At 59.3% G+C, this 222886-nt stretch carries 229 protein-coding genes, 7 tRNA genes, 3 other RNA genes and 2 pseudogenes (2 of these 241 running past the window's edge); 128 read left to right on the forward strand and 113 right to left on the reverse strand.

Annotated features, from left to right (window positions below):
• A protein-coding gene (locus IT763_RS08315) for a fimbria/pilus outer membrane usher protein (protein ID WP_117286944.1) crosses the window boundary here: on the forward strand, positions 1-911 show its final stretch. 1582 nt of this gene lie to the left of the window's left edge; the window shows 911 of its 2493 coding nt (coding positions 1583-2493); the start codon falls outside the window, past its left edge; it ends in the stop codon at positions 909-911.
• Between the two features lie 18 nt (positions 912-929).
• Complete coding sequence (locus IT763_RS08320) at positions 930-2000, forward strand: fimbrial protein (protein ID WP_206195334.1); 1071 nt, start codon at positions 930-932, stop codon at positions 1998-2000.
• A 35-nt stretch (positions 2001-2035) separates the two neighbouring features.
• On the opposite strand, the gene soxR is transcribed toward IT763_RS08320, so the two are convergent.
• Positions 2036-2509: a redox-sensitive transcriptional activator SoxR gene (gene soxR / locus IT763_RS08325; protein WP_016928275.1), complete on the reverse strand. Its 474-nt coding sequence runs from the start codon at positions 2507-2509 to the stop codon at positions 2036-2038.
• 145 nt (positions 2510-2654) lie between these two features.
• Here soxR and IT763_RS08330 point away from each other — a divergent pair, with 145 nt between their 5' ends.
• Both IT763_RS08330 and IT763_RS08335 read left to right on the forward strand, forming a co-directional pair.
• A complete protein-coding gene (locus tag IT763_RS08330; RefSeq protein ID WP_049300491.1) occupies positions 2655-3740 on the forward strand; it encodes an efflux RND transporter periplasmic adaptor subunit in 1086 nt (361 codons plus the stop codon).
• Positions 3741-3750: 10 nt separating this feature from the next.
• Positions 3751-6831 (forward strand): MexW/MexI family multidrug efflux RND transporter permease subunit, encoded by a 3081-nt coding sequence (locus tag IT763_RS08335; protein WP_049300490.1) that lies wholly within the window; start codon positions 3751-3753, stop codon positions 6829-6831.
• Positions 6832-6880: 49 nt separating this feature from the next.
• On the opposite strand, the gene IT763_RS08340 is transcribed toward IT763_RS08335, so the two are convergent.
• The 4 genes from IT763_RS08340 to IT763_RS08355 form a co-directional block, all read right to left on the reverse strand.
• The gene (locus tag IT763_RS08340; RefSeq protein ID WP_164053777.1) at positions 6881-7681 is read right to left on the reverse strand and encodes a DNA/RNA non-specific endonuclease; all 801 of its coding nucleotides are present in this window, start codon (positions 7679-7681) and stop codon (positions 6881-6883) included.
• A 191-nt stretch (positions 7682-7872) separates the two neighbouring features.
• A complete protein-coding gene (locus IT763_RS08345) occupies positions 7873-8187 on the reverse strand; it encodes a hypothetical protein (protein ID WP_016928271.1) in 315 nt (104 codons plus the stop codon).
• A gap of 235 nt (positions 8188-8422) precedes the next feature.
• The gene (gene wrbA, locus IT763_RS08350) at positions 8423-9022 is read right to left on the reverse strand and encodes an NAD(P)H:quinone oxidoreductase (RefSeq protein WP_164053779.1); all 600 of its coding nucleotides are present in this window, start codon (positions 9020-9022) and stop codon (positions 8423-8425) included.
• 78 nt (positions 9023-9100) lie between these two features.
• The gene (locus tag IT763_RS08355) at positions 9101-9718 is read right to left on the reverse strand and encodes a LysE family translocator (RefSeq protein WP_016928269.1); all 618 of its coding nucleotides are present in this window, start codon (positions 9716-9718) and stop codon (positions 9101-9103) included.
• 68 nt (positions 9719-9786) lie between these two features.
• Here IT763_RS08355 and IT763_RS08360 point away from each other — a divergent pair, with 68 nt between their 5' ends.
• Complete coding sequence (locus IT763_RS08360; RefSeq protein WP_016928268.1) at positions 9787-10710, forward strand: LysR family transcriptional regulator; 924 nt, start codon at positions 9787-9789, stop codon at positions 10708-10710.
• Here the strand turns inward: IT763_RS08360 and IT763_RS08365 are convergent.
• Together IT763_RS08365 and IT763_RS08370 are read right to left on the reverse strand one after the other, a co-directional pair.
• Positions 10694-11164, reverse strand: a complete 471-nt coding sequence (locus tag IT763_RS08365) for a helix-turn-helix domain-containing protein (RefSeq protein WP_016928267.1) — start codon at positions 11162-11164, stop codon at positions 10694-10696. The genes IT763_RS08360 and IT763_RS08365 overlap by 17 nt on opposite strands.
• A 117-nt stretch (positions 11165-11281) precedes the next feature.
• Positions 11282-11857: a helix-turn-helix domain-containing protein gene (locus IT763_RS08370; RefSeq protein ID WP_049300489.1), complete on the reverse strand. Its 576-nt coding sequence runs from the start codon at positions 11855-11857 to the stop codon at positions 11282-11284.
• A 67-nt stretch (positions 11858-11924) separates the two neighbouring features.
• Between IT763_RS08370 and IT763_RS08375 the strand changes: the two genes are divergently transcribed.
• Complete coding sequence (locus IT763_RS08375) at positions 11925-12848, forward strand: DMT family transporter (RefSeq protein WP_016928266.1); 924 nt, start codon at positions 11925-11927, stop codon at positions 12846-12848.
• A gap of 48 nt (positions 12849-12896) precedes the next feature.
• Here IT763_RS08375 and cycA read toward each other — a convergent pair whose 3' ends face one another.
• Complete coding sequence (gene cycA, locus IT763_RS08380; RefSeq protein WP_028128006.1) at positions 12897-14297, reverse strand: D-serine/D-alanine/glycine transporter; 1401 nt, start codon at positions 14295-14297, stop codon at positions 12897-12899.
• 349 nt (positions 14298-14646) lie between these two features.
• Between cycA and IT763_RS08385 the strand changes: the two genes are divergently transcribed.
• Positions 14647-14722 (forward strand) — tRNA-Lys (locus IT763_RS08385).
• 215 nt (positions 14723-14937) lie between these two features.
• Here IT763_RS08385 and IT763_RS08390 read toward each other — a convergent pair.
• Both IT763_RS08390 and IT763_RS08395 read right to left on the reverse strand, forming a co-directional pair.
• Positions 14938-15447, reverse strand: a complete 510-nt coding sequence (locus tag IT763_RS08390; RefSeq protein WP_049300488.1) for a DedA family protein — start codon at positions 15445-15447, stop codon at positions 14938-14940.
• A gap of 74 nt (positions 15448-15521) precedes the next feature.
• On the reverse strand, positions 15522-16760 hold the full coding sequence (locus tag IT763_RS08395) for an MFS transporter (RefSeq protein ID WP_250648469.1): 1239 nt from the start codon (positions 16758-16760) through the stop codon (positions 15522-15524).
• A 451-nt stretch (positions 16761-17211) separates the two neighbouring features.
• Between IT763_RS08395 and IT763_RS08400 the strand changes: the two genes are divergently transcribed.
• Complete coding sequence (locus IT763_RS08400; protein WP_028128007.1) at positions 17212-17514, forward strand: putative quinol monooxygenase; 303 nt, start codon at positions 17212-17214, stop codon at positions 17512-17514.
• A 117-nt stretch (positions 17515-17631) separates the two neighbouring features.
• Here IT763_RS08400 and IT763_RS08405 read toward each other — a convergent pair whose 3' ends face one another.
• The 7 genes from IT763_RS08405 to IT763_RS08435 all read right to left on the reverse strand — a co-directional run bounded on the left by IT763_RS08405 (position 17632) and on the right by IT763_RS08435 (position 24724).
• The gene (locus IT763_RS08405) at positions 17632-18192 is read right to left on the reverse strand and encodes a hypothetical protein (protein WP_143778806.1); all 561 of its coding nucleotides are present in this window, start codon (positions 18190-18192) and stop codon (positions 17632-17634) included.
• Positions 18176-18742 (reverse strand): GNAT family N-acetyltransferase, encoded by a 567-nt coding sequence (locus IT763_RS08410; RefSeq protein WP_164053783.1) that lies wholly within the window; start codon positions 18740-18742, stop codon positions 18176-18178. Before IT763_RS08410 ends, IT763_RS08405 begins: the two co-directional genes overlap by 17 nt.
• Positions 18743-18865: 123 nt before the next feature.
• Complete coding sequence (locus tag IT763_RS08415; RefSeq protein ID WP_016928259.1) at positions 18866-19585, reverse strand: enoyl-CoA hydratase-related protein; 720 nt, start codon at positions 19583-19585, stop codon at positions 18866-18868.
• On the reverse strand, positions 19578-20750 hold the full coding sequence (locus IT763_RS08420) for an MFS transporter (protein ID WP_206195335.1): 1173 nt from the start codon (positions 20748-20750) through the stop codon (positions 19578-19580). The genes IT763_RS08415 and IT763_RS08420 overlap by 8 nt, the downstream gene beginning before the upstream one ends.
• On the reverse strand, positions 20747-21958 hold the full coding sequence (gene hemA / locus IT763_RS08425) for a 5-aminolevulinate synthase (RefSeq protein WP_015377390.1): 1212 nt from the start codon (positions 21956-21958) through the stop codon (positions 20747-20749). The genes IT763_RS08420 and hemA (IT763_RS08425) overlap by 4 nt, the downstream gene beginning before the upstream one ends.
• Positions 21959-21973: 15 nt before the next feature.
• Entirely contained in the window at positions 21974-23185 is a 1212-nt protein-coding gene (locus tag IT763_RS08430; protein WP_016928258.1) for an acetyl-CoA C-acyltransferase, read from the reverse strand.
• 9 nt (positions 23186-23194) lie between these two features.
• Positions 23195-24724, reverse strand: a complete 1530-nt coding sequence (locus tag IT763_RS08435; protein WP_164053785.1) for a 3-hydroxyacyl-CoA dehydrogenase NAD-binding domain-containing protein — start codon at positions 24722-24724, stop codon at positions 23195-23197.
• Between the two features lie 335 nt (positions 24725-25059).
• Here IT763_RS08435 and IT763_RS08440 point away from each other — a divergent pair.
• From IT763_RS08440 to IT763_RS08450, 3 genes and pseudogenes are all read left to right on the forward strand, one after another.
• Positions 25060-25776 (forward strand): annotated as a pseudogene (locus IT763_RS08440) (LuxR family transcriptional regulator).
• A gap of 180 nt (positions 25777-25956) precedes the next feature.
• The gene (locus IT763_RS08445; protein ID WP_004927993.1) at positions 25957-26385 is read left to right on the forward strand and encodes a universal stress protein; all 429 of its coding nucleotides are present in this window, start codon (positions 25957-25959) and stop codon (positions 26383-26385) included.
• Between the two features lie 177 nt (positions 26386-26562).
• The gene (locus tag IT763_RS08450) at positions 26563-27243 is read left to right on the forward strand and encodes a hypothetical protein (protein ID WP_028128011.1); all 681 of its coding nucleotides are present in this window, start codon (positions 26563-26565) and stop codon (positions 27241-27243) included.
• A 45-nt stretch (positions 27244-27288) separates the two neighbouring features.
• Here the strand turns inward: IT763_RS08450 and IT763_RS08455 are convergent, their stop codons facing one another.
• The 4 genes from IT763_RS08455 to IT763_RS08470 are packed head-to-tail and all read right to left on the reverse strand — an operon-like array spanning position 27289 to position 32523.
• Positions 27289-28302: an Ldh family oxidoreductase gene (locus IT763_RS08455; protein ID WP_028128275.1), complete on the reverse strand. Its 1014-nt coding sequence runs from the start codon at positions 28300-28302 to the stop codon at positions 27289-27291.
• A 19-nt stretch (positions 28303-28321) separates the two neighbouring features.
• Positions 28322-29887 carry an APC family permease gene (locus IT763_RS08460; RefSeq protein ID WP_164053787.1) on the reverse strand — a complete coding sequence of 522 codons (1566 nt, stop codon included), beginning with the start codon at positions 29885-29887 and terminating at the stop codon, positions 28322-28324.
• Positions 29888-29931: 44 nt separating this feature from the next.
• Positions 29932-31548 (reverse strand): aldehyde dehydrogenase (NADP(+)), encoded by a 1617-nt coding sequence (locus IT763_RS08465; RefSeq protein ID WP_164053789.1) that lies wholly within the window; start codon positions 31546-31548, stop codon positions 29932-29934.
• A 54-nt stretch (positions 31549-31602) separates the two neighbouring features.
• A complete protein-coding gene (locus IT763_RS08470; protein ID WP_206195336.1) occupies positions 31603-32523 on the reverse strand; it encodes a dihydrodipicolinate synthase family protein in 921 nt (306 codons plus the stop codon).
• 29 nt (positions 32524-32552) lie between these two features.
• On the opposite strand from IT763_RS08470, the gene IT763_RS08475 reads away from it, so the two are divergent.
• Positions 32553-32699: a hypothetical protein gene (locus IT763_RS08475; RefSeq protein WP_154612852.1), complete on the forward strand. Its 147-nt coding sequence runs from the start codon at positions 32553-32555 to the stop codon at positions 32697-32699.
• Between the two features lie 31 nt (positions 32700-32730).
• Here IT763_RS08475 and IT763_RS08480 read toward each other — a convergent pair whose 3' ends face one another.
• Complete coding sequence (locus IT763_RS08480; protein ID WP_197817528.1) at positions 32731-33585, reverse strand: AraC family transcriptional regulator; 855 nt, start codon at positions 33583-33585, stop codon at positions 32731-32733.
• Between the two features lie 389 nt (positions 33586-33974).
• Here IT763_RS08480 and IT763_RS08485 point away from each other — a divergent pair, with 389 nt between their 5' ends.
• The 4 genes from IT763_RS08485 to IT763_RS08500 are packed head-to-tail and all read left to right on the forward strand — an operon-like array spanning position 33975 to position 37564.
• Complete coding sequence (locus IT763_RS08485; protein WP_164053792.1) at positions 33975-34922, forward strand: 4-hydroxyproline epimerase; 948 nt, start codon at positions 33975-33977, stop codon at positions 34920-34922.
• Entirely contained in the window at positions 34922-36046 is a 1125-nt protein-coding gene (locus IT763_RS08490; RefSeq protein ID WP_164053794.1) for an FAD-binding oxidoreductase, read from the forward strand. The genes IT763_RS08485 and IT763_RS08490 overlap by 1 nt, the downstream gene beginning before the upstream one ends.
• Positions 36043-36303 (forward strand): (2Fe-2S)-binding protein, encoded by a 261-nt coding sequence (locus IT763_RS08495; protein ID WP_164053796.1) that lies wholly within the window; start codon positions 36043-36045, stop codon positions 36301-36303. The genes IT763_RS08490 and IT763_RS08495 overlap by 4 nt, the downstream gene beginning before the upstream one ends.
• Complete coding sequence (locus IT763_RS08500) at positions 36296-37564, forward strand: FAD-dependent oxidoreductase (RefSeq protein WP_164053799.1); 1269 nt, start codon at positions 36296-36298, stop codon at positions 37562-37564. The genes IT763_RS08495 and IT763_RS08500 overlap by 8 nt, the downstream gene beginning before the upstream one ends.
• A 41-nt stretch (positions 37565-37605) precedes the next feature.
• On the opposite strand, the gene IT763_RS08505 is transcribed toward IT763_RS08500, so the two are convergent.
• A complete protein-coding gene (locus IT763_RS08505; protein ID WP_004927961.1) occupies positions 37606-37965 on the reverse strand; it encodes a hypothetical protein in 360 nt (119 codons plus the stop codon).
• A 544-nt stretch (positions 37966-38509) separates the two neighbouring features.
• On the opposite strand from IT763_RS08505, the gene IT763_RS08510 reads away from it, so the two are divergent.
• On the forward strand, positions 38510-38824 hold the full coding sequence (locus IT763_RS08510) for a hypothetical protein (RefSeq protein ID WP_033633390.1): 315 nt from the start codon (positions 38510-38512) through the stop codon (positions 38822-38824).
• A 171-nt stretch (positions 38825-38995) separates the two neighbouring features.
• On the forward strand, positions 38996-39427 hold the full coding sequence (locus IT763_RS08515; RefSeq protein ID WP_028128013.1) for a hypothetical protein: 432 nt from the start codon (positions 38996-38998) through the stop codon (positions 39425-39427).
• Positions 39428-39444: 17 nt separating this feature from the next.
• Here IT763_RS08515 and IT763_RS08520 read toward each other — a convergent pair whose 3' ends face one another.
• On the reverse strand, positions 39445-39786 hold the full coding sequence (locus tag IT763_RS08520; RefSeq protein ID WP_016928244.1) for a GlpM family protein: 342 nt from the start codon (positions 39784-39786) through the stop codon (positions 39445-39447).
• 123 nt (positions 39787-39909) lie between these two features.
• A complete protein-coding gene (locus IT763_RS08525) occupies positions 39910-40134 on the reverse strand; it encodes a DUF2594 family protein (protein WP_004927950.1) in 225 nt (74 codons plus the stop codon).
• Positions 40135-40838: 704 nt separating this feature from the next.
• On the opposite strand from IT763_RS08525, the gene uvrY reads away from it, so the two are divergent.
• The 6 genes from uvrY (at position 40839) to IT763_RS08555 (ending at position 45033) form a co-directional block, all read left to right on the forward strand.
• Positions 40839-41495 (forward strand): UvrY/SirA/GacA family response regulator transcription factor, encoded by a 657-nt coding sequence (gene uvrY / locus IT763_RS08530; protein WP_206195337.1) that lies wholly within the window; start codon positions 40839-40841, stop codon positions 41493-41495.
• Positions 41488-43320: an excinuclease ABC subunit UvrC gene (uvrC, locus tag IT763_RS08535; RefSeq protein WP_004927940.1), complete on the forward strand. Its 1833-nt coding sequence runs from the start codon at positions 41488-41490 to the stop codon at positions 43318-43320. Before uvrY ends, uvrC begins: the two co-directional genes overlap by 8 nt.
• Before the next feature lie 58 nt (positions 43321-43378).
• Complete coding sequence (gene pgsA, locus IT763_RS08540) at positions 43379-43927, forward strand: CDP-diacylglycerol--glycerol-3-phosphate 3-phosphatidyltransferase (protein ID WP_004927937.1); 549 nt, start codon at positions 43379-43381, stop codon at positions 43925-43927.
• 144 nt (positions 43928-44071) lie between these two features.
• Positions 44072-44147, forward strand: a tRNA-Gly gene (locus IT763_RS08545).
• Positions 44148-44863: 716 nt separating this feature from the next.
• Positions 44864-44937: transfer RNA gene (locus IT763_RS08550), tRNA-Cys, on the forward strand.
• A gap of 10 nt (positions 44938-44947) precedes the next feature.
• Positions 44948-45033, forward strand: a tRNA-Leu gene (locus IT763_RS08555).
• Between the two features lie 178 nt (positions 45034-45211).
• Here IT763_RS08555 and IT763_RS08560 read toward each other — a convergent pair.
• A complete protein-coding gene (locus tag IT763_RS08560; protein ID WP_004927934.1) occupies positions 45212-46552 on the reverse strand; it encodes an anaerobic C4-dicarboxylate transporter in 1341 nt (446 codons plus the stop codon).
• Positions 46553-46672: 120 nt separating this feature from the next.
• Here IT763_RS08560 and IT763_RS08565 point away from each other — a divergent pair, with 120 nt between their 5' ends.
• The 3 genes from IT763_RS08565 to IT763_RS08575 all read left to right on the forward strand — a co-directional run bounded on the left by IT763_RS08565 (position 46673) and on the right by IT763_RS08575 (position 48182).
• Positions 46673-47242 carry a PaaI family thioesterase gene (locus IT763_RS08565; protein WP_241005494.1) on the forward strand — a complete coding sequence of 190 codons (570 nt, stop codon included), beginning with the start codon at positions 46673-46675 and terminating at the stop codon, positions 47240-47242.
• Between the two features lie 141 nt (positions 47243-47383).
• Positions 47384-47665, forward strand: a complete 282-nt coding sequence (locus tag IT763_RS08570) for a hypothetical protein (protein WP_016928239.1) — start codon at positions 47384-47386, stop codon at positions 47663-47665.
• Positions 47631-48182 carry a hypothetical protein gene (locus tag IT763_RS08575; RefSeq protein WP_004927924.1) on the forward strand — a complete coding sequence of 184 codons (552 nt, stop codon included), beginning with the start codon at positions 47631-47633 and terminating at the stop codon, positions 48180-48182. The genes IT763_RS08570 and IT763_RS08575 overlap by 35 nt, the downstream gene beginning before the upstream one ends.
• A 56-nt stretch (positions 48183-48238) precedes the next feature.
• On the opposite strand, the gene IT763_RS08580 is transcribed toward IT763_RS08575, so the two are convergent.
• From IT763_RS08580 to IT763_RS08605, 6 genes are all read right to left on the reverse strand, one after another.
• The gene (locus IT763_RS08580) at positions 48239-48508 is read right to left on the reverse strand and encodes a hypothetical protein (protein WP_016928237.1); all 270 of its coding nucleotides are present in this window, start codon (positions 48506-48508) and stop codon (positions 48239-48241) included.
• A gap of 96 nt (positions 48509-48604) precedes the next feature.
• Complete coding sequence (locus IT763_RS08585; protein WP_162531381.1) at positions 48605-48742, reverse strand: hypothetical protein; 138 nt, start codon at positions 48740-48742, stop codon at positions 48605-48607.
• Between the two features lie 142 nt (positions 48743-48884).
• Positions 48885-50387, reverse strand: a complete 1503-nt coding sequence (proP, locus tag IT763_RS08590; protein ID WP_004927916.1) for a glycine betaine/L-proline transporter ProP — start codon at positions 50385-50387, stop codon at positions 48885-48887.
• A 414-nt stretch (positions 50388-50801) separates the two neighbouring features.
• Positions 50802-52169 carry a TolC family protein gene (locus tag IT763_RS08595; RefSeq protein ID WP_206195338.1) on the reverse strand — a complete coding sequence of 456 codons (1368 nt, stop codon included), beginning with the start codon at positions 52167-52169 and terminating at the stop codon, positions 50802-50804.
• Between the two features lie 3 nt (positions 52170-52172).
• Positions 52173-54110, reverse strand: a complete 1938-nt coding sequence (locus tag IT763_RS08600) for a MacB family efflux pump subunit (protein ID WP_016928233.1) — start codon at positions 54108-54110, stop codon at positions 52173-52175.
• The gene (locus IT763_RS08605; protein ID WP_164053402.1) at positions 54107-55312 is read right to left on the reverse strand and encodes an efflux RND transporter periplasmic adaptor subunit; all 1206 of its coding nucleotides are present in this window, start codon (positions 55310-55312) and stop codon (positions 54107-54109) included. Before IT763_RS08605 ends, IT763_RS08600 begins: the two co-directional genes overlap by 4 nt.
• 216 nt (positions 55313-55528) lie before the next feature.
• On the opposite strand from IT763_RS08605, the gene cho reads away from it, so the two are divergent.
• The 5 genes from cho (at position 55529) to IT763_RS23435 (ending at position 57899) form a co-directional block, all read left to right on the forward strand.
• Positions 55529-56377, forward strand: coding sequence for an excinuclease Cho (cho, locus tag IT763_RS08610; RefSeq protein ID WP_079449677.1), 849 nt, complete (start codon positions 55529-55531; stop codon positions 56375-56377).
• Between the two features lie 112 nt (positions 56378-56489).
• Positions 56490-56586, forward strand: a tRNA-OTHER gene (locus IT763_RS08615).
• Positions 56587-56771: 185 nt separating this feature from the next.
• Complete coding sequence (locus IT763_RS08620; protein ID WP_016928230.1) at positions 56772-57071, forward strand: sigma-S stabilization anti-adapter protein IraP; 300 nt, start codon at positions 56772-56774, stop codon at positions 57069-57071.
• A gap of 123 nt (positions 57072-57194) precedes the next feature.
• Positions 57195-57698 (forward strand): YlaC family protein, encoded by a 504-nt coding sequence (locus tag IT763_RS08625; protein WP_016928229.1) that lies wholly within the window; start codon positions 57195-57197, stop codon positions 57696-57698.
• A 69-nt stretch (positions 57699-57767) separates the two neighbouring features.
• Positions 57768-57899, forward strand: coding sequence for a hypothetical protein (locus IT763_RS23435; RefSeq protein ID WP_015377413.1), 132 nt, complete (start codon positions 57768-57770; stop codon positions 57897-57899).
• A gap of 65 nt (positions 57900-57964) precedes the next feature.
• Here the strand turns inward: IT763_RS23435 and IT763_RS23440 are convergent, their stop codons facing one another.
• From IT763_RS23440 to mdoC, 5 genes are all read right to left on the reverse strand, one after another.
• Complete coding sequence (locus IT763_RS23440) at positions 57965-58093, reverse strand: hypothetical protein (protein ID WP_016928228.1); 129 nt, start codon at positions 58091-58093, stop codon at positions 57965-57967.
• 246 nt (positions 58094-58339) lie between these two features.
• On the reverse strand, positions 58340-60061 hold the full coding sequence (locus tag IT763_RS08630; RefSeq protein ID WP_206195339.1) for a potassium/proton antiporter: 1722 nt from the start codon (positions 60059-60061) through the stop codon (positions 58340-58342).
• A 280-nt stretch (positions 60062-60341) separates the two neighbouring features.
• Positions 60342-60566 (reverse strand): hypothetical protein, encoded by a 225-nt coding sequence (locus tag IT763_RS08635; protein WP_016928227.1) that lies wholly within the window; start codon positions 60564-60566, stop codon positions 60342-60344.
• A gap of 304 nt (positions 60567-60870) precedes the next feature.
• Positions 60871-61887: an acyltransferase gene (locus tag IT763_RS08640; protein WP_143778869.1), complete on the reverse strand. Its 1017-nt coding sequence runs from the start codon at positions 61885-61887 to the stop codon at positions 60871-60873.
• 216 nt (positions 61888-62103) lie between these two features.
• Positions 62104-63234, reverse strand: a complete 1131-nt coding sequence (gene mdoC, locus IT763_RS08645) for a glucans biosynthesis protein MdoC (protein WP_016928225.1) — start codon at positions 63232-63234, stop codon at positions 62104-62106.
• 259 nt (positions 63235-63493) lie between these two features.
• On the opposite strand from mdoC, the gene mdoG reads away from it, so the two are divergent.
• From mdoG to IT763_RS08660, 3 genes are all read left to right on the forward strand, one after another.
• Positions 63494-65062 (forward strand): glucans biosynthesis protein MdoG, encoded by a 1569-nt coding sequence (mdoG, locus tag IT763_RS08650; RefSeq protein WP_025302384.1) that lies wholly within the window; start codon positions 63494-63496, stop codon positions 65060-65062.
• Positions 65055-67613, forward strand: coding sequence for a glucans biosynthesis glucosyltransferase MdoH (gene mdoH, locus IT763_RS08655; RefSeq protein ID WP_206195341.1), 2559 nt, complete (start codon positions 65055-65057; stop codon positions 67611-67613). Before mdoG ends, mdoH begins: the two co-directional genes overlap by 8 nt.
• Before the next feature lie 211 nt (positions 67614-67824).
• Positions 67825-68022 carry a YceK/YidQ family lipoprotein gene (locus IT763_RS08660; RefSeq protein WP_016928222.1) on the forward strand — a complete coding sequence of 66 codons (198 nt, stop codon included), beginning with the start codon at positions 67825-67827 and terminating at the stop codon, positions 68020-68022.
• Positions 68023-68028: 6 nt separating this feature from the next.
• Here IT763_RS08660 and IT763_RS08665 read toward each other — a convergent pair whose 3' ends face one another.
• Positions 68029-68574, reverse strand: coding sequence for a GNAT family N-acetyltransferase (locus IT763_RS08665; protein WP_206195342.1), 546 nt, complete (start codon positions 68572-68574; stop codon positions 68029-68031).
• Positions 68575-68607: 33 nt separating this feature from the next.
• The gene (locus IT763_RS08670) at positions 68608-68985 is read right to left on the reverse strand and encodes a MysB family protein (protein WP_004927872.1); all 378 of its coding nucleotides are present in this window, start codon (positions 68983-68985) and stop codon (positions 68608-68610) included.
• A 208-nt stretch (positions 68986-69193) separates the two neighbouring features.
• Here IT763_RS08670 and leuA point away from each other — a divergent pair, with 208 nt between their 5' ends.
• Positions 69194-70882, forward strand: a complete 1689-nt coding sequence (gene leuA, locus IT763_RS08675; RefSeq protein ID WP_206195344.1) for a 2-isopropylmalate synthase — start codon at positions 69194-69196, stop codon at positions 70880-70882.
• On the opposite strand, the gene IT763_RS08680 is transcribed toward leuA, so the two are convergent.
• Positions 70833-71633: a helix-turn-helix transcriptional regulator gene (locus IT763_RS08680; protein ID WP_016928219.1), complete on the reverse strand. Its 801-nt coding sequence runs from the start codon at positions 71631-71633 to the stop codon at positions 70833-70835. The two genes, leuA and IT763_RS08680, sit on opposite strands and share 50 nt — an antisense overlap.
• Before the next feature lie 135 nt (positions 71634-71768).
• Between IT763_RS08680 and IT763_RS08685 the strand changes: the two genes are divergently transcribed.
• From IT763_RS08685 to IT763_RS08700, 4 genes are read left to right on the forward strand one after another with little or no spacing between them, the layout of a single operon-like run.
• Positions 71769-72086 carry a helix-turn-helix transcriptional regulator gene (locus tag IT763_RS08685; protein ID WP_016928218.1) on the forward strand — a complete coding sequence of 106 codons (318 nt, stop codon included), beginning with the start codon at positions 71769-71771 and terminating at the stop codon, positions 72084-72086.
• On the forward strand, positions 72076-72510 hold the full coding sequence (locus tag IT763_RS08690) for a YeeE/YedE family protein (protein WP_049300563.1): 435 nt from the start codon (positions 72076-72078) through the stop codon (positions 72508-72510). Before IT763_RS08685 ends, IT763_RS08690 begins: the two co-directional genes overlap by 11 nt.
• A 2-nt stretch (positions 72511-72512) precedes the next feature.
• On the forward strand, positions 72513-72941 hold the full coding sequence (locus IT763_RS08695; RefSeq protein WP_206195346.1) for a DUF6691 family protein: 429 nt from the start codon (positions 72513-72515) through the stop codon (positions 72939-72941).
• The gene (locus tag IT763_RS08700) at positions 72932-73330 is read left to right on the forward strand and encodes a VOC family protein (RefSeq protein WP_206195347.1); all 399 of its coding nucleotides are present in this window, start codon (positions 72932-72934) and stop codon (positions 73328-73330) included. The genes IT763_RS08695 and IT763_RS08700 overlap by 10 nt, the downstream gene beginning before the upstream one ends.
• A 49-nt stretch (positions 73331-73379) precedes the next feature.
• Here IT763_RS08700 and IT763_RS08705 read toward each other — a convergent pair whose 3' ends face one another.
• The 4 genes from IT763_RS08705 to IT763_RS08720 form a co-directional block, all read right to left on the reverse strand.
• A complete protein-coding gene (locus IT763_RS08705; RefSeq protein WP_206195348.1) occupies positions 73380-74933 on the reverse strand; it encodes a peptide MFS transporter in 1554 nt (517 codons plus the stop codon).
• A 475-nt stretch (positions 74934-75408) separates the two neighbouring features.
• Positions 75409-76647, reverse strand: coding sequence for a multidrug efflux MFS transporter MdtG (gene mdtG / locus IT763_RS08710; RefSeq protein ID WP_049300566.1), 1239 nt, complete (start codon positions 76645-76647; stop codon positions 75409-75411).
• A gap of 201 nt (positions 76648-76848) precedes the next feature.
• Positions 76849-77133: a YciI family protein gene (locus IT763_RS08715; RefSeq protein ID WP_016928212.1), complete on the reverse strand. Its 285-nt coding sequence runs from the start codon at positions 77131-77133 to the stop codon at positions 76849-76851.
• A gap of 102 nt (positions 77134-77235) precedes the next feature.
• Positions 77236-78156, reverse strand: a complete 921-nt coding sequence (locus IT763_RS08720; protein ID WP_015377426.1) for a Kdo(2)-lipid IV(A) acyltransferase — start codon at positions 78154-78156, stop codon at positions 77236-77238.
• A 261-nt stretch (positions 78157-78417) separates the two neighbouring features.
• Here IT763_RS08720 and IT763_RS08725 point away from each other — a divergent pair, with 261 nt between their 5' ends.
• Both IT763_RS08725 and IT763_RS08730 read left to right on the forward strand, forming a co-directional pair.
• Positions 78418-78576 (forward strand): hypothetical protein, encoded by a 159-nt coding sequence (locus tag IT763_RS08725; protein WP_016928210.1) that lies wholly within the window; start codon positions 78418-78420, stop codon positions 78574-78576.
• Between the two features lie 119 nt (positions 78577-78695).
• Positions 78696-79763: a rhodanese-related sulfurtransferase gene (locus IT763_RS08730; protein ID WP_016928209.1), complete on the forward strand. Its 1068-nt coding sequence runs from the start codon at positions 78696-78698 to the stop codon at positions 79761-79763.
• Positions 79764-79806: 43 nt separating this feature from the next.
• On the opposite strand, the gene IT763_RS08735 is transcribed toward IT763_RS08730, so the two are convergent.
• Positions 79807-80385, reverse strand: a complete 579-nt coding sequence (locus IT763_RS08735) for a YceI family protein (RefSeq protein ID WP_016928208.1) — start codon at positions 80383-80385, stop codon at positions 79807-79809.
• A gap of 23 nt (positions 80386-80408) precedes the next feature.
• Positions 80409-80963, reverse strand: coding sequence for a cytochrome b (locus tag IT763_RS08740; RefSeq protein ID WP_016928207.1), 555 nt, complete (start codon positions 80961-80963; stop codon positions 80409-80411).
• Positions 80964-81405: 442 nt separating this feature from the next.
• Here IT763_RS08740 and IT763_RS08745 point away from each other — a divergent pair, with 442 nt between their 5' ends.
• Positions 81406-82464: an AI-2E family transporter gene (locus IT763_RS08745; RefSeq protein WP_089191506.1), complete on the forward strand. Its 1059-nt coding sequence runs from the start codon at positions 81406-81408 to the stop codon at positions 82462-82464.
• Here the strand turns inward: IT763_RS08745 and IT763_RS08750 are convergent.
• From IT763_RS08750 to pyrC, 8 genes are all read right to left on the reverse strand, one after another.
• Entirely contained in the window at positions 82412-83416 is a 1005-nt protein-coding gene (locus IT763_RS08750; protein ID WP_049300569.1) for a zinc-dependent alcohol dehydrogenase family protein, read from the reverse strand. The two genes, IT763_RS08745 and IT763_RS08750, sit on opposite strands and share 53 nt — an antisense overlap.
• Positions 83417-83419: 3 nt before the next feature.
• Positions 83420-83536: a DUF2770 family protein gene (locus IT763_RS08755; protein ID WP_004927822.1), complete on the reverse strand. Its 117-nt coding sequence runs from the start codon at positions 83534-83536 to the stop codon at positions 83420-83422.
• Positions 83537-83658: 122 nt separating this feature from the next.
• Positions 83659-84285, reverse strand: coding sequence for a LuxR C-terminal-related transcriptional regulator (locus tag IT763_RS08760; protein ID WP_028128019.1), 627 nt, complete (start codon positions 84283-84285; stop codon positions 83659-83661).
• A gap of 216 nt (positions 84286-84501) precedes the next feature.
• On the reverse strand, positions 84502-85617 hold the full coding sequence (solA, locus tag IT763_RS08765; protein WP_049300570.1) for an N-methyl-L-tryptophan oxidase: 1116 nt from the start codon (positions 85615-85617) through the stop codon (positions 84502-84504).
• Between the two features lie 139 nt (positions 85618-85756).
• On the reverse strand, positions 85757-86011 hold the full coding sequence (gene bssS / locus IT763_RS08770) for a biofilm formation regulator BssS (RefSeq protein ID WP_004927812.1): 255 nt from the start codon (positions 86009-86011) through the stop codon (positions 85757-85759).
• A gap of 201 nt (positions 86012-86212) precedes the next feature.
• Entirely contained in the window at positions 86213-86491 is a 279-nt protein-coding gene (locus IT763_RS08775; RefSeq protein WP_004927809.1) for a hypothetical protein, read from the reverse strand.
• Between the two features lie 130 nt (positions 86492-86621).
• A complete protein-coding gene (dinI, locus tag IT763_RS08780) occupies positions 86622-86861 on the reverse strand; it encodes a DNA damage-inducible protein I (protein WP_015377444.1) in 240 nt (79 codons plus the stop codon).
• A gap of 75 nt (positions 86862-86936) precedes the next feature.
• Positions 86937-87983 (reverse strand): dihydroorotase, encoded by a 1047-nt coding sequence (gene pyrC / locus IT763_RS08785; protein ID WP_033640751.1) that lies wholly within the window; start codon positions 87981-87983, stop codon positions 86937-86939.
• A 213-nt stretch (positions 87984-88196) separates the two neighbouring features.
• Here pyrC and IT763_RS08790 point away from each other — a divergent pair, with 213 nt between their 5' ends.
• A complete protein-coding gene (locus IT763_RS08790; RefSeq protein ID WP_164053403.1) occupies positions 88197-88484 on the forward strand; it encodes a putative quinol monooxygenase in 288 nt (95 codons plus the stop codon).
• A 61-nt stretch (positions 88485-88545) separates the two neighbouring features.
• Here IT763_RS08790 and rne read toward each other — a convergent pair whose 3' ends face one another.
• Positions 88546-91911, reverse strand: a complete 3366-nt coding sequence (rne, locus tag IT763_RS08795; RefSeq protein WP_197817525.1) for a ribonuclease E — start codon at positions 91909-91911, stop codon at positions 88546-88548.
• 552 nt (positions 91912-92463) lie between these two features.
• On the opposite strand from rne, the gene rluC reads away from it, so the two are divergent.
• Positions 92464-93423 carry a 23S rRNA pseudouridine(955/2504/2580) synthase RluC gene (gene rluC, locus IT763_RS08800; RefSeq protein ID WP_206195349.1) on the forward strand — a complete coding sequence of 320 codons (960 nt, stop codon included), beginning with the start codon at positions 92464-92466 and terminating at the stop codon, positions 93421-93423.
• A gap of 6 nt (positions 93424-93429) precedes the next feature.
• Here rluC and IT763_RS08805 read toward each other — a convergent pair whose 3' ends face one another.
• A complete protein-coding gene (locus tag IT763_RS08805; protein WP_028128022.1) occupies positions 93430-94011 on the reverse strand; it encodes a nucleoside triphosphate pyrophosphatase in 582 nt (193 codons plus the stop codon).
• A gap of 141 nt (positions 94012-94152) precedes the next feature.
• Here IT763_RS08805 and yceD point away from each other — a divergent pair, with 141 nt between their 5' ends.
• The 14 genes from yceD to ptsG all read left to right on the forward strand — a co-directional run bounded on the left by yceD (position 94153) and on the right by ptsG (position 106462).
• A complete protein-coding gene (gene yceD, locus IT763_RS08810) occupies positions 94153-94674 on the forward strand; it encodes a 23S rRNA accumulation protein YceD (RefSeq protein ID WP_004927780.1) in 522 nt (173 codons plus the stop codon).
• Positions 94675-94690: 16 nt separating this feature from the next.
• The gene (gene rpmF, locus IT763_RS08815) at positions 94691-94858 is read left to right on the forward strand and encodes a 50S ribosomal protein L32 (RefSeq protein WP_004927778.1); all 168 of its coding nucleotides are present in this window, start codon (positions 94691-94693) and stop codon (positions 94856-94858) included.
• An 11-nt stretch (positions 94859-94869) separates the two neighbouring features.
• Positions 94870-95904 (forward strand): phosphate acyltransferase PlsX, encoded by a 1035-nt coding sequence (gene plsX / locus IT763_RS08820; protein WP_004928717.1) that lies wholly within the window; start codon positions 94870-94872, stop codon positions 95902-95904.
• A gap of 6 nt (positions 95905-95910) precedes the next feature.
• A complete protein-coding gene (locus tag IT763_RS08825) occupies positions 95911-96864 on the forward strand; it encodes a beta-ketoacyl-ACP synthase III (protein ID WP_028128023.1) in 954 nt (317 codons plus the stop codon).
• An 18-nt stretch (positions 96865-96882) separates the two neighbouring features.
• Positions 96883-97812 carry an ACP S-malonyltransferase gene (gene fabD / locus IT763_RS08830; RefSeq protein ID WP_206195351.1) on the forward strand — a complete coding sequence of 310 codons (930 nt, stop codon included), beginning with the start codon at positions 96883-96885 and terminating at the stop codon, positions 97810-97812.
• A gap of 11 nt (positions 97813-97823) precedes the next feature.
• Positions 97824-98558: a 3-oxoacyl-ACP reductase FabG gene (gene fabG / locus IT763_RS08835; protein ID WP_016928193.1), complete on the forward strand. Its 735-nt coding sequence runs from the start codon at positions 97824-97826 to the stop codon at positions 98556-98558.
• 154 nt (positions 98559-98712) lie between these two features.
• Complete coding sequence (acpP, locus tag IT763_RS08840) at positions 98713-98949, forward strand: acyl carrier protein (protein ID WP_004719003.1); 237 nt, start codon at positions 98713-98715, stop codon at positions 98947-98949.
• An 82-nt stretch (positions 98950-99031) separates the two neighbouring features.
• Positions 99032-100273: a beta-ketoacyl-ACP synthase II gene (gene fabF, locus IT763_RS08845; protein WP_004928734.1), complete on the forward strand. Its 1242-nt coding sequence runs from the start codon at positions 99032-99034 to the stop codon at positions 100271-100273.
• A gap of 145 nt (positions 100274-100418) precedes the next feature.
• Positions 100419-101216 (forward strand): aminodeoxychorismate lyase, encoded by a 798-nt coding sequence (gene pabC, locus IT763_RS08850; protein WP_016928190.1) that lies wholly within the window; start codon positions 100419-100421, stop codon positions 101214-101216.
• A 13-nt stretch (positions 101217-101229) separates the two neighbouring features.
• On the forward strand, positions 101230-102255 hold the full coding sequence (gene mltG, locus IT763_RS08855; protein ID WP_016928189.1) for an endolytic transglycosylase MltG: 1026 nt from the start codon (positions 101230-101232) through the stop codon (positions 102253-102255).
• Entirely contained in the window at positions 102245-102883 is a 639-nt protein-coding gene (tmk, locus tag IT763_RS08860; RefSeq protein ID WP_016928188.1) for a dTMP kinase, read from the forward strand. Before mltG ends, tmk begins: the two co-directional genes overlap by 11 nt.
• Positions 102883-103890: a DNA polymerase III subunit delta' gene (holB, locus tag IT763_RS08865; RefSeq protein ID WP_033640744.1), complete on the forward strand. Its 1008-nt coding sequence runs from the start codon at positions 102883-102885 to the stop codon at positions 103888-103890. Before tmk ends, holB begins: the two co-directional genes overlap by 1 nt.
• A gap of 19 nt (positions 103891-103909) precedes the next feature.
• Positions 103910-104686, forward strand: a complete 777-nt coding sequence (locus IT763_RS08870) for a metal-dependent hydrolase (protein WP_016928186.1) — start codon at positions 103910-103912, stop codon at positions 104684-104686.
• A gap of 342 nt (positions 104687-105028) precedes the next feature.
• The gene (gene ptsG, locus IT763_RS08875) at positions 105029-106462 is read left to right on the forward strand and encodes a PTS glucose transporter subunit IIBC (RefSeq protein WP_016928184.1); all 1434 of its coding nucleotides are present in this window, start codon (positions 105029-105031) and stop codon (positions 106460-106462) included.
• Positions 106463-106518: 56 nt separating this feature from the next.
• On the opposite strand, the gene IT763_RS08880 is transcribed toward ptsG, so the two are convergent.
• Positions 106519-106884 carry a DUF4180 domain-containing protein gene (locus IT763_RS08880; protein WP_079449376.1) on the reverse strand — a complete coding sequence of 122 codons (366 nt, stop codon included), beginning with the start codon at positions 106882-106884 and terminating at the stop codon, positions 106519-106521.
• 14 nt (positions 106885-106898) lie between these two features.
• Positions 106899-107369: a manganese-binding transcriptional regulator MntR gene (mntR, locus tag IT763_RS08885; RefSeq protein WP_016928182.1), complete on the reverse strand. Its 471-nt coding sequence runs from the start codon at positions 107367-107369 to the stop codon at positions 106899-106901.
• 230 nt (positions 107370-107599) lie between these two features.
• Here mntR and IT763_RS08890 point away from each other — a divergent pair, with 230 nt between their 5' ends.
• The gene (locus tag IT763_RS08890) at positions 107600-108904 is read left to right on the forward strand and encodes an Nramp family divalent metal transporter (protein WP_206195352.1); all 1305 of its coding nucleotides are present in this window, start codon (positions 107600-107602) and stop codon (positions 108902-108904) included.
• A gap of 37 nt (positions 108905-108941) precedes the next feature.
• Here the strand turns inward: IT763_RS08890 and IT763_RS08895 are convergent, their stop codons facing one another.
• A complete protein-coding gene (locus tag IT763_RS08895; protein WP_082996847.1) occupies positions 108942-109691 on the reverse strand; it encodes an SDR family oxidoreductase in 750 nt (249 codons plus the stop codon).
• Positions 109692-109790: 99 nt separating this feature from the next.
• On the opposite strand from IT763_RS08895, the gene IT763_RS08900 reads away from it, so the two are divergent.
• Positions 109791-110168 (forward strand): helix-turn-helix domain-containing protein, encoded by a 378-nt coding sequence (locus IT763_RS08900; protein WP_075205923.1) that lies wholly within the window; start codon positions 109791-109793, stop codon positions 110166-110168.
• Here the strand turns inward: IT763_RS08900 and IT763_RS08905 are convergent.
• Complete coding sequence (locus tag IT763_RS08905; RefSeq protein WP_016928176.1) at positions 110165-111070, reverse strand: ABC transporter substrate-binding protein; 906 nt, start codon at positions 111068-111070, stop codon at positions 110165-110167. The two genes, IT763_RS08900 and IT763_RS08905, sit on opposite strands and share 4 nt — an antisense overlap.
• 221 nt (positions 111071-111291) lie before the next feature.
• On the opposite strand from IT763_RS08905, the gene hinT reads away from it, so the two are divergent.
• The 9 genes from hinT (at position 111292) to IT763_RS08950 (ending at position 118459) form a co-directional block, all read left to right on the forward strand.
• On the forward strand, positions 111292-111642 hold the full coding sequence (gene hinT / locus IT763_RS08910; protein WP_004928776.1) for a purine nucleoside phosphoramidase: 351 nt from the start codon (positions 111292-111294) through the stop codon (positions 111640-111642).
• An 11-nt stretch (positions 111643-111653) separates the two neighbouring features.
• Positions 111654-112043 carry a YcfL family protein gene (locus IT763_RS08915; RefSeq protein ID WP_049300616.1) on the forward strand — a complete coding sequence of 130 codons (390 nt, stop codon included), beginning with the start codon at positions 111654-111656 and terminating at the stop codon, positions 112041-112043.
• A 26-nt stretch (positions 112044-112069) separates the two neighbouring features.
• Entirely contained in the window at positions 112070-112660 is a 591-nt protein-coding gene (lpoB, locus tag IT763_RS08920; protein ID WP_004928784.1) for a penicillin-binding protein activator LpoB, read from the forward strand.
• Positions 112641-113507 carry a thiamine kinase gene (gene thiK / locus IT763_RS08925; RefSeq protein WP_028128025.1) on the forward strand — a complete coding sequence of 289 codons (867 nt, stop codon included), beginning with the start codon at positions 112641-112643 and terminating at the stop codon, positions 113505-113507. The genes lpoB and thiK overlap by 20 nt, the downstream gene beginning before the upstream one ends.
• A 37-nt stretch (positions 113508-113544) precedes the next feature.
• Positions 113545-114564, forward strand: coding sequence for a beta-N-acetylhexosaminidase (nagZ, locus tag IT763_RS08930; RefSeq protein ID WP_016928173.1), 1020 nt, complete (start codon positions 113545-113547; stop codon positions 114562-114564).
• A 79-nt stretch (positions 114565-114643) separates the two neighbouring features.
• Positions 114644-115186: an alpha/beta hydrolase YcfP gene (ycfP, locus tag IT763_RS08935; protein ID WP_016928172.1), complete on the forward strand. Its 543-nt coding sequence runs from the start codon at positions 114644-114646 to the stop codon at positions 115184-115186.
• Positions 115187-115518: 332 nt separating this feature from the next.
• Entirely contained in the window at positions 115519-116823 is a 1305-nt protein-coding gene (locus IT763_RS08940; RefSeq protein ID WP_004928794.1) for an NAD(P)/FAD-dependent oxidoreductase, read from the forward strand.
• A 355-nt stretch (positions 116824-117178) separates the two neighbouring features.
• Positions 117179-117715: a glycine zipper 2TM domain-containing protein gene (locus IT763_RS08945; protein ID WP_176063372.1), complete on the forward strand. Its 537-nt coding sequence runs from the start codon at positions 117179-117181 to the stop codon at positions 117713-117715.
• A 264-nt stretch (positions 117716-117979) separates the two neighbouring features.
• A complete protein-coding gene (locus tag IT763_RS08950) occupies positions 117980-118459 on the forward strand; it encodes an Rrf2 family transcriptional regulator (protein WP_151254400.1) in 480 nt (159 codons plus the stop codon).
• A 65-nt stretch (positions 118460-118524) separates the two neighbouring features.
• Here IT763_RS08950 and sdeB read toward each other — a convergent pair whose 3' ends face one another.
• Entirely contained in the window at positions 118525-121668 is a 3144-nt protein-coding gene (sdeB, locus tag IT763_RS08955) for a multidrug efflux RND transporter permease subunit SdeB (RefSeq protein ID WP_206195353.1), read from the reverse strand.
• 24 nt (positions 121669-121692) lie between these two features.
• Positions 121693-122880 (reverse strand): multidrug efflux RND transporter periplasmic adaptor subunit SdeA, encoded by a 1188-nt coding sequence (gene sdeA, locus IT763_RS08960; RefSeq protein WP_016928167.1) that lies wholly within the window; start codon positions 122878-122880, stop codon positions 121693-121695.
• A 296-nt stretch (positions 122881-123176) separates the two neighbouring features.
• On the opposite strand from sdeA, the gene IT763_RS08965 reads away from it, so the two are divergent.
• The gene (locus IT763_RS08965; RefSeq protein ID WP_060444322.1) at positions 123177-123533 is read left to right on the forward strand and encodes a helix-turn-helix domain-containing protein; all 357 of its coding nucleotides are present in this window, start codon (positions 123177-123179) and stop codon (positions 123531-123533) included.
• Between the two features lie 54 nt (positions 123534-123587).
• Here the strand turns inward: IT763_RS08965 and IT763_RS08970 are convergent.
• From IT763_RS08970 to IT763_RS08990, 5 genes are all read right to left on the reverse strand, one after another.
• Positions 123588-123707: non-coding RNA, RtT sRNA (locus IT763_RS08970), on the reverse strand.
• Between the two features lie 47 nt (positions 123708-123754).
• Positions 123755-123873, reverse strand: a non-coding RNA gene (locus IT763_RS08975) — RtT sRNA.
• Positions 123874-123920: 47 nt separating this feature from the next.
• A tRNA-Ser gene (locus IT763_RS08980) sits at positions 123921-124010 on the reverse strand.
• A gap of 375 nt (positions 124011-124385) precedes the next feature.
• Positions 124386-124506, reverse strand: a non-coding RNA gene (locus IT763_RS08985) — RtT sRNA.
• Positions 124507-124551: 45 nt separating this feature from the next.
• A tRNA-Ser gene (locus IT763_RS08990) sits at positions 124552-124641 on the reverse strand.
• A 447-nt stretch (positions 124642-125088) separates the two neighbouring features.
• Between IT763_RS08990 and IT763_RS08995 the strand changes: the two genes are divergently transcribed.
• From IT763_RS08995 to IT763_RS09020, 6 genes are all read left to right on the forward strand, one after another.
• The gene (locus tag IT763_RS08995; protein WP_049202801.1) at positions 125089-126555 is read left to right on the forward strand and encodes a peptide MFS transporter; all 1467 of its coding nucleotides are present in this window, start codon (positions 125089-125091) and stop codon (positions 126553-126555) included.
• A 127-nt stretch (positions 126556-126682) separates the two neighbouring features.
• On the forward strand, positions 126683-127624 hold the full coding sequence (gene ghrA, locus IT763_RS09000; protein ID WP_206195354.1) for a glyoxylate/hydroxypyruvate reductase GhrA: 942 nt from the start codon (positions 126683-126685) through the stop codon (positions 127622-127624).
• A 90-nt stretch (positions 127625-127714) separates the two neighbouring features.
• On the forward strand, positions 127715-128452 hold the full coding sequence (locus IT763_RS09005; RefSeq protein WP_004928821.1) for a phosphatase: 738 nt from the start codon (positions 127715-127717) through the stop codon (positions 128450-128452).
• A gap of 42 nt (positions 128453-128494) precedes the next feature.
• A complete protein-coding gene (locus tag IT763_RS09010) occupies positions 128495-129073 on the forward strand; it encodes a molecular chaperone (RefSeq protein WP_048322934.1) in 579 nt (192 codons plus the stop codon).
• A gap of 149 nt (positions 129074-129222) precedes the next feature.
• Positions 129223-129876 carry a tellurite resistance TerB family protein gene (locus IT763_RS09015; RefSeq protein WP_033641437.1) on the forward strand — a complete coding sequence of 218 codons (654 nt, stop codon included), beginning with the start codon at positions 129223-129225 and terminating at the stop codon, positions 129874-129876.
• A 68-nt stretch (positions 129877-129944) separates the two neighbouring features.
• Entirely contained in the window at positions 129945-131978 is a 2034-nt protein-coding gene (locus IT763_RS09020) for a S9 family peptidase (protein WP_206195355.1), read from the forward strand.
• Positions 131979-132013: 35 nt separating this feature from the next.
• On the opposite strand, the gene exoX is transcribed toward IT763_RS09020, so the two are convergent.
• Together exoX and IT763_RS09030 are read right to left on the reverse strand one after the other, a co-directional pair.
• Positions 132014-132682 (reverse strand): exodeoxyribonuclease X, encoded by a 669-nt coding sequence (gene exoX / locus IT763_RS09025; RefSeq protein WP_033644251.1) that lies wholly within the window; start codon positions 132680-132682, stop codon positions 132014-132016.
• Between the two features lie 26 nt (positions 132683-132708).
• The gene (locus IT763_RS09030) at positions 132709-133455 is read right to left on the reverse strand and encodes a carbon-nitrogen hydrolase family protein (RefSeq protein WP_049300345.1); all 747 of its coding nucleotides are present in this window, start codon (positions 133453-133455) and stop codon (positions 132709-132711) included.
• A gap of 369 nt (positions 133456-133824) precedes the next feature.
• Here IT763_RS09030 and dksA point away from each other — a divergent pair, with 369 nt between their 5' ends.
• Entirely contained in the window at positions 133825-134250 is a 426-nt protein-coding gene (dksA, locus tag IT763_RS09035) for an RNA polymerase-binding protein DksA (RefSeq protein ID WP_004928840.1), read from the forward strand.
• A 4-nt stretch (positions 134251-134254) separates the two neighbouring features.
• Here the strand turns inward: dksA and IT763_RS09040 are convergent, their stop codons facing one another.
• On the reverse strand, positions 134255-135151 hold the full coding sequence (locus tag IT763_RS09040) for a LysR family transcriptional regulator (protein WP_206195356.1): 897 nt from the start codon (positions 135149-135151) through the stop codon (positions 134255-134257).
• A gap of 148 nt (positions 135152-135299) precedes the next feature.
• Here IT763_RS09040 and IT763_RS09045 point away from each other — a divergent pair, with 148 nt between their 5' ends.
• On the forward strand, positions 135300-135695 hold the full coding sequence (locus tag IT763_RS09045; protein WP_097102344.1) for a RidA family protein: 396 nt from the start codon (positions 135300-135302) through the stop codon (positions 135693-135695).
• A gap of 156 nt (positions 135696-135851) precedes the next feature.
• Positions 135852-136805, forward strand: coding sequence for a prolyl aminopeptidase (gene pip / locus IT763_RS09050; RefSeq protein ID WP_004928848.1), 954 nt, complete (start codon positions 135852-135854; stop codon positions 136803-136805).
• A gap of 32 nt (positions 136806-136837) precedes the next feature.
• Here pip and IT763_RS09055 read toward each other — a convergent pair whose 3' ends face one another.
• A complete protein-coding gene (locus IT763_RS09055; protein WP_016928156.1) occupies positions 136838-137068 on the reverse strand; it encodes a DNA polymerase III subunit theta in 231 nt (76 codons plus the stop codon).
• A gap of 344 nt (positions 137069-137412) precedes the next feature.
• Between IT763_RS09055 and ftnA the strand changes: the two genes are divergently transcribed.
• From ftnA to IT763_RS09075, 4 genes are all read left to right on the forward strand, one after another.
• On the forward strand, positions 137413-137931 hold the full coding sequence (ftnA, locus tag IT763_RS09060; protein WP_015377481.1) for a non-heme ferritin: 519 nt from the start codon (positions 137413-137415) through the stop codon (positions 137929-137931).
• 292 nt (positions 137932-138223) lie between these two features.
• On the forward strand, positions 138224-138640 hold the full coding sequence (gene yobA / locus IT763_RS09065; RefSeq protein ID WP_046686875.1) for a CopC domain-containing protein YobA: 417 nt from the start codon (positions 138224-138226) through the stop codon (positions 138638-138640).
• 2 nt (positions 138641-138642) lie between these two features.
• Positions 138643-139524, forward strand: coding sequence for a copper homeostasis membrane protein CopD (gene copD / locus IT763_RS09070; protein WP_048797011.1), 882 nt, complete (start codon positions 138643-138645; stop codon positions 139522-139524).
• A gap of 69 nt (positions 139525-139593) precedes the next feature.
• On the forward strand, positions 139594-139935 hold the full coding sequence (locus IT763_RS09075; RefSeq protein ID WP_049300694.1) for a YebY family protein: 342 nt from the start codon (positions 139594-139596) through the stop codon (positions 139933-139935).
• Positions 139936-140251: 316 nt separating this feature from the next.
• Here IT763_RS09075 and IT763_RS09080 read toward each other — a convergent pair.
• Positions 140252-141206: pseudogene (locus tag IT763_RS09080) on the reverse strand (tyrosine-type recombinase/integrase); the annotation flags it as partial.
• Positions 141207-141259: 53 nt separating this feature from the next.
• Here IT763_RS09080 and IT763_RS09085 point away from each other — a divergent pair.
• The gene (locus IT763_RS09085; RefSeq protein ID WP_206195357.1) at positions 141260-141658 is read left to right on the forward strand and encodes a tail fiber assembly protein; all 399 of its coding nucleotides are present in this window, start codon (positions 141260-141262) and stop codon (positions 141656-141658) included.
• 25 nt (positions 141659-141683) lie between these two features.
• On the opposite strand, the gene IT763_RS09090 is transcribed toward IT763_RS09085, so the two are convergent.
• The 5 genes from IT763_RS09090 to IT763_RS09110 form a co-directional block, all read right to left on the reverse strand.
• On the reverse strand, positions 141684-142049 hold the full coding sequence (locus IT763_RS09090; protein ID WP_072056115.1) for an AraC family transcriptional regulator: 366 nt from the start codon (positions 142047-142049) through the stop codon (positions 141684-141686).
• Between the two features lie 103 nt (positions 142050-142152).
• Positions 142153-142959 carry a helix-turn-helix transcriptional regulator gene (locus IT763_RS09095; protein WP_072056116.1) on the reverse strand — a complete coding sequence of 269 codons (807 nt, stop codon included), beginning with the start codon at positions 142957-142959 and terminating at the stop codon, positions 142153-142155.
• A gap of 195 nt (positions 142960-143154) precedes the next feature.
• The gene (locus IT763_RS09100) at positions 143155-143619 is read right to left on the reverse strand and encodes a VOC family protein (RefSeq protein WP_193842710.1); all 465 of its coding nucleotides are present in this window, start codon (positions 143617-143619) and stop codon (positions 143155-143157) included.
• 15 nt (positions 143620-143634) lie between these two features.
• Positions 143635-144435: an NAD(P)H-dependent oxidoreductase gene (locus IT763_RS09105; protein ID WP_072056118.1), complete on the reverse strand. Its 801-nt coding sequence runs from the start codon at positions 144433-144435 to the stop codon at positions 143635-143637.
• Positions 144436-144463: 28 nt separating this feature from the next.
• Entirely contained in the window at positions 144464-145384 is a 921-nt protein-coding gene (locus IT763_RS09110) for a DMT family transporter (protein WP_154746976.1), read from the reverse strand.
• 680 nt (positions 145385-146064) lie between these two features.
• Between IT763_RS09110 and IT763_RS09115 the strand changes: the two genes are divergently transcribed.
• Positions 146065-146469: a hypothetical protein gene (locus tag IT763_RS09115; RefSeq protein WP_049278662.1), complete on the forward strand. Its 405-nt coding sequence runs from the start codon at positions 146065-146067 to the stop codon at positions 146467-146469.
• Here IT763_RS09115 and IT763_RS09120 read toward each other — a convergent pair.
• Positions 146466-146684 (reverse strand): hypothetical protein, encoded by a 219-nt coding sequence (locus IT763_RS09120; protein ID WP_004940942.1) that lies wholly within the window; start codon positions 146682-146684, stop codon positions 146466-146468. The two genes, IT763_RS09115 and IT763_RS09120, sit on opposite strands and share 4 nt — an antisense overlap.
• 74 nt (positions 146685-146758) lie before the next feature.
• The gene (locus IT763_RS09125; RefSeq protein ID WP_004940946.1) at positions 146759-147109 is read right to left on the reverse strand and encodes a hypothetical protein; all 351 of its coding nucleotides are present in this window, start codon (positions 147107-147109) and stop codon (positions 146759-146761) included.
• A gap of 248 nt (positions 147110-147357) precedes the next feature.
• Between IT763_RS09125 and IT763_RS09130 the strand changes: the two genes are divergently transcribed.
• The 4 genes from IT763_RS09130 to IT763_RS09145 all read left to right on the forward strand — a co-directional run bounded on the left by IT763_RS09130 (position 147358) and on the right by IT763_RS09145 (position 150397).
• The gene (locus tag IT763_RS09130; protein WP_004940949.1) at positions 147358-147708 is read left to right on the forward strand and encodes a DUF4377 domain-containing protein; all 351 of its coding nucleotides are present in this window, start codon (positions 147358-147360) and stop codon (positions 147706-147708) included.
• A gap of 183 nt (positions 147709-147891) precedes the next feature.
• Positions 147892-149091 (forward strand): enoyl-ACP reductase FabV, encoded by a 1200-nt coding sequence (gene fabV / locus IT763_RS09135; protein WP_021504847.1) that lies wholly within the window; start codon positions 147892-147894, stop codon positions 149089-149091.
• Positions 149092-149707: 616 nt separating this feature from the next.
• Positions 149708-150013, forward strand: a complete 306-nt coding sequence (locus tag IT763_RS09140; RefSeq protein ID WP_004940954.1) for a hypothetical protein — start codon at positions 149708-149710, stop codon at positions 150011-150013.
• 48 nt (positions 150014-150061) lie between these two features.
• Positions 150062-150397 carry a hypothetical protein gene (locus IT763_RS09145; RefSeq protein WP_004940957.1) on the forward strand — a complete coding sequence of 112 codons (336 nt, stop codon included), beginning with the start codon at positions 150062-150064 and terminating at the stop codon, positions 150395-150397.
• A gap of 37 nt (positions 150398-150434) precedes the next feature.
• On the opposite strand, the gene dcuR is transcribed toward IT763_RS09145, so the two are convergent.
• From dcuR to IT763_RS09160, 3 genes are all read right to left on the reverse strand, one after another.
• The gene (gene dcuR / locus IT763_RS09150) at positions 150435-151154 is read right to left on the reverse strand and encodes a two-component system response regulator DcuR (protein ID WP_004940959.1); all 720 of its coding nucleotides are present in this window, start codon (positions 151152-151154) and stop codon (positions 150435-150437) included.
• Entirely contained in the window at positions 151147-152760 is a 1614-nt protein-coding gene (locus tag IT763_RS09155) for a sensor histidine kinase (RefSeq protein ID WP_004940962.1), read from the reverse strand. Before IT763_RS09155 ends, dcuR begins: the two co-directional genes overlap by 8 nt.
• 125 nt (positions 152761-152885) lie before the next feature.
• On the reverse strand, positions 152886-153728 hold the full coding sequence (locus tag IT763_RS09160; RefSeq protein ID WP_015377543.1) for a class I fructose-bisphosphate aldolase: 843 nt from the start codon (positions 153726-153728) through the stop codon (positions 152886-152888).
• Positions 153729-154212: 484 nt separating this feature from the next.
• Between IT763_RS09160 and IT763_RS09165 the strand changes: the two genes are divergently transcribed.
• The 5 genes from IT763_RS09165 to IT763_RS09185 all read left to right on the forward strand — a co-directional run bounded on the left by IT763_RS09165 (position 154213) and on the right by IT763_RS09185 (position 159646).
• Complete coding sequence (locus IT763_RS09165; protein ID WP_015377544.1) at positions 154213-155142, forward strand: sugar ABC transporter substrate-binding protein; 930 nt, start codon at positions 154213-154215, stop codon at positions 155140-155142.
• A 75-nt stretch (positions 155143-155217) separates the two neighbouring features.
• Complete coding sequence (locus tag IT763_RS09170; protein WP_206195358.1) at positions 155218-156702, forward strand: sugar ABC transporter ATP-binding protein; 1485 nt, start codon at positions 155218-155220, stop codon at positions 156700-156702.
• A 15-nt stretch (positions 156703-156717) separates the two neighbouring features.
• Positions 156718-157758: an ABC transporter permease gene (locus IT763_RS09175; RefSeq protein WP_004940978.1), complete on the forward strand. Its 1041-nt coding sequence runs from the start codon at positions 156718-156720 to the stop codon at positions 157756-157758.
• 63 nt (positions 157759-157821) lie between these two features.
• Positions 157822-158742: a sugar ABC transporter substrate-binding protein gene (locus IT763_RS09180; RefSeq protein ID WP_131164340.1), complete on the forward strand. Its 921-nt coding sequence runs from the start codon at positions 157822-157824 to the stop codon at positions 158740-158742.
• A gap of 139 nt (positions 158743-158881) precedes the next feature.
• Positions 158882-159646, forward strand: a complete 765-nt coding sequence (locus IT763_RS09185; protein ID WP_004940984.1) for an SDR family oxidoreductase — start codon at positions 158882-158884, stop codon at positions 159644-159646.
• Between the two features lie 47 nt (positions 159647-159693).
• Here IT763_RS09185 and metQ read toward each other — a convergent pair whose 3' ends face one another.
• Positions 159694-160509: a methionine ABC transporter substrate-binding lipoprotein MetQ gene (gene metQ / locus IT763_RS09190; RefSeq protein ID WP_016928123.1), complete on the reverse strand. Its 816-nt coding sequence runs from the start codon at positions 160507-160509 to the stop codon at positions 159694-159696.
• 236 nt (positions 160510-160745) lie between these two features.
• On the opposite strand from metQ, the gene IT763_RS09195 reads away from it, so the two are divergent.
• The 5 genes from IT763_RS09195 to IT763_RS09215 all read left to right on the forward strand — a co-directional run bounded on the left by IT763_RS09195 (position 160746) and on the right by IT763_RS09215 (position 163227).
• Complete coding sequence (locus tag IT763_RS09195) at positions 160746-161264, forward strand: hypothetical protein (protein WP_016928122.1); 519 nt, start codon at positions 160746-160748, stop codon at positions 161262-161264.
• 147 nt (positions 161265-161411) lie between these two features.
• Positions 161412-161837 carry a universal stress protein gene (locus IT763_RS09200; RefSeq protein ID WP_015377548.1) on the forward strand — a complete coding sequence of 142 codons (426 nt, stop codon included), beginning with the start codon at positions 161412-161414 and terminating at the stop codon, positions 161835-161837.
• A 110-nt stretch (positions 161838-161947) separates the two neighbouring features.
• Positions 161948-162262 (forward strand): helix-turn-helix transcriptional regulator, encoded by a 315-nt coding sequence (locus IT763_RS09205; protein ID WP_016928121.1) that lies wholly within the window; start codon positions 161948-161950, stop codon positions 162260-162262.
• Entirely contained in the window at positions 162259-162588 is a 330-nt protein-coding gene (locus IT763_RS09210) for an SRPBCC domain-containing protein (RefSeq protein WP_016928120.1), read from the forward strand. Before IT763_RS09205 ends, IT763_RS09210 begins: the two co-directional genes overlap by 4 nt.
• 45 nt (positions 162589-162633) lie before the next feature.
• Complete coding sequence (locus IT763_RS09215; RefSeq protein ID WP_016928119.1) at positions 162634-163227, forward strand: ATP-dependent Clp protease proteolytic subunit; 594 nt, start codon at positions 162634-162636, stop codon at positions 163225-163227.
• A 5-nt stretch (positions 163228-163232) separates the two neighbouring features.
• Here IT763_RS09215 and IT763_RS09220 read toward each other — a convergent pair whose 3' ends face one another.
• Genes IT763_RS09220 through IT763_RS09245 form a run of 6 tightly spaced genes read right to left on the reverse strand, consistent with a single transcriptional unit; the run spans position 163233 to position 170157 of the window.
• Positions 163233-164099 (reverse strand): hypothetical protein, encoded by an 867-nt coding sequence (locus IT763_RS09220; RefSeq protein WP_016928118.1) that lies wholly within the window; start codon positions 164097-164099, stop codon positions 163233-163235.
• Positions 164100-164142: 43 nt separating this feature from the next.
• Complete coding sequence (locus IT763_RS09225) at positions 164143-164895, reverse strand: molecular chaperone (protein ID WP_240429836.1); 753 nt, start codon at positions 164893-164895, stop codon at positions 164143-164145.
• The gene (locus IT763_RS09230) at positions 164892-166232 is read right to left on the reverse strand and encodes a fimbrial protein (RefSeq protein WP_016928116.1); all 1341 of its coding nucleotides are present in this window, start codon (positions 166230-166232) and stop codon (positions 164892-164894) included. The genes IT763_RS09225 and IT763_RS09230 overlap by 4 nt, the downstream gene beginning before the upstream one ends.
• A gap of 27 nt (positions 166233-166259) precedes the next feature.
• Positions 166260-168791 (reverse strand): fimbria/pilus outer membrane usher protein, encoded by a 2532-nt coding sequence (locus IT763_RS09235; RefSeq protein ID WP_143778888.1) that lies wholly within the window; start codon positions 168789-168791, stop codon positions 166260-166262.
• A gap of 20 nt (positions 168792-168811) precedes the next feature.
• The gene (locus IT763_RS09240; protein ID WP_228009676.1) at positions 168812-169564 is read right to left on the reverse strand and encodes a molecular chaperone; all 753 of its coding nucleotides are present in this window, start codon (positions 169562-169564) and stop codon (positions 168812-168814) included.
• Positions 169565-169623: 59 nt separating this feature from the next.
• On the reverse strand, positions 169624-170157 hold the full coding sequence (locus IT763_RS09245) for a fimbrial protein (protein ID WP_028128040.1): 534 nt from the start codon (positions 170155-170157) through the stop codon (positions 169624-169626).
• 375 nt (positions 170158-170532) lie between these two features.
• Here IT763_RS09245 and IT763_RS09250 point away from each other — a divergent pair, with 375 nt between their 5' ends.
• Entirely contained in the window at positions 170533-171216 is a 684-nt protein-coding gene (locus IT763_RS09250; protein WP_241005495.1) for a helix-turn-helix transcriptional regulator, read from the forward strand.
• 7 nt (positions 171217-171223) lie between these two features.
• Here the strand turns inward: IT763_RS09250 and IT763_RS09255 are convergent, their stop codons facing one another.
• Complete coding sequence (locus IT763_RS09255; protein ID WP_241005496.1) at positions 171224-171694, reverse strand: helix-turn-helix domain-containing protein; 471 nt, start codon at positions 171692-171694, stop codon at positions 171224-171226.
• A 189-nt stretch (positions 171695-171883) separates the two neighbouring features.
• Here IT763_RS09255 and IT763_RS09260 point away from each other — a divergent pair, with 189 nt between their 5' ends.
• Together IT763_RS09260 and IT763_RS09265 are read left to right on the forward strand one after the other, a co-directional pair.
• A complete protein-coding gene (locus IT763_RS09260) occupies positions 171884-172330 on the forward strand; it encodes a tautomerase family protein (RefSeq protein WP_151254695.1) in 447 nt (148 codons plus the stop codon).
• Between the two features lie 135 nt (positions 172331-172465).
• On the forward strand, positions 172466-172687 hold the full coding sequence (locus IT763_RS09265; protein ID WP_075335069.1) for a hypothetical protein: 222 nt from the start codon (positions 172466-172468) through the stop codon (positions 172685-172687).
• Positions 172688-172771: 84 nt separating this feature from the next.
• On the opposite strand, the gene IT763_RS09270 is transcribed toward IT763_RS09265, so the two are convergent.
• Positions 172772-173302: a hypothetical protein gene (locus IT763_RS09270; protein ID WP_151254696.1), complete on the reverse strand. Its 531-nt coding sequence runs from the start codon at positions 173300-173302 to the stop codon at positions 172772-172774.
• A 278-nt stretch (positions 173303-173580) separates the two neighbouring features.
• Positions 173581-174672, reverse strand: coding sequence for a redox-regulated ATPase YchF (gene ychF, locus IT763_RS09275; RefSeq protein WP_004941048.1), 1092 nt, complete (start codon positions 174670-174672; stop codon positions 173581-173583).
• Positions 174673-175006: 334 nt separating this feature from the next.
• Here ychF and IT763_RS09280 point away from each other — a divergent pair, with 334 nt between their 5' ends.
• Positions 175007-176536 carry a SulP family inorganic anion transporter gene (locus IT763_RS09280; protein WP_206195360.1) on the forward strand — a complete coding sequence of 510 codons (1530 nt, stop codon included), beginning with the start codon at positions 175007-175009 and terminating at the stop codon, positions 176534-176536.
• Between the two features lie 37 nt (positions 176537-176573).
• Here IT763_RS09280 and pth read toward each other — a convergent pair whose 3' ends face one another.
• A complete protein-coding gene (pth, locus tag IT763_RS09285) occupies positions 176574-177164 on the reverse strand; it encodes an aminoacyl-tRNA hydrolase (RefSeq protein WP_028128042.1) in 591 nt (196 codons plus the stop codon).
• A gap of 301 nt (positions 177165-177465) precedes the next feature.
• Between pth and ychH the strand changes: the two genes are divergently transcribed.
• Positions 177466-177744, forward strand: coding sequence for a stress-induced protein YchH (gene ychH, locus IT763_RS09290; protein ID WP_004941056.1), 279 nt, complete (start codon positions 177466-177468; stop codon positions 177742-177744).
• A gap of 185 nt (positions 177745-177929) precedes the next feature.
• On the opposite strand, the gene prs is transcribed toward ychH, so the two are convergent.
• The 3 genes from prs to lolB all read right to left on the reverse strand — a co-directional run bounded on the left by prs (position 177930) and on the right by lolB (position 180538).
• A complete protein-coding gene (gene prs / locus IT763_RS09295) occupies positions 177930-178877 on the reverse strand; it encodes a ribose-phosphate diphosphokinase (RefSeq protein WP_004941061.1) in 948 nt (315 codons plus the stop codon).
• Positions 178878-179051: 174 nt separating this feature from the next.
• Positions 179052-179918, reverse strand: coding sequence for a 4-(cytidine 5'-diphospho)-2-C-methyl-D-erythritol kinase (ispE, locus tag IT763_RS09300; protein WP_016928102.1), 867 nt, complete (start codon positions 179916-179918; stop codon positions 179052-179054).
• A complete protein-coding gene (lolB, locus tag IT763_RS09305) occupies positions 179915-180538 on the reverse strand; it encodes a lipoprotein insertase outer membrane protein LolB (RefSeq protein WP_004941069.1) in 624 nt (207 codons plus the stop codon). The genes ispE and lolB overlap by 4 nt, the downstream gene beginning before the upstream one ends.
• A 467-nt stretch (positions 180539-181005) precedes the next feature.
• Here lolB and hemA (IT763_RS09310) point away from each other — a divergent pair, with 467 nt between their 5' ends.
• The 6 genes from hemA (IT763_RS09310) to kdsA are packed head-to-tail and all read left to right on the forward strand — an operon-like array spanning position 181006 to position 186380.
• Positions 181006-182268, forward strand: coding sequence for a glutamyl-tRNA reductase (gene hemA, locus IT763_RS09310; protein WP_016928100.1), 1263 nt, complete (start codon positions 181006-181008; stop codon positions 182266-182268).
• Between the two features lie 31 nt (positions 182269-182299).
• Positions 182300-183385, forward strand: a complete 1086-nt coding sequence (prfA, locus tag IT763_RS09315) for a peptide chain release factor 1 (protein WP_016928099.1) — start codon at positions 182300-182302, stop codon at positions 183383-183385.
• Entirely contained in the window at positions 183385-184218 is an 834-nt protein-coding gene (gene prmC / locus IT763_RS09320) for a peptide chain release factor N(5)-glutamine methyltransferase (protein WP_049300663.1), read from the forward strand. The genes prfA and prmC overlap by 1 nt, the downstream gene beginning before the upstream one ends.
• A 41-nt stretch (positions 184219-184259) precedes the next feature.
• Positions 184260-184661, forward strand: coding sequence for a SirB2 family protein (locus IT763_RS09325; RefSeq protein WP_170913124.1), 402 nt, complete (start codon positions 184260-184262; stop codon positions 184659-184661).
• Complete coding sequence (gene sirB1, locus IT763_RS09330) at positions 184658-185467, forward strand: invasion regulator SirB1 (protein WP_016928096.1); 810 nt, start codon at positions 184658-184660, stop codon at positions 185465-185467. The genes IT763_RS09325 and sirB1 overlap by 4 nt, the downstream gene beginning before the upstream one ends.
• Positions 185468-185525: 58 nt before the next feature.
• Positions 185526-186380: a 3-deoxy-8-phosphooctulonate synthase gene (kdsA, locus tag IT763_RS09335; RefSeq protein ID WP_004941087.1), complete on the forward strand. Its 855-nt coding sequence runs from the start codon at positions 185526-185528 to the stop codon at positions 186378-186380.
• 47 nt (positions 186381-186427) lie between these two features.
• Here the strand turns inward: kdsA and dauA are convergent, their stop codons facing one another.
• Both dauA and IT763_RS09345 read right to left on the reverse strand, forming a co-directional pair.
• Positions 186428-188116: a C4-dicarboxylic acid transporter DauA gene (dauA, locus tag IT763_RS09340; RefSeq protein WP_206195361.1), complete on the reverse strand. Its 1689-nt coding sequence runs from the start codon at positions 188114-188116 to the stop codon at positions 186428-186430.
• Between the two features lie 232 nt (positions 188117-188348).
• Positions 188349-188834: a heme-degrading domain-containing protein gene (locus tag IT763_RS09345; RefSeq protein ID WP_016928093.1), complete on the reverse strand. Its 486-nt coding sequence runs from the start codon at positions 188832-188834 to the stop codon at positions 188349-188351.
• Between the two features lie 323 nt (positions 188835-189157).
• Here IT763_RS09345 and IT763_RS09350 point away from each other — a divergent pair, with 323 nt between their 5' ends.
• On the forward strand, positions 189158-190258 hold the full coding sequence (locus IT763_RS09350; RefSeq protein WP_049300658.1) for a GGDEF domain-containing protein: 1101 nt from the start codon (positions 189158-189160) through the stop codon (positions 190256-190258).
• A 32-nt stretch (positions 190259-190290) separates the two neighbouring features.
• Here the strand turns inward: IT763_RS09350 and mfd are convergent, their stop codons facing one another.
• Together mfd and IT763_RS09360 are read right to left on the reverse strand one after the other, a co-directional pair.
• On the reverse strand, positions 190291-193764 hold the full coding sequence (gene mfd, locus IT763_RS09355; RefSeq protein WP_049300657.1) for a transcription-repair coupling factor: 3474 nt from the start codon (positions 193762-193764) through the stop codon (positions 190291-190293).
• A gap of 10 nt (positions 193765-193774) precedes the next feature.
• On the reverse strand, positions 193775-194035 hold the full coding sequence (locus tag IT763_RS09360) for a hypothetical protein (RefSeq protein ID WP_115435891.1): 261 nt from the start codon (positions 194033-194035) through the stop codon (positions 193775-193777).
• A gap of 38 nt (positions 194036-194073) precedes the next feature.
• Here IT763_RS09360 and lolC point away from each other — a divergent pair, with 38 nt between their 5' ends.
• The 5 genes from lolC to cobB all read left to right on the forward strand — a co-directional run bounded on the left by lolC (position 194074) and on the right by cobB (position 199119).
• Positions 194074-195276: a lipoprotein-releasing ABC transporter permease subunit LolC gene (lolC, locus tag IT763_RS09365; protein WP_049300656.1), complete on the forward strand. Its 1203-nt coding sequence runs from the start codon at positions 194074-194076 to the stop codon at positions 195274-195276.
• Positions 195269-195973 carry a lipoprotein-releasing ABC transporter ATP-binding protein LolD gene (gene lolD / locus IT763_RS09370; protein ID WP_004941120.1) on the forward strand — a complete coding sequence of 235 codons (705 nt, stop codon included), beginning with the start codon at positions 195269-195271 and terminating at the stop codon, positions 195971-195973. The genes lolC and lolD overlap by 8 nt, the downstream gene beginning before the upstream one ends.
• Positions 195973-197220, forward strand: coding sequence for a lipoprotein-releasing ABC transporter permease subunit LolE (gene lolE, locus IT763_RS09375; protein WP_049300655.1), 1248 nt, complete (start codon positions 195973-195975; stop codon positions 197218-197220). Before lolD ends, lolE begins: the two co-directional genes overlap by 1 nt.
• Before the next feature lie 53 nt (positions 197221-197273).
• Positions 197274-198191 (forward strand): N-acetylglucosamine kinase, encoded by a 918-nt coding sequence (gene nagK, locus IT763_RS09380; protein ID WP_016928087.1) that lies wholly within the window; start codon positions 197274-197276, stop codon positions 198189-198191.
• A gap of 91 nt (positions 198192-198282) precedes the next feature.
• Positions 198283-199119: a Sir2 family NAD+-dependent deacetylase gene (cobB, locus tag IT763_RS09385; protein ID WP_016928086.1), complete on the forward strand. Its 837-nt coding sequence runs from the start codon at positions 198283-198285 to the stop codon at positions 199117-199119.
• A gap of 48 nt (positions 199120-199167) precedes the next feature.
• On the opposite strand, the gene potD is transcribed toward cobB, so the two are convergent.
• On the reverse strand, positions 199168-200211 hold the full coding sequence (potD, locus tag IT763_RS09390; protein WP_015377584.1) for a spermidine/putrescine ABC transporter substrate-binding protein PotD: 1044 nt from the start codon (positions 200209-200211) through the stop codon (positions 199168-199170).
• A gap of 236 nt (positions 200212-200447) precedes the next feature.
• Between potD and IT763_RS09395 the strand changes: the two genes are divergently transcribed.
• The gene (locus IT763_RS09395) at positions 200448-201158 is read left to right on the forward strand and encodes a MurR/RpiR family transcriptional regulator (RefSeq protein ID WP_016928084.1); all 711 of its coding nucleotides are present in this window, start codon (positions 200448-200450) and stop codon (positions 201156-201158) included.
• A gap of 17 nt (positions 201159-201175) precedes the next feature.
• On the opposite strand, the gene IT763_RS09400 is transcribed toward IT763_RS09395, so the two are convergent.
• From IT763_RS09400 to IT763_RS09425, 6 genes are all read right to left on the reverse strand, one after another.
• Positions 201176-202561 (reverse strand): glycoside hydrolase, encoded by a 1386-nt coding sequence (locus IT763_RS09400; RefSeq protein ID WP_206195362.1) that lies wholly within the window; start codon positions 202559-202561, stop codon positions 201176-201178.
• 24 nt (positions 202562-202585) lie between these two features.
• Positions 202586-204145, reverse strand: a complete 1560-nt coding sequence (locus IT763_RS09405; RefSeq protein ID WP_206195363.1) for a PTS transporter subunit EIIC — start codon at positions 204143-204145, stop codon at positions 202586-202588.
• 218 nt (positions 204146-204363) lie between these two features.
• On the reverse strand, positions 204364-205146 hold the full coding sequence (gene potC, locus IT763_RS09410; RefSeq protein ID WP_048323019.1) for a spermidine/putrescine ABC transporter permease PotC: 783 nt from the start codon (positions 205144-205146) through the stop codon (positions 204364-204366).
• Positions 205143-206003: a spermidine/putrescine ABC transporter permease PotB gene (potB, locus tag IT763_RS09415; RefSeq protein ID WP_206195364.1), complete on the reverse strand. Its 861-nt coding sequence runs from the start codon at positions 206001-206003 to the stop codon at positions 205143-205145. Before potB ends, potC begins: the two co-directional genes overlap by 4 nt.
• Complete coding sequence (gene potA / locus IT763_RS09420) at positions 205987-207102, reverse strand: spermidine/putrescine ABC transporter ATP-binding protein PotA (RefSeq protein WP_016928080.1); 1116 nt, start codon at positions 207100-207102, stop codon at positions 205987-205989. The genes potB and potA overlap by 17 nt, the downstream gene beginning before the upstream one ends.
• Positions 207103-207110: 8 nt before the next feature.
• Entirely contained in the window at positions 207111-207401 is a 291-nt protein-coding gene (locus tag IT763_RS09425; protein ID WP_126502237.1) for a hypothetical protein, read from the reverse strand.
• Positions 207402-207458: 57 nt separating this feature from the next.
• On the opposite strand from IT763_RS09425, the gene pepT reads away from it, so the two are divergent.
• The 5 genes from pepT (at position 207459) to IT763_RS09450 (ending at position 211574) form a co-directional block, all read left to right on the forward strand.
• Entirely contained in the window at positions 207459-208688 is a 1230-nt protein-coding gene (gene pepT, locus IT763_RS09430; protein ID WP_004941154.1) for a peptidase T, read from the forward strand.
• A 305-nt stretch (positions 208689-208993) separates the two neighbouring features.
• Positions 208994-209251 (forward strand): immunity protein, encoded by a 258-nt coding sequence (locus tag IT763_RS09435; protein ID WP_206195365.1) that lies wholly within the window; start codon positions 208994-208996, stop codon positions 209249-209251.
• A gap of 146 nt (positions 209252-209397) precedes the next feature.
• On the forward strand, positions 209398-209955 hold the full coding sequence (locus IT763_RS09440) for an S-type pyocin domain-containing protein (RefSeq protein WP_341480248.1): 558 nt from the start codon (positions 209398-209400) through the stop codon (positions 209953-209955).
• Positions 209952-210224 (forward strand): hypothetical protein, encoded by a 273-nt coding sequence (locus IT763_RS09445; RefSeq protein WP_206195366.1) that lies wholly within the window; start codon positions 209952-209954, stop codon positions 210222-210224. Before IT763_RS09440 ends, IT763_RS09445 begins: the two co-directional genes overlap by 4 nt.
• Before the next feature lie 261 nt (positions 210225-210485).
• The gene (locus IT763_RS09450; RefSeq protein ID WP_164052998.1) at positions 210486-211574 is read left to right on the forward strand and encodes a malate/lactate/ureidoglycolate dehydrogenase; all 1089 of its coding nucleotides are present in this window, start codon (positions 210486-210488) and stop codon (positions 211572-211574) included.
• A gap of 40 nt (positions 211575-211614) precedes the next feature.
• Here the strand turns inward: IT763_RS09450 and IT763_RS09455 are convergent, their stop codons facing one another.
• The 3 genes from IT763_RS09455 to phoP all read right to left on the reverse strand — a co-directional run bounded on the left by IT763_RS09455 (position 211615) and on the right by phoP (position 214955).
• Positions 211615-212736, reverse strand: coding sequence for a cupin domain-containing protein (locus IT763_RS09455; protein WP_004941161.1), 1122 nt, complete (start codon positions 212734-212736; stop codon positions 211615-211617).
• A gap of 84 nt (positions 212737-212820) precedes the next feature.
• On the reverse strand, positions 212821-214278 hold the full coding sequence (gene phoQ / locus IT763_RS09460; RefSeq protein WP_028128045.1) for a two-component system sensor histidine kinase PhoQ: 1458 nt from the start codon (positions 214276-214278) through the stop codon (positions 212821-212823).
• Between the two features lie 5 nt (positions 214279-214283).
• Entirely contained in the window at positions 214284-214955 is a 672-nt protein-coding gene (phoP, locus tag IT763_RS09465) for a two-component system response regulator PhoP (RefSeq protein WP_004941169.1), read from the reverse strand.
• Between the two features lie 378 nt (positions 214956-215333).
• Between phoP and IT763_RS09470 the strand changes: the two genes are divergently transcribed.
• A complete protein-coding gene (locus IT763_RS09470; protein WP_016928074.1) occupies positions 215334-216353 on the forward strand; it encodes an ADP-ribosylglycohydrolase family protein in 1020 nt (339 codons plus the stop codon).
• A 4-nt stretch (positions 216354-216357) separates the two neighbouring features.
• Here IT763_RS09470 and IT763_RS09475 read toward each other — a convergent pair whose 3' ends face one another.
• Entirely contained in the window at positions 216358-217122 is a 765-nt protein-coding gene (locus IT763_RS09475) for a GntR family transcriptional regulator (RefSeq protein ID WP_033640605.1), read from the reverse strand.
• 138 nt (positions 217123-217260) lie between these two features.
• Here IT763_RS09475 and IT763_RS09480 point away from each other — a divergent pair, with 138 nt between their 5' ends.
• From IT763_RS09480 to IT763_RS09490, 3 genes are all read left to right on the forward strand, one after another.
• A complete protein-coding gene (locus IT763_RS09480) occupies positions 217261-218775 on the forward strand; it encodes a PLP-dependent aminotransferase family protein (protein ID WP_016928072.1) in 1515 nt (504 codons plus the stop codon).
• 116 nt (positions 218776-218891) lie between these two features.
• Positions 218892-219344, forward strand: a complete 453-nt coding sequence (locus IT763_RS09485) for a GNAT family N-acetyltransferase (RefSeq protein ID WP_049300649.1) — start codon at positions 218892-218894, stop codon at positions 219342-219344.
• A 15-nt stretch (positions 219345-219359) separates the two neighbouring features.
• Positions 219360-220064, forward strand: a complete 705-nt coding sequence (locus IT763_RS09490; protein WP_028128046.1) for a GNAT family N-acetyltransferase — start codon at positions 219360-219362, stop codon at positions 220062-220064.
• Positions 220065-220115: 51 nt separating this feature from the next.
• Here the strand turns inward: IT763_RS09490 and purB are convergent, their stop codons facing one another.
• A complete protein-coding gene (gene purB, locus IT763_RS09495) occupies positions 220116-221486 on the reverse strand; it encodes an adenylosuccinate lyase (protein WP_206195367.1) in 1371 nt (456 codons plus the stop codon).
• A 22-nt stretch (positions 221487-221508) separates the two neighbouring features.
• Positions 221509-222135, reverse strand: a complete 627-nt coding sequence (gene hflD, locus IT763_RS09500; RefSeq protein WP_016928068.1) for a high frequency lysogenization protein HflD — start codon at positions 222133-222135, stop codon at positions 221509-221511.
• Positions 222136-222466: 331 nt separating this feature from the next.
• Here hflD and kup point away from each other — a divergent pair, with 331 nt between their 5' ends.
• Positions 222467-222886 carry the beginning of a low affinity potassium transporter Kup gene (kup, locus tag IT763_RS09505; RefSeq protein WP_016928067.1) on the forward strand. The gene runs 1449 nt beyond the window's last position, so only the first 420 of its 1869 coding nucleotides appear in the window; it begins with the start codon at positions 222467-222469; its stop codon lies off the right edge, out of view.

The raw sequence follows: 222886 nt of genomic DNA on the forward strand, positions 1-222886 counted from the left end.
CCAATGCGAAAAGCCGCGAATACCAACTGGGGTACTCCAACAATCTGGGGCGCGTCAGCTACTCCGTTTCCGCCAGCCGGGTGCGCAACAGCCAGCGTGAGGAAGAGACGCGCTATTACCTGTCGTTCAGCTTACCGCTGTCGGTGTTCGATAATAACGCCTACCTCAGCACCGGTCTGTCTGCGACGGACTCTCACTATCAGCAAAGCACGGTCAGCCTGAGCGGCAATGCGCTGGAATCCAACCGCCTGAGCTACTCGCTGAGCGGCAGCAATCGCAGCGGCGGCGACAATATGGCCAGCGTCAATGCGGCCTATCGCGCGCGCGCCTCGACGCTGGGCGTCTCCTACAGCGAAGGCGATGATTATCGTCAGAGCGGCCTCAGCGCGCGTGGCAGCCTGGTGGCGATCCCCTGGCATCTGCTGGCGTCGAACGAGATCGGCAACACCATGACGGTGGTCGAGGCGCCGCAGGCCGAAGGGCTGATGGTCAACGGCGACGAAAGCATCGTGACCAATGCGCAGGGGTTGGCGCTGGTGCCTTACGCCACGCCGTACCGGCAAAACTCGGTCACGTTATCGGATACCGGCCACAGCAGCGGGGCGGAAATCAGCGGCAACGTCGCCAACCATGTACCTTACTACGGCGCGGTCAGCTACCTGAAATTCGAGACCGACCAACGCCGGCCATTCCAGCTGCGGGCGCTGCGCGCCGATGGTGCACCGCTGCCGTTCGGCGCCGAAGTGATGGATGAAAACGCTCGGTCGGTAGGTTTTGTCGGCCAGGCCAGCGTGTTGTACCTGCGCGCTGAACAGCCGCCAACGGCGTTGACGGTGCAATTGCGCGACGGCAGTTGCCGCATCGCCAAACCGACTCTGGCGCTGGATGCGTCGCCCGGCGTTTGCCGCTAATACAGGATAACCGAATCTATGATCAGGCTGATTTTTTTGCTGCTGCTGTCCGGGCTGTTCAGCGGCTATAGCCATGCTTCCTGCTATGGCAAAGGAGCGGAGTTTGCGCCCCCGATTTTTGTTGATCTCTCCGATAAGCTGAGCGCCAATATGCCGGTCTGGGAGGCACAATATAATACCCAGTACACCGGCACATTTAACTGCAGCAAGTCCAAAAGCAACTTTTCCTACACCATCAAGCTTTCGCCGAAAGATTCGCAGGCCGCGATTTTCGGTTTTAACAACGGTCAACAGTGGATCCGGGCGGAAATCACCAACAAGATAAGCGACAGAACGTTGAGGGGGCGCGGGGAACACTCCGCGTCAGAGTTAAACTCGCCGATGACCATTCGTTATTCGCTGGTGCAAAAACCCAAGGATGGGCGGGTGGTGCCTGGCGATACCTTGATGCTCGATGACGTTTTACTGGTGAGCGATGTGACCGGCATCGGCATTCTGGAATTGCCGTTCTGGCTGTTGGAGCAAGTGGGGAAATTGCTCACCTGGTTGCTTACCGGCAACTGGCCTTATGACGATCGCGACATGTACGGCCAGCCGATGAACATCAAATACGCGCCGAAAACCACCACCTGTCGTTTCGACAACGCCGGCCTGACGGTCAGGTTGCCCAAAATAGGCATGGCGCAGGTGCTGAATAACAATCAACCCGGCTACACGCCGTTCTCGCTGAACATCAGCTGCCAGAACATGCAGCAGGAAGGCATCGCCGATCGCGCCGTTGAGATGTTCCTGTCCAGCAATAACCTGCTGGCCTCCGACGCCAGCGTGTTGACCAATGCCAATGCGGGCGGCGCGCAAGGAGTGGGGCTGCGCCTGGTCAAGCGCGACATGCCGAGCTCGCCGGTGGTATTGTCGCCTTCCAACGTCGATCGCGGCAGCGCCACTTCACTGTTTCATGTCGCCGCCGGCGGCAGCCTGAACAGTCACTTCATCATCGGCATGGGCGCTTATTATTACCCTTATCAGCGCGATGGCGTAACGCAGGGGGAAATCAACACCTCGGCCACGTTGAACATCATCTATCCCTGAGAGGCCCGGGAGAACCGGTGCGCAACCTGTTTCGCTCACCGGTGTTCCGTCGGGTGTTCGAAAATATGCGCGCCGGCGCCCTGTTGGCCCAAAATATCGTTTGGGTTGCGCAGCGGGCAGTCGGCGAGCGACAGGCAGCCGCAGCCGATGCAGCTGTCGAGATGGTCGCGCAGCACCGTTAGCCGTTGAATACGTTCATCCAGCGTTTTGCGCCAGGCGGAGGACAAAAGCCCCCATTGTTCTGAGGTCAGTTTGCTGCCGCTGGGAAAGCGGCCCAGCGTGGCGCGGATCTCCTCCAGTGGAATGCCCGCGCTTTGCGCGATCTTGATCACCGCGATGTAGCGCAACACCACCGGCGTGTAGCGGCGCTGGTTACCGGCGTTGCGCGTTGCCTGAATCAGCCCCTTGCTTTCGTAAAAGTGCAACGCGGATACCGCCACGCCGCTGCGCTTCGCCACTTCTCCAACGGTCAATAGCCGATAGGTGTTAATCGGTTCATTTCTTGCCATTCCACGTTCCTCAGCTTGACCTCAAGTTAACCTGAGGTTTTATAGTGCAGCCAGCCGGGCTTGGCAACCGGCATCTCTCGTCACCTGCCTGCGCTGCGTCGGGGGAAGGATGGCTTTGGCTGTAAAATCAGGAAGAAACCGTTACATGATGAAACGATACCTCATTATTGCCGCGCTGCTGGCGGCGCTCGCCGTCGCTGCGGTCGCGATGCGATCCACCGCGCGGCAAAGCGAAGGCGCGCCGGCCTATCCGCCGGTGAAAGTGGCGCTGGCGCCCGCACTGCGTGAACAGGCGGCGCGCAGTTACGCCGGCGTGGGCGAGCTGGAGGCGGCCAGCCAGGTGGAAGTGGCGGCAGAGACCAGCGGCCGCATCACGCGCATCCTGTTCGAATCCGGCCAAACGGTGCGGCAGGGGCAACTGCTGGTGCAGCTCAACGATGCGGTCGAGCAGGCTGAGCTGGTGCGCCTGCAGGCGCAATTGCGCAATGCCGATCTGCTGTTGGCGCGCATGCGCAAGCTGATGAACCTCAACGCCACCGCGCGACAACAGCTGGACGATGCGCTGGCCGAACGGGATATGGCGTTCGGGGCGGTGCAGGAAACGCAGGCCAAAATCGCACAAAAGGCGATCCGCGCGCCGTTCTCAGGCACCATCGGCATTCGTCGCGTGCATGAAGGGCAATACCTCAACGCCGCCGAGGCGGTGGCGAACCTGGTGGACGCCGATACGCTGCGCGTCAACTTCTCGCTGGACGAACAAAGCAGCGCCGGGCTGGCGTTGGGGCAGGCGGTGTCGGTGCAGGTCGGGGCCTATCCCGAGCGCGCTTTCCCCGCCGCCATTACCGCTATCGACCCGATGATCGGCAAATCCCGCACCGTGCAGGTGCAGGCGACGTTGGCCAACCGTCAAGGATTGCTGAAAGCCGGTATGTACGCGGGCATTCGCGTCACGCAGCAGCAGCGCGTGGCGGTGCTGACGGTGCCGGAAACGGCGCTGACCTATACGGCGTACGGCGATACCGTGTTTCTGGCCCAGCAGGGTGAAAAGGGCATGACGGTCAAGCGCGTCTCAGTCACCGTGGGTGAGCGCAACGACGGGCGCGTCGAGATCGTCAGCGGTCTGCAGGAAGGCGACCGGGTGGTGACTTCGGGCCAGCTCAAGCTGAGCGACGGCACGGCGGCCGAGCCGGTGGCGCAGGATACTCTGAACGCCGCCCAGGCCGGTTCCTGAGGAGAGGCTGATGACATTTACCGATCTGTTCGTGCGCCGGCCGGTGCTGGCGCTGGTGGTCAGCACCCTGATCCTGCTGTTCGGTGCGCTGGCGCTCAGCAAACTGCCGATCCGCCAATACCCGCTGCTGGAAAACTCTACCATCACCATCAGCACCGACTATCCCGGCGCGTCGTCCGAGCTGATGCAGGGCTTTGTTACGCAGCCGATCGCCCAGGCAGTGTCCTCCGTCGAGGGCGTTGACTACCTTTCTTCCTCCTCGGTGCAGGGGCGCAGCGTGGTGACGGTGCGCATGGCGCTGAACCGCGACTCCACCCAGGCGCTGACCGAAGTGATGGCCAAGGTCAACCAGGTGCGCTATAAGCTGCCGGAACAGGCTTACGATCCGGTGATTGAGCGCTCAGCCGGTGAAGCCACCGCTGTGGCCTATGTCGGTTTTTCCAGTAAAACGCTGTCCACGCCGGCGCTGAGCGAATACCTGACGCGGGTGGTGGAACCGATGTTCACCACCATCGACGGCGTCGCCAAGGTTGAAGTGTTCGGCGGGCAAAAAATGGCGATGCGCCTGTGGCTGGACAGCGATCGGCTGGCCGGCCGCGGTCTGACCGCTGCCGATGTGGCCGATGCGGTGCGGCGCAACAACTACCAGGCGGCGCCGGGCAAGGTGAAAGGGCAGTATGTGGTTGCCAACGTGCGGGTGAATACCGATCTCACCAGCGTAGAGGAGTTTCGCAATCTGGTGGTGCGCAACGACGGCAACGGTCTGGTGCGCCTGAAAGACGTCGGCACCGTGGAGCTGGGCGCCGCAGCCACGGAAACCAGCGCCTTGATGGATGGCGAACCGGCGGTGTTCCTCGGCGTCTTCCCTACGCCGACCGGCAACCCGCTGGTGATCGTTGACGGCATTCGCCACCTGATGCCGGCGATCGACAAGATGCAGCCGCCGGGCGTGAAGATGGCGCTGGCGTTCGAAACCGCGCGCTTTATTCAGGCCTCGATCGATGAAGTGGTGCATACCCTACTCGAAGCGCTGGCGATCGTTGTGGCGGTGATCTACCTGTGTCTGGGGTCGCTGCGCACCGTGTTGATCCCGGTGGTGACCATTCCGCTGTCGATACTTGGCGCTGCCGGGCTGATGTTGGCCTTTGGCTTCAGCGTCAATTTGCTGACGCTGCTGGCGATGGTCCTGGCGATCGGTTTGGTGGTGGACGACGCCATCGTGGTGGTGGAGAACGTGCATCGCCATATCGAAGAGGGGAAAACGCCGCTGGCGGCGGCGATGATCGGCGCACGCGAGGTGGCCGGGCCAGTGATCGCCATGACTCTGACGCTGGCCGCGGTCTATGCGCCGATCGGCCTGATGGGCGGGCTGACCGGCGCGCTGTTTCGCGAATTCGCACTGACGCTGGCCGGGGCGGTAGTGGTGTCCGGCGTGGTGGCGCTGACGCTGTCGCCGGTGATGAGCTCGCTCCTGCTGCCGGCCAAACAGAGCGAAGGGCGCGTGGCGCACGCCGCCGAGTGGTTCTTCGGCGGCCTGACGCGGCGCTATGCGCGCGCGCTGGATTTCTCGCTGCATCACCGTTGGGTGACCGGCACGCTGGCGTTGCTGGTGATGATCAGTCTGCCGCTATTGTACCTGATGCCGCAGCGCGAGCTGGCGCCGACCGAGGATCAGGCCATTGTACTGACCGCCATCAAGGCGCCGCAGCACGCCAACCTGAACTATGTCGAACGCTTTGCCTACAAGCTGGATGAGGTTTACAACCGCATGCCGGAAACCGAAAGCCGCTGGATCATCAACGGCAGCGACGGCACGGCGTCCGGTATCGGCGGCATCAACCTGACGCTGTGGCAGGCGCGCCAGCGCTCGGCGTCGGCGGTGCAGGCCGATCTGCAACGGGCGGTGAACGATGTTGAAGGCACCAGCATTTTCGCCTTCCAGCTGCCCGCCTTGCCAGGCTCCACCGGGGGGCTGCCGGTGCAAATGGTGCTGCGTACGCCGCAGGACTACCCGCAGCTGTATCGCACCCTGGAGGAGGTGAAGCAGAACGCCAGAAACAGCGGCCTGTTTATGGTGGTGGACAGCGATTTGGACTACAACAACCCGCTGGCGGAGGTGCGCATCGATCGCGCCAAGGCCAACAGTCTGGGGATACGCATGAGCGACATCGGTGAATCGTTGGCGGTGCTGGTGGGAGAGAACTACCTCAACCGCTTCGGCATGGACGGGCGCGCTTATGACGTCATCCCGCAAAGCCTGCGCGAACAACGGCTGACGCCGCAGGCGCTGGCGCGGCAATATGTCCGCACCCAGGACAATACGCTGGTGCCGCTCTCCACCGTGGTATCGGTGGCCGTTAAGGTCGAACCGAACAAGCTGACCCAGTTCAACCAGCAGAACGCCGCCACCCTGCAGGCCATTCCCGCGCCCGGCGTTTCGATGGGCGAAGCGGTGGCTTTCCTCGAACGGCAGGCCAATGCGCTGCCGGCCGAATTTAGCCACGACTGGCAGGGGGATTCGCGCCAATACACCCAAGAGGGCAGCGCGCTGGCGTTCGCGTTCCTGGCTGCCTTGGTGATCATTTACCTGGTGCTGGCGGCGCAGTACGAGAGCCTGAAAGATCCGCTGATTATCCTCATCACCGTGCCGCTGTCGATCTGCGGCGCCTTGCTGCCGCTGGCGCTGGGCTACGCCACGATGAATATCTACACCCAGGTCGGGCTGGTGACCCTGATCGGGCTCATCAGCAAGCACGGCATTCTGATGGTGGAGTTCGCCAATGAGCTGCAGATGCATCAGGGGCTGACGCGGCGCGGCGCGATTTTGCAGGCGGCGCAAATTCGTCTGCGGCCGGTGCTGATGACCACCGGGGCGATGGTGTTCGGTTTGATCCCGCTGCTGTTCGCCAGCGGCGCCGGGGCTGCCAGCCGCTTCGGCCTGGGGCTGGTGATCGTCTCCGGCATGCTGGTGGGCACGCTGTTTACCCTGTTTGTGTTGCCGACGGTGTATACGCTGTTGGCGCGCGATCACGCGGTAGCCTCACCCCGTCAGCGTGAGTTGGCCGCCGCGCAAAAAGCGCTGACGGAATAATCCGCCGGCGCCCGCGTGAAAAATAAACCCGCTTCGGCGGGTTTTCTCGTCAGTTTTTGCAGCCCATCAACTCCGGCAGGACGCCGGGTTTGCTCTTCAGCGAAGCCTGCACGTCGTCCGGCAGACCGGCCCAGATGATCAGGCCGGTGCGTTTCTCGATCTCGTCCACCGTCACGCGGAATTGGCAGAAATCGGCGCCCTTCGGCGTGTTCTGATCGAACAGGAAAGCGGCATAGTGGTTCACCGCCGGGCTGTTGTTGATGAAAATCACCTTCCAGTAGGCGCTGGGGATGGTGTGCGCTTTCTGGGTGCCCGGCAGTTTGCCCATATCGCGTTCATACAGCGGCCCGGTCACGGTATAGACCGAGGAGATATCGGCGCGATCGATCAGCTTGCGTTCCTGATCTTCCAGCCGCGCCCAGGCGCCCTGGTTAAGATCGGACTTTTGCGGCGTGATGTTGGACAGGTAATTCAGCGATTCCCAGTCGGAGACGCCCGCCAGCGAGGCCAGCGGCGCCTGATGACCGCGATCGACCTTCAGCGCCGCGTTGGCGCCAGTGTAATCGGCGGGCGCCAACGTGTCCGCCGGGTTGAGCGCCGGATCGGTTTTCCAGTTGCGCGTCTTGCCGCTGGCCGGTGTGTCTTTGGTGATGTGATAAGCCACCCAGTTGGCGAACTTGGTGGTGCTGTTGTTGTTCAACGTATAAGCATGACGCACGATAGACACGTTGCTGCTGCCGCCGGTCGGGCAGCCGACCGCGCAGTTGTCGATGGATTCGAGCGTGTCGGCCGACGCCTGTGCGGCGAACAGCAGGGCGGTCAGGGCCAACATCTTGTTGTTAAAGCGCATATTCATATCCTCAATAAGTTAAAAAAAAGTACTGTATATATTTACAGTAAATTAAACTTATCGCAGTGAAACGAATACAACAATGCAACATATTCATGTTGTGAATGTGTCAGTCATGGTACAGCCACGCCGCACGTGAAATGCGGCGGAAATAAAAACGGCGTCCAACAGACGCCGTTTCAAAGGGGGGATTATTCCAGCAGGTCGTTGACCGTGCGGCGAACGTAATGCGTCATCTGCGCCAGATCGTCCGGTGATACCGGGCCGCCGCCGGCGCGCACCACCTGCTGTTCGATCTGGGCGATTTCCTGCTCGACCTTGTTGGCGATCTGCACTTTGACTATCTTGTCCACCGAAGACAGCAGCACCTTCAAGACGACTTTCAGCGCGATGTTTTCGCAGAACGAGTCGTAGTGATGAACCGGCGGCGGCGGGGCCGGAGCCGGCTCGGGCGCGCGCGGAGCCAGAGCCTTGAAGCTGTCTACATTTTCAATAATAAGATCCATGTCTCTTATTAGTTCATCAAAATCTTTAGACACTGACTTATTCCCTTCGCTGTGCGCAAAAAACAGAACGCCCGTCCTCAGGCTGAAAGCGGATGAGCGACGGGCAGAACGAATTCGGGCCTGGCCTTCAGACGCTGAATGGCCGGGGGAGGGGCATTCTAACCTTGCGGCGGGTCGGCAACAAGATGGGGCCGTGCGAATGCGCGGCCCTTTGGATCACGAGGCTGGAGGGCGCTTAACTTTTCAGCTTGGCGGTGATTTTGGCCACGTGTTCGCCCTGATAACGGGCAATGGTCAGCTCTTCGTTGCTCGGCTGCCGCGAGCCGTCGGCGCCGGCGATGGTGGTGGCGCCATACGGGGTGCCGCCGCGCACCTGTGAAACGTCAAACAGCTCCTGCGTCGCATAGCCGATCGGCACGATGATGAAACCGTGGTGCGCCAGCGTGGTCCAGGTCGAACTGATGGTCTGTTCCTGGCCACCGCCGGTGCCGGTGGAGGAGAAGACGCTGCCTACCTTGCCGTACAGCGCGCCGGAAGCCCACAGGCCGCCGGTCTGATCGAGGAAGGTGCGCATTTGCCCGGCCATATTGCCGAAGCGGGTCGGCGTACCGAAGATGATGCCGTCATAGTCCGCCAGCTCTTGCGGGGTGGCGACCGGCGCCTGTTGATGTTGTTTGCCCCCGGCCTTGGCGAAGGCCTCCGGCGTCATGGTTTCCGGCACGCGTTTAATCGTCACGTCCACGTTATCGACCCGATTCACCCCTTCGGCCACCGCCTGCGCCAGGCGTTCGATGTGGCCGTACATTGAGTAATAAAGCACCAACAGTTTCGTCATGTTCCGTACTCCCGCTCAGATGATTAACAAAAACCCCTGATAAGCATAGAAGCGAATGGCGAACTTGGCGTTACGGCGTTACTTGATGCCGGCGATCGCCAGCAGGGCGCCAAAGGCGATCAGCAGCCCGCCAAAGGTGCGGTCGATGCCGCGGCGCAAACGCAAAAAGCGCGCATTGACGCCCGGTGCGGAAAATAGCAGCGCGACGGCGGCAAACCAGAAGATATGGACGGCGGCGATAAAAAGACCATAGCCGATTTGCACGCCGAGCGGGGTGTGCGGAGAAACCACCTGCATGAACAGGCTGACGATGAAGATGGTGGTTTTCGGGTTTAACGCGTTGGTGAAAAAACCGGTTTTCAAGGCGGCGAAATCGCTGATGGCGGCCGGCGCTGTGCTGGGGACTGCGTCATGATGCGCCGCGTTGCGCAGCAGCGTAACGCCGAGGTAGATCAGGTAGGCGGCGCCGATGGCTTTAAGCAGGTTAAACAACCAGGGCGACTGTTGAATCAATACGCCGACGCCAATCAGCGTATAGCTGACATGGACCAGCACCCCGGCGCCAATGCCGCAGGCGGTCAAGACGCCGGCGCGGCGCGAAAGCAACAGGCTATTGCGCGAGACCATGGCAAAGTCCGGCCCCGGGCTTATCACGGCGAGTAAAGTAATGGTGACGACAGCGATGAGTTCAGTCATAGTTATCCTTGCGGTGTTTATCAATAGAGTGACTGATTTATAAGAGTAATTTTTCTCGGTGACAAACGATGAATAGTGACAATATCGGTGAGAAAAACTCACGCAAAACCGGCAGGCCGTTGCCGTTGGGCGGGCTGCGCTGCTTCGAGGCCGCCGCGCGATTGGAAAGTTTTACGCAGGCGGCGCAGGGGCTGAATTTGACGCATGGCGCCGTCAGCCGGGCGGTGCGGGCGCTGGAAGAGGAGCTGGGCGTGGCGCTGTTTGAGCGCCGCCATCGGCGGGTTCTGCTCACGGCGGCGGGGCGCAAGCTGTTTCAGGCGACGCAGCAGGCCTTCGGCATTCTGGATCATACCGCGCTGGAACTGCGTCAGCAGGCGCTCGACGCGCCGCTGGTCTTGTCCTGCGAACCGACCTTATTGATGCGTTGGCTGATCCCGCGTCTGCCGGCTTTTCAGCAGGCGCACCCGGATATCAACTTACAACTGGTGGCCGGTGGCGGGCCGTTTTCGTTCCATGACGGCATTACGGCGGCGATCAGGCGCAATGACTTCGATTGGGGAAAGCAGGTGCATAGCCTGGCGCTGTTCAGTGAAAAGGTTGGGCCGGTGTGCCAACCCGAGGCATTGGCAAGGATGACGAGCGCCGAGGGCAGCCTGCGGAGTTTGCGGCCCGGCACTAAACTGCTGCATTCTGCCACCCGACCGGATGCCTGGCGGCACTGGGCGCAGCAGCAGGGGATGACGTTGGCAGGGCATTCGGAGCAGCGCTTTGATCATTTCTATTTCAGCCTGCAGGCGGCGGTCGCCGGTCTTGGTATCGCGATCGGCCCGTGGTTGCAAGTGCGAGACGATCTGGCCGCCGGTTTGTTGAGTGCGCCGTTCGGTTTTACGCCCGACGGCAGCGGCTATTACCTGCTGTCGCCGCAGGCGATCGTGCCGGGCAGCGCGTTGGCCCGGCTGGCCGAGTGGCTAACGCTCACGGCAGACGCCTGAGTTTTTGCGCCAACCGCTGTTCCTGCCAGCGGCTGAAGACGTTGCGCAGCAGCAGAGTGCGCACCGCCCGCATGACCAGCGCGAGGCTCATGCCGCCGATCGCCCACAGCGACCAGAGATAGTGCGGGTGGGTAAACCAATTGATGGCGAACAACATCACGCCAATCACGGCGAAACGCACCGCCATGCTCAGCAGTTTGCCTTCTGCCGCGACCTGGCGACGAAGGCGCTGTTCGTCAGGCGCCTCCTCCTCTATTGTCTGTTGCGGCTGTGCGTTGAGATCGCGGACCTGCACGCCCAGCGCGGCGGCGATCGCGGTCAAGGTTTCCAGGCTGGCCTGTTCGCCGTTTTCAATCCGCTGTACGGTGCGGGTGCTGAGGCCGGCGATGGTCGCCAACTGTTCCTGCGACCAGCCTTTCTCCAGACGTAACGGCCTGATGCGGTACTTTTGCATGATGCACTCCCGAGTTCGCTGTCACTGTCATCCAGTGTAGGAGGCGCGGGGTGGCGGCGCCACGACAGCGGCACGACAGCGACACGACATCCGCCGCCGGCGCGGGCCGGCGGGCAGTCAGAAGGCGACGTTGCGGATAAAGCGCAGCGGGAGGTCGCCGTGGTTGGCGTAAGCGTAACGTTGATCGCTGTTGAAGGTTTGCGCGGCGCCGGCGCTGAGCGTCAGCGTGCCTTGTTCCAGTTCCAATGTCAGGGTGCCGGCAATCACGTAGATCATTTCACTCCAGCCTTCGGCGTCCGGCGCCGAGTCATAGCGCTCACCCGGCATCAGCGTCCATTCCCACAGCTCGGCCCGTTGGCGCGCCGGCACGCTGGCGGCGAACAGCGCCTGGCTGCCCGGCTGTGCGCCTTGCCAGGCCAACTCGCCCACCAGATGGTTGCCGCGAGCCTCCGGTGCCTGAATCAGATCGGTAAAGGAAATCGCCAGGGCGGCGGCGATCTTGTCGAGTACCGCCAGGCTGACGTTGCGATCGCCGGCCTCGATGCCCGCCAGCATGCGGCGGCTGACGCCGGAAAGCTCGGCCAGCGCCATCTGGCTCAGGCCCGCCTGTTGGCGGTAGCCGCGCAGATTGCTGCTCAGGTACTGCAGCACTTTGGGGGGATCGGTTTTCGCGTTATGCGCCGTATTGCTCATCGCCGGACTTTATCTCATACTGGCAGGATCTGTGCATTATATTGCACTCAGCAGGAAGGGCAAGCCGGTGTCAGCAGCAAAAAAATCCTTTATTTCCGCCGTGGTTCCGCAGATCAGGCTGCCGGAAGCGGTGTTGATTTTCATCACGATGATCTGGGGCGGCACCTTTTTGGCGGTGCATCACGCGATGCAAGTCAGCGGGCCGTTCTTTTTTGTCGGCCTGCGTTTCGCCACCGCCACGCTGGCGTTGACGTTGTTTTCGCTGCGCGTGCTGCGCGGCCTGACCCTGTATGAACTGAAGGCGGGCGTCCTGATCGGGCTGGCGATCATGTTCGGCTACAGCATGCAAACCGTCGGTCTGCAGACGATTAGCAGCAGCCAATCGGCGTTCATCACCGCCATGTACGTGCCGATCGTGCCGCTGTTGCAATGGCTGGTGCTGGGGCGCTTCCCCGGCATCATGTCGTGGATCGGCATTCTGCTGGCCTTTACCGGCCTGATGCTGCTGGCGGCGCCGAGCAGCACCGACATGACGCTGAGCCTCGGCGAAATGCTGACGCTGGCCGGCACGCTGGGCATGGCGGCAGAGATCATCCTCATCGGCGCTTTCGCCGGCAAGGTGAATATCCGCCGCGTGACTATAGTACAGCTGGCGACCGCCTCGCTGGCCTCGTTTTTGATGATGGTGCCGACCGGCGAGTCGCCGCCGCCGTATTCGGATTACCTGCTGTACAGCGCCATAGGGCTGGGGCTGGCCAGCGCGTTGATTCAACTGACCATGAACTGGGCGCAGCGCAGCGTTTCACCCACGCGCGCTACGGTGATCTACGCCGGTGAACCGGTCTGGGCGGGCATCGTCGGGCGGCTCGCCGGTGAGCGTTTACCGGGCGTGGCGTTATTGGGGGGCGCGTTGATCGTGATTGGGGTGGTGGTCAGCGAGCTGCGCGTGCGGCGCAAGGATAAAGCGGCGGTGGCGACTGAAGCGGATTAGCGCAGAGGCGTAAAAAGAAAGGGGCGGAGAGATCCGCCCCTTTTTGCATCACGCGGTTTTCTTCTTGCGCAGGAACACGTAAGACAGGCCGAGCACGATGAACCACAGCGGGGTGACGATCAACGCCTGGCGGGTGTCTTCGCGCAGCGACAGCAGCACCAGCACGAACACGAAGAACGCCATGCACACCCAGCACATCAGTTTGCCGGCAGGCATCTTGTAGATCGATTTCTGGTGCAGCGCCGGGCGCCGTTTACGGTAGACCAGGTACGAGCACAGGATGATGGTCCAGACGAACATGAACAGAATCGCCGAGACGGTGGTCACCAGAGTGAAGACTGTCATCACGTTCGGGATCAGGTAAATCAACACCACGCCACCCAGCAGGCAGATGCAGGAGAAGGTGAGGCCGTTGGCCGGCACCGCGCGCTTGGACAGGTTAGCGAACGATTTCGGCGCGTCGCCTTCCTGCGCCAGCCCGAACAGCATGCGACTGGTGGAGAACACGCCGCTGTTGGCGGAAGAAGCGGCGGAGGTCAGCACCACGAAGTTGATTACGCTGGCCGCGGCCGGCAGGCCGATCAGCACGAACAGCTCAACGAACGGGCTCTTGTCAGGCACCACGGAGTTCCACGGCGTTACCGACATGATGACGATCAGGGCGAACACGTAGAACATGATGATGCGGATCGGAATCGAGTTGATGGCGCGCGGCAGCGACTTCTCCGGATCCTTGGTTTCCGCGGCGGTGGTGCCCACCAGCTCAATGCCGACGAAGGCGAATACCGCGATCTGGAAGCCGGCGAAGAAGCCGCTGATGCCTTTCGGGAACATGCCGCCGTCATTCCACAGATGGGTGAATGAGGCCACGGTGCCGGTCGGCGACTGGAACTGCATGGCGATCATCACCAGCCCGGCGACAATCAGCCCGACGATGGCGACGATTTTAATCATCGCAAACCAAAACTCCATTTCGCCGAACATTTTCACCGTCGCCAGATTAAGGCCGAGCAGCAACAGCACGCACAGCAGTGAAGCGATCCACTGCGACAGCTCGGGGAACCAGAACTGGGCGTAGGCGGTGATCGCCACGACGTCGGCGATGCCGGTGACCACCCAGCAGAACCAGTAGGTCCAGCCGGTGAAGAAACCGGCCCACGGGCCGAGCAGATCCGCGGCGAAATCGCTGAACGATTTGTATTCCAGATTGGACAGCAGCAGCTCGCCCATGGCGCGCATCACGAAGAACAGCATAAAGCCGATGATCATGTACACGAAGATGATCGAAGGGCCGGCCAGGCTGATGGTTTTACCGGAGCCCATAAACAGACCGGTGCCGATGGCGCCGCCGATGGCGATCAGTTGAATATGTCGGTTAGTGAGGTTTCGCCGTAGATGATCTTCTGAAGCGGGCGTCGCGTCAGTCGCTATTTTAGAGTGATCTACCATCTGATGATGTCCTGTTTTACCTGTCATTAGTGAAGTCGTGAGCTCTGAAGTGGCTCTTTTTTATACATTTATCCGGTTGATCCGGCTTTAGTAAGGTAGTGCAATAACGCCACCTTTGTGCAACATGTTTACAACATTTATACGTGGGATAAAAGTCGATCAATCTTTACACGGAGGAGGCAAATCGGACGTTCAGGGAGCGGAAGATTACTCTTCAAAAGAGGGGATTAACAGACCTTATGCGGCTTATCTCGTTGATTAAACAAAGGGTTGTAAAATTCGCATGAGAAAAAGTAATGAGTGGAAGCGTTTGACAGCAGCACTGACGAGGAGGGCAACTTACCGCGTTGGGTCGTTAGCTCAGTCGGTAGAGCAGTTGAAGCTTAATCAATGGGGCACAGGTTCGAACCCTGTACCACCCACCAACCAAATCAGCGTGTTACGCTCAGGCTTTTCTCTGCTTGTTCCCTCGTTGCGCCGTTTTAAGCGCGCTTTTTGCAAAAAAATTCGCATTTTTCGACTGATGTTCAGAAAGGTGATCTGGCGCAAACTGCGGTGTCGCACTGCAGTTTATACGGCAAGAGAGGCTGTGCGCTGGCGCAATGTCGGCGCAGGGGCGAGCCATTTGCCCAAGAATCTTTCAGGTCAAGAAGCGGGGGAATAAATGCGCCGCCGACATCAAAAGCAGCGCCCAGACGCCGGCCGAGAGCGCGGCGGTGGCATAGACGCGCCGCGCCGGCAGTTGCAGCATGCCGGCCATCAGCGGCACGGTGTAACGCATCACCGCCAGAAAACGCGAGGCGAACAGCAGCGGTAGTCCGCGCTTTTGCAAGGAACGTTGCGCTTTGCGCAGCGGGGCGTGAAAGCGTGCCGGCAGTCGGCGGCCAAGATCGCGGCCGTGCAGCCGTGCGCCACAGTGGAAAGACAGGATCGAGCCCAACGCGGCGCCGAGGGCGATGGCCGCCCAAACCGCGCCGAAGGGCAGCGCGTGCTTGCCTGCAACGATGCCCATCAGCAGCGTCACCGAGGCGGGCGGCAGGGCGGAAGACACCACGATCACGGATTTTCCCAGCGCGAACAGGAAAATCAGCAGCAGCAACATCCCCGGTTCCGGACTGTATTTGGCGATAATGTGCGTCAATTCATCCATTTAACACCTGCGGGCGAGAGGGCTGAGTGCCAGTGTCCCATCCGCAGGTTCAATAAGGGTTAAATAACGCGCCGCTATCCGGCAATCTCCGCGTCTTGCTTGCTCACGTCGGCGCGCCGGTTTCTGAGCGCCCACAACAGCGTGGCGCACAGCAGCGAAAAGGCGGCCAGCACCAATGGCCCGGCATGCGGGCTGTGAAAACGCTGTTCCGCCTCCGTGCGGATCAGCGGGGCTAAAAAGCTGAATGCGGCGCCGAGCGTGGTGCAAAAACCGATGCCGGCCGCCAGCGCCGGGCCGGTGAGCACCTGCGCGGGAAACGTCCAGAAAATCGGCTGCACCGCCAGGAAACTGACTGCGCAGCAGCTCAGGGCGACGATGGCGAGCAGAGGGCCGGCATAGGAAGACACCACCAACCCCAGCGCTGCGGCGACCATGCACCCGACGGCGATCGGTAATCTTCTGGCGGTGTTTCTGTCGGCATAGCGCGGCAGGAAATAGACGCCCAGCGCGGAGAACGCCCAGGGGATGGCGGCCACCAGCGAGGCCTTGAAGCCGAGATGGGTGCCCATCAGCGAAGCGACCTGCGACGGCAGGAAAAACATCAGGCCGTATACGCCAATCTGCAGGGTGCCGTAGATCAACGCCAGATGCCAAACGGTGCCGCTGCTCATCGCCGCTTTGACGCTGCTGGTTTCGGTCTGCTGCTGTTCATCGGCCAATTGTGCCACCAGCGCCGTGCGTTCTTCCTCGGTCAGAAAGCGGGCCTGCCGTGGGTTATCGTCGAGATAGAAAAAGGCGAAGACGCCGAGTGCGACGGCCGGCAGCCCTTCCAGCACGAACATCCAGAACCAACCGGGTTTACCCAACACGCCGTGCATCTCCAGCAATGCCCCCGACAGCGGTGAGCCGAGCGTCAGGGCCGCCGGCACGCCAAGCACGAAAATGCCAATAACCGAGGCGCGCACCTTATTGGGAAAATAGATCGACGCCAGCAGCAGGATGCCGGGGTAAAAGCCGGCTTCGGCGATCCCCAGCAGAAACCGCAGAACGATAAATTGCTGTTCATTGGTCACCAGCCCGGTGCAGGCCGACAGCGCCCCCCACAGCGCGGTGGTGGCGCTGAGCCAGCGTTTGGCCCCCCAGCGGTTCATCAGCAGGTTGGCCGGGATGCCAAACAGCGCATAGGCGGCAAAAAATATTCCGGCGCCCAGTGCAAAGGCGGATTGCGACAGCGCGATATCGATGGCCATCGCGTCCTTGGCAAAGCCGACGTTAACCCTATCGATAAACGCGATGAAGTACATGGCGAACATCAAGGGCACCAGTCTGCGCCAGGTTTTGCGAATGGCGGCGTTGAGCGCAGGAACGGCATAGGTGGCGTGATTCACTGGCGGTAACCTCTCTTCTGAGAATGACAAGCGTCGGTCATAAGGACCGTCCTGGCGCCGTTGCCCTCAACACGACGGTAACAGCGGACTTTCTTCGCGAGCCTTAAAGGTCTAATGGTCAGGCCTTTAAGGGTGAAAAAAATGCCGCATATCGGGTCGGCAGGTTGATGCAGACATCACCATGGTGAATGGTGTGTTGCTTTTTTGTTAATCAGACGTTCACACAGGGCCAGGGCGCGTTCAAGCGCTTTGATCGAGATCTGTGTGCGCTATCACCGAATTGGCAACCCGGCGATAGACCTGGAGTATGGCGCTTTCATCTCGGGAGTGAGGACGATAAGGTGAGGCACGGCAAAACAGAATGCAGGAGCGCAACATGCTGAAGGTCATCGCTGAAGATTTTATCCACCCGGAACACATTGACACCGTTATGCCGTGGTATCGCGAGCTGGTGGAGAAAACCCGTCAAGAGCCGCTGAACATCAGTTATGAACTGTGCATCGACCAGCAGGATCCCGGGCATTTTATTTTTATCGAAAGCTGGCCGGATCGCGCTGCCCTGGACGTGCATTGTCAGACCGAGCATTTCACCCGGCTGGTGCCGCAGATCAATCAGTATCAACGCAAGCCTTGCACCTTCCTGTTTATGGAGGCATTTCCTGAAACAGGTGATAAGTAGGCGAAAAAATCCCCGCAGGGGGCGGGGTTAATGGCTTCTCAACACTATCTTGATCTTGTTGTGATTAAAAAATAGGCTGATAATGATTTTCATTCTCTAAGAATGCTCTTAAATTAATCAATCTGGTGAATGATTCACCGCCTGCTTTTCGCTGGCGGTTTTAATGGCGCGCAACATACGGCGCCGTATCAACCCGCTCACCAGGCGAATAGCATACCAATAGGGGGTAAACCGCCGCCGGCTGGCGTCGTCGGGGCAGAAGATGCGCGTTTCCGTCACCAGACGACAGCGCCCGCCCTCGGGGGGACTCACAACATAACCCAGCGCCAGTTTGGCGACGCCGGGCTGAGCGAAGGCCAGAAAGCCCGCCCCGTCAGCGACCTGCTCCAGACCGTATTCAGCCTGCCAAAAGCGGCCGATCAGGCCATAGACCAACGCGCTGTCATCCTGCTCAAGCAGGCAAAAGTTATGCAGGCCAAACGGCGGCAGGGTGGGCGTTCGGCGCGGCATCAGCCGCGCAGGCAATTCGCGCAGCGCTATCATGCTGCGGAAGAAACGATCGTGCTTGGGATCGTAGGCGGCCACGGCCGCCAGGATCCGCGCCTGCGGCGCGGCGATGGCGATCGCATGCCGTTCCGAGAACTGGTATTGCCCAAGGTATTTATTCAGCAACGTCATGCCTTGCATTCTCCCGCCATTCACTTTGCAGCAGGGCAAAACCGAATTCGTCGCCCCATGCGCCTTTGAAAAACACGTTTTGCCGCCAATAGGCCTCGCGCCGAAAACCCAGTTTGCCGAACAGCGTGGCGGCGGCAAGATTACGCGCGTCCACCACCGCAGTAATCCGGTGCTTCGCCAGCGGCCCGAACAGCAGAGCGATGACGGCGTTCAGCGCCTCGCGCGCCAGCCCTTGACGCTGGTGGCTGGGCGCGAAGGTCACGCCCAGTTCAGCCTGGCGCCCCTCATCGAAGAAATGCACCGCGACATCGCCGAGCAACGCGCCGTCCTCGCGGCGTTCGACCGCCAGTTGAAACCAGCTGTCGTCACGGTTGAATTCGAGCCGCCGTTGCTGTGCGAAAAAGGCCTGGGCCTCGGCGACGCTGTAGTCGCTCCAGCTTTGATAGCGCGCCACGTCAGGGTGGCTGCGGTAGGCGGTAAAGTGGGGCAGATCGTCGGCGGTGAACGGGCGCAGGATCAGTCTGGGGGTCAGCAAAGGCAAGTGGCGCATTGTTTTTCCTTATCAGCGCATTAGGGCTACCGGCAGTGTAGCCCAGCGCCGAGAGGCGGGCTGCGTAAAATGAGCGGTGGAGGACAAACGGGAAATGCCGGTTCAGGCGAACCGGCAGGGGCATTATCGGCGGGCGGCGGCCTGACGCAGGCGCTCGACCGGGCCTTGTTGAAAATCGAATGAGGGGGCTTCTTGCCGTGCCAGCCCCTGGCGCACAATGGCCTTAACCGCCTGGCTGGCGGCAAGATCTTTTCCGGCGATCTGTTCGGCGATGCGCAGCGCCTCTTCCCGGGCCGCCCCCTCGCTGATGCGAGAAATGGCGCCGTGTGACAACGCCTCCTGTGCGCCGACGGTTCTGCCTGTCAGCAGCCAGTCGAGCGCGACATAGGGAGAAATACGCGCCGGCAAGCGCGCGCACCCGCCTTGTGCGGCGACTAACCCGAGCCCGGTTTCGGGGAAGCTGAAGCGCGCGTTCTGGCCGGCGACGATCAGATCGCACGCCAGCGCCAGCTCAAATCCGCCCCCGAACGCGATGCCGTCAACGGCGGCGATGATCACCTTGGCGATCTGTGCATGGATCAGCCCGCCAAACCCCTCCGGCGTGACGATGGGCAGTTCACCCTGATGAAAGGCGTTGATATCCATGCCGGCGGAAAATACCGCCGGTTGACCAGCCAGGACGATCGCTCGCACCGAGTCATCGTTATCCGCCTGCCGCAGGTAAGTGCGGATCAGCTCGGCCATCTGCAGGTTGATGGCGTTTTTTTTCTCCGGCCGATTGAGGGTGATGACCGCAACCTGCGCGCCATAACGTTCGTAAAGCACCGGCGGTGATTCACTCATCGCTGGCCTCCCCGCGGAAAAAGATCAGCGTCAGCAGCAGGGCGATGGCGCCGAGCGGCAGCGAAAACAGCGGCAGGTAATAGGCCGGCAGCGCGTAGAGCGCCAGGCCGCCCAGCATGCCGCCCGCCGCGATGCCGGCGTACAGTACCGAGCTGTTGAGCGATACGGTCAGCGCGCCAAAGCGTTTCGATAGCGACAACAGGTGATGCTGGATCGGCACCAGATACATCCAGCCGGTGATGCCCCAGACCAGAAAGATGGCCAGCACCCACCAGGGGGAAGTGACATAGAAGGCCAGCAGAAACAGGGACAGCGTCTGGATTGCCACGGAAAACAGCAGCACGAACTTGCTGCCGAGGGCATCGGTTAACGCGCCGGAGGCAAAATTGCCGATCACCGCGCCAATGCCGAACACCAGCAGCGCGAGGGGCAGGATCGCCTGCGGGCCGAACTGGGTGTTTTTCAGCAACACGCTGACGTAGCTATAGACGATGTGTTCCGAGCAAACGGCAAAAAAGGTGATCAGCAGCGTGGTCAGCACCGCCTTTTGTCTCAGCGGGGCGAGCCGCTCTTTCAGCGAATGCTTGCCCGGAGGCGCAATGGCCCGCAGCGCCAGCGACAGGCCCAGCAGCGCAATCGCCCCCAGCAGGGCGATGAACAGGAGGATTTCACGCCAGCCGATCAGTTTGGCGAGAAAGGTGCCGAACGGAATACCGAGCGCAATAGCCAACGTCATGCCCCCATAGACGATGGAAATGGCCAGGCCGCGGCGTTTTTCCGCCACCAGCCCCACCGCGGCGGCGGCGGCCGGTGGCGTGTAACAGGCCGCCCCCAATGCCGCCAGCACTCTGCCGAACGAGATCTGCAGGTAGCTGGTGGCCCAGGCGCAGGCCAGGTTGCCGGCGATGAACAGCACCAGCGCCAACTGCAGGATATGCTTGCGGTTGACGTTGCCCAGCAGCCAGGCGGTGAGGGGGGCGAACAGCATATAAGCCAGCGCGAATACCGATATCAATTGCCCCGCTTGCGCGGGGCTGACGGCAAAGGTATCGGAAATGTCGCTGAGCACGCCGGCGACGATAAAGGCGTCGGTGCCGATGGCGAAGGTACCGGTCGCCATCAGACAGAGCGTGATCAGATGGCCATTATAATCCGCTAACTTCATCCCGCCCTCCGCAGATCGTTCGCCGCCCAGACTCGCCCCAGCGCCGCCAGGAAGGTCTCCACGTCGGCATGGGAGTGCGCCGAGGTCGGCGTCACCCGCAGCCGCTCGCTGCCTGCGGGCACCGTCGGGGCATTGACCGGTTGCACGTAAATATCGTGCTCATCGAGCAGCACTTTACTGATGTGTTTGTTGCGGTGCGGATCGCCGACCAGCAGCGGCAGGATATGGCTGTCTGCCGACACCAGCGGGATGCCGGCGGCGCGCAGGCCGGTTTTCAGGTGATCGACGATCGCCAGCAGGTGTTTGCGTTGGGTGTCATGCTCGAGGTTGTATTTAAAACTGGCCAGCGCGGCGGCCACCACCGGCGCCGGCGACGAGGTGCTGAAGACGAATGCCGGGGCCCAACTGCGCACGGCCTCCACCACCGAACGGGGCGCGGCGATATAGCCGCCCGCCGCACCGTAAGATTTGCCGAACCCGCCCTGAATAATGGTGATTTTATCCAGCAGGCCCAGTTGTTCGGCGTAGCCCAGCCCCCGTTCGCCATAGACGCCGGCGGAGTGGATCTCGTCGAGATAGGTCAGCGCCTGATACTGCTCCGCCAGCGCCACGATCTGCGCCAGAGGGGCGAAGTCACCGTCCATGGAATACAGCGACTCGAAAGCGATCAGCTTTGGCCGCGCCGGATCGGCGGCCTGCAGCAGCTCGGCGAGGTGCGCCACGTCGTTATGGCGGAAGATTTTTTTCTCCGCCTTGCTGTAGCGTATCCCGTAAATCATCGAGGCGTGATTCAGCTCGTCGGAGAACACGATCAGATCGGGAATGGCGTCGCACAGGGTGGACAAGGTGGCGTCGTTGGCGCCGAAACCGGTGGTGAACAGCAGCGCCGACTCTTTGCCGTAGGCGCTGGCCAGCAGCGTTTCCAGCTCGCTGTGGTAGACCGAGGTGCCGGAAATGCTGCGGGCGCCGCAGGTGCCCAGCCCGACCCGGTTAACCGCATCGGTGGTGGCCAGCAGCACTTTGGGGTGGTGGCTCATCGCCAGATAGTCGTTCGAGCACCAGACGTTGAGACGGCGCTCACCGTGATGGCCGTGGCTGGTGGCCCAGGGTTTGTCCTGCACGCCGCGTTCAAGGTTGAGGAACTCGCGAAAACGCCCCTGTTTTTTGGTTTCCGCCAGCTTTTCTTCAAGAATGTTCAGTACGCTCATCGTATGTTCCTTGTGTTAAACGGCTTTAAGGTTTAATGACAGCCCCTGACCGACGCCGACGCACATCGTCACCAATGCGTTGTTCGCCTGTTGGTCGCGTAATTCCAGCGCCGCCGACAGCACCAGGCGCGCGCCGGACATCCCCAGCGGATGACCGAGTGCGATGGCGCCGCCGTTCGGGTTGACGCGCGCGTCGTTGGCGCCGATACGCCAGTGTTTCAGCGCCGCCAGAACCTGTGAGGCGAACGCTTCGTTAATCTCGATGATGTCGAAATCGTTCAAGGTGAAGCCGCCGCGCTGCAGCAAGCGCTCGGTGGAGGCGATCGGCCCCAGCCCCATCAGCGCCGGTTCAACGCCGGCGGCCGCGCTGTCGCCGATCTCCGCCAGCGGTTGCCACCCCTGGCGTTTCACGTAGCGGCCGGAGGCTAATAGCAGCGCGGCGGCGCCGTCGTTGATGCCGGAAGCGTTGCCTGCGGTGACCGAACCGCCGACGGAGAACGCCGGTTTCAGCGCCTGCAGCTGTTGCAGCGTGCTGAGCCGGGGGAATTCGTCCTGCGCGAATGTGCGGGTAGTTTTACGATCCGCCGGCACGTCCACGGGCGTGATTTCCCGCGCCAGCCGGCCGCTGTCGATCGCCCGGCGGGCTTTTTGCTGCGAGCCCAGCGCGAACAGATCCTGTTCCTCGCGCGAGATACCCTGCTGTTGGGCTACGTTTTCCGCCGTGATGCCCAGCGGATCGCTGCCGTAGCGCTGCGCCAGCCGCGGGTTAACAAAGCGCCACCCCAACGTGGTGTCGTACAGCTTTACCCCCTTGTCGAACGGCGTTTCGCCTTTGCTCAGCACATAGGGCGCGCGGCTCATGCTTTCCACACCGCCGGCCAGAATCAGTTCGCTGAGGCCGCTGCGGATTTTCGCCGCGGCGTAGATCACCGCATCCAACCCGGAGGCGCAAAGGCGGTTGAGGGTGATGGCCGGCACCGACGGATCCAACCCGGAAAGCAGCGTCGCCATGCGGGCGACGTTGCGGTTGTCTTCGCCGGACTGGTTGGCGCAGCCCAGAACCACTTCGTCCAGATCTGCTTCCGCCGCGGGATGGCGCTGCAGCAGGCCGCGAATGATCGTCGCCGCCATGTCGTCGGGACGGGTATGCGCCAGGCTGCCGCCATAGGCGCCGATCGCCGTGCGCGTGCCGTCGATCAGATAAACGCCGTCATCGTTAATGCTCATCATGGATCCTTAAGGCGTGGTCGTCAGCGCCGGTTGCGCGGCGTGCAGAAGGGTGTAATGCGGCGCATAGCGCGCCGCGTGCAGCAGCTGAGCCAGATTGCTCAGTGTTGTCCTGACGTTTTTCTCCCCCAGTTTGCCGAGCCAGTCGAAAATGCCGCCGGCGTAGTTAACGCCCGCGACGGCGGCGACATCGATGTCTTCCCGGCTGCAGACGCCGCTTTCCACCATGATCACCGACTCATTGATCAGGCTGCTGAGGACGCGGGCGACGATAAGCGCCGGAGAGTCCTTGATAAATTCAACCTGCGGGATTGCCGTGTGCAGCAGGCGTAAAAACAGCGCCTTATTGGCCGCAGAGGCGTGGCGGCTGTGCGCCGCCGCCAGATACGTGGTGTCGGCGTAGTTCAGGGCGACATCGACCACAAAGGCATCTGCTGCCGTCTGCTCGGCCAGTTGGCTCGCCGTGCGGCCATCGGTGATGCTGACGGTGAAAGCGTCATTGATCTGGACGGCCGACCCCAGCCCCGGTAATGCCGGCCGTTGTTCCACGCGCAGCTGTGGCCACTGAAGCGCGGCTCGCTGCTGTAACAGGGTAAAAAAAGGGTGCTCGCCGTAAACGCGCAGCGTCTCGACGTCTGCATTGCTGGCGGCCGTCACCGGCGGGGCGGTTTCTTCGGCGGCAAAATAGGAGCGGCCGTTCTTTTTCCCCAACAGACCGGCATCGACCAGTGAACGCTGCAGATGACCGGGGGTATAGCGCGGGTCGTATTGCATGTCCTGCCAGATTTGCCGACTGACCTGATAGTTGATGTCTTGGCCGATAAAATCGGTCAGCTCGAGCGGCCCCATGCGGAAGCGCCCGCCGGCCTTGAGAGCGCGGTCGATCTGCGCCGCGCGCGCCACGTGTTCTTCCAACAGACGGAACCCTTCCAGGTAGTAGGGGCGGGCCATGCGATTGACGATGAACCCCGGCGTGGCCTGGCAGACGACATCGTGTTTCCCCAACGCCGCCACCAGTTGGCGGCAGCGTTCGGTGGTGGCGTGCGCGGTAAAGTAGGCCGGAATGATTTCAATCAGCTTCATCAGCGGCGCGGGGTTGAAAAAATGCAAACCGATAAAGCGTTCGCTGTGCGTCACCGCAGTAGCCAGCTTGTTAAGCGACAGTGAGGAGGTATTGGTGGCGATCAGCGTGTTGGGCTTGACCACCGCGGCGATGGCCGCCAGCACCTCAAGTTTGGTTTGTTCTTGCTCGGCGATGGTTTCTATCACCAGCTCGCTGTCGGCGATGGCCTCAAACACTGAAGTGAACATCAGATTGGCCAGCACCGCGCCTTTATCCTGCAGCGCGATCTTGCCCTGTTCGACTTTCTTGTTCAGGTCTTGCGCGATATATTCGCGAGCCTGATTGAGGGTATTGCCGTTGCGATTATAAAGCACCGTGCGAATGCCTTTTTGCGCGAAAAGATAAGCGATGCCTCTGCCCATCGTTCCCGCGCCGATAATCGCAGCCGATTGAATTGCCGCATTACTTTCTGCCATAGAAAATCCCCGTCACTGTATGCCATGCGAAATTCGCAAATGCTTATTATCTCTTTGGATTTACGGCGGCACTGGGTGCCTGTCTGGAAAGTAATTGGTGGTGTCCTGGCTGTCTAACGGTAGAAATGACAGGTTTACGTGCCGAGGAGAGTATGCTATTCGCGTAGTTTTCCTGTTCGGCGCAATAAAAAGGCTTATTTTAAGGGGAATAGCTGTTTTCGTTATAGCGTTGGTATTTTTTATTATATGAAACGGCTACTGGCGCCGGGCGGCGATATTCTATAGTGAACCTGACCTATCGATAAATCGACATCGCTATCTGGAGAACCTGCGTTATGGATACCCGCACTCAACGGCTCATGGCGGAGGTAATTGGCAGCCTGGCCGATCGCGAATGCTTTCTGACGCAACTGGGACCCTGCGCCGAGGCGTTGGGGTTTGATTATTTCTCTTACATCGTGTTTTCCTGTTATCCGGCCAGCAGCCCCAAGATGCTGATCTAAGGGAATATTTCAACGAACTATCTCGAAGATTATCGGCGGCAGCGGGTGTATTTGCAGGATCCGGTTATTGAGCGTGCTCACCATTCCACGCTGCAGTTCCAGTGGGACGAAAGCTTTTATCATGAGCGGCCGACGCTTTGGCGGCGTATGGCGCAATTCGGCCTGTGCGCCGGTTGGTCGCAGTCGGTCAAGGATTGCTATGGCAGGTTGGGGATCCTGACGTTTGCCGGTAAAGCGCTACCCGAGCAAACGCCGCAAGTGCGTGCGGCAAATGAAACTTTTTTCCTTTGGCTGGCGCAAACCGCCCATAAAACGCTGCGGGAGGCCTTGATATCGGTGAATGATGACGCGATAAAAGATGTGCTGACGCTGCGCGAAAAAGACATTTTACGCTGGTGCAGCGAAGGAAAAACGGCGGAAGAGATCGCGTTGTTGATGGGGGTGAGCGAGCGCACGGTCAATTTCCACATCGGCAACTCGATTAAAAAACTTTCTGTCGCCAATAAGACCGCCGCTACCGCCAAAGCGGTTTATTTACAGCTGATTTAATCTCGAGTAATAAATAATTAAGCGCCTATCCGTTATCGGTGTAATGTTTATATTTTGTTAAATTAAAAACTATCCTTATCAGTATTTACCCCCCGATCACAAAAGCGTGATAAAGCGATTCACCGCGCCCGTGCGCGGCAGTATTCTGTTGGCACCCGGTTTACATAGAAAGGACGTGATATGTACAAGACTATTTTAGTGCCGATCGATATTGAAGAGGACCTGTTGACCGAGCATGCGCTGAAGCATGTGGAATATTTGGCGAAGATGTCCGGCGCTAAAGTGCATTTCTTCCATGCGCTGCCGGATGCCTCGGCGTTTGTTACTGCCTATTCGTTCGGTCTCAAGGAGTTTGAGAATCAGGCGGAGGTGAAGGCGGTGGATAGACTGAAGAAAATCATGTCGGAAATCGATCTGCCGCTGGATCGCCTCAATTACACCGTTAGCTTCGGTTCTGCACGCGATCAGGTGTTGGAACTGGCGGAAGAGATCGACGCCGATCTGATCATCATCGGTTCGCGTCGCCCGAGCGTGAAAACCTATCTGCTGGGGTCCAACGCCGCCGCTATCGTTCGCCATGCCAATATTTCGGTGATGGTGGTCAGATAATCCATCTTAAACTCACCATTTTCGGGCACGTTCTGCGGTTACCAGCCGGCGGCAGAGCGTGCTTTGCGTTTTATTGCCATCCCAGTCTGAACTGCTACGATTTTAGCTGACGTTTTTATGCCAACCGGGCCACCGGCCTTGCGCATATTTTCCATTTCAGCCAGAAGAGGGGCAGCTATGCCATTAGAAGTCGATGGGATTATCAGAGGCGATCGGGGCAGTGAACCGAGCCGTTGGCAACATGCGTCAACCAAACCGCTTATCACGCTGACCTGGCATCACACCATTCCCTGGAACTGTTTGCGTAATGTCTGGAATGGTCTGGTGGCGGGGCAGCATTGGAACGCGCTGGACGAGTTTATGAACCTGATCGGTGTGCCAAACCGCGCGGCGGTGCTCAAACAGATCCAAAATAAGAATCTGCAGGATCGCGATGGATTACACACTCTGGTGACCTGGCAAGGATGGAATATCGTCGAGGGGCCAGGTAATGAGTATCGCGCGCAGGGGGACGATCCCGGTGAAAACTTCGACGGTTGGTCGGGTAAGGGCATGAGCACTAATCAGCAAGCGACGCTGCAGCAGGTCAACGTGTTGTATCAGGTGATGGCGCCGTTGGGAAGCCGTGCGCTGGACGCCGCCAGACAGGCGCCGCCCATTACTGCGGAAGAAGCAGACGTTTTGCAACGGACGATTAAACAGACCCGCCCAACGTTGCGAGGAAAGGAACCGATCCGGTGGCAAGAAGGCATGTGGCATCAGGTGCAGCCGGGTAAAGAGGCGAAACACTTCGCCCGCTGGGACACCAAACCGGTGTGGCGCAAACGCCTGCACAGCGACCTGGCTCAGGCTGGATAAGCCTCTCCCCGCGCCGGGTTGCCGGCGCGGGGCATTAATCCAGCGTTAATCGCACAGCGCCACTATGTCGTCGTACAACGCCTTGGGGATTTCCACGCCGTATTGCTCGCTCTGGCGCCGTTGCCGATAACGGCGTTCGCCGGGGATGCGGGCGCCTTGCGCCTGCATATCGGCAAACATCGCCTCCGCTCCGGCGAAATATTTCGCCTTATCCGCACCGAGAAAACGCTCGGGATCCAACGCGATGACCAGCTCACCGCCGTAAGGCGACGAACCGGTGCCATCGTCATAGGCCAGCGATTCCTTGCTGGTCATATCGCCGATCAGCGGCCCTGCCAGCAATTCAACCATCGCCGCCAGCGCCGAGCCCTTATGCCCGCCGAAGGTCAGCATCGCGCCCTCCAACACGCTGGCGGCATCGGTGGACGGATTGCCTGCCTTATCAATGCCCCAGCCTTCAGGCAGCGGGGTGCCAGCGCGGCGGTGTAATTCGATTTCGCCGCGCGCCGCCGCGCTGGTGGCCATGTCGAACAAAAATGGCGGCCGATCCGGACGCGGCCAGCCGAAGGCGATGGGGTTGGTGCCGAAGAGCGGTCGCGAACCGCCGGCCGGCGTCACCCAGGCGTGGCTGGGCGTGCAGGCCAAGGCCACCAACCCCTGCTCGGTCAGCGGTTCGATATCGGCCCACAGCGCGGAGAAATGCACGCAGCGGTTGATCGCCAGCGCGGCGAGGCCGTTGGCGCGCACTTTATCGATAAAGGCCGGCAGGGCGGTACGGTAGGCCAGCAGGGAGAACGCGCCGCCGGCGTCGGCACGCAAGATGGCCGGCGCCTGGTCGAGCAACCTGGGCATCGCATCGGCAGAAACCTTGCCTGCCCGCAGCGATCGCACGCAGCCCAACAGCCGGTACAGCCCGTGAGAAGCGCAGCCGTCGCGTTCGCCCTGAGTGACATTTTGCGCCACCGCTTCGGCATGCGCCTGATTGAAACCGTTGTTGCGCAGCGTACGCAACGCCAGTTGATAAGCCTGTTCCAGCGACAGCACATGCATGGATGTCATTTCGATGTCCTCCCTGGGGTCATTCTTCTTCATCGCCGATAAAATTGGCCTGGGGTAAACAGGTATAGGCGCCCCAGTAGTAAATCGCCAGCGCAATCACCGACATGGTGAGGGTGTCCCATGGATGAGCAATAGCGCCGATGCCGCCGAAGCTGCTGAGGTAGGAAAGCCCGATCACCAGCGCATAGAAGACGATCAGCCACAGCGAGGACCAAATTTGCTGTCGGAGGCTAACGGCGTGGGTTGGCACCTGATTCTTGAACAGGATATAGATGAAGAACATCAAGATCTGCAAGCCGAGCAGCCAGGAGACGGTATCCCAGCCGGACCAGAAGACGATCAGCGCCGAAATGATAAACGACAGCGGGCCGAGCACGCAGAAACCGCGGACCCGGAACGGACGCGGCATATCGGGCGCATTGCGCCGCAGCCCGGCGGCGGTCACCGGGGCGATGGCGTAGCTCAGCACCAGTGCGGCGGATACCACGCCGATCAGTTTTTCCCAGGATGGGAACGGCAGCGTCCAGAATACCGAGAGAGCGAAGGTCAGCCACAGCGCCGGGCGGGGAATACCGGACTCGCCATCCACCCGAGTGAACAGTTTGAAGAAGGTGCCGGCACGCGCCCAGCCGTAGATCACGCGAGGCGTGGCGTTCATATAGATATTGCCGGTGCCGCTCGGCGAAACGATCGCGTCGCTGACCACCAGAAACGCCAGCCACCCCATGCCCAGCGTGATGGCGATGTCGCGGAACGGCAGGGAGAACTGTTGGCTGATGCCGGCCCAGCCGCCGCTCAGCATCTCGCTGGGGATACTGCCGAGAAACGCTATCTGCAGCAGCACATAGATGATGGTGGACAGCACTACTGACAGGATCAGCGCGATGGGAATGGTGCGCTGCGGCCGTTGCACCTCGCTGGCGACCGAAATGATCGGTGTCAAGCCGAGGTAGGCGAAGATGATGCCGCCGGCGGAAATGGCGGCCTCAACGCCGGCGGAACCGAAGGGAGCAAAGCCCTGGCTGTGCAGGTTTTCCGGTTTGAAAAAGCTGAACAACACCACGATCACCAACAGCGGCACCAGAAACTTCAACACGCTGATCACGTTATTGGATTTGGCGAAGGTTTTGACGCTGTAATAGTTGAGCGCGAAGAAAAAGCACAGCAGCGCCAGCTGCACCAGCCAGCCGATCGCTGTTGGATCACCGGAACCCGGCTGGCTGAGGAACGGGAACCAGGCGGCGGCGTACTGCCGGGCGGCGACGACTTCGATGGCGATCAGGCTGGAGAAGGCGATCAGCGTGATAAACCCCAGCAGATAACCCATCAGTTCGCCGTGCGAGAATACCGGATAGCGAATGATGCCGCCGGCGCGCGGCAGGGCGGCGCCCAGCTCGCAGTAGACGATGCCGAGCAGCAGCACCGCCAGGCCGCCGATCAGCCAGGAATAAATGCCGGCCGGGCCGGCGATGGAGGAGACATGGCTGGCGGCGAACAGCCAACCGGAGCCGAAGATGGCGCCCAGACCGATGAACGTCAGATCGGTGAGCGTAAGCTGCTTCTTGAATTTGCCTTGGGTTGTCATGGTATTACCCTTTTGTTATTGGGTGGCAGGCAGATGCGGCCGAGCTAATGTTGGGCAGGTGAAACCAGGGGATCTCGGGTGTAAACGCCGTTAACCAGTCGCAGCAGGTTGAGCGGATTGGCGTCCTGCAGCGCCGGCGGCAACAGCGCCGCAGGGGTGTTTTGCAAACAGACCGGCCGCAGGAAACGCTCGATGGCCAGCGTGCCTACCGAGGTGCCGCGTGCGTCGCTGGTCGCCGGGTAAGGGCCGCCGTGCACCATGGCGTCGCACACTTCCACCCCGGTCGGATACCCGTTGAACAGCACCCGACCGGCTTTGCGCGCCAACAGTGTCGTCAAACCGGCGGCCACATCGAGATCGTCGTCGTCTGCCAGCAGCGTGGCGGTCAACTGGCCTTGCAATGCCGTTAGCGCCGCATGCAGCTGCGTTTCGTTATCCACCGCCACCAGGATGCTGACCGGGCCGAAGACCTCTTGTTGCAGCAGCGGGTCAGCCTGCAGCAACAGCGCCTCCTCCGCCTGATAAAGCTGCGCCGCCGCTCGAAGAGCGGGCGTTTCGCTTCGGCCTGCCAGCCGCCGCATACCCGGGTGGGCATCAAGGGCCGCCACCCCGTGACGGTAGTGCTCCAGGGTGCCGGCATTCAGCATCGGCTGCGGCTCGGCGGCGTTGACCAGGGCACTCATCGTTTCGGTTAACCGATCCAAGGCGGCGCCGCGCAGCGCGACGATCACGCCGGGCTTGGTGCAGAACTGACCGCAGCCGAGTGTGAAGGAAGAGACCAGCTCCTGCGCAATGTGCTGCCCGCGCCGCGCCAACGCCTTGGGCAGGATCACTACCGGATTGATGCTCGACATTTCTGCAAAGACCGGGATAGGTTGAGGGCGTTGCATCGCCAGATCGAACAGCGCTCGGCCGCCTTGCAGCGAGCCGGTGAATCCCACTGCCTGAATCGCCGGATGTTGTACCAAATCAGTCCCCACGCGGTTGCCGAAGATCATGTTGAAGACGCCGGCGGGCATCCTTGTGCGTTCCCGAGCGCGCTCGATCGCCTGAGCGGTCAGCTCGGCGGTGATCATATGGCCGCTGTGCGCCTTGAACACGACCGGGCAGCCGGCGGCGAGCGCGGCGGCGGTATCACCGCCCGCGGTGGAAAACGCCAGCGGGAAGTTGCTGGCGCCGAAGACCGCCACCGGGCCGAGCGCCGTGCGGTATTGCCGCAGGTCGGGGCGCGGCAGGGGGGAACGCTGCGGCAGCGCGCAGTCGATGCGCACGCCCTCGACGTCGCCGCGCCGCAGCAGCGTGGCGAACAGCCGCATCTGGCCGCTGGTTCTGGCGCGTTCGCCGCTCAACCGCGCAGGCGGCAAGGCCGTTTCCTGCATGGCGAAGGTGAAGAAAACATCATCCAATGCGTCTAATTCTTCGGCGATGGCGTCGAGAAAGTTCGCGCGTTGCTCTGCACTGAGCTGTGAATAGGGCGCAAAGGCTGCTGCGGCGGCTTCTGCGGCGGCGGCGGTTTCTGCCGCCGTGGCCTGGTGGAAGCGGTAGCCGGTTGGCTGACCGTCGTCGGCGCGCAGGCTACACAGCGACGCTTCCCCTTCGGCGCGGCGTTGGCCGCCGATAAATTGTTGGCCGCTGATGGCGGCGTAGCGATCGTTGGGCATCGGTTCCCCCGGTAGATAAAGCATGACGCCCGGCATGGCCGGGCGATGAAGGCGTCACCGGCCGACGTTCGGCAGCGCAGGGCGGGTGGCCAGCGCTTTATCGATCACGGCGTTGATCTCGGTGAGCGTTTCTCCCTGCAGCGCCAGGCGCGGAGGGCGAGTGACAGCGCTGCCGCGGCCGACCCGCTGTTCGCAGAGTTTGATGCACTGCACCAGATCGGGGCGGGCATCGAGGTGCAGCAGCGGCATAAACCAGCTGTATAGCGCCAACGCTTCCTCATAGCGTTTTTCCTTCGCCAGCCGGAACAGGGTTTCCCCTTCGCGTGGGAAGGCATTGGACATGCCGGAGATCCAGCCTTGCGCGCCGACGGCGATGCTTTCCAGCACCACATCGTCCAATCCGGCGAACAGCACGAAGCGATCGCCGACTTCATTGCGCAGGTCGATAAAGCGGCGGGTATCGCCCGACGAGTCTTTGAAGCACACGATGTTCTCGCAGTCGACCAGCGAGGTCAGAATGTCGGGCGTGACGTCATTTTTGTAAATGGGAGGGTTGTTGTAGACCATTATCGGCAGATCGGTCGCGCCAGCGACGCTGCGGAAGTGCGCGGCGGTTTCGTGCGGTTTGGCGGAGTAGACCAGCGCCGGCATCACCATAATTCCGTCGACGCCGGCCTTTTGCGCTTCACGCGCCATGTTCTGCGCGAAGGCGGTGGTGAACTCGGCGATGCCGGCGATCACCGGCACTTTACCGTCGGCGGCGTCTTTCGCCACCTCGATCACCGCCAGCTTTTCCTGCACTGTCATCGAGGTATTTTCACCGACGGTGCCGCACACCACCAGGCCGGAGACGCCGTCGCGCACCAGGTTTTTGATCACCGTATGGGTGGCGTCGAGATCCAGAGAGAAATCGTTGCGAAATTGGGTCGTCACCGCCGGGAATACGCCGCTCCAGCTTAGGGTTTTATGGCTCATCGTGTTTGTCCTGTCGTCCGAAAGTGTTAATGAAAAGTGAATCTTTGGTAAGGCTCACCGACAGATTGACCGGTATTGCGCAGGGAGGCTTGACGCTTTTCGCCGATTGCCGCGACGAAATTGGCACAATAGCGGCGGAAAGCGGGCGTGAAAAATCGGGCGTCGGTACGCCGTGAGAAGAGAGGGTTAACGGGGTAAATCAGCGCGTTAAGCGGAAAGCGTCAGGCGAAAATCGCGCGGCGTGGAGCCGGTCATCGCTTTGAACTGACGGCTGAAGGCGCTGTGATCGGTATAGCCGCACTGCAGCGCGATGTCCGTGATCGGCAGATCGCCGGCCAGGAGTTCCGTGGCCTTTTCCAGCCGCACTTTGTGGATCATCTGGCGCGGGGTGAGGTGGAAGATACGTTTGCAGTAGCGTTCGATCTGCGCCACCGATAACCCGGTCAGCGCCGTCAGCTCTTCAAGCGCGATCGGTCTGGCGTAGTGGCGGCGGATATGCACGTCGATCGCCGCCAGCCGCTGGTAGGCCGGATGATTGGCTCTGGCCTCCTGCAGATCGTGAGAAATACCCGCCATACCGATGATTTTTCCCTGCGCGTCATACAGCGCCAGCTTTTGCGTCAGGCACCAGCCGGTTTCTCGGCCGTTGTACAGGTGCATTTCCAACTGATCCTGGATCAACACGCCGTGGCGTAATACCCGCAGATCCTGCTCGGTATAGCCGGATCCGAGCTGAGCGGGAAAAACGTCGGCGGAGGTTTTGCCCAGCAGCGGCGTCACGGTTTTGAAACCGCAGCGCCTGGCCAGCGTCAGGTTAGCCAGCAGGTAGCGAGCCTGGGCGTCTTTGATAAAGAACACCACGTTGGGGATCGCGTTCAGCAACGGCGCGATCAGCGCCAGCGTATTCAGCAGATCGCGCAGGTTGTTCGGGCGCTGCTGCGCCAGCCCGTCGCACAGGCGCGACAGATGTTCGACGGCAAAAACGTCCTCCTGCTCCGGCAGCCCCACAAGCGAAGGCAGCGAGAGCGAAACCGGAGGCGGGTAGTCTGAAGTGGATCGCATAACAGTCCCTTTTCGGTCGTTAGCCGGAAAAACAGGCGAGCCAGGTTGGCGCTTTCGCATCAATATTAACTTTTTTGTAACGAAGCAAGCGCTATTTCCGGCGGGCTGCCAAATATGCGGATTGCCGCATACTTTTGCCGGACGGTGTTTGGCGGTTGCTTGAAAACTTCGGCGTTTCTCGCTACGCAAGGGTTTAGCATAAAAATAACGACATGATAAATAAGTCATTATTATGACAACCGTTAAACTCATACCCGCGACGCGTCAGGCCTGACGTTTGTCACTGTGCTGATTTCTTCATTCGCTGCGCCGAAACGCATCAAGCCGTCATGCTCACATTCGTTCAGGCTAATGCCATTGGTAACATCTCATTAACCCAGGAGACGCCGATGGCACTTTCTGCGCATATCACCGCTTTGCGGGCGATCGATTCTCACACCGGCGGAGAGCCGACCCGCCTGATCGTGGAAGGTTTTCCCGATCTCGGCGAGGGTAGCATGGCGGAACGGCGGGCGCGTTTCGCACAACATTATGACGATTGGCGCTGCGCGGTGATGCTCGAACCGCGTGGCAATGACGTGCTGGTGGGGGCGTTGCTGTGCCGCCCCTGCTCGCCACAGGCCACCGCCGGGGTGATCTTCTTTAACAACAGCGGCTATCTGGGCATGTGCGGGCACGGCACTATCGGGCTGATCGCTTCGCTGGCTCATCTGGGGCGCATCCACGCCGGGCGCCATCTGATCGAGACCCCGGTCGGCCCGGTAAGCGCCACGCTGCATGATGACGGCAGCGTCACGGTGGAGAACGTGGCGGCTTATCGCTACCGCCGCCAGGTGCGGCTTGAGGTTGCCGGTCACGGGCCGGTGACGGGTGACATCGCCTGGGGGGGCAACTGGTTCTTCCTGATCGGCGAGTCACCGTTGCTCATCGATAAACACAATCTGGAGGCCTTGACCGCGTTCACCTGGGCGGTGCGGCAAACGTTGGAACAGGCGGGCATTCGCGGTGAAGACGGCGGTGCGATAGACCATATCGAACTGTTCGGTGACGATCCGCAGGCCGACAGCCGCAGCTTCGTGCTGTGCCCCGGCAAAGCCTATGACCGTTCTCCGTGCGGTACCGGCACCAGCGCCAAACTGGCGTGTCTGGCGGCGGACGGCAAACTGCCGCCGGACACGCAGTGGCGGCAGGCCAGCGTGATCGGCAGCGAATTCCAGGCCTATTATCGTTGGAACGGCGATCGCATTGCCCCCTTTATTCGCGGGCAGGCCTATGTATGCGCCGATAGCCAACTGCTGCTCGACGAACGCGATCCCTTCGTCTGGGGGATACGCTGATGGGCGCCGAGCGGGGAGCCGATGTCATCGTGGTCGGTGCCGGTATCATCGGCGCCGCTTGCGCCTGGCGGCTGGCGCGGGAAGGGTATCGTGTCTCGGTGGTGGACGATCGCCGCGCCGGCGCCACCGCCGCCGGTATGGGGCATCTGGTTTGCATGGACGATAATCCTGCCGAGCTGGCGTTGAGCGCTTATTCGCTGCGGTTGTGGCGCGAAGTGACGGGGCGCATGCCGGAAGCCTGCGCCTGGCGTGGCTGCGGTACGCTGTGGTTGGCGGATCAAGCGGATGAAATGGCCATCGCCGAGCAAAAGCGGGCGCGGCTGGCGGAGCAGGGCGTGGCCGCGGAACTGCTGACGGCAGAGCAGATCGCCGTCATGGAGCCGATGCTGCGGCACGGCCTGGCCGGCGGACTGCGGGTGCCGGGCGACGGCATTCTGTATGCGCCGCTCGCGGCTCGCTGGCTGTTGGCCGACCGTGGTGTGGCAATTGACGTGGTGCATGGTGAAGCGACAGCGTTGGAAGAGGAAGCCGTGCGGCTGGCGGACGGCAGACGTCTGGCCGCGCCGGTGGTGGTCCTGGCCTGTGGCCTTAGGGCCAATAGCCTATTATCGCAGACTTTGCTTCACGCCAAGAAGGGCCAACTGGCGATCACCGATCGCTACCCGCCGCGGGTGCGGCATCAACTGGTGGAGCTGGGGTATGGCGCCAGCGCGCATGCCAGTAACGGCACGTCGGTGGCTTTCAATGTGCAGGCGCGGCCCACCGGACAATGGCTGATCGGCTCTTCCCGCCAGTTCGATGCCGTCGATTCGGCGTTGGACATGCCGCTGTTGGCGGCAATGCTTACGCGTGCGCAGCATTTCTTGCCCGCACTGGCGCAGATGAACATCATTCGCTGCTGGACAGGGTTGCGCGCCGCCTCTGCCGACGGGCTGCCGCTGTTGGGCGTGCATCCGCGGCATTCCTGGCTGTGGCTGGCTCTGGGGCATGAGGGATTGGGCGTCACGACTGCACTCGGCAGCGCTGCGCTGATTACTGCGCAGATTGGCCGGCAAACGCCGGAGATTGACGATTCCCCGTATTTGGCTGCGCGGGCGTTTGCCGCCGAGGAGTTGCCTGTATGAATGAAAGACAAAATACGATCGCGTTGAGCATCGATGGAGAACACCGACAGGTGCCGGTTGGTCTCAGCGTTGCTGCGGCGCTCAGCCTGTACGGCGACGATCGTTGTCGGTTATCTGTTTCACACCAACCGCGCGCTCCCTTTTGCGGCATGGGGGTTTGTCAGGAGTGCCGGATGACCATTAACGGTCTGCGTCGTCTGGCGTGCCAAACGCTGTGCCAAGCCGGCATGCGCATAGAGAGGAGCGATGATGAGTAACTTCGACTGTGAGGTGCTGATCGTCGGCGCTGGGCCGGCCGGCATGGCGGCGGCGCTGGCCGCTGCGGAAAGTGGTAGCCAGGTGCGAATGATTGATGATAATCCGCATCCCGGCGGGCAAATCTGGCGCGATGGACCGCAGGCGGCGTTGCCTGAAACGGCGAACCGCTATCGGCAGGCGGTGGCGGCGCGGGAAAATATTGCACGGCAGTCCGGCTGCAAGCTGGTGGCGCAGTGTGGCGCTAACCGATTGGCATATGAAGACGCTGAAGGCTGTGGCGTGATTCGCTATCAAAAGCTGATTTTATGCAATGGCGCGCGTGAACTGTTGTTGCCGTTTCCCGGCTGGACGCTGCCGGGGGTGACCGGTGCCGGTGGGCTACAGGCGCAAATCAAGCAGGGATTGGCGATCCGCGGCGAGCGAGTGGTGATCGCCGGCAGTGGTCCGCTGCTGTTGGCGGTGGCCGACAGCGTGAAACAGGCCGGTGGAGAGGTGGTCATGTTGGCGGAGCAGGCGCCGCTGTGGCGGTTGGCGGCTTTCGCCGGCGGCCTGTGGCGCTGGCCGGCCAAGCTGCGTCAGGCGTTTTCTTTGATGCCGCATCGTTACCGTGCCGGTAGCCGGGTGCAGGCGGCATTGGGGCAAGCACGTTTAACCTCGGTGCGTGTCAATAACGGCGGGCGGGAAAGAACGATCGCCTGCGACAGGTTGGCCTGCGGTTTTGGTCTGGTGGCGAACATTGAGTTGGCGATGCTGCTGGGGTGTCGGATAGAACATGACGCCGTGGCGGTGAATCATTGGCAGCAAACCTGCCAAGCGCAAATTTATGCCGCCGGGGAGTGTACCGGCGTCGGCGGCAGTGAATTGGCGCTCACCGAAGGCGCCATTGCCGGTTATGCCGCCACCGGGCAGCGGGAAAAGGCAGAGCGCCTGGCGGCGCAGCGGCGGCGGTGGCGGCGTTTCGCCACGGCGACAGCGGCCGCTTTTGCGCTCGATGAGCGCTTGAATTCGCTGGCCAATCCGCAAACGTTACTGTGCCGCTGCGAAGACGTTACGTTGGAACAGGTACGCCATCAGCCGGATTGGAACACGGCGAAGATGAGCAGCCGCTGTGGCATGGGGGCATGCCAGGGTAAAGTCTGCGCAACGGCGGCGAGGCAGCTTTTGAGCTGGCCTTTACCGTCGCCGCGTGTGCCTTTAACGCCGGTCAGGACGGAAACGCTGGTTGCGCTGGGGCTGAGCCGATGTGATGACGACGGTTGAATGGGTTTGCGGGCATTTCGCCTCAGGCAAACGCCGCCACATCACCATTGCGGCCAATAGTAGGTTTTCTCCCGCCAGCCTTTGCCGTACATACAGGCTTCGATGGTGGCGTCTCGGGCGGACTGATTGCGATCGGTCTGCACTGTTTTAATCGACGGTTCCTTGTCGTAGCGGTATCCCGATGGACAGTCTTTCTTATTCTTCTCGCAAGGAATGTATTTGTTTTCGTAGCTGAACTCCACGTCCCGCACCACGTCCGGGGGGAAGCGATCGTATCCGCGGCTGCGGCATTCGGCATATTCGGCGTTCCGGGTACTCTCAACCGCGCCAGGCCTCTCCCATTGGGTGCAGGCGGTCAACATCAATAACGGCAAAACAATCAAACAACGGCAATTCTTCATGGTGTCCCTAACTCTTTCTCTATCCTGAGGCTCGCAGCCTAGGAATGTTCCTAACTGACGAGGTAGGAAAGTGTAATAAACTGGCGGAACAATTGGAAATGATAATGGTTATTGTTTAGGTATGATTGAGGAAGTGCCGCGTTGAGACAGGATGTGGCGCATTGAGGGCAGTCTGTAAGGATCCGCGACATCACGGCGAGGGCTGGACGATGTGGCATTGATTTTATTCATTCTCTTTATGCCGCAATGATCCGACCGCAATTGCATCGTTTTGATGAGGGAAATAATATGCAAGCTAAGCATTTTCTTATCTGGTATGAATATTATTTTTATTTAGGATATTTACCCATGCCAAGGATTTAATTCTCGGTATTAATACCTTATTTTTTTATTTCTGTTTTTTTATTGGGGTTTTGTTTTCAGGTTTTTTCTGGGGAAGGCTTTTTAGTTACAGGGAATTCATTTGCATTTTAAATTTGGATTTTTTAAATTCATTTTAGAGGAAGGATAACCGTAGGCGACAGAGTCAAAAAAGGAGTTTATTTTGTCTGGGATAAAGAAAACGCCTGAAAGTCATGACGGTTTACCTTCACCATCAGAGGATTATGATACTTTTAAGCACCTCTCCGATGTTGGCGCCGTGTTGGGATATGGGCGAACCCGCTTTTATCAGTGGTGCCGTGGGCGCGGTTTTCTAACCCCGATGAACGTTCCGTCCCATGAAATGATCAGCCTGGGATATATGGTGGCGGTGTTATCAGAGACCGGTCATACCCGGGTTTATGTCACGCAGGATGGTTTCAGTTACGTCAGTGGTGCTTTTGCGGCAGATATCCAACGTGGCATGATCAAGTTTTAAATCTGCAAGAATCACCTTTATTTCAATGGCTTTAATGCAGAATCTTCTTATCCCTGCAGGTTCGTGAGAGGAGTGGGAAGTTATCCGATTTTTTCGTCTCTGTGGTATGAATGCTACTGGAGACAGCTATTCTCTTGTTACGATAAGCATTATTTTCTTCAGGAGCCAAGGATGAAGCATTACGCCGCGTTGTTATTTGCCTCTGCACTGCTGACGGGGTGTGCGACTCAAGCCGTACCGCCGCAACAGGCTGAGTTGCCCCCCCCAAGCCGTCTGATGCTCTATCAGAATATCCCGGATACGCCTTACGCTACGGTGGTCGTGGTGCGCGACAGCGGCATGCTGGCGGGCAGCTGCCGTACCGGCGTATATGTGAATGGGGAGTTTGCCGCTTCACTCGAGGCGAAAGAAAAAGCAGAGTTTCGCGTGCCGCCAGGCAATATTTCGGTCAGTATCGGGCAAGATATGATCGAGAACTCTCTATGTATTTGGCGTGAAACCAGCGGCAGCGTGCCGATGACGCTGCGCGCCGGTGAAAGCCGCTATCTGCGCATCGCCGGCGATCGGCAGCGAGGCTTCGTGTTGCAGGCAGGGCGGCCGTAACAGCTCAGGCAAGGGCGTTAATGCCCTTGCCACCATCCCCACAGCGTAATTAATAGCCACGCCGCCGCAATCCAGCACAGTACCGCCGCACCCAGCGCTAACGACAGCCGCAGACTGTTAATCAGGAAATACAGCGAAATCAAATACACCAGGTAGGGCAATACCGCCCACATGCCGAAAATCAGCGTCGTTTTCAGTGCCGCAATTGAACGTTCGCTGCCGACAATGTAATGCGCAATCAGGGCGAAAGTGGGAAAGAGCGGGACTAAACCGGCGATATAATAGTTGCGCGTTTTGGCCAACAGGCCGATCAGAACCACGACCAGCGCGCCGATCAGCGCTTTGACAAGGATGCCCATAACGGTCTCGGGTGTGGGGGAGAAAGTCAACACACTGCCCGAAAGCACGTGCAAGATCAATGGGGTGTGGCGTAGCGTGGTGAAAAGCAGACCCACAAGAAGTGCGGGTCTGGGGCGCAACGCTTACTGACGGTAAGCGTGCTTGATTTGCTGAATGCTGTTCTTGAAGATTTCTGCCTGGGTCGGATCTTCAATCTGCGCGATGAAACGTTCCATGTTGATGATGACTTTCCCGGCGTCGGCCTGGCCGATCGACTTCAAGATCAGCGTCAGCGTAGCTTTGAGGCAGGCAACTTCGGTCGCCAAGATTTCCGGGTTTGCAGACGTAGTGAAATCAACGTTGCTCATTTTCTCTCCTGATTTTCTGAGGCCGTAGCCTGATACAAGCTGCTTTGGCGCACCGCGCGCGGGCTAAAAATTAGCCCCTGGCGCGGCGGCGAATTTAACTGGGCGCGGAGTATAGCATAGCATGAGTCTGCCATCTGCACCGGGCTTGCTCAGGTCACGCAAGTGGGCAACGTTCGCTCATTGCCTGTCTGAATCATCTACTCTCGGCAAGTTATTTCGAGGTGGTTAACAAGTATTTTTCCGGTACGTTATTGTTGAACAATCGGGGTTATTATAATTATTGGGGGCGGAGGCGCCGATTTTACCGACGTTTGCCGGGAATAATAGTTTCGACCGTGGGTTGCCAGACCCGCGTCAGCCGCGGATTTTGTTACGCCTTTAAATATCAAATGATTACAAACAGCCAACAGCCGTGTTAATATTATTCATGTCGTGATTGCTTACACAGATTTCTCCCTCGCGGCATGATTGTCGCGCTATCCTGTGTCAGACGCAGCGCGACGAAATTATTTTCGTCGCCCGATCTTTTCCGACGTGACGATTTATCGGCGGCATAGACGGCTAAAATTGAAAAATCAGCTCTGCTCCGCAAAGTTATTCGGAAGTATGTATTAATCTGTGTTCATTCTTGTCTGAAAAACAAGTAATATCTCTGGCGAAAACAGAGGCCGATTGCGTTACTCCCTTTTTTTGGAGATTTTTCCTTGATTAGCGTTCTTCTTGTTGATGACCACGAACTGGTGCGCGCAGGGATACGACGCATTCTTGAAGATATCAAAGGTATAAAAGTTGTCGGTGAGGCTCAGTGCGGTGAAGACGCCGTAAAATGGTGCCGTGGCAACGCTGTCGATATCGTGCTGATGGACATGAATATGCCGGGCATTGGCGGGCTGGAAGCCACGCGCAAGATTGTGCGTTATGCACCCGACGTCAAAGTCATCATGTTGACCATCCATACTGAAAATCCTTTGCCCGCGAAGGTGATGCAGGCGGGTGCCGCCGGTTACCTGAGCAAGGGCGCCGCGCCGCAGGAAGTGATTAACGCCTTGCGTTCCGTGCATGCCGGGCAGCTCTATATCGCGTCTGATATCGCCCAGCAGATGGCCCTGAGTCAGTTGGAACCGCAGGCTGAAACGCCGTTCAGCTGCTTGTCTGAACGCGAGTTACAGATCATGTTGATGATCACCAAAGGCAAAAAAGTGAATGAGATCTCGGAGCAACTGAGTCTCAGCCCGAAAACGGTGAACAGCTACCGTTACCGCATGTTCAGCAAACTGAATATCAGCGGCGACGTTGAATTGACTCACCTGGCCATCCGACATGGATTGTTCAATGCGGAGACGTTGTTAAGCAGTGAATGACCGTTTTGATGCCAAAGCCTTCCTGAGTACCGTCACCAGCCAGCCCGGCGTCTACCGTATGTACGACGCCACGGGTACGGTGATCTACGTCGGTAAAGCCAAAGACCTGAAAAAGCGTCTCGCCAGCTATTTTCGGCAGCAGGTCAGCAGCCGTAAAACCGAGACGCTGGTTAAAAATATCGCGCAAATAGACGTAACGGTTACCCATACTGAGACAGAAGCGCTGTTGTTGGAACATAACTACATTAAATTGTACCAACCGCGATATAATGTTCTTTTGCGAGACGATAAATCTTATCCGCTGATTTTTCTCAGTGCGGATACCCATCCCCGTTTGGCGGTGCATCGCGGCGCCAAACACGCCAAAGGCGAATACTTCGGGCCTTTCCCCAACTCTTACGCCGTGCGCGAAACGCTGGCGCTGCTGCAGAAGCTGTTCCCAATCCGCCAGTGCGAAAACAGCGTGTATCGCAACCGTTCGCGTCCGTGCCTGCAGTATCAGATCGGCCGCTGTCTGGGGCCTTGTGTTGCCGGCCTGGTGAGCGAAGAAGAGTACCGGCAGCAGGTGGACTACGTGCGGCTGTTTCTTTCTGGCAAAGATCAGCAGGTATTGCACCAGCTGATTGAGCGTATGGAAGAAGCCAGCAAACTGCTTAATTTCGAAGAGGCGGCGCGCATTCGCGATCAAATTCAGGCCGTGCGCCGCGTTACCGAACGGCAGTTCGTGTCGGGCGACAGCGACGATCTGGACGTGATCGGCGTGGCGTTCGATGCCGGTATGGCGTGCCTGCACGTGCTGTTCATCCGTCAGGGCAAGGTGCTGGGCAGCCGCAGCTATTTCCCTAAAGTGCCGGGCGGCACGGATATGGGCGAGGTGGTGCAGACCTTTGTCGGCCAGTTCTATCTGCAAGGCAGCCAGGCGCGTACGCTGCCCGGCGAGATCTTGCTGGATTTCAGTCTGCCGGAAAAAGACCTGCTTGCGGAATCGCTTTCCGAGTTGGCGGGGCGCAAGATCCAAATCCAAAGCAAACCGCGCGGCGATCGCGCCCGTTATCTGAAACTGGCGCGCACCAACGCGGCAACGGCGTTGACCACCAAGCTGTCGCAACAGTCGACGATCCATCAGCGGCTGGCGGAGTTGGCCAAAGTGCTGAACCTGACGGAAATCAACCGTATGGAGTGCTTCGATATCAGCCATACCATGGGTGAGCAGACCGTGGCTTCGTGCGTGGTGTTCGACGGAAACGGCCCCGTGCGAGCGGAGTATCGGCGTTACAATATCAGCGGCATCACTCCTGGCGATGACTACGCGGCGATGACGCAGGTGCTGAAGCGCCGTTACGGCAAAGCGCTGGAAGAGAAAAAGATCCCGGATGTCATCTTTATCGACGGCGGTAAAGGGCAGCTCGGCATGGCGATCGACGTATTCAAATCGCTGAATGTTACCTGGGACAAGAATAAGCCGCTGCTGATCGGCATCGCCAAAGGTGCCGACCGCAAGGCAGGGTTGGAAACGTTGTTCTTCGTCCCGGAAGGTGAAGGGATTTCTCTGCCGCCGGATTCGCCGGCGCTGCATGTGATCCAACACATCCGCGACGATTCGCACAATCATGCCATTACCGGTCACCGGCAGAGAAGGGCGAAAGTCAGAAATACCAGCGCATTGGAGCTGATTGAAGGCGTAGGGCCGAAACGGCGCCAGGTGCTGTTGAAGTATATGGGCGGACTGCAACCTTTGTTGAACGCCAGCGTGGAGGAAATTGCAAAAGTGCCGGGTATTTCACAAGCATTGGCAGAAAAGATCTACAATGCATTGAAACACTGAGGGCAATGTAGCAACATACTCTTAATTTCCACTCTAGCCAGATAGTTACCGTAGCATTATGCAATTGAATATACCGACTTGGCTTACCCTGTTTCGCGTAGTTCTGATCCCATTCTTTGTGCTGGCGTTTTATCTGCCGTTCAACTGGGCTCCGATGGTTTGCGCCGTTATCTTTGTGTTTGCCGCCGTCACCGACTGGTTTGACGGCTTCCTGGCACGTCGCTGGAAACAAACGACGCGCTTCGGAGCGTTTTTGGATCCGGTCGCGGATAAAGTGATGGTGGCGGTGGCGCTGGTGCTGGTGGCGGAACATTACCACAGCTGGTGGATCACGCTGCCGGCGGCCACCATGATCGCCCGTGAAATCATCATTTCGTCGCTGCGCGAGTGGATGGCAGAAATTGGCAAACGCAGCAGCGTGGCGGTGTCCTGGATAGGCAAAGTGAAAACCATGGCGCAGATGATGTCACTGGTGGGCTTGCTGTGGCGGCCGGATCGCTCCGTAGAGTATGTGGCGATTGGCTTATTGTATATCGCAGCGGTGCTGACTTTCTGGTCGATGTTCCAATATTTGAACGCGGCACGCAACGATTTGCTGGAACCGTGATCGATACGCTGCAAAAATCGGCAAACGATCGTGGTGAGCCAACAATTTTATTGACTCATCACGTCAGGTAAGTAGAATGCATCGCATCAGACGACAACGATGAATTGCCGAAAGATGGCAAAGAAATCAGTCAGTTCTGGTAACGCGGGAATAGCTCAGTTGGTAGAGCGCAACCTTGCCAAGGTTGAGGTCGCGAGTTCGAGCCTCGTTTCCCGCTCCAAATATTGGCCTGTTGGATCCCCGCGATTCGGCAGGTAAGAGAAAGGGGCTTCGGCCCCTTTTTCGTTTTTTATTCCTTTGCCGTCCGGCGAAACCTGTCTGCATCTTCCTGCATCGACTATTGTCCCTATCTCTCCTGTCGTTTTCCTGCCGTAGGATGCCCCGTTGAACGGCGAAAACAGGCACATTTGATTGGGCATCGTGCCGGTGCTTTGTGGGGGGATTGATGCCGACCCATCGTGCGCTGGAAAACCTGACGTCAGTCTCCAGCTTTGCAGTTACGTTGGCCGTTCAGGGCGGCGGAGATTGCGCGATGTCTCCCATGATGAGGTTTTGCATGATATCCCATCATCATAAGCAGGTGAAAAGCCGGAGAGAGGTGCGTAAGCGATTCATGTCGAGAAAAAAGATCCGATTTGCCCGTGAATCCCCGAGCCGATGCATATAAAATCAACATTCCGCTTGCCTTTCCGTTGGCATTGTGAACAGTGCGCCCACAAAATAAGCAGTTGAAAGCGTTAGAGAACTTTTTGCTATTTCGGGGGGTTGCCAAGGTGGGGGGTTTAGTCCATAATGCAGTCCATCGATTCGGCGGTAACGAAATAAATTACTTAAGAATCAGATGATTAAGATATGCGATTTCAACATCGCGGTTAAAAAGAACAAAACGAAGTGGGTGAATCACCGGCTTTGGCCTGAAAAGGCAAACAGAATAAAGGCGCGTTAACAAAGCGGTTATGTAGCGGATTGCAAATCCGTCCAGTCCGGTTCGACTCCGGAACGCGCCTCCAACTTTCCCGAGCCCGGGTGGTGAAATCGGTAGACACAAGGGATTTAAAATCCCTCGGCTTATGGCTGTGCGGGTTCAAGTCCCGCCCCGGGTACCAGGGAACGAAAATACCGAATAATCAAAGCAATAAGTAGTAATGTCGTAGACCGCCGAGAGGCGGTTTTTTTGTTTCTGTAATTTGCATTATCCCCGCATTCCTTCCTGTCTTGTCATGCCTTATACCCATGGATTGTCATCCAGCTTGCAGGGAGCCCCGCAGGGCTCCGAAGTACAATTCATAAGAAACCGAACGCCGCAGCGAGGATCCAGCCGAAGACGCAGGAGACGCTGACGCCGATCAGGCCGGGCAGAATAAAGCTGTGGTTGATCACGAAGCGGCCGATGCGGGTGGTGCCGGAGCGATCGAACTGGATTGCCGCCAGATCGCTGGGGTAGGTTGGCAGAATGTAATAACCGTAACAGGCCGGCGCCGAAGCGACGATATAGGCAGGGTTAACCCCGATCGCCAGCGCCACCGGCACCAGCGCCGCCAGTGCGGCGGCCTGCGAGTTGACGAATTTCGACACCAGCAGCAGGATCAGCGCATAGGCCCAAGGGTACTCTTTCACCAACACACCCAGTGTGGCCTCGATCTGCGCCAGGTGCGCGCCGAACATGGTTTCCGCCATCCAGGCAACACCATACACCGCCACGATGGCGATCATGCCGGAACGGAATACCTCGTTTTTAGAGATAGACGCCGGGTTGGTGCGGGTGATGATAACGATCAACGCCCCGGCCATCAGCATGCACATCTGGATCACCAGAACCATGGAGAGCGGCTTGCCGCCGAAGCTGGGCCGCAGGCCGGAAAAGGCTCCCAGCACCGCCACCAGGGCGATGGTGGCGAGGAAAATCCACATGGCGATCCAGTTGCTGCGCGGCAATACCCGGTCCAGCAGGGTAGCGGCGTCGCCGTAGACGTAGCGATGGTTTTCCGGCACCGAGATGAACTTCTGGAACTCCGGGTCTTTGTCCAGGTCTTTGCCGCGGAACCAACTGAAGATGCCGATCGCCAGAATGCCGCACAGCGTCGAAGGGATGGTGATAGACAGCAGATCGAGGAATTCCAGATGGCGGCCATTGAAGGTGTAGCTGCTGAGCATCGCCACCAGTGACACCACCGCCACCGACACCGGGCTGGCGATAATGCCCATCTGCGCGCCGATCGAACTGGCCGCCATCGGCCGTTCCGGGCGGATATTGTTTTTGATCGCCACGTCATAGATGATCGGCAAGATGGTGTACACCACATGGCCGGTGCCGCACAGGATAGTGAGAATACAGGTGACGAAGGGGGCGATGATCGAGACATAACGCGGGTTGCGCCGCAGCATCCGCTCGGCGATCTGCAGCATGACGTCCAACCCGCCTGAGGCCTGCAGGGTGGCGGAGGCCGCCACCACCGCGATGATCACCAGCATCACGTCTACCGGCGGTTTGCCGGGCTGCAGGTGAAAGCCAAACACCAGGATCATCAAACCGATACCGCCCAGTAACCCCAGCGCAATGCCGCCCTTACGCGCCCCATACAGCAGGCATGCCAATATAACCGCTAATTGCAGAAAGAAATCCATGATAGATACGCCTTAATAATGTTGAACTTAACTGCGTTCAGTTTCCGGCGGTGTTTACAGTAGAAAGTTGTTTTAAATCTAAAGGCGCTAAAAAATTGTGGTTATTAGCTCTAAAGAGTGATGACGGTCACGTTCAGAGGATCTGAAGAGCAGGCGGCTGACGACATCAGCACGAAAAAGCAAGTTAAGAGGTCAGACCTCTCCTATATAACCGGTTTACCACCAGAGGAGAGAGCAATGGATCCGACAAAAATGACCGGGCTGGCGTTATTACAGGCTGCGATGGCTGGCAAGATCCCGCCGGCCTCGATCGCTGAAACCGTGCCCATGAAACCGGTCGCGGTGGAAGAGGGGTATATCCGCATCGCGGCGCGGGCCGACGGGCGCCATCTGAATCCACTGGGGGGCGTACATGGCGGTTTCGCCGCCACGGTTTTGGACTCGGTGACCGGTTGCGCGGTGCACAGTACGCTGGGCGCGGGGATTGGCTATGGCACCGTCGATCTGCAGGTTAAAATGTTGCGCCCTGTGCCGAAGGAAACTGATCTGATCGCCGAGGGGCGTTTGGTCTATGCGGCGAAGAACGTCGCTTTCGCTGAAGGCACGCTCAAAACGGCGGAAGGGAAGCTGCTGGCTTCAGCAACCGCCACTTGTTTTATTATTCGCCCCGCCGAACAAGCACCGCAATAACCTGCTCTTTATCGGGCTTCGGGCTATCAACCCGGAGCCTGATGCATTTATCTTTGGCTGCATACTTTGCTGCGCTACGATGGCAGGCGCGATACGCCATTGTGGTCTAGTATTCTTGGGTGAAAATTTATCGGGGTGATTATGCAGCCGTATAAAGAGGTTGAGTTTGATCATGAGCTTTGTCTGGCGATCGGCAAAGCCGTATTAGACGTGGTGGCGCAGGGGGAAGAAACCAGCGCTCCGGCGGTGATGAACGCGATTGAGCGGTCGGTGGAGCAGGGGCTGGATGATGACGAAACCGCCATCGCCGACGACGCTCTGGATTTGATGGCTCGTCTCATCCACGGCTTCAGATTCATTAATCTCGCGGGTGAAGAGGATACTTCCCATGCATTGGTTGAATTTCAAGCGCTACAAGAGTGACGTTGCCAAACAGGCTGTGCCGCCGCATTTGAATGCGGCTGAGTTTGCGCGGCATTACGCTGACAAGCCGCAAGCCGATACGGAAGAGTACCTTTCGTTGAGCGGGGAGATGTGCTGGGATGCGGTGGTGCTTTGCGCTCATCGTTCAGGCGCGCTCAGCAAGGCGAAATACAAGCAGCTGTGGCTGACGGTGTTCGATAAGCAATACAAACATTTCGTCAGCCCTGATGATACCGAGATCCGCACCATGGCGGATATGCTGCGCGCGCCGCAGGGATGTTTTATCGGTATATTTTCCATGCGCGACGCGGCGGCGCCCCGTTTGCTGCATGCCATGATCGGCACCGGCGCGGGATTTGCCGCGGGCAATAAAAATCTTTGCATCGGCGTGGGGGGCGCGGTCGGTTGGGAAAATCTCAATCTGGCGCGCGATCTGCGCTGGCAGCCGGAAGGCGGTTTTTTACGCCAAGGCGACAACGAAGTGCTGCGCATTTTTTATCGGCCTTTCCCCGCCTGAACCACCGGTCCGCAGGCTTTTTAGGATAAAAAACCGCCGTCCGGCGGTTTTTTTGCTTACTTAAACCCGCCGTTGCGCATGAACTCAAGACCGGCGGTGGTGATCCGCGTTTGATGCGGATCGATATCATAGTTGTTCTCGTCGATGTCGCTCATCACGTAGGCTTGTATCAGCCCCTTGGTTTTGAGATAGGCGAAGGGATCGGCGAAGGCGTGCGGGCTGGTGGCGTCCTGCTTCCACAGTTCGTAGGTTTTTTCATCCAGCGTGCCGGGGTGATTGGCGGCCAGCCGGGTCAGGATCTGATTGTAGAACTCATAGTCGGTCATGATGCAGTCCTCTTTATCGCGAGCGACAGTCTCGGAAAATAGCGTAACGTCTATCAATCATAGCCGAAGTTTTCCACCGCCTGCGGCGGCGTCGGGTTAGCCGCGTTGGCTTTCAATCCAGTGAAACAGACGTGAAATGCTGCAGGTGATATCGCCAATGTTGAAGAGCGCGCCGAGCCACAGGGTCAGCATCACCAGGATGCCGATGATGATGGGAAGGTCCATTTTGCTCATGATTATGTTCTTCATCAATAAAGAGTGTGCGGCAAAGCGTACCACCAATCCTGATTGTCATAAAAATGCGCTGCGCATTATTTCTTTTGAAATCAAAGTAAAAAAGCCACCCAAACGGGTGGCTTTTGTCTTTCAGCGGCGATCAGTCTAGCTTGGGGTGCTGGTCTATCAGGATCTGCTTTTTCTTTTCCAGCTCGGCGATCTGCGCGTTGATGTCCTCGACTTTCTGTTCGATATTGTCGTAGGTCTCCTGCAGCAGTTCTTTCGCTTCGGTACGGTCAGAAGCGGCCGGCGTCGCGCCGCGCAGCGGCTTGTTGGCGGTCTCTTTCATGTACAGACCGGTGATAAGACCGATCACCGCCACAACCATCAGGTAGTAGGCCGGCATGTACAGGTTGCCGGTCGCTTCGACCAGCCAGGCAGCGGCGGTCGGTGTCGCACCGGCGATCAGTACCGAAATGTTGAACGAAATCGCCAGCGCGCTGTAGCGAATGTGCGTCGGGAACATTGCCGGCAGAATCGAGGCCATCACCCCGGTGAAGGAGTTGAGCAGCACCGCCAGCACCAGCAGACCGACGAAGATCAGGCCGATGACGTTGCTGTTGATCAAAATGAAGCACGGGATCGCCAGCGCCAACAGGCCGATGCTGCCGCCGATGATGAACGGCTTACGGCCGATACGGTCGCTGGTCAGGCCGATCACCGGCTGCACGAACAGCATGCCGATCATGATGGCGATGATGATCAGAACGCCGTGATCCTCCGAGTAGTGCAGGTTATGCGACAGGTAACTCGGCATGTAGGTCAACAGCATGTAATAGGTCACGTTGGTGGAAATCACGATACCGACGCACACCAGCAAACTTTTCCAGTGTTTGGCCGCGATCTCTTTGAACGAGGTTTTCGGCGGATTTTCGATGGCGTTGCGATCCTCTTTCTCCATCTTATCCACGTGCTGCTGGAACGCCGGGGTTTCTTCCAGCGCATGGCGCAAATAGAGACCGATCAGGCCCAGCGGCGCGGCGATGAAGAACGGAATGCGCCAGCCCCAGTCGAGGAAGTTAGCTTCGCCGACGATGCTGGAGATCAGCACCACAACGCCTGCACCCATCACAAAGCCGGCAATGGAGCCGAAATCCAGCCAGCTCCCCATAAAGCCGCGTTTGCGATCCGGCGAGTATTCGGCGACGAAGATCGCCGCGCCGGAATATTCACCGCCGACGGAGAAGCCCTGCGCCAGTTTGGCCAGCAGCAGCAGGATCGGGGCCCAGATGCCGATCGACGCATAGGACGGGATCAGGCCGATACAGAAGGTGCTGACCGCCATGATGATAATGGTGACCGAGAGGACTTTTTGCCGGCCGAACTTGTCGCCCATGGCGCCGAAGAACAGGCCGCCGAGCGGACGCACCAGGAAGGGCACGGAGAAGGTCGCCAGCGCGGCGATCATTTGTACGCCGGGCGAGGCGCCGGGGAAGAAGACCTGGCCAAGTGCGTAGGCGACAAAGCCGTATACGCCGAAGTCGAACCACTCCATCGCATTGCCCAGGGCCGCTGCGGTGATCGCCTTCTTGAGTTTGCTGTCATCGATGATGGTGATGTCGTTAATGTGCATCGGTTTATGTCGTTTTTTTCTTAACTTCATATAATCATCCCTTAATGAATTATTCGTTGTTCGTGAAAGCGTAATCTCCGTTCACTGTTGTTTTCGAGTTATCAAATAGGCTAATCGAATCGCGGTTCAAGACGATTCATTATCCACATTTAAGTTGGGATGTGGATCACAAAATACCGTCATTTATGCCAAGGTTATGTCATTTAGGTGACTAATTATTTTGCATCTATAGCTTAACGTTATATCTTGCGGCGATCAAATCCAGCAGTTTAACTTAAGTATTTGCACCGATTTGGTGCGAGAATGGTCTAATAAATGTGCGATTTGACGATTTTTCGTCTAATTGGTGATGTTTCAAGTATAGAGAGTGCGGGAGATAAAACCGGAAAAATTGATGTGTTCGCCGCTAAAAAAACGCCTGACCCACTGGCCAGGCAGTTTGGATTAGGGCGCCGACGAACCGCCGAACTCCAGATAGATTTTCGCCAGATTCTGGTACTGCGCGAAGCGGTTTTCGTCCACCGCCAGTTCCGCCTGACGGCGTTGCTCCTGCGCGTTTAACCAGTCGGTTATGGTGACGGCGCCCTGCCGGTAACGCACTTCGTTCAGCCGTTCCGATTTGCGCGCCAGCGCCAGCGAGGCCTGCAGCTGTGTCTCTTGCGCCAGCAGTTGCGCGCGCAGCGACAGGGCGTTGTTCACATCGCCCATCGCCTTGTACAGCGCCTGCCTGAACTCCAGCACCAGCTGTTCATAGTCGTTGCGGGCGATCTTGATCTCCACGCCCATTTGTCGCCATTGCAGGAACGGCATCGTCAGGCCGGCGCCGAGGCTGCCCGTCGGGTTGCGCAGGAATTCCAGCAGCGCGCTGCTGCTGGCGCCCAGCGAGCCAGTCAGGCTGAACGCGGGATAGTATTGCAGACGTTTCTCGTCGACGTTGGCCAGGGCGGCGCGCAACCGCAGTTCTTTAGCGTTGAGATCCGGACGACGGCTCAAGACGCTGGCGGGAATGCCGGTGTTGATCTGCGGCATCGCCGTCGTCGGCAGACGCGCGGGCGCGATAGTGGCCTGGCCTGATGGCGCGCCCCGCAGCACCGCCTGTTCATTCAGCGCCTGCTGACGATCGTGTTGCAGCGTCAACAGCCGGCTTTCCTGCGTCAATAGGTTTTGTTCCGCGTTCACCACGTCCAGCGCTGAGATGCTGCCGGCCTGATAACGGGCGTTGGCCAGCCGCAGCGTCGTTTTGGCATACGCGATGCTCGCCTGGCTGACGCCGATCTGCTGATTGAGAAAACCGATGCGCCAGTAGTTGGTGGCGGCGTCGGCCAGCAGCGTCAGCCGCGCCGTTCGCAGATCCTGCTCGGAAGCCTGGCCGGCCCACTCGGCGGCGTCGCGCTGGCGCGCCAGTTTGCCCCACAGATCGATTTCATAGCTCGTAGAGAGAGTCGCGCCGCTGGTTTTATTCCAGGCGGAGGACTCGGACAACGGGCGATTGATGCCGCTGCTTAACGAGGCGCTGACGTCAGGCGCGGTGCTGATGCCGACGCGTTCCGCCTCGAGCCGCGCGCGGTAGACGCGCAGCACGGCGACGGCCAGATCGTTGTTGCTCGCCATCACCTGTTGCAGCCAGCGATCGAGCTCAGGATCGTGGAAATCACGCCAGTCGAACGGCGTCGGCGCGGCGTTTTCGGCGGCGTATTGCCACCCCGCAGGATAGTTGACCTGCGGCGCCCGGTAGTCGCTTTTCAGGGCGTTGCCGCAGCCGGCGGTGAGCAGAGCGGCGAGGCTTAACGCCAGGGGAGAGAGAATTTTCATGGGTTACTCGCTGGCCAATGAAACGACCGGATCCATCCTTGCCGCTTTACGGGCGGGGAGATAACCGAAGATCATGCCGATTAAGGTTGAACAGAAAAACGCCGTCGCGGCGGCTTGCCAGGAATAGATGGCGGTGAACATGCCGCCCGCCAGCGAGGTGAATAGCGAACCGGCGGCGAACGACAGCGCAATGCCCAAAATGCCGCCGATCAGACAGACCAGCACCGCCTCGATCATGAACTGTTGCATGATATCGCCGCGCCGCGCGCCGACCGCCATGCGCACGCCGATCTCGTGGGTGCGCTCGGTTACCGAGACCAGCATGATGTTCATCACGCCCAGGCTGCCGATCACCAGCGAGATCGAGGCCACCATCAGGATCAGCAGGCTGAGCGTCATCGAGGTGCGTTCGATCGATTTACGGAACTGATCGCGGTTGAACGTCATGAAATCCTTGACGCCATGGCGTTGGGTCAGCAACTGCGTGATGGCGCTGACGGCGGCTTCGCTGGCGACGTCGTCTTTCAGGCGCACGGTGATGCCGCTGAGCGTGGTCTTGCCGACCATACGGTACATCACCGTGCTGTAGGGCATCCAGACGCTGATGCGGTTAGGCGCATAGTTGCGTTCGCTTTTGGCGACGCCGACTACCCGCGCCGGCACCGAGCCGAGAAATACGATCTGGCCGAGCGGCTCGACGCCAAAATCGCCGAACAGCGCCTGGCGCGCGTTATCGTCGATGATCACTTCCTGCAGCGCGTTGCGATCGTCGCGGAAGGTGGCGCCTTGCACCAGCGTGATGCCGTTGACGCGGAAATAGTCGCGCCCGACGCCGGTGATCGAGGCGGTGGCGGATTTGCTGCGAAAACGGATGCTGTCGGACGCGCTGACCTCCGGGCTGACGCTGTCGACGAAGCTTTGCTGCGCCAGCGCGTCGGCGTCGGCCGGCACCAGGGTGCGGATGCTGTCGATGGCGTCGTCGAAGAAGTCGCGCCCCGGATAGATGCTCACCACGTTGGTGCCGAGCCCCTTGATATTCTCCAGCGTGCGCTGCTTGGCGCCTTCGCCCAGCGCCACCACCGTCACCACGGCGGCGATGCCGAAGATAATGCCGGTCATGGTCAGCGCGGTGCGCAGGCGATGGGCGTTCATTGCTTTCAGCGCCATATGTAGCGATTCGCGGGTGCGGTCAATCAGGCTTTGCCAGCCGCTTTGCCGACTGCGGTTCGGCGGCGGCAGCGATGGGCCGGACGCCGACTTGCGGCCGCTGTCAGCGATGATCTCGCCGTCTCGCAGCTCGATGACGCGGTGCGCATGCTGCGCCACGTTCATATCGTGGGTCACGATCACCACGGTGTGGCCGCGCTGATTCAATTCGCTCAGGATCGCCAGCACTTCCTGGCCGGATTGGGTGTCCAGTGCGCCGGTCGGTTCGTCCGCCAGGATAATTTCGCCGCCGTTGATCAGCGAGCGGGCGATGCTGACGCGCTGCTGCTGGCCGCCGGAAAGCTGGCCGGGCTTGTGGTCTTCGCGTCCCTCAAGGCCCAACCGCGCCAGCAGTTGCGCCGCTCGCCGCCGCCGCTGATCGCGCCGGGCGTTGGCGTAGATAGCCGGAATTTCGACGTTGCCCAGCGCGCTGAGATCGGGCATCAGGTGGTAACGCTGGAAGATAAAGCCGATATGCTCGCGGCGCAGGCGGGCCAGTTCGTCCGGCGACAGGTGGGCGGCGTTCTGGCCGCTGATGTAGTAGTCGCCGCGATCCGGCACGTCGAGGCAGCCCATGATGTTCATCAGCGTCGATTTGCCGGAACCGGAGGCGCCGATGATCGCCACCAGCTCGCCGGCGGCGATGGTCAAATCGATGTCTTTCAACACCGTCAGCGTCTGACCGCCGTTGGTGTAGGTTCGACTGATGCCTTTTAGCTCGATGATAGCGTTCACAGGAAAATGCCATCCTCAGCCGACTTGGCGGCGGGCTGCGACAGCACCACGGTTTCACCGGCTTTCAGGCCGCTGAGGATCTGAATATCGACGTTGTTGGTGATGCCTGTGGTCACTTCGCGCGTTTCCAGCCGCTGATCCTGAGTCAGCACCTGCACCTGCTGCACTTTTCCTTCGGTTTTATGCACCGCCTGGATCGGCACCAGCAGGGTGTTCTTCGCGTCGCCGAGCAGTAAGGAAACCTGCGCGGTCATGGCGATGCGCAGGCGGTTCTCCGGGTTGGGCACGTCCAGCAGCGCGTTGTAATAGACCGAGGCGTTCGAGGTACCGGAACCGGACGCGGAGCTGGTGCCGGCGAGCGAGTCGTCTTTCATCACCGATTCCGGCGCCAGCTCGATGGTGCGCAGCGTGGCGTCGTACCGTTTATCCGGATCGGAAAAAATAGTGAAGTACGCCTTTTGCCCCGGTGAAATGCGGGTGATGTCGGCTTCGGAGATCTGCGCCTTGATGGTCATCATATCCAACCGCGCCAGCTTGACGATGGTCGGCGCGCTTTGGCTGGAGTTGACCGTTTGCCCCTGCTGCGTCACCACGGCGATGACGATGCCGTCCATCGGCGCGACCACGCGGGTATAGCCCAGATCGATTTTTTTCTTGTCGACTTCAATCTGCGCCTGCACCAGGCGCGCATTGAGCGAAAGCTGTTCGGCGCGGGTGGTGGTCAGCGTGGCCTCGGCGGTCTCGAAGTCTTCACGCGAGCTGGCTTCGTCGCTCAGCATGCGGCGCTGGCGTTTGAAACGCGATTCCGCCTGCTTCAACTGCGCCTGTTTGGCCTGCAATTCGGCCTTGATGACGTTCAGCGCCGCCTCGGCGTTGCGCAGATCGTTGCGCTGTTGCAGATCGTCGATGTCGGCGATCGGCTGCCCTTTGGTGACGCGATCGCCCAGTTTGACCTTCAGCGATTTGACTTCGCCGGAGACGCGGGCGCCGACGTTGACGCGTTCGACGGCATCCAGCCGCCCGGTGGCCAGCACGGCGTTTTCGATATTGCCCAGGCGGGCCGGCGCGGTAACGTAATCCTGCTGCGGCGGGCGTTGCCAAAAGATGGCCAGCGCGACGGCGACGGCGATGAAAACGATGGCGGCGAGCAACGCCAGACGGCGGGAGGGGAGTTTCAGTGATGACATACCCAGGTTTTCCATAACGATAAAAGCGGCGGTTCCAGTCTGCCATCATGGCAGCGCCAGCTTGAACTGGCGCTAAACGTGAGGCGCTTTCCCGCTGGAAAGGGGATGGTAAAGGCTTTCCCGCTAAAGATCACGGCGAGTTATTATCTTTCGGGTGTGCAACCGGCTGCAGGGCGCGTTATACTGGCTAAAAAACCAGTATTCATTCATCAGCAGGACAACACCGCCGCCATGATGCCAAACCGCCTCGAGCCGGAACTCGACATTTATCAATACCCGGAGCACCTGCGCGCCTGCCTGGCGCCGTTGCCCAAAGGGCCGGGTGTGTATATGTTTCACGGTCAAAGCGAGAGCCTGCCGCTTTACATCGGTAAAAGCGTCAATATACGCAGCCGGGTGATGGCGCATTTCCGCGCGCAGGACGAGGCTAAAATGCTGCGGCAAACCCGACGCATCAGCTTTATCGAGACCGCCGGCGAGTTGGGGGCACTGCTGCTGGAGGCGCAATTGATCAAACAACAACAGCCGCTGTTCAACAAGCGCCTGCGGCGCTCGAAGCAGCTGTGCGCGCTGCGCGTGCAGGCCGACACGGTGACGATTGCTCACGCCAAAGAGATCGATTTCGCCGTTACGCCCCATCTCTACGGGCTGTTCGCCAATCGCCACGCCGCGCTGGAAAAGCTGCGCGCCATCGCCGACGAGCATCGTTTATGTTACGGCAAGCTGGGGATCGACAAGCTGCCGGCGGGGCGAGCCTGTTTCCGCTACAGCCTGCGCAAGTGCGCGGGCGCCTGCTGTGGCGTGGAGTCGGCGCAGGAGCATGCGCTGCGGCTCGGCGCGGCGCTTGAACAGCTGAGCATCGCCTGTTGGCCGTTCGCCGGGCGAGTGGCGTTGGAAGAACAGGGCGAGACGCTGCGTCAGTACCATGTGATTCACAATTGGTTTTATCTGGGGTCGGTCAACAGCCTGGCGCAGGCGCAGCGGCTCCAGAGTGCGGCCAGCCATTTTGATAGCGATGGCTACAAGATTTTGTGCAAGCCACTCATGGCCGGCGATTATCGGATTATTGAGCTGCCGTAATGCCATAACGCTATCGATAACCTAAGACTTATCCGTAAAGTCAGGGCATTATGCTAAAAAAGCTTGAGTCCATAATGTTGTTATGGATAATGGCGCCCCGAAGCGAAGGAATGCGCTATTAACTCAGTTGGCAGAGTGATTGGTTTTATAATGGCTTGTTTTGGCTTGAAAATTGATAGACGCGGGTTCGAGTCCTGCATAGCGCGCCAGCTTTCTTTCCTTCATCTCACCGCGCTTATCGTAAAGCGCACCCGGGTTGATTTGCACTATCGGCTCCTCGTTGGGATTTTCGGGTGTGCTTTACCGTAACCGCTGGCTTTCCTTCCTCTTTCTCTTTCGATCCTTTGCTAAACTGTAATCAGGCAGGCTTGCTGCCCGGCAACAGGAGGTCGATATGTCTCACTCCGAGCAACTGCAGGAACTCTTGCAACGCGTCGCCGCCCTCGAGGCGAGAGAGAAAGCGCTGAGCGCCGCGTCCAACGCTTATCAGGCGATTATCACCACCATGTTGGGCAATATGGAGAAGACCGAACGTGACCGGATCATCGCGATGATCGATCAGGCTCATGAAATCGCTTACGCCCGCGCCATTCAACGCAGCAACGAACCGCAAAAGCAGAAGATCAAACAGGCCGACGATGTGGCCCAGCGTATGTTCATGTTTGCACAGGGCAAGGCCGCCCAGCCGCGCTGAAGCCGAACTATAACAGTTGCCGCCATTAAGTTGGCTAACTGATCTACCTGGCGAAACTGTACTTGTGTTACTTTTAGCGGTGAGATTTGATGGCAATGCTGTTTCCAGCATAAGGTTGTAACGATGGACGCGATTAAAAGCATCTTGGTTAAAGAGATTGAACAGATCAATCGGCGTGAAGGGCGGGACGGCAAGCCGCGCTTCAACAGCGAATTCGCCCGCACTCACCGCTATCTGTGCCTTGCCATGTTCGCCGGTTATTTCGCGGTGATCGCCGTGATGTATCAGGTGCCGTACATGGGGATATATGCCTTCCTGGGCTTCACCGCTTTCGTGCTGTTCATGTTTGCCATGCTGCTGATCGAGATCCGGCCGGTGTACCGCTTCGAGGACATCGGGGTGCTGGATCTGCGAGTTTGCTACAACGGCGAGTGGTACTTCACCCGCGCGCTGTCGCCTTATGCGGTGCAGCAGCTGCTGGATGAGCCATCTATCGGCGCCGCGCTGAAACAGAAGATGCGCGTGATCATCGGCAACAAAGGCGAAATCGACTTCTACGACGTGTACGACATGGCCTACGGAAAAAAGCCGCAGGATGAGACACCTCAGTTGGCGGCGGCAAACTGAAAGGTTTCCGGCCGGCGGCTTGTCGATTATACTCAGCGTTTGAACGCGAAGCAGAATGAGGACCAAGCGATGAGTGATGATATTTTCGATTTTGATATCGATGCCGAACTGGCGAAAGCCGAAGAAAAAGCGGCGCAGAAGGTAAAAGAGGTCCCCGAGTTCCTCGAAGACGAAGCGGACTGCGAAGGTTGCAAGATCTGATCGCCTGCCCCATAAAAAAAACCGCCGCGGCGGTTTTTTTTATGTCTGAGCGTCGCTGGGTATTATCAATCCAGCACGAATCCCCAGATCAGGAACGCCGCCACCAGAATCAGGCAAAGCGCGGACACCGTCACCAGTATTTTCCCCAGAATGTCTTTTTCTTGTTCCTGCTGCGTCACGTTGAAATTATCCAATTAAAAGTCTATGGACCAAACCGGCGATGCTGAGATCGGCTGCCGCTACGCCCAGCGCCATGAGCATCATCACCGAAAGAAATCGAGTCTTGCCGTTCACATCCTTAATCCCTGTGGACGCCGCTGTTAGTTTTTATATCAAAGGGATATCATTCAGCGACGCTCTATTTCATGCATCATGATAGTGATTAAGAACGTTCTTAAGGCCAGAAGTTCCCTCATCGGGTAACGCCGCCCGCGGTAGCGTCAGTCGGTTACGATTCGGACGCCTATCTTACTAACTTGATTGCCGTCCATTTCGGCTATGGTCCAGGTCAGGCCGTCCCATTCCACCTGGTCGCCGATCACCGGTTCACCGCCGATCAGCTGAATGACGAACTGCCCCAGCGTCTGCTGCTCGTCGACGTCGTCTTGCAGATTGAGGCCATAAACCTGCGAGATGTCGCTTAAACGGGCGTCGGATTGCAGGATAAAGTCGCCGAAGAAGCGTTCGTCGAGCGTCACGGCCGGCGCCTGGCTGAACAGCTTGCCGAGGATCGGCAGATCGTGCTCATGGCCGATGACGCACAGAATATCGTTCTCCCGCAGCCGGGTACTGCCGCTAGGATGCAGCAGCTCTTTGCCGCGGAACAGGGCGGCGATGCGGGTATTGGGCGGCATTTTCAGCTCACGCAGCGCCGCGCCGACGCACCAGTTTTCCGCCGAAAGCTGATACACGAACTGTTCCCACTGGTTTTGCGGGTGTACATCCAGCCCAACGCGGGAGATCGGCGTCAGCGCCGGCGGCACGATCACCTTGGCTTTTTTAGCGGCGAACGACAGTGTGGTGCCCTGCAGCAGCAGGGAGACCAGCACCACGAAGAACGCCACGTTGAAGAACAGCTGGGCGTTGGGCAGCCCGGCCATCATCGGGAACACCGCCAGAATCACCGGCACCGCGCCGCGCAGGCCGACCCAGGAAATAAAGCCGCGCTCGCGCAGGGTAAAACTGCGGAACGGCAGCAGGCCGATAAACACCGACAGCGGGCGGGCGAACAGGATCATCCACAGCGACAGCAGCAGAGCAGGGATGGCGATCGGCAGCAGCTCGTGCGGGTTGAGCAGCAGCCCGAGCACCAGGAACATGCCGATCTGGCTGAGCCAGGCCAGGCCATCGAAGGTTTGTACGATGCCGTGACGGTTGCGGATCGGCCGGTTGCCCAGCAGCAGGCCGCACAAATACACCGCCAGAATGCCGCTGCCGTCCAGCGCGGTGGTCAGTGCGAAAATAAGAATACCGCCGCTTACCGCCAGCAGCGGATAGAGGCCGTCCGCCAGTTTGATGTGGTTGATCAGCGTCAGCAGCAGCCAGCCGCCGCCCAGACCGAAGACGATGCCCATGCCGAACTGCTGCATCAGATGCAGCGGGAAGGTCCAGCTCAGTGCGGTTTCCCCGGCGGCGATCATCGCAATCAGCGTGATGGTGAGAAACACCGCCATCGGATCGTTGCTGCCGGATTCGATCTCCAGCGTGGCGCTGACGCGTTCGTTCAAACCTTTGCCCCCCAAAAGGGAGAAGACCGCGGCGGCGTCGGTGGAACCGATGATGGCGCCGATCAGCAGCCCCTGCAGCAGATCGAGATTGAACAGCCAGGCGGCGGCCATGCCGGTCAGACCGGCGGTGATCACTACACCGACGGTGGCGAGAGAGAGTGCCGGCCACCGGGCGACGCGGAAAGAGCTGACCCGGGTACGCATGCCGCCGTCTAGCAGGATCACTGCCAACGCGAGGTTGCTGACCAGATAAGCGACCGGGTAATTGCTGAAGACGATGCCGCCGGGGCCATCGACGCCGGCCAGCATGCCGATCGCCAGGAAGATCACCAGGATCGGAATGCCGAGCCGGGAAGAAAATGAGCTGAGCAGAATGCTTGCCCCCACCAGCACGGCACCGATGACGAACAAACTGTTAATGGTGCTGGCATCCAAAATATTGCTCTCCTGAGGCTGGGAATGGGGGGCACTGCGCGTGTGCCGATGATAACGTGTTTAGTGGGTAAAACGCCAAGGCTGATTGTGAAAACAACCGATCAATTATTGCCTGTTGGCACGTTTGAACTACGAAAGTGAGGAGAAGAGGGGAAATTCTGCCTTTTATCTAACATTATCAGGCTGCTGTGTTTCTGTTTCGGCAATAATGTCCCATTCGGCGGAGGAAAAACCATTAAGCCCGCGCAGGCAGGCTTAATGGTTTGCAGGCGCGGTAGGATTAATGATCGAGCGATTCCAGCGCCCGTTTGATCAGTTCGGTGGCCAGCTTGCTTTCCGCCTCAGAAATACCGTCGAGATTGAAGTTGGAAAGCTCAGCGACCAAAACGCTGCGTTCTTTGCCGCTGATCGAAGCGTCCAGCGCGGACAGCAACCTGCCGAGGATCTTCAGCAGGGTGGCGTTTTCCGCTATGGCTTCTTGAGCCGGGGGGGTCTTATCGGTCATTCAAAATCCTCTCTGTCGTGACGGAAGGGAGATGCAGCTAACGCCATCGAATAAATTAAACGATCGCGCAGCCCTTCGGGGGTGTTGAGCCCAATCACTACCGTAAGGCAGGGATCCGGATTTCTACTTATGCATTGCAGTTATAACGGCTAGGTTATCTATGCAGCCGTATCACTTTGCCCTAACGGGCGACGCCAGGCTGAGCAATGTGTGCTCTGCATGGCAAGAGAGAGATGACGCAACCGATAGGTTGCGCCATCAAGTATAGCGACGGGGAGAAAACGTGAAGGCGGTTGAACCGCCTTCAGGAGATTTTTTCTTTTCGCAGACGGCTATTGAAACGAGGACGCTCCAACAGAAAAGTAAGATGCAGACGTTGTATCAGCGCATAGGCGACAACAGGGGCGATTAGCCCGAACAGCGTGCCGGCGATCGCTTGTGTTGGCCAATGGCTGATATGCATAAACTTGGTCAGTACGATGCGTAAGCCGCTGGCCGCGAGGATATGCATCAAATAGATGACCATGCTCAATTCGCCGAGTCGGCGCAGCCAGGAAAGATTTGTTTTGGCCAACAGAACCGACAGGTTGACGATCAAGAAGATGGCTTCAATCGCCAGTAACAGGGAGAAACTTCCGGTATCGGTATACAGCAAGCCTGAATAGCCGTGGAATCCCCACTGCAACGCGATAAACGCGATCAGGGAGGCCAGCAGCGAACCGAAACCCAGATGGGCGATGAGCGAAGCGTAGCGAATGGCAAAAACGCCCAGCAGGAAGAAGATCAAGAATCGGGTAATGTAATCAAAATGGAAGGCTTTGGTGAGGCTGTCTTGGTAGACATACAGCCCCGCGCTGATAACGATCAATACCGGCAGGAGATAGCGGTATGTTTCTTTTCTATACAGCAAGGTGGCCAAAATAAAGACCATGAACAAGGCATACAGGAACCAAAACTGCGCGCGCGGATGCGTAAACAGCGACAGGATATCGCCCAGGTTGGCAGGGTTATTGGTATAGCGCGACAACAGCACTTCCACCATGCCTTGCAGCAGCGACCAGATGACATAGGGATAAACGATGGTGTCTATCTTGCTGATCACAAAGCGTGTTTTTCCCTTTTTATCCAAGGACTGCGTAAAAAACAGGCCGGAAAGGAAGAAAAACAGTGGCATATGAAAACTGTAGAGGATGCTGTCTGTCAGTAGATAGGATGAACCGGAAAGCTGAATGCCCGCGCTGTATAGACCCCGATTGACGTGGCCAAAAACCACGAGAATGATGCCGATTCCCTTGGCATAATCGACCCATGCTTCTCTCATATGTGTACCTAGCCCAGAAAGTAACGCAACTGATTTATAAGTATGAATAATGAGCGTAACAGGCAGTTGCCGTTTTGCAATGTATCCCGGGGATTAGGATTAATATTAGGAAAATGCTCAGGGCAGCTATCGCTGCGCCGAGGTAGTGAGGCGCTTTATCATTGGTGAGGTTAATTTCTGGATGATAAATCATCACCCAGAAATGGGGTGGGAAGCCTATTGCGGCTTGCCGGAGAACAGGAAGCGCAGCACCGGAATGCGCTTGTGCAGTTCATATAGCGCGAAGGCCAGAGAGAACACAAACAGCAGGCCCAGCAAGAATCCCAACAGGTTGTTGCCGATATACGGCGTCACGAAAGCGCCATATATCAGGGTCAACGGATGGTGCACCAGATATATAAACAGCGAGGCGTTGACCAGATAGGTGATGCGCGGCGAGTGATAATTCAGCAGGTTATGCCCGAAAGAGAACACTACGTTGGTCATCAGGATCCCCATTAGGGTTTTGATCACCACTTCCAGCTCGAACATATAGCTGCTGTGCGCCAACATCTTTTGGTTCAGCATATATGCGATAAACAGCAGCAGCGAACCGAGCAGCGCCAGCGGCGAGCGGCGCAGAAAAATCTCCTTAAGCCACACGTACTTAAACGCATAGGCGCCGAGGAGGAAGAACGGCAGGTAGAACATCGTCTCCATCACCACGAAATTGAACAGGCCGTTGGATAATAGCTGCGGGGCGAAAATTAAAATAATACGGTGCGCGGCCGAATAGCATACCGCATAAATAAAGAAATACAGTGAGATGTTTCCTAATCCGCGCATTCTGTTTATTAACGTTGGAATATGTTCACGGGGTTGACGCTTGATTTTACGGAACAGATAAAAACAGGCGCAGGTTAACAATGACAGCGTCAATAAGAACCACAGATGAGAAACCAATTCCCAAACTGTTACATTTATTTTCTGATAGAGAGAAAATTCATCCCAGCCGTTTAATTTATCGGTGAAATATTTCAGCATGAAAAACTGCGGCACCGTGATCAGCGGGATGGAGCTCAACAGCGGGATCGCCACCCGCTCCAGCCTGACCTTCAGCCACTGGTGGCGCTCGTAGCGCTCGTAAAGCATGTAGGAGAAGTAGCCGGATATCACGAAGAACACCTGCATGCGGAAGGCGTGGATAAAGTCGTTCAGCACCGTGAGCGAGAAGGAGGGCGACGCGCTGTTCACCGCCCAGGCGTGGCTGGAATAAATCAGGGAGAGGTGAAACGGAATGCCGAGCAACATCAAATAGGCTCTGATGGAGTCGAGGAAAAACTCGCGCTGTTTGCTGCCTTTAGTCATAGATTACCGCTGGTGATTTAATCGAGAGTTCATTAACACGCTTAATAAGTCGTCAAACGTTAAATTGTTATCCGGAACCCTACTATAGCCCCCCGCATTTTTCCATAGCGTCTTGTTGCGCGGCTTGCTACGCTGGTGTTCCATCAGCTGCTTAAACAATGAGCCGTAAACATGAACCATCCATTTATCATGTTGTCGGAAAGCTGAGTAATCCATTAATATGGATTTAAATGATTTGAGCACACGAATAGGGGGGGATGTGCTAGTTAATATATTATCCGGACAACCACGCGCCGCGAGCGTTCGTTGGTTAGGTGCGACCGTATTGTTCACGCTGTTCAGTTCGCCGGCTTGGGCCTTTTCTATTGATGATGTCGCCAAGCAGGCGCAGGATCTGGCGGCGAAAGGTTTCGAAGCCCCGAAGAGCAACCTTCCTTCTCAGTTCCGCGAGATGAAGTTCGCAGACTATCAGCAGATTCAGTTCAATCACGATAAAGCCTATTGGAGCAAGCTGAAAACCCCTTTCAAGCTTGAGTTTTATCATCAGGGGATGTACTTCGACACGCCGGTGAAAATCAACGAAGTCACCTCCACCAGCGTAAAACAGATCAAGTACAGCCCGGATTACTTCAACTTCGGTTCGGTCAAACACGACCCTGAATCGGTGAAAAATCTCGGTTTTGCCGGCTTCAAGGTGCTCTACCCGATCAACAGCGCCGACAAAAACGATGAGATCATGAGCCTGCTGGGCGCGAGCTATTTCCGCGTGGTGGGTAAAGGGCAGGTTTACGGGCTTTCCGCTCGCGGCCTGGCTATCGATACCGCTTTGCCGTCCGGCGAAGAGTTCCCGCGTTTCCGCGAATTCTGGGTTGAGCGTCCGAAGCAGGGCGACAAGCACCTGGTGATCTATGCGCTGCTGGATTCCCCGCGCGCCACCGGCGCTTACCGTTTTACGGTGATCCCGGGCCGCGACACCACCGTGGACGTCGAGTCCAAAGTGTTCCTGCGCGACAAGGTGGGCAAACTGGGCCTGGCGCCGTTGACCAGCATGTACCTGTTCGGGCCGAACCAGCCGTCGCCGACGCTGAACTACCGCCCGGCTTTGCACGATTCCAACGGTCTGTCTATCCATGCCGGCAACGGCGAGTGGATCTGGCGTCCGCTGAACAATCCTAAACACCTGTCCGTCAGCACCTATACCGTCGAGAATCCGAAAGGCTTCGGTCTGCTGCAGCGCGGCCGCAACTTCAAAGAATATGAAGATCTGGACGATCGTTACGATCTGCGTCCGAGCGCCTGGATCGAACCGAAGGGCGACTGGGGCAAAGGCAAGGTCGAGCTGGTGGAGATCCCGACGGCGGATGAAACCAACGACAACATCGTCGCGTTCTGGACGCCGGATACCTTGCCGGAGGCCAAAAAGCCGCTGACGCTGAGCTACCGTTTGAACTTCACCCGCGATGAAGACAAACTGCATTCGCAAGATATCGCCTATGTGGCTCGTACCATGCGCTCGACCGGCGACGTGAAGCAGTCCAACCTGATTCGCGAGCCAGACGGCAGCGTGGCCTTCCTGGTCGACTTCGTTGGCCCGGTGCTGAAAGGGCTGGATGCCAATACTCCGGTCGCCTCTCAGATCAGCATCGGCGACAACGGTGAGATGGTAGAAAACAACGTCCGCTATAACCCAGTGACCAAAGGCTGGCGCCTGACGGTGCGTCTGAAAGTGAAAGACGACAAGAAGCCGGTAGAAATGCGTGCGGCACTGGTCAATGGCGATAAGACTCTGTCGGAAACCTGGAGCTATCAGCTACCTGCCAATGAATAAGCCTACTCAACCCGCCCAGGATTATCTTGCGGCGCTGCCTCTGACCGCCGAGCGGTCGGAGGCGCTCAACCCTCAAACGGCGGATGACGCTCAGGCACTGGAGGCGCTCCATCGGCAGATGGGCGCCGCTGACGCCAACGTCAATAGCCTGTCGGCGGATGACGTGGCGCTGGCCTCGGTCAAACCGCGTATCGAAAACGCCTGGCCGGATGCGGTCAGCGATGACGACTTCGACACCGACGCCGAAGGGCGCGCCATTCTGAAGGCGACGCCGCCGATCAAACGGACCACCATGTTCCCGGAAGCCTGGCGCACCAACCCGGTGGCGCGCTTCTGGGATTCTCTGCTGGGGCGTTCGCCGCACAATCGGCACGCCACCAAAGAGGAGGCCGAGGCTGAAAACCGCTGGCGTACCGTCGGCTCCATGCGCCGCTATGTGCTGCTGGTGCTGATGCTGGTGCAAACCGGCATCGCTACCTGGTATATGAAAACCATCTTGCCTTATCAGGGCTGGGCGCTGATCGATCCTATCGCCATGCTGGATCAGGATCTGATGCAGTCGGTGCTGCAGCTGCTGCCGTATGTGCTGCAAACCGGCATTCTGATCCTGTTCGCCGTGCTGTTCTGCTGGGTCTCGGCCGGTTTTTGGACCGCGCTGATGGGCTTCCTGCAGCTGCTGATCGGCAAGGACAAATACAGCATTTCCTCCACCATCAAGGGCGATGAGCCGATCAACCCGGCGCACCGCACTGCGCTGATCATGCCGATCTGCAACGAAGACGTCGAACGCGTGTTCGCCGGCCTGCGTGCGACCTATGAGTCCGTCGCCGCGACCGGACAGCTGGAACACTTCGATATCTACGTGCTGAGCGACAGCTACGATCCGGACATCTGCGTGGCCGAGCAAAAGGCGTGGATGGAGCTGTGCCGCGATGTCGATGGCCACGGCCGCATTTTCTATCGCCGCCGCCGTCGCCGCGTAAAACGCAAGAGCGGCAACATCGACGACTTCTGCCGTCGCTGGGGCGGTGAGTACAGCTACATGGTGATCCTGGATGCCGACAGCGTGATGAGCGGCGAATGCCTCACCGGGCTGGTGCGTCTGATGGAAGCCAACCCGAACGCCGGCATCATCCAGTCGGCGCCGAAGGCGTCCGGTATGGATACCCTGTATGCGCGCGTGCAGCAGTTCGCCACCCGCGTTTACGGGCCGTTGTTCACCGCCGGCCTGCATTTCTGGCAGCTGGGCGAGTCGCACTACTGGGGGCACAACGCTATCATCCGCGTGAAGCCGTTTATCGAACACTGTGCGCTGGCGCCGCTGCCGGGCGAGGGCTCTTTCGCCGGGTCTATCCTGTCGCACGACTTCGTTGAAGCGGCGCTGATGCGCCGCGCCGGCTGGGGCGTGTGGATCGCTTACGATCTGCCGGGCAGTTATGAAGAGCTGCCGCCAAACCTGCTGGACGAGCTGAAGCGCGACCGTCGCTGGTGTCACGGCAACCTGATGAACTTCCGCCTGTTCCTGGTGAAAGGCATGCACCCGGTGCACCGCGCGGTGTTCCTGACCGGTGTCATGTCCTACCTGTCGGCGCCGCTGTGGTTTATGTTCCTGGCGCTCTCCACCGCATTGCAGGTGGTGCATACGCTGATGGAGCCGCAATACTTCCTGCAGCCACGGCAGCTGTTCCCGGTCTGGCCGCAGTGGCGGCCCGAACTGGCGATAGCGCTGTTCTCCACCACGCTGGTGCTGCTGTTCCTGCCGAAGTTGCTCAGTATTGTGCTGATCTGGGCCAAGGGCGCGAAAGAGTACGGCGGGGCGTTCCGTCTGTTCATTTCGATGCTGATGGAAATGCTGTTCTCGGTGCTGCTGGCGCCGGTGCGCATGCTGTTCCATACCGTATTCGTGGTGAGCGCCTTCCTCGGTTGGGAAGTGGTGTGGAATTCGCCGCAGCGTGACGATGACGATACGCCGTGGGGCGAAGCGTTCCGCCGCCATGGCTCGCAGATGTTGCTGGGCCTGGTGTGGGCCGGCGGCATGGCGTGGCTGGATCTGCGCTTCATGTGGTGGTTGGCGCCGATCGTGTTTTCGCTGATCCTGTCGCCGTTCGTGTCGGTGCTGTCGAGCCGCGCAACGCTGGGCATGAAAAGCAAACGCGCCAAGCTGTTCCTGATCCCGGAAGAGTACAATCCGCCGCGTGAGCTGTTGGCGACGGAAGAATATCTGCATCTCAATCGTAACCGCGCGCTGACCAACGGCTTTATGCATGCGGTGGTCAACCCATCCTTCAACGCGCTGGCGACGGCGTTGGCGACGGCGCGTCACCATCTGCGCGCGACGCTCGATCGCAACCGTGAGGAGCGGGTGAACGAAGCGCTGCAGTTGGGACCTGAGAAGCTGGTGAAGGGCAAACGTCTGGAGCTGCTGAGCGATCCGGTCACGCTGGCTCGTTTGCATCAGCGCGTCTGGCTGTTGCCGGAAGGCGCCGCCTGGCGTGAGCACTATCAGCAGTTGCCGCACAACCCGCTGGCGCACCCTACGGGCCGGCGTTAATCGCTTAACGGCAACGCTCAGACGGGGAATGCGCATGGCGCATTCCCCGTTTTTTTTACCTTTTGCTTACGTGCGCCGACGCCGGTGGAGAACGGGACCTGTGATAGACTGCGGCCGATGCGTTGTTCACTCGCGAAACAACCCCTTGCTCAGAGTCAATGTCGTGAAGCTCTCTTCCTACCTTCGGCTGGCCTGCGTGGCGGCCGGTGTGATGGCACTCACCGGCTGCGGCAGCATTATCAGCCGTACCGTGCCCGGCGCCGGGCATGGTCACCAGTATTATCCCGGCGTGCAGTGGGATCTGCGCGATACGCCCTGGCGCTATGTCACGGTGATAGACGTGCCGCTGTCGATGGTGGTGGACACCTTTATGCTGCCGTTTGATGCGCAGCATGGCCCCTACGAGTAATTTCGTTCAGCGGGTGGCGAACACCACCATCTGATAGCCTTTCTGCCCGCAATGGAAAGGCGCCAGCGCCGTCATCCCCAGCCCTTGCACGTGAGCGGCCAACGAATGCGGATTGTCGTCGTCGATAAACAACGCGCCCACGTCGTAATCATCGCGGGTGTGCGCTTTGACCGCGGCGTAGAGGCGCTTCAGCACGCCTTTGCCGCGCCAGGCGGCGGCGAGGCAAACGGGGCCGTAGAGAAACACCCGTTGCTCACTCAGCGGCCGTCCGGCGAAGGATTGCGTGGCGAGCGTCGCCAGCATCGCATCCACCACCGGCGGCCGCGGTTGCGCGTCGGCGGGCATCAGGCAAACAAACCCCGCCAGTTGGTTCTCCTGTTCGGCCACCCATATGCCGATGCCGCGGTTGATCGTCGCCAGCTGCGCCTCATTCATGCGCGATACGATAAATCCCTGCCGTTTTTGGCTCTCGTCGAGCGCTTCCGGCACGTTTTCCCCCTGTAGCTGCAAAATGGCGGGGTAGTCGGTAGGGCGGGCCCGGCGAATAATCATGCGGCCTCCTTGGCGATGAAAGCGCGGCGCGGGTTAACGTTCATCCCACTCATCGGCTGCGGCCTGGCCTTCTTCGGTATCCAGCGGCGGTTCGAGCTGAAAGTCGCCTTCTTCCCATTCGTACAGGGTGTTTTCATCTATCCACTCGGCGGTAATTTCCACCTCGTCGTAGTCACCGTCGAAGATCGCCTGTGCCGCCGCACCGCTGCGCAGCGTCAGGCATTCCACCGCCTCTCCTTCTTCTTCGAAGAACTCCGCCTGCCACATCGTGTCCCCATCCTGCATCACGTACTTTTGCAGATTGAACTGCTGGGGCACCGGCGGCTCGTCACCGCTGCCGCCTTCGGCGGTGTCGATAAACTCTTCGCGTGCGGCCTCGATGGCTTCTTCCAGGGTTGCATACAGGCTCATGTTCGCCTCCGTTGACAATGAGAGTAAAGCGTCCGGCGCACTGCCGGTGCGGTGGGGGAAACGTCAAAACTAATTGTTGTCTCACTGGCGCAGGATGCAAATTTTTTTGTTGTCCGCTTTGCGACGATGGTTGTCCGCAAAGCGGGAGAAGAGGAGGCGATGGCGGGAAATAATGACGCATCGTTCACTCTGGCGTCAGGAGAAGCCCATGTTAATCGACCCTTCAAGCAAATACCGACCGTTCCCGCCGGTGGCGTTGCCGGACCGCCAATGGCCTGCGCGTACGCTGAGGCAGGCGCCGCGCTGGTGCTCCAGCGATCTGCGCGACGGCAACCAGGCGCTGGCGGAGCCGATGGATAACGCGCGCAAGCGCGAATTCTATCAATTGTTGTTGCAGTGCGGTTTCAAGGAGATCGAGGTGGCTTTCCCTTCGGCGTCGCAAACGGATTTCGACTTTGTACGCGCGCTGATCGACGAGCGGCTGATCCCGGACGACGTCACGATCCAGGTGCTGACGCAGTCGCGCGACGATCTGATCGATCGCACCTTCGAGGCGCTGCAGGGGGCGCCGCGGGCTATCGTGCATCTGTATAACGCCACGGCGCCGATGTTTCGCGATATCGTGTTCCGCCAGGATAAGGCCGCCACCGTGGCGCTGGCGGTGAACGGCGCGCGGCGCATCCGCCGGCAGTGCGAGGCACAGCCCGATACCGCCTGGTGCTTCGAGTATTCGCCGGAAACCTTCTGTTTTACTGAGTTAGAGTTCGCGCTGGAGATCTGCGAAGCGGTGGCGGAGGTTTGGCAGCCGGGGCCGCAGCGGCCGATGATCATCAACCTGCCGGCGACGGTGGAAGTGAGCACGCCCAACGTGTATGCCGATCAGATCGAATGGTTTTGCCGGCACTTCAGCCGTCGCGCCGATGTGGCGATCAGCGTGCATCCGCATAACGATCGCGGCACCGGCGTGGCCTGTGCGGAGCTGGCCTTGCTGGCCGGCGCCGATCGGGTCGAAGGCTGCCTGTTCGGCAACGGAGAGCGCACCGGCAACGTCGATCTGGTCACGCTGGCGTTGAATCTCTATACCCAGGGCGTAGCGCCGGGTCTGGACTTCAGCCGCCTGAAGCAGGTGGTGGAGGTGGTGGAGCAGTGCAATCAGCTGCCGGTGCATCCTCGCCATCCTTATGCCGGCGAGTTGGTGTTTACCGCCTTTTCCGGTTCGCATCAGGATGCGATCAAGAAAGGTTTCGCCGCGCAACGGCGGCGGCAAGATGGCCGCTGGCAGGTGCCATACCTGCCGCTCGATCCCGCCGATGTCGGTTGCAGCTATGAAGCGGTGATCCGGGTCAACAGCCAGTCCGGCAAAAGCGGCGCCGCCTGGTTGTTGGAACAGAATCATGGGTTGGCGTTGCCGCGCGGTTTGCAGATTGATTTCAGCCAAGTGGTGCAGCGCGCGACCGACGGCAGCGGCAAAGAAATGAGCGGCGCGCAGCTGTGGCGTTTATTCCGCGATACTTACGGGCTGGTGGAGCAGCCGCGTTTGCAGCTGTTAAGCTACCAAACGGAAAGCCATGGGGTAGAGGCCTACAGCTTCAACGCGCGAGTTGCCTGCGAGGGAGAGCCACTGCGCCTGCAGGGGGCCGGCAACGGTCTGCTTTCCAGCGCGGTGGATGCGCTGCGTCAGCGCTTCGGCTTGTCGCTGGCGATCGAGGATTATCACGAGCATACGTTGGGACATCAGAGCGATAGCCGAGCGGTGGCCTATATTCGCTGTACGCTGCCGCAAGGTGAGGCGACTTACGGCGTTGGCATCGACGCCGACTCCGCCAGCGCCTCGCTGCAGGCGCTGTTCAACGTCGCCGGGCGCTATCTGGCGCCAACGTCGGTGCAGTCCGGCTGAAATAGTCGCTGGGCGCTACTCCCAGCAGCCGGCGGAACATGGCGCTGAACGCGCTGGGGCTGTCATAGCCGAGATCCAGCGCCACTTCCAACACCGAGCGGCCGGTCGCCAGCGCGTTTAATGCCGCCAGCAAACGGGCGCGTCGCACCCAATCGCTAAAATGCAGCCCGGTTTCTCGCTGGAAGCGCCGCGACAGAGTGCGTCCGCTGACGCTGAGATGAGCGGCAGCCTGTTCCAGCGTCCAGGGTTGCGCCAGCGTGGCCTGGATATGGCGGCACAGGGCGAGCAGCGAGGCTTCGCGAGGTTCCGGCAGGTGCAGCGGCAGAATCGGCAGCATTCGCAACTCATCCAGAATCAGTTCCATCACGCGCTCATCGCGCCCGCCGCTTGGATAGCCGGGCGCAATTTCCATCGCACAGATAATCAACTCGCGCAGCAGCGGGGAAACCTGCACTACCTGGCATTGGGCCGGCAGATCGGCGCGCGCCAACGGATCGACGAACAACGTCCTGGCGGCCACCTGGCCGGTGATACGCAGGCTGTGCACCACTTTCGCCGGCACCCAGACGCCGCGGCCGGGCGGCACCACCCAACTGCCGAGCCGGGTCGTGACCTGCACCACGCCGCTCAGGCTGTGAATCAGCTGCGCGCAGTTATGGTAGTGGTCCGGCTCGCTGTCGCCGTGGCGATAATCTCTGGCTAATGGCCGTACAGGCCGATCGGGCGGCAGAACGTCGTGAAACAACAGCATCGTAAGCAGGCTCCGCGCGGCAAAAGGGGGAAGACAGCATGCCATGCGGCGTTGTTTCACACCAGTCTGTGGCGCGGCACGGCAAAATGGTTTATAAAATTATATTATATAATTTTATAAACTGATGGAGGGGCAATGGATATTGATGCGATGCGCAAGGCGGCGGCGCAGGCCGGTGCGATGCTGCGTACCTTGGGCAACGAAGATCGGCTGCTGTTACTGTGCAGGCTCAGTCAGGGCGAGATGGCGGTGAGCGAGCTGGCGCAGGCGCTGGATATCCGCCAGCCGACGCTGTCCCAACAGCTTGGCGTGCTGCGCGAGGAGGGGTTGGTCTCCACCCGGCGAGCCGGCAAGCAGATTTACTATGCGGTGGCCGATGCCAAAGCGCTGGCGCTGCTCACGACCCTGTATCAACTGTATTGCCCACAGCCGGAGAACCGCGATGACCATTGACTGGCAGCACTTCACGCCGTATTCCGCGTTGGCGGGCGGGGCCATTATCGGCGGCGCGGTAGCGCTGCTGCTGCTGTTCAATGGCCGGATCGCCGGTATCAGCGGCATTACCGGCGGTTTATTGAGCGTGGGCGGCCGGGAGGGGGGCTGGCGCGCCGCATTTATTGGCGGGTTGCTGCTCTCTCCCTGGCTGTATGCTGCCGCTGCGGCGTTGCCGCCCGGTGAGATCTCGGTTGGCAACGGCTGGCTGGCGGCCGCAGGGCTGTTGGTGGGCTTGGGTACTCGATTGGGCAGCGGTTGCACCAGCGGGCACGGCGTGTGCGGCGTCGCGCGGTTGGCGCCGCGTTCACTGGCCGCCACGGCGTTGTTTATGCTGCTGGGCTTTATGACCGTGTGGCTGATGCGCCACACGTTGGGGGGGTGAAAATGCTTAAAACGCTGTTGGCGCTGCTGAGCGGCGTGATTTTCGGTCTGGGGTTAATTATTGCCGGCATGGCCAATCCGGCCAAGGTGTTGGCGTTTCTCGACGTTACCGGCATGTGGGATCCCTCGTTGGCGCTGGTGATGGCTGGGGCGATCGCGGTGGCGGCGCCGGCCTTCCTGTGGGCGCGGCGACGCGAACGGAGCCTGTTGGGGGAAACGTTGCAGATCCCGGCCGCCGGGTGTGTGGATCGCCGTTTGCTGGCCGGCAGCGCGCTGTTCGGCATCGGCTGGGGTATCGCAGGCATTTGCCCCGGCCCGGCCTGGGTGTTGGCCGGGGTGGCGATAGGCCGGGTATGGCCGTTCCTGCTGGCGATGCTGGCGGGCATGGCGCTGTATGACATTATCATGAGGCGGAGGCGTACATGTCGATAGCCAAAGCGGTGTTGCGCATCGCGCGCCCGACCGATCGGTTGCAGGAAATTGCCGCGTTGTATTGCCGCGGGCTGGGTTTCGAAAAGCTGGGCGAGTTTGTCGATCATCAGGGGTTCGACGGCATAATGATCGGGCATCCGCAGCATGCCTACCATCTGGAGTTCACGCAGCACCGCGGGGTGCGGGTCGGGCAGGCGCCGACGCAGGATCATCTGCTGGTATTTTATCTGCCGGATGAGAACGCATGGCGGGCCGCGTGTGAGCGGATGCGGGCGACGGGGTTCTTGGCGGTCGCCGCCTATAATCCTTATTGGGATCGGGCGGGGCAAACCTTTGAAGATCCCGATGGCTACCGGGTGGTATTGCAGCATCAGGCCTGGCAAGCATAAAAAAACCGGCGCATCGAGCGCCGGTTTGCGAGATAAAACGGGCTATCCGTCAGGCGTTAGTCGCCGGTTTTTGCGCGTTCTTGGACTGGGTATTTTCCAGCATGCGGCGAATCGGCACGATCAGCACGATAAGCACGGCGGCGCAAATCAGCAACGCGACTGAGCAGCGGGCGAACAGATCCGGCAGCATATCCAGTTGGTCGGCCTTGACGTGACCGCCGATCAGACCGGCCGCCAGGTTGCCCAGCGCACTGGCGCAGAACCACAGTCCCATCATCTGACCGCGCATTCTCTCCGGCGCCAGCAGCGTCATGGTGGCCAGCCCGATCGGGCTCAGGCACAGCTCACCCAGCGTCAGCATCAGGATACTGCCCACCAGCCACATCGGCGATACGCCGGTGCCGCCGTTGCTCAGCACATTCTGCGCGGCCAACATCATCAGGCCGAAACCGCCGGCGGCGAACAGGATACCGATCACGAACTTGGTGATGCTGCTCGGACGCACGTTATTGCGTGCCAGCGCAGGCCAGGCCCAGCTGAACACCGGCGCCAGCAGGATGATGAACAGGGCGTTGATCGACTGGAACCACACCGCCGGGATCTCGAAGCCGCCAATCATGCGATTGGTGTAATCGTTGGCGAACAGGTTGAACGAGGTCGGTTTTTGCTCAAACGCCGACCAGAAGAACGCAGCGGAGATCAGCAGGATGAAGCACACCAGCAGGCGTGCGCGCTCTTTGCGGCTCAGGCCGGCAAAGGCGAACAGATAGATGAAGTACAGGGTGACCGACGCAGCGATCACGTACACCAGCATGCTGGCCACTTCGACCGGATTGATGACGATGGTGCCCTGAGCGATCAGCACGATGACCGCCACCAGGATGACCGCCAGCGCCAGCAACCAGGCGCCGACGCCTTTTTTCTTCGCTACCGGGCTGTTCCAGGTGGAGTCCAGGCCCACTTCGCGGTCATAGCGTTTCATCGCCGGGACGGCGAACACCCGGAAGATCACCAGCGCCACCAGCATCCCGATACCGCCGATGCCGAAGCCCCAGTGCCAACCGTGTGACTTGATCAGCCAACCGGAGATCAGCGGGGCAATGAACGAGCCGATGTTGATGCCCATGTAGAACAGCGAGAAACCGCCGTCACGACGCGCATCGCCTTTTTTGTACAGCGTACCGACCATCACCGAGATACAGGTTTTGAACAGGCCGGAACCGAGCACGATGAACATCAGGCCGATGAAGAACAGATTGGTGCCCATCACCGCGGACAGGGCGATCGACAGGTGGCCGAGCGCGATCAGGATCGAACCGTACCAGACGGCCTTGCGTTGGCCGAGCCAGTTGTCCGCCAGCCAGCCGCCCGGCAGTGCCGCCAGGTACATGCTGCCGGCGAAGATGCCGACGATCGCCGACGCGTTCTCGCGCGCGAGACCCAGACCGCCATCGTACACGGTGGCGGCCATAAACAGGATCAGCAGCGGACGGATGCCGTAGAACGAGAAACGCTCCCACATTTCGGTGAAGAACAGAGAACCCAGCGGATAGGGATGGCCGAAGAAGGTCCGGCTTTCTGACTTATTGACAGAGGATTGCATAACGATTTCCCAATAAAAGGCGCTGCAAGGCTGCAGCCCGTACTGTGGTATGTATGTGTATTTAATGAAGGCGATCCGCCCAATGCGGATTACCCGACAAACACCGCGGCTGCAACGCTGATAAACCGTGGAAAGCGTGCTGACCTTTTCTTCACTTGGCCGATGTTTCACATCTGGCGTGATATTATTTAACCATTTGATAACTGGTCGTTGGTTTTGTCTAGTACCTGTATCCCATTTTTTAGACGAAAAGTCGACAAGCATCTCCTTTTCTGGTTTTTCTGTTGGTTATGACAGGAATATGATTGACAGCGGGTTTTATGCGCTGAAAGTTAATTAATTGTTGATAAACAAAGCGTTGGAATAAGAATGTTCTGGATGGGGCGAAAATACGCCAGCCCGAAGGAGGCATTATTAAAAGTGGGGGAAATGCGCCATTGATCTGGCCAACGGAGGCAACTGGCGATAAATGCAGCTATTGCTCTTCCTGCAGCGTGTCTTCCCGCAAATAGCCCGGCCGCCGCCGCAGACACCACCAGGAATAACCGGCGTTGAACAGCACCACTAAAGCGGTGACGGCGAAGACCGCGCGAAAACCGTAGCCGGCGGAGACTGCGGCGCCGAGCAGCGGACCGCTGACGTTGCCGACGTCGCGGAACGATTGGTTGTAGCTGAAGATTCGGCCGGCTACCTGATTGGTGCAGTTGTAAATCAACAACGTCTGTACCGCCGGCAACAACGCGCCGTCGGCCGCCCCCAGCAGAAAACGCAGCACCCCGAGCTGCCACGGCGTTTGCACGAACGCCATCGGGATCAGCAATAGCACTGAGACGATCAGCATAAACACCAGTATGCGTTCCGGGCCGATGCGATCGCCCAGCTTGCCCAGCCGCGGGGCGCTCATCAATGCCGCGACGCCGGGCACCGAGGCGATCAGCCCGCTGATAAACGCCAAATTGTGGGTGGCGCCGGCCAAATCGCGCACATACAGCGTCAGGATCGGCGCGATCGAGCCGGTGGCGATCTGGATGATCATGGTGGTGACGAACAGGCTGAGCACCAGCTTCGGGTTTTTCAGCGAAGCGAACACCTGTTTTGCATGCAACATGTCGCGCTTTTGCACCGGGGTGAATTGTTCTTTGACATACAGCAATGTCAGCACGAAGCAGACGAACAGCACCGCGGCGGTGATATAAAACACCGGGCGCAGGCCGTATAAATCGGCCAGCAGCCCCCCGATCAGCGGGCCGACCAGCGCGCCGCCGACGCCGCCGGTAGACAGGGTGCCGAGCGCCCAGCCGCTGCGGTTGCGCGGCACCTGGGTGGCGATCAGCGCGTTGGCGTTGGGAATGAACCCGCCGAGCAGCCCCAGCACCGCACGCAGCGCGAGAAACTGCCAGACCGTTTGCGCCATGCCCATCAGCGCCATGACGATCGCCATACCGAGCGCCGAACGCAGCAGCATCAGTTTGCGGCCGCGTCGGTCGGCCAGGGCGCCCCAGAACGGCGCGGCGATAGCGGAAAACAGGAAGGTGATGCTGAACAGCAGACCGGACCACATGTTGAGCGCCTGATGGCCGGTTACGCCCAGCGTCTCTACGTACAGCGGCAGAAACGGCATCACCAGGCTGAAGGCGGCGCCGGTGAGAAAGCATCCCAGCCAGGCGACGAAAAGGTTGCGTTTCCAGTTAACGGGTTCTGCTGCCGAAGCCATAAATGTCCATTGCCGAAAGGTGACGCGTTTTGCCGGTGGCAAAGATGAAGGGGCAAAACGTGAAAAGTTAGCCTGGTAAGTATGCGCCGCAAGCGCGGCGACGGCAAATGAGGGGACAAAGATTGGGCGAAAAATGAAATAAAGTTTTAAAAATGACGTTTAAACCTTATTCCGCGCTTGGCGCGCGGAATTTACAGCGTTTTATAAGCCGGCCAGCGCCTCGAAACCGGCAGCGGTGGTGGTGGCGCTAAAGTCGGTGACCTCGTAGTGGGCCACGGCGTTGAACGGATCTTCGGCCAGGATGGCGTCCAGTTGCGCACGCTCAATGCCTTTGGCCAGGATCACGCCGCCGGTGCGGGGATTCTTGCGGCCGGAAGCGACGAAGGTGCCGTCCTGAAAATATTTCTTAAGCCAGGCGATGTGCCCGTCAAGGTGGCTGTCGACGTCGGCGATCGGGCGATGGTAGGTCAGGCTGACAATGTACATAGCGGCTCCAGGGGGTGGCGGCAAAGGCATTACCATCCCACCCTCGCCGGCGATTCTCAAGAGGCACGCAATAAAAAACCCGCCGGCGGCGGGTTGGTTTTATCAGTAAAGCGAAGGCTCGCCTTCCGGGCGGGTCTTGAAGCGGCGATGCAGCCACATGTATTGATCCGGCGCCATCAGGATCTCTTTTTCCACCACTTTGTTCATGAAGGCGGCGGCGTCGAGTTCATTATCCAGCGGGAAGTTTTCCACCGCCGGCTGCATGATCAGCTCATACCCTTTGCCGTCCGGCAGGCGGCGCGGGGTGAACGGAATGATCGCCGGTTTACCCATTCGCACCAGCACATAGCTGCCGGTGGTGGTGGCGGCTTTGTCCACTGCGAACAGCGGCACGAAAACGCTGCTGCGCGGGCCGTAGTCGTGATCCGGCGCATACCAGATGATATCGCCCTGTTTCAGGGCGCGGATCATGCCTTTGACGTCCTTGCGATCCAGCATCGACTTGTTGGAACGCATGCGCCCCCAGGTTTGCAGCCAGTCCATCAGCTTGTTGTCGTGCGGGCGGTAAACGCCGATGCCCGGGTTGTGAATGCCGAAGATGCGCGCGCCCAGCTCCAGCGTCAAAAAGTGCAGGCCAATCAGCAGCACGCCCTGCTGGTTGTCGCGCGCTTTTTGGATATGCTCCAGGCCGCTGACCTTGAACCAGCGCTCGATGCGCCAGTTGGGCCAGAACCACGCCATGCCGGTTTCAAACAGCCCCATGCCGACCGATTCGAAATTCTTTACCACCAGCGCATCGCGTTCGGCCTGCGGCATGTCGGGAAAACAGAGCTCGAGGTTGCGCTGGGCGATAGCGACGCGCCGCTTGAGAAAGCGCATGGAAAATCGCCCAATCGAGGTGCCGAGCCAGTAGATGACGGGGTAAGGCAGCAACACCAGCAGATACAGCAAGCCGATGCCGACCCAGGTCAGCCAGTAGCGCGGGTGCAATAAGGAGCGATTGAAAGTAGGAACTTGAGTCATGGGTTCTCTGTTTGAATACGGTTGTTTAAGTGTAATGACAGCGTCATCGCACGGTCTGGCAGCCGGGTGAACTCGGCGGCAAGGTTCGTTTCTGCCGTTTGTTTGCGACTATTGTGGCATTTTTCTGGCGATCCGGGAAAACACAACGCATTAAAATCCCTTTTTGAGCGTTAAATATGCATTGAATGCCGAATTTTTCCACAATCTTTCCTGCCAAAGATAATGGCGATATTATTGTCGGTAATTATTCAGAGGGTAAATATGTTGGCACCATGGATCAGTGCGGGGCTGCTGGTGTTGGGCGCGGCGGTCGGCAGCGTCGGCGCACATTTGCAGATGAACGCGATATTGGCGCTTGCCGGCGTGATGATGGCGCTCGGTATGGTGGCTTCCGCGTTTACCGAAGGCGGCGGACGCTGAACGGGGCGCTTGCGCCAGGGCTGCGCGGCGGCGGTTTTTCGGGTATGATGTGCGCCGCGCGCGGGCCTGCTGGCTGCGCGCGGTAATCAGTCACCTCCCGAAAGACAGGAAAGTACACCATGCCAGTGTTACATAACCGAATTTCTAATGAGGAACTGAAGGCGCGCATGCTGGCGGAAACCGAGCCGCGCACCACAGTTTCTTTTTACAAATACTTCTCCATCGACGATCCCAAGGCGTTTCGCGACAGCCTGTACATTCAGTTCGAAAAACTGAAGGTGTTCGGCCGCATCTACGTGGCGAAAGAGGGCATCAACGCGCAGATCAGCGTGCCGCAGCATCACTTCGACGCGTTCAAAGCCGCGCTGTTCGCCTCGCACCCGGCGTTGGATCAGGTCCGCCTGAATATCGCGCTGGAAGACGACGGCAAATCCTTCTGGGTGCTGCGCCTCAAGGTGCGTGAGCGCATCGTGGCCGACGGCATCGATGACGAGAGCTTCGATCCGAGCAACGTCGGCGAGTATCTGCAGGCCGAGCGCGTCAATCAGATGATCGACGATCCGAATACGGTATTTGTCGATATGCGCAACCACTATGAGTACGAAGTCGGCCACTTCGAAAATGCCATCGAGGTGCCGTCGGATACCTTCCGCGATCAGCTGCCGATGGCGGTGGAGATGCTGCAGGATAGCAAAGACAAGAATATCGTCATGTACTGCACCGGCGGCATTCGCTGTGAAAAAGCCAGCGCCTATATGCTGCACAACGGCTTTAAAAACATCTACCACGTGGAAGGCGGGATTATCGAGTACACCCGCAAAGCGAAAGAACAGGGGTTGCCGCTGAAGTTTATCGGCAAAAACTTCGTGTTCGATGAGCGCATGGGCGAGCGCATCTCTGACGATGTGATCGCCAACTGCCACCAGTGCGGCGCGCCGTGCGATACCCATACCAACTGCAAGAACGACGGCTGCCATCTGCTGTTCATTCAGTGCCCGAGCTGCGCCGCCAAGTTTGAAGGATGCTGTAGCGAGATTTGCCGCGAAGAGCTGAAGCTGCCGCGCGAAGAGCAGCGCGCGCGCCGTGCAGGCCGCGAAAATGGCGTCAAGATCTTCAATAAGTCGAAAGGCTTGCTGCAGACCACGATGCACATTCCGGCACCGGAAGAAGAAGGCCCAGCCCGCTGAGCCTGGGCAAATGAGAAGCCCGGCCGCCAAGCCGGGCTTTTTTTTATTTCTCGCGCACGCCTTCTACGGAGATGATCAGCTCAACGTCTTGCGACGCCGGGCCCAGATCGGTGGTAATGCCGAAATCTTTCAGCTTGATCTTGCCGTTGGCTTCAAAGCCGGCGCGGTAGCCGCCCCACGGATCGTTGCCCTGGCCAATCAGTTTGGCGTCCAGCGTGACGGGCTTGGTCACGCCGTTCAGCGTCAGGTTGCCGACCACCGCATAACCGTCGCCGCTTTTCTTCACTTCGGTGGATTCAAACTTGGCCTGTTTGTTCTTCTCCACGTTGAGGAACTCGGCGCTGCGCAGGTGCTTGTCGCGCTCGGCGTGGTTGGTGTCGACGCTGGCGGTATTGATGGTCACGTTAACCTTGTCCTTGGACGGATCTTTCTCGTCGAAGGTGAAGCCGCCGTCGAAGTCTTTAAAGCTGCCGTACAGCCAGCTGTAGCCCAGGTGCTGGATGCGGAACTCGATAAAGGCGTGCTGGCCCTGTTTGTCGATCTTGTAGTCCGCCGCCAGTGCGGAACCGGCGCTCAGCAGCAGGGCGCCTGCGGTCAGGCCCAATACGGTCTTTTTCAACATAGCAATCTCCATAAATCCAAAGGTTAATCGGCGCTGCTACCCAGCATCCGTTTCAAAGTGACATCACGATCGATAAAGTGATGTTTAAGCGCGGCCAGCCCGTGCAGTACCGAAAGCACTACCACGGCCCAGGCCAGGTAAAGGTGTATGGCGCCGGCGGTGTCGGCCTGTTCCGCCATGCCGGTGACGGTGGCGGGCACGTCGAACCAGCCGAATACGCTGATCGGTTGGCCGTCGGCGGTGGAGATCAGATAGCCGCTGATCAGAATGCCGAACAGCACGGCGTACAGCGCCAGATGCGCGAGAATAGCGCTGACGCGAGTGAGGCGGCCATAGCTGGCCAGAGGTTTGGGCGGCGGCGAGACAAAGCGCCAGACCACGCGGATCACCATCACGATGAACAGCAGCGTGCCGATGCTTTTGTGGATCTCCGGCGCCTGATGGTACCAGACGTCGTAATAGCCCAGCGTGACCATCCACAGGCCAAGTGCGAACATGCCGTACACCGTCAGCGCCACCAGCCAGTGGATCAACACTGACACATGGCCGAAACGATCGGCGGTATTTTTCCAGAGCATCCTGTTTCCTTCGATTACCGATTGGCTGGCTGCAATAATTAAACTTTAGGAAACATAAAATCAATAATAAATTTAACTATGTTACTTCTTAGAAATATTAGTCAGTGAATTTGTTTGAGATGTTCGGGCTTCATCAGATAAATCGTTGAAGATGATATTATTTCCCTCACGGGGCGGTTATGCTAGTTGTTGAAAATTAGGCTTATTATCTATTAATGTCAGCTTTTGTCATTTTACGTAAATCGTCCATGAGTTGCTCGGTGGAATTATTTGTTGGCAAAGGTTATGCCTATTTCTTGCGGCAAAGAGCAGGGCGGAAAGATTAATTTTTTCGAACGGTTAGGCGAAATCCTCTGCGGCGTGACGGTGGATTTTGCTACCATTAGCGCCAAGAGTCGGCTCTTGGTGGCCGGTTAACCCAGTGAAATAACAAGGAAACGTCATGGGCCGAACCCGCGTGACCGACAGCAGCCTGCGTCTGGCCGTCCTGCTGGCGATGCTGGTGATCATTTTGGCCGGGGTGAAAGCCGCCGCTGACATCGTGGTGCCGTTTTTGCTGGCGGTATTTCTCGCCATGGTGTTGAACCCGCTGGTGGCGATGCTGGAACGCAAGCGGGTGCCGCGTATCGTCGGGGTGACGCTGCTGGTGACGGCGGTGATCGTGGTCGTGATGCTGTTTATCGGCATGTTGGGCGCTTCGCTCAATGAGTTCGCCCGCTCGCTGCCGCAGTACCGCGGCATGATGATCGAGAAGTTGCGCGAGCTGCAGCATTACGCCGATCGCTTCAATATCAGCCTCTCCAGCGAAGCGATGCTGCAGTATGTCGATCCGAGCGCGGCGATGAATTTGGTCACCCGCATGCTGGGGCACCTGTCTGGCGCCATGACCAACGTCTTCCTGCTGCTGATGACCGTGGTGTTTATGCTGTTTGAAGTGCAGCTGCTGCCGTATAAGCTGCAGCAGGCGCTGGATAAGCCGAACGAGGGGCTCGCCGCGATGCGGCGGGCGTTGGACGGCGTGACGCGCTATCTGGTGATTAAAACCATCATCAGCCTGGCCACCGGGGTGATCGTCTGGATCTTCCTGGCGGCGGTCGGCGTGCGCTTCGCTTTTATCTGGGGGCTGCTGGCGTTTCTGCTCAACTACATTCCCAACATTGGCTCGGTATTGGCCGCCATTCCGCCGCTGATTCAGGCGCTGTTGTTCAACGGGCTGGGCGATGCGCTGGTGGTGGCGGGCGGCTTTATCGCTGTCAACATGGTGATCGGTAATATCCTCGAACCACGGGTGATGGGGCGCGGGCTGGGGCTGTCGACGCTGGTGGTGTTCCTGTCGCTGATCTTTTGGGGCTGGCTGCTCGGCCCGGTGGGCATGTTGCTGTCGGTGCCGCTGACGATCGTGGCGCGCATCGCGCTGGAGACTACCGAGGGCGGCTATCGGCTGGCGGTTATCCTGGGGGACGGCCGCCCGCCGCGTCAGCCTCCGGCGGCGCCGGAGTGAGGAAGATCTTGCCGTTCACACCGGGCTGCGTGGCGTGCTGCAGCGCCGTTGCGTACTGATGCAAAGGATAAATCGCGGCGGGTGGGCGCAAAACCAGCTGGCCGCGCCGCAGCAGCTGGAATAGCTGATAAAACGCCATCTGCCACTGCGCCGGCGCCGCCTGCGCGTTCCATTTGCGCAGGTGGAACAGCGAAGCGCGCAGCTTTAACTCGTCCACCACGCGCCGCCAGTCTACCTGGCGGCCGCTCAGCAGGCCCAGCGCCACAAAATCGCCGCCGGTGCGGACCGCCTGCGCCAGCTGCAATCCGTCTTCCCCACCGATGCAGTCGATGGCCGCACGGGCGCCAAAATTCGTCATTTCCACCAGCTGAGGTGCTTCGATAACGCGCCAGGCGCCGGCGGCCAGTAACGCCTGGCGATGAGCGGCGTTGCGCACCACGACCGCCAGACGAATGCCGCGCAGCGCCGTCAGCTGCGCCAGCAGCAGGCTGACAGCGGAGCCGCCGCCGTTGATCAGCAGTACGTCGCCGGCGTTGAGCGGCAGCCATTGCGTCAACAGCACCCAGCAGGTGAGCGGGTTGATATAGATTTGCGCTGCGCAGGCGTCGTCAATGTCATCCGGCACCCAGACCACCCGAGCCTCAGGCAGCGTGACGAAGGTTTGCCAACTGCCGTCACCCGCTACCGCCAGCGCGCGTCGGTCCGTTGAATGCCCATTCTGCGGATTGACGATGACGCCCACGCCTTCATATCCCGGCACCTGCGGCAGGGCGATGCGGTGCGCGTATTGGCCGTGGATCGGGATCAGATCGGAAGGGTTGATCGGGGCATAGCGCATCTGCAATAACTGCTGTCCGGGGCGCAGCAGCGGTCTGCTCATCTGCTGCAATTCCAGCACCTGGGCGGGATCGCCGAAGCGGCTGAAGCTCAATCGGGGAAATAACGGCGGCATGGATTACATGACGAAGAAGAAATAGACATCCAACGCCAGCAGCACCAGCCACAGACAAAGGTAAAGCACCAGGTGCTCACGCACATTGTTGACGATAGCCGCCAGTATTCGGTTTAACATTTCAGCCGCCTGAAGAGAAGGATCCTTGATTATAGTCCTTTTCTCGACGTCTTTTACAGCGCGCCGCGCGTGTGCGCTGGAAGAGCGGCGATAAAAAAGCCTGCGTTATCGCAGGCTTGATGTTATACCGCCAGCAGCGCCAGCGGCGTCGAATTTGTTGGCGTGCTCGGCGGGTAGAAATAGCGCAGCACGTTATACAGCGAGTAGAACTCCAGCCGGTTGCGCGCGTTGATCTTCTCCGTGATGTGACGCTTGTGCACGTACACCGTATGCGAGCTGATCTGCAGCTTTTTCGCGATGCGGTAGTTGGGCATCTCCGCCATCCAATATTTCATTACCGTCAGTTCCTGCGGGCTGAACAGGGAACGCTCTTCGCCGTCATCGGCCAGCGCCAGCGGATTTTCGCGCAGCGTGCGTAAGGTGAGCGGCAGAATGCTTTTATTGAACAGAAAGGCATTATCGGCGATGCGCATTGGCGCTTCGCTGTAAGGGTAAGGCGTATCGAGATAGATAAACAGCAAGGCAGACTGGCTGGCTTCCATAAATGCCAGCAGCTGTGCGTCCGCTTCGTTATAGCGGCATTGGTTGCTGAGGTTCACCAGAATGTGGCTCGGCTGAAAGCTGGACAACAGTGGCGTAGCGTACTCAATGCTGTGGCAGCACTTGATCGTCGTAATCCCACTATCAGCAAAGTAGCTGGCTATACCGACCCGGGTGAAGCAGCATTCGTCCACGACAAGTAGTTTCATGGTGACGTCCTTGTTGAAAGCCGATGGAGCATATCATCTGTAAAATAGGACTTACACTGCAAGTGTTCAATTCGGAAATTCAAATGCTGAATGCAAGAAATTTCCGTTATCAGAATTTTTACTTGGTATTTAAAAGAGTTAGCAGGTTAATAAATTGTAACCGCCAGATTTCGCTGTCCAGGGCTCGACGGGAACGTGGACAGCGAAATCCTCCGCTCAGCTAAATCGCTTCAGACCAAAGCTGGAGAGGTCAACCGGCGGCGCTTTGTCCTGCGCGAACAGCGCGGCGATCTCGCCCAGAGCGCTGGCGAACTTGAAGCCGTGGCCGCTCAATCCGCTGATGACCATCAGGCGATCGCAATCCGGCAGCGTATCGATAATAAAGTCTTCGTCAGGGCTCATATCATAACTGCAGGCTTCGCCGTGTAAACATACGCCTACACCCGGCAAAAATTGCCGCAGGAAGGAGAAAACTTCCGTGCCGTCGCTGGCGTAGCTGCCGAAGGGCTTGCGCTGCTCGGGGGCATCCATCGGCTGGCCGCCGTCGTGTTTGCCCACTTTCAGGCCATCGTTATCCGCCGGGAAACCGTAATAGTGCGTGCCGTCCTGCGCTTCGACGGTAAAGGCCGGGAAGCGATTGTTCACGCTGTAGCGGCCGTCCGCCTGATGCCAGGAGAATACCTTGCGCAATGGCGCGATCGGCAGCTGCGGCAACAGCGCCTTCACCCAGGTGCCTGCGGTGACCACCGCTTTTCGCGCCGTGAAACGCCCTTCGTCGGTGACGACCTCAACGCCGCCATCAATGGGGTTCACCGCGCTGACCGGGCAGTTGAACAGCTGGCTGCAGCCGGCCTCTTTCGCCAGTTTGATCAGGCTGGCAACCGCCAGTTCGGATCGCAGGAAGCCGGCGTCCGGCTCGAATACGCCGACGTAACCTTCCGGCGCGCGGAATTCCGGCCAGCGTTGAGCGATCTGTTCGGCGCTAAGGGTTTGCGCATTAAGGCGAAACTTTTGCGCGCTCTGCTGAGCATTGCGAATGAATTCGGAGTGCTGCGGCCCCAGGTTGAGCACGCCGCACGACTGGAACAGTTCTTCACCGGATTGTTGAATCAGCGCATTCCACAGCGCCTGTGCGCGCAGCACCAGCGGCACGTACTTTTCACCTTCGCCGTAAGCGTGACGAATGATGCGGGTATCGCCGTGATGGCTGCCGTTGCGGTGTGGAGGAATGGCGCTGTCGATCATCAGCGCTTTCAAGCCGGCCCGGGTAGCGTAATACCCTGCCGCCGCGCCGACTGAACCGCTGCCCACCATAATCAAATCATATTCCACGTGCCCACCCTCTCTGATAGCGATTTCTTATCGCCCCATGATAAAAGGTTGGCGAGCGCAATGCACTGATTGAACGGCGAAAGGCGAAGAAAAGGCGCCGGGATCGATCACGGCGCCTTAGGGGTTAGGGGACGATGTATCAATGTTTTCTGCGATCAAGATCCTGGTAATCCGTAGCTTCAATCTTGGCGATGCCGGCCTCTAAGATATTGATTAATTGACGGGCGACATCTGTAGTGAGCCAAAGCGTTCGGTCTACTTGGGCTTCTTCGGGCGTTTGGTCTAGTGAAGACAGGTAATGAAGGCGTATCATCATGGCGTCGTAAACGTCGACAGTACTGATATCCCAACCGACAAGCGGGTGCGTCTGAATTACTTCATCATTTCTGTCCATAAAGACCCCTTATTGAGTAGTAACTACCGTGAGTGACTAACGAGGATCAATGCGGCTCATCATCATGAGAGCAATTACAGTATACGCATCCGCTTTCATCGGTGGAGGGGGTTGTCACCGAAATTTGCAAAATAAATATTTATTTGAACAATTATTCTACAAATTTGTATGTGCAGCAGTGGATGAGTCAAGCGCAGCGCGTTATTCCGCGTCGGCAGGTGGCGATGCGCCGTGCAGACATTTTTCCAGCTCTTCGGCCAAATGGGCGAAATGCTTTTGCGTTTCGGCATCACGATTCTGGCTGTGCGATTCCAGCTTCAGGCTGTGGATCAGCCGTTGGTTGGCTTTGTCATCCAGGCTGAAGGCCAGATAAGAGAAAGCCACTTCCAGTACGTTCAAGCGCCTTTTCTGATCGGCAATCAGCGCCAGCAGTTCGCCAAACGTCATTGCGTCTTCGGATTTCACCTTGTCCGGGGCCATGCTTACTCCTTTGCGTTAAATACAGCGCTGAGGCAGATTTTGTTTCAGAGTAAGGGTAAGCGATGAATGGGCAGGGCGCCAGAAACAAAAAAGCCGGAGAGCGACCCCCGGCAAAAACAGCATTGCAGTGTTATTCTGCGCTAAACCATTCGTCTGCGCTTTCCCAGGTTTCCTGAAGGATTTCCTCGATCAGATCCCGGTCGGTTTTGGCGCCCCCCAGCACGGAGAGCCCATTGGCGCCGGCATAACGTACGTGCACGACGGCGTCTGGAAACTGGCGGTTGACCCGCTTGCCCAGTTCACCGGTCAGCGCCTCAATGGCGCCCGCCGGCAGCGGCCGGGTTTTATCTATAGTGACTTCAACACGCATAATTGCCCCCGAAGCGATTTACTGTTTATTTATACAGTTAACCGAGTGCGGGGGCAAGAGGGCGAAGCAAAAATATCAGTCTTTCAGCGACCAGTTCAGGGTTTCACCCGCCAGGAAGGGGATCACGGATTCATTGCCGAGGGTAATCTCTTCCGGCTGGGTGGTTGGCACGCGCTGCAGTTCGATGAAGTCTTCGTTGAGCGGCAGGCCATAGAAGCGCGGGCCGTTGAGCGAGCAGAAGGCTTCGAAGTGCTCCAGTGCGCCTAGCTGTTCGAAGACCGCTGCGTAAGCCGGGATGGCATTCGGCGCGTTGAAACAGCCGGCGCAACCGCAGCTGGACTCTTTGCGATGCTTGAGGTGCGGCGCGGAGTCGGTGCCAAGGAAGAAGCGATCCGAGCCGCTGGCGACCGCCTGACGCAGCGCTTCCTGGTGGACATTGCGCTTGAGGATCGGCAGGCAGAACAGGTGCGGGCGAATGCCGCCGACCAGCATGTGGTTGCGGTTGAACATCAGGTGCTGCGGCGTGATGGTGGCGCCGAGGAAACGATTGCCTGCCTGCACGTATTGCGCCGCTTCTTTGGTGGTGATGTGCTCGAAGACGATCTTCAGCTCAGGGAACTGTTGGCGAATCGGTTCCATCACCTGCTCGATAAAGCGCGCCTCGCGGTCGAAGATATCGACGGAAGGATCGGTCACTTCGCCGTGGATCAGCAATGGCATGCCGATTTTTTGCATCTGCTCGAACAGCGGGTAAATACCGGTCACGTCACTGACGCCGTGGCTGGAGTTGGTGGTGGCGTTGGCCGGATACAGCTTGGCGGCAGTAAACACCCCTTGTTCGAAGCCGTTGACCAGTTCACTGGCCGCCAGGGAGTTGGTCAGGTAGCAGGTCATCAGCGGAGTGAAATTGTGACCCTGCGGAACCGCCGCCAGAATGCGATCGCGGTAGGCGCGCGCGGCGGCCACGGTCGTTACGGGCGGAACCAGGTTCGGCATCACGATCGCCCGGCCAAATACCTGGCTGGTATAGGGCACCACCGTTTTCAGCATTTCATCGTCACGCAGGTGGATATGCCAGTCGTCTGGGCGGCGGATTTTCAGAACTTGAGGTTGTGCGGTCATCTAGCTAGGCTCCGGCGGTCAAATACGTCTAATGAAAAGCGAATAATGGGTTTATTCACGCCGGGGTGTAAGGATAAGCGGAAAGTGCCGCAGATGCATCTGTTTGTTGGCGACAAGTTGAAATCAATAGCGCGGCGGGCGCATAGTAACCGGGATTTCAACGATGCCGACGCCAATACCGTCGACCTTCATCAAGTGGAAAGGGAGAAAGCAATGGAAGTACGCGTTATCGCCACCCTGCAAGCGAAAGCGGGATTTGAAGCCGCCGTCAGCGAAGCGGTGCACGACATTATCGAGCCGAGCCGCCAGGAGTTGGGCAACCTGCAATATGACTTGCATCGCGATCTGGAAAAACCGGGCGTTTTCGTGTTCTTTGAGCGTTGGGCCAGCAGCGAAGCGCTGGATAAGCATAATGAGACGGTGCATTTTCAGCAGTTCGTCAGCCGGCTTGACGGCAAGTTGGATGTTCTGGACATCAAAAAACTGAAGAAGATCGCCTGAGGACGTTACAGGCAAGAAAAAACCCGCCGATGGCGGGTTTTTTTTAGGGTTGCAGATTAACTTATTCGTTAACCGGCTGTGGTTTGGTGGCCGGCGCGGTCGCCTGGCTCACCGCCGAATGGCCGCCTGCGGAGCCTTTGCCTTCAAAGTTGAAGGAAGGGCGCTGCCAGTCGCTGTGCTTGCGTTCTTCCGGCACATAGGCCGGCGCAGGCGCTTTGGTCATCGGCGCAGTGGCGATGTGTTTGTACAGCGCGTCCTGCACGGCTTTCACCGGCGCCGGCTGCTGAGCAACCACTGGCGCAGGGGCTTTTTCCACCGGAGCGGCTTCCACGGCTGCCGCCGCAGGTGCGGCTTCTACCATTGGCGTTTCTTCCGCTGGCGTGGCTTCCACCACCGGTGCAGTTTCGACCACAGGCTCGTCTTCCGCTAGCGCAGGTTCAACCACTGGCTCTACAGCTACGGTTTCAGCTACCGGCTCGGCTTCCACTGCAGGGGCAGTCTCTTCCGCTTTCGGCTGTTCAACTGCAACAGTTGCCGGGGCGGTTTCCACCGGCGCCGGGATTTCCTCGGCCGGGATAGCCACGACAGGCGCTACGGCTGCAGCTTCTTCCGTTACGGTAACGGCAGCAGTTTCAACGGCGGCTTCTGGCGCAGGCGGGTTGATGCTGGCCGCCACCTGGGTTTCTTCCACGGCAACGTTGTGCTGTTCAACCGCGGCAGCGACAACCGGTGCCGCAGCCTGTTCTACGGCTTCGGTCTGCACTTCGGCTTCTTCAACCTGAGCGACCGGGTAGCTTACCCAGACTTTGCCCGATGCCATTTCCGGCGAAGCGAACGCGCCCGCCAGCGGCATTGGAGATTGCAGCGGGTAACGTTCATCGCGGTAACGACGGCGGCGCTGGCCACTGACGCGCAGGTGGCGCGGTGAACGGCGGGAACGGCGCGGCATGCCTTCGCCGTTGCCGCGGCTTTCGCCCTGGGCATCGTCTTCCGGCTGTGCGGCAACGGTTTCCGGCAGCAGCTTGACGCTGTCGTCGGCGGTCGGTTGCGCGTCTTCGGCTTTCGCTACCGGCGCTTTCGGCGCCAACAGCTCTTCCGCTGCGCGCTGCAGCTCTTCTTCGGCAGACAGGATACGCACTTTCTGCGTCAGCGTGCGGCGCTGACGGCGCTGCATGTTCTGCTGCTGGCGTTCTTCCTGTTCTTCGTCGGTGCTCTCGACCGCTTCAACGCTTTCCAGCGCTTTCACTTCCTGCTGAGCCTGACGTTTCTCTTCCTGACGGCGACGCTGGCGTTCAGCGCGCTGCTCACGGCGTTGCTGCTGATCTTCGCGCGGCGCTTTAGCGCCTTCTTCTGAAGCGGTTTCCTCCGCTACCGGCGCGTTCTGCTGCTGGTTGCGGCGGTTACGGCGCTGCTCATCGCGGGACTCACGCGATTCACGGCCTTCACGGTTCTCACGCGGTTCACGGTTGTCGCGCTCGCGATTGTCACGGCCTTCACCGCGCTCTTTACGCTCGCCGCGTTCCGGACGATCGCCACGGTCGCTACGCTCACCGCGCTCTTTACGGCCGGTGCCTTGACGGCGCTGACCGCGACGATCCTGACGACGGTTTTCACCGTTGCTTTCCGCCTTCGGCGCTTCGGCTGGTTTGGCTTCTTCGACGGCAGGTTGCTCTTCACCGGCGAACAAGTTCTTCAGACCACCGAACAGGCGACCCAGGAAGCCCGGCTTGGCGGCGGCCGGCGCTGCGGCTTTCGCCTTGGCGGCTGCAGCGGCAGGCTTGGCCACGGCGACGGGTTCTTCAGCCGGCGGCGGCGCATCAGCGGACAGCGAGAAGGAAGCCAGGGCCGGTTGCTCCGGACGCTTGCGCTCCATCGGCGCGTCTTCCAGCGGGCGCTCCATGTCTTCTTCGTGCAGCTTCGGCAGCAGGTAGCTGAGGGTAGAGGTTTCCTCGCCCTTGCGCACGCGCAGCACCGAGTAGTGCGGGGTTTGCATTTCATCGTTCGGCACGATGACGGCTTTCACGCCACCCTGACGTTTTTCGATCGCGCTGACGGATTCGCGCTTTTCGTTCAACAGGTACGAAGCGACCTGAACCGGCACGATAGCGTGAACTTCTTTGGTGTTTTCCTTCAGCGCTTCTTCTTCGATCAGGCGCAGAATGGACAGCGCCAGCGATTCGTTGTCGCGAATGGTGCCGGTGCCGTTACAGCGTGGGCACACGTGATGGCTGGACTCGCCCAGCGACGGGCTGAGGCGCTGACGCGACATTTCCAGCAGGCCGAAGCGGGAGATGCGGCCGATTTGGATGCGCGCGCGGTCTTGGCGCACGGCGTCACGCAGGCGGTTTTCCACTTCGCGCTGGTGGCGAACCGGCGTCATGTCGATGAAGTCGATGACGATCAGGCCGCCGAGGTCGCGCAGGCGCAGCTGGCGAGCGATCTCGTCCGCCGCTTCCAGGTTGGTGTTGAACGCCGTCTCTTCGATGTCGCCGCCGCGGGTTGCACGCGCGGAGTTGATGTCGATGGCGGTCAGCGCTTCGGTGCTGTCGATGACGATCGAGCCGCCGGACGGCAGGCGCACTTCGCGCTGGAAGGCGGATTCGATCTGCGATTCGATCTGATAGTGGCTGAACAGAGGAATTTCACCGCTGTACAGTTTGATTTTGCTGCTGAAATCCGGGCGGCCCAGCGCAGCGATGTGCTCTTTGGCCAGATCGAGAATTTTCGGGTTGTCGATCAGGATTTCGCCGATGTCCGGGCGCAGGTAATCGCGGAAGGCGCGCACGATAACGTTGCTTTCCTGGTGGATCAGGAACGGCGCAGAGCGGCCTTCGGCGGCTTTTTTAATCGCTTCCCAGTGCTTCAGGCGGAAGGAGAGATCCCACTGCAGCGCGTCGGCGGATTTGCCTACGCCCGCGGTGCGAACGATCAGGCCCATGCCGTCTGGCAGTTGCAGCGAAGAGAGCGCTTCTTTCAGCTCGGTGCGATCGTCGCCCTCGATGCGGCGAGAAATACCGCCGGCGCGCGGGTTGTTCGGCATCAGCACCAGATAACTGCCCGCCAGACTGATGAAGGTGGTCAAGGCGGCGCCTTTGTTGCCACGTTCTTCTTTGTCTACCTGAACGATGACTTCCTGGCCTTCGCGCAGCACATCTTTGATGTTCGGGCGACCATGGGAAGAGTAATTGCTAGGGAAGTATTCGCGGGCGATTTCTTTAAGGGGGAGGAAACCATGTCGTTCTGCGCCGTAATCCACGAACGCTGCTTCAAGACTTGGTTCAATGCGGGTGATTTTGCCTTTGTAAATATTCGCTTTTTTCTGCTCATGACCCGGACTTTCGATATCCAAATCATACAGCCGCTGTCCATCTACGAGGGCAACACGCAACTCTTCCTGCTGAGTTGCGTTAATCAACATTCTTTTCATCTTAACTTACTCGTTATTTTTACATTATCGACAAAGCTGCGGGCAAAATAACCTCATGGCCGGAGTTAAACCGAAAGCCCCGTGTCTTCTCGCAAAGTCGTCAACCTCACGGTTGTCGCCTGCATAGGGGCGCATTATCTCGGTAAGCCTGCTTTTCTTTGTGAAAGACAGCACTTTTACTAGGGGAATAGCCTCTGATTTACGTCGACAGATCTGATTCCATTTGCCGGCCAAGCTGCAACCCGCAGCCCGCTAATTGTTTGATTTCGCATTACGTCTTACGCCATTGCTGCGTTTTTGCGCGATCAGACAAATTTTATAATTCCACCGTTTTCCCTGTTTAACGAGAATCAACGCGGAAAGTGACTGCATTATTCCACTGCTGATGCCGTTATAGCAAGGTGACTTTTCCTTAACTGCGGAAGAAATCGCAAACGTTCAAATCGGCTTGCTGCCTTATTGTCCGCTGGGGTTTCGCCCGCCGTCAGAGAGACAGTTAAGCACAGAAAAAGATGTGGCGCTATTCACGCGCTCTATTTAGAATCCCGCACCATGAAAACGAACAATCCAGCAGTACAATTCATCACGATTTCCGACGACGAAGCCGGTCAGAGAATCGACAACTTTCTGCTCGCTCGCCTGAAAGGCGTGCCGAAGAGCATGATTTATCGCATCGTGCGTAAAGGTGAGGTGCGGGTTAATAAAGGGCGCATCAAGGTCGAATACAAATTGGCGGCCGGCGACGTGGTGCGCGTGCCGCCGGTGCGCGTGGCCGAGCGCGAAGAGACGCCAGTGTCGGCCAAGCTGGATAAGGTGGCGGCGCTGGCCGACTGCATTCTGTATGAAGATGACCACCTGCTGATCCTCAACAAGCCTTCCGGCACCGCGGTGCACGGCGGCAGCGGCCTGAGCTTCGGCGTGATTGAAGGGCTGCGGGCGCTGCGCCCTGAGGCCCGTTTCCTGGAGCTGGTGCATCGGCTCGATCGCGATACCTCCGGCGTGCTGTTGGTGGCCAAGAAGCGTTCCGCGCTGCGTTCGCTGCATGAGCAACTGCGGCTGAAGGGCATGCAGAAGGATTATCTGGCGCTGGTGCGCGGCCATTGGCAATCGCACTGCAAGGCCGTACAGGCGCCGCTGCTGAAAAATATTCTGCAAAGCGGCGAACGTATCGTGCGCGTCAACAGCGAAGGCAAGCCTTCGGAAACCCGCTTCAAGGTAGAAGAGCGTTACGAATTCGCCACCCTGGTGAAGGCCAGCCCGATCACCGGGCGTACTCACCAGATCCGCGTGCACACTCTGCATGCCGGGCACCCGATCGCCTTTGACGATCGCTATGGCGACCGCGAGTTCGATCGTCAACTGGCGGGTACCGGCCTGAAGCGGTTGTTCCTGCACGCTGCGGCGCTGCGCTTTGAGCATCCGGCCACCGGCGAAACGATGCGCATCGAAGCGCCGATGGACGAAGAACTGCGCCACTGCCTGCAGGTGCTGCGCCGGCAGGCGGCCAAGTAATCTGCGTCACACCAGCGGGTTGATGCCTTCAGCCCGCAACATCTCCAACAGCGCGATCAACGGCAGGCCGATCAGGGCGTTCGGATCCCGGCCTTCCAGCCTGTCGAACAGCGCGATCCCCAATCCCTCGCTCTTGAAACTGCCTGCGCAGTTCAGCGGTTGCTCCAGACGTACATAGGCGGCTATCTCCGCTTCGCTCAGCGCGCGAAAATGCACGTGAAACGGCTCGCACAAAGCTTGCAGCTGCTTGCTGCGGCCGTTGTACAGCGCCAGGCCGGTATAGAAAGTCACGGCTTGGCCACTGGCCTGCCGCAGCTGCGCCCGGGCGTTTTCCTCGGTATGGGGCTTGCCGGTGATGTTGCCATCGATCACGCAGACCTGATCGGAGCCGATGATCAGATGCTCGGGATAGGCGAGGGCCAACGCCTGAGCCTTCGCCGCCGCCAGGCGCAGCACCAGCGCTTCCGCGCTTTCGCCGGGCAAGGGGGTTTCATCCACTTCCGGCGCGGCGCAGTCGAACGGCAGCTGCAGCTTCTCCAGCAGCATTTTTCGATAGGGGGAGGTGGAGGCTAAAAGCAATCTCTGCATAATTTTTTTCGCAAACCGTAGCGTAAATGGGTACGGCATTTTAAACTGTCGGCCGCTGTGGAAGCGAATATTGGTGAAAGGAGCCGTTTTACGGCCTTTTTCTTTGACTCTATGTCGTTACAAAGTTAATATGCGCGCCCTATGCAAAAGGTAAAATTACCCTTGACCATTGATGCGGTACGTACCGCTCAGAAACGCCTGGACTATGCTGGTGTCTATGCGCCTGAGCAGGTTACTCGTGTTGCCGACTCCGTGGTCAGTGTGGACAGTGATGTCGAGGTGTCGTTGTCGTTTAATATCGACAATCAACGCCTCGCGGTGATAACAGGGCATGCGGACGTCACGGTAACGTTGATGTGCCAACGCTGTGGAGTCCCGTTCGAACATCAGGTTCACACAACATATTGTTTTAGCCCGGTCGTCAATGATGAGCAGGCTGAGGCATTACCGGAAGCGTACGAACCGATCGAAGTTGACGAGTTTGGCGAAGTCGATCTGTTGGCAATGATTGAAGACGAAATTATTCTTTCACTGCCTGTCGTTCCGGTACATGAATCTGAACACTGTGAAGTGTCCGAAGCGGACATGGTATTTGGCCAACTGCCTCCTGAGGCGGAGAAACCGAATCCGTTTGCCGTATTAGCCAGTTTAAAGCGTAAGTAATTGAGGAGTAAGGTCCATGGCCGTACAACAGAATAAACCAACCCGTTCCAAGCGTGGCATGCGTCGTTCTCACGATGCTCTGACCACGACTACTCTGTCTGTAGACAAAGTATCCGGTGAAACTCACCGTCGTCACCACATCACTGCCGACGGTTTCTACCGCGGTCGCAAGGTTATCGGCTAAGTAGCGATACCTTGACTCGTCTAACCCTGGCGTTAGATGCAATGGGCGGGGACTTCGGTCCCTGCGTCACAGTGCCTGCTTCGTTGCAGGCACTGGCCTCTAATTTACAGCTTCATCTCCTGCTGGTCGGCAATCCCGACGTCATCTCTCCCTTGCTTGCCCACGCCGATCCGGTTCTTCTGGAGCGTCTGCAAGTCGTGCCCGCCGAGTCCGTGATCGCCGGCGACGCCAAACCTTCACAAGCGATACGCGCCAGCCGCGGCACGTCGATGCGCATTGCGCTCGAGCAGCTCAGCAGCGGAAACGCGCAGGGGTGCGTCAGCGCCGGCAATACCGGTGCGCTGATGGGATTGGCGAAGCTGTTGGTCAAGCCGCTGGAAGGCATCGAGCGCCCGGCGCTGATGACGGCGATCCCGAATCAGCAACGCAGCAAAACCGTGGTGCTGGATCTCGGCGCCAACGTCGAGTGCGACAGCACCATGCTGGTGCAGTTTGCCGTGATGGGGGCGGTGATGGCGGAAGAGGTGATCGGCATTGCGCAACCGCGGGTGGCGCTGCTGAATATTGGCGAAGAAGAGACCAAAGGCCTGGATAATATCCGCGAAGCGGCCGCTGTGCTAAAAAATACTCCGGCAATCAACTATATTGGTTACCTGGAAGGAAACGAACTGCTCACCGGCAAGACCGACGTGTTGGTTTGCGATGGCTTCGTGGGCAACGTCACCCTGAAAACCATGGAAGGGGTGGTCAGGGTGTTCTTATCGCTGTTGAAATCGTCCGGCGACGGAAACAAGCGAGCGTGGTGGTTGAAATTGTTGGGCCGTTGGTTGCAAAAACGGGTGGTTAAGCGGTTCGGCCACCTGAACCCCGACCAGTATAATGGCGCATGTCTGTTAGGATTGCGCAGCACCGTAGTCAAGAGCCACGGCGCTGCGAACCCTCACGCGTTTGCAGTCGCAATCGAACAGGCTGTGCAGGCGGTGCAGCGGCAAGTCCCGGAAAGGATTGCTGCGCGCCTTGAGGCTGTATTACCTAAGAGTGACTGATCGTACATGTATACAAAGATTCTCGGTACGGGGAGTTATTTGCCCGTACAAGTGCGCACCAATGCTGATTTGGAAAAAATGGTGGATACCTCTGACGAATGGATCGTCACGCGTACCGGTATCCGCGAACGTCGCATCGCCGCTGCGGATGAAACCGTTGCGACGATGAGCTTCCAGGCCGCTGAGAACGCGCTGGAAATGGCAGGTGTGGCTAAAGAAGACATTGGGCTTATCATCGTGGCGACCACCACGACCACTCACGCGTTCCCGAGCGCGGCGTGCCTGGTGCAGCAAATGCTGGGCATCAAAGACTGCGCGGCGTTCGATCTGGCTGCGGCCTGCGCCGGCTTTACTTATGCGCTCAGCGTGGCCGATCAGTACGTGAAAAACGGCGCGGTCAAACATGCGCTGGTTATCGGCGCGGACGTCTTGTCGCGCACGCTCGATCCTGAAGATCGCGGCACCATCATCCTGTTTGGCGATGGCGCGGGTGCGGTGGTGCTTGGGGCGTCTGAAGAGCCGGGCATTCTGTCTACCCATCTGCATGCCGACGGCAGCTACGGCAACCTGCTGACGCTGCCGTACAAGGATCGCCAGAATCAAGACAAGCCGGCCTATGTCACCATGGCGGGCAACGAAGTCTTCAAGGTTGCGGTCACCGAACTGGCGCGCATCGTCGACGAGACGTTGCAGGCCAACAACATGGACCGCAGCGAGCTGGATTGGCTGGTGCCGCACCAGGCCAACCTGCGCATCATCAGCGCAACGGCGAAAAAACTGGGCATGGGGATGGACAAAGTGGTGGTGACGCTCGATCGTCACGGCAACACCTCTGCCGCCTCGGTGCCTTCCGCACTGGACGAAGCCGTGCGCGACGGGCGAATTCAGCGTGGTCAACTGGTGCTGTTGGAAGCCTTCGGCGGCGGCTTTACCTGGGGCTCGGCGCTGGTTCGTTTCTGATTTGGACAGGAAGAAAAAATGACGCAATTTGCTTTTGTTTTCCCGGGCCAGGGGTCGCAGACCGTTGGCATGCTGGCCGAGTTGGCCGCACAGTTCCCGATCGTCGAAGAAACCTTCGGCGAGGCTTCTTCCGCCCGGGGTTACGACCTGTGGCTGCTGGTGCAGCAAGGTCCGGCGGAAGAACTGAACAAAACCTGGCAGACCCAACCGGCTCTGCTGGCCGCTTCGGTGGCGATTTTCCGCGTGTGGCAGCAGCAGGGCGGTAAAGCGCCTGCGCTGATGGCTGGCCACAGCCTGGGCGAGTACTCGGCGCTGGTCTGCGCCGGCGTGCTGGACTTCAAGGCGGCGATCCGTCTGGTCGAACTGCGCGGCAAGCTGATGCAGGAAGCGGTGCCGGAAGGCACCGGCGCGATGTACGCCATCATCGGTCTGGACAACGACGCGATCGCCAAGGCGTGCGAAGAGTCCGCTCAGGGGCAGGTGGTTTCTCCGGTCAACTTCAACTCGCCGGGCCAGGTGGTCATCGCCGGCAACAAAGACGCGGTTGAACGTGCGGGCGCCGCCTGCAAAGCCGCCGGCGCCAAACGTGCGCTGCCGCTGCCGGTGAGCGTGCCTTCGCACTGCGCGCTGATGAAGCCGGCCGCCGACAAGCTGGCCGTAGCGCTGCAGGACATCACTTTCAACGCGCCGCAGGTGCCGGTGGTGAATAACGTCGACGTGCGCATCGAAAACGATCCTGAAGCGATCCGCAGCGCGCTGGTGCGTCAGCTGTACAGCCCGGTGCGTTGGACCGAGAGCGTAGAATTTATCGCAGCACAGGGAGTGACGTCGCTGCTGGAAGTGGGGCCGGGCAAAGTGCTGACCGGTCTGACTAAACGTATTGTTGACACCCTGACGGCTGCGGCGGTGAACGACACCGCCAGCCTGTCGGCGGCGCTTGAACAATAAAGAGGAAAATGATGAGCTTCGAAGGTAAAATCGTTCTGGTCACCGGCGCGAGCCGCGGTATTGGCCGAGCCATTGCAGAAACGTTTGTAGCACGCGGCGCCAAAGTGATCGGCACCGCAACCAGCGAGAGCGGCGCTGAAGCGATCAGCAGCTACCTGGGCGCAAACGGCAAAGGGTTTATGTTGAACGTTGTTGATGCGCAATCTATCGACAGCGTGCTGGCATCGATTCGCGCCGAATTTGGCGAAATCGACATTTTAGTGAATAATGCCGGCATCACGCGTGATAACCTGCTGATGCGTATGAAGGATGATGAGTGGGAGGATATCCTCGACACTAACCTGACTTCCGTATTCCGCCTGTCAAAAGCGGTAATGCGCGCTATGATGAAAAAGCGGTTTGGCCGTATCATCACCATCGGTTCCGTTGTCGGTACCATGGGGAACGCAGGGCAGGCGAACTACGCGGCGGCTAAAGCCGGTCTGATTGGTTTTAGCAAATCTTTGGCACGTGAAGTTGCTTCGCGTGGCATTACGGTCAACGTCGTGGCACCTGGCTTTATTGAGACGGACATGACACGGGCGTTGACAGATGATCAACGCGCAGGCATTTTGTCATCAGTTCCAGCCAACCGGCTGGGCGATGCTAAAGAAATCGCCAGCGCTGTTGCATTTTTGGCCTCTGATGAGGCCGGCTATATCACCGGTGAAACGTTACATGTCAATGGCGGCATGTACATGATTTAAAAAATGTGAAAACCATTTGCGTTATTTGAGGCAAAAACCGCAAAATAGCGTAAAATCGTGGTTTGACCAGCCGGGATTTAGTTGCATCTTTTTCAGCATTTTATACACTACGAAAACCATCGCGAAAGCGAGTTTTGATAGGAAATTTAAGAGTATGAGCACTATCGAAGAACGCGTTAAGAAAATCATTGTTGAGCAACTGGGTGTTAAACAGGAAGAAGTTTTGAACAACGCTTCTTTCGTTGAAGATCTGGGCGCTGATTCTCTTGACACCGTTGAGCTGGTAATGGCACTGGAAGAAGAATTCGACACCGAGATTCCAGACGAAGAAGCTGAGAAGATCACTACTGTTCAGGCAGCTATTGATTTCATCAACGCTAGCCAGCAGTAAGAGAACATATCTAGGCGGTCGTTCGACCGCCTAAGTTTTTTCTATCCCTAGTGTCATATTTTTCCCTCCCTGGAGGACAAACGTGTCTAAGCGTCGAGTAGTTGTGACCGGACTGGGCATGTTGTCTCCTGTCGGCAATACGGTAGAGTCCACGTGGAACGCTCTTCTTGCCGGTCAGAGTGGCATCAGCCTGATCGACCATTTCGATACCACTGCCTATGCGACCAAGTTTGCTGGCCTGGTAAAGAATTTTAATTCTGAGGATTTCATCTCTCGCAAAGATGCGCGCAAGATGGACGCCTTTATCCAGTACGGTATCGCTGCCGGCATGCAAGCCATGCAGGATGCTGGCCTGGACATCACCGAGGCTAACGCCACCCGCATTGGAGCCGCGATCGGTTCCGGCATCGGCGGCCTGGGTTTGATCGAAGAAAACCACAGTTCACTGGTTAACGGTGGCCCACGGAAAATCAGTCCGTTCTTCGTGCCATCCACCATCGTGAATATGATTGCAGGCCACCTGACAATCATGTACGGCATGCGTGGCCCAAGCATTTCCATCGCCACCGCCTGTACTTCAGGTGTGCACAACATCGGCCATGCGGCGCGCATCATTGCCTACAATGATGCGGACGTGATGCTGGCCGGTGGGGCAGAGAAAGCCAGCACCCCATTGGGCGTCGGCGGCTTTGGCGCAGCGCGCGCCCTGTCCACCCGTAATGACAACCCGCAGGCGGCGAGCCGTCCGTGGGATAAAGACCGCGACGGCTTCGTGCTGGGCGACGGCGCCGGCATGATGGTGCTCGAAGAGTACGAACATGCGAAAAAACGCGGCGCGAAAATCTACGCCGAAGTGGTTGGCTTTGGGATGAGCAGCGACGCTTATCACATGACGTCACCACCAGAAAACGGCGCTGGCGCTGCGTTGGCGATGGAAAATGCCCTGCTTGACGCCGGTGTGACCCCGTCACAAATCGGTTACATCAACGCACACGGTACCTCTACGCCGGCGGGCGACCAGGCGGAAGCGCAGGCGGTGAAATCCGTGTTCGGCGCCGATGCAGAGCGCGTGCTGGTGAGCTCGACCAAATCGATGACCGGCCACCTGTTGGGCGCGGCGGGCGCGATCGAGTCTATCTTCACCGTGCTGGCGCTGCGCGATCAGGCGGTACCGCCAACCATCAACCTGGATAACCCGGATGAAGGTTGCGATCTGGACTTCGTGCCCCACGAAGCGCGCCAGGTCAGCGATATGGAGTACACCCTGTGTAACTCCTTCGGCTTCGGCGGCACCAACGGCTCGCTGATCTTCCGCCGAGTGTAACTTGCGCTGTTGAACGCTGATGAAAAGCCCGGTTTTTTAACCGGGCTTTTTTACGCCTGGCGTCCGGCCGTCAGCAGGGCTGCGTATTGCCTCGCCGCCTGCTATTCTGCGAGCGTAATGATATCACCCGGCAACAGGAGGAAGCATGTACTGGATTAACGGACAACGCCACGATGCGCTGGCGCCGAGCGATCGCGGCCTGCAGTTCGGCGATGGCTGTTTTACGACTGCCCGGGTTATCGACGGTAAAATCGAGCTGCTGCCCTGGCATCTGGAGCGGCTGCAGCAAGCGGCGCAGCGGCTGATGCTGCCCTCCACCGATTGGCCGGCTTTCGAGCGCGAGATGGCGCAGGCGGCCGAATCAATTCCGCTCGGCGTGGTCAAAGCGATACTGACGCGCGGCAGCGGCGGGCGGGGTTACAGCCCGACCGGGTGCGAAAACCCGACGCGCATCGTGGCCCGCAGCAGCTACCCTGCGCACTATTTGCAGTGGCGCGAGCAGGGCATTACGCTTGCGCTCAGCCCGGTGGCGCTGGCGCGCAATCCGCTGCTGGCGGGGTTGAAGCATTTGAACCGCCTGGAGCAGGTGCTGATCCGCGCGCATCTTGACCAGACGGCCGCCGACGAGGCGCTGGTGCTTGACACTGCCGGTATGCTGGTGGAATGCTGTGCGGCTAATTTGTTCTGGCGTAAGGGAAAAGCGGTATTTACCCCGGATCTGAGCCAGGCGGGCGTCGCGGGCCTGATGCGGCGGCGAGTGATCGCGCTGCTGGCGGGCTCGGAATACCGTCTGCACTGCGTCAGTGAACCGCTGGATACGCTGGCCGATGCCGACGAAGTCCTGGTGAGCAATGCGCTAATGCCGTTGCTGCCGGTAAACGCTGCGCAATCATGGCGTTATGCTTCACGTCAGCTGTATGATTTTTTGCGTCCACACTGTTAACCATGGCTAATTGATGAAGAAAAGAAAGCTGAAGGTCCTGTCTGTTATTGTTGTTCTGGTATTGGCGCTGTTGTTTTGGGGCTACCAGAAGATCGAACGCTTTGCCGATACGCCACTGGCTATCCAACAAGAAACCATCTTCAAACTGCCGGCCGGCACTGGCCGGGTAGCGCTCGAAGGGTTACTGGTGCGCGATAAATTGGTGCACAATGGCCGCTGGTTCCAGTGGCTGCTGAAGCTGGAGCCGGAGCTGGCGGAATTTAAAGCCGGTACCTACCGGTTCACGCCGGGCATGACGGTGCGCCAGATGCTGAAACTGTTGGCCAGCGGCAAAGAGGCGCAGTTCACCGCACGCTTTATCGAAGGCTCACGCCTGCGTGACTGGCAGCAGGTGTTGCAGCAGTCCAAATACCTGAAACACACCCTGGCGGGCAAGAGCGAAGCGGAGATCGCCGCTGCGCTCGGCATTCCTGCGGGAGAAACCCCGGAAGGACATTTGTACCCGGATACCTATCAGTATACCGCCGGCATGAGCGACATCGCGCTGCTCAAACGCGCGCATGTGCGCATGAACAAAGCGCTGCAGGCCGCTTGGGCCGGCCGCGACACCAGCCTGCCGTACAAAAAGCCGGAAGAGCTGCTGACCATGGCTTCGATCGTCGAGAAAGAGACCGCCGTGCCGGAAGAGCGCAGCAAGGTGGCGTCGGTGTTCGTCAACCGCTTGCGCATCGGCATGCGTCTGCAGACCGATCCGACGGTGATCTACGGCATGGGCGAAAGCTATAATGGCAACATCACGCGCAAGGATCTGGAGACGCCGACGCCTTACAACACCTATGTGATCGCCGGCCTGCCGCCAACGCCGATCGCCATGCCGGGTGAGGCCTCGTTGCAGGCGGCCGCCAATCCGGCCAAAACGCCATATCTCTATTTTGTCGCCGACGGCAAGGGTGGGCATACCTTCACCACCAATCTGGCGAGCCATAACCAGGCGGTGCGCGTGTACCGTCAGGCGTTAAAGGAAAAGAATGAAAAGTAAATTCGTTGTAATTGAAGGGCTGGAAGGCGCGGGCAAAACCACCGCGCGCGATACGGTGGTCAATGTGCTGCGTGAACATGGCATCAACGATATCGTCTTCACCCGTGAACCCGGCGGCACGCCGCTGGCGGAGAAGCTGCGCGATCTGTTCAAGCGCGGCATCGACGGCGAATTGCCGACCATCAAGGCCGAAGTCTTGATGCTGTACGCTGCGCGCGTGCAGCTGGTGGAAACCGTGATCAAACCCGCCCTGGCGCGCGGCGCCTGGGTGGTGGGCGATCGCCACGATCTCTCTTCACAGGCTTACCAGGGCGGCGGCCGCGGTGTGGATCCGCAGCTGATGACCTCGCTGCGCGACACCGTGCTGGGGGATTTCCGCCCGGATTTGACGGTCTATCTCGATCTGCCGCCGCTGGTCGGCCTGCAACGCGCGCAGGCGCGCGGCCAGTTGGATCGCATCGAACAGGAGGCGCTGCCGTTCTTCGAACGCACCCGCGCTCGCTATCTCGAGCTGGCGGCGCAGGATGAAACTATCGTCACCGTCGACGCCGCCCAGCCGCTGGAGCAGGTGACCGCGGCGATCCGCGACTGCGTCGGCCACTGGCTGCGGCAGCAGGAAGGCGCATAATGAACTGGTACCCGTGGCTGAACGGCCCTTATCGCCAGCTGATTGGGCAGTACGCTGAGGGCCGTGGCCATCATGCGCTGCTGCTGCACGCGGCGGCGGGCAATGGTGACGATGCGCTGGCCTACGGCTTGAGCCGCTGGTTGATCTGCCAACAGCGCAACGGCGAAAAAAGCTGCGGCGAGTGTCACAGCTGCCGGCTGATGCTGGCGGGCAACCACCCGGATTATCATGTGCTGGCGCCGGAAAAGGGCAAGAGCAGCCTGGGTATCGAACCGATTCGCCAGGTGATTGAAACGCTGTACGCTCACGCTCAACAGGGCGGCGCCAAGGTGATTTGGCTGCCGCAGGCGGAACAGCTGACCGAGGCGGCGGCCAACGCGCTGTTGAAAACGCTGGAAGAGCCACCGGAGAAAACCTATTTTCTGCTGGGTTGCCGTGAGCCGTCGCGGCTGATGGCGACGTTGCGCAGCCGCTGCCTGTACTGGCATTTGGCCAGCCCGGATGAACAACTCAGCCTGCAGTGGCTGAGCCGGCAGGCGGCCGGCTCTCAGACGGACCGCCTCACGGCGCTGCGCCTTCACGACGGCGCGCCGCTGGCCGCCGAACAGCTGTTGCAGCCGCAGCAGTGGCAGCAGCGCAGCGCGCTGTGCGCCGCCTTGAGCGCCGCGCTGCCGCAGCGCGATATGCTGTCGCTGCTGCCGGCGCTGAACCATGAAGACGTCGCCGAGCGCCTGCACTGGCTGTGCGCGCTGCTGGTGGACGCCATGAAGTGGCAGCAGGGCGCGCATCACTATGTATTGAATCAGGATCAGCAGCCGCTGGTGCATCAGTTGGCCAGCCTGCTGAGCAGCGCCTCGCTGCAACAGATCGTGCAGCAGTGGTTGAACTGCCGCCATCAGCTGCTCAGCGTGGTGGGCGTCAACCGCGAGCTGCTGCTGACCGAACAGTTACTTCGCTGGGAACAGATGCTTGGCGCCGCCGGCTATTCCCACCCTCACTCGTTGTAAAGTTAAAGAGTTAAACATTATGTTGTTAGTCGATTCTCATTGCCACCTTGACAGTCTGGATTATCAGACGCTGCACCAGAATGTGGACGACGCGCTGGCCAAGGCCAAAGCGCGCGACGTCGGCTATGTGCTGGCGGTCGCCACCACGTTGCCGGGTTACCGTTCTATGACCGAACTGATCGGCGAGCGCAACGACGTGGCCTTCTCGTGCGGGGTGCATCCGCTCAATCTGGAAGAGGGTTATGATTACGCCGAACTGCGTCGCCTGGCGGCGGCGGAGCAGGTGGTGGCGCTGGGAGAGACCGGGCTCGATTACTTCTACCAGAAAGACAACCTTGAGCTGCAGCAGGACTCTTTCCGCGAACATATCCGCATTGGCCGGGATCTGAACAAGCCGGTGATCGTCCACACCCGCGATGCGCGCGCGGACACGCTGGCGATCCTGCGTGAAGAGAATGCACAGGACTGCGGCGGCGTGCTGCACTGCTTCACCGAAGATCTGGCCACGGCCGAAGCCCTGTTGGATCTGGGCTTCTACATCTCTTTCTCCGGTATCGTCACCTTCCGCAATGCCGAACAGCTGCGCGAAGTGGCGCGTTATGTGCCGCTGGATCGCATTTTGGTGGAAACCGACTCGCCGTACCTGGCGCCGGTGCCGCATCGCGGCAAAGAAAACCAACCCGCCTATGTGCGTGATGTGGCTGAATACATGGCGGTATTGAAGGGCGTTAGCCTGGAACAACTGGCCGAAGCCACCACCGCCAACTTTTCACGCTTATTTCACCTCGAACTGTGATCTTTGACCTAGGCTATAGCTGTAGGTCATTGTCTGCGTAATTTTTTTTAATCTCGTAATTAATCACTGAAACGGGTAAGGTTCCCTCCCGTTTCAAGGTGGTTGGCGCGCGTTTTTTGCTCTGTTTTGCCAAAAAAACGCCGATTTTTGCAAAGTTGCGCGGCTCGATCATCGAAACGTGATTGTCATCAAACATTGCGCAGGCTATTTATTTTACTCTGCGTAATAAATTCAAGGGGTGCTCAGACACCCTGAATTGCAGGGGTTTTTCTCCCCCCCTTGCAGCGCGAATCATCGCGACAAGAAGTAGCAAAGCATTATTACTCAGGAGCACACTCAACTATGTTCAAGAACGCATTTGCAAACCTGCAAAAAGTAGGTAAATCGCTCATGCTGCCGGTGTCCGTGTTGCCTATCGCAGGTATCCTGCTGGGCGTCGGCTCCGCCAACTTTAGCTGGCTACCTGCGGTAGTCTCCCACGTGATGGCGGAAGCGGGCGGTTCGGTCTTCGCCAATATGCCGCTGATTTTCGCCATCGGCGTCGCCTTGGGCTTCACCAACAACGACGGCGTTTCCGCGCTGGCGGCGGTGGTGGCCTACGGCATCATGGTGAAAACCATGGCGGTGGTTGCGCCGCTGGTGCTGCACCTGCCGGCTGAAGAAATTGCGGCCAAACACCTGGCGGATACCGGCGTGCTCGGGGGGATTATCTCCGGCGCCATCGCGGCCTATATGTTCAACCGCTTCTTCCGCATTCAACTGCCGGAATACTTGGGCTTCTTTGCCGGTAAGCGTTTCGTGCCGATCATTTCCGGTCTGGCGGCGATCGTTCTGGGCGTAGTGCTGTCCTTCATCTGGCCGCCGATCGGTACGGCTATCCAGACCTTCTCGCAGTGGGCGGCTTATCAGAACCCGGTCGTGGCCTTCGGCATTTACGGCGTGGTTGAGCGTGCTCTGGTGCCGTTCGGTCTGCACCACATCTGGAACGTGCCGTTCCAAATGCAAATCGGTGAATTCACCAACGCGGCGGGCCAGGTGTTCCACGGCGACATCCCTCGCTACATGGCGGGTGACCCAACCGCGGGCAAACTGTCCGGCGGCTTCCTGTTCAAAATGTATGGTCTGCCTGCTGCGGCCATCGCCATCTGGCACTCGGCCAAGCCGGAAAACCGCGCGAAAGTCGGCGGTATCATGATCTCCGCCGCGCTGACCTCGTTCCTGACCGGTATCACCGAGCCGATCGAGTTCTCCTTCATGTTCGTCGCGCCGATCCTGTACGTGATCCACGCTATCCTGGCCGGTCTGGCGTTCCCAATCTGCATCCTGTTGGGCATGCGTGACGGCACCAGCTTCTCGCACGGCCTGATCGACTTTATCGTACTGAGCGGCAACAGCAGCAAAATCTGGCTGTTCCCAATCGTCGGCATCGTCTACGGTCTGGTGTACTACACCATCTTCCGCGTGCTGATCGCCAAGCTGGATCTGAAAACCCCTGGCCGTGAAGACACCGCTGCCGAGCAGACTGCGCAGGGCGGTTCCGAAATGTCCGCGGCGCTGGTTCAGGCCTTCGGCGGTAAAGAAAACATCACTAACCTGGATGCTTGCATCACCCGTCTGCGCGTCAGCGTGGCCGACGTGTCCAAAGTCGACCAGGCGGGCCTGAAGAAACTGGGCGCAGCCGGCGTAGTCGTCGCTGGCTCCGGCGTGCAGGCCATCTTCGGCACCAAGTCCGACAACCTGAAAACCGATATGGACGAATACATCCGTAATCATTGATTCAGGCAGGGGAGTTATCAAGGGAGGCGCAAGCCTCCCTTTTTTATTGCCTGTCGTCAGGCGCCAAGGCGCTGTTCGAGTTCGGCGAGAGAAGGAAGGAACCAGACCTGTTCGCCGCGATTGGCTTCGCGAACGAAATCTTGCAGCGCGTTGCTTTGCGCTAACCAAGGGGTGATATCGCCCAGCAGCGTCACGCGCAGGTGGTAGTTGATGAATTTCTGCAATACGGCGCCGGCAATGCCGCTTTTGAGCTGGAAAAAGGTGGCGTCGAGGCGGTTGATGGGGAGGGCAATCATCCCGGCCTCGTGTTCAAAGGCGGGCGCGATAAACAGGCTGACGTCGTTTTCGTCTTTCAACATCGGCCCGGCTTCGGCGAAAACCACCAGGCACAGATCGTAGACTTGCTGCACGGCGTAGCTCATCGGCGCTCCGGGAGTCAGGGTTTGGCATGTTTTTGCAGGTAATGCTCGAACACCGCCAGCGTTTCGTCTGAGATATGGTGTTCAATCCCTTCGCTGTCCAGCTCGGCGGTTTCGCTCGGCACCCCGAGGCACATCAGCAGATCGACCACGATGCGGTGACGGCGGCGCACCTTCTGCGCCAGCTGCTCGCCTTCCTCGGTTAAAAACACCCCGCGATAAGGGCGCGACTCCACCAGCCCGGCGCTTTTGAGCCGCGCGATATTTTTGATCGCCGTCGGGTGAGAGACGCCGAAGCGGCGCGCGATATCGGTGGTTCTGGCTTCGCGGGTGCTTTGCAGCAAATCGGCGATCAGCTCAACGTAATCTTCGATCAGCGCATTGGACTGCGCTTCGCGGGCGCGGCTAAAACGCAGGGCGTGCTCGGCCTCGTCCGGCATGTCGGTCTGGGCGTGGCGGTCGGCGTTATCTGGCGCGCGGGTAACCATAGCGTAGGGCGTCCTGTAAGCATAAAAATGGCGTCTCCCGGCAATGCGGGGAGGGTTGCCCTAAGTTAGTCCAAATAGCACACATTATCAATTCGATGCCACGCATTGTGGTAGTTAGAAATATCTCTACACAAAGCCCATTAATTTCGCCTGTTGCATAAAGTGTAGCCGATGCTACATTGTCAGCATGATCGGTGGAAAAATAACCAGCAAAAGATTAAGGGTACTTCATGCGAGACGCGGCTACTCCCTCATCGTTAACCGAACGGACCAACATCGCGATTGGCGCCGCCCTTGCCGGACGCAAGCGCGGTGCCTTCACGCCGTTGCTGTTCGCCGGCCCGGCGGTGATTGCCTCTATCGCCTATATGGATCCCGGTAATTTCGCCACCAACATTCAGGCCGGGGCGAAGTACGGTTACAGCCTGCTATGGGTGGTGGTGATGGCCAACCTGATCGCCATGCTGTTCCAGGCGCTGTCGGCCAAACTGGGCATCGTCACCAACCGCAATCTGGCGGAGATGTGCCGCGACCAGTTCTCACGGCCGGTGGTGATCGGCATGTGGCTGCTCAGCGAAGTGGCGGCGATGGCCACCGATTTGGCGGAGTTTCTCGGCGGGGCGATTGCGCTGGCGCTGCTGTTCCATATGCCGCTACTGGCGGGGATGGGGGTGACGGCGGTGATCACCTATGCGCTGTTGATGGTGGAAAAGAAAGGTTTCCGCCCGGTCGAGCTGATGATCGGCGGCCTGGTGGGCATCATCGCGCTGTGTTATCTGGTGGAGATGTTCATCGTGCCGGTGAACTGGCAGTCGGCCGGCATCGGCATGGTGACGCCGCAGTTGCCGGATGCCCAGGCGCTGACCATCGCCGTCGGCATTATCGGCGCCACCGTGATGCCGCACGCCATTTTCCTGCACTCGGGATTGACCCAGCACCGCAGCCCCGCCAGCGACAACGGCGAGCGGCGCAAGCTGCTGCGTTTTTCCAATATTGAAGTGGTGATCGCGCTGGCGCTTGCCGGGCTGGTGAATATTGCGATGGTGATCATGGCCTCGAGCGCCTTCCACGCCGGTAACAGCGACGTGGCCGAAATCGGCACCGCCTACCATACGCTGACGCCGCTGTTCGGCGCGGCGGCGGCCGGCATCTTCCTGGCTTCGCTGATCGCCTCCGGCATTTCCAGCTCGGTGGTGGGCACCATGGCCGGGCAGATGATCATGCAGGGCTTCGTCGGCTTCCGCATCCCGGTGTGGGTGCGCCGCCTGGTGACCATGGTGCCGGCGTTTATCGTGGTGGCGATGGGCGTCAACGCCACCGATGCGCTGGTCTATAGCCAGGTGGTGCTGAGCCTGGCGCTGCCGGCGCCGATGATCGCGCTGGTGATGTTCACCCGCCGCCGCGACATCATGGGCGAGTTCGCCAACGGCCGCTGGACCAGTCTGGCGGCGGTGGTCGGCACGGTGGTGATCGTGCTGCTCAACGTGGTGTTGCTGCTGCAGACTTTCGGCGTCGATATCCCTGGACTGGGGTGATCTTGCGGGCCGCGCGGGGCGCGGCCGCGTCGCTAAATTATAAATTCCCCACGCCGCCGTCCATTTGCAGCTCCGCGCCGACCATAAATGCCGACTCGTCCGCAGCCAGAAACACCGCCGCTTTGGCCAGTTCCAGCGCGCTGCCCATGCGGCCGATCGGCACCAGCGCGCGGATATCGTCGCGCAATGCCTGCTCATCCGCTTCCGCCAGCCCCAGCTTACCCAGCGCCGGGGTTTCGGTCGGGCCGGGGCTGAGGCCGTTGACGCGAATGCCGCGCGCGTGCAGCTCGCCGGAGAGCGTTCTGGCCAAAGATAACAAACCGGCTTTGCTGGCGGCGTAGGCGCTGCTCTGCGGCAGGCCGATATGGGCGCTGACCGAACCGCACAGGATCACCGAAGAAGGGTTGGCCAGCAGCGGCAGCAGCGCCTGGATCAGAAAGAACGGTCCCTTGAGGTTGATGTCCATCAGCCGCTGATAGCTTTGCTCATCCCACTCCTGCAGCGGGCGGTGCGTGACGTCGCCGGCGTTGATGTACAGCACGTCCAGCCGCGGCCACCGCTGCTCCAACTGCTGGGCCAGCGCGCGCTGCTGTGGGATATCGCCGGCGTCGCTCAGCAGCAACAGCGCCTTGTCCGCCAATGCCTGGCCCGCCGCGTCCAGGGCGCGTTGGCTGCGGCCGGTGATCGCAACCAAAGCGCCCTCGGCGATGAACTGGCGGGCGGTTTCCAACCCGATGCCGCTGGTGCCGCCGGTGATCAATGCGTATTTGCCTTGCAGTCGTGACATAACCGATTCCTCTTTAGCGTCAGTTTCGGCATTATTTGCGCTATAGTTACTTTTGCATAGTAGGCACCTTTTGGATACTAATGGACGAGGTGGGATGAAATGACGACGCAAGCGCCCTTAGCGGCGGAAAATAATTTGGCGGCGTTGCCGACGGCGGGTGAACCTTGCCCGATGGTGGACTTCGTCAATCTGGTGTCGGGCAAATGGGCGATACCGATCTTGTACCGGCTGATCATGATCGATGGCCCGGTACGATTCAGCGAGCTGCAGCGGGCGGTGGCGCCCATTGCGCAAAAAGAGCTGACGCGCCAGCTGCGGCTGTTCGAACAGCGCGGTCTGGTGACGCGGCAGGTGTTTCCCGAAGTGCCGCCGCGAGTGGAGTATCAGGTCACCGCGCTGGGCAAATCGCTGCGGCCAACGTTGGACTCGCTGGCCGAGTGGATGCGTCGGCATGCGCCGCAGCTGATCGGCAGCTAGTCGCCGATGCCCGGCGGATTGATGGCGGAGCGCTCGACCTTTTCGTCGCCTTCGCCCCAGCGTTCCAGCACCTGCGCGTATTCACCGCTGACGATGACGCCGTTGATGGCGGCGTTGACGGCGTTCACCAACCCGTTGCCTTTTTTGGTGGTGACCGCGACATAGGCCACGTTGGGGCCGATGCCGACCATTTTGGTTTTGCCGGTCAGCGCCGCCTTGTAGGCGCCGGTAGAGTGGGGGCCGAAGAACGCATCGGCGCGCCCGGACTGAATGCTGAGGTTGGTGGCGGCGTCGTCGGTCACGTAGATCGGCTGCACCGGCGGCAGCCCGGCGGCGCGATTCTGCTTATCCCATCCCAGCAGAATGTTTTCCTGATTGGTGCCGGATCCGACGATGATCCGCAGACCGGCGACGTCCTGCGGCCGGTTGATCGCGGTGATGTTGCTGGTGGATTTGACGTAAAAGCCCAGCGTGTCCACTCGGTAAGTGGCGAAGTCGAATTTGGTTTTACGCTGTTTGGTGACGGCGATGTTGAAGATCGCCGCATCGTATTTGCCCGCGCTGATGCCAAGCGGCCAATCTTCCCAGGAGGTGGGCACCAGATTCAGCTCCAGCCCGAGGCTGTCGGCCACCAGGCGGGCGATGTCCGGATCGCTGCCGATCAGCGTTTTATTGTCTTCGGCGAACAGCGCCAGCGGCGGGGAGTTCTCGAATGCCACCGCCACCGTCAGCTTGCCGGGCACCGCGAAGTGAAAGTTCGCCGGAATCAGCGCGATAGCGGCGGGGTTCTTCTCTGCGCGTATCGGCTGTCGATTAGCCTGCAGATCGATACCGCCCGACGGGGCCGCCTGCACGGCGGCGCTCAGCAACAGCGCGCACAGCGCCGGAATCCTCGGTAACATAACGCCCTCTATCCTTTGTTAATCATGGGGTTACTATTGGCGGCGGTGCGGGGCAAGTAAAGCAACAATAGTGAATAACCAAAGTGAAAAGATGCACAAGCGGGGGGCTGGGCTGCGCGAATCTGCAGCACTCGACGTGGAAAGTGCGCAATCAGGTTGAAAGCAGTAGAATTTGTCACTCATACTGCGTACAGCTAATTGTGTAAAACAAGGAACGCCAGATGGCCGAAGAAACGATTTTCAGTAAAATTATCCGCCGCGAAATCCCTGCTGATGTGGTTTACCAGGATGAACTGGTGACCGCTTTCCGTGACATCTCCCCCCAGGCGCCCACACATGTGCTGATCGTTCCCAACGTGCTGATCCCAACCGTCAACGACGTGACCGTGGAGCACGAAGCCGCGCTGGGCCGCATGATCACCGCCGCGGCGAAAATCGCCGAACAGGAAGGCATCGCCGAGGACGGCTACCGCCTGATCGTCAACTGCAATCGCCACGCCGGTCAGGAGGTCTATCATATTCATATGCACCTGGTCGGTGGCCGCTCGCTGGGGCCGCTGTTGTCACGTTAAGCGAGGAAATCATGCGCGGTAAAAAAACTCTGCGTGGTCTGATGGCGTTGGCGCTGCCCGCCGCGTTGTTGATGGGATGCAGCTCACCGCCCGGCATCGCGGTCAACCAAGGGCAGACGGTGGTGATGGATCCTTCGGTGCTGACCGCCGGCATTCTGGCCGATACGCCCTCGATTTCGAACGCTTCCGGGCGGGTGATGGCAACCTCGGTGCTCAATAACAGTCAGCCGACGCCGGTGACCGTACATTACCGTTTCTATTGGTACGACGAGCAGGGACTGGATATTCGCCCCTTCGAGAAACCGCGCGAGATCGTGGTGGCGCCCAACTCGGACGCCAAAATCTACTCGATTAACGGCAATCTGGACGCTAAAAGCGCGCGTCTGTATCTGTACCTGTAAGCGCTTGCCAGGTTTGGAGAAAAAGCATGAAAAAGTACGTCTTAGTGGCGCTGGCCGCATTCACCCTGAGCGGCTGTCTGTCGCGCCCGCCTGAGCCGGAACAGCCGCTGCCGCCGGTCACCGTCGAGCCGGATCAGCCGACGCCGCCGGTCGAGCAGCCGCAGCCGCCAACTACCGAGCCGGTGCCGCAGCCGCCGAAAATCCAGCAGCTCGACTGGCTGGGCAGCGTTCAGCCGCTGGTGGGGCAGATGTTGAAGGCCGATGGCGTCACGGCCGGCAGCGTGCTGCTGCTGGACAGCGTCAAGAACAACACCAACGGTTCGCTGCAGATGGGCAAAGCCACCGCGGCGCTGTATAAGGCGCTGGCGTCGAACTCCACCTTCAGCGTGGTGCCGGAAGCGAAGCTGACCAGCGCCAGACAAACGCTGGGCCTGTCGGCGGATGACAGCTTCGGCTCGCGCAGCAAGGCGATTGGCCTGGCGCGCATCGTCGGCGCGCAGTACGTGCTGTACAGCGATGTCAGCGGCGACGTGAAGTCGCCGGCGCTGGATATGCAGCTGATGCTGGTGCAAACCGGCGAGATCGTCTGGTCGGGCAATGGCGCCGTTAAACGCTGAGGCCGCGCTGCGACGATTGATGGAAACCAGACTGCCGGCGGTGAATACCGCCGGTTGTCATTTCAGCCCGGTGCAGGGGCTGACCGGCGAGAGCTGGCGTATCGACGGCGCGGGCATTACGCTGCTGGCGCGGCAACACAGCGCGGAGAAACGCGCGCTGGGCGTGAGCAGGCGGCGGGAAGCGCAGGTCTTGCGTCGCTGCGCGCCGGGGCTGGGGCCACGGGTTTTCGCGCAGAATAATCAGTGGCTTATCCTCGAATGGCTTGAAGGTGACGTCGTCACAATTGCCGAGTTTGACGCGCTGAATCAGCGCGGCGAGCTGGCGGCGATGGTGGCGACGCTGCATCGGCGGCCGCTCAGCGGTTACCGGCTGGATCTGCGGCGGCAGTTCCTCCGCTACTGGCAGCAGCTGGATACGCGGCGTTTAACCCCCGCCTGGCTGCGCCTGCAGCGTCATTTTTTACGCAGCGCCTTGCCACGGCCGCTGCGTCTGGCGCCGCTGCACATGGATATCCATCCGGGCAATCTGCTCGCCACCGGCGAAGGGCTGCGGCTGATCGACTGGGAGTATGCCGCCGACGGTGATGTGGCGCTGGATATCGCCGCGCTGTTTCGCAGCAACGGCTGGTCGGCCGAACAGCAGCAGCGCTTTTTGCAGCACTACGCGCGTCAGGATTATCACGACATCGCCCGGCTGCAGGCACAGGTGCGCCGTTGGCTGCCGTGGGTGGATTATCTGATGCTGCTGTGGTTTGAAGTGCGCTGGCAGCAGAGCGGCGACGTTGAATTTTTGCGCTGGGGCGCTGCGCTGCGCCGGCGATTCTGTTTATCACCATCCGAATTCTGAACGAACACAATGAAGTGAGGTGCCCGTGGGCCCAGTAATGCTAGATGTCGCCGGCTACGAGCTGGATGCAGAAGAACGCGAAATATTGAAACACCCGCTGGTTGGCGGATTGATCTTGTTTACCCGCAACTTCCACGATGCGGAGCAGCTGCGTGAGCTGGTGCGCCAGATCCGCGCCGAATCGCACGATCGGCTGGTGGTGGCGGTAGATCAGGAAGGCGGGCGCGTGCAGCGCTTCCGCGAGGGCTTCACCCGTCTGCCTGCGGCGCAGTCGTTTGCCGCGTTGCACGATGCGCAGGAAGGCGGCCGTCTGGCGCAGGAGGCAGGCTGGCTGATGGCGGCGGAAATGATCGCGCAGGATATCGACATCAGCTTTGCGCCGGTGCTGGACATCGGCCACGGCAGCGCGGCGATCGGCGAGCGTTCGTTCCACAGCGATCCGCCGCAGGCGTTGGCGATGGCGGAACGCTTCATCCTCGGCATGCACAGCGCCGGCATGAAAACCACCGGCAAACACTTCCCGGGGCACGGCGCCGTCAGCGCCGATTCGCACAAGGAAACCCCGCGCGATCCGCGGCCGCTGGCGCAGATCCGCGAGCACGACATGGCGATCTTCCGCGAGCTGATCAACCGCCAGCTGTTGGACGCCGTCATGCCGGCCCACGTCATCTATACTGAAGCGGACCCGCGTCCGGCCAGTGGCTCGCCGTACTGGCTGCAGCAGATCCTGCGTCAGGAGCTGGGCTTCGACGGCGTGATTTTCTCCGACGATCTGTCGATGGAAGGCGCCGCCATCATGGGCAGCTATGCCGAACGCGGCCAGGCGGCGCTGGATGCCGGTTGCGACATGATCCTGGTGTGCAACCACCGCGAAGGCGCGGTCAGCGTGTTGGATAACCTGTCCCCGGTCAAAGCAGAGAAGGTGAAGCGGTTATATCATCGCGGTCAGTTCACCCGTCAGGAACTGCGCGACTCCGAGCGCTGGCAGCAGGCGCACAAGGCGCTCAGCGCGCTGAGCGAGCGCTGGGAGGAGCACAAGCAGCGTTCGCAAGGGTGAATCCAGGCGCCGCACCGCGGCGCAGAGCGGAAATGATGAGGGCCGCGCCCGCGGCCCTTGGCTTGTTGCGAGGATCCACATGATTATCTATTTGCACGGCTTCGATTCCACCAGTCCCGGCAATCATGAAAAGGTGTTACAGCTGCAGTTTATCGATCCGGACGTGCGCTTTATCAGCTACAGCACGCAGCATCCGCGTCACGACATGCAGCATCTGTTGAAAGAGGTGGACAAGGCGGTGCAGCAGGGCGGCGACGCGCACCCGTTGATCTGCGGGGTCGGCCTCGGCGGCTTCTGGGCGGAGCGCATCGGTTTCCTGTGCGGCATTCGCCAGGCGATGTTCAATCCCAACCTGTACCCGGAAGAGCACATGCACGGCAAGATAGACCGGCCGGAAGAGTATCGCGATATCGCCACCAAGTGCGTGGAGGATTTCCGCGAGAAAAACCGCGATCGCTGTCTGGTGGTGCTGTCGCGCCACGACGAGGTGCTGGATAACCGGCGCAGCGCCGAATTGCTGCATCACTACTACGAAATCGTCTGGGATGAACAGCAGACGCACAAGTTCAAAAACATCTCGCCGCATCTGCAGCGGCTCAAGGCGTTCAAGGCGCTGGGTTAACAGTTTCATAACGCTGCCGCGAGCCGCGCGCCCCGTTTTTCACCGGCGGAAAGTGCGGCTTTTTTGTGCGTCAAAGCAAGATTCTCTGTGGCAATCGGCAAAATTTAAAACTGTGACTCAGCGCTAACTATTTGAATCACAATCCCCAAAAAATCCCCGCGTCCAGCCTTTAACCAAAAAAATTTGATGTACGTCAATTTTGGTATGACCAAATAACCTCACATGCTATTCTGGCTGCAGAGAGCCGATTTATTTTACGCGAACCCTATGTATTCTAAGGATATTATTTATTTACCCTGGGATAACAAATGGTTCACATTTAGGGGGTTATTTTGACAACGCCAAAGAAGAAAATCGTTATTGTTGGCGGCGGCGCCGGTGGTCTGGAGCTGGCGACCAGCCTGGGCCATAAACTTGGCCGCAAGAACAAAGCCGAGATCACGCTGGTGGATCGCAACCACAGCCATTTGTGGAAACCGCTGTTGCACGAAGTGGCGACCGGTTCCCTCGATGACGGCGTGGATGCGCTCAGCTACCTGGCGCACGCGCGCAATCACCATTTCAGCTTCCAACTGGGGTCGTTGACCAACATCAACCGCGAGACGCAAACGCTGCAGCTGGCGCAGATCTGCGACGAGCAGGGCGGCGAGCTGGTGCCGGCGCGCGAATTGCCGTACGACATCCTGGTGATGGCGCTGGGCAGCACCTCGAACGATTTCGGTACGCCGGGCGTGAAAGAGCACTGCATCTTCCTGGATAACCCCCATCAGGCACGCCGTTTCCACAACGAAATGCTCAACCTGTTCCTGAAGTTCTCGGCGCAGCCGGGGCAAAAAGAGCGGGTCAACATCGCTATCGTCGGCGGCGGCGCCACCGGCGTTGAACTGTCCGCCGAACTGCACAACGCGGTGAAGCAGTTGCACAGCTACGGTTTCGAAGGCCTGGACAACAGCGCGCTCAACGTGACGCTGGTGGAAGCCGGCGAGCGCATCCTGCCGGCGCTGCCGCCGCGCATTTCCGCCGCCGCGCACCAGGAGCTGATCAAACTGGGCGTGCGCGTGCTGACCAACACCATGGTGACCAGCGCGGACGCCAAGGGGCTGAACACCAAGGGCGGCGAATTTATCGACGCCGATCTGATGGTGTGGGCGGCCGGCATCAAGGCGCCGGACTTTATGAAGGACATCGGCGGCCTGGAAACCAACCGCATCAACCAGCTGGTGGTAGAGCCGACGCTGCAGACCACGCGCGATCCGAACATCTTCGCCATCGGCGACTGCGCCTCTTGCCCGAAAGAGGGCGGCGGTTTCGTGCCGCCGCGCGCGCAGTCGGCGCACCAGATGGCCTCACGCTGCGCCACCAATATTCTGGCGCTGATGAACGGCCAGACGCTGAAGCCATACGTGTATAAAGACCACGGCTCGCTGGTGTCGCTGTCGCGCTTCAGCACCGTCGGCAGCCTGATGGGCAACCTGATGCGCGGCTCGATGATGGTGGAAGGGCGCATCGCGCGCTTCGTTTACATCTCGCTGTACCGCATGCACCAGGTGGCGCTGCATGGCTACATCAAAACCGGCCTGATGATGCTGGTGGGCGGCATCAACCGGGTGATCCGTCCGCGTCTGAAGATGCACTGATCTCGCCTTTGTCGACCAACCCGCGCCGGTTCGCCCGCGCGGGTTTTTTTATGGCGGCGCGAGGCGATCGGCGGCGGTTGTTTGATTCTTCTGCACAAGCCGTCGTTGGCATGGGTAAAATTCTTAAGATTCCTCCTAAACAACGGGAAAACGGCCGTTTTCCCGCATTTTTGGTCCCCTTGTCTTATTGCGGGCCTCCAGATCATTGTGCAGACTTTACCTCGTTTACAGACGGCGCGTCGCGCACGCCGTAAACCGGGATACCGCAAGCCGCCCATGCGCAAAATAATAAGCGCGGTGCAGCCGGTAACAGACCCCGGAAAAAATGCGTGGTAACACTTTCAGGAGGTTTCCTGTGAACAAGTCAATGTTAGCCGGTGTTGGAATTGGTGTCGCTGCCGCTCTGGGGATTGCCGCGGTAGCCAGTCTGGACGTCTTTTCTGCCGGTCCGCAATATGCGCAGGTGCTCGCCGCAACGCCGATTAAAGAAACCATCAAAACGCCGCGTCAGGAATGCCGCAACGTCACCGTGACGCACCGCGCACCGGTGCAGGATGAAAACCGCATCGCCGGTTCTGTGCTGGGCGCAGTGGCGGGCGGCGTGATCGGCCACCAGTTCGGCGGCGGTCGCGGGCGCGACGTGGCGACGGTGGTAGGTGCACTGGGCGGCGGCTACGCCGGCAACCAGGTGCAAGGGGCGATGCAGAACAACGACGTCACCACCAGCGTTCAGCAGCGTTGCAAAACGGTCTACGACAAGTCTCAGAAAATGCTGGGCTATGACGTGACCTACAAGATCGGCAATCAGCAGGGCAAGATCCGCATGGATCACGATCCGGGCACGCAAATCCCGTTGGATAAAAACGGCCAGCTGGTGTTGAACAGAGCCTGATCGCCACATTCGAATTAAACCCGCGGGCAGTGTTAGTTCTGATCGTTTAACCCGGTTAAGCGAGCGGCGTTAACATTGACGCGGGTTTCTGTTTTCTGCCTGCCCAAAAGTTTGCGATCGTTCTAATGTCTGCGTGCGATATCGCTGGGCGAAACTTCAAAAAAGCCCCTGCGTTTGTTATATTATTGTGCAATTAAGCGGTGTGTTCGGCGCCAATCGCCACACCGGCCAAACCCGAGTATTTCGTCTCGCAGAGATAACGACATGTTAGATTTTCGCTTTCCGACAGCGTTGCAAATGGTCCTTAGCGTCGCCGTAGCTGAGAAGCAGGGCATGCGTTCGACGAGCGCCACCCTCGCCGCCACTCTGGAAGCTAACCCGAGCTTTATCCGCAAACTGATGGTGCCGCTGACCAAAGACGGCATCATCGTTTCCACCCTGGGCCGAAACGGCTCTATCCACCTCGGCCGCCCGGCGGAAGAGATTACCCTGCGGGATATCTACCTGGCGGTGATCGACGACAAGCGCATCTGGGCCTCCCGCCCTGAAGTGCCGGCCCGCTGCCTGGTGAGCGCCAACGCCTGCTGGTATTTCAAATCGGTGGTGAACGAGGCCGAGCAGGCTTCGCTCGCGGTGCTGGCGCGCCACACCGTGGCCGACTCGTTGGCCGAGCTGGAGCGGGGCGACAAACGCGCCTGCGCGGAGTACGCCGCCGAGCAAGAGGCTGAAACCGCCGATAAATAATCGCGGTTCGCATGCATAAAAAAAGGTCGGGCAATGCCCGACCTTTTTGCATGTTAAGACGATGATTACGCCATCTGCGGCTGCGCTTTGCGCGCCACCAGGCGCCGCAGGGTGACGTAGAACACCGGCGTCAGGAACAGCCCGAACAGGGTGACCCCCAGCATGCCGGAGAACACCGTGATGCCGGTGACGCCACGCACCTCGGCGCCGGCGCCGTGGCCGAGGATCAGCGGGATGGTGCCGGCGATGAAGGCGATGGAGGTCATCACGATCGGCCGCAACCGCAGGCGACAGGCCTCGAGCGCCGCCTCGACGATGCCTTTGCCCTGCATTTCCAGCTCGCGGGCGAACTCGACGATCAGAATGGCGTTCTTGCAGGCCAGCCCCATCAGAACGACCAGCCCGACCTGCACGAACACGTTGTTGTCGCCGCCGGTCAGCCACACGCCGAACAGCGCCGACAGCATGGTCATCGGCACGATCAGGATCACCGCCAGCGGCAGCGTCCAGCTTTCATACAGCGCCGCCAGCGCGAGGAACGCCAGCAGCACTGCCACCGGGAAGACCACCAGCGCGGCGTTGCCCTGGGTCGATTGCTGATAGCTCAGATCGGTCCACTGGATGTTCATGCCGTTCGGCAACAGCTTATCGGCCATCTGCGTCAGCGCACCCATCGCCTGGGTAGAGGAGAGCACGCGCGGATCGGCGTCGCCGATCAGATCCGCCGCCGGGAAGCCGTTATAACGGATCACCGGATCCGGGCCGTAAGTGGTGCCGATGCTGACCATGCTGCCGATCGGCACCATTTCGCCCTTGTCGTTGCGGGTACGCAGGTTGGCGATGTCTTCCACGCTGTCGCGGAACTGGCCGTCGGCCTGCGCCATCACCTTCCAGGTGCGGCCATAGCGGTTGAAGTCGTTGATGTAAGACGAACCGAGGTAGGTCTGCAGCGTGCTGAACAGCGCATTGAGCGGCACCCCCTGCGCCTTGGCCTTGTCGCGATCGATTTTGGCGTCCAGCTGCGGCACGTTGGCCTGATAGGAGGAGATCGGGAACCCCATGCCCGGTGTTTGCATTATGGCGCCGGACATCGTGTTGATCGCGGTCTGCAGCGCGCCGTAACCCAGCCCGCCGCGATCCTGCACGTACAGCGAATAGCCGGAACCCTGGCCGATGCCGAGGATCGGCGGCGGCATGATGGAGAAGGCGAAACCTTCCTGGATCTGCGAAATGCGCGCGTTAATCTCGGCGTTGATCTGCGCCGCGGTGCGGGTACGGGTGCTCAGCGACTCCAGTGCGAAGAACACCGTGCCGGTATTCGGCGTATTGGTGAACTGCAGCGCGTTCAGGCCGGGGAAGGCTACCGCATCGGTGACGCCGTCCACGCTCAGGCCGATGGCGCTCATCTTGCGGATCACCGCATCGGTGCGTTCCAGCGAGGCGCCTTCCGGCATTTTCACGCCGCCGATCAGGTACAGCTTGTCCTGCGTCGGGATAAAGCCGCCGGGCACGGTCTTGAACATCACCCCGGCGGCGGCCAGCAGCAGCAGATAGACGACGAACACCGCGCCGCGCCGGCTCAGCACGCGGGAGACGCCGCGCTGGTAGCGTTGCGAACCGCTGGCGAAGAAGCGGTTGAACGGCCGGAACAGCCAACCGAACAGCCTGTCGATCAGGCGCGACGGCAGATCTTTCGGCGCGCCGTGCGGTTTGAGCAAGCGCGCCGCCAGCGCCGGCGACAAGGTCAGCGAGTTGATGGCGGAGATCACCGTCGAGATGGCGATGGTGACGGCGAATTGCTTGTAGAACTGGCCGGTGACGCCGGAGAGGAACGCCATCGGCACGAACACCGCGCACAGCACCACGGCGATGGCGATGATCGGGCCGGAGACCTCGCGCATCGCCTGGTGCGCCGCCGCCAGCGGCGACAGCCCCTCTTCGATGTTGCGCTCAACGTTCTCCACCACCACGATGGCGTCATCCACCACGATGCCGATCGCCAGCACCAGCCCGAACAGGCTGAGGGTGTTGAGCGAGAAGCCCAGCAGATACAGCGCGGCGAAGGTGCCGACCACGGAGATCGGCACCGCCAACAGCGGAATGATCGAGGCGCGCCAGGTCTGCAGGAACAGAATGACCACCAGCACCACCAGGATCACCGCTTCCAGCAGGGTATCCACCACCGCGCGGATCGAATCGCGCACGAAAACCGTCGGATCGTACGGAGATTTCCAGCTCATGCCATCCGGGAAGCGGATCGCCAGCTCGGCCATCTTGCCGCGCACCGCGTCCGACAGCTCGATGGCGTTGGCGCCCGGCGACTGGAAGATGCCGATGCCGACCGCATCCTTGTTATTGAGCTGGGCGCGCAGCGCGTAGCTGCCGGAACCCATCTCGATGCGCGCCACGTCGCGCAGCCGCACGATCTCGCCGTTATCGCCGCTCTTGAGAATGATGTTGCCGAACTCTTCTTCGGTTTGCAGGCGGCCCTGGGCGTTGATCGACAGCAGATAGTCGCTGCGCGTCGGCATCGGCTCCGCGCCGAGCTGGCCGGCGGAGACCTGCACGTTCTGCTCCTGCATGGCGCTCACCACGTCGGAGGCGGTCAGCCCGCGCGCGGCGACCTTGTTCGGATCGAGCCAGATGCGCATTGCGTATTCACCGGCGCCGAAGATCTGCACCTGGCCGACGCCCGGCAGGCGAGCCAGTTCATCCTTGACCTTCAGGGTGGCGTAGTTGCGCAGGTACAGCGAGTCGTACTTGCCGGAAGGCGACACCAGATGCACCACCAGCGTCAGCGCCGGAGACTGTTTCTGGGTAGTGATGCCCTGGCGGCGCACGTCTTCCGGCAGGCGCGCTTCGGCCTGTGCCACGCGGTTTTGCACCTGCACCTGCGCCTGATCGGGATCGGTGCCGGGGCGGAAGGTGACGGTGGTCACCAGCACGCCGTCGGAACCGGCAACCGATTTCATGTACATCATGTTTTCGACGCCGTTGATCGCTTCTTCCAGCGGCGTGGCCACCGTTTCAGCGATCTCTTTCGGGTTGGCACCCGGGTATTCTGCGCGCACCTGCACGCTGGGCGGCACCACGTCCGGGTACTCGCTGATCGGCAGCAGCGGAATGGCGATCGCCCCGGCGACAAAAATCAGTATCGACAGCACCGCGGCGAAGATCGGCCGGTCGATGAAAAAACGGGAAAAGTCCATGGGTCAGAGTTCTCTGCTGGGAGCTTAGTTAAGTGCGGAGGCGGTGGTGGTCATGGCGACGCTTTTCGCGTCGACCGGCATGCCCGGCATAAACACTTTCTGCATGCCGTCGACGATCACCCGATCGCCGTTCACCAGGCCTTTTTGCACAATGCGCAATCCTTCGGCCATCCGGCCCACGTCGATGTCGCGGCGCTGCGCCTTGCCGTCTTTATCGACGATGTAAACGAACTTGCGGTTCTGATCGGTCATCACCGCTTTGTCGTCGATCAGCATGGCGTTGAACTCGGCGCTGCCGGGCATCTGTACCCGTGCGAACAGCCCCGGCGTGAAGCGGCGATCGCGGTTGTCGAGCAGGGCGCGCATGCGGATGGTGCCGGTCCCGGCGTTCAGTTGGTTATCAGTGAAGTCCACCAGCCCTTGATGCGGAGTGCCGTCTTCGCCCACCAGGCCGACTTTCACCGGCAGGCGGGCATCGTGCCGGCCTTGCTGCTGATAACGCAGGAAGGTGGCTTCATCCACGTCGAAATAGACGTAGACCTTGTCGAGCGACACCAGCGTCGTCAGCACGCTGGCGCTGTCGCCGGCGGTGACCAGGTTGCCGGCGGTGATCATCGCGCGGCTGGCGCGCCCGTCGATCGGGGCGGTGACGCGGGTAAAGTCGAGATTAAGCTGCGCCATATCGAGCTGGGCCTGCGCCGCCAGCACGTTGCTTTGCGCCTGCGCGGCGGACGAACGGCGCTGTTCCCACACTTCTTGCGAGATGGCCTGAGTGCCGATCAGCTTCTCGGTGCGCGAGGATTCGCTGCGCGCCAGAGCGGCCTGGTTGCGCGCCCGCACCAGCTCTGCCTGCGCCTGTTCACGCGCGGCGCGGTAGGTGCGATCGTCAATGGTGAACAGCACCTGGCCTTTTTTCACCTCGTCGCCTTCGGTGTAGTTGACCCGCTCGATGTAACCAGAGACCCGTGGGCGCAGTTGCACGCTCTGCACCGCCTCGACCCGGCCATTGAACGCATCCCACTGGCTGATCGGCTTGACCACCACGCTGGCGGCGCTGACCACCGGCGGTGGCGGCGGGGCATTGTGCGCGACGCTGTTGTCGCATCCGGCGAGCAGGGCGGCCAACAGCGCCACCCCGGAGAGCCGCTGGCCCAGAGCGACGGCGCGCGTGCGGCCGCCGGCGTTGAACGATGAGTTTGGTTGATTTGGCATTATTTTTATTCCGATAAGTAAGCGCTGTCTGGCCCCATACCCAACCCTGTTTCTCGGGCTTTTCCCTTCATGCCGGCGTTCGGCGGAAGGGGCGCCGCGCTTTGTCATGGCGCAACGTTAGGTTTTGAAACATATTGGTGTCACATTAATGTATCAATATCGGTTACATTAATTGGGTGGAGTATAGTGGCGGCTTTCCGATAAATGCAATAATAAAAATTGCATTTAAAGCGAAACTGTTGCAACGTATGTGCATCGGGCAGAGGGTGACCCTGCCGAATGATGGGAGCATCTGCATGAACACTACGGGCTTTATTACCGATTTGAAGGCGTGGATCGACAACAATCTGGAAGAAAAACTGGATATCAACACCGTGGCGGACCGCGCGGGCTATTCCAAATGGCATCTGCAGCGCATGTTCAAACGCCAGACCGGCTACGCGCTGGGGGAGTATATCCGCATGCAAAAACTGAAAGTGTCGGCGGAGCGCCTGGCCAACAGCGGCGAGCCTATCGTCAGCGTGGCGATCTCGCTCGGCTTCGACTCACAGCAGTCGTTCAACCGCAGCTTCAAACGCCAGTTCGGCCAAACGCCGGGCGACTGGCGCCGCGCGCTGGCGCAGCCAACGTCGGTGAGATGCACGCACCACTGAACGGTTGGGCCGTGGGGATAAAAAAGCCTGAATTTGCGTTCGGGCTTTTTTGTATGGCGGTGAGGGAGGGATAGATTCGCTGCGCTCACCCTGCGGGCCGCCGTTGGCGGTCCAAAACGCAAGCGTTTTGTCGAACCCTGTCGAGGGTTCTCACCCTCCCGGTCGGTGCGCGATGCATACAAAAAAGCCTGAACTTACGCTCAGGCTTTCTCGTTAGAATATGGCGGTGAGGGAGGGATAGATTCGCTGCGCTCACCCTGCGGGCCGCCGTTGGCGGTCCAAAACGCGGCGTTTTGTCGAACCCTGTCGAGGATTCTCACCCTCCCGGTCGGTGCGCTATGCATACAAAAAAGCCTGAACTTTCGCTCAGGCTTTCTCGTTAGAATATGGCGGTGAGGGAGGGATTCGAACCCTCGATACACTTTCGCGTATACACACTTTCCAGGCGTGCTCCTTCAGCCACTCGGACACCTCACCATATTTTTTTGTTGCGAAATCATCGCTGCAACGGGGCGCTACTATAGGGAGTGGGGCCGATCCGGTCAAGAATAATTTCTGTGTTTTTGTTCGTCCGCTCAAGCCGTGTTCACTTTGCTGAAAACTGCGGCGAACGGCAGGGCAGAAGTCATGAAAAGGTGGGAAAATCAGAAGTAAGGTTCGCGGATAACCGGTGGAAATGAGAATTACGGGCGCGGGCTGTGGGCTTGATTCGCTGCGCTCACCCTACGGGCCGCCGTTGGCGGTCCAAAACGCAGGCGTTTTGTCGAACCCTGTCGAGGCTTCTCGCCCCTCTCGGCGGTGCGCCATGCAAAAAAAAAGCCTGGACGCGAATCCAGGCTTTCTCTTTGAATTTGGCGGTGAGAGAGGGCTTGATTCGCTGCGCTCACCCTACGGGCCGCCGTTGGCGGTCCCAAACGCAGGCGTTTTGTCGAACCCTGTCGAGGCTTCTCACCCCTCTCGGCGGTGCATCATGCAAAAAAAAAAGCCTGGACGCGAATCCAGGCTTTCTCTTTGAATTTGGCGGTGAGAGAGGGGTTCGAACCCTCGATACACTTTCGCGTATACACACTTTCCAGGCGTGCTCCTTCAGCCACTCAGACACCTCACCGTTTTGTCGTCGATAACGCCTTGCGCTGTCGACGGGCGCTAATGTAGGAGAATCTGATCTCAGCGTCAACCCTCTTATTTCATTCTCATGACTGTTTAGCCAAACTTGCAGCAATTTGCTGATTTACCGAACGATATTCCCACTCGCGGTCGCCAGCGGGCAGGGTAGGCTGCGGCCAGAATTCATGACAGACGATTGTTTGATCTTTTTCTGTTCAAGTGGCTCAATATATCGCCAATGAGATCGGTCTATTTGCTGTTATATGCATTAATACTGGATTATTAGTCAAATGTGTCGCTAAATGGAATTGTGTCGGCGCGGCGTTTTTGGCAAGGAACATCACGACGCCGCGCAGATTGCCGGGAGACAGGCCGGCGATACCGCAGACAGGGACAGACTCATTACATAATAATGCAGTAGAGGTTGGTTTTGACTCCTTCAGATGCCATGCCGGCGCCGCAAGCGCGCCATGCCATTCCCCCCGGTGCGGGGGCGCTGTTCTTCATCCAGATCTTCGCCACGCTGGGCTTCGCCGTGCTTTACTCCACGCTGGTGCTGTACGCCACCAAGCGATTGGGCTTCAACGAAAGCAGCGCCAACGCCATGATGGGCGTGTTCGGCGCCTTCAACTATGGTCTGCACATGTTCGGCGGCTACCTCGGCGGCCGTTTCCTCAGCAACCGCAACCTGTTCGTGCTGGGCATGGTGCTGCAGGTGATCGGCTGCGCGCTGATTGCCGTCGCGGGCGTGTGGGGGCTGTACTGGGGGCTGGCGATGTTCCTGACCGGCAGCGGCCTTAACGTCACCTGCATTAACATGATGCTGACCCAGCGTTTCAAACCGGACGATGACCGGCGCGAATCGGCATTCCTGTGGAACTACGCCGGCATGAACCTTGGGTTCTTCGTTGGCTTTACCGTCGCCGGGTATTTCCAACTGACGGAAAACTATCGCGCGCTGTTCCTGTTCGCCACGCTGGGCAATGCGGCGGCGATCATCGTCGCTGTCTGCCGCTGGCGGATTCTGGCGGATCTCAATACGCCGCTGCACGATGCCAGCCGCAGCCAATACCGTTGGCGCATGCTGGTCGGGCTGGCGGTGCTGGTGGCGCTGGTGCCGATTATCCGCGTGATGCTGACCCACGCCGAGTTCAGCGGCCATTTCGTGATCGTGCTCGGCGCGCTGATCTTCCTGATGCTGTGCGTGGTGACGCTGCGCCACCATCCGCGCGATGAGCGCCGCAGAATGGCGGCCTATCTGATCCTGGCGCTGGGGTCGCTGGTGTTCTGGGCGCTGTATCAGCTGGCGCCGATGGGGCTGATGCTGTTCTCCGAGCACAACATCAACCTGAACGTTTACGGCATTCAGGTGGCGCCGCAGTGGATCCAGAATATCAACACGCTGGTGATCGTGGTGGGCGGCCCGCTGCTGGCCTGGTGGTTCAATCGCCTGCGCGCCCGCGGTTGCAACATCGACATTCCGCTGCAGTTCTCCGGATCGCTGTTCTGCATCGGGCTCGGCATGCTGGTGCTGCCGCTGGGCATCAGCATGGCCGGCGGCGACGGGCTGGTGGCGTTTAAATGGATCGTCATCAGCTATGTGCTGCAAAGCGTCGGTGAATTGATGATCTCGCCGATCGGTTACGCGATGATCGGCAAGCTGGCGCCGCCGCGCTATCAGGGCGTGATGATGGGCTGCTGGATGATGGTGACCGGCGTCGCCTCGGTGCTGGCGGGCTACGTCTCCGGACTGATGCCGGAAAACAGCGGCAGCACGCCGCTGCAAACCAATCCCGGCTATAGCGAAATCTTCAGCGCGCTGGGCTGGGGGGCGACGGGCGTCGGCGTGGCGATGCTGATCCTCATTCCGCTGTTGCGGCGCCTTATCCGGCGCGACGGTCCGTCTGCCGCCTGATTTGGCGAGAATACACAGCAGCCCCACTGGTCGGGGCTGTTTTTATTTTGGGCTTTAACGCTTGCATCCGGCGGCGAATCGCGGAAGGCTGAAGGAAAACCAATAAAAACAAACCGGAGCCCGCAGTATGAACATCATCTATTACCACCCCTTGTTTAACGCTCAGGAATGGCTGGCCGGCATCAAGCAACGCCTGCCGCAGGCCGAGATCCGCGAATGGCAGCGCGGCGACGAGCGGCCGGCCGATTACGCGCTGGTGTGGCGCCCGCCGCACGAGATGCTGGCCAACCGCCGCGATCTGAAAGCGGTGTTCGCCCTCGGCGCCGGCGTCGACGCCATTCTCGATCAGGAGCGCAAACACCCCGGCACACTGCCCGCCGGCGTGCCGCTGCTGCGGCTGGAGGATACCGGCATGGCGCAGCAGATGCAGGAATATGCGCTGAGCTATGTGCTGCGCTATTTCCGCCGTTTCGACGAGTATCAGGCGTTGCAGCAGCGGCAGGAATGGCAGCCGCTCGATCCGCACTCGCTGGATGATTTCACCATCGGCATCCTCGGCGCCGGCGTGCTGGGGCAGAGCGTGGCGCGTAAGCTGACCGAGTTTGGCTTTCGCGTGCGCTGCTGGAGCCGCAGCGCCAAACAGATCGACGGCGTGCAAAGCTTCGCCGGGGAGGCTCAGCGCGCGGCCTTCCTCGACGGCGTCAACCTGCTGATCAACCTGCTGCCCAATACGCCGGAGACCATCGGCATCCTCAACCGCGAGCTGTTCGCACAGTTGAGCGCGGGCGCCTACCTCATCAACATCGCGCGCGGCGCGCACCTGGTGGAAGCCGATCTGCTGGCGGCGTTGGAACAGGGGCAGCTGGCCGCCGCCACGCTGGACGTGTTCGCCCGCGAGCCGCTGCCGCAGGATCATCCGTTCTGGCGTCATCCGCGTGTCACCATTACTCCGCATATTGCTGCCATCACGTTGCCGCAGCAGGCGATGGATCAGATCGCCGCCAACATTCGCGCGCTGGAGGCGGGGCATGCCCCGGCCGGCGTGGTCGACAGGCAACGGGGATACTGATCCTTCAGCCGCCGTTCGGTAACTGATAAGCTGTTATCGTCATCGCGCCTGCCCGTACCTTTGCGGGCGGGCCCTCTGGAAGGAGAAACAATGTACCCCGTTGATTTGCACATGCACACCGTCGCCAGCACCCACGCTTACAGCACGCTGCACGATTACATCGCCGAAGCCCAGCAGAAGGGCATCAAGCTGTTCGCCATCACCGATCACGGCCCGGACATGGCCGATGCGCCGCACTACTGGCACTTTATGAACATGCACGTGTGGCCGCGCCGGGTGAACGGCGTGGGCATCTTGCGCGGCATCGAAGCCAACATCAAAAACCTGCAGGGCGACATCGACTGCACCGGCCCGATGCTGACCGCCACCGACGTGATCATCGCCGGTTTCCACGAGCCGGTGTTTGCGCCGCAGGATAAAGCGTCCAATACTGAAGCGATGATCGCCGCGATGGCGCAGGGGGACGTGCATATCATCAGCCACCCCGGCAACCCGCGTTACCCGATCGACATTCCCGCCGTCGCGGCGGCCGCCGCCAAATACGAAGTGGCGCTGGAGCTGAATAACTCGTCGTTCACCCACTCCCGCAAGGGCAGCGAGGCCAACTGCCGGGCGATCGCCGCCGCGGTGCGCGACGCCGGCGGCTGGCTGGCGCTGGGTTCGGATTCGCACGTCGCTTTTTCACTGGGTAATTTCGAGCACTGCGAGCGCATCATCGAAGAGGTGGGCTTCCCACAAGAGCGCATTCTTAACGTCAGCCCGCGCCGGTTGCTGGATTTTCTCGAGCGGCGCGGCAAGCCGGCGATTGCGGAATTGGCCGATTTGTGACATCGTCCCGGCAAAATTTTCCGTATTGAATAAGGCTTTATCATGAATGAGTTTTCGATTGTCTGCCGCGTGCTGGGTACGCTGTTCTACCGCCAGCCGCAGGATCCGCTGCTGGTGCCGCTGTTTGCGCTGATTAAAGAGGGCAAGCTGCAGCAGCACTGGCCGCTGGAGCAGGATGACCTGCTGAAGCGCCTGCAGCAGGGCTGCGACGTCAACCAGCTGGCGACCGACTTCAACGCGATGTTCGTCGGCAGCGAGTGCAGCGTGTCGCCGTTCCGCTCCGACTACGTCGAAGGCGCCAGCGAAGCGGAAGTGCGCGCCTTCCTGCAGCAGCGCGGCATGCCGCTGGCGGAGGCGCCGGCCGACCATTTCGGCCAACTGCTGCTGGCGGCCTCCTGGCTGGAAGATCAGTCGCAGGAAGATGAAGCGCAGGCGCAGATCGCGCTGTTCGACGAGTTTCTGCTGCCGTGGTGCGGCCGCTTCCTCGGTAAAGTGGAAGCGCACGCCACCACCGGTTTCTACCGCACGCTGGCGCTGATGACCCGCGACGCCATCCAGGCGATGCGCGACGAGCTTGCGGAGTACGAGCAGGACGACGAAGCGGGCGACGAAGACGCGTAACGCCGCAGGCATCCAGGCGGGCCGCCCGGCCCGCTAAACACAGGTTTGCATCCCCCAGACGTAAATTGACAAAAGATCCCCTAATCTGGCGGTTTACCGTCGGTTCGGCCGCACCTGCGCGCCGCGTTTTCTCACGCAAGGGGTAGATGATGAAAAGTAACTGGATGCAGCAGATTCAAACGTTGATCGGGCAGAAGGCCGGTGCGATGGGCGGGGCGGAAGGCATCGGCAAACTGCTGGCGCCCACGGCGCTGGGCGGCCTGGTCGGCGTGCTGTTGGCCAACAAATCTTCGCGCAAGCTGGTGGGCAAATTCGGCAAGAATGCGCTGATTATCGGCGGCAGCGCGGCGGTGGGCGCGGTACTGTGGAACAAGTATAAGCAGCGGGTGAAAGAGACCCATCAGGACGAACCGCAGTTCGGTTTGCAAACCACGCCGGTGGATCTGCGCGCCAAGCGTTTGGTGCAGGCGCTGGTGTTCGCCGCCAAGAGCGACGGCCATATCGATGCCGACGAGCAGCGCGCCATCGATCACAGTCTGTCGCAGCTGCAGGTGGGGGAAGAGGCGCAAGGCTGGGTGCAGGAAGCGCTCGATCAGCCGCTCAACCCGGCATTGATCGCCCGCAGCGTGCAAAACGAAGACGAGGCGCTGGAGGTTTACTACCTGAGTTGTCTGGTGATCGACGTCGATCACTTTATGGAGCGCGGCTACCTCGATGCGCTGGCGCAGGCGCTGAAGATTCCGGCGGACGTCAAGCAGGGCATCGAGAGCGACGTCAACGAGAAAAAGCGCGAGCTGGCGTAGCGCCGCTTGGCAAGCCGGGGGGAATCGTGTCACTCTTGCCGCAATCTATGTAAGCGGATGATTTAGCAATGATGACCCCACCGAAAGCGGAAAAACGCCCTTATCCCATCACCATCCACGGCGATACGCGCGTGGATGACTACTACTGGCTGCGCGACGATGAGCGCGCGGACCGCCAGGTGCTTGACTACCTGCAGGCGGAGAACGCCTACACCGATGCGATGCTGAAGCCGCAGCAGGCGCTGCGCGAAACCCTGTACGAAGAGATGGTGGCGCGCATTCCGCAGCAGGAACATTCGGTGCCTTACGTGCGCCATGGCTATCGCTATCAGACGCGCTACGAGCCGGGCAACGAATACGCGATTTCCGTGCGCCAGCCGCAGGCCGAGAGTGAGCACTGGGAGGTGCTTATCGACGGCAACCAGCGCGCCGAGAACCACGAGTTTTATACCCTGGGCGGGCTGGACGTCAGCCCCGACAACCAGCGGCTGGGGGTGGCGGAGGATTTCCTGTCGCGCCGTCAGTATGACATTCGCTTCAAGAACCTGGCCGACGGCAGTTGGGCGGAGGAAGTGTTGGAAAACACCTCCGGCAGCTTCGAGTGGGCCAACGACTCCTCGACGGTGTACTACGTGCGCAAGCACGCCAAGACGCTGTTGCCGTATCAGGTCTATCGCCACGTGGTGGGCAGCGATCCGCAGCAGGATGAGCTGATTTACGAAGAGCTGGACGATACCTTTTACGTCGGGCTGGAGAAGACCACCTCCGAGCGTTTTATCCTGATCCACCTGAGCAGCACCACCACCTCGGAGATCCTGCTGCTGGACGCCGATCGTGCGGACGCCAAGCCGCAGCTGTTCGTGCCGCGCCGCAAGGATCACGAGTACGCCATCGATCACTATCACCAGCATTTCTACATCCGCTCCAACAAGGACGGCAAGAACTTCGGCCTGTACCAAAGCGAGCAGGCGGACGAAGCGCGGTGGCAGACGCTGATCGCCCCGCGTGCCGACGTGATGCTGGAGGGCTTCAGCCTGTTCCGCGATTGGTTGGTGGTGGAAGAGCGCAATGCCGGCCTGACGCTGCTGCGCCAGATCCACTGGCAGACGGGCGAAGAGAAGCGCATCGCCTTCGACGATCCGACCTACACCACCTGGCTGGCGTATAACCCGGATCCGGAAACCGCGCTGCTGCGCTACGGCTATTCGTCGATGACCACCCCGACCACGCTGTACGAGCTGAACATGGACAGCGGTGAGCGGACGATGCTCAAACAGCAGGAAGTGAAGAACTTCACGCCGGAAAACTACCGCAGCGAGCGGGTGTGGGTGAAGGCGCGCGACGGCGTCGAGGTGCCGGTCTCGCTGGTGTATCGCCAGGACAGCTTCCAGCGCGGCGCCAACCCGCTGATGGTGTACGGCTACGGCTCTTACGGCAGCAGCATGGATCCGGCGTTCAGCGCCAGCCGCCTGAGCCTGCTGGATCGCGGTGTCGTGTTCGCGCTGGCGCACATTCGCGGCGGCGGTGAGCTGGGGCAGCTGTGGTATGAAGACGGCAAACTGTTCAACAAGCAGAACACCTTCAACGATTTTATCGACGTGACCGAAACGCTGATCGCCCAGGGGTACGGCGACGGCAAGCGGGTGTTCGCCATGGGCGGCAGCGCCGGCGGCCTGCTGATGGGCGCGGTGATCAACCAGGCGCCGCAGCTGTTCCACGGCGTGGTGGCGCAGGTGCCGTTCGTCGACGTGGTGACCACCATGCTGGACGAGTCGATCCCGCTGACCACCGGCGAATACGACGAGTGGGGCAACCCGAACGAGCAGGCCTATTACGACTACATCAAGCAGTACAGCCCGTACGATCAGGTGAAGGCGCAGGCATACCCGCATCTGCTGGTGACCACCGGCCTGCACGATTCGCAGGTGCAGTATTGGGAGCCGGCCAAATGGGTGGCCAAGCTGCGCGAGCTGAAAACCGACGATCGGCAGCTGCTGCTGTATACCGACATGGATGCCGGCCACGGCGGCAAATCCGGCCGTTTCAAGGCCTATGAGGATATTGCGCTGGAGTACGCCTTCATTCTGGCGCTGGCGGAGTAACGGCGAACAGTGGGCGGCCTGCGCCGCCCGCTGTGCTAGCCAATCAGATAGTATTTCAGCGTGTGTTTCATGTCCGGGCTCAGATCGTCGATGGATTTCAGCATCCAGCGCAGATAGCCTGGATCTTCCTGGGCGATGCGATCGATTTCCTGCCCGCGATACTTGCCGAATTTGAACTTCTTCAGCAGCACCGGCTGTTCGGTGATCTGCACCATTTGCTCCGGCGTCCAGCCCGAATCCTTGATGATGCGTTGCAGCAGCGCGGCGGTGACGTAGCAGTCGTACAGCGCGCGGTGCGGGTACAGCGTGGCGTCTGCCGGCAGCTGCACGTCCAGGTTCAGCGCGTAGCGCAGATACTGGTTGCCGTACTTGATGTCCGGATACAGCGTGCGCGCCAGCTTGAGGGTGCAGATCCAGGCGCCGTTCATCTCCGGCAACACCCCGCGATCAAAGGCGGCGTTGTGCGCCACATAGTAGGGGCTGCCCTGATAGCGGCCGATCGCCACCGCAATGCGCGGTTTGCCTTCCACCATCTGTTCGGTGATGTGATGAATCGCCATCGCGTCGAGGCTGATGGGGCGGTCCGGGCTGATCAGATCGCTCATCGGATTGGTTAACTGGCCGTCGAGCAGATCGAGGGAGGCCACTTCCACCACGCCGCCGTCCAGCCCGCAGGTTTCGGTATCTATTACGCGTAACGTCATGCTTTCCTCCGCGTTGCCGTCAGGCTTCAGCTTAACCGGCACAGGCGGCCGTGCCAACCGTCGGAAGTCTTGCCGGCGATGATCAGCCCAGGAGCGTCATCCGGCGCGGCAACCAAAAGCGCTCCCGTTTCATCCCAGATGGCGCTGCGGCCCGCCGGGATCCAGCCGCCGGTCGGCGCCGCATGGTTGGCCATCAGCGTGACCATGCCATAACGCCGGGCGTAGTCTGCCAGCGCGGCGCTGTCTTTCGCGTAACCGGCTTCAGATACCAGCACGCCGGCGGCATAAATCTGCGCGCCCGCCCGTGCGGCGGCGCTCGCGTGGCCGGGCTCCGAAGTATCGGCGCAGATGGCCAGCGCGATGCGTTGCTGCTGTATTTCCAGCAGCGTGCCGCCCTCACCGGGCGAGAAGAATTGCTGTTCCGCGCCGTGCAGATGCTGTTTGGTATAGACGGCCACCGTGCCGTTGGGGTGAAAGATCAAGGCGGCGATATGCAGCGCCTGGCCACTGTGTAAAGGCGCGCCGACGATGATCGTCATCTGCCGCGATTGCGCCGCTGCACTGAGCGGTTGCAGGCGGGGATCGCCCAGCGTCAGCGCCAGTTCGGCAGCATTGGCCAACTCATAGCCGCTTAGCGACAGTTCGGGAAACACCAGCAGTTGCGCCTGCTGTTCGGCTGCCTGCGCGATAAATTCCAGGTGACGTTCAAGGTTGCTGGCGATATCGGCCGCAGCGGCGGGGTATTGGGCGGCGGCGAGGGTAAAGCAGGGCATTGGCCATCTCTCCTGTGAGGCAATAAAAAACCCGCCTTGGCGGGTTTAATGACGGATGGAAGGACGCTTACTCACCAGACGGATGCGCTTTTTTGGCGCGTTTCTCCGCACGTTTCTCAGCTGGGGTTTTCAACGGCTTCTTCTTCGCATTTTTTTTGCTATCCATTCCCTTACTCATGATGGCCTCTCGTTACCTATGATTGGGTGGCTTGCTCAGCCATTAACCGCCTAAAGCCGGCAGGATGCAAGCGATAAAGTGCGAATTGCATTTAACCGGCTGTTTACACATGAGATTTTGTTTTAGGATGACCGGGTGATAAAAATAATTATTATGTTATAATATTACACTTTCAATGTTCGGAGAACGCAATGACTGTGATGGCATTACCGGATGCGCAGCAACTGCTGGCCATGCCGGATTCTGATTATATGAACTCGGTTCAACGGGCGTTTTTCCGTCAGTTGCTGCAGGATGAGCGGCAAAAGCTGCTGCTGCACATCGATGAGCTGAAAAAAGAGATCGACGGCGGCGAAGCGACGGGCGATGAGGCCGACAAGGCGGCGCGCGAAGAGGATTTGCGCTTGCTGTTCCGCCAGCTGGATCGCGAAAGCCGCCTGTTGCCGAAAATCGATGCGGCGCTGGCGCGCTTGCAGAACGGCGAATACGGCTACTGCCGGGAAACCGGCGAACCCATCGGGCTGGCGCGCCTGCTGCTGCGCCCGACGGCGGAACTGAGCATCGAGGCGAAAACCGCACAGGAGATGCGCGAGCCGCATATGCGTAAAGGCGGGTAAGGTCTCAGCCGCCGAGCGTATCCACCAACAGATCGAGAAAGCGCCTGACGCGGGGTTCCAGCAGGCGCTTATTCGGATAGAGCGCCACAATCCTGACTTCTTCACCCGCCACGGCGCGCAACACCTGCCGCAGACGGCCGGCGGCCAAATCTTCCGCAATCATAAACTCCGGCAGATACGCGATGCCCAACCCGGATAGAGCGGCGTCGCGTAACGCTTCCCCACTGTCCAGCCGCAGGCGGCCGCGAACCGGGGCCTTGACCCATTCGCCGCGCTCGTCGCGCAGCCGCCAGGGCTGTTTTTGGTTGCGGCTGCTGAACAGCAGAGCCTCGTGCCCGGCGAGCGACTCGACGGTTTGCGGTTCGCCACGGGCGGCGAGGTAGGCGGGGGAGGCGCACAGCAGGGCGCGATACCTGGCGAGGGTTCTGGACACCAGCCGGGTATCCGGCGCCGTGACGCCAATCCGCACCGCCAAATCAAATCCTTCTTCCACGATATCCGCCAGGCGATCGGAAAAACTGATCTCCACCTGCACCTCAGGCCAGGCGACGTGAAATTTCGGCACCAGCGGCAACAGGATCCGTCTGCCGAAGGCGGCGGGAGCGGTCAACCGCAGCACCCCGCGCGCGGTGCCTTTGTCGCCGGCCACGCTGGCCTCGGCGTCGTCGACCGAAGCGAGGATCTGCAGACCGCGCCGATAAAACTCTCGCCCCTCGTCGGTCAGGCCAAGCGAACGCGTGGTGCGATGCAACAGCCGCACGCTCAGCCGCTGCTCCAGACGCGCGATGGCCTTGCCCGCCGCCGAGCGCGATAGCCCCATCGTCTGTCCGCCGGCGACAAAACTGCCGGCGTCGACGACGGCCATGAAAACCTGAATGTCATTGAGATTCGCCCGCAGCATGTCGCCCCCCGAGAGCCGGTGATAAGATAATTAATTTAACATATTCAATGGATTAAATGCATAGTCAATGTCGTTTCAGTGACGACATTCATTCGCCAATCAAACGATTATAGTCGTCATGGAAACGATAAACGGTTGGAGAAGCAGCATGAGAAACGGCATCACGCACTACCATCACGGGGTCATTTGGGAAGAGGAGAATGGCGTGTCCCAAGGCGTTCGCGTCAAAGACACCCTCTACATTTCGGGGCAGTTTTCCCATGATATGCAGGGTGAGTTTATCGGCGCGGGCGATATTGAACGGCAAACCCAACAGACGTTGGACAACCTGGATCGGGTATTGGCGGGATTCGGCGCCGAACGTTCGAACCTGGCGTATGTGGAGATCTACCTGACCGACGTACAGGCGCACGTTGAACCGTGCATTGCGTTGTTCAAGCGCTATGTCGGCGATCACCGGCCCGCCGGTTCGCTGATCGGCGTCACCGGGCTGGCTTCGCCCGAGCAGTTGGTGGAGATCAGCGCGATCGCGCACCTTAACTGATCGGGCCTGTGGGTATTTTACAGGCAGGTCGTTGTGATTTTGAGCAAACGCGCGCCGAGTTCTCGGCGCGCGTTCGAGTTTTCGGGTTTTACCGTTGACCTGCCGGGCGGCTTCCGCTTTGATGAAAGCATGACTCACAGAGAGACGGAAAGCGCCATGGAACAATTACGAGGTTTGTACCCGCCGTTAGCGGCATACGACAGCGGTTGGCTGGATACTGGGGATGGCCACCGGATCTACTGGGAGCTGAGCGGTAACCCGAACGGTAAACCGGCGGTATTCATTCACGGCGGGCCGGGCGGCGGCATCTCCCCGCATCATCGTCAGCTGTTCGATCCCGAACGCTACAAGGTGCTGCTGTTCGATCAGCGCGGTTGCGGCCGCTCCCGTCCGCATGCCAGCCTGGACAACAACACCACCTGGCATTTGGTGGCCGATATCGAGCGGCTGCGCGAAATGGCCGGCGTCGAGCAGTGGCTGGTGTTCGGCGGTTCCTGGGGATCGACGCTGGCGCTCGCCTATGCGCAGACCCACCCGGAGCGCGTCAGTGAAATGGTGCTGCGCGGCATCTTCACCCTGCGCAAGCAGGAGCTGCATTGGTATTACCAGGACGGCGCTTCGCGCTTCTTCCCGGAAAAATGGGAGCGCGTGCTGTCCATCCTCTCGGATGACGAGCGTAAAGACGTGATCGCCGCCTACCGGCAGCGGCTGACCTCGGCCGATCCGCAGGTGCAGCTTGAAGCGGCCAAGCTGTGGAGCGTGTGGGAAGGGGAGACGGTCACGCTGCTGCCGAGCCGCGAATCCGCTTCGTTCGGCGAGGATGATTTCGCGCTGGCGTTCGCCCGCATTGAAAACCACTACTTCACCCATCTGGGCTTCCTGGAAAGCGACGACCAACTGCTGCGCAACGTGCCGCTGATCCGCCATATTCCGGCGGTGATCGTCCACGGCCGTTATGACATGGCCTGCCAGGTGCAGAACGCCTGGGACCTGGCCAAGGCCTGGCCGGAGGCGGAGCTGCATATCGTGGAAGGGGCGGGGCATTCGTATGATGAGCCGGGCATTTTGCACCAGCTGATGATCGCCACCGACCGGTTTGCCGGCAAATGACGCAAAAAAACCCGCCGTAACGGCGGGTTTTTCTATTTAGCCTTCGGCTCGTACGGCAGGCGCGAAAACTTGTGGGATTCCGCGCGGTAGTGCGCCACGCGCTCACGAAAATAGTCGCGCAGTGCTTCCGGTTGCTCGCGCTCCACCACTTCCGGGATCACCGGCATGTTGTAGCGCTCTTTGTACGCCACGCCTGAGGCGGCGAGATCCACATTCACCCTGTCCATCTCTTCTTTGGACAGCTCGGCCAGATTGTAACCCACGCTATGCTCCTTACTTACTTTGCCGCATTGAATCTGCGCAGAAGGTAATCCACCCGGCGGCGCTTGGCAAGCCCATTACGCCGTTGTCGGGAGCGATATTTATCCAGCAGTAATGCAATCTATTTATGCTTTTAAATAAGAATGATTCGCTTTTTGATTAAAATAAAAGATGAAAATAATTATCATGTAAATTCGCAATGTGAATGCAATATTTTAATTTGTTGATATTTATGGTTTTTATAATTAATGTTTGCTTGGTGTAAATAAGGTGTTTTTATTTTTACGGCAGCAGGGCATAATGCGCGGAAATTAAATTCATGACCTGCAAAATAAAAGGAATCATTATGCTGACGCAAGAAATGACTCAAAAGCTGAATGAGCAACTGAATCTGGAGTTCTACTCCGCCAACCTGTATCTGCAGATGAGCGCATGGTGCAGCGATAAAGGCTTTGAAGGCGCCGCCGCATTTCTTAAGGAGCATTCTCAGGAAGAGATGCAGCATATGCAACGTTTGTTCGACTATCTGAGCGACACCGGCTCTCTGCCGCTGCTGGGCACCATCGCCGCGCCGCCGGTAGCGTTCGAATCGCTGGCGGACGTGTTCCAGCAGACCTACGAACACGAACAGCTGATCACTCGTCAGATCAACGAACTGGCGCACGCCGCCATGACCGCACACGATTACTCCACCTTCAACTTCCTGCAGTGGTACGTGGCGGAGCAGCATGAAGAAGAGAAACTGTTCAAATCCGTGCTGGACAAGCTGGCGCTGGTGGGCACCAGCGGCAAGGGCCTGTTCTTCATCGACAAAGATCTGAAGAAAATGGGCGCGATGGGCCAGGGCGGCAACGACCAGGCCTGATCTGCATCAGAACATCGAAAAAACCGCGCGCGGGCGAGCCTGACGCGCGGTTTTTTTTACCCTGCGTTTATCGCGGTTATGCGGCGATACGTGCTGCCGGATCGCAAAATGCCAGTGATGCGCTCGACTTGCCGCAGCGTGGTCGTTATGATTTACCGCGATACGCTACAGGGATGGTAGAGTCAAAACAGCGGGTTAGCCGATACAACCCGTTTTTCTGTTTACCCGTGGCGCAATCATTGCGGTGGGTTGGGGCCGCTGATACATCGCCTTGGCTGTGGCCTTAACCCTTATGACCCTCTTTATATTGTTAAGGGATACCACTGTGATCGGTAAAATTCGTTCCTCCTGTCGCCTGCTTTCCACCGTTTTCGTTCTGTTCGTCGGCCTGTCTTCGCAGCAAGCGCTGGCGCACGCCCACCTGAAAGTGGAAACGCCGAAGGCCGACGCCAGCGTCAGCCCGGCGCCGAAGGCGCTGACCCTCAGCTTCTCCGAAGGCATCGAACCAAACTTCAGCGGCGTGAAAATCACCGGCCCGGACAACGCCGTGGTGAAAACCGGCAAGCTGCAGCTCGATCCGAACAACAACACCCAGGTCAACGTGCCGATTGAAGGCGAGCTGAGCGCGGGTAAATACAACGTCAGCTGGCATGTGGTTTCGGTCGACGGGCATAAAACCAAAGGCCAGTACAGCTTCACCGTAAACTGATCGTGACTCTGGCGACCCTGTTCGTTCTGTGTCGCTTGGTGCACTTTGCGGCGGTGATGCTGATGTTCGGCATCAGTCTGTTCACCGCCTTATTGTCACCGCAGCGCCTCTCCCCGATCCTCTCCCGCGATGTGCGTCCGCTGCTGCTTGCCGGCACCTGGATTGCCGGGCTTTCCGCCGTGGCGCTGCTGGCCATTCAGGCCGGGCAGATGGGCGACGGTTGGGAAGACGCCTGGCGGCTGGAGGTCTGGTGGGCGGTGCTCGGCACCACCTTCGGCGAAGTGTGGCGCTGGCATCTGGGCCTGTCGCTGCTGGCGATCCTGAGCCTGCTGCTGCCGGAACGGCCGCGCGCACAGGCGTTGGCGCTGTGCTCGGCGCTGCTGCTGGTGAGCCTGGCGTTTATCGGCCACGCGGCGATGCATGAAGGCGCGTTGGGCGCGCTGCACCGCGCCAACCATGCGGTGCACCTGCTGGCCGCCGGTTACTGGTTCGGCAGCCTGGCGCCGCTGCTGGTTTGCCTGCGTTACCTGCCTCCGCCGCAGTGGCGCAGCGACGCCATCACCACGCTGATCCGTTTCTCGCGCTGGGGGCACCTGGCGGTGGCGGCGGTGATCGTCACCGGCATCGTCAACAGCCTGATCATTCTCGGCGGTTGGCCGCTCAACCTCGGCTCGCCTTATCAGCGCCTGCTGCTGATCAAAACCGCGCTGGTGGCGCTGATGGTGATGGTGGCGCTGGCCAATCGCTACGCCATCGTGCCGGCGATGAGCCGCGTACCGGCGCTGGCGCAGCGCGGCGTGGTGCTGGCCTGCTGGCTCGAAGTCGGGTTGGGGATGGCGGTGCTGCTGCTGGTCAGTTTATTTGCAACCTATGCGCCGGTATGACATTTCAGCTTGCCGCAACCGGGCAAGCTGCGGGAAAATCGGCGCGAATAGCAACCTTAAGGCCATCACATGAAATCGGTATTACTCGGCATTACGCTGCTGGCAACCGCGACCGGCGCGCTGGCGGCAGACAAACTGGTGAACATCACCAAACTGGAGTACGGCAAACAGTGGGCGTTCACCAAGGAAGAAGTGACGCTGCAGTGCCGCAGCGGCGGCGCGCTGTTTGTGCTGAATAACAGCACCCTGATGCAATATCCGCTCAACGACGCGGCGGAGCAGCAGGTGAAGAAGGGCCATCAGCGCGCGCAGCCGCTGGAGGTGATCCTGCTGGACGACCCTGCCGAACCGGGGAAAAAAATGAGCATGGCGCCGTTTATTGAGCGCGCCAAGAAGCTGTGCGCTGACTAACCGCTTGTTTGCCAACGCCTTGCCCAGCGTGCGCAGATTGATGCGCATTTGCCGCATAGTTATTTCGTCACGAAACTATCACGCAGCCGCCGGGCGGCTGGCAAAACTGGCGCGGTAGGCTACTCTTAAAGTGCACGGCTGAACAAGCCCTGCATTAAATGCCAACTTTTAGCGCACGGCTCTCTCCCAAGAGCCATTTCCCTAGACCGAATATAGGAATCGTATTCGGTCTTTTTTTGAGTTGTTGATTTTAAAGGGTTTATTTTCGTTTGTCCGAAAATGTCCGAAATATGTCCGAATTTTGATATTCGGTCTTTTACAGCATCACGTACTCTTTCCCCCTTGTTTTGAGATATTTCAGCGTCATCATTTCCGTTGTATGTCCCAGCAGCTTTTGAGCAAATGCCTTGTCGTTCTGCTTTTCGTACAGGCGGCCGGACAGGCTTCGGATCTCGTGGAACGTCGGCGGGCTTTCCTGAAATTCCAAACCTGATGCTTTCCGCGCGGCGACAAATTTTTTCGTTAGCCCGTCGGGATGGATCGAACCATCTGGGCTATTTTTCCTGATGCCGGCGCTGATCATGAAGTCTGTCGTGCTGACCAATCGGCATCGGTCGATAACGGTGCCAAGCCGCAGGCCCATACATTTCAGTTCAAGATCAAGGGGGAGAGAGAGCAAAGCCCTCCGTCTTGCCTTGTTCAACCTGCAGGCGTCCGTCAACGATATGGCTAAAGCGCATTTGTGTCAGATCCTCGCGGCGTTGGCCGGAGACCAGAGCAAGATCCATCGCCAGGCAGCACCACGGCGGCATTGTCTCCGCGGCCTCTCGAATCGGCCCGTATTGCTTCAGTTCCAGACGTTCGCGCATCACGACAGCTTTCGCCGCGCGGGTAGGGGTCACAGGGTTGTTTTCGATGTGACCTTCCACGATCGCCTCGCGGAAAATATCAGACAGCACCGATCGCATGGTTGCGGCCATTGTCTTTTTGTTCTGGGCGATCCAAAACTCGAGAAATTCGGCGATGTGGCGTGTCGTGATTTTTGTCAGCACCATGTCGCCCAGGCGTTCCCGGATAATGGCAATTTGGCCGGCGCGCACTTTGTATGTGTTCTCGGCCAGTTCTCGCCGCTTGAATAGGACATCGTAGCGATCGAGCCAGGCGTTTAGCGTGTATTCGTGGCTGCCCTTGATTTTCTCCAGGAGCAGAACGGGAGAGTAATTTTGTTCGATATAGTGGTTGGCTTCAATCGCCTGGGCGATAACGGCTCGAAAATCTGGTGGAATACCGTTGAAGCGAACTTAGTCCAGACACGCTGAAGGTCATGTATGACGAGAATGGTATTATCGTCTGTAAATCAAAAGACGTCACAGCAATTTTCCCTCCTGGTTTATCAGTAGCAGAGGTGGCCATTTGTGAGATGCCTGATGATGCTTGTAATGACACTAATTGGATATATAGAGATGGTAAAGTAGTCAAGAGAGTCTATACCGCCGAAGAGAAACGACAGAAAATCGAAGATGAGAAGTCACTTCGGATCGACCGTGTTAACCAGGTTACACAATCATTGCATACAAAACTAATGCTGGGAATGTGCATCATCGAGGAGAAAGATAGTTTGAAAAAATGGATGCACTATGTCAATCAGATAAATGGCATTGACTCCAATATGGAGCCTCGAGAAATTAGATGGCCAGAATCTCCTGAAAAAATCACTAGGTGAAGTCTTATCTAGGAGTGTTATTTTATTATGATTTTTTGATTTTTATAGTGGCTGATTTTTCATTTCTTGCCTTCCTACGATAGTCAGAAGGTGAAAGTCCGTATATTTTAATGAAGGTTTTTGTAAACTGAGAAAGGGAGCGGTATCCATATGTGGCAGCGATTTCTGAAATTTTAGAGTTTGTTTTTGACAATTTTTTCTCTGCATCTGAAAATTGCACTGCTCTAATGTATGAGTAGATTGTTTCACCTGTTAACTTTCTGAAAACAGACTCCATATATCGTCTGGAATATCCTGACTTTTCAATCACGCTATTAATGGATAGTGGTTTTTCTCTATTGTCAAAAACCCATTTCTTTAGGCAGGAGACAGTTTTGTTATGTCTTTTCATGATGTCTACGTGTAATTATGGCATAAATTAAGCCATTAATCCTTGCTCGAATTTGAAAAGTTTTACTATTGGTCTAGTGAGATTGGATTAAATCAAAGATATCTTATCGACACCGAGTGGCAATACTACCTGGGGTTCTACCGGTTACTCGGTGAAACATTGCTATAAAAGACGATGCACTACTATAACCAACCGAATAGGCAACGATTTCTACTTTTTCGCCTTTTTCTAGAAGATCTATTGCTTTTACAACACGCAAACGCTGCCGCCAATCGCCAAGTGACATTCCTAATAATTGATGGCTGCGTCGATTTAATGTCCGAACAGTATATCCTAATTTTTCAGCTAGCTCATTTAGAGGGATTTCCACCGACGGGCACTTTTCGATTTCAGCAATAACTTTACTGAGCAACGGATCGCTGGTATAGGGAAGGAAAGTACTTTGGCGAGGGGCTGCACATAACTGATCGCTAAGCACTTGTAATATACGCATGCTTTTATCATCAATAGGTGCTGTCAACGGGTTGTCCTTAAGGTGCTCTAGAATCGAAATAGTAAATTCATTTATTTTCAACGTACAAGGAAAAGTTGGCAGCTCTTCGCACAGCTCTGGCATTAAATAAAAAGAGCAATGTGTTGCTTCATTTCTGTTAAGGCCAACATGAGTTAGCTTCGGTGGTAACCAGATTCCGAAATGTGGCGGGGCTGTGAGATGCTCATTCTTGATTTTGACTTCCATTATACCACTGTATGAATATACGAACTCACCCCAAGGATGAGAGTGTACAGGATAAGTGGCATCTGCTGGCATTGTCCCTACTCTGAACCATGCAGGAGCAGGTAGTGAGGTCGTGAAAGGAGGAGCTATCAACTTCTTTTTCTGAAGTTCTTGGGGAATAATAGTTGTCATTTCATCGTCACCTACTGCAAGCTTGGAAAGACAACATCCCGGCACTTGAGAACGGGATGTTGATATATCAAGGTGTCAACATAACCTTAAATAAAGATATAATATATTAATCGCACTAGGTCAATGTATACAGATTCATAATTAAACCTTCAGCAAGGTAAAGTTGGAGGCAAGTATTGTGGGGCACTCAAAGCATTAGCTATTTGCTACAGGTTTAATTGCGCGTACTTGTAGTATTACCCCTGCTCGTGCGCTTGTGTCAAAATAAGTAAATCCACTATGATCTGGCAATCTTCCGCGGATTAAGTTTGTTAAGCCAAGGCTATGAGCTTGTTTCTCTGCATCATCAACAGCATCTACAGTAAAGCCTAAATGGAAAACACCCTCACCATTCTTTTCCAAAAAATGACGCTGTTCAGTATCCCCCAAAGATGGTTGGCAAAGTTGGATTTGAATATCACCTATATTAGTATAGCAATATTTGTTTTGCATAAAATCATCAACATTGCTAACTTCCAGGTTATCTCTGAATCGTTCTAATGACGGGAAATCATTCCAAGGGCCAATTCCTATAGACTCATAGAACTTTACTGATTCATCCATATCATTAACAACGATACAAATATGGTGTAGCTTATTAAATACGCTATGCTTTTTCATTGTGTGATCCAAGAACTAATCTTTTTTGAGGTGTTTAGTATACTGACGCGCTGCAATCTCATGTGTTTGCCCCGCGGAAGGATTCCATTGAAATCCGGTCTTCGCTATTACATCGGGACGTAGGCGTTGTTCCGATGTATAATCCTCTCGACCATGAAAGAAAAGTGGTTCCTCGTTTTCAATACTGCCAATTCTTATTGCCCAAGACTCAAGTGCAGCTTCTCTCTCTGATTCTGTAAGATTTCCCGGCATCCAAACCATCTGAGGTGGGAGGACATCAAAACCAGTATAATGGAAGATTCCATTGTGAATAGGCCAAAGTATATGGTTTATATCGCCGTCAATACCATCTGGAGCATATAGGGAGCCAGCCGTTCCTGTAGTGGCGCATATCATTGCTCTCTTTCCTTTAAAAATTCCAGAACTGTATTTTCTCCCTGTCTTATATGCAAATCCTCGAGTAAAAGTACGATCAACCCAGCCTTTTAAGATTGCAGGCATACTGAACCACCATATAGGGAATTGGAAGACTAACATGTCACACCAAACGAGTTTTTCCTGTTCTTTTCGAACATCTAGTGTTGCCCCAGTTGTATTCTCCATGTGTTCTTGTTCTTCATGTACAGTAAATATGGAGTCATTCAATCTGCTGCCTGGAATATCTTTCTCATCTATCTGGCTTTTCCAACCCATTTTATATAGATCACTTACCTCAACTTCATGACCAAGGGAAAGCAAAGTTTCAACCGCAGTATCTTTAAGCGCTGCGTTGAATGACTTTGATTCTGGATGTGCGAAAACAATGAGTACTTTCATAGTAATATACCTCTATCAAGAAATGTTTTTATTTTTTTCGTGAGTTAATTTTGCTCTGCAACCAAGGGTAACCACTGACAACAATTATTCCGAAAAGAATAAGTAGCGTCCCAAAAATGAAGCCGGACTTTATCTTGTCATTCAATATAAGAGCGCCTGCAAAAACACCAAATACTGGAGTCATGAATGACAGTACACCTAGCTGGGATGCCAAGTATTTTTTCAAAAGTGTAAACCAAACCATATAACTAAGGAATGCAACAATTACTGCTTGAAAAATTAAACTTAGTCCTCCTTTTAGGCCAACCGTAAAAAGAGTCTGCCCGCTGGAGAATGCATAGATAAACAATAAAATAGCCGCTACGGCAAGTTGATAGAATAGTGTTTGACTCGCTGGAGACTCATTTAATTTTGAACAGCGTATTACAATGGTCGTCATACCCCACGAAAGGCCAGCAAGAAGGCCTAACCCATCACCGATTAGAATATCATGTGTTTTGCTGGTGTTATCAGCAGAACCCGATAGGAATGCAACCAGAATTCCAACGAAAGCTAGGGTTATACCTAACCATTGGACTAAGGAAAGGCGTTCTGCTGGGAGGAAGATTTGTAAACCTAACGCTGCAAAAGCAGGTGCAGTATAAAGAAAAACTGACATATGTGATGCAGACGTAAATTTTAGCCCTTCGGCAACAAATAAAAACTCAAGGGCAAAAAGTAAGCCTACAACCAGACCGGGCTTTATTGTGTTGCGAATATCAGTAAAGGATTCTTTTTTAACTAACATTACAATCCATACCAAAAACCCTGCAACGCCTGAACGAATAGCTACTTGAAGTACAGGAGATATTTCTTCAGCGACACCTTTTATCGCCACCTGTTGTGAACCCCAGATGAGACAAACTAGTATCATGATAGATACGGCAAACACATCAACAGCTTTTCTCATAATCTTCAGATATGCCAAAATGACCAAGTATGATGCTGATTATGACTAATCCTCGGTTGAAGTATATAGCGCGAAATGGACATTTTGTATGGTGAATTGGTTATGATCCTAATGTATTTTGACTCCATTTTGTAGATGACAAATTAAGCAATAGTGACTTCCTTATATTTAATGTATTCTCTGATTATAAAATAGATGGTTGTGATAATTACTATGTATATGTACTTGAGGTGTGTGGGGGGGCGAAGAAACAAACTGCTCCGAAATTCATCCGAATTGCTCCGAGAGTCCTGGTAACTATCTGAAATTAAAGAAAGGGAATGTAAGGTATAGTAGGGGGTTGCAAAGGCTAAATTTTTGGTAATGCATTGTTTAAAAAGGATATTTTCATTCTTTTTCGTATAAAGGAATCGTATTCGGTCTTTTTTTGTGTGATTGATTTATAAGGAAATTCCACTTAAGACGCCAATAAATTTCTGGTTTCTCTTTCCAGTCGTAACACCTCAGCCCGATCTCCGGCTCCACACACCCACCGCACCTATCGCTAATTTAGCCGCACCAAAAGTCATTACGTCATTTATGGCGTTGATAAGCTTCGGCCATTGCTTCAATCAACGGTTTAACGAGAGTGTCATTATGGGAAATATCCCGGCATCAGGCGCTATAAAAGGTAACTCGCAGTGAACGAGCAACTGAGTCAATTAAAGATGATGTTGCCCGGCTATCTCAATGCGTGGCGTGAGGGGGCCTTACCCTCTGACTGGGGGCTGGTGGCTAACCCTGAAGTGGTTGCCGCCCTGTTGGCGGAGTGGGAGGCGCTAAGCGAGTTGGCGTCTCGGTTCGAAACCGCCACTGAAGCCCCCTCCGAACCGGCCGCGTTTTGGCAGGCGCGCGCCGAGCTGATGGCGCAGCGCAATCGTGAGCTTATGGCCCAACTGGCGACGCCAGTCCGTTTGCCCGGCGCACGGGTGGCCTTTTTTGGCTATGTGAAAACGGCCGTGATGGACGCCAGGCAGGTTAAGGCGGCGATTCGCGATGCCGGTTTTATCGTTGCGGGCGGCGCCCCCAACGAGAACACGGCTTAACGCGGTTTCTTCTCAAATTTCTCGGCAAAAAAGAACCGCAGCAATTTATGGGTCCACAGCAGGATGGCGCCAACCACCACCAGCGAGACGACGAAATGCGACAGATTTTTAGGCGCGGCGTAGCCGTGGGTAAAGGAGACCCCCGCGCCGCTGAGCAGCAGGGTGGCGATCCAGAAGCCGAGCAGCAGGCATAAGGTACGAAACAGTTTAAACATGGTTATCACCAAAAATACGGAAAGCGCCGACCGAACGGAGAGGCTCAGCCGGAGCTTTGATTAATTAAAACCGCTTAGCGCGAACAGGTATTGCCGCCTTTACTGCTATTGTTATTGCAGCTGCTGCCGCTGTTTTTGTTGCCGCCTTTCCCCATGCCGACGTTGCCGCCGCCTTTGCTGCCTTCCTTGAAGCAGCCGCCGTTGAGCGCGCCCACAGCCAGGCCGCCAAGGCCGCCCAGAGAACCGGTGATCACGCCGTTAACGCAATCCGGCGAGGTGTGCTTGCCGTAGAATCCCTGATTGGATGACCCGCCTCCGTTCTTGTTGCCGCCGTTGTTGTTGACGCGGCCATTGCTGCTGCGGTTGTCGCCAAAGTTACCGGCGCCGGCGATCAGGTGAAAGTGTTTGGCATCGATCTCTTGCATAAAATTCCCTCTTTATCGATTCAGTTAGATTCAGTAAAGCTTGCGCAAGCCAGCTGTTTTTAACAGAAAAAATAGCGGGGGTAATTACCGGTTCGGATAAGAACAGGGGGTTTATTTTGCGATATTTTCCAGACTGATAGAGCACAGAGGAATGATATTTGGGGCGTGTGGAACCGTAGCGCTATCTGTTCTCTTGGGTCGGTTAATTTGTTAGCATGGCGCCCCTGGATGACTATTGGTGCAGTACATTGAAAATTAAAGCGTTGTTATTTGTTGCGTTGGCCGCGCTGGCCGGCTGCAGCCAGGAGGGAACCTCGATGAATCAGCCCGCAAACGAGAAAGGCGGCCAAACGGAAGTGTTGCTGGTGAACAGCGCGCTGGTGGACTGCGTGGGCGTCGGCCCGATGAAGTGCATGCAGGTGCGCCGCTCCGCGCAGCAGCCGTGGGAGTTGTTCTATACCGGCATCGAGGGTTTCACCTTCGAACCGGGCTATCAGTATCGGCTGAAAGTGCGCGTCACCCCGGTGGAGAACGTACCGGCCGACGCCTCATCGCTGCGTTACACGCTGATTGAGCAGCTGGAAAAGAACAAGGCGTGACTCTCGACGGGCCGGGTTATCTCAACCTGGCCTGCCATGATTATCCCTTTGCCATCATGACATGTCTCGGCGGTGGGCTTTCCGACTGGTCTGTTCACTGCGCTTGTTTTCGCACTTTCTTAAGTATATCGAGAAAATCAGGTATATTGTCCTTCGGTTTTTAGCTACCAAGAAAAAATTACTATGATTATCAAACCTAAAATTCGTGGTTTTATCTGCACCACCGCTCACCCGGCAGGCTGTGAAGCCAACGTCCGTGAGCAAATCGCCTACGTTAAGTCACGCGGCGAACTGAAAAACGGGCCTAAAAAGGTGCTGGTCATTGGTGCATCCACCGGTTACGGTCTGGCCTCGCGCATCAATGCCGCTTTCGGCAGCGGTGCGGCCACCATCGGCGTATTTTTCGAGAAGCCTGGCAGCGAAGGCAAAACCGGTTCCGCCGGTTGGTACAACTCCGCCGGTTTCGACAAGGCAGCTAAAGAAGAAGGCCTGTACGCGAAAAGCATCAACGGCGACGCATTCTCCAACGAGTGCCGTCAGACCGTGATCGATCTGATCAAAAAAGACCTGGGTCAGGTTGACCTGGTGGTTTACTCGCTGGCTTCGCCGGTGCGTAAGATGCCGGAAACCGGCGAAGTGGTGCGTTCCGCACTGAAGCCGATCGGCGAGCCATACAAATCCGTCGCGCTGGACACCAACAAAGACGTGCTGGTTGAAGCCGTGGTCGAGCCGGCCAATGAGCAAGAAATCGCCGACACCGTGAAGGTGATGGGCGGCCAGGACTGGCAGCTGTGGATGGACGCGCTGGACGAAGCGGGTGTGCTGGCGGATAACGCGCAGTCGGTCGCTTACTCCTACATCGGTACCGATCTGACCTGGCCAATTTACTGGCACGGTACGCTGGGCAAGGCGAAAGAAGATCTGGATCGCGCAGCGCACGCCATCAACCAGAAGCTGCAGGCCAAAGGCGGCGCGGCTTACGTTGCGGTGCTCAAGTCGGTAGTGACTCAGGCTTCCTCCGCCATTCCGGTGATGCCGTTGTATATCTCTATCGTGTTCAAAATCATGAAGGAGCAGGGCATTCACGAAGGCTGCATCGAGCAGATCCAGCGTCTGTTCGCCACCAAGCTGTACAGCGGCGCGGCGCCGGATACCGACGAGAAACACCGTCTGCGCCTGGATGACTGGGAACTGCGTGACGAAGTGCAGGAAACCTGCCGTAAAATCTGGCAGCAGCTGAACGACAGCAACATCAACGAACTGACGGATTACCAGGGCTACAAGGCGGAATTCCTGCGCCTGTTCGGCTTCGGTCTGCAGGGCGTTGACTACGACGCCGATCTGAGCGGCGAAGCCAATTTCGATGTGATCGAGCTGGTCTAAGCGCGTCGAGCGGTCAAACAAGGTCGGGTTAGCCCGGCCTTTTTTATTGCCTGCGAATTATCGGGTGGCTAAGCGAAAATGTTTATTTCGGGTTAACAGAGGAACCGGGTGGTTAACATCGGCAGTCGGATGGTGAAATAACGGCGGTTATTAAACTAAAGAAAGTCATTTTTTATTTACCCTTGCCGCCGGCTGCGGGTATTTTATTTCCTTTAAGGAGAAAGCTATGACATGGCGTTATTGTGCCACGGTATCGTTGTTTTTGTTGAGCGGCTGCAGCGCGATCCAGCCAACGTCGACGTCCCCGGACTGGTCTCAGCCTCAGCCGGCCACGCGGGAACAGCGGCAACGCATCATGGCGGGTGAGTCTGCCTCGTCGGTATTGCATGAAGGTAATATCGGTATTGGCGGTACGTTAGATGGGTCGAAAATATTCGATCGTTAAACCGCTAAATATATTCAGCCAAATTAATGCGCGCATTCTGCCGATATTGTCGGAGGGTTTACCTTTCCTGCGTTATTCTGCCGTGGCTTGACCATTCATTGCGTTAGCAGACAATTCGTTTTCCTTATAGGGAACCGCCGGTTTATTTCGGCGTAATCAAAGGAGTTGCCCATGACGAAGAACATGGCCGCGATCTTTCTCTTGCTGTTGCCGCCGCTAAGCCAAAGCGCCGGCGCAGCGCGCTACGACAGGCCGTGCGAAGGAGTGTCGCCGGTGCTGTTTCAAAAGCGCCTGAAAGCGCTGGCGCAGGATCTGCGTCAGGAAATGAGCGAGGAAGCGCCGCCGACAGAGCGCGATGCGGAAGAGCTGGCGCGGTTGGCGGAGTGCGCTATCGAGCCCGGCAAAGCGCCCGTCACCGGCGGGCAGCGCGTCTCCCGTTCAGAGGAAAAGCCGACGGCATCGCCGAACGGTTGCTGAGCCGGCGTGTACGCAGAGTCTAGCGATGTAATGTAAAAGGAGTCATTGATGAAAAGGATCGTGTTGGCCGGCGTGGCCTTGTGTTGTTCCAGCTTCGCGCAGGCGCGGGTGGATCTGGAATACCATGCGGCGGCGCCGAAGGACAGTAAGGTCACCGAGGAGTACCAGAAAAAGCGCGACGCATTGCGCCACAAGGTGTGGAATGTCGATAACCTGACGCTGGCCAACGAGCAGGCGATTGCACGCGAACAGCAGCGCGAAGCCGCTGAGACCGCCGAGCGGCAGCAGCGGAACCTGGAACAGCAGCAGAAAAAGCAGCGCTGCCTGCGCAGACACTCGAAAGATCCTCATCCCGAGGCGAAGTGTTACATGCACAACTTCTAACCTTTAACGTCCGGGCGCTTTCTGCGCCCGACGTCGTTTAGGCCGGGCGGCAATGCTCTTTCAGCATGGCGATCGCGTCCGGTTTCAGCTGATACAGATAGACCGGCCGGCCGGTGGCGCCGTACAGAATACGGGTGCCGAGGATGCCGCTTTCCGCCAGATAGATGAGGTACTTGCGGCAGGACACCCGCGAAATGCCAATGGCGTTGGCCAGATTGTCGGTAGAGAATTCGCTGTCGTGCTGCTGTTCGATCCACTCGCACACCGTGCTCAGGGTGATGCTGGTCAGGCCCTTCGGCAGCTTTTTGCTCTCCTGGCCGCCGGGCTGGCGGCGCAACAGGCTGTCGACGTCGGCCTGCGAAAACTCGCGTTGCGCCAAGAGCTGTGACTGTTGCCGGTAGTGGCTCAGCGCCTCCTTGAAGCGGCTGAACTGGAACGGCTTGATCAGATAATCCACCACGCCGTAGTGCAGCGCTTTTTGCACCGTGTTCACGTCGCTGGCGGAGGAGATGATGATCACATCGGTCTTTTCGCCGAGTTCGCGCAGGCCGGGCAGCAGATCCAGCCCGTTCTCCTGCTGCATGTAAATATCCAGCAACACCAGATCGATGCTGACGCTGGCGTCGGCCAGCAGGGCACGCGCCTGGCTCAGGGTCGCGACCGTCGCCTGGCAGTGAAAACCGCCGACCTGGCTCAGGTAGTATTTATTCAGCTCCGCCACCATCGGGTCGTCGTCGACAATCAGTACGTTAATCATGGGCTCTGCTCTTGGCCTGATAGGGAAGGTGCACGAAAAATTGGGTCAGCTCGCCCGGTTCGGATTCGAAATCGATGCTGCCGCCCAGTTTCTCCAGATGGCTGCGGATCAGCGCCAGGCCGATGCCGCGTCCCGTTCCCTTGGTGGAAAATCCGTGTTCGAAGATGCGCGCGCCGATCGCCGGATCGATGCCGGGGCCGTCGTCGCTGACGATACAGTGTAATTGATCGTCGTGATGATGGAAGCTCAGGCCGATCTCGTGGCCCTCAACGCCGTCGATGGCGTCGATGGCGTTTTCGATCAGGTTGCCGAGCACGCTGATCAGCACGTGGGTGGTTTCCGCATCGTCGGTTTCCGGCAGCAGGCTGTTTTCCTCGATGGTCAGTTCGATGCCGGCCTCGTGGGCGCGGCTGATCTTGCCGATGAAGAAGCCCGCCACCTCCGGCGAATGGATCTTGCGCAGCAGCGCGCCGATCTCTTCCTGATAGTTGCTGGCGGTGTTGATGATGTAGTTTTCCAACTGCTGATAGGCCTTCATATGCAGCATGCCGAGTATCACATGCAGCTTGTTCATAAATTCGTGCGACTGCACCCGCAGGGCGTCGGCGTAGTGCGCCATGCCGCTCAGCCGCTGCAGCAGGCGGCTGATCTCGGTCTTGTCGCGGAAGGTGGCGATGGCGCCGGTCACCTGGCCGTTGACGATCACCGGCACGGTATTGGTCAGCAGTTCGCTGCCGTTGAAGCTGATCTGCCGATCGCGCAGCGGTTCGCCGCTGGCCAGCACCTCCGCCAGATGCAGCTGCGCCGGCCAATGTTTGCTGGCGGCTTCCAGCAGCAGGTTTTCCACCGGCCCGCTCTGGCGCAGCAGGCGCTTGGCTTCGTCATTGACGATGGTGATGCGGGATTCATTATCGACCGCGATCACGCCTTCTTTAATCGATTGCAGCATGGCGTTGCGCTGTTCGAACAGGTTGGAGATTTCGTAAGGCTCGAAACCCAGCATGATGCGTTTGAGCGCAGAGACCAGGAAAAAGGTGCCCAGGCTGCCGACCAGGGCGGCGAAGGCGATGGTCCAATAGATGATCCATCGGCTTTCCGCCACCACCCGCTGCACGGTGTCCAGCGCGATGCCGAGCGCCACCACGCCGATTTGTTTTTTCTGATCGTCATACACCGGCACGAACACCCGCAGCGCCGGAGCCAGCGTGCCGCGGTTGATGGCGCTGTTGACGTTGCCTTGCAGCGCGGGCGCCAGATCGTCGCCGATAAAATGCTTGCCGATCAGCCAGGGTTTAGGGTGCGAATAGCGGATGCCCTGCATATCCACCACCACCACGAACAGCAGCTCGTTTTGATGGCGCACCTGCTCGGCGAAGCGCTGAATGGCGCCGCTGTGATCGCGCCGCTGCAGGCCGTCGATCACGGTGTTGGAGAGCGCCAGCGTGTTGGCGACGGCGATGGCTTTTTGCTGCAGCTGATCTTGCCCCTCGCGGCTCATCTGCACGAAAAACAGCGCGAATACCACCAGCAGCACCGAAGCGATGATGGCGGACACCATCAGCGTGATGGAGGTGCTCAGCTTGAGCGGCACCCGTTGTTTTGGCATGGCGGTTCTCCGAATGGCGATATCACGGCGTATTCTAGCGAGGAATGCGGCAAGCTGCAGTTACCGGCAGCAGGTTATAGCACGCTGCCGGGGTGCGGAGGGGTTATTTTAGTTACAAAAGCGGGTTACTGCTGGTGGTAGATCTCCAGCGCCTGTTGGCCGCTGGCGCCTTGATGGATGATCGCCATCAGGGCGCGCACCACCTGCGAAGGATTACTGTGTTGATAGACGTTGCGGCCATAGACCATGCCGGAGGCGCCCTGGGCCATCAGCGCGGCGGATTTCTCCAGCACCGGGCCCAGCTCTCCTTTGCCGCCGCCGCGCACCAGCGTCGGGCAGCGCGCCGCTTCCACCACGCGGTGGAAATCTTCCACCCGATCGGTCGGATCGGCCTTGATGATGTCGGCGCCCAGCTCGCGCGCCAGCCGCACCAGCGGCACGATTTTCTCCACGTCACCCAGCGATCCGTAGGCGGCACCCTGGCCGGCCGGGGCCATCACCAGCGGTTCGATCATCAGCGGCATGGCGTAGCGATCGCAGGCGTGGCGCAGGCGGCCGATGTTTTCTACGCACTGGCGGAAAATACCGGGTTCATCCGGGATCATATAGAGGTTGACCACCACCGCGGCGGCGTCCATTTGCAGCGCGGCCAGGATCGGCGCTTCCGGGTTGTGCAGCACCGCCCACATTTCGCGGTGGCGTGCGGCGTTATAGGCGTTGCCGACGTCGGTGCGCATCACCAGCGCCGGTTTTTCGCGCTGCGGCGCGCGCTGCAGCAGATCCGCCTGCCCGTAGTTGACCTGAATCGCGTCGGGGCGCGCGGCGATCAGGTTGCCCATCACCCGTTCGATATCTTCCAGCCCGATTAAAAAATCCGGTTCGTTGGCGATGCCGTGATCGATCGCCACATCCAGGCACTTGCCGTTGTTGAACAGGCGGTTCATCCGCACCTTACTGCTGAGCTGCATGTCAGGTCCTCCTGAGATAGGGATATGTCCATTATTGCCGAGTAAGGATGGTCGGGAAACGCAGAAACCGCAAACTGCGCGCCCGCTCGCAGTTTTTGCCGGCGCACGAAAGGGGAACGCTCGCGGGCGGCTTTCATTTCATTTGTTAGATCCGTGTCATGTTTTTGTTAATAAGCCATTCCAAAACGCATGTTTCGCTTGTTTGGGTTAAAAAGTTTCAATAGTCTAAATTATGAAATAAACATTTAAAAAAGCGGCGAAGACGCGGCTTGCTCCACCAGGGGTTTATTTCAATTGATTGTTTTTAATCTATTTTGAGATATAGATCACCATTTTGTTCACGGCCTTAATACGGCGATAACGCGGTAATTTCGCCGTATCAAAGGGATAACACCGACAGTATTGTTGTTTGAATGTAAAAAATATTTTTCATTAGCTGTCAACCAACAGACCTCTTCATTCTAACGATTAAAGGGTAACGAACATGAAGCTGAAGAAATTGATCGCCGCCTCGGTACTGATGTGCATGCTGCCGGCCAGCGTGTTGGCGAAAGACATCAAGATCGGCGTTTCCATGGCTTACTTCGATGACAACTTCCTCACCATTCTGCGCCAGTCGATGCAAAGCAAAATGAAGGCCGACGGCAACGTCAGCGGCCAGTTCGAAGACGCCAAGGGCGACATCGCGCAGCAAATTCAACAAATCGAAAACTTCGTCAGCCAGGGCGTCGACGCCATCATCCTCAACCCGGTGGATACCCAGGGCGTCAAGCCGATGATCAAACTGGCCGAGAACGCCAAGATCCCGCTGGTGTTCGTCAACCGCAAGCCGGAAGTGACGCTCCCGGCCGGCATGGCCTACGTCGGCTCCGATTCCAAGCTGGCCGGCAAACTGCAGATGGAAGCGTTGGCCAAGCTGATGAACGGCAAGGGCAACGTGATGATCCTGATGGGGGAACTGTCGAATGAATCGACCCGTGACCGCACCCGCGGCGTGGAAGAGGTGGCGGCCAACTATCCCGGCATCAAGATTGTCGATAAGCAAACCGCCAAGTGGACGCGTAAAGATGCGGTGGATATCACCACTGACTGGGTGCTGACCGGCCAGCAGATCGACGCTATCGCTTCCAACAACGACGAAATGGCCATCGGCGCCATCCTGGCGCTCAAGCAGGCTAAAAAGTCCGGCGTGCGGGTGGCCGGCGTGGATGGCACGCCCGATGCGCTGGAATTCATCAGAAAAGGCGATCTGGCGCTGAGCGTGTTCCAGGACGCCAAAGGCCAGGGCGAGGGTGCGGTGCAGACCGCCGTTCAACTGGTGAAAGGCGAGAAAGTGGAGAGCAACGTGCTGATCCCTTACCAGCTGATCACCCAGGCCAATTACCAGCAATTCGCCGATAAAAACAAGAAATAAGCCTTGAAGCCCGCCGCGGGCGCCGGTGTGGGGCGAACGCGGCGGAAAACGTGGGTCAGTGCGGAGGTAAGCGGTATGTACCCTTATGTTCTTGAGGCCGAAGGCATCAGCAAGCAGTTCCCCGGCGTCAAAGCGCTGGATAAGGTCTCGATTAAAATCAAACCCGGCAGCGTGCACGCGCTGATGGGGGAAAACGGCGCAGGCAAATCGACGCTGATGAAATGCCTGATCGGCATCTACCACCCGGATGAAGGCTCGATAAAAATCAAAGGCCGGCCGGTCACCTTCAGCGACACGCTGCAGGCGCTGCATTCGGGCATTTCCATGATCCACCAGGAGCTGAACCTGGTGCCTTATATGACGGTAGCGGAAAACATCTGGCTGGGACGCGAGCCGGCGCGGTTGGGGTTCGTCAACCACGAGCAGTTGAACGAGAACACCCGCGAGCTGCTGGCGCGGCTGAACATCAAACTGCAGCCGGACACGCTGGTGGGCGAACTGAGCATCGCCAACCAGCAGATGGTGGAGATCGCCAAGGCGGTGTCCTACAACGCCGACGTCTTGATCATGGACGAACCGACCTCGGCGCTGACCGAAGGTGAAGTGGTGCACCTGTTCGCCATCATCCGCGAGCTGCGCGAGCAGGGCAAGGGCATCATTTACATCAGCCACAAGATGGACGAGATCTTCGCCATCACCGACGAAGTGAGCATTTTCCGCGACGGCACCTTCATCGCCTGCGACAAAACCGAAAATCTGACCAAACAGTCGCTGATCACCATGATGGTGGGGCGTGAACTGACGCAGATGTTCCCCAAATTCAACAACAACATCGGCGAGGAAGTGCTGCGGGTGGCGGGGCTGCGCCGCAGCGGCTGGTTCCACGACGTGTCGTTCAGCGTCAAACGCGGCGAGATCCTCGGCGTCGCCGGGCTGGTGGGCGCCGGGCGCAGCGAAGTGATGGAAAGCCTGTTCGGCATGCACCCGGCGGACGGCGGCGAGATCTTTATCGAGGGCCTGGCGGTGAAGGTCGATTCCCCGGCGAAGGCGATCGAGAGCGGGTTGGCCTTCCTCACCGAAGACCGCAAAAAATCCGGCCTGTTTTTGGTGCTGTCGGTGGTCGAGAACATGAGCATCGTCAACCTGTCGGAATACATCGGCAAGAACGGTTTCGTCAGCCACGTGCAGATGGCCAAAGACTGCATGGATCAGATCAAAAAGCTCAACATCAAAACGCCGACCATGGATCAGATCATCAATAACCTCAGCGGCGGCAACCAACAGAAGGTGCTGATTGCGCGCTGGCTGCTGGCGCAGCCGAAAATCCTGATCCTCGACGAACCGACGCGCGGCATCGACGTGGGAGCCAAAGCGGAAATCTACCGCCTGATCAGCGAGCTGGCCAACCGCGGCGTCGCCATCATTCTGGTGTCTTCCGAGCTGCCGGAGATCCTCGGCATGAGCGATCGGGTGATGGTGATGCACGGCGGCCGCATCACCGGCATTTTGGACAAAGACGACGCGGACCAGGAAAAGATCCTGGCGCTGGCCTCAGAATAACGAAGGGTGAACATCATGAGTAACGTAAAGATTGAGAAGCCGCTCTCCGCCGATTCAACGAGCAAGGGAACGCTGTTCTCCGGGCTGAGCGGCAAAATGCCGAAGGATACCGGCATCTTCATCGTGATGCTCGGCATCGCGCTGGTCTTCGAAATCCTCGGCTGGTACATGCGCGATCAGTCGTTCCTGCTGAACCCGAACCGCCTGCTGCTGATCGTGCTGCAGGTGGCGATCATCGGCATCATCGCGGTGGGCGTCACCCAGGTGATCATCACCACCGGCATCGATCTCTCCTCCGGTTCGCTGATTGCGCTGACTGCGGTGGTGGCGGCCAGCCTGGCGCAGACCTCGGACAGCATTTCGCCGATGTACCCGGGGCTGCTCGATCTGCCGGCGGCGATCCCGATCGGCGCGGGGATTGGGGTGGGCATTGTCTGCGGCTTTATCAACGGCTTCCTGATCACCCGCACCGGCATTCCGCCGTTCATCGCCACGCTGGGGATGATGGTATCGGCGCGCGGTCTGGCGCAGTACTACACCAAGGGTAACCCGGTCAGCTTCCTGTCGGACGGCTTCACGTCAATCGGCCAGGGCGCGATGCCGGTGATCATCTTCCTGGTGATTGCGGTGATCTTCCATATCGCGCTCAAACACACCCGCTACGGCAAATACATCTACGCCATCGGCGGCAACATGACCTCGGCGCGGGTGTCCGGCATCAACGTCAACAAATATCTGGTGACGGTTTACACCATCGCCGGCGGGTTGGCGGGACTGGCGGGTGTGGTGCTGGCGGCGCGCGTCAGCAGCGGCCAGTCGAGCATGGGGATGTCGTACGAGCTGGACGCCATCGCCGCGGCGGTGATCGGCGGCAGCAGCCTGATGGGCGGCGTCGGGCGCATCACCGGCACGCTGATCGGCGCGGTGATCCTCGGCCTTATCAAAAGCGGCTTCACCTTTATCGGCGTCGATTCTTACATCCAGGACATCATCAAAGGCGTGATTATCGTCGCTGCCGTGTCGATCGACATGCGTCGCAACCGCAAGAAACACTGATTGCCGTGAATTGCCGCCGGCGCCAGGGTTGGCCGGCGGTGTTTTTTTACCGGGGGGCACATCATGAATTACCTGAAAGGGCTGTGGCTGGCGGTGGCGCTGTGTGCGTCCACCCCGGCATGGGCGCAAACCATCGGCGTATCGATGGCCTATTTCGACCAGAACTTCCTCACCATTATCCGCCAGGCGATCGACAAGGAGGCCAAGGCGCGCGGCATTACCGTGCAGTTCGAGGACGCGCGCGGCGACGTCGGCCGCCAGACCGACCAGGTGCAAAGCTTTATCAGCGCCGGGGTGGACGCGATTATCGTCGATCCGGTCAACTCGGCCAGCACGCCGGTAATGACCAAAATGGTGCAGGCCGCCGGCGTGCCGCTGGTGTACGTGAACCGCACGCCGGGCGACGCCAAACTGCCTCAGGGCGTGGTGTTCGTCGGCTCCGACGAGCGGGAGTCCGGCACGTTGCAAATGGAAGAGTTGGCGCGGCTGGCCAACTATCAGGGCAACGTGGCGGTGATGATCGGCAACCTGACCGACGCCGGCGCGCTGCAGCGCACCAAAGACGTGGAGCAGGTGGTGGCCAAATACCCGAACATGAAGGTGGTGCAGAAGCAGAGCGCCAACTATTCACGCAGTGAAGGCATGGATTTGATGATGAACTGGCTGACCAACGGCGAAGCGATAGACATCGTCGCCGCCAACAACGACGAGATGGCGATCGGCGCGATCATGGCGCTGCAGCAGGCGGGCAAGGCGGACAAGAAAGTGCTGATCGGCGGCATCGACGCCACGCCGGACGGCCTCAAGGCGCTGGCCTCCGGCAAGATGCAGGTCACGGTGTTCCAGGACGCGGTCGGCCAGGGCAAGGCCTCGGTCGATGTGGCGCAGCGCATGATCAACGGTGAAAAGCTCGAGCCGTATTACTGGATCCCGTTCGAGCTGGTGACGCCGGCCACGATGCAGAAGTATGCGGCCAGGCCGTGACTTAACCGTCAGATTCGCGTTGCCGGGGCGCTGCTTGCAGCGCCTTTTTTATTGGCGTCAGTTACATGTCCGCTTGCGGCCAGCGCGGCGCGGGATCTTGCCTCACACTGAGGATCTTTAAACCGCGTGAGGATGAGCGATGAATGCATTAAACGGCAAGGTGGCGGTGATCGGCGGCGCCAGTTCGGGGATCGGCAAAGCGGCGGCGCTGCTGTTCGCCCGGCAGGGGGCGGCGCTGGTGTTGGGCGCCCGGCGCGCGCCGCTGTTGGCCGAGTTGGTGGAGGACATTCGGCGCGAGGGCGGCCGAGCATTGGCGGTGGCGGGTGACGTGCGCGACGAAGCCTTCGCCGAACGGCTGACGGCGACGGCGGTCGACGAATTCGGCGGCCTGGATATCGCCTTCAACAACGCCGGCACGTTGGGGCCGCTGGGGCCGTCGCTGGCGCTCAGCGCGTCAGAATGGCGCGAGGTGCTGGAAACTAACCTGTCCAGCGCCTATTACGGCGCCAGGCATCAAATTCCCGCCATGCTGGCGCGCGGCGCGGGCTCGGTGATCTTCACCTCCACGTTCGTCGGCCACACCGCGGCGTTTCCCGGTACGGCGGCCTATGCGGCCGGCAAATCGGGGCTGATCGGCCTGACGCAGGCGCTGGCGGTGGAGTTTGGCGGGCGCGGCATTCGGGTGAACGCGCTGCTGCCGGGAGGCACCGATACGGCGATGGGGCGGCAGATGAGCAATACCCCGGAAGCCTTGGCGCAGGTGGCCGATCTGCACGCGCTGAAGCGGCTGGCGATGCCGGAGGAGATCGCGCAGGCGGCGCTGTATCTGGCGTCTGACGCTTCCTCATTCGTCACCGGCACCGCGATGCTGGTGGACGGCGGCGTGTCCATTCAGCGCGGCTGAGGTTGGCATGGCCCGTGGCCGAGCGTCACGGGCATGCGGGGAGAGGATCACCAGCCTTTGACGGCGTCACCTTTGTAGATGTCGGCGGCGCTGGCCGCCACTTCGTCGGTCTGGTAGGCCTTGACCAGATCCTTCACTTTCTCGCTGTCTTTGTTGTCGATGCGGCTGGCGAAGATGTTGACGTAAGGCGAGTTTTTGTCTTCGACAAACAGCCCGTCCTTGGCTGGCGACAGGCCAATCTGGCTGGAATAGTTGGTGTTGATGATCGCCAGCGTCACCTGTTGGTCGTCCAGCGCGCGCGGCAGTTGCGGCGCTTCAATCTCGACGATCTTCAGCTTTTTCGGGTTGCTGACGATATCCAGCGCGGTCGGCAGCAGGCCGACGCCGTCTTTCAGGGTAATCAGCCCCTGTTTTTGCAACAGCAGCAGCGAACGGCCCAGGTTGGTCGGATCGTTAGGCACCGCCACCTGCGCGCCGTCCGGCAACTGGCTGAGTGCGGTTATCTTCTTCGAATACCCGGCGATCGGGTAGACGAAGGTATTGCCCACCGCCGCCAGCTTGTAGCCACGCTCCTGCATCTGCTTGTCCAGGTAAGGCTTGTGCTGGAAGGCGTTGACGTCCAGATCGCCATTGTTCAGCGCTTCGTTCGGCAGCACGTAATCGTTGAAGGTCACCACCTCCACGTCCAGATCGTATTTTTGCTTGGCGACCTTCTGCACTACCGCCCACAGCGACTGATCGATGCCGGCGCTGATGCCGACCTTGATGTGGTGCTCGTCCTGTGCGGTCGGGCCGCAGGCGGTCAGCAGCAGCGTGCCGGCGGCGGCCAGCGCCAACGTGAGGTTTTTCAGCGTAAATGTCATTTTCCCAGGGTCCTTGTCAACATTGCCTGCTAATTTTGGCGGGCAGAATAGTGGCAGTGACTGTAGGTAATCGCTGGGCTAAAACAAAATACTGATTCACTATGACTCATAGCGATTAGCTATGAGCGGCCGCTGCCCGGCGCGGTGCGGATTGTTTTGACGGCGAATCGGCGGGCTTATTATGATAGCCGTTGGCCCGTAAGGGCAGACTGGGTACTGAAACGAAGGAATAGACAATGCGATTGAACACTTGGAGCAAGGCGCTGCTGCCGCTGGTGGTGTTGGCCTGCGTCTCGGCGACTCAGGTTCGGGCGGCGGAGAGCGATACCGGACCGATCCCTAAACAGCTGCTGGGCAACTGGCGCGTCAGCAAAATTGTGCCGACTCAAACCACCGGCTGCTGGGATCAGCAACAGGCGCAGAGCCTGATCGGCGGCAAAATCAGCTATAAGGCGGATGCGTTCAGCTGGAACGACACGGCGCTGAAAAGCGAAGGGGCGACCGTCAGCACCGTAGAAGCGCAGGAGTTTGTCGAGGACAATGCCGGCAGCAGCTCCTATATCGATTTCCCGATGCTGGGCATCAGCACGCCGTCGGTCGAGCGTGTGGCCATTCAGCACGCGGATACCGTCATCAAAGGCATCACCGATCAGGGCACTGATGGGGTGCCCGGCGATAACGTGCTGGTGAAAGACGCCAACACGCTGATCCTGTCGTTGTGCAACGTCTGGTTTGAGGCGCAGCGCGAGAAATAATTTCTGCCTTCAGCCCCGGCAACGGGGCTTTCCTACCGCATCACCTCCCGCCATGAGCGCCATTTCTGAACTAAAATTAATCATAACGATATGACCCCGGCGTGATATCGGAGCCTCGGCTCAACCGAGTCCATGACAGGAGGCGCTATGTGTTACCACCATATTGTCATCGCCACCGATCTGAGCGATGACGGCAAACGGCTGGTCGAAAAGGGGGCGTTGCTGGCGGAGGCGCTGCAGGCCAAACTCTCGCTGATCTATGTGGACGTCCACTACGACACCTACCACGCGGCGATCGGCTTTTCGGAACGCAGCTATGACGGCGTGCCGTTCGAAGAGAAGATCCGCAAAGAGCTGGAACCCACCACGCAAAACGTCAATTACCCGATCGCGGAAGTGATTATCGGGCGCGGCGGCTTCGTTGACGAACTACGCACGGCGGTCGTGGACAAGAACATCGATCTGTTGGTGTTCGGCCATCACCACGATCTGTGGAGCAACCTGTTTTCCTCTACCCGCAACGCCATCAACCAACTGAATATCGACGTGCTGGTGATCCCGATCCGTTCATAAGCGCGATCATGCCTCGTCCATTCACTCCGCGCTGCGGCGCGGAGTCTCTTTTGCAGCAAAAAATGCCGTGCTCGGTTGCATAATACATAAGTGAATACTAATGTGTTTATATGAACGAAAATGACATCTTCAAGGCGTTGGCCGATCCAACCCGCCGCCGCATCTTCGACAAACTCGCTGTCGCCAGCATGAACGCCAGTGCGTTGCGCGAAGGGCTGCCCATCAGCCAGTCGGCGATGTCACAACACCTGGCGGTGCTGCGTAACGCCGGACTGGTACGCGAGACGAAGCAGGGGCGCTGCGTCAATTACCAGGTCGACCCGGAAGGGCTGGCGCAGATCGCCCAGTGGCTGGCGAAGTACCGCGCCTACTGGCCGGCGCGCATCGACGCGCTGCAAACCTTGCTGAAGGACATGGATCAATGAACAAACAGGCTGAGCGGCCGCCGCGCGACCGGCTGGTGTTGGAGTATGCGATCGAGGCGCCGCCGGAAAAAGTGTGGCGCGCGCTCAGCGTTCCCGAATTGCGCGAGCAATGGCTGCCGACGGGAGATTTGGCGCAGGCTGAACCGTTGGCCGCCACGCCGGGCGAGGCGGTGAGCTATCGCCTGCGCGACGACCAACCGCCGTTTCTCGAAAGCGTCGTCACCCTGCAGATCGTGCCGGACGCCGGCGGCGGCAGCCTGCTGCGGATTATCCACCAGCTCGACGCCGCCAACGATGGCCCGCCGACGGTGATGCGCGCCGCCTGACGCGTTAAACACATTTCTCTTTGTTGCCAACCCAGGAGTTCACCGATGCGTGAGAAGATGATGCTCGTCCCGATGGTGGTGGAACAGACCAGCCGGGGAGAACGTTCCTTTGATATTTATTCGCGCCTGCTGCGCGATCGGATCGTGTTCCTTAACGGCGAAGTCAACGACGACGTGGCCGAAATGCTGTGTGCCCAGTTGCTGTTTCTGGAGGCGGAAAACCCGGAAAAACCGATCCACCTGTACATCAACTCGCCGGGCGGGGCGATCACCAGCGGGCTGGCGATTTACGACACCATGCAGTATATCCGCGCGCCGGTGCATACGCTGTGCATGGGCACCGCGCGTTCGATGGGGTCGTTCCTGTTGATGGCCGGCGAACCGGGGCACCGCATGGCGCTGCCTAATGCCAGCCTGCACGTGCACCAGCCGCTGGGCGGCTTTCAGGGGCAGGCCTCCGACATCTTGATCCACGCCGAAGAGATGAAGCGCACCAAAGACCGGGTGATTCGGCTGTATGCCCAACATTGCGGCCTAAGTTATGAAGAGGTGGAGCGGGTGTTGGATCGCGATCGCTTCATGACCGCCGACGAAGCGGCGGTCTGGGGGTTGATCGATCGGGTATTGCGGGCGCGGTAAAGGGCTCAGGAGTGCGAGGCGGATTGTTGCGTTTGCCAAACCCGTTCAAGTCCGAATTCGACCATCGCAAAATAGAGACTGAAATAGCGTTCCGCCATGATGAAGAACGAACTGTTGAGTTCGATTACCACATTATTGGTGGTGGTCAGCAGGCCGGATTTTTCCGCCGCCTGCAGAATGCGGTTCACGTGCGCGCGTGAGACGGAGCAGGACTTGGCGATTTTGGCCGAGGAGAGCAGCAGAAAAGGGGCGTCCTGTCGGATGCTTTCGATAAACAGCATCAACAGCACCATGTGGCCGGCATCTTTGCTGATAAACAGCCCTGACTGTTGCACCAGATCGATCAGGTAGATCTCCTTGAGCATCAGTTGCCCGTAGGCGGCGAAAAAGGTGGACAGAAAGCCGGGCGCCGCCAGCAGCGTCGCGATGGGCATCTGTGGCGCCAGCGCCTGATAAGGCCGCGCCATTGAGGCGATCAGCGCCTGGGTTTCCGCCAGCGCGTGCGGCGTAGGCTTATAGCGTAACTGGCGTTTGTCATGCTCACAGGGTTTGACCTCCAACCGGCGCCCGACCCGCAAAAAAAACAGAAAGGAGTCCAGGGAGTTCTCGCTGATCAAATTTTTCCCTTTAAAAAAGGCTTTGATGTCTTTCAGCCCGGCGGCGGGCTGATGGTAATAAATGGACAGGATGGTGGAACAAATGATGAACCGGCTGTTCCTGAAGATGATTTTGTAAAACAGCGGATGTTTCTTGTAGGTCTCTTTCAATAACTCCCCGTGTTTGACGATGGCGGCGTGAAACGCCGGTGACTGCCTGATGATGTTGGCCTGTTTCTCCAGGTGAAACTGTAGCTGGAATCTGCTTAGACTCATTTTCCCTATTTCCTGTACTTAAAAAATGTGCTGCTTTTTATCGTTATGGGTTTGCTGTGTATGACTTGACGATCTGTTGGCCCTGGTCGTTGATGAGGGTGGCCTGAACGGTGATCTGAGAGGGAAGTTCCGACGCTGCAACGTTGTCCAGGTGATAATCTCGCGTGCTGAATGGCGCGGTCATCATGTCGCTTTCTTGCCGCACCGGGGCATCGCGCCTGTCGGTTTGCACGGTGATGCGAGCGAACGAGAGATAAAACGCCGACCGGTTGTGACAGCGCAGCAGATAGCCGCCCGGTGATTTTTGCAGCGTGAACGAAACGACCTTGGCCGCGTTGTCGGCGTTTCCCTTCAGCGCGCTGGGGCGGTAGAAGATTTTCATCTGCGTGTTCATCGCCAGCGTCACGCGCGACGCCAGCGGCGGCGTGGCCGGCCGGCTGGGCGGGATCTCATACAGGTTAAGCCAGAACACCGACTCCCTGTCGGCGGGCAGGCTCGCGCCGGCAAACAGGATCCGCAGCCCTTTCAGCGCCGAAGGCTGCAGGGCGAATACGCTGGGCAGGGTGACAAACGGCGCGCGGGACAGTTCGGGGGCGGCGTTGACGTCGCCGTTATCGACCCAGGTTTGCGCCACGATCGGATAGCCGTTGGTGTTGAGCAGCATCAGGGTTTTTTCCGTCTCGCCTTCGCGGAAAATCACCCGCGTGGCGGAGGCGATGATGCCCGCCTGCGCGCCGATGGAAGCCAGCGCCAGCAGCAGGGCGCATCCCATAATCAGGCATTTCTTTCTCATCATTGCACCTTAACCCAGACGTAGGCCCTGGCGTCCACCTTGCCGGCGGTGACGGTTTGGCCAGGCAGCCGGGCGAGCGTGGCGGTGAGCTGGGTGGTGTAGTGGGTAAACCCCGCCGCGGTGCTGCCGCCGCCGCTGGCGCCGTTGAGCACCGGATACCAGCCGGCGTCGTTGCCCTGCGGGCATTGCCCGGCGCTGCAGCGCGCCCAGCCGACAAAGTTCATCGGCGCGCCGTTGCCGGCGTTGGCGAGCGCGATGCCCACGCCGGTAGCGACGCTGCTGTCGGTGCCGTAGCCGCTGGAGAGCAGGTAACTCACGCCGCCGTTGGCGCTGACCAACCCGAGTCGCTGCGCCGCGACATAGCTTTCATACGGCACCTGCAGGCCGAGGGCGGTATTGTTGCTGCTGACGCCGGACACGGCGGCGTTGTCACATTCGATATTGAGGGTGAACTGCGCCTGTGAGGTTTGCCCGGCGGTCAACTGGCTGACGGAGAGGGTCGGCAGGATCACCAGCGGCGTGACGTTGCGCGCCACGCAGGTGGCGGTATAGGTCAGCGAAGAGATCGGTGCGGTGCCCATGCCCATCGCATTCCAGCGCCCGGTGCCCCAGGTGGCGTAGTTGGTGGCGGAATCGCTGCCGATAGGATCCGAGGCGATGCCGGGCCCCTGAAAGGTGACATAGCCGTTCGGCTGCGTGCAGGTATAGTTCGAATTGCCGGTGGTCGACGCCATGCCCACCAGCGGGTTGCCGGCGCTGTAGCCGCAGTAGTTGCTGGCGCCCGCGCCCGGCAGCGAGCTGATGCGGATCAGATCGGCGCGGATGGCGCTGAAGTCTTTCACCCGGATCTGGATTTTGTTGCCCACGGTGGCGTAGCGGGTAATCGGCGCCGACTGCCAGTAACGGGTAAAAACCTTGCCGGAATCCAGGTGGGTCAAACGGATGCCGACGTAAGGGAAGTAGGTGGCGTAATAGTTGGGGTTGCCGTCCCTGGCGCCCAGATCGTAATAGCCGCCGACGCGATCGTCGCCGTTGGTGGCGAAGACTTCATAAATTTGCCCGACATCGCCGGCATCGCATTCATACAGCACCTTATTGGGATCGGGATAGCGGGTGCCGGAGGTCAGATCGAACACGCTGGTGCCGAGCGGCGTGCCGACGGGCTGCAGATAGGTGCTGGTCAGGTTGACCCGACCCAGCGCCGTGCCCACCCCGCAAGGATCGCAGCCGGAGTCGATCCAGGGGGCGACCCGCGTGCATTGCGCCAGCGCCGCGGGCGCGCCGAACAGCGACAGGGCGAACAGCGCCGGGGCGGCGACCAGATAAGAAATGCGTTTCATCGTCTCTCCTGAGATAAGTTAAACGGGCTAGCGGCACGGGGCGCTGAGCCGTTGGATCGGGCTGTCTTCCGCGACGGGCAGGCGGTAATGCAGCGTGCACTGCTGACCGGGCGCGTCGCCCCAGTTCAGCGTCAGCACACCGGCATTCTGGTCGCTGCGCAGATACACCTGATTGGCCTGGCCGACCATGCCCACGCTGTTCCCCGCCTTATCCAATACGTTGGCGCCCATCGGGATCGGCGCGTTATCGGGCCGCTGCGCGGTGATCAGCAGCGCCTGGCCGCGCACGGTGTTGAAGCGCAGGCGCACCGTGGCGCCGGCGTACGGCGCGACGCGCCGCTGGCCGTCTTCCAGTTCCGCTTTGTCATTCATGCCCTCGGGGTTCAGCGCGACGGTGTTGTAGTGATAGGGCACCAGCGCCGGCGCCAGCGCATAGCCGAAGCGATCGACACGCGCGCCTTGGCCGTCCATCACCTGCGCGCCGCTGGCGCCGGGCGCCTCGATCAGGGCGAAGGTGTCACCGACATACGGCCCTAATGTCACGCCGCCGCGGTGCGCCACCACCGCGCCCTGCAGCGACAGTGAGCCTTGTCGATACTGGCGCGCGGTGGAGAACGAGCCGGTGACGTTGGCGTAGGGCAGGCGGGTTTGCAGGTTGCCGCCCCAGATGCTTTGTTGGCGATCGTCGTCGGTGGTGAAGTTCAGGCCGTAGCTGACTGGCTGCTCGTCACCGACGCTGCCCGACAGCGCAGCCTGATAGTTGCCGCCCTGACCCTGGCTGTGGTTGGCCAGCAGCGAGACGCTGGGGGCGGATGACGAACGCCCGAGCGGGAAGCTCAGCGACAGGGCGGTGACGGTCTGCGTGTTCTGCGCCAGCGGCGCGCTGTAGACGTTGTCCAGCGGCCCGTAGCCGCGGTAGTCGCCGTTGCTGTAGCCCAGGCTGCGGGTGCGGGTGACGGAGAGGTTAAGCGCCACGCCGTTGCCGAAGGTTTTCCCCCAGCCCAACTGGAGCTGATTATCGCGGCCGCGCTGATCGCGGTAGTCCTGGGTCGAGCCGGACATCGTCAGGCTGCCGAACGCGCCCATGCCCTGATTGACGGCCACCTCGAAACGCGAACGCTGGCGGTAGGAGTCGGACTGCCAGCGTTGGCCGGTGACGGCGGCGCGCCGCACGCCGAGCACGTCGCTGAGATCGCGGAAACCTTCGGTGGAGTAGCGGTAGCCGGCGATGGATAAGGTGGTGTCCGTCGGGCTGAAGGTTCGGCTGTAAGAGAGATGCAGCATCCAGCCTGAGGCGCCGCCGTCCGGCAGGCTGGCGTGGGAATAGGTGGTGTCCATGCCGAAGGCGCCCAGTTCGTTGCTGTACACGCCGCCCAGCATCATCGCCTGATAGCCGTCCGCCAGCTGATTGCCGAGGTTGAAGGTCAGGGCGTTGGTCAGGCCGTGCTGCCAGGTCACTTCGCTGAACAGATCGTTGTCGCCGACGTAGCGGGAACGGCCGACAATGGCGGAGTAGCGAGACTGGCCGGGGCGGATGGATTCCGGCACTGCGGCGAACGGCACGGTGAAGGTGCTGACGCTGCCGTCGGCTTCGGTCACCACTACGGTCAGATCGCCGGCGTAGTTGGTGGCGTACAGATCGTTGATGGCGAACGGCCCCGGCGCTACGGTGGTTTCGTACAGCGTGCTTTTGCCCTGCAGCACCGTCACGCGCGCGTTGCTTTTCGCCACGCCGCGCACCACCGGCGCATAGCCGCGCTGTGAATCCGGCAGCATGCGATCGTCCGAGCTGAGCTGAATGCCGCGAAAGCCCAGGCCGGAGAAGAAGTGCCCGTCGGTAAAGCCTTCGCCCAACAGCATTTCGCTGCGCCAGGGCAGGATTGCGCGCTGCACGTAGCGGCGGCTGGTGTCCAGGTGACCGCCGAACTCCCGATCGTAGCGGTAGCTGGACTGCTGGCGGTAGCGCCAGAGCCCGAGGTTGAATCCGCCGTTCAGGTTGGCGTAGGTCGAATCGAGATCGCGGGTTTGCCCCTGCCGGTAGCTGACGTGGTACTGGTTGAGGTTGTAATTGACGAAGGCCATCGATTCGCCGCTGTCCAGGCTGGCGGGGTTGACGCTGCCGCGCGGCTGGCCGTTCAACAGCGCCTGCGGAATGCTCAGATCCAGCCGTAGCCGCGAGATATCGGCGTTCACCGCGATGTCTTTGAGATCCCGGCCGGGCAGCAGGCATTCCGCCTCGGCCGCCGGCGGATTCTTCAGCCCGAAGCGTGTCAGCTGCGGCCGATCGAAACAGGGCAGCACCTGCTTGTCTGCGCGCACGAAGCGAATTTGGTCGCGCTCGAGAAACTGGCCGTTGAGGTACAGATCGATCTGATAGCTGCCGGGGGCGACGGCGTCCTGTTGGTTGAACTGGCTCAGGGCGCTGTTGCTCAGCACGCTGCCGCGCAGCAGCGCGGGATCGAAGGTATAGCCGTCGGCGGCGGCGCAGCCCAGCGGCAGCGCCAGCAGCGCGCAGCACCAGCGCGCGGGCAGCGGCGTCGCCTTGCGGACATCGAACATGAAAACCTCCCTGTCTGGTTTCAGCGCGCGACGTTCAGGGTGCGCGTGATTTCCACCCCATAGTCATTGATGACGCGCAGCGTGACCTGCCGCACCTCCCCGTTCACCGGCCAACTGGCCTGCGAAAACGGCGGGATCAGATCCGCCTGCGGAATGGCGCTGCGCTTCGCGCCGCTCAGGATCGTGGCCTGGCTGACGTTGGCGTAGTAGCCGGTCGGGTTGTCGACGCGCAGCGCGTTGCCGACCTGGCGCAGGCTAAGGCGATCGATGACGTGGTTGGCGTCGCCGGCCAGCCCGGCGGGGCGATAGAACACCTTCAGTCGATTGGTGACCACCAGCAGCAGTTTGTTCTTGTCGCTGTCCGTCTGACGCACGGCGGGCACCTGCAGGAAGTTGAGGTAGAACAGCGATTCGCGATCGCGCGCCAGCGGCTGGCCGACGAACGACAGCCGCACCATTTGCCCGCTGTGCGGATTCATGCGGAAGATTTGCGGCGAGGCGACAAAGGGCGCATCGGCGTTTTCCGGCGTTGACTGCGGGTTATTGATGTCGAGCCAGATCTGCATCAGCGCCGGGGTGCCGTCGTCATTGGTGAACTGCAGCGTTTTTTCCCGCGCCTCGGCGGGGTAGATCACGCGGTTGCCGAGCAGCGTTACGCTGGCCAAGGCGTGGGTGGCGGCAAAACTCATCAGGCAAAGCGACAGGGCGGCCCATCGGCGGGCGGAGCGGGTTATCTGCGGCATAAACGTGAACCGATAAAGGGAGCGAGTCATTCAGCGCCGCCCGCTAAGGAACGGCGCTGGCATCAACAGGTATGGCGCCTGACGCCGGCTTATTTGTAGCTAATGGCGAACTGGGCGGTGGCGATCACCGAACCGGCCGCCACGCCGGTGTCTTCCGCGTAGTAGCGGGCCACCAGATTCTGTGAGGTGGAGGTGGCGTCTTTCGCCAGCGTCATCGCCGACGTGGTGACGGTCGAACCGCTGGCGAATGACAGCGGCGTGGTGGCGTCGCTGTCCAGCAGTTGAATGGACACCTTGGCCGCATCGCCCGCGTTGCCCAGGTTGCCGTTGGTAGTCGGGTTGTTGCCCGCCAGCACGGTTTTGATCGCCGTATCGCTGGTCGCCGCGGCGCAGCCCGTCACGTTAACGGTAAAAGTGGTGTCGCCGGCGGTGGCGCCTTTGGCGGCGAGTTTGCTGGCGGCGACGGTCGGCAGCAACACGACCGGGTTGGATTGGTTGCCGTTAATATTCACCGAACAGGTTTGCGTGCTGACTTCGCCTTTGAATTGCACGGTATTGGATGAGGCGGCCGCACAGGCGCCGGTGAGAGCCAGCATGGATAATGCGACTAATTTAACATTCATGTGAAATGCCCTTTAATTAACTTTAGAGAAAAGCTTTCCTGACAGTAATAAATTACTGACGTGCGTTTGTTGATTAATCATGTTGCGCAATTGTTTTTTAAACGCGTCGGCAAACATGGATTTTCATCCTAACAAACTAAGAATTTTCCCTATAGGTGTTTTCCGCATGGTAATAAGGTGGTGGTGTGGGTTGTTACATTTATTTTCATTTTCCCTTATGTCATACAAAATGGAAAATAGATCTATATCATTGTGTTGCGTTTTTATTGGGTTGTCAGTTTTTGCTTATGAAATAATTTGAAACATTCATGCCTTTTTTGCGTATTAATCAACGTGCTGACTGCTGCGTGATTATTTGAAAAACATGTTATCAAGATGTTTTATATCGGTGTGCTTTGCAAGCGAATTACCCCAAAAAAGAACAGCGACAAGCTGCCTAAGGTGTGGAAGCATGTTTTCATGCTGATAAGGAGAATTAAAGTGAGAGTGATTTATATCGACGGTTCGTCGTTGTGCCGGTTAGGTATGAAAACATTATTGGGGGGTGGGGTGATAACCTTATCTGCGCCTAATATTAACATCGTTAAAAATATAAGCCCGGCGCCTGATTTAATTATCATGGATTTTCCCCATGAAATCTATCGGTTCGAAGCCTATTTGAGGTTTGTTGACCTTTGCCGCGCTGAATATAAAGACGTCCGGATACTGTTCTTCGTCGATAAGACTTCGCCGCTGATCCTGGCATTTATCGCGGCGGCGCGGCCGGATGCGATTTTGCACAAACGGGAAGCGCTGCGGGTGGTGCGGGAAACCTGCGCGGCGCTAGTCCGCCGTGAAGAGACGGGCGAACGGCGCGTGGTGAGCCGGCATCGGGCGGCGGCGATCACGCCTGGCGAGGCGGCGGTGTTGTGTGAAACCGCCCGTACGGAAGATATCCGCCAGACTGCGCGGCGGCTGAATTTGCACCCGAAAACCGTTTATTCGCACCTCAACAATGCCGGCAAGAAGTTCGGCATCCGTAATCGGGTGGAACTGCTGAAGATGATTGCGCTGCTGTAGCGCGCCGTTAACGGGCCTGGCCTACGGCCAGCCGCCATCGCGTGATCTCATCGGCGCCGGGGCCGGCCGCCAGCGCCAGGTTTTGCGCCGGCAGCGATTTGCCGGTCACGGCATCGACCACGCGCAGGGTGGCGGGGTGGCCAGTCGCACGGTCGACCACGCGCAGCGGCGGCCCGGCCAGCTCGGACAGGTTCCACTTGTCGCCAATCTGGATCATCGCCATCACCAGCAGCCCGAGATCTTTTCCCTTCTCCGTCGGAAGATACTCGTAGCGATCGGGGCGCGTCTGGTATTGCCGCTTTTCGATAAGGCCGCTGCCTTCCAGCGCCTTGAGCCGATCGGCCAACGTGTTGTTGGTGATGCCGGTCGATTGGCGCAGATCGTCATAGCGCGAGAGCCCCAGCAACAGATCGCGCATGAGAATCGCGCCCCAGCGATCGCCCAATGCCGACAGCACGTGGGCCACCGAGCACGTCATACCTTCAAACCCTTTTGCTTTCACGTTGCCTTGCCTCCGTTTGCCGCCCTAATGCGGATAATTTTATCGCCTCGGCTTGATCACTTCAATGATTGGAGTTATTACTCTTATTATTGGAGTTTTGTTTGACATAGGCTGCCGGCCAGAACGATTGTCGATACCCCGCAGCTTTACCGAGGAGATAACGCGATGCCACTGTGGCAGATTTACCACCCTGAACCGGCTTTCAGCGCCGCCGATAAACGCGCGATTGCGCAGAAGGTCACTGCCCTGTACCAGGACTTTTTGCCGCGCTTCTACGTCAACGTTTTCTTCCAAGCGCTGCCGCCCGGCACGGCGTATCTTGGCGGCGAACCGGCTGATGACTTCGTGCGGGTGACCATCGACCATATTGCGCGCGCCATGGACAACGACGCAGAGCAGCAGCAATTCCTTGCGGCCTGCACCCGCATCCTGCAACCCTACCTTGCCGCGCGCGGGTTGCGCTGGGAGCTGCACGTGGACGAAACGCCGTTCTCGCTGTGGACTATCGAAGGCTTGAAGCCCCCGGCGCCGGGAACGACGGCGGGGGAGAAATGGCGCAGCGAGAACCGGCCTTCGGTGTGGGAGGGGGATAACCGCGAGAAATGGACATAATGAGCAACGGTAAACGCTTGTGGACTATGAAATAATGCGTACTGTATCTGCCGAAAGAAATTGAAAGGCAGCCTCCAAGAGGCTGTTTTTCGGAAGTGTTAGAATGGATAAAAATGTCGCTTGCAGGGAGAAGCCATGTCTCATTCATCAGCGAGGAAAAAAGTGTTGAATACGGCAATGCCGCTGGCACAGAGAGCGTCTCACGCGCGCAGTTGTGCTAACCATGTGGCGAACCGATTGGGAATGACTCGCAGTGAGCTTCTAATAAAAGTTGAGAAAGAGTCAGGCTCAAATCTGGAATCACCGTTAACTGAAGAAGAGCTGATGAACGCATTCAACTATATGGAAAGCCTTTAGGATTAGGCCGCTTTAAGCCGCACAAACATCTAATATTGAGCGTTCAGATTGGAAAAGAGGCCAGTACCGTTCTTTAAGCATTGATCATGGGATCGGATACTTTAACTCTATTTCAGGCGCATCAGCTAAATACCTGCCAGAGCGGGCCATTAAATAGCCGGCAATCTCTTCGGTTGTCAGGTCAACATGGAACATATCAGGATCCTGGAACCATTCATCCGGCCAAAAAATGAGGTCTGATGGATTGCCATCAAAATTTTTCTCAAGCAGTGCAAGAGCGAAATTTTGTTCGGATGCCTTACTTTTGGCATCAGACACACAGCGAAGTGTTTGAACCAATTCATCCCAGGTAAAATCCGCATAGAATTTTTCCAGATTGAAAGCCATGCGGGTGAACTCCCTGGCACTGGTCCAGGAGGAGAAATCTCTGAAATCTGAAAACGCATAGGGGCATGCAACCTGGCTGTTCCATTCGACTATCATTGCTTCTAAAACGGAATCTTGTTCGTCAAAACCTTCGTCAATTCTTGAAAGTATCTGCTTAGCTTTGTTTGCCAGCTCATTGATCTTTTTGCTACTGACTTTTGTGGGTCTCATTCGGTCAGGTAGAGGCAGCGCTAGAATCCTTATCTAACTCACTAATTAACCAAAGATTGTGAAGTCATCTTAATACAGATATTAAAGTATTGAATAGCAGAAAATTTAATCATTCTGGATGAGGGGCCTACTGAATAAAACTGTCCGTTGCTCATCGTAACGTTCAGTACGTTGCACTTTTAACATTAGATTCTTATCCAGAGCGCTAACACGCAGAATCGAGAGACAAAAAAATCCACGCCGAAGCGTGGATTTTTCCGTTTCCGGCAGCGGAGAAATACGCTGCGGGGAAGGGATTAGACGTTGAACAGGAAGTTCATCACGTCGCCGTCTTTGACGATGTAGTCTTTACCTTCTGAGCGCATTTTGCCGGCTTCTTTGGCGCCTTGTTCACCCTTGTAGGTGATGAAGTCGTCGAAGGCGATGGTTTGCGCGCGGATAAAGCCTTTCTCGAAGTCGGTGTGGATCTTGCCGGCCGCCTGCGGGGCGGTGGCGCCGACCGGGATGGTCCAGGCGCGCACTTCTTTCACGCCGGCGGTGAAGTAGGTCTGCAGGTTCAGCAGCTCGTAACCGGCGCGGATCACGCGGTTCAGGCCCGGCTCTTCCAGACCCAGCTCGGCCATGAATTCGTCGCGCTCTTCGTCTTCCAGCTCGGCGATGTCGGATTCCACGGCGGCGCACACGGCGACCACCACGGAGCCTTCGGCGTCGGCGATTTTACGCACGGTGTCCAGGTACGGGTTGTTCTCGAAGCCGTCTTCGTTGACGTTGGCGATGTACATGGTCGGCTTCAGCGTCAGGAAGCTCAGGTATTTGATCGCCGCCTTGTCTTCCGCGGTCAGATCCAGCGCGCGCAGCATGCCGGCGTTTTCCAGGTGCGGCAGGCATTTCTCCAGCGCCGCCAGCTCGGCCTTGGCGTCTTTGTCGCCGCCTTTGGCTTTCTTCTGCACGCGGTGGATGGCGCGCTCGCAGGTGTCCAGGTCAGACAGCGCCAGCTCGGTGTTGATGACGTCGATGTCTTCGGCCGGATCGACCTTGTTGTTGACGTGGATGATGTTGTCGTTCTCGAAGCAGCGCACCACGTGGCCGATGGCTTCGGTTTCGCGGATGTTGGTCAGGAACTGGTTGCCCAGGCCTTCACCCTTGGACGCGCCTTTCACCAGGCCGGCGATGTCGACGAATTCCATGGTGGTCGGCAGAATGCGCTGCGGCTTGACGATCTCGGCCAGCTTATCCAGACGCGGATCGGGCATCGGCACCACACCGGTGTTCGGTTCAATGGTGCAGAACGGGAAGTTGGCTGCTTCAATGCCCGCTTTGGTCAACGCGTTGAACAGGGTGGATTTGCCTACGTTAGGCAGGCCGACGATACCGCATTTGAATCCCATGTTGTAATCACCTTAAATATCTTAACTATCAGCTGGTTAGGTTTAACCGACTGCATAAAGGGCAAAATAATGCCGCCATTATACACGTAATGGGCGTTTATCTCGATCAGACTTGCTTGGCGGGGGGGAGCGCAGCGCGGGCGACCGGTTTTTGATTGAGATTTGGATCACATTTACCCATACTGGCCGTTTCGATTAACCGACAGGAAACGCGCCGGATGTATTTCTTGCCTACGCCACCCTGAGCTGTGCCCGCCTGCACTCTGCCGCGCCTTGCGGTACCCCATACCCGCTACGCGGGGAGATGATGTCATCTGTCATAAGTGAATAATGCATGTTTAACCTGAGTAACGTCAGGATCGCGGACGTTAAAAATGAAGTCCTGGCGGGCTTTGTGGTGGCGGTTTCGATGATCCCCGAGGCGGTTGGCTTTTCGCTGGTCGCCGGTCTTTCGCCGATCGTCGGTTTGCATACCGCGTTTATTATCGGCCTGGTCACGGCGCTGTTCGGCGGCAAGCCGGGCATGGTTTCCGGCGCCGCCGGCTCCATTGTGGTGGTGCTGATGAGTCTGGCGGCGCAGTACGGCATGGGTTACGTGCTGTGGGCCACGCTGTTTGCCGGGGGGATCCAAATTCTGATCGGCGCCTTCCGGTTGGGCAAGTTCATTCGGCTGGTGCCGCTGCCGGCGATCCACGGCTTCGTCAACGGTCTGGCGATTGTCATCATGCTGGCGCAGCTGAAGATGATCGCCGGGCAGGGCCCGCTGATGTACGGCCTGGTGGCGCTGGCGATTGCGGTGGTGGTGCTGTTCCCGCGCCTGACCAAAGCCATTCCGTCTTCGCTGGCGGCGCTGCTGGTGGTCTCGGCGTTGGCGATCGGCCTCAACCTGCACACGCTGCGCGTGGGCGACCTGGCGGACATTTCCGGCGCGCTGCCGCACTTCAGCCTGCCGACGGCGCCGTTTACCCTGGAGATGGTGCGGGTGGTGCTGCCCTATGCGGTGGTGATCGCCTTGGTCGGTTTGATTGAATCGCTGCTGACCATGACGGTGCTGGATGAAATGGGCGGCAAGAAGGGCAACGGCAACCGCGAGAGTATCGCGCAGGGCGCCGGTAACGCGGTATGCGGCCTGTTCGGCTGCTTCGCCGGCTGCGCGATGATCGGCCAGTCGATCATCAACTTCACCTCGGGCGGTCGCGGGCGCATCTCCGGCACGGTAGGCGCCATCCTGCTGATCCTGTTCGTGGTCAGCCTGTCGCGCTATATCGGCCTGCTGCCGGTGGCGGCGCTGGCCGGGGTGATGCTGGTGGTGTGTTACAACACCTTCGAGTGGAGCTCGCTGCGTCGCTTGCGCCGCATGCCGAAGGCGGACGCGCTGGTGATGGTCGCCGTCACGCTGATCACCATCTTTACCGATCTGGCGGTGGCGGTGATCAGCGGGGTGATTATTTCGGCGCTGGTGTTCGCCTGGCAGCAGGCGCGCATCCGCGTGCGTCAGCGGCAGGTAACGGGCGAGGTGGCGGTGTATCAACTGGATGGCCCGCTGTTCTTCGGCTCTGCTGCGGCTTTCGCCGAGCTGTTCGACCCGCAGAGCGATCCGCAGAGCGTGGTGCTGGATTTTGCCGGCACCCGGGTGATGGATTCCAGCGGCGTAGAGGCGATCGATAAGCTGACGGCGCGCTATCTGGCGGCGGGGAAAAGCATTCGTCTGCGCCACCTGAGCGCTGACTGCGTGCGCCTGCTCAAGCGCGCCGGGCCGTTCTGCAGCCATGAGCTGGACGATCCGCAGTATTATGTGGCGGAAGAGGGCTTCACCGCCGATGAGCGCCGCGTGGGCGAGGAGACCTTCAACCCGCGCGGCTAAAAGCAGGCAGCGGGCAGGGCGCCCGCTGCGGCAAGGTTCAGGCCTGCGCCTTGAAGCTGTGCAGGCGCTGAACGGTTTTTTCCAGCCCGTCCTTCATCAGCATCTCGGTGCAGCGCAGCGATTCGTCGATCGCTTCGTCGATCATCTTCTGCTCGCCGGCCGGCGGCTTGCCGAGCACGAAGCCCACCACCTTGTTCTTGTCGCCCGGATGGCCGATGCCGATGCGCAGGCGGTAGAAGTTCGGGTTGTTGCCGAACTTGTTCTGGATGTCTTTCAGGCCGTTGTGGCCGCCGTTGCCGCCGCCGAGCTTGATTTTGGCCACGCCGGGCGGCAGATCCAGCTCGTCGTGCGCCACCAGGATCTCGTTGGGTTCGATGCGATAGAAATTGGCCATCGCCAACACCGCTTTGCCGCTCAGGTTCATGAAGGTGGTCGGCACCAGCAGGCGCACGTCGTTGCCCGCCAGGTTCAAACGGGCGGTGTAGCCGAAGAACTTGCTCTCTTCTTTTAACTGCTGATTGTGGCGCTGGGCCAGCAGATCGACGTACCAGGCGCCGGCGTTGTGGCGTGTCTGGGCGTATTCCGCGCCCGGGTTGGCGAGGCCGACTATCAATTTAATACTGCTCACTGGGAGATTCGCTATGATCAGGGTAATGGAAAGGGCCTTAGTCTACCTGTCGGGGCGGTGAATGACAAAACCCGATCTCTGCCGTCACCTTAGGTAAGAAAGGCGAGTGATTCATTAGCTGAATAATTCAATTTGTCCGCTAATTTTCAGCGCCGTGTTAAGAAGTGTCAATAATTCTTTACCATTTGTGATCGCCTCCGCAATCCCCTTGCCGCAACAGGGACTATACTTAACTTATCAAAGTGGGTTAACAAGTTGCAGCGTTATCCCGGTTGGCACATGGCAATCATGGAGGTGGCATATGAAACGTAGAAGCGCGGACAGAGTGGGCAACTTTTTTATGGGGCTGGGGCTGGTCGTGATGATCGGCGGTGTCGGATACTCCATTATTGCTGAAGTATCCCAGTTCAATCTGCCGCAGTTTTTCGCCCACGGCGCCATCATGAGCATCTTCGTCGGCGCGCTGTTGTGGCTGGTGGGCGCGCGTATCGGCGGCCGCGAGCAGGTGGCGGATCGCTACTGGTGGGTAAAACACTTTGATAAACGGTGCCGCAACGATCAACATCGTTCGTCGCATTGATTAAAAAAGCAGAAGGGAAGCAAGAGCAGGGCAAGGGAACATCTGCCGTGCATTAAGGTTTGAGGTCATGTCGGACTACGAGTAGAAAACCCGTTGTTGCTCACGCACCAACGGGTTTTTCTTTTTCTGCTGTCGAGCGCGCTATCTTTCCGGCGCAGTGGGCGCCGCACCGGAAAGATGACGGATCAATGCTCGAACATCGCAGAGATCGACTCTTCGTTGCTGATGCGGCGGATGGCTTCAGCCAGCATGCCGGACAGGGTCAGAGTGCGAACGTTTTTCAGTGCCTTGATTTCCGGCGACAGCGGAATGGTGTCGCAGACGATCACTTCATCAATCACCGAGTTCTTGATGTTGTCCACGGCGTTGCCGGAGAAGATCGGGTGCGTCGCGTAGGCGAATACGCGCTTGGCACCGCGTTCTTTCAACGCTTCAGCCGCTTTACACAAGGTGCCGCCGGTGTCGATCATGTCGTCGACCAGCACGCAGTCGCGGCCTGCCACGTCACCGATGATGTGCATCACCTGAGAAACGTTCGCGCGCGGGCGGCGTTTGTCGATGATGGCCATATCGGTGTCGTTCAGCAGTTTGGCGATGGCGCGGGCGCGCACGACGCCGCCGATGTCCGGGGAAACCACGATCGGGTTTTCCAGGTTCTGCTGCAGCATGTCTTCCAGCAGGATCGGGCTGCCGAACACGTTGTCTACCGGTACGTCGAAGAAGCCTTGAATCTGCTCAGCATGCAGATCCACCGTCAGAACGCGGTCAACCCCTACGCTGGAGAGGAAATCGGCGACAACCTTGGCGGTGATTGGCACGCGCGCGGAACGCACGCGGCGATCCTGGCGGGCATAGCCGAAGTAAGGGATAACGGCGGTAATACGACCTGCGGAGGCGCGACGCAGGGCGTCGACCATCACAACCAGTTCCATCAGGTTGTCGTTGGTCGGGGCACAGGTGGACTGGATGATGAAAATATCACCGCCGCGTACATTTTCGTTGATTTGCACGCTCACTTCGCCGTCGCTAAAACGACCTACAGCGGCGTCACCAAGGCTGGTGTACAAACGGTTGGCAATACGTTGTGCTAGTTCCGGGGTGGCGTTACCAGCAAAAAGCTTCATATCAGGCACGAGAAGAACCTCAGGCTTGCGTCCAGAGAAGATATTGTCATGCGACATCGCCAAGGGGCAGTCGGCGACGCCGGCGCAATATACATACGGGTATGTAAAACTAAAATTGAGACCGCAGGCAGCGCAGGGATAACAGGGCCAGGTGTGCATGACCCTGCGCAGCGAAACGTTGAGCTACGACTCAAACCGCCCGGAACGAATGCGATGTAGTGGGGAGACGTTAACGCCGCGCGCTACAAAACCACACAACCACTCCGGGGCTTGATTTAACACCTGACGGGCGGCGATTTCTGTGTCGAATTCAGCAAACACACAAGCACCTGTGCCAGTCAGGCGTGACGGGGCGTATTCTAACAGCCATGAAAGAAGCTGTTCAACCTCGCGAAAACGTTTTCTTGCGATCGGTTCGCAATCATTTGCGTACGGCGCCTGCAACAGCTCACTTAAGGAGCGAACCGGGGTGTTTCTTTTTAATTCGGGGTCGCCGAAGATAACCGGCGTCGGGATGCCGACGCCGGGATGCGCCACCAGATACCATTTTTCCTGCGGCTCGGCCGGCTGCAGACGCTCGCCGATGCCTTCGGCGAAGGCGGCGTGGCCGCGCACGAACACCGGCACGTCGGCGCCGAGGCTGAGCCCCAATGCAGCCAGTTGGTCGTCGCCAAGACCGCAGCGCCACAGTTCGTTCAGCGCCACCAGCACGGTGGCGGCGTTGGAGGAGCCGCCGCCCAAACCGCCGCCCATCGGCAGGCGCTTGTCGATGCTGATGTCGGCGCCGCGCGGCGCGGTCTGCAGACCCTGTTCATCACAATAGCGCTGCAGCAGGCGGGCGGCGCGCACGATCAGGTTCTGCTCGTCCGGCACGCCGTCGACCGGCGTCAGCAGGTTAATGCGATCGTCCTGGCGCGGGTCAATGGTCAGGGTGTCGCCGTAGTCCAAAAACTGGAACAGCGTTTGCAGCAGGTGATAGCCGTCTTCACGACGGCCGGTGATGTACAGAAACAGGTTGAGTTTCGCGGGGGAGGGCCACTGGCGGATCATTTGAGCGTCCAGTTATCCATTTTCAGCTTGATGCGCTGGTCGCCCTGCTGCAGCTCCAGACGGTTCGGCAGCGTCGGCTGCACCTCGGTGCTGTAGCTCTGGTAATCCACTTTCCAGGTCTGGCCGCCTTGCTGGTAGGTCAGTTTGCTCAGTCGATATTGGTCATCCAGCGCAAAATCGCTGGCTTCGCCCGGCAGGCCGACCATCCACTGGCGCAGGTTGTTCAGCGGGATCGCCATGCCGGTCAGCTTGCGGATCATCTCTTCCGGGTTGTCGCTGACGTAGCGTTTGCCCTGGTTGTCGGTCAGCTGCACCACGTTTTTCTGTACGTTGAGATCCATTTCCGTGCTGCCCAGCGGGTTAGTCAGCAGCAGGCGGTAGCGCTCCGGCGAAAACTGTTGCCAGAAGAAGCGGGCATAGACTTTTTTCTGATCAGACAAGTAGGCGAAAGAGCCGCGGGTCTGATAGGTGCTAAGCTGCTGCACCGCCTGCTCATGGGCGCGCCACTGCGGTGAGGTCGGGCTGGTGGCCGGGCCGGTCGGCTTGGTGGTGGTACAGGCGGCCAGCACCAGGCTGGCCAGCGGGATCAGACGGAGCAAACTAACTTTGCGTATTGGCATAACTTTTTCTTGTCCTTTTGTCCTTGCGGGCATGCGCGACGAAACCCGGATTCAGCGCTCACGCTAACGGGGCGCCGGCGGCGCGTCAATTTTTTGCTGCATCGCGTTGAATCTTGCCGCGTTTACCGGCGTAGTGCCAACGCGGCGCGCGCGTCGGGGTTGCCATTAAGCGTAACACAATCGCCTGAAGGCGGGGGAGGCGCTCCCGATAAGCGGTGCAGAGTTGCGCAAACGCCGCCGTTATGTGCGTCGAATAGCGTGCGCCTCATCGCAAACTGCGCTAAAATTTAAACAATCAACCTACCCTTTGACTATTTATCCCGCTGTATTTATTACTTATTCATTAATTGATGTCGTCTATGACAGCGATTGAACGGAAGATGCGGTTGTTACTTTTATTGATCCCGCGCATCAAGTAGAATGCCGTTCAACGAGAACCCGTACCAACAGAAGTATTACTCGAAGCAATGACCCTGCTGGCGTTAGGTATAAATCACAAAACCGCTCCGGTTTCTCTGCGTGAAAGGGTGACCTTCTCGCCAGAGTCCATCGATGAGGCGCTGACCAGCTTGCTCCAACAACCGTTGGTGCAGGGCGGCGTCGTGTTGTCCACCTGCAACCGCACCGAGCTGTACCTCAGCGTGGAGCAGCAGGAGCACATGCACGAACAGCTGGTCGCCTGGCTGTGCGCCTACCACAACCTGCGTCCGGAAGAGGTGAAGAAAAGCCTCTACTGGCATCAAGGCAACGACGCGGTCAGCCATCTGATGCGGGTGGCCAGCGGGTTGGACTCGCTGGTGCTGGGCGAACCGCAAATCCTCGGCCAGGTGAAAAAGGCCTTCGCCGAATCCCAACGCGGCCAGTCGCTGTCCGGCGAGCTGGAGCGGCTGTTCCAGAAATCCTTCTCCGTTGCCAAGCGCGTGCGCACCGAAACCGACATCGGTGCCAGCGCGGTCTCCGTGGCTTTCGCCGCCTGTACGCTGGCGCGGCAGATCTTCGAATCGCTGGCCGATCTCAACGTCTTGCTGGTGGGCGCCGGTGAAACCATCGAGCTGGTGGCGCGCCACCTGCGCGAGCACAAAGTGCGGCACATGATCATCGCTAACCGCACCCGCGAGCGCGCGCAATTGCTGGCGGACGAAGTCGGCGCGGAAGTGATCACCCTGCCGGAGATCGACGAACGCCTGGCGGACGCCGACATCATCATCAGTTCCACCGCCAGCCCGCTGCCGATCATCGGAAAAGGGATGGTGGAGCGCGCGCTGAAGGCGCGCCGCAACCAGCCGATGCTGCTGGTGGATATCGCCGTACCGCGCGATATCGAACCGGAGGTCGGCAAACTGGCCAACGCCTATCTGTACAGCGTGGACGATCTGCACGCCATCATTCAAAGCAATCTGGCGCAGCGCAAAGCGGCGGCGGTGCAGGCGGAGTCGATCGTGCAGCAGGAAAGCACCAACTTCATGGCCTGGCTGCGCTCGCAGGGCGCGGTGGAAACCATCCGCGACTACCGTTCGCAGGCCGACCAGATCCGCGCAGAGATGGAGGCCAAAGCGCTGGCCGCCATCGCGCAGGGCGCCAGCGTGGAGCAGGTTATTCACGAGCTGGCCCATAAACTGACCAACCGTCTTATTCATGCCCCTACCAAATCCCTCCAGCAGGCCGCCGGCGACGGCGACGTGGAGCGGTTGCAGTTATTACGCGACAGCCTCGGGCTGGATCAGCATTAGTTTTCTCTATTAACAGGGTTTATTACCACGCATGAAGCCTTCTATTGTTGCCAAACTGGAAGCGTTACAAGAGCGCCATGAAGAAGTGCAGGCGCTGCTCGGCGATGCCGGCGTCATCGCCGAGCAAGACCGGTTCCGCGCGCTGTCGCGAGAATACGCGCAGCTGACCGACGTCAGCCGCTGCTTCCTGGAATGGCGTCAGGTGCAGGAGGATCTGGAGACGGCGGAAATGATGCTGGACGATCCGGAAATGCGCGAGATGGCGCAGGAAGAGCTGAAACAGGCGCGGGCGACCAGCGAAGCGCTGGAACAGCAGCTGCAGGTGTTGCTGCTGCCGAAAGATCCGGACGATGAGCGCAGCTGCTTCCTCGAAGTGCGCGCCGGCACCGGCGGCGATGAGGCGGCGATCTTCGCCGGCGATCTGTTCCGCATGTACAGCCGCTATGCGGAAAGCCGCCGCTGGCGCGTCGAGGTGATGAGCGCCAACGAAGGCGAACACGGCGGCTTCAAAGAAGTGATCGCCAAAGTTTCCGGCGACGGCGTGTACGGCCAGCTGAAGTTTGAATCCGGCGGCCACCGCGTGCAGCGTGTGCCGGAAACCGAATCCCAGGGGCGCATCCACACCTCCGCCTGTACCGTGGCGGTGATGCCGGAAGTGCCGGAAGCCGAGCTGCCGGACATCAACCCGGGCGATCTGAAAATCGACACCTTCCGCTCCTCCGGCGCCGGTGGTCAGCACGTTAACACCACCGACTCGGCGATCCGCATCACCCACCTGCCGACCGGCATCGTGGTGGAGTGCCAGGACGAACGTTCGCAGCACAAAAACAAAGCCAAGGCGATGTCGGTGCTGGGCGCGCGCATTCGCGCCGCCGAGATGGCCAAGCGCCAGCAGGCCGAGGCGTCCACGCGCCGCAACCTGCTGGGCAGCGGCGATCGTTCCGACCGCAACCGCACCTACAACTTCCCGCAGGGGCGGGTGACCGACCACCGCATCAACCTGACGCTCTACCGTCTGGACGAAGTGATGGAAGGCAAACTGGACATGCTGATCCAGCCGATCGTGCAGGAGTATCAGGCCGATCAGCTGGCTGCGCTGTCCGCCGAGCAAGAGTGATGGATTATCAACACTGGCTGAAAGCCGCCGCCGCGCGTTTGACCCACAGCGACAGCGCCCGGCGCGACGCGGAAATCCTGTTGGGTTTCGTGACCGGCAAGGCCAGAACCTTCCTGATGGCGTTCGGGGAAACCCTGCTGACGCCGCCGCAGCAACAGCAGCTGGAGACGCTGCTGGCGCGCCGCGAACGCGGTGAGCCGGTGGCCTATCTGGTGGGTGAACGCGAGTTTTGGTCGCTGCCTCTGTCGGTCTCGCCGGCGACGCTGATCCCACGCCCGGATACCGAATGCCTGGTGGAACTGGCGCTGGCGCGCCTGCCGCCGCAATCCTGTCACTTTCTCGATCTCGGCACCGGCACCGGCGCCATCGCGCTGGCGCTGGCCAGCGAGCGCCCGGATTGTTCGGCTATCGGCGTTGATGTGCAGCCGGAGGCGGTTGCGCTGGCGCAGCACAATGCGCACAAGCTGAGGATTGACAACGTCCGATTTCTACAGGGCAGCTGGTTTGCGCCCGTCGCGGGGCAACGCTTTGCGCTGATCGCCAGCAATCCGCCCTATATCGACGCCGCCGATCCGCATTTGTCACAGGGCGACGTGCGTTTCGAGCCGGGCAGCGCGCTGGTCGCCGCCGATCACGGGCTGGCGGATCTGGCCGCCATCGTGCGCCAGGCGCCGCACTATTTGCAACCGCAGGGCTGGCTGCTATTGGAACATGGTTGGCAGCAGGGCGAGAGCGTGCGCGCGCTGCTGCAGGCCGCCGGATTTTCCGCTGTCGCCACCCACCGTGATTACGGCGACAACGACCGCGTGACGCTCGGCCAATGGCCGGGATAAGCGCCCCTCATAATAACGACGCCCGGGCCATTTAAGGGAGCATCATGACTGCATACACCGCGTTGAAACATTTCCATTTGCTGACGGTCGCCATCAGTATTACCTTGTTTGTGCTGCGTTTCTACTGGCAGTGGCGCCGCTCGCCGATCATGGGGCGCCGCTGGGTCAAGGTAGCGCCGCACCTGAATGACACGCTGCTGTTCGTCAGCGGCATCGCGCTGGTGGTGACGTTCGGGTTTTATCCGCTGCTGGGTATGGACTCATGGCTGACCGAGAAGCTGTTTGGCGTTATTATCTATATCCTGCTTGGCTATGTCGCATTGGGCAAGAAGACCAAAAGTCAGCGGCTGCGAACCGTGGCGTTCGTGCTGGCGTTGGGCTGTCTGTATCTGATAATTAAACTTGCCACGACGAAAATACCGTTTCTGATGGGATACCTATGAGTAGCATTGCTGATTTTGAATTTAACACCTCGCCGCTGAGCGAAGGGGTGATCCTGGTGTCGCAGTCGGTGCGGCGCGACTTCCCGGCTGCCGACGTGGAGCGAAAGCTGCAACAGCTGGTGGATGAAGCGCGTGCGGCAGTGCCGGTCGATATCACTCAGGAGCAGCAACTGGATGCGCTCATTGAACTGTTCTACAAGACCTGGGGATTCGGCGGCGCCAGCGGCGTGTACCGCCTGTCGGACGCCATCTGGCTGGACAAGGTGCTGGAAGGGCGGCAGGGCACGCCGGTCTCGCTGGGCACCATTTTCCTGCACATCGCCAACGCGCTGGATCTGCCGCTGCTGCCGGTGATTTTCCCCACCCAGTTGATCCTGCGCGCCGATTGGCTGGACGAAGAGCTGTGGCTGATCAACCCGCTGAACGGCGAAACCCTGAGTGAGCACCAGCTGGAAGTGTGGATCAAGGGCAACCTGGGGCTGGGCGCCGAGCTGGAAGACGACGACCTCGATGAGTCGGAGAACATCATGGTGGTGCGCAAGATGCTGGACACGTTGAAGGCCGCCCTGATGGAAGAAAAGCAGCTGGAAATGGCGCTGCGCACCAGCGAAACGGTGCTGTGCTTCGATCCGGAAGATCCGTACGAGATCCGCGACCGCGGGCTGATTTATGCCCAGCTGGAGTGCAACCACATCGCGATTTCCGATCTCAACTATTTTGTCGAGCAGTGTCCTGAAGACCCGGTCAGCGAAGTGATCAAAGTACAGATCCACTCGATTGAGCCGAAACAGGTGACGCTGCATTAATTCAATGACTCCGTGCAGTTTGCAAGGCGACGGTAACAACCTTAACAAAGGCGAAAGCATGAAACAGAAAGTGGTTAGCATTGGCGACATCGACGTAGCAAACGACCTGCCGTTTGTGCTGTTTGGCGGTATGAACGTGCTGGAATCGCGCGATCTGGCGATGAGCATCTGCGAGCACTACGTCACCGTGACGCAAAAACTGGGCATTCCTTACGTATTCAAAGCTTCCTTCGACAAAGCCAACCGTTCTTCCATCCACTCGTACCGCGGTCCGGGCCTGGAAGAAGGGATGAAGATCTTCGAAGAGCTGAAAAAAACCTTCGGCGTGAAAATCATCACCGACGTGCATGAAGCGGCGCAGGCGCAGCCGGTTTCCGAAGTGGTTGATGTGATCCAACTGCCGGCCTTCCTGGCGCGTCAGACCGATCTGGTGGAAGCGATGGCGAAAACCGGCGCGGTGATCAACGTCAAGAAGCCGCAGTTCGTCAGCCCGGGGCAGATGGGCAACATTGTCGACAAGTTCAAAGAGGGCGGCAACGACCAGGTGATCCTGTGCGATCGCGGCAGCAACTTTGGCTATGACAACCTGGTGGTCGACATGCTGGGCATCAACGTGATGAAGAACGTCACTGGCGGCCATCCGGTGATCTTCGACGTGACCCACGCGCTGCAGACCCGCGATCCATTCGGTGCCGCGTCCGGCGGCCGCCGCGCTCAGGTGGCCGAGCTGGCGCGCGCCGGTATGGCGGTTGGCCTGGCCGGCCTGTTCCTCGAAGCGCACCCGGATCCGAACAACGCCAAGTGCGACGGTCCTTCCGCGCTGCCGTTGGACAAACTGGAACCGTTCCTGGCGCAGATGAAAGCCATCGACGACCTGGTGAAGAGCTTCCCGGAGCTGGATACCAGCAACTAAGCGCTCGTCGCCATAAAAAAAGCCCGACTTGTCGGGCTTTTTTACGTTTAGGCGCCGGTGGCCGCCAGCGCTTCCGGCAGGGTCGGATAGAACTGCAAGCGGCCCTCGATCGGCTGCACCCGCGCGCGCGCCAGGGTTTTCAGCGGCTGGAATGGCACGTCGGTGATCACCAGCTTTTTATCCGCCGGCAGCACGTCGATAAAGCGCCGCAGGGCGTTCAGGCCGCCGGCGTCGAGCACCGGCACCGCATCCCACTGCAGCACGATTGTTCGGTAGTCCTCGCTGCGCGCCAGCAGTTCGCTAAAGATGCGCTCGGCGGCGGCGAAGAACAGCGGGCCATTCACTCGCAGCACCAGACGGCCGTCATCGGCGCTCAGTTCGCTTAGCCGCGTCATGCGGGCGATGCGGCGCATAAACAGCAGCGACGCCAACACGATGCCCACGGTAATGGCGATCACCATGTCGAACAACACCGTCAGCGACATGCACAGCAGCAGTACCAGAATGTCGTCCTTCGGCGCCCGGCGCAGCAGGTAAATCACTTTGTGAGCCTCGCTCATGTTCCAGGCGACCATCAACAGCAGCGCCGCCATCGCCGCCAGCGGCAGATAAGAGAGCCATGGCGCCAGAACCAGCAGCGCCAACAGCACCAGCAGCGCGTGGATGATGGCGGACACCGGCGAGGTGGCGCCGGCGCGCACGTTGGCGGCCGAGCGGGCAATCGCGGCGGTCGCGGTGATGCCGCCGAAGAACGGCGCGATGATGTTGCCCGCGCCCTGGCCGATCAGTTCGCTGTTCGAATTATGCTTCTTGCCGGTCATGCCGTCGAGCACCACCGCGCACAGCAGCGATTCGATCGCCCCGAGCATCGCCATCGAAAACGCCGCCGGCAACAGGGCGGAAACGGTTTGCCAACTCAGAGTGAACGGCTGCCCGCCGCCGCCCGGCAGATCCCAGGGCAGCAGCAGCTGCGGCAAGATAGGCGGGATGCCCTGGCCGCTGCTGCCATCGGCCAGCAGGTAGCTGAAGCGGGAGCCGATGGTTGCCACCGGGTGGTCAAACAGCGTCAGCAGCCCCATCAGCGCGGTGCCCGTCAGCAGCGCCGGCAGGTGGCCTGGCACCCGCAGGCCGAGCTTGGGCCAGAAGATCAGGATCAGCCGCGTCACGGCGCCGATCAGGGTATCGCCGAAATCCAGCGTCGGCAGCGCCTGCAGCAGGGCGTACAGCTTGCCGACGTAATTTTCCGGCGTGTGCGCCAGCTGCAGGCCGAAAAAGTCCTTGATCTGCATGGTGGCGATGGTGATGGCGATGCCGGAGGTAAAGCCGAGCGTCACCGGCAGCGGAATGTACTCGATCAGCCGGCCAAAGCGCGCCAGCCCCATCAGCAGCAGAAATACCCCGGAGATCAGCGTGGCGACCAGCAGGCCGGCCAGGCCGAACTGCTGAGAAACCGGATACAGGATCACTACGAAGGCGGCGGTGGGGCCGGAGACGCTGTAGCGCGAACCGCCGCTGACGGCGATGACGATGCCGGCGATGGCGGCGGTATACAGGCCGTACTGCGGCGGCACGCCGCTGGCGATCGCCAGCGCCATCGCCAGCGGGATGGCGATAATACCGACCGTCACCCCGGCGATAGCGTCTTTCAGCAACCGCGCCAGGTTATAAGGTTCCCGCCAGCAGGCGTCTATCAGCGCGCTGAAGGGGCGAATTTTGTTTATTTCATGGGTTTTCATCTACGGTGCGTACCAAATCTTCAAAAGTGAAAGGAATGGCGGGCCCGATGAGGTCCGTCTTGTCACGTGACAGATACCATACGCCTTTTGTTCAGCGGATTACCAGACCTGTGTCAATTTGGCGCAGGAAATCAGAGAGTCGCCCTTTTGTTCGGCGCTAAATGCCGAAAATAGAGAAGTCAGCCGCAGATTCTGCGGCTGAAAAGGAAAGTGACAGTCAAGGTTTTAACGGTTATTGCAGGTCGGGCAGGGATAAGCCGAGAAAGTGGGCTAAAGTGCTCACCAATAGTTGGTGATCTTCCTTCTGCGGCGCGCCGGAAATGCTGATGCTGCCGACGCAGCCGAGGCCGGTCAGGGTGAGCGGGAAGGCGCCGCCGTGCACCGAATAGTCGCGCACGCTCAGCCCGTAACGCTCCTCCAGCGACGTTTGCCGCTGCTGCAGGCGCAGGCCGATGGCGTAAGAGCTTTTGTGAAAATGGTTCACCAGATTGCGCTTGCGCCGCACCCAGTCGGCAATGTCCGGCGTGGCGCCCGGCATGGCGTAATAAAACAGCGTCTGCCCGGCCAGTTGGATCTCGATGGCGATGCTCAGGCCGCGCCGCTCGGCGGCGGTTTTCAGCGCCGCGCCCAGTTCCCAGGCGGTGGCGGCGTCAAAATGGGTAAAGGCCAGCGTCGCTTCCTGTTCGCTGAGCGCTTGCAGTTCATCGTCGATATTCATGCGGTTCTCCCCCGATAACACAACGCTCAGAGTAGCCTGAAGCGTGCGTCGTGAGATAGACGGCTTGGCGATAAGATAGAACTGCTACTCTATTAATAGACTGTGTATCCCTATGGATTTCAAATTGCAGCTAGGCGCCCAGCGATCGCATCCCCAGGAGCTTACTCAGGTAAGTGACTGGGGTGAGAGCATGCAGGTAACAACGCTGCGGTTTGAAAGACGACGGGTATAAATGGCCGCCGCCGAAGCGGAGACGACAGGGATGCGTTATTCAACGTCTGCACATTACCCCCTGGCGATCCCGAGGAGCGCGCTGACTATTTATGACTTACATTGCGTCCATTTCCACCCTTTACAGCGACGCCTGCATCACCTACGCGACGTTGTCGATAAGCTATTTCCTTCTCAGCAAGAATGCCCCTTTTTCTTATCAATCCGCTCTGTGGAAGCGCGTTGTTTTCGGCCTGCTGGCCGGGGTGGCGGTGCTGTATTTGAGCCAGGATCGGCTGGAGCTGACCGATAAGGTGCATTACAGCTTTGCGATGATCCCGATGATATTGGTGACGTTCTTCGGCGGCGGCGTCAGCGGGCTGGTAAGCTTTCTGTTCGCTATGGCGCTGACCGGCGGCTTCACCGTCGATAACCTGTTCATCGCCTCGATCGTCGCGCCGCTGCTGCTGTCGCGGGTGTGGCTGAAGAAATCCCATCGGGTGTTTTACCTGACGATCGGCGTCATCGCGCTGTATCGCATCGTTGTGGTGTGGCTGTTGGTGGACCTGAGCGGGCTGTGGCCGGATGTGTTGCTGTACCAGGCGGCTTCGGCGCTCTGTCTGGCGATTTGTTATCATGCGCTGAATTTCAAAGAGCGCCATATCTACGCCTATTTCGCGATGCGCGCGCGCGCCACTACCGACAGCCTGACCCACATCAACAACCGCGCCAGCGTCGATTATCAGCTGATGCTGCAGCGTGCCGAGCGCCGCCCGTGTGGGCTGATGATCCTCGATTTGGATAACTTCAAAAGCATCAACGATACCTACGGTCATCCGGCCGGTGACGTGCTGCTGGCCAGCGTCGGCCGGCTGCTGCAAAACAGCGTGCGCAATGAGGACTTCGTCGGGCGCTACGGTGGCGAAGAGTTTATGGTGATCACCGCCAGCTACGATCCGCAGGTCATCGGCGGGGTGGCGGAGCGCATTCGCAGCGCGGTTGAGAGCTCGACGTTCTTGCTGAATGCGCATGACGAAGCGCACATCACGCTGTCGATCGGCGTGTCGCTGTATCTGCCGGGCATGACGCTGGACAAGGCGATCGCCATGACCGACGAGGCCTTGTATGAGGCGAAGCGCGGCGGTAAAAACCGGGTGGTGACCAGCCGCGTGATGCAGCTGGCGCCGCTGGGCGCCGGATTCCCGCGCGAATAAGCCGCCTCCGCCGCCACGGCGGGGGCGTTGGCTCAGGCCGCCAGCGTATGCTCGCGGAAGGCGTTCAGCAGCTCTTCGGTGAACGACAGGCGTTTTTGGCGATCGGCCAGATCGAGCGTGAACTTCAGCTTGCTCGGGCCGTCCAGGCGGTAAACCTGCGGATTGCCCTGCAACAGGCCGATCAGATAACCCGGATCGACGCGGTTGTTGTCGCCGAACTCGATAAAGCCGCCGCGCTCGTTGCTCTCGATGCGTTTGATCCCCAGTTTCTGCGCATGCAGGCGCAGCGCCGCGCACTGCAACAGATTGCGCGCCGCATCCGGCAGTTGACCGAAGCGGTCGATCAGCTCGACCTTCAGCTCGTCAAGCTCACCGTCGTTTTTCGCGCTGGCGATACGCTTATACAGGGACAGGCGGGTATTGACGTCGGGAATGAAATCTTCCGGCAGCAGCGCCGGCATGCGCAACTCTACCTCGGTCTGGCTGCTGGTGAGATCTTCCAGCGACGGTTCTCGGCCGTTTTTCAACGCGTCGACGGCGCTTTCCAGCAGCTCCATATACAGCGAGAAGCCGACGGTGGTCATCTGGCCGCTCTGATCTTCTCCCAGCAGCTCACCGGCGCCGCGGATCTCCAGATCGTGGGTCGCCAGCGCGAAACCGGCGCCGAGATCTTCCAGCGACGCGATGGCCTCGAGCCGTTTATGAGCGTCGGTGCCCATGGCTTTCGGGTTTGGCGTCAGCAGATAGGCGTAAGCCTGGTGGTGCGAACGCCCGACGCGGCCGCGCAGTTGGTGCAGCTGCGCCAGGCCGAAGCGATCGGCCCGCTCGATGATGATGGTGTTGGCGCTGGGGATATCGATGCCGGTTTCGATGATAGTGGTGCACACCAGCACGTTGAAGCGCTGGTGGTGGAAATCGTTCATCACCCGCTCCAGATCGCGTTCGCGCATCTGGCCGTGGCCGATGGCGATGCGCGCTTCCGGCACCAGCTCAGCCAGGCGCTGCGCCGCTTTCTCGATGTTTTCCACGTCGTTGTAGAGGTAGTAAACCTGGCCACCGCGCAGCACTTCGCGCAGGATCGCCTCGCGCACCACCAGACTGTCGTATTCGCGCACGAAGGTCTTCACCGCCAGCCGGCGCGCCGGTGGGGTGGCGATGATCGACAGATCGCGCATGCCGCTCATCGCCATGTTCAGCGTACGCGGGATCGGCGTGGCGGTCAGCGTCAGGATATCGACGTCGGCGCGCATCGCTTTGATGCGTTCCTTGTGGCGCACGCCAAAGCGGTGCTCTTCATCGACGATCAGCAGCCCCAGGTCTTTCCAGCGCAGATCGCTCTGCAACAGCTTGTGGGTGCCGATAATGATGTCCACTTTGCCTTCGGCCGCGTCGTCCAGCACCTGCTGCTGCTCTTTGGCGCTGCGGAAACGCGACATCATCTCGATGCGGATCGGCCAGGTGGCGAAGCGATCGCGGAAGTTGTCGAAGTGCTGCTGCGCCAGCAGTGTCGTCGGCACCAGGACCGCCACCTGCTTGCCGTTTTCCACCGCCAGGAAGGCGGCGCGCATCGCCACTTCGGTTTTGCCGAAGCCGACGTCGCCGCACACCAGGCGGTCCATCGCCAGCGGCTGGCACATGTCGCTCAGCACCGCGTTGATCGCCTGTTCCTGATCCGGCGTGGTTTCGAACGGGAAGCTCTGGCAGAACAGCTGGTACTGCTCGCGGTTGTGTTTGAAGGCGAAACCGGCCTTGGCGGCGCGCTGGGCGTAGATATCCAGCAGCTCGGCCGCTACGTCGCGCACCCGCTCGGCCGCTTTCTGCCGCGCGCGCGTCCAGGCGTCGCCACCCAGTTTGTGCAGCGGAGCGTTTTCGTCCGCGCCGCCGGCGTAGCGGCTGATCAGATGCAGCGAGGACACCGGCACGTACAGCTTGTCCTCACCGGCGTAGGAGAGGATCAGGTATTCGGCCTTGATGCCGCCGGCTTCCAGCGTGGTCAGGCCGACGTAGCGGCCAACGCCGTGCTCCAGGTGCACCACCGGCTGGCCGGGATGCAGCTCCGCCAGGTTGCGGATCAGGGTATCGGTGTTAATGGTGCGCCGGTTGTCCTGCCGGCGGCGGCTGACGCGCTCGCCGAGCAGATCGCTTTCGCAGATCAGCGCCCGCTGGCGCAGGCCGTCGAGGAAGCCGTGTTCGGCGGCGCCGACCATCATGTAACGGCCTGTCGTCTCCGCCTGATCGAGACGCTGAATCAGCGCCGGCGCCAGCTTGATGCGGCCGAGCAGATCCTGCAGCGTTTCACGCCGCCCCTCGCTCTCGACGGAGAAAATCACGCTACCGTCGAAGCCTTCGATAAAGCGCCGCAAATTATCCAGTGGGGATTTATGCTGCGCCTGCACCGCCAGATCGGGCAGGGCATGGTAATCCAGATTGGTATTGCCGGCCTTGGCCGGCAGCTCATCGGTTTTCAGCGCGATGCGCGGCCAGGCCTTCAGCTCGCCGAACAGCGCATCAACGCGCAGCCACAGCGTATCCGGCGCCAGCAGCGGACGCATCGGATCGACGCGGCGGCTTTCGTAACGCTGGTTGACGTCCTGCCAGAAGCGCTCGGCGGCGCCCTCCAGATCGCCGGTATTGACGATCAGCGTATTGGCCGGCAGGTAGCTGAACAGCGACGGCAGCGGCTGGCTGAAGAACAGCGGCTGCCAGTATTCGATACCGGCGGGCCAGGCGCTTTTGCTGACCTGCTGATAGATGTGTTCGGCGTCGCGACGCACCTCAAACTGCTCGCGCCACTGGCTGCGGAACAGCTCGATGGCGTTCTTGTCGGTGGGGAACTCGTGGGCCGGCAACAGATTGATGGCCTCGACTTCGCTCAGCGTGCGCTGGGTATCGACGTCAAAGATGCGCAGACTGTCGATTTCGTCATCGAAAAAGTCGATGCGGTAAGGCTCGTCGCTACCCATCGGGTAAAGATCGAGCAGCGCGCCGCGGGTGGCGAATTCGCCATGCTCCATCACCTGATCGACGCTGCGGTAACCGGCCTGTTCCAACTGCGCGCGCAGCTTGTCGCGCGACAGGCGCTGGCCTTTCTTCATCACCAGCGCATGGCCGTGCAGGAATTCGTGCGGGCAGACGCGCTGCATCAGGGTGTTGACCGGCAGAATGATCACGCCGCGCGCCATGGTCGGCAGGTGATACAGGCTCGACAAACGATCCGAGATGATTTCCTGATGCGGCGAGAAGCTGTCGTACGGCAGGGTTTCCCAGTCGGACAGCGTGGTCACCATCTGATCGGTGAACTGCTGGATCTCGTCGCGCAGCCGCAGGGCGTTTTGCATGTCCGGCGCGATCAGCATCACCGGGCCAGGGTGGCGTTCGACGATCTCGGCGCACTCCACGGCACAGGCCGCGCCGGTCAGTTGCCCCAGTTGGCGCAGATCGCCCGCGCGATCGGGCAGAGAATAACGGGGGGATGAAGAACGGTTACGGCTATCGGAAGTGCTCATTCAGGTATCTTTAATCAATGTGTTGGATGGCGTCCCGGCACGGATAACCCAGCGCCTTTATGCTGTTTATAGTAGCCCAGCGGCCGGCAAACTGACACAGCAAAAAGCGCTGCTCATCAATTTTCTGCCGGTTATTTAACCGGTTAGTGCCGTCTGTTTTTTGCGGTTGAGGATAAATAACGCGCGAAGCTGCCGCCGTCTCTCTCTTCGCCGCCACGCAATAAAAGGCCGTCGGGTGTTCCCTAAACGAGGGAGAGCCTTTATTATCCATGATCACTTTGCTTAAGCCACGGCTATCAAACGGATTTCATGTATCAACCTGTCGCGTTATTCATTGGCCTGCGCTACATGCGCGGGCGAGCCTCAGACCGCTTCGGGCGGTTTGTGTCCTGGCTTTCCACCATCGGCATTACGCTGGGGGTGATGGCGTTGGTCACCGTGCTGTCGGTGATGAACGGATTCGAAAAGGATCTGGAAAACAACATTCTCGGCCTGATGCCGCAGGCGTTGGTCACCAGTCCGCAAGGATCGATCAACCCGCAGCAGCTGCCAGCCTCCGAGGTGCAGAAGCTGCAGGGCGTCACGCGCGTCGCGCCGCTGACCACCGGTGACGTGGTGCTGCAAAGCGCCCGCAGCGTGGCGGTCGGGGTGATGCTCGGCGTCAATCCCGACGAGGCCGATCCGCTGACCCCGTATCTGGTCAACGTCAAGCAGCAGCAACTGCAGCCGGGCCAATACAACATCATCATCGGCGAACAGCTGGCGGGGCAACTGGGCGTCAAGCGCGGCGATTCGCTGCGCGTGATGGTGCCGAGCGCCAGCCAGTTCACGCCGATGGGCCGCATTCCCAGCCAGCGCCTGTTCACTCTCATCGGCACCTTCCACGCCAACAGCGAGGTGGACGGCTATCAGCTGCTGGTCAACCAACAGGACGCTTCGCGCCTGATGCGCTACCCGGCCGGCAACATCACCGGCTGGCGCCTGTTCCTGCAACAGCCGCTGACGGTCGATACCCTCAGCCAACAGGCGCTGCCGGCGGGCACTGTCTGGAAAGACTGGCGCGATCGCAAGGGCGAGCTGTTCCAGGCGGTGCGTATGGAGAAGAACATGATGGGGCTGCTGCTCAGCCTGATCGTGGCGGTGGCGGCGTTTAACATCATTACGTCGCTCGGCCTGCTGGTGATGGAGAAGCAGGGCGAGGTCGCCATTCTGCAGACCCAGGGGCTGACCCGCCGCCAGATTATGTCGGTGTTCATGGTGCAAGGCGCCAGCGCCGGCATTATCGGTTCGCTGCTCGGCACGCTGCTCGGCGTGCTGCTGGCCACCAACCTGAATAACCTGATGCCGATCCTCGGCGCCTTGATCGACGGCGCTTCGCTGCCGGTGGCGGTCGATCCGCTGCAGGTGACGATCATCGCCGTGGTGGCGATGGCGGTTTCCCTGTTGTCCACGCTTTATCCTTCATGGCGCGCTGCCGCCGTACAACCCGCTGAGGCTTTACGTTATGAGTAACCATCTTTTGCTGCAGTGTGACAACCTGTGCAAGACCTACCAGGAAGGCAATCTGCACACCGACGTGCTGCGCAATGTCAGCTTTGCCATGCAGCAGGGCGAGATGATGGCGATCGTCGGCAGCTCGGGTTCCGGCAAGAGCACCCTGTTGCACCTGCTGGGCGGGCTGGACTCGCCGACCTCCGGCGAGGTGATCTTCAAGGGCGAATCGCTGAACGCCATGTCTTCGGCGGCCAAGGCCGAGCTGCGCAACCGCCAGCTGGGTTTCATCTATCAGTTCCACCATCTGTTGCCGGACTTCACCGCGCTGGAAAACGCCGCCATGCCGCTCTTGATCGGCGGCGCCAAACCGGCGCAGGCGCAGGAGAAAGCGCGGGAGATGCTGGCGGCGGTCGGGCTGGAAAAGCGCAGCAAACACCGCCCGTCCGAGCTTTCCGGCGGCGAGCGTCAGCGCGTGGCGATCGCGCGCGCGCTGGTCAATAACCCGGCGCTGGTGCTGGCGGACGAACCGACCGGCAACCTCGACAAGCGCACCGCGGACAGCATCTTCGATCTGCTGGGCGAGCTGAACGTGCGCCAGGGCACCGCGTTCCTGGTGGTGACGCACGATCTGCAGCTGGCCAAGCGCCTGAGCCGCCAGCTGGAAATGGCCGACGGCCACCTGCAGGCGCAGCTGACCCTGATGGGGGCCGAGTAATGGCGGGAGCCTCACTGTCCTTCCTGACGGCCCTGCGTTTTAGCCGCGGCCGTAAACGCGGCGGCATGGTGTCGCTGATCTCGGTCATCTCCACCATCGGCATCGCGCTGGGGGTGGCGGTGCTGATCGTCGGCCTGAGCGCGATGAACGGCTTTGAGCGCGAGCTCAAGAACCGCATTCTGGCGGTGGTGCCGCACGGCGAGCTCGAACCGGTCAATCAGCCGTTCAGCGGCTGGCCGTCGATTCTGCAGCGGGTGGAAAAGGTGCCGGGCATCTTGGCCGCCGCGCCGTACATTAACTTTACCGGCCTGATGGAAAACGGCGCGCAGCTGCGCGCGGTGGAAGTCAAAGGCGTGGATCCGCAGCAGGAGAGCCGACTGAGCGCGCTGCCGCAGTATGTGCAGGGCGACGCCTGGGCCAACTTCAAGCCCGGCGAGCAGCAGGTGATCCTCGGCAAGGGCGTGGCCGACGCGCTGGGCGTCAAGCAGGGCGCCTATGTCACGGTGATGATCCCCAACAGCGACCCGGAAATGAAGCTGCTGCAGCCGAAGCGCATTCGCCTGCACGTGACCGGCATTTTGCAGCTCAGCGGCCAGCTCGATCACAGCCTGGCGCTGGTGCCGCTGGCCGATGCGCAGCAGTATCTCGACATGGGTGACAGCGTCACGGGCATCGCGCTCAAGATGAACGACGTGTTCGCCGCCAACAAGCTGGTGCGCGACGCCGGCGAAGTGACCAACGCTTACATCTACATCAAGAGCTGGATCGGCAAGTACGGCTACATGTACCGCGACATCCAGATGATCCGCGCCATCATGTACCTGGCGATGGTGCTGGTGATCGGCGTGGCCTGCTTCAACATCGTCTCCACGTTGGTGATGGCGGTGAAAGACAAAAGCGCCGACATCGCGGTGCTGCGTACCCTGGGCGCCAAAGACGGCTTTATCCGCGCCATCTTCATCTGGTACGGGCTGCTGGCCGGGCTGCTGGGCAGCCTGAGCGGCGTGGTGATCGGGGTAATCGCCTCGCTGCAGCTGACCAACATCATCCGGGGCGTCGAGAAACTGGTCGGTCACTCCTTCCTGTCGGGCGATATTTACTTCATCGACTTCCTGCCTTCCGAGCTGCACTGGCTGGATGTGCTGATCGTGCTGGCGACTGCCATCGTGCTGAGCCTGTTGGCCAGTTGGTATCCGGCGAGGCGCGCCAGCCGCATCGATCCGGCGCGGGTGCTGAGCGGACAATAAAACCGACGGGGAGGCAGCGATGCCGCCCCGTTTTTTTAGCCTGGGGATGGGTTATGTACTACGGTTTCGATATGGGCGGCACCAAGATTGAGCTGGGGGTGTTCGACGACAACCTGCAGCGCATTTGGCAAAAGCGGGTGCCGACGCCGCGTGAAGATTACCGGCAGCTGCTGGCCACGTTGTGCGATCTGACCCTTGAGGCGGATGCGTTTTGCGGCCGGCGCGGCAGCGTCGGCATCGGTATTCCGGGCCTGCCCAACGACGATGACGGCACGTTGTTTACCGCCAACGTGCCGGCGGCGATGGGGCGGCCGCTGCCGCGCGATCTGGCGGCGCTGATCGGGCGCGAGGTGCGCGTCGATAACGACGCCAACTGCTTTGCGCTGTCGGAAGCCTGGGACGACGAGTTCCGCCGCTACCCGACGGTGCTGGGTATCATTCTCGGCACCGGCGTGGGCGGCGGCCTGATCGTCGGCGGCAAGACGGTGCCCGGGCGCAACTATATCGCCGGCGAGTTCGGCCATTTGCGCCTGCCGGTGGACGCGCTCGAGGTGCTGGGGCGTGATGTGCCTCGCGTTGCCTGCGGGTGCGGCCATCAGGGTTGCATTGAAAATTACATATCGGGCCGCGGTTTCGAATGGATGTACGCCCATTTCTATGACCGGCGCTTGCCTGCCACCGAGATCATTGCGCATTATCAGGCGGGCGAGCCGCAGGCGGTGGCTCACGTCGACCGCTTTATGGACGTGCTGGCGATCTGCCTGGGCAACCTGCTGACGGTGCTGGATCCGCACCTGGTGGTGATCGGCGGCGGGCTGTCGAACTTCGACGCCATTTACCAGGCGTTGCCGCAGCGGCTGCCGGCGCACCTGCTGCGGGTGGCCCGGCTGCCGCGCATCGAGAAGGCGCGCTATGGCGACGCCGGCGGCGTGCGCGGCGCGGCGTTCCTCAATTTGGCTCGCCCAACGTAATGGGCGTTGAGGCAAGGCGTGAATGTATGCAGCCAACAACGCCGCAATGTCCAGTAAGAAGGGTAAACAGGGAAAAGTAAGGAGAGAGTTAATGCACACTCGCCATCGGCTGTGTCAGTTTCGCAAGAGTAAGCATGTGCTGCATCAGCGCTTTCGTTCACGCATTTTTCACCGTGACACCATGGCGGCGGCCGAGCTGAAAAAGCCGTTTGTGGTGGTGTTGACCGGGGCCGGCATTTCGGCCGAGTCGGGCATTCGCACCTTCCGCGCCGCGGATGGGCTGTGGGAAGAGCACCGGGTGGAGGACGTCGCCACGCCGGAAGGTTTCCAGCGCGATCCGGCGCTGGTGCAGGCGTTTTACAACGAACGCCGGCGTCAGCTGCAGACGGAGGAGATCGTCCCGAACGCCGCGCACCGCGCGCTGGCGGATCTGGAAGAGTGGCTGGGGGACAACTTCCTGCTGGTCACGCAAAACATTGATAACCTGCATGAGCGCGCCGGCAGCAAGCGGGTGCTGCACATGCACGGCGAACTGCTGAAGGTGCGTTGCACCCAGTCGGGGCAGGTGTTCGAATGGCCCGGCGATCTCAGCGTTGACGATCGTTGCCATTGCTGCCAGTTCCCGGCGCCGCTGCGGCCGCACGTGGTGTGGTTCGGTGAGATGCCGCTGGGCATGGACGACATCTACCAGGCGCTGAGCAAGGCCGATTTCTTCGTCGCCATCGGCACCTCCGGCCATGTCTACCCGGCGGCCGGCTTCGTGCATGAGGCGCGGCTGGGCGGCGCTTACGCCATGGAGCTGAACCTGGAACCGAGCCAGGTAGAGAGCCAATTCGATGAGAAACACTACGGTCTGGCCAGCGAAGTGGTGCCGCGTTTTGTGCACAAGTTCCTGGTGGGCAAGGTGGCGCGGGCCGACAGGCCCTGAGAAAGGCATCAGGGCGCACTGCGCGCCCTGATGGGATGGCGGGGCGTATTAGCGCCCGGCTTTCAACTTTTGGAAGTAGCTTTCGTACAGCGTGCTGGCGTCGCCGACGTCGTTTTGCCACTCGCCGTGCTCAATCACCGCCTTATCCGGGTAGAGTGACTTGTCGTTGGCGATCTCCGGCGACAGCAGCTTCTTCGCCGCCAGGTTCGGCGTCGGGTAACCGATGGTCTCCGCCACCTGCACCGCGATTTCCGGCCGCAACAGGAAGTCTATCAGCTTTAGCGCCCCTTCGACGTTGCGCGCGTTGGCCGGAATGGCCAGGCTGTCCATCCAGAAGATCCCGCCTTCCTTCGGCCAGACGATCTCCAGCGGCGTGCCGGCCTGGCGCGCCACAAAGGCCGAACCGTTCCACACCATGCCAACGTTGACTTCCCCTTCCATAAACGGGTTGCCCGGGTTGTCGGAGTTGAAGGCCAGCACGTTCGGCATCAATTTCTGCAGTTCGTGGTAGGCGGCTTCGATCTCTTTCGGGTCAGTGGTGTTGCCGGAATAACCCAGCTTGAGCAGTGCCATCTGGAACACTTCGCGCGCGTCGTCGGTCAGCAGCAGGCGGCCTTTGTACTGCGGCTGCCACAGATCGGCCCAGGAGGTGACGGTGGACGGATCCTGCGCGTCGCTGTTGACGCCGATGGCGGTAGCGCCCCAGATGTAAGGAATGGAGTAGTCGTTGTTGGGATCGAACGGCTTGTTCAGCAGGGTGGGATCGAGATCCTTGAAGTGGCTGAGCTTGCTCTTGTCGATTTTTTGCAGCATGCCTTCCTTGCTCATCTTGGCGATGAAGTAGGTGGAAGGCACCACCAGATCGTACGCGCCGTCCTTGTAGGTCTTCAGCTTGGCGTACATGCTTTCGTTGGATTCATAGGTGGAATAGATCACCTTGATGCCGGTTTCTTTGGTGAACTGCTCCAGCAGCCCCGGCGGGACGTATTCAGTCCAGTTATAGAAATACAGCGTTTTGCCGTCAGAGGCGTTTGCAGAGCAGAAACTCAGCGCCATCATCCCGGCTGCGAGCAGATGTGACCACTTTTTCATGCAGCGTATCCTTCAGCAGTAGTGAGCCGAACCCGTATGGGCTGCCGTTTTCGGCCGCGCCATACCCCAGAAAGGGGCCATTATAGGGGCCGGGGCGGGGTGGGTAAAGGCGGTTATCCCGCTGGCAAATCAAGGGGTTCGGCGGCTTAAAGCGCATCACAATTTGTGTGTCTCGCGCTGGACAGGCGGTGAAGCGCGTGCGAAACAATAATTTTGGCGAATAAACGAGGGCGGCAATGAATTTCAAACAGGTCTTCAGCCAGGCGGAGCTTAGCAAGACGGATCTGACGATTTTGCACTGCATTCTCGACAACCCGGACGCCTGCATCGACGACGGCATCCGCGCGGTGTCCGCGCGCTGCTACAGTTCCCCCTCGACGCTGGTGCGGCTGGCTAAAAAGCTGGGCTTTCGCGGCTATCTCGAACTGGTCTATTTCATCAAATTCAACCTGACGATGGCGCCGGCCTACCAGGCGGAACGCCCTACGTCGGCGGCACCGCCGGCCCAGCAGGCGCAGTTTCTCGATCTGCTCGACAGCGGCAAGATCCTGATCCACGGCAGCGGTTTTTCGCAGCTGGTGGCGCAGTATATGTACAACAAGTTTATGACGCTGGGCGTAGACAGTTACCTGTCGCTGTGGCCGGATTTCGATATTCTTGACCGTGAGACGCGCTTTCGCTTCGACATGGTGATCGTGATTTCAAAGTCGGGCAACAGCGGCTCGGCGCTGAGCTGGGGCGAGGCGGTGAAGCGTAACCGCATTCTGCTGGCGGCCTTCTGCGGCGACGGCGACAGCCCGCTGGCGCAGCAGGCCGACATGACCTTTCTGTTTGAGGACCGGCAAAAATACGATCACGATATCTACTATCCCAACCCGTTTTTCGGTCACTGTCTGTTGGGATTCGAGAATGTGATCACCGCCTGGTTTGAACGACGCGGCCGCTGACGGCCGCGCCGCGCCATTTAGCGCCAGTGCCCGGCATACTGACGGTGAGCCTGCAGGTACTCCTCCACCAGCGTTTTCGCCAGCGAGTAGGAGTTGACCAGCGGGTGCACCATCAGCGCCTTGATGGCCAGCTGGCGATTGCCGGTCAGGATCGCCGCCACCGCCAGCCGTTCGTACTCTTTCACCTGCGAAATCAGGTTTTTCTGGGTGTCGGGAATATCGCGCATTTTGACCGGCTGAATGCCGGCGCTGCTCAATTCGCAGCTGATTTCGATCACGTCTTCCGGGTGCAGAAAATCGAGCGTGTCGCGGTTTTGCATCGATACCACCACGCGTTTTTGCCGGCCGCTGTTGACCGCCTCCAGAATGTCGATCGCCACCCCGGCATAGCCGCCGCTGTCCGGCTGTTCGATAAACTGTTGCAGCGTCAGCATCTCACGCGTTTTCACCTTGCCCTGGTTGGACTCGCGCTGCATGTAGGAGTTTTCGCGCTGCAGGTAATGGCAGAAATAGACAGAGAAGGCGTGTTCCAACTGGCGGGGGATGTCCAGCTCGCCTAACTCTGACAGCATTTGGCGGTTGATCGCCGCGATTTGTTCGCCGCGCGTCTCGCCGCCCGCGACGATGGCGGCGATCGCCTGCTCACGGTAGTAGTAATAGTAGAGATACTCGTTGAGCATCAAATTGTCCGACAGCGCCACCAGCTCCGGCGAGAAGTACTTCATGCAGGTGTCGCGATACAGGCGCGGATCCGCCAGCAACCGATCCGTGACCGGTTCGCCGTTGACGCGCGCATTGCGGAACCAGGAAAGATGGTTGAGGCCGAAACAGTCGACGCTCAGTTGGTCTTCGCGGCAGTCCAGCAGCTCGGCCAGTTCGCGGATAAACTCGCTGGGGGCGTCGCAGATGCCGTAGACCCGGCGCTGGAAGCCGGATTTGATGATCGCCTCGGTCACCATGCCGGAAGGATTGGTGAAGTTGAACAGGACCGCGTCCGGCGAGGAAACCTGTTCGATCAGGCGGCAATAGTCGAGGATCGCCGGAATCGAACGCATCGCCATGGCGAAGCCGCCGGCTCCGGTGGTTTCTTGCCCGAGCAACTGGTGATTGAGCGCGATGCGCTCGTCATGGATGCGGCCTTCCTCGCCGCCGATGCGCAGGGTGGTGATAATGTAATCGGCGCCTTGCAGCGCCTGGTGCGGATCGCTGCTGAGACTGAAAGCAATGTCGCCGCGAATGTGCTGGAATACGCCCTGCGCGAGGGCGCCGTAGATCGCCAGATGGCGCTCATCGGTATCCATAAACACCACTTCGGTAATGCCGATGCGATGGGCGTTATAGGCGATGGACTTGGCGAGGAACGGGGAACGCACGCCGCCGCCGCCGAGAACGGTTAATTTCATTCGATATCTCCCATTAATAAAGCGTTAGAGTGCCGCCAAATATTTCTCTACCTGATTTTTGACCTTGCCGACCGTGACGCCGTAAATCACCTGTACTTCACGGCGATTCTTTACCACGCCTTTGGCGCCGGTGCTTTTCAACGCGGCCTCATCCACCCGCGCCATATCCTTTAATTCCACCCGCAGCCGGGTAAAGCAGTTATCGACGGAAATAATGTTTTCCTTGCCGCCCAGCGCGCGAATAATGATGCCGCTCGGCTCGTCCGGGGTATTTTTGCGGTTCCGGTAATCCTGTTTGGAATAGAGTTTGACGTCCTGATCATCTTCACGGCCCGGCGTCTTCAGATTGAGCTTCAGCACCAGCGTTTTGAACACCAGGTAATACACCGCAAACTGCACCAGGCCGATGACCACATACAGCGGCCAGCGGGTGAGGGAAACCGGCAGCGGCAGGTTGTAGGCCAGGAACTCGACCAGCCCGCTGGCCCCCCAGGGGCGCACCTGCAACAGGTTGCAGGCCACCTGCGACAACGCGGTCAACACGGCGTGGATCACCCACAGCAGCGGAGAGATAAACAGGAAGGTGAACTCTATCGGCTCGGTGATGCCGACCAGGATCGAGGTGGTGATGGCGGGGATTAGAATCGCCTTGGCCAGCATTTTCTTTTCCGGCTTGGCGGTGTGATAGAAAGCCAATGCCGCGCCCGACAGGCCGAAGATGGTCACCATCCCTTGCTGCGAGAAGCGCAGCGCCTCGTTCATCAGCGGCGAGATGCTCGGGTCGCGCATGTAGGCCAGGAAAATCGCCTGCGAACCGGAGACGGTCTGGCCGTCCTGCACGATCGAACCGCCGATGCTGGTGAGCTGGAACGGCGACCAGATAAAGTGGTGCAGCCCGGTGGGGATCAGGAATTTCTCAAAGAAGCCGTAGACGAATACCCCGAGCGAGCCGGCGCTTTTCATAAAGCCGGTCAGCGCGATCAGGCCCTGTGAAATCGCCGGCCACAGGTAGCTGAAGGCGACGGCGTACAGCATGATGATCGGCGTCATGGCAATCAGCACCAGCTTGGCGCCGCCGTAGACCGAGAACACGCCGTTGAGTTCGACGTTGCACAGGCGGTTATGCACCCAGGCGATGGTGACGCCGAGGATAAGACCGAGGAAAATGCCCATATCCACCACGGTAAAACCCAGTAACTCCGTCTGCCCGGTGCCATAATACTCACCGTTGATCTTGGCCGTGACGTGGCCGCTGAATTGCAGATAAGAAGAATTGGCGCCGAGGAACATGATAAAGCACATCACCGCGACCAGCGCCGCTTCGCTTTTCTTGTCTTTGGCCAGGCCGTAGGTAATACCGATACAGAAAATCAGCCCGAGATTGCCGAATAACGGCCAGAAGGTATCGCCGATCATTTTACCGATAGAGAAGATGGCGGAATGTTCATTGATTAATGTGGCATTGGTAAGAATAGAACTGAGCGCCAGAATCAGACCGATTACCGGCAGGAAAAATATCGGCCCCATCATGGCTTTGGAGAAAAGCTGCAGCTTATTTAAGATATTATCGATAATACCTTTCATGGCAGTTCCTTTTTATATTTTAATGGATGACGACGTTGCTGAATAAACTCCCTGGAAGCGAGAAAAAATAAGGCACCTTGCCTGGATTCAGTTATAGGGGGAAGTTTTCGCCGCTGCAATCGGCGGGGCGGAAATAGGCACCGATGGTCAGAGAGTGACAACCGGTGCCGGTTGTGAAGGGGATCACAACCGGGCGCCGCAGCGCCCGGCGGGAAGGGTTACTCGGCCTTGGGCGAGCGATCGCGCATCACCCACTGGCTGGCGATCACCAGCACCAGCGACAGCAGCAGCAAAATGGTGGCCAGCGCATTGACCTCCGGCGAGACGCCGACTTTCACCATCGAGTAGATCTTCAGCGGCAAAATCTCGTAGCTCGGCCCGGTGACGAAGGAGGAGACGACCACGTCGTCCATCGACAGGGTGAAGCTCAGCAGCCAACCGGCCGCCACCGCCGGCATCGCCAGCGGCAGGATGATTTTGCGCAGGATGGTGAACTCGCTTGCGCCGAGATCGCGCGCGGCTTCCAGCATCTTCACGTCGAAGCCTTTCAGGCGCGCGTAGACGGTCACCACCACGAACGGCAGGCAGAAGGTGATGTGCGAGAACAGCAGCGACCAGAAGCCGAGCGAAATGCCCAGCAGCATGAACAGCACCAGCAGCGAGATGGCCATCACGATGTCCGGCGACATCATCACCACAAACAGCATGCCGCCGACGAACGGTTTGCCGCGGAAGCGGTAGCGGTACAGCGCCACCGCGGTCAGCGAGCCGATCAGCGTGGCGAAGGTGGCGGAGAGCACCGCCATGGTCAGCGAGTGGCCCGCCGCCTGCAACAGGCTGTCGTTGTTGAGCAGCGTGCTGTACCACTTGGCGGTAAACCCTTGCCAGTTGATGCCGAAGCGCGAGGCGTTGAAGGAGTTGACGATCAGGATGACGATCGGGATATACAGATAGGCGTATACCAGCGTCATAAAGCCGCCGCGCAGCAGACGTCCGATCATGCCAGATCCTCCTTCTTGTTCAGCAGGCGTGCGGCCCGGTAATAGACCAGCAGCAACAGCCCCATCACCAGCGTCAGGCAGATGCTGGTGGCCGCGCCGAACGGCCAGTCGCGGATATTGAGGAACTGGCTTTTAATCACGTTGCCGATCAGCAGGTTTTTGGCGCCGCCCATCAGATCGGCGACGAAGAACAGCCCCATCGCCGGCAGCACCACCAGCAGGCAGCCGGCGATAATGCCCGGCATGGTCAGCGGCACGATGATGCGGATAAAGGTCTGCAGCTTGCTGGCGCCGAGATCGCGCGCCGCCTCCAGGCAGGATTTATCGAGCTTTTCGATGCTGGAGTAGAGCGGCATCACCATAAACGGCAGCAGGATATACACCAGGCCGAGGACGACCGCTTCCGAGGTGTACATGATGCGCAGCGGCTTGTCGATGATGCCGATCCACAGCAGCGCGTCGTTGAGATAGCCGCGGGTGCTGAGAAACAGCTTCAGGCCGTAGATGCGGATCAGCGAGTTGGTCCAGAAGGGCACGATCAGCAGAAACAGCAGCAGCGGCCGCACCTTCTGCGGCAAGCGCGCCAGGATAAAGGCGAACGGATAGCCGATCGCCAGGCAGCACAGGGTGGCGATCAGCGCCATGTTCAGCGAGTGCAGCAGCACCTGGGCATACAGCGGATCGAACAAACGCCGGTAGTTATCCAGCGTGAACACCATCTGCACCAGGTTGGCGTCGTCGCGGGTCAGGAAGCTGGCACCGATGATCATCAGGTTCGGCATGAACACGAACAGCAGCAGCCAGGCGACGACGCCGACGATCACCACATTCTGAAAGACTTTACGCGATTTCTTCATCGGCCAGCACCACCTCCCAGCTTTCGACCCAGGTCACCGCCATCTTCTGATTGAGCGAGTGATCGACGTCCGGATCGTCTTCGTTGAAGAACTCGCTGACCATCACCGTTTTGCCATTCTCCAGCTCGACCACCGACTCCAGCGTCATGCCTTTGTAGTTGCGCTCGCGCACGTACCCGATCAGCCCGTCGTGCTGCGCGCTGTCGTTCACTTCTTCCACCCGCAGATCTTCCGGGCGCAGCAGCACCTTCAGCTTTTGGCCCGGCTCCACCGGCAGATCGGCGTAGATGTCGCACTCGCGGCCCTCGACGTTGGCGCGCACCCGCTGCGGATCGAGACGTTGCAAAACCACCGCGTCGAAGATGTTGATCTCGCCGATGAAGCTGGCGACGAACAGGTTCTTCGGCTCTTCGTAGATCTCACGCGGCGTGCCGTCCTGCTCGATGCGGCCTTCGCGCATCACCACGATGCGATCCGACATGGTCAGCGCTTCTTCCTGATCGTGGGTGACGAACACGAAGGTGATGCCCAGTTTGCGCTGCAGCGCTTTCAGTTCGTTCTGCATCTGCTTGCGCAGCTTGTAGTCCAGCGCCGACAGCGATTCGTCCAGCAGCAGCACCTTCGGTTTGTTGACCACCGCGCGGGCGATGGCCACGCGCTGCTGTTGGCCGCCGGAGAGCTGCCCCGGCCGCCGCTTGGCGAACGCATCCAGTTGCACCATGCGCAGCGCCTCTTCCACGCGCGGCGTCAGTTCCGCCGCCGGCACCTTTTGCATGCGCAGGCCGAAGGCGACGTTGTCGAACACCGACATGTGCGGAAACAGGGCGTAGCTTTGAAACACGGTGTTGACGTGGCGATGTTCGGCCGGAATGGCGGTGATGTCCTGGCCGTCGAGCACGATGCGGCCCAAATCGGCGTCTTCCAGACCGGCGATCAGGCGCAGCACCGTGGTTTTGCCACAACCGGAGGGGCCGAGAATGGTGAGGAATTCGCCGTGGTTAATCGTCAGATCCAGATCGGCAATGATGGTTTTGCCATCGAACGCTTTGCTCAGGGCATGCAGTTCAACAAGGGGAGTCGGAGAGGATGTCTCAGTCATTTATCGTATTACTCTATCCCGTGGGCTAATGCAGATAGAACCGCAACTGGAAAAGACTGCCGGAGCTTGCGGGAATGCCCGCGATTCAAAAGAAGCTCAAACCAGTTACGCCAATGGAAATTTTTCGAGCGCGCATGATAGACGCTGAATGCCGGAATTGAAAGCCGATCCGGCCCAGATGCCGCGTTTTTCATCATGATAGCGACAAATGACCCTGTGATGACAGCATTATTCCCCTCAGAAATCATCACAAAGATTAATGATATTGGCGAATTCTGGTTAAAAATGACCTGACGCAATATTTGATCCTGATCGGTTCCGCATAATGAAACGCGATATTCTGAGGGGCCGCTACCATGGACAAATTACTTGACCGCTTTTTCAACTACGTCTCTTTCGACACCCAGTCCAAAGCGAACGTAAAGCATGTGCCGAGCACCGACGGGCAGTTGAAGCTGGCGCGTGCATTGCAGCAGGAAATGATCGCGCTCGGCTTCGAGCGGGTGTCGCTCAGCGAACACGGCTGCGTGATGGGCACCTGGCCGGGTAACGTCGCCTGGCCGGTGCCGGCGGTCGGTTTCATCGCCCATCTGGATACTTCGCCGGATTTCAGCGGTAAACACGTCAATCCGCAGATCGTCGAGAACTATCGCGGCGGCGACATTGCGCTCGGCATCGGTGATGAAGTGCTGTCGCCGGTGATGTTCCCGATCCTGCACCAGATGCTGGGGCAGACGCTGATCACCACCGACGGCAAAACGCTGCTGGGCGCCGACGACAAGGCGGGCATCGCCGAGATCCTCACCGCCATGGTGCGCCTGCGCGCGCGCAAGATCCCGCACGGCGACATCCGCGTGGCCTTCACTCCGGACGAGGAGGTGGGCAAGGGGGCGCAGCTGTTCGACGTGGCGGCCTTCAATGCGGAATGGGCCTACACGGTGGACGGCGGCGGCGTCGGCGAGCTGGAGTGCGAAAACTTCAACGCCGCCTCGGTGACGATCAAAATCCTCGGCAACAGCGTACACCCCGGCAGCGCCAAGGGAGTGATGGTCAACGCGCTGTCGCTGGCGACCCGCATTCATCAGGCGCTGCCGGCGGACGAAGCGCCGGAGACCACCGAAGGCTACCAGGGCTTTTATCATCTCAGCAGCATCAAGGGCAGCGTGGAGCGCGCCGAAATGCACTACATTCTGCGCGACTTCGAGCGCGAAGGGTTCGAGGCGCGCAAACGCAAAATGGTGGACATCGCCCGTGAGGTCGGCAAAGGCTTGCCGCGCGATTGCTATATCGAAGTGAGCATCGAAGACAGTTATTACAACATGCGCGAACAGGTGGCGGAGCACCCGCACGTGATTGCGCTGGCGCAGCAGGCGATGCGCGACTGCGACATCGAACCGGTGATGAAGCCGATCCGCGGCGGCACCGACGGCGCGCAGCTGTCGTTCCGCGGCCTGCCGTGCCCGAACCTGTTCACCGGCGGCTACAACTACCACGGCAAGCACGAATTCGTGACGCTGGAGGGCATGGAGCAAGCGGTGGCGGTAATTATGCGCATCGCGGCGCTGGCCGCCGAGCGGGCGCGGTAAACGCCTTCGTTCCCCGGCCGGCTTGCGCCGGCCCGCATTCCCTTTTCTGATCCACCCGGCGGGGCTCCGTGTACTCGCCGTTCTCTTATCGTTCCCTGCCTCATTGTTGTCCCCTTCATCATACAACCCGTGGTGAGGGGATCCCGTTATCCGCAGAGATAAATTGTTGGTTATGCATACAGGACACATACTGCTTCGCTTGAAGACTATAGAATAAATGAAAAGGAACAGGCGCTTTATACAGATGGGGCCCTACAAGCCGCATATGAACAGGCGCTGAAAGATGCTATGGGAGGAAAGAAATAATGCCTTTAAAAGATATCGTTAAAAATGAAAGTGTAGAAGATGTACTAACTTTTTTGGGGCCGACCGCTGATTACCGTAAATTGGATCGGCTATATACCTATAATCGCTTTGATGCAATTTCCAGCGGGGAGCTCTCTTCTACTTACGATGCATTATTCCAAAAAGGGGTGCTTCAGGATCAAAATGGAAAAGTAGTGAAAGGCCCCAATTGGAAAGAGCCGAAATTCGTAGCCGAGAAAAAATACGGTATCGAATAGCTATAGTTATGGTCTGATTAGTGCATTTTTAACCCCCAGCAAACGAAAGTTTGTTGGGGGTTTTCTTTTGGTGATGTACCGGGCAGAACGAAACTAATAAACCTAGTACCGACCGGGTCGGCACCGGCATTAGGCAGCCGGACAGCATCGTGGTCACCACCTTCCCGGCGGATGTGGTGCAGGATCTGCAAGACTTTATCCTGTGGCAGCCGGATGCGCTGGAAACCGGAGTTGAAGCTGTCTATGTGATGGTGAGCAAGCCCTATGGTGAAACCAACGCCAGGGGCAAATACAGCGGTCGTGAATACAACACCAATAAAGCTGGAGGCCCCATCCAGAATCTGGATTGGAAAGGGGCCAGCATCGACCGTGCCGGCGTGGATAAGGTGAAGCTGCATACTGGGCGTTTTGCAGAGTCAGACGCTAACAAAGTGATGATCGGCCGCCTGGAAAAGATCCTGAAGGGAGAACTGTACCCCTCCGATACGGACAGGCGGTTTTATACACATGAGATCAGGGAATTGGAGCGTTATCGCAATTTGGGTATTAGAGATGGTTCTGTGCCAGATAATCAAGGGGAAGTGTGGAATAATACGCATACTGCGACGTTGGAAGATTATCAATTAGGCAACAGCGAGGCTTTGCTCTATACGCAGGAGGCTTTGGACGCGGCTGAACAACAAGAGTTGAGGATGCTAAAATGATTGATTTAGAACGCTTGGCAAAAGAAGAAAAAATATCTGACGTCATTACCTTTTTGGTGAGAAATGAGGGTGGGTTTGGTTATCCACAAATGGATCGATTCTTTAGTCGCCATAATTTCACAGTAACAGGGAATGGTGAATTCAGGCGGGTTTTCGAACAGTTACGTCAGAATGGCGTTATTGAATGGGGTGACAAAATGCTTGTTAAAAAAGGCCCCAACTGGAAAGAGCCGAAATTCGTAACCGAGAAAAAATACGGTATCGAATAGCCGTGATTATGGTCTGATTCGTGCATTTTTAACCCCCAGCAAACGAAATTTTGTTGGGGGTTTTCTTTTTGGCTGACGGGGGCGCCATAACGCAAGCCTTTTGCCGATTGGCTAAAGTAGCGGCGCCCGCTCTTTTTGTCGCCTGGGCTAACGTGCGGATACTGTAGTTAAAACGGGACGCTTGCGATTATCATAATCGCTTGCCGAAACAAGGCGTTGCTCATAGTGTGGAGGTTCATCCCTACGCATAAGGACCGCATGATGAGCACCGAATACCGTATCGCCAGCCCACATTTGGCGCAGTTCGTTCAGGCGATTTGGCGCCAGGCCGGCAGCACGGCACGCGAAGCCGAGCTGGTGGCCGATCATCTGGTGCAGGCCAATCTGGCCGGGCACGACTCGCACGGCGTCGGCATGATCCCCAGTTACATGGCATCGTTGGCGCAGGGGCAATTGCAGCTTAATCAACATGCCGAGGTGGTGCGCGACGCCGGCGCGGTGCTGACGCTCGACGGCGCGCGCGGCTTCGGTCAGGTGGTGGCCAGCGAAGCGATGGCGCTGGGCATTGAACGCGCCGGCAAGCTGGGCCTGGCGGCGGTGGCGCTGCACAACGCGCACCATATCGGCCGCATCGGCCATTGGGCGGAGCAGTGCGCCCGCGCCGGTTTTATCTCGATTCACTTCGTCAACGTGGTGGGCGATCCGATGGTGGCGCCGTTCGGCGGCAGCGATCGCCGCTTCGGCACCAATCCGTTCTGCGCCATTTTCCCGCGGCCGGGCCGCACGCCGCTGCTGTTGGATTTCGCCACCAGCGGCATCGCCTTCGGCAAGACTCGGGTGGCCTATAACAAAGGCTTGTCGGTGGCGGCGGGCTATCTGATCGACGAACACGGGCAACCGACTACCGAACCGAAGGTGATGCACGAAGCGCCGTTCGGGTCACTGTTGCCGTTCGGCTTGCACAAAGGCTATGCGCTGGCGGCGATGTGCGAGATCCTCGGCGGCGCGCTCTCCGGCGGCCGCACCACCCACGACGCCACGCTGAAAGCCGACAGCGACGCCATCTTCAACTGCATGACGACCCTGATCCTCGATCCTCAGGCCTTCGACGCCCCGCAAATGCAGGCCGAGGCCGAAGCGTTCATCGGCTGGGTGAAGGCGTCGCCGCCGAGCGGTGAACAGCCGATCTCGGTGCCGGGCGAATGGGAGGAGGCCAACCGCGCGGCGCGGCTGGAGCAGGGCATACCGATAGACGCTAATACCTGGCGGCAGATTTGCGCGGCGGCGGAGCAGGCGGGCATGGCGGATGAAGCGCTGGCCGGCTTTCGCGCGCAGGCGCGGCAGGCATAAAAAAGCCACCCGGCAGGGTGGCTTGTGCGCGTGACGGCAATCAGTCGTTAAAGTACCAATAGCCGCTGTTGACCAGCGCGGTCAGCAGCGCCAGGAATGACGGATCGTCCACCGCGTCGCCGAGCAGGGCGGCGTCGACGCTGAAGTGCTGGCACAGGGCGTCTGCGGCCTGCAGCTGGTCGGTGTCGATCAGCTCGCCGTTGACGAAGCAGCGATCGCCGACGCGCAGCACGCGCAACCCGCCCAGGCGCTGCAGCGCTTCACCCTGTTGCAGCAGTTCGTAGATTTCCCCGGCCTGATACGGCGGCTCCGGCGGCGCCAGATCCAGCTCGTGGCGCGACTGGGAGATAAACTCGCCGAACCAGTGCTGGAAGTGCTCCGGCTGTTGCACCAAATCCAGCATCATCTGCCGCAAGGCGTCCACTTCCTGCGGCAGGATCTCCGCCGGGTGTTCGCGCAGTTTAACGTCCGGATCGCCGTAGCGCTTGCTGCCGAGCTCGCGCGCCAGCACGTAGTCGGCGAAGCCGCTCACCAGCTCGCGGCCGTTCGGCGCGCGGAAGCCCACCGAGTAATTGAGCGCGTTTTCCAGCGCGTAGCCTTCATGCGGGAAGCCCGGCGGAATGTAGAGAATGTCGCCCGGCTCCATCTCTTCGTCGATGATGGCGTCGAACGGTTCGACCTGCAGCAGATCCGGGTGCGGGCAGTGCTGTTTCAGCGGCGTTTTTTCCCCGACGCGCCAGCGGCGGCGGCCGGTGCCCTGAATGATGAACACGTCGTACTGATCGAGGTGCGGGCCGACGCCGCCGCCCGGCACCGAGAAGGAGATCATCAGGTCATCCATCCGCCAGTCCGGCAGTTGGCGGAACGGGCGCATCAGCGCCGCCGAAGGCTCATGCCAGTGATCCACCGCCTGCACCAGCAGCGACCAGTTGTTTTCGCTCAGGTGGTCGAAGCTCTCGAAGGGGCCGTGCGCAACCTGCCAACGGCCGTCCTGGTGGCTGACCAGGCGGCTGTCCACTTCGTTTTCCATCGCCAACCCGGCCAGCTCATCCGGGGAGATCGGATCGATAAAGTTTTTGAAGCCGCGCTTCAGAATCACCGGACGCTTTTGCCAATAACGTTGCAAAAAATCGTTCCAGTCCAGATCTAATTGATAATCCATGTTCTATTCCAGGATAGGGGAGTGAGCCTGAGTGCGATTATAACGGAAGTTTGGCCCCGTGGATCGGGGCCGCAGCGGCATAATTTATTCGTTGTGGTGGGTATCGTGCTGGCGGGCGAAAGTGACCTGCATGCGCGCGCCGCCGAGCGGGCTGTCGCTGATGACGATTTCGCCGTCGTATTGCTCGATGATCTCCGCCGCCACCGACAGGCCAAGGCCCTGGCCGGGGCGCAGGGTGTCCACCCGCTGGCCGCGCTGGAAGATCAGCTGGCGCTTGCTTTCCGGGATGCCCGGGCCGTCGTCGTCGATGACGAGGATGAGATTTTTCTCTGAGTGCAGCGAGGTGATCTCAACGAACTCCAGGCAGTATTTGCAGGCGTTTTCCAACACGTTGCCCATCACTTCCATAAAGTCGTTCTTCTCGCCCATAAAGGTCACTTCCGGCGAGATGTCCAGCGTGATCACCACCCCTTTGCGCTGGTAAACCTTGTTCAGCGCCACCACCAGGCTGTCGAGCAGCGCCGGCACCGAGTGGATCTCGCGCGTCAACACCGTTTGGCCGGAGTTGATGCTGGCCCGGTGCAGGTAGTAACCGATCTGCTGCGAGATGCGCCCGATCTGATCCAGCATGATCGGCTCGGCTTCTTCGATGGTGGTCTGCTTGCCGCTGCGCAGCGAGCGCAGGGTGCTTTGCAGCACCGCCAGCGGCGTTTTCAGGCTGTGGGTCAGATCCGACAGGGTGGTGCGATATTTGGTGTAGCGCTGGCGCTCGTTACGCACCAGAATGTTCAGATTGCGCACCAGCCCGCGCAGTTCGCTGGGCGGGTTCTCATCCAGCTGATCGCGCTCGCCGTTCTCCAGTTCGCCAACCTGATTGACCAGCGCCTTGATCGGCCGCAGGCTCCAGTAGGCCGCCAGCCACAGCAGCGGCACCACCAGCAGCAGGTTGGCCAACAGCACGTAGCTGAACCACTCCCACACCACGTCGGATCGCTGCAGCTCCTGCGGAATGCTGTCAACCACCACGATGGTCAGCGCCGGCAGGCGAGGCGTGGCGGCATAGGTGTTGACCGCCACCGAGTGGGTCAGCGCGTTCTGATCGGTATCGTCGTAATTCTTCAGCTGATCCTGCGCTTTGGGGTTGTCCCCCAGCACTTCGCTACTGACGCGGGTGTCGGTGTCGATTTCGTAGAAGCCGGACTCCTCCAGCCATTCCTTGTTGATCAGCTTCTCGAGCTCCGGCACCTTGCGCTGGCTCCACAGCAGGTTGCCTTTATCGTCGTAGATAAAGACCAGCGTCGGGAAGTTGAGATCGAGATCGGGGGGAATGGCGATGGTGAGTTTGTTGTCTTTCCACTGCGCCAGGCTGAAGAACAGGTTGCTCTCGCCGCGCAGCAGACGGAAGGCGGTTTTGTCGAAGCTGACGATATAGCCGACGACCGCCACCAAACCGTAAGAGAGCGACAGCGCCAGGATCACCCCGGCGGTCGCCATCAGGAAGCGGGCACGCAGCGAAAACGGTTTTTTATTCTTGTTGAACATCATGTTCACTTCGCGTCAAAACGATAGCCCTGGCCACGTACCGTGGTGATCACTTCATGCGGGTATTCTGCCTGCACTTTCTTGCGCAAGCGGCCCATCAGCACGTCGATGGTGTGGCTTTCACGCAGTTCGGCGTCCGGGTAGAGCTGCAGCATCAACGAATCCTTGCTCACCACCTTGCCGGCGTTGCGGATCAGGGTTTCGATGATGGTGTATTCAAAGGCGGTCAGCTTGATCTGTTGATCGTTGACGCTCAGTTCGCGGCGCGACAGATCGATCTGGAACGGCGGCAGCACGATCACCTGCGAAGCCAGGCCGCTGTTGCGGCGCATCAGCGCCTGCATGCGGGCGATCACCTCTTCCAGGTGGAACGGCTTGGTGACATAGTCGTCGGCGCCGGCTTCCAGCACCGCCACTTTGTCCTGCCAGCTTTCGCGGGCGGTCAGCACCAGGATAGGCAGCTTGGTCTGATGGGCGCGCCAGCGGCGGATCAGGCTCAGGCCGTCTTCACCCGGCAGGCCGAGATCGACGATGGCGATATCCGGCGCGTGTTCCTGCAGGAAATAATCGGCTTCCTTGGCGTCTTCGGCCGCGTCGACCTGATGGCCCATCTCGCGCATCTGAACGGAAAGGTGGTGACGCAGCAAACCATTATCTTCAACAACCAGTACTCGCATGGCGAACTCCTGTGACTATGCGGGTGAACATCCTGTCACCCACGCGATAAAAGGGAACACGCTCCGCGGCGTGTCAGGGAATAACGCGGCCACCTGAACCATTTTGACAAAAAGTGCTGAGGCTATGGTAGGTATAACCCGCCCGGCCCGCAAGAGAGCCGAAGCAATGTATTAAAATAAGCGTTATCAATTTGTTCGCCGACATTATCGACAAGCTCTGATAAACGTCGGATAAACAGCGGCGGGGCAACATTAAACGCAACTTAAACGCGCCGGGCATTGCCCGCGAAAGGGAAGTGTGAGCCGGGCGCTTGATAAGCTTTAAAGGTACTAATAAGGTATTATTGAGGCAACGGCACATTTTCTCAGGAGCGACGGATGAAGCAGTTAACCCAGGCAGAACGCATAGCGGGCGCACTTTACGGACAGATGCTGGGCGACGCGCTCGGCATGCCTTCCGAGCTGTGGCCGCGCGAGCGGGTTAAGCGCCATTTCGGCTGGATAGACGGTTTTCTCGATGGGCCGGCGGAGAACTCGGCCGCCTGTTACTTCAAGGCCGGGCAATATACCGACGATACCGCGATGGCACTGGCGCTGGCCGATGCGCTGCGGGAAGCGGAAGGTGAGGTGGTGCCGGCGCTGATCGCCCGCAATGTGATCCGCTGGGTGGACAGTTTTGACGCCTTCAACAAGAACATTCTCGGCCCCAGTTCCAAACTGGCGTTGAGCGAGCAAAAAGCGGGCACGCCGATCGCCGAGTTGGAAAACAACGGCATCACCAATGGCGCAGCAATGCGCATTTCGCCTTTGGGCTGCGTGCTGCCGTCTGCGCCGCTGGAGGATTTCTGTCAGCAGGTGTGGCTGGCCTCCAGCCCGACGCACAAATCCGACATCGCCGTCGCCGGTGCCGTCGCGATCGCTTGGGCGGTTTCGCGTGCGGTGGAGGGCGCGGACTGGGCCTCGATTCGCCTGGCGCTGCCGGGCGTGGCGGAGTATGCCCAGCGCCGTCAGGTGACGACGTTCAGCCCCTCACTGGCGGCGCGCATCGAGTTGGCGTTTCAGGTGGTGGATGAGGCCGCCGATCCCGAGCAGGCCTCTGAGCGGATATATCAACTGATTGGCGCCGGGGTGAGCACCATCGAGTCGGTGCCGGCGGCGCTGGCGATGGTGCAGCTGGCGCAAACCGATCCTACCCGTTGCGCGGTGCTGTGCGCCAATCTGGGCGGCGATACCGACACCATCGGCGCGATGGCCACCGCTGTCTGCGGCGCGCTGCACGGCGCCGGTGCGATGGATCCTGCCCTGCTGGCGGAGTTGCAGCGGGTGAATCCGCTGGACGTTGAGGCGTATGCCCAAGCGTTCGCGCGTTTTCGCCGCCGCCGGCAGGGCGAGGCGTGACGGATCAGCTTTCGCTGGTAAACTCGTACATGTCGCTGCGGCAGAAGCTTTCGCTGTATTCGATCGGCTTCTTGCGGTGGTCGAACAACGTCTGGCGCACGATCAGCAGCGGCATCGGTTCGGATAGCTGCAGCGCCTGGCGGATGTCGTCGTCGGCCATCGCCGCGCTGACCTGGCTGCGCAGCGAGCCCATCTCCACATTGTTGCGCCGGAAGTAGTCGTACAGCGAGATGCCAATCTCGTCGACGTTGGCAATCGCCGCCGCCACCACGTAGGACACCGCCACCGACATCGGCCGCCGATCGATAAAGTGAATGCGCTTGAGTTGGTAGATCGGCGCTCCAACCGCCAGCCGGAGTTTTTCCGCCAGTTCGGCGCTGGCCGGCACCCGCTCGCGGCTGATCCATTGCGTATCCGGCTGACGCCCCTGTTGCGTCGCCTCGCGCGAGAACCCTTTGATGTCCGCTAATGAATAGCGCAGCTTCGGCGCGGGCCGTTGTGGCTGGATGAAGGTGCCGTAGCCGCGTGAACGGCCGATGATGCCGTCTTGCTCAAGGCAGGCCAGCGCTTTGCGCACCGTGATGCGCGAGATGCCGAGCCGTTCGGTAAACAGGCGCTCGCTGGGCAGGAAATCCCCCGCGTTCAGCAATCCTTGCTCGATAGCCTGGCGTACCGAGGCGTTAAAGCGCAGATATAACGGCATCGCGCCCGCGCTGGCCAGATCCTGCAGCAATTTTTCCAGCAGACGCTGGTTGATCTCCTTGCTCATAGCTGACGGAAGTCCTGTAGCCGCAATGCGATGGCTTATTTAAGGGGATTTCGCCGGGCAGCGCAACTGCCGCCGCCGCTGGGAGAAATGAGGTAGAGTAGTGTGCTATCGCCCCAGGCTCGGAGAAACAGACTGCCCATGAGTGACACCCCACGACACGCGGACGACGCGGCAATCCTGGCAGCCTTCACCCAGCAGCGTCAGCAGGGGCTGACCCGACGTTCGGCGCTGCATCAGGCCCTGTTGCGGCTCATCACCGCCGGGGAACTGCCGTGGCGGGCGAAGCTGCCGCCGAGCCGCGCGTTGGCGGCCCGGTTGACGGTGGCGCGTGACACGGTGGAACAGACCTACGCGCGGCTGGAGGCGGAGGGGTTTATCAGCCGAACGGTGGGGCGCGGCAGCTTTGTGCGTTATCGCTGCGATACGCTGCTCGGCCGTGAACTGCTGGCGACGCAGGCAGGCCAGGAGGCGCGGCTGGCGGAACGCGAATTAAGCGATCGCGGCCGGGCGTTGCTGGCGGTCAGCCATACGCCGCACACCAGCCGCCAGGCTTCGCTGACGCCCTCGCTGGCGGATCTGCGGGCGTTTCCCATCGATTCATGGCTGCAGTGGGAAAAGCAGGCGCTGCGGCGCCACGGCGAGCGGCTGTTGGGGTATGCCGATCCGCAGGGCTTGCCGGAACTGCGTGCGGCGATCGCGCACTATTTGCAGCGGGAGCGGGGCGTCAAGGCGTCGGCGGAGCAGGTGATCGTGGTCACCAGCTCTCAGCAGGCGCTGGCGCTGTGCACCCAGGTGCTGTTCGATCCCGGCGATGCGGTATTCGTCGAAGAGCCGGGCTACCAGGGGGCGAAAAAGCTGGTGCAGTCGGCGGGGCTGCAGGCGCGGCCGATCGGCATCGATGAGCAGGGGATGGACGTCGGGCAACTGATGCACGCCACGGGCGGCGGGCGGGGCGTTTACATCACGCCGTCCCATCACTACCCGCTGGGGTATTCGCTGAGCCTCGAGCGGCGTCTGGCGCTGTTGCAGTGGGCCCAGCGTCGGCGGGCCTGGATCATCGAAGACGATTATGACGCCGAGTTCAACTACGATCGACAAACCAAGGCGGCGCTGCAGGGGCTGGACAGCGGCGGGCGCACGCTGTACATCGGTACCTTCAGCAAGACGCTGTTTCCGGGGCTGCGCATCGGCTTCATGATTGCGCCGCCGCAGCTGGTGCGGCCATTGGTCGCCGCCAGGCAGTTTCAGGACGGCTACACGTCGGCGCTGGCGCAGATGACGCTGTTCCACTGCTTGCATGAGGGCGGCTACGCCGAGCATCTGCGCAATATGCGCACGCTGTACAAGGCACGGCTGGATGTGCTCTACGACGCGGTGCAACGCCATCTCGCGCCCTGGACGCACCCGGCCTTGCCGCAGGGTGGGCTGCAGCTGGTTTGCCCGTTGGCGGATGCGGCGACGGAGCGGCGGCTGGTGGCGGCGGCGGCCGAACGAGGAATACGGTTGTACGGCCTGGCGGATTTCTACACCGGCGCGCCGCAGCGCGGGGCGCTGGTGCTCGGTTTTTCGGCCTATACGCCGGACGAGATCGTGCGCTTTATCGCCACGCTGGCGCAGGTGTTCAACGCGCTGCCGCGGGAAAGCGGCGGTTAAAATTGGTCTGCTCGGCGTTTTGAATTGGTCCGTATTACGCCGCCGCTGCGCGGTGTATCCTGCCGCTATTCGGTTATTTCCCTAATGGAAATAATATCTTAACCCCGTGAGGCGCTATGAACCCATCAAATCGTGAAGTGACCATCCGCAGAATCAATGGCGACGACAGAGCGCAATGGCTGGCGTTGTGGCAGGGCTATCTCGACTTTTACCGCGCCGACGTGGCGCCGCAGGTGACCGATCGCACCTTCGAACGGTTGGGGCAGGATGAACAGGTGTACGGGCTGGTGGCGGAGGATGCCGACGGCCGGCTGCTGGGGCTGATGAACCTGGTATTCCATCCGTCCACCTGGAGCGCGATGGGCTATTGTTATATCGAAGATCTCTATGTGTCGCCGCAGGCGCGCGGCCATAAAGTGTCGGAAAAACTGTTCGAACAGGCGTATCGACTGGCGGAGGCGCGCGGCAGCGATCGGGTCTATTGGATGACTCAGGAGTACAACGCGCCGGCGCGTTCGCTGTACGACAAAATCGGCAGAAGAAGCTCGTTTATCGTTTATACCCGTTAACCGCAGGAGGCGCGTATGGCAATGAATCGTTATGGTCAGCCGATTGGCGAACCGATGCCGGATTGGCAGCCGGCTCGTCGCCCGGGCGGCGCAACGCTCGGCGGGCGTTTCTGCTCGCTGGCGCCGCTCGAGCCGCAGCGGGATTACGCCGCGCTGTACGACGCTTTCCAGCTGGCGCCGGACGGCCGCGACTGGACCTATCTGTCTATCGAACGGCCCGACACGCCGGCGGCGATGCTGCTGCATCTGGAGACGCTGCAGGCCAACCCGACGCTGGTCAATCTGACGGTGTTCGATGCCGCCAGCGACGCGCCGGTGGGGACGGTGGCGCTGATGCGCATCGACGAGGCCAACGGCGTGCTGGAGATCGGCCACGTCAGCTGGTCACCGTTGATGAAACAGCGTTCCAGCGCCACCGAGGCCATCGCGCTGCTGCTGCGTTACGCCTTCGACACGCTGGGCTATCGCCGCTGTGAGTGGAAGTGCGACAGCCATAACGCGCCATCGCGCCAGGCCGCGCTGCGCTTTGGCTTCCGTTACGAGGGCAACTTCCGCTTTGCGGTGATCGTTAAAGGGCGCAGCCGCGATACCGACTGGTTCGCCATCACCGCTGACCGTTGGCCTGCGGTGCGGCAGGCGTTTGAGCGTTGGCTGAGTGCGGACAACTTCGATGCGCAGGGGCGGCAGATTGCCCGGCTGCAGGTGTTGCGCGGCGAATAATAAGCAACAAGGCGGCCCGCGGGCCGCCTTGTCGTTGTGGGTCTAACGCGTTTACTTCAGCTCGTCGACCAGGGTAGTGGCGCGGCCGATGTAGTTGGCCGGGGTCATCGCCTTCAGACGGGTTTTCTCTTCTTCCGGCAGCGCCAGGCCATCGATGAACGCCTGCATGCCGGCGGCGTCCACGCGCTTGCCGCGGGTCAGTTCTTTCAACTTCTCGTAAGGCTTCTCGATGCCGTAGCGGCGCATCACGGTCTGGATCGGCTCGGCCAGCACTTCCCAGTTGTGATCCAGTTCGTCCAACAGGTGCGCCTGGTTGACTTCCAGCTTGCTGATGCCCTTCAGGGTGGCCTGATAGGCGATCAGCGCATAGCCCAGGCCCACGCCCAGGTTACGCAGCACGGTGGAGTCGGTCAGATCGCGCTGCCAGCGGGAAACCGGCAGTTTACCCGCCAGGTGGCCCAGCACGGCGTTGGCCAGGCCCAGGTTGCCTTCGGAGTTTTCGAAGTCGATCGGGTTGACCTTGTGCGGCATGGTGGAAGAGCCGATTTCGCCGGCGATGGTCTTCTGCTTGAAGTGGTTCAGGGCGATGTAGCCCCAGATGTCGCGGTCGAAGTCGATCAGAATGGTGTTGAAACGCGCTACGCAGTCGAACAGTTCGGCGATGTAGTCATGTGGTTCGATCTGCGTGGTGTACGGGTTCCAGGTGATGCCGAGCGAGGTCACAAACGCTTCGCTGAACTGATGCCAGTCCACTTCCGGGTAAGCGACGATGTGGGCATTGTAGTTGCCGACCGCGCCGTTGATTTTACCCATGATCTCCACGCGCTCCAGCTGGCGGTACTGGCGCTCCATGCGGTAAGCCACGTTGGCGAACTCTTTGCCGACGGTCGACGGGGTTGCCGGCTGGCCGTGGGTGCGCGACAGCAGCGGGATATCGCGGTATTCCTGCGCCAGCCCTTTCAGCGCGGCGATGATCTTGCGCCAGTAAGGCAACACCACGTCCTGACGGGCGCTTTGCAGCATCAGCGCATGCGACAGGTTGTTGATGTCTTCGGAGGTGCAGGCGAAGTGGATGAACTCGGACACCGCGTGCAGCGCAGGCACCGCCGCCACTTTTTCCTTCAGGAAATACTCGACCGCTTTCACGTCGTGGTTGGTGGTGCGTTCGATGGTTTTGATGCGCTGCGCGTCTTCTTCATTGAATTCCGCGACGATTTTGTCGAGGAAAGCGTTTGCGTCGGCGTCAAAAGCGGGAACTTCCTTGATTTCTGCGCAGGCGGCCAGTTTTTGCAGCCAACGTACTTCAACCTGTACGCGGAATTTCAGCAGACCGTATTCGCTGAAAATGGGGCGCAGTGCGCTGACTTTATCACCGTAGCGTCCATCAACGGGGGAAAGGGCGGTCAGTGAGGATAATTCCATCGGTAGCAACTCCTGGGATCGATTAACAATGAGCAACGATATTTTGCGCCTGCTTGAACAGACGATTACGGGAAAACATTAACTGCAGGCGGCTGCCGCCGACCTGTTGCCACAGCACGGCGGCGCGAATGCCGGCCAGCAGCGTGGCGCGCACCTTGGCCTGCACCTGCGGATTCTGCAAGATCGCCGGCGAGCCGGTCACCTGAATGCGCGGCCCGAGCGGGCTGACCACGTCGACGTAAATGCCGGCCAGCGCGCTGATGATGGTGTCTGACTCAAGATCGAAGTGCGCCAACTGGCGCTCAAGCTGGCCGAGGCGTTCGCCGAGCGTGTTCATCGCCTGTTTGTTGGCGTTGAGCTTGCGCTCCAGCACCATCAGGCTGATGGTGTAGCGGGTCAGTTCCGCGCCCGGCCCTTTGTTGTTGGCATTCAGCACGCCCATCAGGGTTTCGAGGCCGACCATCAAATTGCGTTCTTCGCCGCCGAACACCGCCAGCGTGGAGGGCGGATCCATTTGCAGCAGGCTTTTCAGCGAGGTCTGAAACGCTTCGCGGTCGCATTGCCCTTCATGGGCCAACTGCTGAACCAAACGCGCCGACTGGCTGATGCCCGCCATGGCCAGCGTGATGTCATAATAATTCTTCGCCACGATGACTCCTGTAAACGCGGTGAACGGTACATGGCTTACTGCATAAGGTTGTGTGTATCGCAGGGGCAACGGCGGCGGCCGCGAACGGTAACGCTCGGGCGTGGCTGTAACAACGATGACAACGAATGCCGCGGATCATGCCACAAAATCGAGGGTAAACCCAGCGTCTAATACGTCTGTGACGAGGCGGAGGCGCCGTGCGGCGCAGAACTGCGCAATAAGGCGGCGAAAATCGCCAGCGCGGCGGCGCGAACTTATTGTTGCGGCGGCAAATAAAGTGCGGCGGCTGCATCTATACTGCCAACGTGAACCCTTAAATAAAGACCTTTATATGCACGTAAAAAACAAGCAGCCGCTGCCGGCGGTGACGCTGGCGGCCATCGGCGTGGTGTACGGCGATATCGGCACCAGCCCGCTATATACCCTGCGCGAATGCCTGACGGCGGAGGAGGGCATCACCCTGACGCCGGCCTCGATTTACGGCTTTTTGTCGCTGATTTTCTGGCTGCTGACGCTGGTGGTGTCCATTAAATACATTTGTTTTGTGATGCGCGCCGACAACGACGGCGAGGGAGGCATTCTGACGCTGATGTCGCTGGCGATCCGCAAGCTGGATGCGCGCTGGGTGCCGGCGGCGGTGCTGATCGGGCTGGTGGGCGGCAGCTTCTTTTACGGCGACGGGGTGATCACCCCGGCCATTTCGGTGCTCTCGGCCATCGAGGGGCTGCAGATTATCGCCCCCGAGCTGGAC

This window comes from Serratia sp. CMO1, assembly GCF_015689115.1.
GTDB lineage: Bacteria > Pseudomonadota > Gammaproteobacteria > Enterobacterales > Enterobacteriaceae > Serratia > Serratia marcescens.

Coding starts and splice junctions, on each gene's coding strand:
- IT763_RS08320 (WP_206195334.1), top strand. CDS start 930: ATGATCAGGCTGATTTTTTTGCTGCTGCTGTCCGGGCTGTTCAGCGGC.
- soxR (WP_016928275.1), bottom strand. CDS start 2,509: ATGGCAAGAAATGAACCGATTAACACCTATCGGCTATTGACCGTTGGA.
- IT763_RS08330 (WP_049300491.1), top strand. CDS start 2,655: ATGATGAAACGATACCTCATTATTGCCGCGCTGCTGGCGGCGCTCGCC.
- IT763_RS08335 (WP_049300490.1), top strand. CDS start 3,751: ATGACATTTACCGATCTGTTCGTGCGCCGGCCGGTGCTGGCGCTGGTG.
- IT763_RS08340 (WP_164053777.1), bottom strand. CDS start 7,681: ATGCGCTTTAACAACAAGATGTTGGCCCTGACCGCCCTGCTGTTCGCC.
- IT763_RS08345 (WP_016928271.1), bottom strand. CDS start 8,187: ATGGATCTTATTATTGAAAATGTAGACAGCTTCAAGGCTCTGGCTCCG.
- wrbA (WP_164053779.1), bottom strand. CDS start 9,022: ATGACGAAACTGTTGGTGCTTTATTACTCAATGTACGGCCACATCGAA.
- IT763_RS08355 (WP_016928269.1), bottom strand. CDS start 9,718: ATGACTGAACTCATCGCTGTCGTCACCATTACTTTACTCGCCGTGATA.
- IT763_RS08360 (WP_016928268.1), top strand. CDS start 9,787: ATGAATAGTGACAATATCGGTGAGAAAAACTCACGCAAAACCGGCAGG.
- IT763_RS08365 (WP_016928267.1), bottom strand. CDS start 11,164: ATGCAAAAGTACCGCATCAGGCCGTTACGTCTGGAGAAAGGCTGGTCG.
- IT763_RS08370 (WP_049300489.1), bottom strand. CDS start 11,857: ATGAGCAATACGGCGCATAACGCGAAAACCGATCCCCCCAAAGTGCTG.
- cycA (WP_028128006.1), bottom strand. CDS start 14,297: ATGGTAGATCACTCTAAAATAGCGACTGACGCGACGCCCGCTTCAGAA.
- IT763_RS08390 (WP_049300488.1), bottom strand. CDS start 15,447: ATGGATGAATTGACGCACATTATCGCCAAATACAGTCCGGAACCGGGG.
- IT763_RS08395 (WP_250648469.1), bottom strand. CDS start 16,760: ATGTTCGCCATGTACTTCATCGCGTTTATCGATAGGGTTAACGTCGGC.
- IT763_RS08400 (WP_028128007.1), top strand. CDS start 17,212: ATGCTGAAGGTCATCGCTGAAGATTTTATCCACCCGGAACACATTGAC.
- IT763_RS08405 (WP_143778806.1), bottom strand. CDS start 18,192: ATGACGTTGCTGAATAAATACCTTGGGCAATACCAGTTCTCGGAACGG.
- IT763_RS08410 (WP_164053783.1), bottom strand. CDS start 18,742: ATGCGCCACTTGCCTTTGCTGACCCCCAGACTGATCCTGCGCCCGTTC.
- IT763_RS08415 (WP_016928259.1), bottom strand. CDS start 19,585: ATGAGTGAATCACCGCCGGTGCTTTACGAACGTTATGGCGCGCAGGTT.
- IT763_RS08420 (WP_206195335.1), bottom strand. CDS start 20,750: ATGAAGTTAGCGGATTATAATGGCCATCTGATCACGCTCTGTCTGATG.
- hemA (WP_015377390.1), bottom strand. CDS start 21,958: ATGAGCGTACTGAACATTCTTGAAGAAAAGCTGGCGGAAACCAAAAAA.
- IT763_RS08430 (WP_016928258.1), bottom strand. CDS start 23,185: ATGAGCATTAACGATGACGGCGTTTATCTGATCGACGGCACGCGCACG.
- IT763_RS08435 (WP_164053785.1), bottom strand. CDS start 24,724: ATGGCAGAAAGTAATGCGGCAATTCAATCGGCTGCGATTATCGGCGCG.
- IT763_RS08445 (WP_004927993.1), top strand. CDS start 25,957: ATGTACAAGACTATTTTAGTGCCGATCGATATTGAAGAGGACCTGTTG.
- IT763_RS08450 (WP_028128011.1), top strand. CDS start 26,563: ATGCCATTAGAAGTCGATGGGATTATCAGAGGCGATCGGGGCAGTGAA.
- IT763_RS08455 (WP_028128275.1), bottom strand. CDS start 28,302: ATGACATCCATGCATGTGCTGTCGCTGGAACAGGCTTATCAACTGGCG.
- IT763_RS08460 (WP_164053787.1), bottom strand. CDS start 29,887: ATGACAACCCAAGGCAAATTCAAGAAGCAGCTTACGCTCACCGATCTG.
- IT763_RS08465 (WP_164053789.1), bottom strand. CDS start 31,548: ATGCCCAACGATCGCTACGCCGCCATCAGCGGCCAACAATTTATCGGC.
- IT763_RS08470 (WP_206195336.1), bottom strand. CDS start 32,523: ATGAGCCATAAAACCCTAAGCTGGAGCGGCGTATTCCCGGCGGTGACG.
- IT763_RS08475 (WP_154612852.1), top strand. CDS start 32,553: ATGAAAAGTGAATCTTTGGTAAGGCTCACCGACAGATTGACCGGTATT.
- IT763_RS08480 (WP_197817528.1), bottom strand. CDS start 33,585: ATGCGATCCACTTCAGACTACCCGCCTCCGGTTTCGCTCTCGCTGCCT.
- IT763_RS08485 (WP_164053792.1), top strand. CDS start 33,975: ATGGCACTTTCTGCGCATATCACCGCTTTGCGGGCGATCGATTCTCAC.
- IT763_RS08490 (WP_164053794.1), top strand. CDS start 34,922: ATGGGCGCCGAGCGGGGAGCCGATGTCATCGTGGTCGGTGCCGGTATC.
- IT763_RS08495 (WP_164053796.1), top strand. CDS start 36,043: ATGAATGAAAGACAAAATACGATCGCGTTGAGCATCGATGGAGAACAC.
- IT763_RS08500 (WP_164053799.1), top strand. CDS start 36,296: ATGAGTAACTTCGACTGTGAGGTGCTGATCGTCGGCGCTGGGCCGGCC.
- IT763_RS08505 (WP_004927961.1), bottom strand. CDS start 37,965: ATGAAGAATTGCCGTTGTTTGATTGTTTTGCCGTTATTGATGTTGACC.
- IT763_RS08515 (WP_028128013.1), top strand. CDS start 38,996: ATGAAGCATTACGCCGCGTTGTTATTTGCCTCTGCACTGCTGACGGGG.
- IT763_RS08520 (WP_016928244.1), bottom strand. CDS start 39,786: ATGGGCATCCTTGTCAAAGCGCTGATCGGCGCGCTGGTCGTGGTTCTG.
- IT763_RS08525 (WP_004927950.1), bottom strand. CDS start 40,134: ATGAGCAACGTTGATTTCACTACGTCTGCAAACCCGGAAATCTTGGCG.
- pgsA (WP_004927937.1), top strand. CDS start 43,379: ATGCAATTGAATATACCGACTTGGCTTACCCTGTTTCGCGTAGTTCTG.
- IT763_RS08560 (WP_004927934.1), bottom strand. CDS start 46,552: ATGGATTTCTTTCTGCAATTAGCGGTTATATTGGCATGCCTGCTGTAT.
- IT763_RS08565 (WP_241005494.1), top strand. CDS start 46,673: ATGACGGTCACGTTCAGAGGATCTGAAGAGCAGGCGGCTGACGACATC.
- IT763_RS08570 (WP_016928239.1), top strand. CDS start 47,384: ATGCAGCCGTATAAAGAGGTTGAGTTTGATCATGAGCTTTGTCTGGCG.
- IT763_RS08575 (WP_004927924.1), top strand. CDS start 47,631: ATGCATTGGTTGAATTTCAAGCGCTACAAGAGTGACGTTGCCAAACAG.
- IT763_RS08580 (WP_016928237.1), bottom strand. CDS start 48,508: ATGACCGACTATGAGTTCTACAATCAGATCCTGACCCGGCTGGCCGCC.
- IT763_RS08585 (WP_162531381.1), bottom strand. CDS start 48,742: ATGAGCAAAATGGACCTTCCCATCATCATCGGCATCCTGGTGATGCTG.
- proP (WP_004927916.1), bottom strand. CDS start 50,387: ATGAAGTTAAGAAAAAAACGACATAAACCGATGCACATTAACGACATC.
- IT763_RS08595 (WP_206195338.1), bottom strand. CDS start 52,169: ATGAAAATTCTCTCTCCCCTGGCGTTAAGCCTCGCCGCTCTGCTCACC.
- IT763_RS08605 (WP_164053402.1), bottom strand. CDS start 55,312: ATGGAAAACCTGGGTATGTCATCACTGAAACTCCCCTCCCGCCGTCTG.
- cho (WP_079449677.1), top strand. CDS start 55,529: ATGATGCCAAACCGCCTCGAGCCGGAACTCGACATTTATCAATACCCG.
- IT763_RS08620 (WP_016928230.1), top strand. CDS start 56,772: ATGTCTCACTCCGAGCAACTGCAGGAACTCTTGCAACGCGTCGCCGCC.
- IT763_RS08625 (WP_016928229.1), top strand. CDS start 57,195: ATGGACGCGATTAAAAGCATCTTGGTTAAAGAGATTGAACAGATCAAT.
- IT763_RS23435 (WP_015377413.1), top strand. CDS start 57,768: ATGAGTGATGATATTTTCGATTTTGATATCGATGCCGAACTGGCGAAA.
- IT763_RS08635 (WP_016928227.1), bottom strand. CDS start 60,566: ATGACCGATAAGACCCCCCCGGCTCAAGAAGCCATAGCGGAAAACGCC.
- IT763_RS08640 (WP_143778869.1), bottom strand. CDS start 61,887: ATGAGAGAAGCATGGGTCGATTATGCCAAGGGAATCGGCATCATTCTC.
- mdoC (WP_016928225.1), bottom strand. CDS start 63,234: ATGACTAAAGGCAGCAAACAGCGCGAGTTTTTCCTCGACTCCATCAGA.
- mdoH (WP_206195341.1), top strand. CDS start 65,055: ATGAATAAGCCTACTCAACCCGCCCAGGATTATCTTGCGGCGCTGCCT.
- IT763_RS08660 (WP_016928222.1), top strand. CDS start 67,825: ATGGCACTCACCGGCTGCGGCAGCATTATCAGCCGTACCGTGCCCGGC.
- IT763_RS08665 (WP_206195342.1), bottom strand. CDS start 68,574: ATGATTATTCGCCGGGCCCGCCCTACCGACTACCCCGCCATTTTGCAG.
- IT763_RS08670 (WP_004927872.1), bottom strand. CDS start 68,985: ATGAGCCTGTATGCAACCCTGGAAGAAGCCATCGAGGCCGCACGCGAA.
- leuA (WP_206195344.1), top strand. CDS start 69,194: ATGTTAATCGACCCTTCAAGCAAATACCGACCGTTCCCGCCGGTGGCG.
- IT763_RS08680 (WP_016928219.1), bottom strand. CDS start 71,633: ATGCTGTTGTTTCACGACGTTCTGCCGCCCGATCGGCCTGTACGGCCA.
- IT763_RS08685 (WP_016928218.1), top strand. CDS start 71,769: ATGGATATTGATGCGATGCGCAAGGCGGCGGCGCAGGCCGGTGCGATG.
- IT763_RS08690 (WP_049300563.1), top strand. CDS start 72,076: ATGACCATTGACTGGCAGCACTTCACGCCGTATTCCGCGTTGGCGGGC.
- IT763_RS08695 (WP_206195346.1), top strand. CDS start 72,513: ATGCTTAAAACGCTGTTGGCGCTGCTGAGCGGCGTGATTTTCGGTCTG.
- IT763_RS08700 (WP_206195347.1), top strand. CDS start 72,932: ATGTCGATAGCCAAAGCGGTGTTGCGCATCGCGCGCCCGACCGATCGG.
- IT763_RS08705 (WP_206195348.1), bottom strand. CDS start 74,933: ATGCAATCCTCTGTCAATAAGTCAGAAAGCCGGACCTTCTTCGGCCAT.
- mdtG (WP_049300566.1), bottom strand. CDS start 76,647: ATGGCTTCGGCAGCAGAACCCGTTAACTGGAAACGCAACCTTTTCGTC.
- IT763_RS08715 (WP_016928212.1), bottom strand. CDS start 77,133: ATGTACATTGTCAGCCTGACCTACCATCGCCCGATCGCCGACGTCGAC.
- IT763_RS08720 (WP_015377426.1), bottom strand. CDS start 78,156: ATGACTCAAGTTCCTACTTTCAATCGCTCCTTATTGCACCCGCGCTAC.
- IT763_RS08725 (WP_016928210.1), top strand. CDS start 78,418: ATGTTGGCACCATGGATCAGTGCGGGGCTGCTGGTGTTGGGCGCGGCG.
- IT763_RS08730 (WP_016928209.1), top strand. CDS start 78,696: ATGCCAGTGTTACATAACCGAATTTCTAATGAGGAACTGAAGGCGCGC.
- IT763_RS08735 (WP_016928208.1), bottom strand. CDS start 80,385: ATGTTGAAAAAGACCGTATTGGGCCTGACCGCAGGCGCCCTGCTGCTG.
- IT763_RS08740 (WP_016928207.1), bottom strand. CDS start 80,963: ATGCTCTGGAAAAATACCGCCGATCGTTTCGGCCATGTGTCAGTGTTG.
- IT763_RS08745 (WP_089191506.1), top strand. CDS start 81,406: ATGGGCCGAACCCGCGTGACCGACAGCAGCCTGCGTCTGGCCGTCCTG.
- IT763_RS08750 (WP_049300569.1), bottom strand. CDS start 83,416: ATGCCGCCGTTATTTCCCCGATTGAGCTTCAGCCGCTTCGGCGATCCC.
- IT763_RS08755 (WP_004927822.1), bottom strand. CDS start 83,536: ATGTTAAACCGAATACTGGCGGCTATCGTCAACAATGTGCGTGAGCAC.
- IT763_RS08760 (WP_028128019.1), bottom strand. CDS start 84,285: ATGAAACTACTTGTCGTGGACGAATGCTGCTTCACCCGGGTCGGTATA.
- bssS (WP_004927812.1), bottom strand. CDS start 86,011: ATGGACAGAAATGATGAAGTAATTCAGACGCACCCGCTTGTCGGTTGG.
- IT763_RS08775 (WP_004927809.1), bottom strand. CDS start 86,491: ATGGCCCCGGACAAGGTGAAATCCGAAGACGCAATGACGTTTGGCGAA.
- dinI (WP_015377444.1), bottom strand. CDS start 86,861: ATGCGTGTTGAAGTCACTATAGATAAAACCCGGCCGCTGCCGGCGGGC.
- pyrC (WP_033640751.1), bottom strand. CDS start 87,983: ATGACCGCACAACCTCAAGTTCTGAAAATCCGCCGCCCAGACGACTGG.
- IT763_RS08790 (WP_164053403.1), top strand. CDS start 88,197: ATGGAAGTACGCGTTATCGCCACCCTGCAAGCGAAAGCGGGATTTGAA.
- rne (WP_197817525.1), bottom strand. CDS start 91,911: ATGAAAAGAATGTTGATTAACGCAACTCAGCAGGAAGAGTTGCGTGTT.
- rluC (WP_206195349.1), top strand. CDS start 92,464: ATGAAAACGAACAATCCAGCAGTACAATTCATCACGATTTCCGACGAC.
- IT763_RS08805 (WP_028128022.1), bottom strand. CDS start 94,011: ATGCAGAGATTGCTTTTAGCCTCCACCTCCCCCTATCGAAAAATGCTG.
- yceD (WP_004927780.1), top strand. CDS start 94,153: ATGCAAAAGGTAAAATTACCCTTGACCATTGATGCGGTACGTACCGCT.
- rpmF (WP_004927778.1), top strand. CDS start 94,691: ATGGCCGTACAACAGAATAAACCAACCCGTTCCAAGCGTGGCATGCGT.
- IT763_RS08825 (WP_028128023.1), top strand. CDS start 95,911: ATGTATACAAAGATTCTCGGTACGGGGAGTTATTTGCCCGTACAAGTG.
- fabD (WP_206195351.1), top strand. CDS start 96,883: ATGACGCAATTTGCTTTTGTTTTCCCGGGCCAGGGGTCGCAGACCGTT.
- fabG (WP_016928193.1), top strand. CDS start 97,824: ATGAGCTTCGAAGGTAAAATCGTTCTGGTCACCGGCGCGAGCCGCGGT.
- acpP (WP_004719003.1), top strand. CDS start 98,713: ATGAGCACTATCGAAGAACGCGTTAAGAAAATCATTGTTGAGCAACTG.
- pabC (WP_016928190.1), top strand. CDS start 100,419: ATGTACTGGATTAACGGACAACGCCACGATGCGCTGGCGCCGAGCGAT.
- mltG (WP_016928189.1), top strand. CDS start 101,230: ATGAAGAAAAGAAAGCTGAAGGTCCTGTCTGTTATTGTTGTTCTGGTA.
- tmk (WP_016928188.1), top strand. CDS start 102,245: ATGAAAAGTAAATTCGTTGTAATTGAAGGGCTGGAAGGCGCGGGCAAA.
- holB (WP_033640744.1), top strand. CDS start 102,883: ATGAACTGGTACCCGTGGCTGAACGGCCCTTATCGCCAGCTGATTGGG.
- IT763_RS08870 (WP_016928186.1), top strand. CDS start 103,910: ATGTTGTTAGTCGATTCTCATTGCCACCTTGACAGTCTGGATTATCAG.
- ptsG (WP_016928184.1), top strand. CDS start 105,029: ATGTTCAAGAACGCATTTGCAAACCTGCAAAAAGTAGGTAAATCGCTC.
- IT763_RS08880 (WP_079449376.1), bottom strand. CDS start 106,884: ATGAGCTACGCCGTGCAGCAAGTCTACGATCTGTGCCTGGTGGTTTTC.
- mntR (WP_016928182.1), bottom strand. CDS start 107,369: ATGGTTACCCGCGCGCCAGATAACGCCGACCGCCACGCCCAGACCGAC.
- IT763_RS08890 (WP_206195352.1), top strand. CDS start 107,600: ATGCGAGACGCGGCTACTCCCTCATCGTTAACCGAACGGACCAACATC.
- IT763_RS08895 (WP_082996847.1), bottom strand. CDS start 109,691: ATGTCACGACTGCAAGGCAAATACGCATTGATCACCGGCGGCACCAGC.
- IT763_RS08900 (WP_075205923.1), top strand. CDS start 109,791: ATGACGACGCAAGCGCCCTTAGCGGCGGAAAATAATTTGGCGGCGTTG.
- IT763_RS08905 (WP_016928176.1), bottom strand. CDS start 111,070: ATGTTACCGAGGATTCCGGCGCTGTGCGCGCTGTTGCTGAGCGCCGCC.
- hinT (WP_004928776.1), top strand. CDS start 111,292: ATGGCCGAAGAAACGATTTTCAGTAAAATTATCCGCCGCGAAATCCCT.
- IT763_RS08915 (WP_049300616.1), top strand. CDS start 111,654: ATGCGCGGTAAAAAAACTCTGCGTGGTCTGATGGCGTTGGCGCTGCCC.
- lpoB (WP_004928784.1), top strand. CDS start 112,070: ATGAAAAAGTACGTCTTAGTGGCGCTGGCCGCATTCACCCTGAGCGGC.
- thiK (WP_028128025.1), top strand. CDS start 112,641: ATGGCGCCGTTAAACGCTGAGGCCGCGCTGCGACGATTGATGGAAACC.
- nagZ (WP_016928173.1), top strand. CDS start 113,545: ATGCTAGATGTCGCCGGCTACGAGCTGGATGCAGAAGAACGCGAAATA.
- ycfP (WP_016928172.1), top strand. CDS start 114,644: ATGATTATCTATTTGCACGGCTTCGATTCCACCAGTCCCGGCAATCAT.
- IT763_RS08950 (WP_151254400.1), top strand. CDS start 117,980: ATGTTAGATTTTCGCTTTCCGACAGCGTTGCAAATGGTCCTTAGCGTC.
- sdeB (WP_206195353.1), bottom strand. CDS start 121,668: ATGGACTTTTCCCGTTTTTTCATCGACCGGCCGATCTTCGCCGCGGTG.
- sdeA (WP_016928167.1), bottom strand. CDS start 122,880: ATGCCAAATCAACCAAACTCATCGTTCAACGCCGGCGGCCGCACGCGC.
- IT763_RS08965 (WP_060444322.1), top strand. CDS start 123,177: ATGAACACTACGGGCTTTATTACCGATTTGAAGGCGTGGATCGACAAC.
- IT763_RS08995 (WP_049202801.1), top strand. CDS start 125,089: ATGCCGGCGCCGCAAGCGCGCCATGCCATTCCCCCCGGTGCGGGGGCG.
- ghrA (WP_206195354.1), top strand. CDS start 126,683: ATGAACATCATCTATTACCACCCCTTGTTTAACGCTCAGGAATGGCTG.
- IT763_RS09005 (WP_004928821.1), top strand. CDS start 127,715: ATGTACCCCGTTGATTTGCACATGCACACCGTCGCCAGCACCCACGCT.
- IT763_RS09010 (WP_048322934.1), top strand. CDS start 128,495: ATGAATGAGTTTTCGATTGTCTGCCGCGTGCTGGGTACGCTGTTCTAC.
- IT763_RS09015 (WP_033641437.1), top strand. CDS start 129,223: ATGAAAAGTAACTGGATGCAGCAGATTCAAACGTTGATCGGGCAGAAG.
- IT763_RS09020 (WP_206195355.1), top strand. CDS start 129,945: ATGATGACCCCACCGAAAGCGGAAAAACGCCCTTATCCCATCACCATC.
- exoX (WP_033644251.1), bottom strand. CDS start 132,682: ATGACGTTACGCGTAATAGATACCGAAACCTGCGGGCTGGACGGCGGC.
- IT763_RS09030 (WP_049300345.1), bottom strand. CDS start 133,455: ATGCCCTGCTTTACCCTCGCCGCCGCCCAATACCCCGCCGCTGCGGCC.
- dksA (WP_004928840.1), top strand. CDS start 133,825: ATGACTGTGATGGCATTACCGGATGCGCAGCAACTGCTGGCCATGCCG.
- IT763_RS09040 (WP_206195356.1), bottom strand. CDS start 135,151: ATGCTGCGGGCGAATCTCAATGACATTCAGGTTTTCATGGCCGTCGTC.
- IT763_RS09045 (WP_097102344.1), top strand. CDS start 135,300: ATGAGAAACGGCATCACGCACTACCATCACGGGGTCATTTGGGAAGAG.
- pip (WP_004928848.1), top strand. CDS start 135,852: ATGGAACAATTACGAGGTTTGTACCCGCCGTTAGCGGCATACGACAGC.
- ftnA (WP_015377481.1), top strand. CDS start 137,413: ATGCTGACGCAAGAAATGACTCAAAAGCTGAATGAGCAACTGAATCTG.
- yobA (WP_046686875.1), top strand. CDS start 138,224: ATGACCCTCTTTATATTGTTAAGGGATACCACTGTGATCGGTAAAATT.
- IT763_RS09075 (WP_049300694.1), top strand. CDS start 139,594: ATGAAATCGGTATTACTCGGCATTACGCTGCTGGCAACCGCGACCGGC.
- IT763_RS09085 (WP_206195357.1), top strand. CDS start 141,260: ATGTATGACGAGAATGGTATTATCGTCTGTAAATCAAAAGACGTCACA.
- IT763_RS09090 (WP_072056115.1), bottom strand. CDS start 142,049: ATGAAAAGACATAACAAAACTGTCTCCTGCCTAAAGAAATGGGTTTTT.
- IT763_RS09095 (WP_072056116.1), bottom strand. CDS start 142,959: ATGACAACTATTATTCCCCAAGAACTTCAGAAAAAGAAGTTGATAGCT.
- IT763_RS09100 (WP_193842710.1), bottom strand. CDS start 143,619: ATGAAAAAGCATAGCGTATTTAATAAGCTACACCATATTTGTATCGTT.
- IT763_RS09105 (WP_072056118.1), bottom strand. CDS start 144,435: ATGAAAGTACTCATTGTTTTCGCACATCCAGAATCAAAGTCATTCAAC.
- IT763_RS09110 (WP_154746976.1), bottom strand. CDS start 145,384: ATGAGAAAAGCTGTTGATGTGTTTGCCGTATCTATCATGATACTAGTT.
- IT763_RS09120 (WP_004940942.1), bottom strand. CDS start 146,684: ATGTTTAAACTGTTTCGTACCTTATGCCTGCTGCTCGGCTTCTGGATC.
- IT763_RS09125 (WP_004940946.1), bottom strand. CDS start 147,109: ATGCAAGAGATCGATGCCAAACACTTTCACCTGATCGCCGGCGCCGGT.
- fabV (WP_021504847.1), top strand. CDS start 147,892: ATGATTATCAAACCTAAAATTCGTGGTTTTATCTGCACCACCGCTCAC.
- IT763_RS09140 (WP_004940954.1), top strand. CDS start 149,708: ATGACGAAGAACATGGCCGCGATCTTTCTCTTGCTGTTGCCGCCGCTA.
- IT763_RS09145 (WP_004940957.1), top strand. CDS start 150,062: ATGAAAAGGATCGTGTTGGCCGGCGTGGCCTTGTGTTGTTCCAGCTTC.
- dcuR (WP_004940959.1), bottom strand. CDS start 151,154: ATGATTAACGTACTGATTGTCGACGACGACCCGATGGTGGCGGAGCTG.
- IT763_RS09155 (WP_004940962.1), bottom strand. CDS start 152,760: ATGCCAAAACAACGGGTGCCGCTCAAGCTGAGCACCTCCATCACGCTG.
- IT763_RS09160 (WP_015377543.1), bottom strand. CDS start 153,728: ATGCAGCTCAGCAGTAAGGTGCGGATGAACCGCCTGTTCAACAACGGC.
- IT763_RS09165 (WP_015377544.1), top strand. CDS start 154,213: ATGAAGCTGAAGAAATTGATCGCCGCCTCGGTACTGATGTGCATGCTG.
- IT763_RS09170 (WP_206195358.1), top strand. CDS start 155,218: ATGTACCCTTATGTTCTTGAGGCCGAAGGCATCAGCAAGCAGTTCCCC.
- IT763_RS09175 (WP_004940978.1), top strand. CDS start 156,718: ATGAGTAACGTAAAGATTGAGAAGCCGCTCTCCGCCGATTCAACGAGC.
- IT763_RS09180 (WP_131164340.1), top strand. CDS start 157,822: ATGAATTACCTGAAAGGGCTGTGGCTGGCGGTGGCGCTGTGTGCGTCC.
- IT763_RS09185 (WP_004940984.1), top strand. CDS start 158,882: ATGAATGCATTAAACGGCAAGGTGGCGGTGATCGGCGGCGCCAGTTCG.
- metQ (WP_016928123.1), bottom strand. CDS start 160,509: ATGACATTTACGCTGAAAAACCTCACGTTGGCGCTGGCCGCCGCCGGC.
- IT763_RS09195 (WP_016928122.1), top strand. CDS start 160,746: ATGCGATTGAACACTTGGAGCAAGGCGCTGCTGCCGCTGGTGGTGTTG.
- IT763_RS09200 (WP_015377548.1), top strand. CDS start 161,412: ATGTGTTACCACCATATTGTCATCGCCACCGATCTGAGCGATGACGGC.
- IT763_RS09205 (WP_016928121.1), top strand. CDS start 161,948: ATGAACGAAAATGACATCTTCAAGGCGTTGGCCGATCCAACCCGCCGC.
- IT763_RS09210 (WP_016928120.1), top strand. CDS start 162,259: ATGAACAAACAGGCTGAGCGGCCGCCGCGCGACCGGCTGGTGTTGGAG.
- IT763_RS09215 (WP_016928119.1), top strand. CDS start 162,634: ATGCGTGAGAAGATGATGCTCGTCCCGATGGTGGTGGAACAGACCAGC.
- IT763_RS09220 (WP_016928118.1), bottom strand. CDS start 164,099: ATGAGTCTAAGCAGATTCCAGCTACAGTTTCACCTGGAGAAACAGGCC.
- IT763_RS09225 (WP_240429836.1), bottom strand. CDS start 164,895: ATGATGAGAAAGAAATGCCTGATTATGGGATGCGCCCTGCTGCTGGCG.
- IT763_RS09230 (WP_016928116.1), bottom strand. CDS start 166,232: ATGAAACGCATTTCTTATCTGGTCGCCGCCCCGGCGCTGTTCGCCCTG.
- IT763_RS09235 (WP_143778888.1), bottom strand. CDS start 168,791: ATGTTCGATGTCCGCAAGGCGACGCCGCTGCCCGCGCGCTGGTGCTGC.
- IT763_RS09240 (WP_228009676.1), bottom strand. CDS start 169,564: ATGACTCGCTCCCTTTATCGGTTCACGTTTATGCCGCAGATAACCCGC.
- IT763_RS09245 (WP_028128040.1), bottom strand. CDS start 170,157: ATGAATGTTAAATTAGTCGCATTATCCATGCTGGCTCTCACCGGCGCC.
- IT763_RS09250 (WP_241005495.1), top strand. CDS start 170,533: ATGTTTTATATCGGTGTGCTTTGCAAGCGAATTACCCCAAAAAAGAAC.
- IT763_RS09255 (WP_241005496.1), bottom strand. CDS start 171,694: ATGACGTGCTCGGTGGCCCACGTGCTGTCGGCATTGGGCGATCGCTGG.
- IT763_RS09260 (WP_151254695.1), top strand. CDS start 171,884: ATGCCACTGTGGCAGATTTACCACCCTGAACCGGCTTTCAGCGCCGCC.
- IT763_RS09265 (WP_075335069.1), top strand. CDS start 172,466: ATGTCTCATTCATCAGCGAGGAAAAAAGTGTTGAATACGGCAATGCCG.
- ychF (WP_004941048.1), bottom strand. CDS start 174,672: ATGGGATTCAAATGCGGTATCGTCGGCCTGCCTAACGTAGGCAAATCC.
- IT763_RS09280 (WP_206195360.1), top strand. CDS start 175,007: ATGTTTAACCTGAGTAACGTCAGGATCGCGGACGTTAAAAATGAAGTC.
- ychH (WP_004941056.1), top strand. CDS start 177,466: ATGAAACGTAGAAGCGCGGACAGAGTGGGCAACTTTTTTATGGGGCTG.
- ispE (WP_016928102.1), bottom strand. CDS start 179,918: ATGATCCGCCAGTGGCCCTCCCCCGCGAAACTCAACCTGTTTCTGTAC.
- lolB (WP_004941069.1), bottom strand. CDS start 180,538: ATGCCAATACGCAAAGTTAGTTTGCTCCGTCTGATCCCGCTGGCCAGC.
- hemA (WP_016928100.1), top strand. CDS start 181,006: ATGACCCTGCTGGCGTTAGGTATAAATCACAAAACCGCTCCGGTTTCT.
- prfA (WP_016928099.1), top strand. CDS start 182,300: ATGAAGCCTTCTATTGTTGCCAAACTGGAAGCGTTACAAGAGCGCCAT.
- prmC (WP_049300663.1), top strand. CDS start 183,385: ATGGATTATCAACACTGGCTGAAAGCCGCCGCCGCGCGTTTGACCCAC.
- sirB1 (WP_016928096.1), top strand. CDS start 184,658: ATGAGTAGCATTGCTGATTTTGAATTTAACACCTCGCCGCTGAGCGAA.
- kdsA (WP_004941087.1), top strand. CDS start 185,526: ATGAAACAGAAAGTGGTTAGCATTGGCGACATCGACGTAGCAAACGAC.
- dauA (WP_206195361.1), bottom strand. CDS start 188,116: ATGAAAACCCATGAAATAAACAAAATTCGCCCCTTCAGCGCGCTGATA.
- IT763_RS09345 (WP_016928093.1), bottom strand. CDS start 188,834: ATGAATATCGACGATGAACTGCAAGCGCTCAGCGAACAGGAAGCGACG.
- IT763_RS09350 (WP_049300658.1), top strand. CDS start 189,158: ATGACTTACATTGCGTCCATTTCCACCCTTTACAGCGACGCCTGCATC.
- mfd (WP_049300657.1), bottom strand. CDS start 193,764: ATGAGCACTTCCGATAGCCGTAACCGTTCTTCATCCCCCCGTTATTCT.
- IT763_RS09360 (WP_115435891.1), bottom strand. CDS start 194,035: ATGGATAATAAAGGCTCTCCCTCGTTTAGGGAACACCCGACGGCCTTT.
- lolC (WP_049300656.1), top strand. CDS start 194,074: ATGTATCAACCTGTCGCGTTATTCATTGGCCTGCGCTACATGCGCGGG.
- lolD (WP_004941120.1), top strand. CDS start 195,269: ATGAGTAACCATCTTTTGCTGCAGTGTGACAACCTGTGCAAGACCTAC.
- lolE (WP_049300655.1), top strand. CDS start 195,973: ATGGCGGGAGCCTCACTGTCCTTCCTGACGGCCCTGCGTTTTAGCCGC.
- nagK (WP_016928087.1), top strand. CDS start 197,274: ATGTACTACGGTTTCGATATGGGCGGCACCAAGATTGAGCTGGGGGTG.
- cobB (WP_016928086.1), top strand. CDS start 198,283: ATGCACACTCGCCATCGGCTGTGTCAGTTTCGCAAGAGTAAGCATGTG.
- potD (WP_015377584.1), bottom strand. CDS start 200,211: ATGAAAAAGTGGTCACATCTGCTCGCAGCCGGGATGATGGCGCTGAGT.
- IT763_RS09395 (WP_016928084.1), top strand. CDS start 200,448: ATGAATTTCAAACAGGTCTTCAGCCAGGCGGAGCTTAGCAAGACGGAT.
- IT763_RS09400 (WP_206195362.1), bottom strand. CDS start 202,561: ATGAAATTAACCGTTCTCGGCGGCGGCGGCGTGCGTTCCCCGTTCCTC.
- IT763_RS09405 (WP_206195363.1), bottom strand. CDS start 204,145: ATGAAAGGTATTATCGATAATATCTTAAATAAGCTGCAGCTTTTCTCC.
- potC (WP_048323019.1), bottom strand. CDS start 205,146: ATGATCGGACGTCTGCTGCGCGGCGGCTTTATGACGCTGGTATACGCC.
- potB (WP_206195364.1), bottom strand. CDS start 206,003: ATGAAGAAATCGCGTAAAGTCTTTCAGAATGTGGTGATCGTCGGCGTC.
- potA (WP_016928080.1), bottom strand. CDS start 207,102: ATGACTGAGACATCCTCTCCGACTCCCCTTGTTGAACTGCATGCCCTG.
- pepT (WP_004941154.1), top strand. CDS start 207,459: ATGGACAAATTACTTGACCGCTTTTTCAACTACGTCTCTTTCGACACC.
- IT763_RS09435 (WP_206195365.1), top strand. CDS start 208,994: ATGCCTTTAAAAGATATCGTTAAAAATGAAAGTGTAGAAGATGTACTA.
- IT763_RS09445 (WP_206195366.1), top strand. CDS start 209,952: ATGATTGATTTAGAACGCTTGGCAAAAGAAGAAAAAATATCTGACGTC.
- IT763_RS09450 (WP_164052998.1), top strand. CDS start 210,486: ATGAGCACCGAATACCGTATCGCCAGCCCACATTTGGCGCAGTTCGTT.
- IT763_RS09455 (WP_004941161.1), bottom strand. CDS start 212,736: ATGGATTATCAATTAGATCTGGACTGGAACGATTTTTTGCAACGTTAT.
- phoQ (WP_028128045.1), bottom strand. CDS start 214,278: ATGTTCAACAAGAATAAAAAACCGTTTTCGCTGCGTGCCCGCTTCCTG.
- phoP (WP_004941169.1), bottom strand. CDS start 214,955: ATGCGAGTACTGGTTGTTGAAGATAATGGTTTGCTGCGTCACCACCTT.
- IT763_RS09470 (WP_016928074.1), top strand. CDS start 215,334: ATGAAGCAGTTAACCCAGGCAGAACGCATAGCGGGCGCACTTTACGGA.
- IT763_RS09475 (WP_033640605.1), bottom strand. CDS start 217,122: ATGAGCAAGGAGATCAACCAGCGTCTGCTGGAAAAATTGCTGCAGGAT.
- IT763_RS09480 (WP_016928072.1), top strand. CDS start 217,261: ATGAGTGACACCCCACGACACGCGGACGACGCGGCAATCCTGGCAGCC.
- IT763_RS09485 (WP_049300649.1), top strand. CDS start 218,892: ATGAACCCATCAAATCGTGAAGTGACCATCCGCAGAATCAATGGCGAC.
- IT763_RS09490 (WP_028128046.1), top strand. CDS start 219,360: ATGGCAATGAATCGTTATGGTCAGCCGATTGGCGAACCGATGCCGGAT.
- purB (WP_206195367.1), bottom strand. CDS start 221,486: ATGGAATTATCCTCACTGACCGCCCTTTCCCCCGTTGATGGACGCTAC.